206 protein-coding genes, 1 tRNA gene, 5 pseudogenes and 2 riboswitches (1 of these 214 cut by a window edge) are annotated in these 230686 nt (G+C 70.7%); of the genes and pseudogenes, 131 read left to right on the plus strand and 81 right to left on the minus strand.

The genetic code is table 11. The annotated features are described in order from the left end of the window. Positions 1-14 precede the first annotated feature (14 nt). Positions 15-224, plus strand: coding sequence for a hypothetical protein (locus F0344_RS27440; RefSeq protein WP_185301306.1), 210 nt, complete (start codon positions 15-17; stop codon positions 222-224). 237 nt (positions 225-461) lie between these two features. Here the strand turns inward: F0344_RS27440 and F0344_RS27445 are convergent, their stop codons facing one another. Both F0344_RS27445 and F0344_RS27450 read right to left on the minus strand, forming a co-directional pair. After that, the gene (locus tag F0344_RS27445; protein WP_185301307.1) at positions 462-1214 is read right to left on the minus strand and encodes a class I SAM-dependent methyltransferase; all 753 of its coding nucleotides are present in this window, start codon (positions 1212-1214) and stop codon (positions 462-464) included. Between the two features lie 38 nt (positions 1215-1252). Then, a complete protein-coding gene (locus tag F0344_RS27450) occupies positions 1253-1852 on the minus strand; it encodes a DUF3043 domain-containing protein (protein WP_185301308.1) in 600 nt (199 codons plus the stop codon). A 296-nt stretch (positions 1853-2148) separates the two neighbouring features. Here F0344_RS27450 and F0344_RS27455 point away from each other — a divergent pair, with 296 nt between their 5' ends. From F0344_RS27455 to F0344_RS27470, 4 genes are all read left to right on the plus strand, one after another. Next, positions 2149-2931: a PspA/IM30 family protein gene (locus tag F0344_RS27455; RefSeq protein WP_185301309.1), complete on the plus strand. Its 783-nt coding sequence runs from the start codon at positions 2149-2151 to the stop codon at positions 2929-2931. A 10-nt stretch (positions 2932-2941) separates the two neighbouring features. Further along, positions 2942-3220, plus strand: a complete 279-nt coding sequence (gene pspAA, locus F0344_RS27460) for a PspA-associated protein PspAA (protein ID WP_185301310.1) — start codon at positions 2942-2944, stop codon at positions 3218-3220. 129 nt (positions 3221-3349) lie between these two features. After that, entirely contained in the window at positions 3350-4636 is a 1287-nt protein-coding gene (locus F0344_RS27465) for a sensor histidine kinase (protein WP_185301311.1), read from the plus strand. A gap of 5 nt (positions 4637-4641) precedes the next feature. Next, positions 4642-5331 (plus strand): response regulator, encoded by a 690-nt coding sequence (locus tag F0344_RS27470; RefSeq protein ID WP_185301312.1) that lies wholly within the window; start codon positions 4642-4644, stop codon positions 5329-5331. Between the two features lie 37 nt (positions 5332-5368). On the opposite strand, the gene nadA is transcribed toward F0344_RS27470, so the two are convergent. Next, entirely contained in the window at positions 5369-6556 is a 1188-nt protein-coding gene (gene nadA / locus F0344_RS27475; protein WP_185301313.1) for a quinolinate synthase NadA, read from the minus strand. Positions 6557-6789: 233 nt separating this feature from the next. Between nadA and F0344_RS27480 the strand changes: the two genes are divergently transcribed. After that, positions 6790-7146, plus strand: coding sequence for a HesB/IscA family protein (locus F0344_RS27480; RefSeq protein ID WP_007451212.1), 357 nt, complete (start codon positions 6790-6792; stop codon positions 7144-7146). A gap of 120 nt (positions 7147-7266) precedes the next feature. On the opposite strand, the gene F0344_RS27485 is transcribed toward F0344_RS27480, so the two are convergent. Next, a complete protein-coding gene (locus F0344_RS27485) occupies positions 7267-8718 on the minus strand; it encodes a hypothetical protein (protein WP_185301314.1) in 1452 nt (483 codons plus the stop codon). Between the two features lie 111 nt (positions 8719-8829). Next, a complete protein-coding gene (locus F0344_RS27490) occupies positions 8830-9027 on the minus strand; it encodes a hypothetical protein (protein ID WP_185301315.1) in 198 nt (65 codons plus the stop codon). A 158-nt stretch (positions 9028-9185) separates the two neighbouring features. On the opposite strand from F0344_RS27490, the gene F0344_RS27495 reads away from it, so the two are divergent. Next, positions 9186-10160, plus strand: coding sequence for a carbohydrate kinase family protein (locus tag F0344_RS27495; protein ID WP_185301316.1), 975 nt, complete (start codon positions 9186-9188; stop codon positions 10158-10160). Positions 10161-10181: 21 nt separating this feature from the next. On the opposite strand, the gene F0344_RS27500 is transcribed toward F0344_RS27495, so the two are convergent. Beyond that, positions 10182-11564: a cysteine desulfurase/sulfurtransferase TusA family protein gene (locus F0344_RS27500; RefSeq protein WP_185301317.1), complete on the minus strand. Its 1383-nt coding sequence runs from the start codon at positions 11562-11564 to the stop codon at positions 10182-10184. Between the two features lie 271 nt (positions 11565-11835). On the opposite strand from F0344_RS27500, the gene ctaC reads away from it, so the two are divergent. From ctaC to F0344_RS27520, 4 genes are all read left to right on the plus strand, one after another. Further along, entirely contained in the window at positions 11836-12804 is a 969-nt protein-coding gene (gene ctaC, locus F0344_RS27505) for an aa3-type cytochrome oxidase subunit II (protein ID WP_185301318.1), read from the plus strand. Beyond that, positions 12801-14537 (plus strand): aa3-type cytochrome oxidase subunit I, encoded by a 1737-nt coding sequence (gene ctaD / locus F0344_RS27510; protein ID WP_185301319.1) that lies wholly within the window; start codon positions 12801-12803, stop codon positions 14535-14537. The genes ctaC and ctaD overlap by 4 nt, the downstream gene beginning before the upstream one ends. Then, positions 14534-14932: a cytochrome c oxidase subunit 4 gene (locus F0344_RS27515; RefSeq protein WP_185301320.1), complete on the plus strand. Its 399-nt coding sequence runs from the start codon at positions 14534-14536 to the stop codon at positions 14930-14932. The genes ctaD and F0344_RS27515 overlap by 4 nt, the downstream gene beginning before the upstream one ends. A 130-nt stretch (positions 14933-15062) precedes the next feature. Beyond that, on the plus strand, positions 15063-16322 hold the full coding sequence (locus tag F0344_RS27520; protein ID WP_185301321.1) for a L,D-transpeptidase: 1260 nt from the start codon (positions 15063-15065) through the stop codon (positions 16320-16322). A gap of 55 nt (positions 16323-16377) precedes the next feature. On the opposite strand, the gene F0344_RS27525 is transcribed toward F0344_RS27520, so the two are convergent. Then, on the minus strand, positions 16378-16779 hold the full coding sequence (locus F0344_RS27525; RefSeq protein WP_185301322.1) for a response regulator transcription factor: 402 nt from the start codon (positions 16777-16779) through the stop codon (positions 16378-16380). Positions 16780-16966: 187 nt separating this feature from the next. On the opposite strand from F0344_RS27525, the gene ctaE reads away from it, so the two are divergent. From ctaE to F0344_RS27555, 6 genes are all read left to right on the plus strand, one after another. Then, positions 16967-17587: an aa3-type cytochrome oxidase subunit III gene (ctaE, locus tag F0344_RS27530; RefSeq protein ID WP_173312778.1), complete on the plus strand. Its 621-nt coding sequence runs from the start codon at positions 16967-16969 to the stop codon at positions 17585-17587. A 55-nt stretch (positions 17588-17642) separates the two neighbouring features. Beyond that, entirely contained in the window at positions 17643-18452 is an 810-nt protein-coding gene (gene qcrC, locus F0344_RS27535; protein ID WP_185301323.1) for a cytochrome bc1 complex diheme cytochrome c subunit, read from the plus strand. Next, complete coding sequence (gene qcrA, locus F0344_RS27540) at positions 18449-19501, plus strand: cytochrome bc1 complex Rieske iron-sulfur subunit (RefSeq protein ID WP_185301324.1); 1053 nt, start codon at positions 18449-18451, stop codon at positions 19499-19501. Before qcrC ends, qcrA begins: the two co-directional genes overlap by 4 nt. Continuing rightward, positions 19498-21123 carry a cytochrome bc1 complex cytochrome b subunit gene (qcrB, locus tag F0344_RS27545; protein ID WP_185301325.1) on the plus strand — a complete coding sequence of 542 codons (1626 nt, stop codon included), beginning with the start codon at positions 19498-19500 and terminating at the stop codon, positions 21121-21123. The genes qcrA and qcrB overlap by 4 nt, the downstream gene beginning before the upstream one ends. A 122-nt stretch (positions 21124-21245) precedes the next feature. Continuing rightward, on the plus strand, positions 21246-22310 hold the full coding sequence (gene trpD / locus F0344_RS27550) for an anthranilate phosphoribosyltransferase (protein WP_185301326.1): 1065 nt from the start codon (positions 21246-21248) through the stop codon (positions 22308-22310). Positions 22311-22391: 81 nt separating this feature from the next. Then, a riboswitch (SAM riboswitch) is annotated at positions 22392-22508 on the plus strand. Positions 22509-22699: 191 nt separating this feature from the next. Beyond that, entirely contained in the window at positions 22700-24076 is a 1377-nt protein-coding gene (locus F0344_RS27555) for an aminotransferase class V-fold PLP-dependent enzyme (RefSeq protein ID WP_185301327.1), read from the plus strand. Between the two features lie 66 nt (positions 24077-24142). On the opposite strand, the gene F0344_RS27560 is transcribed toward F0344_RS27555, so the two are convergent. Together F0344_RS27560 and F0344_RS27565 are read right to left on the minus strand one after the other, a co-directional pair. Then, positions 24143-24424 carry an Lrp/AsnC family transcriptional regulator gene (locus tag F0344_RS27560; RefSeq protein WP_185301328.1) on the minus strand — a complete coding sequence of 94 codons (282 nt, stop codon included), beginning with the start codon at positions 24422-24424 and terminating at the stop codon, positions 24143-24145. Next, positions 24421-25173 (minus strand): rhomboid family intramembrane serine protease, encoded by a 753-nt coding sequence (locus tag F0344_RS27565; protein ID WP_185301329.1) that lies wholly within the window; start codon positions 25171-25173, stop codon positions 24421-24423. The genes F0344_RS27560 and F0344_RS27565 overlap by 4 nt, the downstream gene beginning before the upstream one ends. Positions 25174-25342: 169 nt before the next feature. Here F0344_RS27565 and F0344_RS27570 point away from each other — a divergent pair, with 169 nt between their 5' ends. The 5 genes from F0344_RS27570 (at position 25343) to F0344_RS27590 (ending at position 30857) form a co-directional block, all read left to right on the plus strand. After that, positions 25343-25585: a hypothetical protein gene (locus tag F0344_RS27570; RefSeq protein ID WP_185301330.1), complete on the plus strand. Its 243-nt coding sequence runs from the start codon at positions 25343-25345 to the stop codon at positions 25583-25585. Between the two features lie 35 nt (positions 25586-25620). Beyond that, positions 25621-26982: an NYN domain-containing protein gene (locus tag F0344_RS27575; protein WP_185301331.1), complete on the plus strand. Its 1362-nt coding sequence runs from the start codon at positions 25621-25623 to the stop codon at positions 26980-26982. Between the two features lie 291 nt (positions 26983-27273). After that, on the plus strand, positions 27274-28302 hold the full coding sequence (locus tag F0344_RS27580) for a C40 family peptidase (RefSeq protein WP_185301332.1): 1029 nt from the start codon (positions 27274-27276) through the stop codon (positions 28300-28302). Positions 28303-28549: 247 nt separating this feature from the next. After that, positions 28550-29581: a C40 family peptidase gene (locus F0344_RS27585; RefSeq protein WP_185301333.1), complete on the plus strand. Its 1032-nt coding sequence runs from the start codon at positions 28550-28552 to the stop codon at positions 29579-29581. 16 nt (positions 29582-29597) lie between these two features. Next, on the plus strand, positions 29598-30857 hold the full coding sequence (locus F0344_RS27590) for a hypothetical protein (RefSeq protein ID WP_185301334.1): 1260 nt from the start codon (positions 29598-29600) through the stop codon (positions 30855-30857). Here F0344_RS27590 and F0344_RS27595 read toward each other — a convergent pair. Beyond that, positions 30833-32083, minus strand: a complete 1251-nt coding sequence (locus F0344_RS27595; RefSeq protein WP_185301335.1) for a glycosyltransferase 87 family protein — start codon at positions 32081-32083, stop codon at positions 30833-30835. The genes F0344_RS27590 and F0344_RS27595 overlap by 25 nt on opposite strands. Before the next feature lie 100 nt (positions 32084-32183). On the opposite strand from F0344_RS27595, the gene F0344_RS27600 reads away from it, so the two are divergent. Then, positions 32184-33326, plus strand: coding sequence for a glycosyltransferase family 4 protein (locus F0344_RS27600; protein WP_185302928.1), 1143 nt, complete (start codon positions 32184-32186; stop codon positions 33324-33326). A 91-nt stretch (positions 33327-33417) separates the two neighbouring features. Here the strand turns inward: F0344_RS27600 and F0344_RS27605 are convergent, their stop codons facing one another. After that, positions 33418-35214 (minus strand): AMP-dependent synthetase/ligase, encoded by a 1797-nt coding sequence (locus F0344_RS27605; protein WP_185301336.1) that lies wholly within the window; start codon positions 35212-35214, stop codon positions 33418-33420. Between the two features lie 278 nt (positions 35215-35492). Between F0344_RS27605 and F0344_RS27610 the strand changes: the two genes are divergently transcribed. The 6 genes from F0344_RS27610 (at position 35493) to F0344_RS27635 (ending at position 40462) form a co-directional block, all read left to right on the plus strand. Continuing rightward, positions 35493-36302 carry a metallophosphoesterase family protein gene (locus tag F0344_RS27610; protein WP_185301337.1) on the plus strand — a complete coding sequence of 270 codons (810 nt, stop codon included), beginning with the start codon at positions 35493-35495 and terminating at the stop codon, positions 36300-36302. Positions 36303-36400: 98 nt separating this feature from the next. Continuing rightward, a complete protein-coding gene (locus F0344_RS27615) occupies positions 36401-36844 on the plus strand; it encodes an SRPBCC family protein (protein WP_185301338.1) in 444 nt (147 codons plus the stop codon). A 4-nt stretch (positions 36845-36848) separates the two neighbouring features. Further along, on the plus strand, positions 36849-38081 hold the full coding sequence (locus tag F0344_RS27620; RefSeq protein WP_185301339.1) for an ArsA family ATPase: 1233 nt from the start codon (positions 36849-36851) through the stop codon (positions 38079-38081). Positions 38082-38118: 37 nt separating this feature from the next. Continuing rightward, positions 38119-38586 carry a DUF5304 domain-containing protein gene (locus tag F0344_RS27625; protein WP_185301340.1) on the plus strand — a complete coding sequence of 156 codons (468 nt, stop codon included), beginning with the start codon at positions 38119-38121 and terminating at the stop codon, positions 38584-38586. Between the two features lie 86 nt (positions 38587-38672). Continuing rightward, positions 38673-39614, plus strand: coding sequence for an ROK family glucokinase (locus F0344_RS27630; protein ID WP_185301341.1), 942 nt, complete (start codon positions 38673-38675; stop codon positions 39612-39614). A 74-nt stretch (positions 39615-39688) separates the two neighbouring features. Continuing rightward, positions 39689-40462 carry an endonuclease/exonuclease/phosphatase family protein gene (locus F0344_RS27635; protein ID WP_185301342.1) on the plus strand — a complete coding sequence of 258 codons (774 nt, stop codon included), beginning with the start codon at positions 39689-39691 and terminating at the stop codon, positions 40460-40462. Between the two features lie 71 nt (positions 40463-40533). On the opposite strand, the gene F0344_RS27640 is transcribed toward F0344_RS27635, so the two are convergent. Together F0344_RS27640 and F0344_RS27645 are read right to left on the minus strand one after the other, a co-directional pair. Continuing rightward, positions 40534-41199, minus strand: a complete 666-nt coding sequence (locus F0344_RS27640) for a hypothetical protein (RefSeq protein WP_185301343.1) — start codon at positions 41197-41199, stop codon at positions 40534-40536. Further along, the gene (locus F0344_RS27645) at positions 41192-41971 is read right to left on the minus strand and encodes an alpha/beta hydrolase (protein ID WP_185301344.1); all 780 of its coding nucleotides are present in this window, start codon (positions 41969-41971) and stop codon (positions 41192-41194) included. The genes F0344_RS27640 and F0344_RS27645 overlap by 8 nt, the downstream gene beginning before the upstream one ends. Before the next feature lie 215 nt (positions 41972-42186). On the opposite strand from F0344_RS27645, the gene F0344_RS27650 reads away from it, so the two are divergent. The 4 genes from F0344_RS27650 to F0344_RS27665 all read left to right on the plus strand — a co-directional run bounded on the left by F0344_RS27650 (position 42187) and on the right by F0344_RS27665 (position 45995). After that, on the plus strand, positions 42187-42975 hold the full coding sequence (locus F0344_RS27650) for a lysophospholipid acyltransferase family protein (protein ID WP_185301345.1): 789 nt from the start codon (positions 42187-42189) through the stop codon (positions 42973-42975). Positions 42976-43006: 31 nt separating this feature from the next. After that, a complete protein-coding gene (gene macS / locus F0344_RS27655) occupies positions 43007-44230 on the plus strand; it encodes a MacS family sensor histidine kinase (RefSeq protein ID WP_185301346.1) in 1224 nt (407 codons plus the stop codon). Further along, positions 44227-44922, plus strand: coding sequence for a response regulator (locus F0344_RS27660; protein ID WP_185301347.1), 696 nt, complete (start codon positions 44227-44229; stop codon positions 44920-44922). Before macS ends, F0344_RS27660 begins: the two co-directional genes overlap by 4 nt. Positions 44923-44990: 68 nt before the next feature. Further along, positions 44991-45995, plus strand: a complete 1005-nt coding sequence (locus tag F0344_RS27665; RefSeq protein WP_185301348.1) for a 2-hydroxyacid dehydrogenase — start codon at positions 44991-44993, stop codon at positions 45993-45995. A gap of 49 nt (positions 45996-46044) precedes the next feature. Here F0344_RS27665 and F0344_RS27670 read toward each other — a convergent pair whose 3' ends face one another. Continuing rightward, positions 46045-47931 carry an anthranilate synthase family protein gene (locus tag F0344_RS27670; protein WP_185301349.1) on the minus strand — a complete coding sequence of 629 codons (1887 nt, stop codon included), beginning with the start codon at positions 47929-47931 and terminating at the stop codon, positions 46045-46047. A 93-nt stretch (positions 47932-48024) separates the two neighbouring features. Beyond that, on the minus strand, positions 48025-48081 hold the full coding sequence (locus F0344_RS36910; RefSeq protein WP_374940170.1) for a trp operon leader peptide: 57 nt from the start codon (positions 48079-48081) through the stop codon (positions 48025-48027). A gap of 146 nt (positions 48082-48227) precedes the next feature. Here F0344_RS36910 and F0344_RS27680 point away from each other — a divergent pair, with 146 nt between their 5' ends. Continuing rightward, on the plus strand, positions 48228-49583 hold the full coding sequence (locus F0344_RS27680; protein WP_185301351.1) for a class II 3-deoxy-7-phosphoheptulonate synthase: 1356 nt from the start codon (positions 48228-48230) through the stop codon (positions 49581-49583). A 162-nt stretch (positions 49584-49745) separates the two neighbouring features. Next, positions 49746-50021, plus strand: a complete 276-nt coding sequence (locus F0344_RS27685; protein ID WP_185301352.1) for a (2Fe-2S)-binding protein — start codon at positions 49746-49748, stop codon at positions 50019-50021. Between the two features lie 70 nt (positions 50022-50091). Here F0344_RS27685 and bfr read toward each other — a convergent pair whose 3' ends face one another. After that, a complete protein-coding gene (bfr, locus tag F0344_RS27690) occupies positions 50092-50571 on the minus strand; it encodes a bacterioferritin (RefSeq protein WP_185301353.1) in 480 nt (159 codons plus the stop codon). Between the two features lie 154 nt (positions 50572-50725). Here bfr and F0344_RS27695 point away from each other — a divergent pair, with 154 nt between their 5' ends. Further along, positions 50726-51358 (plus strand): sulfite oxidase-like oxidoreductase, encoded by a 633-nt coding sequence (locus tag F0344_RS27695; protein WP_185301354.1) that lies wholly within the window; start codon positions 50726-50728, stop codon positions 51356-51358. A gap of 18 nt (positions 51359-51376) precedes the next feature. Here the strand turns inward: F0344_RS27695 and F0344_RS27700 are convergent, their stop codons facing one another. From F0344_RS27700 to thiO, 6 genes are all read right to left on the minus strand, one after another. Continuing rightward, positions 51377-51865: a DUF4396 domain-containing protein gene (locus tag F0344_RS27700; RefSeq protein WP_258050307.1), complete on the minus strand. Its 489-nt coding sequence runs from the start codon at positions 51863-51865 to the stop codon at positions 51377-51379. A 144-nt stretch (positions 51866-52009) separates the two neighbouring features. Further along, positions 52010-52873: a deoxyribonuclease IV gene (locus F0344_RS27705; protein ID WP_185301356.1), complete on the minus strand. Its 864-nt coding sequence runs from the start codon at positions 52871-52873 to the stop codon at positions 52010-52012. 6 nt (positions 52874-52879) lie between these two features. Next, the gene (pknB, locus tag F0344_RS27710; RefSeq protein WP_185301357.1) at positions 52880-54805 is read right to left on the minus strand and encodes a Stk1 family PASTA domain-containing Ser/Thr kinase; all 1926 of its coding nucleotides are present in this window, start codon (positions 54803-54805) and stop codon (positions 52880-52882) included. Positions 54806-54905: 100 nt separating this feature from the next. Next, entirely contained in the window at positions 54906-55700 is a 795-nt protein-coding gene (locus F0344_RS27715) for a thiazole synthase (protein WP_185301358.1), read from the minus strand. A gap of 4 nt (positions 55701-55704) precedes the next feature. Further along, the gene (thiS, locus tag F0344_RS27720; RefSeq protein ID WP_185301359.1) at positions 55705-55929 is read right to left on the minus strand and encodes a sulfur carrier protein ThiS; all 225 of its coding nucleotides are present in this window, start codon (positions 55927-55929) and stop codon (positions 55705-55707) included. Further along, positions 55926-57125 (minus strand): glycine oxidase ThiO, encoded by a 1200-nt coding sequence (gene thiO / locus F0344_RS27725; protein ID WP_185301360.1) that lies wholly within the window; start codon positions 57123-57125, stop codon positions 55926-55928. Before thiO ends, thiS begins: the two co-directional genes overlap by 4 nt. Continuing rightward, positions 57123-57235, minus strand: a riboswitch (TPP riboswitch). Its footprint overlaps the gene before it by 3 nt. Positions 57236-57363: 128 nt before the next feature. Here thiO and F0344_RS27730 point away from each other — a divergent pair. The 5 genes from F0344_RS27730 (at position 57364) to F0344_RS27750 (ending at position 61764) form a co-directional block, all read left to right on the plus strand. Continuing rightward, complete coding sequence (locus F0344_RS27730; RefSeq protein WP_185301361.1) at positions 57364-58608, plus strand: NAD(P)/FAD-dependent oxidoreductase; 1245 nt, start codon at positions 57364-57366, stop codon at positions 58606-58608. Positions 58609-58688: 80 nt separating this feature from the next. Then, entirely contained in the window at positions 58689-59054 is a 366-nt protein-coding gene (locus F0344_RS27735) for a helix-turn-helix domain-containing protein (protein WP_185301362.1), read from the plus strand. Positions 59055-59129: 75 nt separating this feature from the next. Then, positions 59130-59780 (plus strand): thiamine phosphate synthase, encoded by a 651-nt coding sequence (thiE, locus tag F0344_RS27740; protein ID WP_185301363.1) that lies wholly within the window; start codon positions 59130-59132, stop codon positions 59778-59780. A 110-nt stretch (positions 59781-59890) separates the two neighbouring features. Then, a complete protein-coding gene (gene metF / locus F0344_RS27745) occupies positions 59891-60808 on the plus strand; it encodes a methylenetetrahydrofolate reductase [NAD(P)H] (protein ID WP_185301364.1) in 918 nt (305 codons plus the stop codon). Between the two features lie 50 nt (positions 60809-60858). Continuing rightward, entirely contained in the window at positions 60859-61764 is a 906-nt protein-coding gene (locus tag F0344_RS27750) for a hypothetical protein (RefSeq protein WP_185301365.1), read from the plus strand. A gap of 64 nt (positions 61765-61828) precedes the next feature. On the opposite strand, the gene F0344_RS27755 is transcribed toward F0344_RS27750, so the two are convergent. The 5 genes and pseudogenes from F0344_RS27755 to F0344_RS27770 form a co-directional block, all read right to left on the minus strand. Continuing rightward, on the minus strand, positions 61829-63346 hold the full coding sequence (locus F0344_RS27755; RefSeq protein WP_185301366.1) for a phytoene desaturase family protein: 1518 nt from the start codon (positions 63344-63346) through the stop codon (positions 61829-61831). A 10-nt stretch (positions 63347-63356) separates the two neighbouring features. After that, a pseudogene (locus F0344_RS36180) lies at positions 63357-63536 on the minus strand (hypothetical protein); the annotation flags it as partial. 460 nt (positions 63537-63996) lie between these two features. Beyond that, complete coding sequence (locus F0344_RS27760; RefSeq protein ID WP_185301367.1) at positions 63997-64608, minus strand: TetR/AcrR family transcriptional regulator; 612 nt, start codon at positions 64606-64608, stop codon at positions 63997-63999. A 29-nt stretch (positions 64609-64637) separates the two neighbouring features. After that, positions 64638-66725 (minus strand): YhgE/Pip family protein, encoded by a 2088-nt coding sequence (locus tag F0344_RS27765; RefSeq protein ID WP_185301368.1) that lies wholly within the window; start codon positions 66723-66725, stop codon positions 64638-64640. Continuing rightward, a complete protein-coding gene (locus F0344_RS27770; RefSeq protein WP_185301369.1) occupies positions 66697-67440 on the minus strand; it encodes an ATP-binding cassette domain-containing protein in 744 nt (247 codons plus the stop codon). Before F0344_RS27770 ends, F0344_RS27765 begins: the two co-directional genes overlap by 29 nt. Before the next feature lie 167 nt (positions 67441-67607). Here F0344_RS27770 and F0344_RS27775 point away from each other — a divergent pair, with 167 nt between their 5' ends. The 3 genes from F0344_RS27775 to F0344_RS27785 all read left to right on the plus strand — a co-directional run bounded on the left by F0344_RS27775 (position 67608) and on the right by F0344_RS27785 (position 69643). Next, the gene (locus F0344_RS27775) at positions 67608-68135 is read left to right on the plus strand and encodes an SAV_6107 family HEPN domain-containing protein (protein WP_185301370.1); all 528 of its coding nucleotides are present in this window, start codon (positions 67608-67610) and stop codon (positions 68133-68135) included. A gap of 102 nt (positions 68136-68237) precedes the next feature. Further along, a complete protein-coding gene (locus F0344_RS27780) occupies positions 68238-68996 on the plus strand; it encodes a methyltransferase (protein WP_185301371.1) in 759 nt (252 codons plus the stop codon). A gap of 248 nt (positions 68997-69244) precedes the next feature. After that, entirely contained in the window at positions 69245-69643 is a 399-nt protein-coding gene (locus tag F0344_RS27785; protein ID WP_185301372.1) for a DUF3040 domain-containing protein, read from the plus strand. A 276-nt stretch (positions 69644-69919) separates the two neighbouring features. On the opposite strand, the gene F0344_RS27790 is transcribed toward F0344_RS27785, so the two are convergent. The 4 genes from F0344_RS27790 to F0344_RS27805 all read right to left on the minus strand — a co-directional run bounded on the left by F0344_RS27790 (position 69920) and on the right by F0344_RS27805 (position 75564). Continuing rightward, the gene (locus F0344_RS27790; protein WP_185301373.1) at positions 69920-72343 is read right to left on the minus strand and encodes a transglutaminase TgpA family protein; all 2424 of its coding nucleotides are present in this window, start codon (positions 72341-72343) and stop codon (positions 69920-69922) included. Continuing rightward, on the minus strand, positions 72340-73713 hold the full coding sequence (locus tag F0344_RS27795; RefSeq protein WP_185302929.1) for a DUF58 domain-containing protein: 1374 nt from the start codon (positions 73711-73713) through the stop codon (positions 72340-72342). Before F0344_RS27795 ends, F0344_RS27790 begins: the two co-directional genes overlap by 4 nt. Continuing rightward, the gene (locus tag F0344_RS27800; RefSeq protein ID WP_185301374.1) at positions 73713-74765 is read right to left on the minus strand and encodes an AAA family ATPase; all 1053 of its coding nucleotides are present in this window, start codon (positions 74763-74765) and stop codon (positions 73713-73715) included. Before F0344_RS27800 ends, F0344_RS27795 begins: the two co-directional genes overlap by 1 nt. A gap of 226 nt (positions 74766-74991) precedes the next feature. Further along, positions 74992-75564, minus strand: coding sequence for a beta-class carbonic anhydrase (locus F0344_RS27805; protein WP_185301375.1), 573 nt, complete (start codon positions 75562-75564; stop codon positions 74992-74994). Positions 75565-75963: 399 nt separating this feature from the next. Here F0344_RS27805 and rsmH point away from each other — a divergent pair, with 399 nt between their 5' ends. From rsmH to F0344_RS27885, 16 genes and pseudogenes are all read left to right on the plus strand, one after another. Beyond that, a complete protein-coding gene (rsmH, locus tag F0344_RS27810; RefSeq protein WP_185301376.1) occupies positions 75964-76929 on the plus strand; it encodes a 16S rRNA (cytosine(1402)-N(4))-methyltransferase RsmH in 966 nt (321 codons plus the stop codon). A 49-nt stretch (positions 76930-76978) separates the two neighbouring features. Beyond that, entirely contained in the window at positions 76979-77647 is a 669-nt protein-coding gene (locus tag F0344_RS36185) for an FtsB family cell division protein (protein ID WP_258050142.1), read from the plus strand. Positions 77648-77651: 4 nt separating this feature from the next. Then, positions 77652-79631, plus strand: coding sequence for a peptidoglycan D,D-transpeptidase FtsI family protein (locus tag F0344_RS27820; protein ID WP_185301377.1), 1980 nt, complete (start codon positions 77652-77654; stop codon positions 79629-79631). Positions 79632-79691: 60 nt separating this feature from the next. Then, a complete protein-coding gene (locus F0344_RS27825; RefSeq protein WP_374940121.1) occupies positions 79692-81431 on the plus strand; it encodes a UDP-N-acetylmuramoyl-L-alanyl-D-glutamate--2,6-diaminopimelate ligase in 1740 nt (579 codons plus the stop codon). A gap of 4 nt (positions 81432-81435) precedes the next feature. Further along, positions 81436-82866: a UDP-N-acetylmuramoyl-tripeptide--D-alanyl-D-alanine ligase gene (locus F0344_RS27830; RefSeq protein WP_185301378.1), complete on the plus strand. Its 1431-nt coding sequence runs from the start codon at positions 81436-81438 to the stop codon at positions 82864-82866. After that, a complete protein-coding gene (mraY, locus tag F0344_RS27835; RefSeq protein ID WP_185301379.1) occupies positions 82863-83933 on the plus strand; it encodes a phospho-N-acetylmuramoyl-pentapeptide-transferase in 1071 nt (356 codons plus the stop codon). Before F0344_RS27830 ends, mraY begins: the two co-directional genes overlap by 4 nt. Then, positions 83915-85358 (plus strand): annotated as a pseudogene (gene murD / locus F0344_RS27840) (UDP-N-acetylmuramoyl-L-alanine--D-glutamate ligase). The gene mraY and the pseudogene murD overlap by 19 nt, the downstream one beginning before the upstream one ends. Positions 85359-85425: 67 nt before the next feature. Further along, positions 85426-86877 carry a putative lipid II flippase FtsW gene (ftsW, locus tag F0344_RS27845; protein WP_185301380.1) on the plus strand — a complete coding sequence of 484 codons (1452 nt, stop codon included), beginning with the start codon at positions 85426-85428 and terminating at the stop codon, positions 86875-86877. A gap of 6 nt (positions 86878-86883) precedes the next feature. Then, the gene (gene murG, locus F0344_RS27850) at positions 86884-87978 is read left to right on the plus strand and encodes an undecaprenyldiphospho-muramoylpentapeptide beta-N-acetylglucosaminyltransferase (RefSeq protein ID WP_185301381.1); all 1095 of its coding nucleotides are present in this window, start codon (positions 86884-86886) and stop codon (positions 87976-87978) included. 50 nt (positions 87979-88028) lie between these two features. Beyond that, positions 88029-88823: a cell division protein FtsQ/DivIB gene (locus tag F0344_RS27855; RefSeq protein WP_185301382.1), complete on the plus strand. Its 795-nt coding sequence runs from the start codon at positions 88029-88031 to the stop codon at positions 88821-88823. A gap of 276 nt (positions 88824-89099) precedes the next feature. After that, entirely contained in the window at positions 89100-90314 is a 1215-nt protein-coding gene (ftsZ, locus tag F0344_RS27860) for a cell division protein FtsZ (RefSeq protein WP_185301383.1), read from the plus strand. Then, a complete protein-coding gene (gene pgeF / locus F0344_RS27865) occupies positions 90311-91063 on the plus strand; it encodes a peptidoglycan editing factor PgeF (protein ID WP_374940122.1) in 753 nt (250 codons plus the stop codon). The genes ftsZ and pgeF overlap by 4 nt, the downstream gene beginning before the upstream one ends. A gap of 6 nt (positions 91064-91069) precedes the next feature. Further along, positions 91070-91789 carry a YggS family pyridoxal phosphate-dependent enzyme gene (locus F0344_RS27870; RefSeq protein WP_185301385.1) on the plus strand — a complete coding sequence of 240 codons (720 nt, stop codon included), beginning with the start codon at positions 91070-91072 and terminating at the stop codon, positions 91787-91789. A 125-nt stretch (positions 91790-91914) separates the two neighbouring features. Continuing rightward, entirely contained in the window at positions 91915-92538 is a 624-nt protein-coding gene (locus F0344_RS27875; RefSeq protein WP_185301386.1) for a cell division protein SepF, read from the plus strand. Between the two features lie 71 nt (positions 92539-92609). Continuing rightward, positions 92610-92906, plus strand: coding sequence for a YggT family protein (locus F0344_RS27880; RefSeq protein ID WP_185301387.1), 297 nt, complete (start codon positions 92610-92612; stop codon positions 92904-92906). Between the two features lie 49 nt (positions 92907-92955). Beyond that, positions 92956-94122 (plus strand): DivIVA domain-containing protein, encoded by a 1167-nt coding sequence (locus F0344_RS27885; protein ID WP_185301388.1) that lies wholly within the window; start codon positions 92956-92958, stop codon positions 94120-94122. Positions 94123-94368: 246 nt separating this feature from the next. Here F0344_RS27885 and ileS read toward each other — a convergent pair whose 3' ends face one another. Continuing rightward, a complete protein-coding gene (ileS, locus tag F0344_RS27890; protein ID WP_185301389.1) occupies positions 94369-97515 on the minus strand; it encodes an isoleucine--tRNA ligase in 3147 nt (1048 codons plus the stop codon). Positions 97516-98058: 543 nt separating this feature from the next. Between ileS and F0344_RS27895 the strand changes: the two genes are divergently transcribed. The 4 genes from F0344_RS27895 to F0344_RS27910 are packed head-to-tail and all read left to right on the plus strand — an operon-like array spanning position 98059 to position 100955. Further along, entirely contained in the window at positions 98059-98817 is a 759-nt protein-coding gene (locus F0344_RS27895; RefSeq protein WP_185301390.1) for a TraR/DksA family transcriptional regulator, read from the plus strand. A gap of 58 nt (positions 98818-98875) precedes the next feature. Further along, complete coding sequence (gene lspA / locus F0344_RS27900) at positions 98876-99517, plus strand: signal peptidase II (RefSeq protein ID WP_185301391.1); 642 nt, start codon at positions 98876-98878, stop codon at positions 99515-99517. Positions 99518-99540: 23 nt separating this feature from the next. Beyond that, positions 99541-100482, plus strand: a complete 942-nt coding sequence (locus F0344_RS27905) for an RluA family pseudouridine synthase (RefSeq protein WP_185301392.1) — start codon at positions 99541-99543, stop codon at positions 100480-100482. Then, complete coding sequence (locus F0344_RS27910) at positions 100479-100955, plus strand: GNAT family N-acetyltransferase (RefSeq protein ID WP_185301393.1); 477 nt, start codon at positions 100479-100481, stop codon at positions 100953-100955. Before F0344_RS27905 ends, F0344_RS27910 begins: the two co-directional genes overlap by 4 nt. Before the next feature lie 142 nt (positions 100956-101097). On the opposite strand, the gene F0344_RS27915 is transcribed toward F0344_RS27910, so the two are convergent. Then, on the minus strand, positions 101098-102237 hold the full coding sequence (locus F0344_RS27915; RefSeq protein WP_185301394.1) for a mechanosensitive ion channel family protein: 1140 nt from the start codon (positions 102235-102237) through the stop codon (positions 101098-101100). 37 nt (positions 102238-102274) lie between these two features. Here F0344_RS27915 and F0344_RS27920 point away from each other — a divergent pair, with 37 nt between their 5' ends. Then, positions 102275-102853: a dienelactone hydrolase family protein gene (locus F0344_RS27920; RefSeq protein ID WP_185301395.1), complete on the plus strand. Its 579-nt coding sequence runs from the start codon at positions 102275-102277 to the stop codon at positions 102851-102853. A gap of 71 nt (positions 102854-102924) precedes the next feature. Here F0344_RS27920 and F0344_RS27925 read toward each other — a convergent pair whose 3' ends face one another. The 5 genes from F0344_RS27925 to F0344_RS27945 form a co-directional block, all read right to left on the minus strand. Continuing rightward, positions 102925-103917 (minus strand): zinc metalloprotease, encoded by a 993-nt coding sequence (locus F0344_RS27925; protein ID WP_258050143.1) that lies wholly within the window; start codon positions 103915-103917, stop codon positions 102925-102927. Between the two features lie 285 nt (positions 103918-104202). Beyond that, the gene (locus F0344_RS27930) at positions 104203-105852 is read right to left on the minus strand and encodes an alkaline phosphatase D family protein (RefSeq protein ID WP_185301396.1); all 1650 of its coding nucleotides are present in this window, start codon (positions 105850-105852) and stop codon (positions 104203-104205) included. 150 nt (positions 105853-106002) lie between these two features. Continuing rightward, positions 106003-106818 carry a DsbA family protein gene (locus tag F0344_RS27935; RefSeq protein WP_185301397.1) on the minus strand — a complete coding sequence of 272 codons (816 nt, stop codon included), beginning with the start codon at positions 106816-106818 and terminating at the stop codon, positions 106003-106005. Between the two features lie 46 nt (positions 106819-106864). Then, a complete protein-coding gene (locus F0344_RS27940; RefSeq protein WP_185301398.1) occupies positions 106865-107587 on the minus strand; it encodes a hypothetical protein in 723 nt (240 codons plus the stop codon). A 113-nt stretch (positions 107588-107700) separates the two neighbouring features. After that, a complete protein-coding gene (locus F0344_RS27945; protein ID WP_258050309.1) occupies positions 107701-108984 on the minus strand; it encodes a DUF2252 domain-containing protein in 1284 nt (427 codons plus the stop codon). Between the two features lie 210 nt (positions 108985-109194). Between F0344_RS27945 and dnaE the strand changes: the two genes are divergently transcribed. Then, the gene (gene dnaE, locus F0344_RS27950; RefSeq protein WP_185301399.1) at positions 109195-112734 is read left to right on the plus strand and encodes a DNA polymerase III subunit alpha; all 3540 of its coding nucleotides are present in this window, start codon (positions 109195-109197) and stop codon (positions 112732-112734) included. A gap of 90 nt (positions 112735-112824) precedes the next feature. Here dnaE and F0344_RS27955 read toward each other — a convergent pair whose 3' ends face one another. Next, positions 112825-113007, minus strand: a complete 183-nt coding sequence (locus F0344_RS27955; protein WP_185301400.1) for a hypothetical protein — start codon at positions 113005-113007, stop codon at positions 112825-112827. 257 nt (positions 113008-113264) lie between these two features. Here F0344_RS27955 and F0344_RS27960 point away from each other — a divergent pair, with 257 nt between their 5' ends. From F0344_RS27960 to F0344_RS27975, 4 genes are all read left to right on the plus strand, one after another. Then, positions 113265-114536: an NYN domain-containing protein gene (locus tag F0344_RS27960; RefSeq protein ID WP_185301401.1), complete on the plus strand. Its 1272-nt coding sequence runs from the start codon at positions 113265-113267 to the stop codon at positions 114534-114536. A 163-nt stretch (positions 114537-114699) separates the two neighbouring features. Continuing rightward, entirely contained in the window at positions 114700-115683 is a 984-nt protein-coding gene (locus tag F0344_RS27965; protein ID WP_185302933.1) for an ABC transporter ATP-binding protein, read from the plus strand. A 133-nt stretch (positions 115684-115816) separates the two neighbouring features. Beyond that, positions 115817-116632: an ABC transporter permease gene (locus tag F0344_RS27970; protein WP_374940171.1), complete on the plus strand. Its 816-nt coding sequence runs from the start codon at positions 115817-115819 to the stop codon at positions 116630-116632. Positions 116633-116723: 91 nt separating this feature from the next. Then, positions 116724-117422 carry an ABC transporter permease gene (locus F0344_RS27975; RefSeq protein ID WP_258050144.1) on the plus strand — a complete coding sequence of 233 codons (699 nt, stop codon included), beginning with the start codon at positions 116724-116726 and terminating at the stop codon, positions 117420-117422. Between the two features lie 314 nt (positions 117423-117736). On the opposite strand, the gene ybaK is transcribed toward F0344_RS27975, so the two are convergent. The 4 genes from ybaK to F0344_RS27995 form a co-directional block, all read right to left on the minus strand. After that, entirely contained in the window at positions 117737-118234 is a 498-nt protein-coding gene (gene ybaK / locus F0344_RS27980) for a Cys-tRNA(Pro) deacylase (protein ID WP_185301402.1), read from the minus strand. Between the two features lie 17 nt (positions 118235-118251). After that, entirely contained in the window at positions 118252-119031 is a 780-nt protein-coding gene (locus F0344_RS27985) for an LON peptidase substrate-binding domain-containing protein (RefSeq protein WP_185301403.1), read from the minus strand. Positions 119032-119036: 5 nt separating this feature from the next. Then, positions 119037-120077 carry a hypothetical protein gene (locus F0344_RS27990; RefSeq protein WP_185301404.1) on the minus strand — a complete coding sequence of 347 codons (1041 nt, stop codon included), beginning with the start codon at positions 120075-120077 and terminating at the stop codon, positions 119037-119039. Between the two features lie 210 nt (positions 120078-120287). After that, the gene (locus F0344_RS27995; RefSeq protein ID WP_185301405.1) at positions 120288-121892 is read right to left on the minus strand and encodes an oxidoreductase; all 1605 of its coding nucleotides are present in this window, start codon (positions 121890-121892) and stop codon (positions 120288-120290) included. A gap of 147 nt (positions 121893-122039) precedes the next feature. Between F0344_RS27995 and hisD the strand changes: the two genes are divergently transcribed. From hisD to F0344_RS28055, 12 genes and pseudogenes are all read left to right on the plus strand, one after another. Beyond that, positions 122040-123362, plus strand: coding sequence for a histidinol dehydrogenase (gene hisD, locus F0344_RS28000; protein WP_185301406.1), 1323 nt, complete (start codon positions 122040-122042; stop codon positions 123360-123362). Then, entirely contained in the window at positions 123359-124501 is a 1143-nt protein-coding gene (locus F0344_RS28005) for a histidinol-phosphate transaminase (protein ID WP_185301407.1), read from the plus strand. Before hisD ends, F0344_RS28005 begins: the two co-directional genes overlap by 4 nt. Further along, positions 124498-125094 carry an imidazoleglycerol-phosphate dehydratase HisB gene (gene hisB / locus F0344_RS28010; RefSeq protein WP_185301408.1) on the plus strand — a complete coding sequence of 199 codons (597 nt, stop codon included), beginning with the start codon at positions 124498-124500 and terminating at the stop codon, positions 125092-125094. The genes F0344_RS28005 and hisB overlap by 4 nt, the downstream gene beginning before the upstream one ends. After that, positions 125091-125258 (plus strand): hypothetical protein, encoded by a 168-nt coding sequence (locus F0344_RS28015; RefSeq protein ID WP_185301409.1) that lies wholly within the window; start codon positions 125091-125093, stop codon positions 125256-125258. Before hisB ends, F0344_RS28015 begins: the two co-directional genes overlap by 4 nt. 9 nt (positions 125259-125267) lie before the next feature. Next, positions 125268-125909: an imidazole glycerol phosphate synthase subunit HisH gene (gene hisH / locus F0344_RS28020; RefSeq protein ID WP_185301410.1), complete on the plus strand. Its 642-nt coding sequence runs from the start codon at positions 125268-125270 to the stop codon at positions 125907-125909. Then, positions 125909-126634: a bifunctional 1-(5-phosphoribosyl)-5-((5-phosphoribosylamino)methylideneamino)imidazole-4-carboxamide isomerase/phosphoribosylanthranilate isomerase PriA gene (gene priA / locus F0344_RS28025; protein ID WP_185301411.1), complete on the plus strand. Its 726-nt coding sequence runs from the start codon at positions 125909-125911 to the stop codon at positions 126632-126634. The genes hisH and priA overlap by 1 nt, the downstream gene beginning before the upstream one ends. Further along, a complete protein-coding gene (locus tag F0344_RS28030; RefSeq protein WP_185301412.1) occupies positions 126631-127029 on the plus strand; it encodes a RidA family protein in 399 nt (132 codons plus the stop codon). The genes priA and F0344_RS28030 overlap by 4 nt, the downstream gene beginning before the upstream one ends. Further along, positions 127026-127781 carry an imidazole glycerol phosphate synthase subunit HisF gene (hisF, locus tag F0344_RS28035; RefSeq protein WP_185301413.1) on the plus strand — a complete coding sequence of 252 codons (756 nt, stop codon included), beginning with the start codon at positions 127026-127028 and terminating at the stop codon, positions 127779-127781. The genes F0344_RS28030 and hisF overlap by 4 nt, the downstream gene beginning before the upstream one ends. 213 nt (positions 127782-127994) lie before the next feature. Further along, positions 127995-128927, plus strand: coding sequence for a bis(hydroxyethyl) terephthalate hydrolase (bdeA, locus tag F0344_RS28040; RefSeq protein WP_185301414.1), 933 nt, complete (start codon positions 127995-127997; stop codon positions 128925-128927). 206 nt (positions 128928-129133) lie between these two features. Continuing rightward, positions 129134-131923, plus strand: a complete 2790-nt coding sequence (locus F0344_RS28045; protein ID WP_185302934.1) for a helix-turn-helix transcriptional regulator — start codon at positions 129134-129136, stop codon at positions 131921-131923. A gap of 207 nt (positions 131924-132130) precedes the next feature. Then, positions 132131-133465 (plus strand): PucR family transcriptional regulator, encoded by a 1335-nt coding sequence (locus tag F0344_RS28050; RefSeq protein WP_185301415.1) that lies wholly within the window; start codon positions 132131-132133, stop codon positions 133463-133465. A 199-nt stretch (positions 133466-133664) separates the two neighbouring features. After that, positions 133665-133817: pseudogene (locus F0344_RS28055) on the plus strand (MFS transporter); the annotation flags it as partial. A gap of 45 nt (positions 133818-133862) precedes the next feature. On the opposite strand, the gene F0344_RS28060 reads toward F0344_RS28055, so the two are convergent. Further along, positions 133863-134495 (minus strand): TIGR03085 family metal-binding protein, encoded by a 633-nt coding sequence (locus tag F0344_RS28060; protein ID WP_185301416.1) that lies wholly within the window; start codon positions 134493-134495, stop codon positions 133863-133865. An 85-nt stretch (positions 134496-134580) separates the two neighbouring features. On the opposite strand from F0344_RS28060, the gene hisI reads away from it, so the two are divergent. The 11 genes from hisI to lgt all read left to right on the plus strand — a co-directional run bounded on the left by hisI (position 134581) and on the right by lgt (position 143441). After that, the gene (gene hisI, locus F0344_RS28065) at positions 134581-134973 is read left to right on the plus strand and encodes a phosphoribosyl-AMP cyclohydrolase (RefSeq protein WP_185301417.1); all 393 of its coding nucleotides are present in this window, start codon (positions 134581-134583) and stop codon (positions 134971-134973) included. Positions 134974-134984: 11 nt separating this feature from the next. Then, positions 134985-136478, plus strand: coding sequence for an anthranilate synthase component I (locus tag F0344_RS28070; protein ID WP_185301418.1), 1494 nt, complete (start codon positions 134985-134987; stop codon positions 136476-136478). A 14-nt stretch (positions 136479-136492) separates the two neighbouring features. After that, complete coding sequence (locus F0344_RS28075) at positions 136493-137152, plus strand: TIGR02234 family membrane protein (protein WP_185301419.1); 660 nt, start codon at positions 136493-136495, stop codon at positions 137150-137152. Between the two features lie 94 nt (positions 137153-137246). After that, a complete protein-coding gene (locus F0344_RS28080; protein WP_185301420.1) occupies positions 137247-137495 on the plus strand; it encodes an HGxxPAAW family protein in 249 nt (82 codons plus the stop codon). Positions 137496-137575: 80 nt separating this feature from the next. Further along, the gene (locus tag F0344_RS28085; protein WP_258050146.1) at positions 137576-138079 is read left to right on the plus strand and encodes a DUF2752 domain-containing protein; all 504 of its coding nucleotides are present in this window, start codon (positions 137576-137578) and stop codon (positions 138077-138079) included. A gap of 124 nt (positions 138080-138203) precedes the next feature. Then, positions 138204-139013 carry an indole-3-glycerol phosphate synthase TrpC gene (gene trpC / locus F0344_RS28090; protein WP_185301422.1) on the plus strand — a complete coding sequence of 270 codons (810 nt, stop codon included), beginning with the start codon at positions 138204-138206 and terminating at the stop codon, positions 139011-139013. A 6-nt stretch (positions 139014-139019) separates the two neighbouring features. Further along, positions 139020-139235 (plus strand): tryptophan biosynthesis modulator TrpM, encoded by a 216-nt coding sequence (trpM, locus tag F0344_RS28095; RefSeq protein ID WP_185301423.1) that lies wholly within the window; start codon positions 139020-139022, stop codon positions 139233-139235. A 142-nt stretch (positions 139236-139377) separates the two neighbouring features. Continuing rightward, on the plus strand, positions 139378-140616 hold the full coding sequence (gene trpB, locus F0344_RS28100; protein WP_185301424.1) for a tryptophan synthase subunit beta: 1239 nt from the start codon (positions 139378-139380) through the stop codon (positions 140614-140616). Next, a complete protein-coding gene (gene trpA / locus F0344_RS28105) occupies positions 140613-141434 on the plus strand; it encodes a tryptophan synthase subunit alpha (protein ID WP_185301425.1) in 822 nt (273 codons plus the stop codon). The genes trpB and trpA overlap by 4 nt, the downstream gene beginning before the upstream one ends. 75 nt (positions 141435-141509) lie before the next feature. Next, entirely contained in the window at positions 141510-142334 is an 825-nt protein-coding gene (locus F0344_RS28110; RefSeq protein WP_185301426.1) for a DsbA family protein, read from the plus strand. Positions 142335-142433: 99 nt separating this feature from the next. Then, positions 142434-143441, plus strand: a complete 1008-nt coding sequence (gene lgt, locus F0344_RS28115) for a prolipoprotein diacylglyceryl transferase (RefSeq protein WP_185301427.1) — start codon at positions 142434-142436, stop codon at positions 143439-143441. 68 nt (positions 143442-143509) lie between these two features. On the opposite strand, the gene F0344_RS28120 is transcribed toward lgt, so the two are convergent. The 7 genes from F0344_RS28120 to F0344_RS28150 are packed head-to-tail and all read right to left on the minus strand — an operon-like array spanning position 143510 to position 151377. Further along, entirely contained in the window at positions 143510-144319 is an 810-nt protein-coding gene (locus F0344_RS28120) for an HpcH/HpaI aldolase/citrate lyase family protein (RefSeq protein ID WP_185301428.1), read from the minus strand. After that, on the minus strand, positions 144316-145515 hold the full coding sequence (locus F0344_RS28125) for a CaiB/BaiF CoA transferase family protein (protein WP_185301429.1): 1200 nt from the start codon (positions 145513-145515) through the stop codon (positions 144316-144318). The genes F0344_RS28120 and F0344_RS28125 overlap by 4 nt, the downstream gene beginning before the upstream one ends. A 5-nt stretch (positions 145516-145520) precedes the next feature. Further along, positions 145521-146405 carry a ribokinase gene (gene rbsK, locus F0344_RS28130; RefSeq protein WP_185301430.1) on the minus strand — a complete coding sequence of 295 codons (885 nt, stop codon included), beginning with the start codon at positions 146403-146405 and terminating at the stop codon, positions 145521-145523. Further along, positions 146402-147769, minus strand: a complete 1368-nt coding sequence (locus tag F0344_RS28135; RefSeq protein ID WP_185301431.1) for an ADP-ribosylglycohydrolase family protein — start codon at positions 147767-147769, stop codon at positions 146402-146404. The genes rbsK and F0344_RS28135 overlap by 4 nt, the downstream gene beginning before the upstream one ends. Beyond that, positions 147766-148950: an ADP-ribosylglycohydrolase family protein gene (locus F0344_RS28140; protein WP_185302935.1), complete on the minus strand. Its 1185-nt coding sequence runs from the start codon at positions 148948-148950 to the stop codon at positions 147766-147768. Before F0344_RS28140 ends, F0344_RS28135 begins: the two co-directional genes overlap by 4 nt. Continuing rightward, positions 148895-150193, minus strand: coding sequence for an ADP-ribosylglycohydrolase family protein (locus F0344_RS28145; protein ID WP_258050147.1), 1299 nt, complete (start codon positions 150191-150193; stop codon positions 148895-148897). Before F0344_RS28145 ends, F0344_RS28140 begins: the two co-directional genes overlap by 56 nt. Then, positions 150190-151377: an ADP-ribosylglycohydrolase family protein gene (locus F0344_RS28150; protein WP_258050148.1), complete on the minus strand. Its 1188-nt coding sequence runs from the start codon at positions 151375-151377 to the stop codon at positions 150190-150192. The genes F0344_RS28145 and F0344_RS28150 overlap by 4 nt, the downstream gene beginning before the upstream one ends. Before the next feature lie 282 nt (positions 151378-151659). On the opposite strand from F0344_RS28150, the gene F0344_RS28155 reads away from it, so the two are divergent. From F0344_RS28155 to F0344_RS28165, 3 genes are all read left to right on the plus strand, one after another. After that, positions 151660-152394 carry a VIT1/CCC1 transporter family protein gene (locus F0344_RS28155; RefSeq protein WP_185301432.1) on the plus strand — a complete coding sequence of 245 codons (735 nt, stop codon included), beginning with the start codon at positions 151660-151662 and terminating at the stop codon, positions 152392-152394. Between the two features lie 430 nt (positions 152395-152824). Beyond that, positions 152825-157384 carry a glutamate synthase large subunit gene (gene gltB / locus F0344_RS28160; RefSeq protein ID WP_185301433.1) on the plus strand — a complete coding sequence of 1520 codons (4560 nt, stop codon included), beginning with the start codon at positions 152825-152827 and terminating at the stop codon, positions 157382-157384. Beyond that, positions 157377-158837, plus strand: a complete 1461-nt coding sequence (locus tag F0344_RS28165) for a glutamate synthase subunit beta (protein ID WP_185301434.1) — start codon at positions 157377-157379, stop codon at positions 158835-158837. Before gltB ends, F0344_RS28165 begins: the two co-directional genes overlap by 8 nt. A gap of 165 nt (positions 158838-159002) precedes the next feature. Here F0344_RS28165 and F0344_RS28170 read toward each other — a convergent pair whose 3' ends face one another. Then, positions 159003-159923, minus strand: coding sequence for a rhomboid family intramembrane serine protease (locus tag F0344_RS28170; RefSeq protein WP_185301435.1), 921 nt, complete (start codon positions 159921-159923; stop codon positions 159003-159005). Positions 159924-160349: 426 nt separating this feature from the next. Here F0344_RS28170 and F0344_RS28175 point away from each other — a divergent pair, with 426 nt between their 5' ends. Beyond that, positions 160350-160937, plus strand: a complete 588-nt coding sequence (locus F0344_RS28175; protein ID WP_185301436.1) for a HutD/Ves family protein — start codon at positions 160350-160352, stop codon at positions 160935-160937. On the opposite strand, the gene F0344_RS28180 is transcribed toward F0344_RS28175, so the two are convergent. Next, the gene (locus F0344_RS28180) at positions 160916-161185 is read right to left on the minus strand and encodes a hypothetical protein (protein WP_185301437.1); all 270 of its coding nucleotides are present in this window, start codon (positions 161183-161185) and stop codon (positions 160916-160918) included. The two genes, F0344_RS28175 and F0344_RS28180, sit on opposite strands and share 22 nt — an antisense overlap. Between F0344_RS28180 and F0344_RS28185 the strand changes: the two are divergent. Beyond that, a pseudogene (locus F0344_RS28185) lies at positions 161163-161432 on the plus strand (pyridoxamine 5'-phosphate oxidase family protein); the annotation flags it as partial. The gene F0344_RS28180 and the pseudogene F0344_RS28185 sit on opposite strands and share 23 nt — an antisense overlap. Positions 161433-161528: 96 nt before the next feature. On the opposite strand, the gene F0344_RS28190 reads toward F0344_RS28185, so the two are convergent. Further along, entirely contained in the window at positions 161529-162509 is a 981-nt protein-coding gene (locus tag F0344_RS28190; RefSeq protein WP_185301438.1) for an acyl-CoA dehydrogenase family protein, read from the minus strand. Beyond that, on the minus strand, positions 162509-163654 hold the full coding sequence (locus F0344_RS28195) for an acyl-CoA dehydrogenase family protein (protein ID WP_185301439.1): 1146 nt from the start codon (positions 163652-163654) through the stop codon (positions 162509-162511). Before F0344_RS28195 ends, F0344_RS28190 begins: the two co-directional genes overlap by 1 nt. A gap of 126 nt (positions 163655-163780) precedes the next feature. Here F0344_RS28195 and F0344_RS28200 point away from each other — a divergent pair, with 126 nt between their 5' ends. The 5 genes from F0344_RS28200 (at position 163781) to F0344_RS28220 (ending at position 168724) form a co-directional block, all read left to right on the plus strand. After that, complete coding sequence (locus F0344_RS28200; protein ID WP_185302937.1) at positions 163781-164545, plus strand: SDR family oxidoreductase; 765 nt, start codon at positions 163781-163783, stop codon at positions 164543-164545. A 30-nt stretch (positions 164546-164575) separates the two neighbouring features. Then, positions 164576-165187 carry a TetR/AcrR family transcriptional regulator gene (locus tag F0344_RS28205; protein ID WP_185301440.1) on the plus strand — a complete coding sequence of 204 codons (612 nt, stop codon included), beginning with the start codon at positions 164576-164578 and terminating at the stop codon, positions 165185-165187. 100 nt (positions 165188-165287) lie between these two features. Next, positions 165288-166451, plus strand: coding sequence for an acetyl-CoA C-acetyltransferase (locus F0344_RS28210; protein ID WP_185301441.1), 1164 nt, complete (start codon positions 165288-165290; stop codon positions 166449-166451). A 232-nt stretch (positions 166452-166683) separates the two neighbouring features. After that, positions 166684-166887, plus strand: coding sequence for a cold-shock protein (locus tag F0344_RS28215; protein ID WP_015607926.1), 204 nt, complete (start codon positions 166684-166686; stop codon positions 166885-166887). Between the two features lie 166 nt (positions 166888-167053). Then, positions 167054-168724 (plus strand): DEAD/DEAH box helicase, encoded by a 1671-nt coding sequence (locus F0344_RS28220; protein WP_185301442.1) that lies wholly within the window; start codon positions 167054-167056, stop codon positions 168722-168724. A gap of 198 nt (positions 168725-168922) precedes the next feature. On the opposite strand, the gene F0344_RS28225 is transcribed toward F0344_RS28220, so the two are convergent. From F0344_RS28225 to F0344_RS28240, 4 genes are read right to left on the minus strand one after another with little or no spacing between them, the layout of a single operon-like run. Continuing rightward, positions 168923-169972, minus strand: coding sequence for an NAD(P)H-dependent flavin oxidoreductase (locus tag F0344_RS28225; RefSeq protein ID WP_185301443.1), 1050 nt, complete (start codon positions 169970-169972; stop codon positions 168923-168925). Next, positions 169972-170712 carry a CoA-transferase subunit beta gene (locus tag F0344_RS28230; RefSeq protein WP_185301444.1) on the minus strand — a complete coding sequence of 247 codons (741 nt, stop codon included), beginning with the start codon at positions 170710-170712 and terminating at the stop codon, positions 169972-169974. The genes F0344_RS28225 and F0344_RS28230 overlap by 1 nt, the downstream gene beginning before the upstream one ends. After that, positions 170709-171563 (minus strand): CoA transferase subunit A, encoded by an 855-nt coding sequence (locus F0344_RS28235; RefSeq protein ID WP_185302938.1) that lies wholly within the window; start codon positions 171561-171563, stop codon positions 170709-170711. Before F0344_RS28235 ends, F0344_RS28230 begins: the two co-directional genes overlap by 4 nt. 11 nt (positions 171564-171574) lie before the next feature. Next, positions 171575-172324: an enoyl-CoA hydratase family protein gene (locus F0344_RS28240; protein ID WP_185301445.1), complete on the minus strand. Its 750-nt coding sequence runs from the start codon at positions 172322-172324 to the stop codon at positions 171575-171577. An 89-nt stretch (positions 172325-172413) separates the two neighbouring features. Here F0344_RS28240 and F0344_RS28245 point away from each other — a divergent pair, with 89 nt between their 5' ends. Continuing rightward, positions 172414-173367, plus strand: a complete 954-nt coding sequence (locus F0344_RS28245; protein WP_185301446.1) for an SDR family oxidoreductase — start codon at positions 172414-172416, stop codon at positions 173365-173367. A gap of 86 nt (positions 173368-173453) precedes the next feature. Here F0344_RS28245 and F0344_RS28250 read toward each other — a convergent pair whose 3' ends face one another. After that, complete coding sequence (locus tag F0344_RS28250; protein ID WP_185301447.1) at positions 173454-174347, minus strand: hypothetical protein; 894 nt, start codon at positions 174345-174347, stop codon at positions 173454-173456. A gap of 260 nt (positions 174348-174607) precedes the next feature. Here F0344_RS28250 and F0344_RS28255 point away from each other — a divergent pair, with 260 nt between their 5' ends. Continuing rightward, positions 174608-175381: a S1 family peptidase gene (locus tag F0344_RS28255; protein WP_185301448.1), complete on the plus strand. Its 774-nt coding sequence runs from the start codon at positions 174608-174610 to the stop codon at positions 175379-175381. 147 nt (positions 175382-175528) lie between these two features. Here the strand turns inward: F0344_RS28255 and F0344_RS28260 are convergent, their stop codons facing one another. Further along, a complete protein-coding gene (locus tag F0344_RS28260; RefSeq protein ID WP_185301449.1) occupies positions 175529-177337 on the minus strand; it encodes a glycoside hydrolase family 35 protein in 1809 nt (602 codons plus the stop codon). 161 nt (positions 177338-177498) lie between these two features. On the opposite strand from F0344_RS28260, the gene F0344_RS28265 reads away from it, so the two are divergent. From F0344_RS28265 to F0344_RS28285, 5 genes are all read left to right on the plus strand, one after another. Further along, a complete protein-coding gene (locus F0344_RS28265) occupies positions 177499-178377 on the plus strand; it encodes a helix-turn-helix domain-containing protein (protein ID WP_185301450.1) in 879 nt (292 codons plus the stop codon). Between the two features lie 25 nt (positions 178378-178402). Continuing rightward, positions 178403-178729 carry a chorismate mutase gene (locus F0344_RS28270; protein WP_185301451.1) on the plus strand — a complete coding sequence of 109 codons (327 nt, stop codon included), beginning with the start codon at positions 178403-178405 and terminating at the stop codon, positions 178727-178729. A gap of 132 nt (positions 178730-178861) precedes the next feature. Further along, a complete protein-coding gene (gene pepN / locus F0344_RS28275; RefSeq protein ID WP_185301452.1) occupies positions 178862-181366 on the plus strand; it encodes an aminopeptidase N in 2505 nt (834 codons plus the stop codon). A gap of 240 nt (positions 181367-181606) precedes the next feature. After that, a complete protein-coding gene (locus tag F0344_RS28280; protein WP_185301453.1) occupies positions 181607-183001 on the plus strand; it encodes a pyridoxal phosphate-dependent decarboxylase family protein in 1395 nt (464 codons plus the stop codon). Continuing rightward, positions 182998-184428, plus strand: a complete 1431-nt coding sequence (locus F0344_RS28285; RefSeq protein WP_185301454.1) for a lysine N(6)-hydroxylase/L-ornithine N(5)-oxygenase family protein — start codon at positions 182998-183000, stop codon at positions 184426-184428. Before F0344_RS28280 ends, F0344_RS28285 begins: the two co-directional genes overlap by 4 nt. Positions 184429-184491: 63 nt before the next feature. Here the strand turns inward: F0344_RS28285 and F0344_RS28290 are convergent, their stop codons facing one another. After that, positions 184492-186297, minus strand: coding sequence for a bifunctional metallophosphatase/5'-nucleotidase (locus tag F0344_RS28290; protein WP_185301455.1), 1806 nt, complete (start codon positions 186295-186297; stop codon positions 184492-184494). Positions 186298-186422: 125 nt separating this feature from the next. Between F0344_RS28290 and F0344_RS28295 the strand changes: the two genes are divergently transcribed. Then, a complete protein-coding gene (locus F0344_RS28295; RefSeq protein WP_185301456.1) occupies positions 186423-187133 on the plus strand; it encodes an SIMPL domain-containing protein in 711 nt (236 codons plus the stop codon). A 120-nt stretch (positions 187134-187253) separates the two neighbouring features. Then, positions 187254-188687: a pyruvate kinase gene (pyk, locus tag F0344_RS28300; RefSeq protein ID WP_185301457.1), complete on the plus strand. Its 1434-nt coding sequence runs from the start codon at positions 187254-187256 to the stop codon at positions 188685-188687. A 6-nt stretch (positions 188688-188693) separates the two neighbouring features. Here pyk and F0344_RS28305 read toward each other — a convergent pair whose 3' ends face one another. Together F0344_RS28305 and F0344_RS28310 are read right to left on the minus strand one after the other, a co-directional pair. Continuing rightward, the gene (locus F0344_RS28305) at positions 188694-189452 is read right to left on the minus strand and encodes a helix-turn-helix domain-containing protein (RefSeq protein ID WP_185301458.1); all 759 of its coding nucleotides are present in this window, start codon (positions 189450-189452) and stop codon (positions 188694-188696) included. Between the two features lie 109 nt (positions 189453-189561). Then, a tRNA-Leu gene (locus F0344_RS28310) sits at positions 189562-189636 on the minus strand. A gap of 98 nt (positions 189637-189734) precedes the next feature. Here F0344_RS28310 and F0344_RS28315 point away from each other — a divergent pair. Further along, the gene (locus F0344_RS28315) at positions 189735-190391 is read left to right on the plus strand and encodes an ANTAR domain-containing response regulator (RefSeq protein ID WP_185301459.1); all 657 of its coding nucleotides are present in this window, start codon (positions 189735-189737) and stop codon (positions 190389-190391) included. 86 nt (positions 190392-190477) lie between these two features. On the opposite strand, the gene F0344_RS28320 is transcribed toward F0344_RS28315, so the two are convergent. The 7 genes from F0344_RS28320 to F0344_RS28350 form a co-directional block, all read right to left on the minus strand. After that, a complete protein-coding gene (locus tag F0344_RS28320; protein WP_185301460.1) occupies positions 190478-191194 on the minus strand; it encodes an ABC transporter ATP-binding protein in 717 nt (238 codons plus the stop codon). Then, positions 191191-192096, minus strand: a complete 906-nt coding sequence (locus F0344_RS28325) for an ABC transporter ATP-binding protein (RefSeq protein ID WP_185302939.1) — start codon at positions 192094-192096, stop codon at positions 191191-191193. The genes F0344_RS28320 and F0344_RS28325 overlap by 4 nt, the downstream gene beginning before the upstream one ends. Positions 192097-192101: 5 nt before the next feature. After that, positions 192102-193883, minus strand: coding sequence for a branched-chain amino acid ABC transporter permease (locus tag F0344_RS28330; protein ID WP_185301461.1), 1782 nt, complete (start codon positions 193881-193883; stop codon positions 192102-192104). 5 nt (positions 193884-193888) lie between these two features. After that, on the minus strand, positions 193889-194818 hold the full coding sequence (locus tag F0344_RS28335) for a branched-chain amino acid ABC transporter permease (protein WP_185301462.1): 930 nt from the start codon (positions 194816-194818) through the stop codon (positions 193889-193891). 104 nt (positions 194819-194922) lie between these two features. Beyond that, positions 194923-196131 (minus strand): branched-chain amino acid ABC transporter substrate-binding protein, encoded by a 1209-nt coding sequence (locus F0344_RS28340; RefSeq protein WP_185302940.1) that lies wholly within the window; start codon positions 196129-196131, stop codon positions 194923-194925. A 609-nt stretch (positions 196132-196740) separates the two neighbouring features. Beyond that, the gene (locus tag F0344_RS28345; protein WP_185301463.1) at positions 196741-197211 is read right to left on the minus strand and encodes a PaaI family thioesterase; all 471 of its coding nucleotides are present in this window, start codon (positions 197209-197211) and stop codon (positions 196741-196743) included. Between the two features lie 174 nt (positions 197212-197385). Next, positions 197386-199659 (minus strand): FdhF/YdeP family oxidoreductase, encoded by a 2274-nt coding sequence (locus tag F0344_RS28350; protein ID WP_185301464.1) that lies wholly within the window; start codon positions 199657-199659, stop codon positions 197386-197388. Between the two features lie 150 nt (positions 199660-199809). Between F0344_RS28350 and polA the strand changes: the two genes are divergently transcribed. After that, positions 199810-202521, plus strand: coding sequence for a DNA polymerase I (gene polA, locus F0344_RS28355; protein WP_185301465.1), 2712 nt, complete (start codon positions 199810-199812; stop codon positions 202519-202521). A 146-nt stretch (positions 202522-202667) separates the two neighbouring features. Here the strand turns inward: polA and F0344_RS28360 are convergent, their stop codons facing one another. Next, on the minus strand, positions 202668-203549 hold the full coding sequence (locus F0344_RS28360; RefSeq protein WP_185301466.1) for a DUF4184 family protein: 882 nt from the start codon (positions 203547-203549) through the stop codon (positions 202668-202670). A 197-nt stretch (positions 203550-203746) separates the two neighbouring features. On the opposite strand from F0344_RS28360, the gene F0344_RS28365 reads away from it, so the two are divergent. The 3 genes from F0344_RS28365 (at position 203747) to F0344_RS28375 (ending at position 206828) form a co-directional block, all read left to right on the plus strand. Next, a complete protein-coding gene (locus F0344_RS28365) occupies positions 203747-205474 on the plus strand; it encodes a lytic transglycosylase domain-containing protein (protein WP_185301467.1) in 1728 nt (575 codons plus the stop codon). A gap of 176 nt (positions 205475-205650) precedes the next feature. Next, a complete protein-coding gene (locus F0344_RS28370) occupies positions 205651-205788 on the plus strand; it encodes an SPW_0924 family protein (protein ID WP_185301468.1) in 138 nt (45 codons plus the stop codon). 56 nt (positions 205789-205844) lie between these two features. After that, positions 205845-206828, plus strand: a complete 984-nt coding sequence (locus F0344_RS28375) for a DUF3068 domain-containing protein (protein WP_185301469.1) — start codon at positions 205845-205847, stop codon at positions 206826-206828. Here F0344_RS28375 and hrpB read toward each other — a convergent pair. Both hrpB and F0344_RS28385 read right to left on the minus strand, forming a co-directional pair. After that, a complete protein-coding gene (hrpB, locus tag F0344_RS28380; protein WP_185301470.1) occupies positions 206815-209316 on the minus strand; it encodes an ATP-dependent helicase HrpB in 2502 nt (833 codons plus the stop codon). The genes F0344_RS28375 and hrpB overlap by 14 nt on opposite strands. Before the next feature lie 156 nt (positions 209317-209472). Next, positions 209473-210285 (minus strand): class I SAM-dependent methyltransferase, encoded by an 813-nt coding sequence (locus tag F0344_RS28385; RefSeq protein WP_185301471.1) that lies wholly within the window; start codon positions 210283-210285, stop codon positions 209473-209475. Between the two features lie 367 nt (positions 210286-210652). Here F0344_RS28385 and rpsA point away from each other — a divergent pair, with 367 nt between their 5' ends. From rpsA to F0344_RS28405, 4 genes are all read left to right on the plus strand, one after another. Beyond that, positions 210653-212170 carry a 30S ribosomal protein S1 gene (rpsA, locus tag F0344_RS28390; RefSeq protein WP_185301472.1) on the plus strand — a complete coding sequence of 506 codons (1518 nt, stop codon included), beginning with the start codon at positions 210653-210655 and terminating at the stop codon, positions 212168-212170. Between the two features lie 325 nt (positions 212171-212495). Next, a complete protein-coding gene (locus F0344_RS28395; RefSeq protein ID WP_374940172.1) occupies positions 212496-213416 on the plus strand; it encodes a PAC2 family protein in 921 nt (306 codons plus the stop codon). Positions 213417-213469: 53 nt separating this feature from the next. After that, positions 213470-214072: a dephospho-CoA kinase gene (gene coaE, locus F0344_RS28400; protein ID WP_185301474.1), complete on the plus strand. Its 603-nt coding sequence runs from the start codon at positions 213470-213472 to the stop codon at positions 214070-214072. A gap of 100 nt (positions 214073-214172) precedes the next feature. Beyond that, positions 214173-214541 carry a tetratricopeptide repeat protein gene (locus tag F0344_RS28405; protein ID WP_185301475.1) on the plus strand — a complete coding sequence of 123 codons (369 nt, stop codon included), beginning with the start codon at positions 214173-214175 and terminating at the stop codon, positions 214539-214541. 56 nt (positions 214542-214597) lie between these two features. On the opposite strand, the gene F0344_RS28410 is transcribed toward F0344_RS28405, so the two are convergent. Then, positions 214598-214876: a DUF6343 family protein gene (locus F0344_RS28410; RefSeq protein WP_185301476.1), complete on the minus strand. Its 279-nt coding sequence runs from the start codon at positions 214874-214876 to the stop codon at positions 214598-214600. Positions 214877-215018: 142 nt separating this feature from the next. Between F0344_RS28410 and F0344_RS28415 the strand changes: the two are divergent. Continuing rightward, positions 215019-215294: pseudogene (locus F0344_RS28415) on the plus strand (class I SAM-dependent methyltransferase); the annotation flags it as partial. A 64-nt stretch (positions 215295-215358) separates the two neighbouring features. After that, complete coding sequence (locus F0344_RS28420) at positions 215359-215799, plus strand: DoxX family protein (protein WP_185301477.1); 441 nt, start codon at positions 215359-215361, stop codon at positions 215797-215799. Between the two features lie 220 nt (positions 215800-216019). On the opposite strand, the gene F0344_RS28425 is transcribed toward F0344_RS28420, so the two are convergent. After that, positions 216020-217198 (minus strand): IS701 family transposase, encoded by a 1179-nt coding sequence (locus F0344_RS28425; RefSeq protein ID WP_374940123.1) that lies wholly within the window; start codon positions 217196-217198, stop codon positions 216020-216022. 234 nt (positions 217199-217432) lie between these two features. On the opposite strand from F0344_RS28425, the gene F0344_RS28430 reads away from it, so the two are divergent. Beyond that, positions 217433-218647 carry an alpha/beta hydrolase gene (locus tag F0344_RS28430; protein WP_185301478.1) on the plus strand — a complete coding sequence of 405 codons (1215 nt, stop codon included), beginning with the start codon at positions 217433-217435 and terminating at the stop codon, positions 218645-218647. A gap of 9 nt (positions 218648-218656) precedes the next feature. Here F0344_RS28430 and F0344_RS28435 read toward each other — a convergent pair whose 3' ends face one another. Next, positions 218657-219010, minus strand: a complete 354-nt coding sequence (locus F0344_RS28435; RefSeq protein ID WP_185301479.1) for a hypothetical protein — start codon at positions 219008-219010, stop codon at positions 218657-218659. A gap of 204 nt (positions 219011-219214) precedes the next feature. Between F0344_RS28435 and F0344_RS28440 the strand changes: the two genes are divergently transcribed. The 3 genes from F0344_RS28440 (at position 219215) to F0344_RS28450 (ending at position 224502) form a co-directional block, all read left to right on the plus strand. After that, positions 219215-220099, plus strand: coding sequence for a slipin family protein (locus F0344_RS28440; protein ID WP_185301480.1), 885 nt, complete (start codon positions 219215-219217; stop codon positions 220097-220099). 168 nt (positions 220100-220267) lie between these two features. Then, complete coding sequence (locus tag F0344_RS28445) at positions 220268-223195, plus strand: DEAD/DEAH box helicase (protein WP_185302942.1); 2928 nt, start codon at positions 220268-220270, stop codon at positions 223193-223195. Continuing rightward, a complete protein-coding gene (locus F0344_RS28450; RefSeq protein WP_185301481.1) occupies positions 223192-224502 on the plus strand; it encodes an SWIM zinc finger family protein in 1311 nt (436 codons plus the stop codon). Before F0344_RS28445 ends, F0344_RS28450 begins: the two co-directional genes overlap by 4 nt. A gap of 24 nt (positions 224503-224526) precedes the next feature. Here F0344_RS28450 and F0344_RS28455 read toward each other — a convergent pair whose 3' ends face one another. Beyond that, positions 224527-225738, minus strand: coding sequence for a pyridoxal phosphate-dependent aminotransferase (locus tag F0344_RS28455; protein ID WP_185301482.1), 1212 nt, complete (start codon positions 225736-225738; stop codon positions 224527-224529). Positions 225739-225823: 85 nt separating this feature from the next. On the opposite strand from F0344_RS28455, the gene F0344_RS28460 reads away from it, so the two are divergent. The 3 genes from F0344_RS28460 (at position 225824) to F0344_RS28470 (ending at position 227714) form a co-directional block, all read left to right on the plus strand. Then, complete coding sequence (locus F0344_RS28460) at positions 225824-226492, plus strand: winged helix-turn-helix transcriptional regulator (protein WP_258050149.1); 669 nt, start codon at positions 225824-225826, stop codon at positions 226490-226492. An 80-nt stretch (positions 226493-226572) separates the two neighbouring features. Continuing rightward, positions 226573-227034 (plus strand): cupin domain-containing protein, encoded by a 462-nt coding sequence (locus tag F0344_RS28465; RefSeq protein WP_185301484.1) that lies wholly within the window; start codon positions 226573-226575, stop codon positions 227032-227034. A gap of 35 nt (positions 227035-227069) precedes the next feature. Next, on the plus strand, positions 227070-227714 hold the full coding sequence (locus tag F0344_RS28470) for a uridine kinase (RefSeq protein WP_185301485.1): 645 nt from the start codon (positions 227070-227072) through the stop codon (positions 227712-227714). Here the strand turns inward: F0344_RS28470 and F0344_RS28475 are convergent. Together F0344_RS28475 and F0344_RS28480 are read right to left on the minus strand one after the other, a co-directional pair. Next, positions 227711-228664 carry a carbohydrate kinase family protein gene (locus F0344_RS28475; protein ID WP_185301486.1) on the minus strand — a complete coding sequence of 318 codons (954 nt, stop codon included), beginning with the start codon at positions 228662-228664 and terminating at the stop codon, positions 227711-227713. The genes F0344_RS28470 and F0344_RS28475 overlap by 4 nt on opposite strands. 17 nt (positions 228665-228681) lie before the next feature. Beyond that, positions 228682-229635, minus strand: coding sequence for a pseudouridine-5'-phosphate glycosidase (locus tag F0344_RS28480; protein ID WP_185301487.1), 954 nt, complete (start codon positions 229633-229635; stop codon positions 228682-228684). Between the two features lie 103 nt (positions 229636-229738). Here F0344_RS28480 and F0344_RS28485 point away from each other — a divergent pair, with 103 nt between their 5' ends. After that, on the plus strand, positions 229739-230101 hold the full coding sequence (locus F0344_RS28485; protein WP_185301488.1) for a cupin domain-containing protein: 363 nt from the start codon (positions 229739-229741) through the stop codon (positions 230099-230101). A 22-nt stretch (positions 230102-230123) separates the two neighbouring features. Here the strand turns inward: F0344_RS28485 and F0344_RS28490 are convergent, their stop codons facing one another. After that, positions 230124-230686 carry the 3' portion of an MFS transporter gene (locus F0344_RS28490; RefSeq protein ID WP_185301489.1) on the minus strand. The gene runs 778 nt beyond the window's last position, so the window shows 563 of its 1341 coding nt (coding positions 779-1341); its start codon lies off the right edge, out of view; it ends in the stop codon at positions 230124-230126.

Raw genomic sequence — 230686 nt, forward strand, 5'->3', positions numbered from 1 at the left:
CCCAGGAGGCGCACATGGCGTGGACGTGGCGGTTCGAGAAGTCCGACGGTACGGAGACGGAGCCGGCGCTGACGCCGGACGAGTTCACGACGCAGGGCGATGCGGAGTCCTGGATCGGTGAGTTCTGGAAGGAGCTTCTGGAGGGCGGGGCGGAACAGGTCACGCTCTTCGAGGACACGACGAAGATCTACGGTCCGATGAGCCTCTCGGCCGACCAGGGCTGACGCTCCTTCCCCGTACCGACCGCCGGACAGGCCCGGTGCACGAGCCTGCCCGGTGGCCGGGGGAACACCCGGACCCACCAACCGCGAGGCCCCTGGATCTCGCCCAGCGTGACCTCGGCCGTCCTTCGCGCACCGCCGCGCACGTAGGCCCTCCGGCGCGAGAGCCTGGGCTGACAAGCCGGCCGGGTGTACGGCGCCGACGTGGCGCGGCCACCCGCGAAAGCCGTTCCGGACGCGTCAGCCGCGTACGCCGCAGAGGTGCAGCAGCGCCGCCACCCGGCGGTACGGATCGGTCCGCCCGGCCCGGTCCTCGGCGTCCATCAGCCGCGCCAGTTCCGTGGGGGCCGGCAGCTCCGCCTCGTTGCCCACGTTGTCGCAGAACACCCGCACCCCGTACCAGGCGTGCAGCGGCGCGGCGATCCCGGCGAGCGTGGCGGTCAGGGCGTCGAGCCGGTCGGCCCGCACCGTGACGCCGATCCGGTTGGTGTACGTGTCCGTGTCGAAAGCGGCCAGCGCCCCACCGAAGTCACCCGCGGTCCCGGGCCGCATGGCCAGCGCGTCCGCGTTCCGTACGAGCAGGGAGAGGAGTCCGCCGGACGCCAGCATCCGGGCCAGGCCCGCCAGCATCGGATCGGGCTCCGGGACATACATCAGCACGCCGTGGCACAGCACCACGTCGAAGCTCCCGGGCAGGAAGTGCACGCCCGTGTCCTGGCCGTCGCCCTGGATCAGCCTGACCCGCTCGCGGATGCCCTCGGGTTCCCCCGCGAGCGCCTCCCGGGCGGCCGCCAGCATCGTGGCGTCGGACTCCAGACCGGTCACCGAGTGACCGGCCCGGGCCAGGCGCAGGGCCTGGGTGCCCTGCCCCACGCCGACGTCGAGCACCCGCAGACGCTGTCCCACCGGGAAGCGCGCGGCTATCTGCTCATCCACCTGCCGGGCGACAAGCTCCTGGCGGACCGCGTTACGCAGTCCGCCGAGACCCTTCATCCACGCCGGAGCGGCCCCCGTGAAGCCGGAGGCCGCGCTCAGGGCCGCTCTCCGCGCTTGACCTGCGGCTTGGGAAGCCGCAGACGGCGCATCTGGAGCGTACGCATCAGGCCGTACGCGACGGCGCCGCGCTTCGGGGCGTCGGGGAAGCGTTCCCGCAGCTGCTTCTTGAGCCGGAACGCCAGACCGATCGAGTCGACGACGATCAGCACGATCACACCGAGCCAGAGCAGCAGAGAGATGTTCTGGATGTTCTGGATCTGGATCACGCTGAGAATCAGGATGATCACCGCCAGCGGCAGGAAGTACTCGGCGATACAGAAGCGCGAGTCCACGAAGTCACGGACAAAGCGCCGGACCGGCCCCTTGTCGCGCGGCGGCAGATAGCGCTCGTCGCCCGTCGCGAGAGCCTCGCGCTGCTTGGCCAGGTCGGAGCGCCTCGCTTCGCGCTGGCGCTTCATGGCCTCCTTGCGGTCGGTCGGCGTGCTGGAGGCACGACGGCGCTGCGTCTGGGCCTCGCTGCGCTTGGGGGTGGGGCGACCCTTGGGTGACTGGGGGTCGCGGGGCTGCTTGGAGAGGTCCGCCGTCACCTTGCCGGTGGGGGCCTTCTCGTCCTTGGAGGAACGGCTACGGAACACAAAACCCAAGGGTACGGGGTCGATCGCGGGGAGAAGGGACCGGGCGGGAACGATCCGGCAACGGCCCGCGTCCTTAAAGGCATCCCGACAGGGGCAGAACGGACGATGCCGCACGTTTCCCTGACGGTCATCTACTCCCTGCGCGGGAGTGGTGACCAGCGGCAGTCGTCCTTGGGGAGGAGCACATCCGTGCTCCGACAGTGCGGTAATAGAGACAGGGCCCGTACTGTGGGTTCTGTTGGAGTGCCGGAGCTCAGTCCGTCAGAAGGGGGCGCGCGAAGCCCATGAGCGGTGTCATGAAGCGTATGGGAATGATCTTCCGCGCGAAGGCAAACAAGGCCCTTGACCGGGCCGAGGACCCGCGCGAGACCCTCGATTACTCGTACCAGAAGCAGCTGGAGCTGCTTCAGAAGGTGCGGCGCGGCGTCGCCGATGTGGCGACCTCGCGCAAGCGGCTTGAGCTGCAGCTGAACCAGCTGCAGGGCCAGTCGTCCAAGCTGGAGGACCAGGGCCGCAAGGCACTCGCGCTCGGCCGCGAGGATCTGGCCCGCGAGGCGCTGTCACGCCGTGCGGCCCTCCAGCAGCAGGTCACGGACCTGGAGACGCAGCACCAGACGCTGCAGGGCGAGGAGGAGAAGCTCACTCTCGCGGCCCAGCGGCTCCAGGCCAAGGTCGACGCCTTCCGCACCAAGAAGGAGACCATCAAGGCGACGTACACGGCGGCCCAGGCGCAGACCCGGATCGGCGAGGCGTTCTCGGGCATCTCCGAGGAGATGGGCGACGTCGGCCTGGCGATCCAGCGGGCCGAGGACAAGACCCAGCAGCTCCAGGCGCGAGCCGGCGCCATCGACGAGCTGCTCGCCTCGGGCGCCCTGGACGACCCGACCGGAACGGCGAAGGACGACATCGCCGCCGAGCTGGACCGGATCTCCGGTGGTACGGATGTGGAGCTGGAGCTGCAGCGCATGAAGGCCGAACTGGCCGGCGGCTCCTCCGCTCAGCAGCAGGCCATCGACAGCGGGACGCAGGACGCCGCACCGCGGTCGCAGCAGAGTCCGCACAAGTTCGACAAGCAGTAAGGGCAACGTCATGATCGTACGGATCATGGGGGAGGGCCAGCTCACGCTGGCCGACAGTCACGTCGTCGAACTCAACAAGCTCGACGACGAGCTGCTCGCCGAGATGGAGAGCGGCGACGGCACCGGTTTCCGCTCCACCCTCCAGGCACTTCTGGAGAAGGTGCGAGAGCTCGGTTCGCCCCTGCCAGACGACTCCCTGGAGCCGTCCGAGCTGATCCTGCCGTCCTCGGACGCGACCCTCGAAGAGGTGCGCGACATGCTCGGCGACGGCGGCCTGTTCCCCGGCTAGACGCACCCTCCGCTCCAGCACCCGCCTCTGTGCCCCGCCCGGTCCGCCGGCCGGGGGGCACGGTGCTGTAGCGGAATCAGCGCACGTACGGGACATGGCGGCACGCGACACGCCGTACCGTAGCTCGACGTGACCACCCTCGGAACCGGGTTCGCGCGGGCCCATCGCTGGCTGCGCGGCCATCCCCTCGCATTCGATGCGGGGCTCGCGCTGGGCGTGCTCCTCTGCATGATCTGCGCGTCGTTCGCCGACCCGAACCACGGGGCGAACGGACCCGCCTTCGGTACCCGCACCCCCGAACCGCTCAGCGTGCTGCTGATGGTGCTCGCCGCCGCCGCGCTCGTCCTGCGACGGCGGCGCCCGAGGGCGGTGCTCGCCGCCACCGGGGCGCTGTCGGCGGCGGAGTTCGTGGTGATGGACCCGCCGGCCCCCGTGGTGATGAGCGCCGTGATCGCGCTCTACACCGTGGCCTCGCGCACCGACCGCCCCACCACCTGGCGGGTCGGCCTGCTGACCATGACGGTGCTGACCGCGGCGGCGATGTTCTTCGGCTCGGCCCCCTGGTACAGCCAGGAGAATCTCGGCGTCTTCGCGTGGACCGGCATGGCGGGCGCCGCCGGGGACGCCGTCCGCAGCAGGCGCGCGTTCGTCGACGCGATCAGGGAGCGCGCGGAACGCGCGGAGCGCACCCGTGAGGAGGAGGCGCGCCGCAGGGTCGCCGAGGAGCGGCTGCGGATCGCCAGGGACCTGCACGACGTCGTCGCGCACCACATCGCCCTCGTCAACGTCCAGGCCGGCGTCGCCGCCCACGTCATGGACCGGCGGCCGGACCAGGCGAAGGAGGCACTGGCCCACGTCCGGGACGCCAGCCGTTCCGCGCTCAACGAGCTCCGTGCCACCGTCGGGCTGCTCCGTCAGTCGGGCGACCCGGAGGCTCCCACCGAACCGGCTCCCGGGCTCGCCGTGCTCGGCGAGCTGGTGAACACCTTCCGCAACGCCGGACTCCCCGTCGAGGTCGCCTGTACGGACCCGGAGAACCCGCTGCCCGCCGCCGCCGACCTGGCCGCCTACCGGGTCATCCAGGAGGCGCTGACCAATGTGCGCAAGCACGCCGGGGCGGCCGCGAAGGCGGAGGTGAGTGTCGTACGGGTCGGGGCGACGGTCGAGATCACGGTGCTCGACAACGGCAGCGGCGGTGACGCGCTCGCGCGCGCCGCGAAGGCCGGGGGAGCGGCCGGCGAGGGTGGCGGCGGCGGTCACGGACTCATCGGTATGCGCGAGCGCGTCACCGCTTTCGGCGGCACTCTCACCGCGTGCCCCCGGTACGGCGGCGGATTCCGCGTCCATGCGATCCTGCCGGTCAAGGCCCGCACGGGTGAGCAGGCGACGTCCGGCGCGCCGGGCGGAACGGGGTGACGGACGTGAATCCGATCAAGGTGCTGCTCGCCGACGACCAGGCGCTGCTGCGCAGTGCCTTCCGGGTGCTCGTCGACTCGGAGCCGGACATGCACGTCGTGGGGGAGGCCGCGGACGGTGCCGAGGCCGTGGCGCTGGCCCGCTCGACGGGTGCCGACGTCGTGCTGATGGACATCAGGATGCCCGGCACCGACGGCCTCGCCGCCACCCGCATGATCAGCGCCGACCCGGATCTGGCGGATGTCCGGATCGTCATGCTCACCACCTTCGAGGTCGACGAGTACGTGGTGCAGTCCCTGCGTGCCGGCGCCTCCGGATTCCTGGGCAAGGGTGCCGAACCGGACGAACTGCTCAACGCCATCCGGATCGCGGCGGGCGGCGAAGCGCTGCTCTCCCCGGCCGCCACCAAGGGGCTCATCGCCACCTTCCTCGCGCAGGGCGGGAGTTGGGGCGAGGGGCCGGACGCGGCGGCGTACTGCGAACGGCTCGCCGCGCTCACCGTGCGCGAACGCGAGGTGCTGGTGCTGGTCGCGGGTGGGCTCTCCAACGACGAGATCGCCGAGCGGCTCACCGTCAGCCCACTCACCGTCAAGACCCACGTGAACAGGGCGATGGCGAAACTCGGTGCCCGCGACCGGGCGCAATTGGTGGTAATCGCCTACGAATCCGGCCTGGTGCGTCCCAGAGTCGAGTAGCGGCACCGGCGTTGCGCCGCAGGTGCCGAGCCCGCCCCTACGGCAGCGCCAGCATCCGCTCCAGCGCCAGCTTCGCGTACTTCTCCGTCTCGGGATCGACCACGATCCGGTTGACGAGGTTGCCCTCGGCCAACGACTCCAGCGTCCACACGAGGTGCGGCAGGTCGATCCGGTTCATCGTCGAGCAGAAGCACACCGTCTTGTCGAGGAAGACGATCTCCTTGTCCTCCGCCGCGAAGCGGTTGGCAAGGCGCTGCACCAGGTTCAGCTCGGTGCCGATCGCCCACTTCGAGCCGGCCGGAGCGGCCTCCAGGGCCTTGATGATGTACTCCGTGGAGCCCACGTAGTCCGCGGCGGCCACGACCTCGTGCTTGCACTCCGGGTGCACCAGCACGTTGACGCCGGGAATCCGCTCCCGCACGTCGTTGACGGACTCCACCGAGAAGCGTCCGTGCACCGAGCAGTGCCCGCGCCACAGGATCATCTTCGCGTTGCGGAGCTCCTCGGCGGTCAGGCCGCCGTTGGGCTTGTGCGGGTTGTAGAGGACGCAGTCCTCCAGGGTCATGCCCATGTCCCGTACGGCCGTGTTCCGGCCCAGGTGCTGGTCCGGCAGGAAGAGGATCTTCTCGCCCTGTTCGAAGGCCCACTCCAGGGCCCGCTTCGCGTTGGAGGAGGTACAGATCGTGCCGCCGTGCCTGCCGGTGAACGCCTTGATGTCGGCGGAGGAGTTCATGTACGAGACGGGTACGACCTGCTCGGCGACGCCGGCCTCGGTCAGTACGTCCCAGCACTCGGCGACCTGCTCCGCCGTGGCCATGTCGGCCATCGAGCAGCCGGCGGCCAGGTCGGGCAGCACGACCTTCTGCCCGTCGCCGGTCAGGATGTCCGCGGACTCGGCCATGAAGTGCACGCCGCAGAAGACGATGTACTCGGCCTCCGGGCGCGCGGCCGCGTCCCGGGCGAGCTTGAAGGAGTCGCCGGTGACATCCGCGAACTGGATGACCTCGTCGCGCTGGTAGTGGTGGCCGAGCACGAAGACCTTGTCCCCGAGCTTCTCCTTGGCGACGCGGGCGCGCTCCACCAGGTCCGGGTCGGACGCGGAGGGCAGATCGCCCGGGCATTCGACGCCGCGCTCGCTCTTCGGGTCGGCCTCGCGGCCGAGCAGCAGGAGAGCGAGCGGCGTCGGCTGTACATCCAGGGGCTGGGCGGTGGTCACGTCACGCACCCTTTCTTTTTCTGCGGCGAGTTTTGCGGCAAACCTTTTCGTCTATTTGACGCTATCTATCATAACCGCTTCGTGTCAGTTTGACGATGCCGATAGTGTCGATGTGACGCATCCCCCCACCGGTGCGGTGTGCGAGCATGAAAAGGAACAGGCAAGCGTCGGCCCGGAATGAATCCGAGGCTCCGACGGTTGCAACGTCGGCAAGCAGTCCGTACAACCCGGGAGAGAAGCAGATGTCCGTATCGGACGAGACCACCACCGTGAGCGACGGCATCCTCCTGTCCGACGCCGCCGCAGCCAAGGTCAAGGGCCTGCTGGAGCAGGAAGGCCGTGAGGACCTGGCGCTGCGCGTCGCCGTCCAGCCCGGCGGCTGCTCCGGCCTGCGCTACCAGCTCTTCTTCGACGAGCGCTCGCTCGACGGCGATGTCGTGAAGGACTTCGACGGAGTGAAGGTCGTCACCGACCGGATGAGCGCCCCGTACCTGGGCGGCGCCTCCATCGACTTCGTCGACACGATCGAGAAGCAGGGCTTCACGATCGACAACCCGAACGCCTCGGGTTCCTGCGCCTGCGGCGACTCCTTCAGCTGATCCCGCTGAGGTTCGCGCCCGACAGCGACAGCGACAGGAACAGCGATACGAACAGCGACACGACTGCGGCGGCCCTCCCGGATGCCAGGAGAGCCGCCGCAGTCGTGTCGCCGGTACCTTCTAGGCGCGTGGCACAGTCGCACCCGAGGCCGCGTCCACGATCCGGCGGTCGCCCTTCGGCTCGTCCAGCGTCACCGTCTGCTTCAGTTCCTTGGCGATCATGATGCAGACCCTCTTGCCGTCCCCCGGAGACTCGGTGACGGACACCCGCACCTCGCCCGCACTCTCCTCGGCGTGCGCCGAGTACGTGCTGCACACACCACCCCAGAACGTCACCGTCAGGGTCCGCCCGTCCACGCTGTACGAGGTGATCTTCCGGTCCCCGGACTTCGGTCCGGGCTCATTCGTCGGTCCGGGCCCGGGCTTCGTCAGATGGGCCGGGTCCACGGCCACCTGCGAGACCGTGCCGGCCGGTCCGCCCGAGGCGGGCCGCACCGAGAACAGCCAGGACGGCACGAGCGCCTGCTCCCCGTCGACGTACTGCACGGCGAGCCCGAACACCGCCTTGTCCACCGTCATCACGACGGGCTCCGCGGCATCGCGCGGCATCACGCAGTCCGCCGGAGGAACCGACTGCTCGCCCTCCAGAGGTACGGGAGTGGCGCACCCGCCCACATCCGTAGGCCCGCCGCCCTTCGCCGAGGCGTTCAGCCGCTTGAGCGCGTCCCCGGCACCGGTCACCGGATAGCTGTCGCCCTTCTCCAGGCCCTTCAGCTGCCCGCTGCCGCCGACCACCTCACCGTCCGCGCCCACCTGGATCCCGGTCGCCCAGCCGTACGTCGGCAGCCCGCCGATCACCGGGTCCGCGTTCACCACCCGTACCGAGCCCATCACCTGGCGCGCGTCGAGGGCGGCCTCGTCCTGGCCGACAGCCTTCAGTACGGGCGCGGCGGCGGCCTTCGCGGCCCTCTCCTCCAGCGGGGCGACCTGGCCGGCCCGGGCGTCGCCTTCGGTACCGCTCGCGCAGACCGCGGGGGAGGCGCACTGGTCCGGGCCGCCCGAGGCGTACCGGGAGAAGGTCCAGGTGCCGGGCGCCTGCTTGTTGACCTGGAGGACCGGGCCCGAGCCGTCCTTGTCCGAGCCCACCTTCCAGACGGTGCCCACCGCCCTGGGAGTGCCGTCCAGTTCGAGCGCACGCGCCAGCCGGGCCACGTCCGCCGCGCTCACCGTGCCCTTCGAGCGGTGTACGGCCGCCGTGCCGGGGCCCTCCGGCAGCTCGCCGGAGGCCCGGTAGACGACGCCGTCCCCGCCGGGCGACGGTTCGCCGGGGGCGATGCCCCTCGACGGCTCGGAGGGGCTGTCTGCGGGCGAGTCCAGGGCGAGCGGGGGAGGCATGCGGCCGTCCTGGGCCGCGGCGCTGTCGTCCGCGGCGCCGTCGTTGCCCGCGGCGGCGGCCCAGTACGCGCCACCGCCTCCGGCGAGCAGTACCGCGGCCGCCACCGAGGCGACCGCGAAGGGTGAACGCCTCCGCCGTGGGCCGGACGTGTCGTTGTCAGGTCGCTCGGTGCTCACCGGATCGCTCCTTCGACTGCGTTGGCCGGTCGGCCCTGCTGGATGTCTCCCGAGTGGGGACACCCGTGGGACGGAGCGCAGGAGCGCACGGTTCCACGGCCGACCGCGTGCTCAGTCGCCGTACTCGGACATCGCGTCGATGAGCCGGGCGGAGGCGGGCGGCACCGTGACTCCGTGAATCAGGGACGGAGCCACCGGCGCGGTGGCAGTCTTCGTGGGTACCACCCAGTGCGGCGCCATGCGCGCGCAGTCTCCGCGCAGCTCGGCCAGGTTCATCTCGGACTCGCGTGGGGCGATGTGCTTCGGCATAACCGCACCGTACGCACGTGATCGCTCAGGTAGAAAGCCCTACTATCGGGTAGTTTTCCCCATTCAGACCCGGAGTGGTGAACCGGTAGCGTGAACTGTCACGCCGTCCCGGAGGGTGCGCTCAGCGTTCCTCCGCTTCCCTCAGGAGCAGCATCCCCGTGCGTATTGCAGTCACCGGCTCCATCGCCACCGACCACCTCATGACCTTCCCCGGCCGTTTCGCGGACCAGCTGGTCGCCGACCAGCTGCACACGGTCTCGCTCTCCTTCCTGGTCGACAACCTCGACGTACGCAGGGGCGGTGTCGCGGCCAACATCTCCTTCGGCATGGGTCTCCTCGGAACGAACCCGATCCTGGTCGGCGCGGCCGGTTCGGACTTCGACGCGTACCGCGCCTGGCTCGACCGGCACGGCGTCGACACCGGCTCCGTCCGGATCTCCGAAGTCCTGCACACGGCCCGCTTCGTCTGCACGACGGACGCCGACCACAACCAGATCGGCTCCTTCTACACGGGAGCGATGAGCGAGGCCCGCCTGATCGAGCTCAAGAGTGTCGCCGACCGCGTGGGCGGTCTCGACCTGGTCTCTATCGGCGCCGACGACCCGGAGGCGATGCTCCGCCACACCGAGGAGTGCCGCACCCGGGGAATTCCCTTCGCCGCGGACTTCTCTCAGCAGATCGCGCGGATGGACGGCGAGGAGATCCGCATCCTCCTCGACGGCGCCACGTACCTCTTCTCCAACGAGTACGAGAAGGGGCTCGTCGAGTCCAAGACCGGCTGGACCGACGAGGAGATCCTCGCCAAGGTCGGCCACCGGGTCACCACGCTCGGCGCCCGCGGTGTCCGGATCGAGCGCGTCGGCGAGGCGACGATCGAGGTCGGCTGCCCCGACGAGGAGAAGAAGGCCGACCCCACCGGCGTCGGCGACGCCTTCCGGGCCGGATTCCTGTCCGGTCTGGCCTGGGGCGTCGGCCTGGAGCGCGCAGCCCAGGTCGGCTGCATGCTCGCCACCCTGGTCATCGAGACGGTCGGCACCCAGGAGTACACCCTGCGCCGCGCCCACTTCATGGACCGCTTCACCAAGGCGTACGGCCACGAGGCCGCCGCCGAGGTCCAGGCACACCTCTCCTAGAACCGCCAGGACAAACCCGGCTCAGTGGAGCCGGCGGACCAGATAGGCCGAGCCCAGGTCCGCCGGCTCCTCGCCCGCGTACTCGTGCTCGCGCATCTCGCACCAGGCGGGAATGTCGAGCCGCGCGGCCTCGTCGTCGGCGAGGACCGTCACCGTGCCGCCCACCGGTACCTCCCCGATCACCTTTGCGAGCTCGATCACCGGAATCGGGCAGCGCCTGCCCAGCGCGTCGACGACGAGTGAGGCCGCCGTCGTGGGGGAGGGGGCCGCCGCGACCGGGGCGCCGAGCCGCTCCCGTACGCCGGTGACCACTCCGGGAAGCACCTCCAGGAAGCGGTCGACGTCCGCCTCGGTGGTCCCCATGGGCAGCGACACGCGGACGTTCCCCTCCGAGAGCACCCCCATCGCCTTGAGCACATGGCTCGGCATCAGGGTGCTGCTCGTGCAGGACGAACCGGACGATACGGAGAATCCGACACGGTCCAGCTCGTGGAGCACCGTCTCTCCGTCGACATAGAGACAGGAGAAGGTCACCAGGTGCGGAAGCCGCCGGACGGGGTCGCCGACCACCTCCACATCGCCCACCAGCTGCGGCACCCGCGTCCTGATCCGGTCCACCAGGGCCCGCAGCCGTACGGACTCGGCCGCCGACTCGGCCCGTACCGCCCGCAACGAGGCCGCCGCCGCCACGATCGCGGGAAGGTTCTCGAAACCGGCGGCCCGCCCCGACTCCCGCTCGTCCGCCGGGCCTTGAGGGGCGAACCTGACACCCTTGCGCACGGCCAGCAGCCCCACGCCCGCCGGTCCGCCCCACTTGTGGGCACTGGCCGCCAGCAGTGACCAGCCCGCGGGCACCGGCCCCCAGGTCAGCGACTGCGCGGCGTCCACCAGCAGCGGAACCCCGGCCGCCGCACAGATCCCGGCGATCTCCGCCACCGGCTGCTCGGTGCCGACCTCGTGGTTGGCGGACTGCAGACAGGCCAGCGCGGTGTCCTCGCGCAGCGCATCGGCGAAAGCCGCGGTGCCGACCGCCCCCGTCCGGTCGACGGCCACCTCGGAGAACGAGCCGCCCGCCGCCTCGTGGGCGGCGGCCGAATGGAGCACCGACGAATGCTCGACCGCGGATGCGACCAGGTGGCGGCCGACACGCCGACGCCCGGAAAGGGTGCCGGCAATCCCGGAGTGCACCGCCCGGGTCCCCGACGAGCTGAACACGAGCTCGTCGGGGCGGCATCCGACGGCCTCCGCGGCGGCCTCCCGGGCGGCGTCCAGCAGCATTCTGGCCCGCCGCCCCTCGCGGTACAGCCTGGCGGGGTCGGCCCAGCCGTCGTCGAGTGAGGCAAGCAGCGCCTGACGGGCGACGGGATGCAGAGGGGCCGAGGAAGCGGCGTCGAAGTAGGGCACGGCGCCACGCTAGCCCGCAGCTGTCCGGCAGGACGGGAGGGGATGGCCGGCAGGCCAGGAGAGAGGGCGTCAGATGGCTCCCGGAGGCCAGGATTCCATCCCTTCGGGGAGTCGGACGGCGCGTTGGGCACCCTCCCCGCGCGACCCCAGATAGCGTCCAGTAGGGTTTGGTCCGCATAAACATCCAAACCCCTGCCCGCGACAGGGCCGGCGACCGACCAGAGAGACGGGCGCGCCGACCGTGCGGGCGAGACTCTCGGGAAGGCGCTACGTGAGTCCCAACGGCTCCGACCGCTCGTCGCGGCGCCCGATGCGGCGGAAGCTGCCGCAGGTGCTGACTGCGGGCCTGGTTCTGGCGACGGCCTCCGGTTGTTCGTACAACTGGGAAGATTTTCCCCGCCTCGGTATGCCCACACCGGTAACGGAAGAGGCCCCTCGGATCCTCTCCCTCTGGCAAGGCTCGTGGGCGGCAGCGCTCGTCACGGGTGTCCTTGTCTGGGGGCTGATCCTCTGGAGCGTCATCTTCCACCGGCGTTCGCGCACCAAGGTGGAGGTCCCTCCGCAGACCAGGTACAACATGCCCATCGAGGCGTTGTACACAGTGGTTCCCCTCATCATCGTCTCGGTGCTGTTCTACTTCACCGCGCGCGATGAATCGAAGCTCCTGGCACTCGAGGACAAGCCTGCCCACACCATCAATGTGGTCGGCTACCAGTGGAGCTGGGGTTTCAACTACATCGAGAAGGTGGAGGGCCAGCCCTCCGCCGGCAGCGAGATCCCCAAGGAGCTCGACGCCATCCCCAACCGGTTCCGCGAGGACTTCCCCGAGGGCGCCGGCGGCGTCTACGACGTGGGCGTCCCCGGTACCCGTAACCCGCAGAACGGCAACCCGGGTCCGACCCTGTGGCTGCCGAAGGGCGAGAAGGTCCGCTTCGTCCTGACTTCGCGTGACGTCATCCACTCCTTCTGGGTGGTGCCGTTCCTCATGAAGCAGGACGTCATCCCGGGCCACACCAACGCGTTCGAGGTCACTCCCAACCGGGAGGGCACCTTCATGGGTAAGTGCGCCGAACTGTGCGGCGTCGACCACTCCCGGATGCTCTTCAACGTCAAGGTCGTCTCTCCCGAGCGTTACCAGCAGCACCTCAAGGAGCTGGCGGAGAAGGGTCAGACGGGCTACGTGCCGGCAGGCATCGAGCAGACGGACCCGGCCAGGAATGCGGAGACGAACAAACTGTGAGCATCCTCAACGAACCTCAGGGTGCCGCGGCAGCAGACGACTCGTACGAGGACGAGCTGCCGGTACGGCGCAAGCAGCCGGGAAACACCGTCATCAAGTGGATGACCACCACTGACCACAAGACGATCGGCACGCTCTACCTGGTCACGTCCTTCGCGTTCTTCTGCATCGGCGGACTGATGGCGCTCTTCATGCGCGCCGAGCTGGCCCGTCCGGGCACGCAGATCATGTCGAACGAGCAGTTCAACCAGGCGTTCACGATGCACGGCACGATCATGCTGCTGATGTTCGCGACGCCGCTCTTCGCCGGATTCGCCAACTGGATCATGCCGCTGCAGATCGGTGCGCCCGACGTGGCGTTCCCGCGGCTGAACATGTTCGCTTACTGGCTGTACCTCTTCGGCTCGATCATCGCGGTGGCGGGCTTCCTGACCCCGCAGGGTGCGGCCGACTTCGGCTGGTTCGCCTACTCCCCGCTGTCGGACGCCGTCCGCTCGCCGGGTATCGGCGCCGACATGTGGATCATGGGTCTGGCCTTCTCCGGCTTCGGCACGATCCTCGGCTCGGTCAACTTCATCACCACGATCATCTGCATGCGCGCGCCTGGCATGACGATGTTCCGCATGCCGATCTTCACCTGGAACGTGCTGCTGACCGGTGTTCTGGTTCTGCTCGCCTTCCCGGTTCTGGCAGCCGCGCTCTTCGCGCTGGAGGCGGACCGTAAATTCGGTGCGCATATCTTCGACGCGGCCAATGGCGGCGCATTGCTCTGGCAGCACCTCTTCTGGTTCTTCGGCCATCCAGAGGTGTACATCATCGCCCTGCCATTCTTCGGAATCGTTTCCGAGGTGATCCCGGTCTTCAGCCGGAAGCCGATGTTCGGTTACATCGGTCTCATCGCGGCGACGATCTCGATCGCGGGTCTTTCCGTGACGGTGTGGGCGCACCACATGTACGTCACGGGCGGCGTGCTGTTGCCGTTCTTCTCGTTCATGACCTTCCTGATCGCGGTACCGACCGGTGTGAAGTTCTTCAACTGGATCGGCACCATGTGGAAGGGATCGCTGTCCTTCGAGACACCGATGCTCTGGGCCGTCGGCTTCCTGATCACCTTCGCCTTCGGTGGTCTGACCGGCGTCATCCTGGCCTCGCCGCCGATGGACTTCCACGTCTCCGACTCGTACTTCGTCGTCGCGCACTTCCACTACGTCGTCTTCGGCACCGTGGTCTTCGCGATGTTCTCCGGATTCCACTTCTGGTGGCCGAAGTTCACGGGCAAGATGCTGGACGAGCGGCTCGGGAAGATCACGTTCTGGACGCTGTTCGTGGGCTTCCACGGCACGTTCCTGGTGCAGCACTGGCTCGGTGCCGAGGGCATGCCGCGACGCTACGCGGACTACCTCGCCGCAGACGGCTTCACCGCGCTGAACACGATCTCGACGATCTCCTCGTTCCTGCTCGGCCTGTCGATCCTGCCGTTCTTCTACAACGTGTGGAAGACGGCCAAGTACGGCAAGAAGATCGAGGTCGACGACCCGTGGGGTTACGGCCGTTCGCTGGAGTGGGCCACGTCCTGCCCGCCGCCGCGGCACAACTTCCTCACGCTGCCGCGGATCCGTTCCGAATCCCCGGCGTTCGACCTGCACCACCCGGAGATCGCGGCGCTCGAGCTGCTCGAGTACGACTCCGGCACCGCCAACGCCCTCGCCGGTGGCAAGGAGGCAGGCAAGTGAAGATCCAGGGCAAGCTGTTCATCTGGCTGAGCGTCTTCATGCTCGCGATGGCGGTCACGTACGGCGTGTGGTCGAAGGAGCCGGTCGGTACCACCGCACTGGTCCTGTCCTTCGGACTGTCCATCATGATCGGCTTCTACTTGGCCTTCACGGCCAACCGGGTCGACGCGATGGCCCAGGACAACAAGGAAGCCGATGTCGCGGACGAGGCCGGCGAGGTGGGGTTCTTCTCCCCGCACAGCTGGCAGCCGCTCTCGCTGGCCATCGGTGGCGCCTTCGCCTTCATGGGCGTCATCTTCGGCTGGTGGCTGCTCTACTTCTCGGCCCCGATCCTGCTGATCGGCCTCTTCGGCTGGGTCTTCGAGTACTACCGGGGCGAGAACCAGACCCAGTGACACCGCACCACCCGTAGGACCCGTTCCACCTCGCAAGGGGCCCGGCCGCTCAGTACCGAGCGGCCGGGCCCTTCGCTCGTTTGGAGTCATTGAACGCGCTGGATCGGATGAATCTTCTTACGTTGAGTTCATGACGCACACGCCGCGCATCCGCACCGTAGTGAGCTGCACTCTGCTGGTCGTGACCCTGGTCGCAGGTGCGACCGCCTGTGGCGAGCCCGATGGTCATCCCCTTTCCGCACGGCCTTTCGACGCGGCCGGGCAGGTGTCCTTCAACGCCCCCTCCGGCAAGGAGAAGGCCGACCCGGACAAGCCTCTCGAAGTCACCGTCAAGGGTGCGAACGGCCGCATCACCGACGTGACGGCCTCGTACGCCGACGGCCGCCAGCTCGCCGGCGAGCTCGCCGCCGACGGGAAGCGCTGGCATTCGACGGCCCCACTGGCGGCCGGAGCCCGGTACACGGTCAAGGTCTCCACGGAGGACGAGGACGGCGCCCCCGGCAGCCGCACGCTCTCCTTCGAGACCACCTCGGCCAAGAAGCTGCTGAAGGTCGCGTTCGGCCCGGAGAAGGGCACCTACGGCGTCGGGCAGCCCATCACTGCGGAACTCAGCGCTCCGGTGAAGGACAAGGCCTCCAGGGCCACCGTGGAGCGCGCGCTGAAGGTCAGGTCGACGCCGGCCGCCACCGGCTCCTGGTACTGGGTCGACGACAAGAACCTGCACTACCGGCCGAAGGAGTACTGGCCCGCCAACGCCACCATCGAGGCCCGGAGCAACCTCGCGGGCATCAAGGTGACCAACACCCTCTACGGAGCCGCGGCGAAGCCCCTGAAGCTCACCACCGGGGACCGGATCGAGGCCATCACCGACGCCTCGGACCACTCGATGACGGTGAAGCGCAACGGGGAAGTGATCAACACCATGCCGGTGACGACGGGCAAGCCCGGCTTCTCCACCCGCAACGGCGTCAAGGTGGTGCTGGGCAAGGAGTACTACGTACGCATGCGCGGTACGAGCATCGGCATCGCCGAGGGGTCGTCCGAGTCGTACGACCTGCCGGTGTACTACGCGACCAGGGTCACCTGGAGCGGCGAGTACGTGCACGCGGCCCCGTGGTCGACCGGATCCCAGGGCAACGCCAACGTCAGCCACGGCTGTACGGGCATGAGCACGAGCGACGCCGAGTGGTTCTTCGACACCGTGCGCCAGGGCGACATCGTCAAGGTCGTCGGAAGCATCGGCGACACCATGACACCGTTCGACAACGGTTTCGGCGACTGGAACCTGTCCTGGGAGAAGTGGCAGAAGGGCAGCGCGCTGCACAACGGCACGCCCGACAGCGCGGTCGGGAACACCGTCCAGGCGGCGCGCCTGCGCCCCCACGTCTGATCCGGCCGGAGTGCGCGGCCCCTCGACGGGACAGCGAACCGGAAACCGGAGCCCCTCAGGCGTCCACGGACAGCCTGCCCCGCAGCAGAGCCGCGAGGGCGTCGGCGAACTCGACCGGCTCGACCGGAAGGGTCACCGCCGCGTCCGCGCGGCTCCAGGTGGCCAGCCAGGCATCCTGCGGGCGGCCGATCAGCAGGAGCACCGGCGGGCAGTGGAAGACCTCGTCCTTGATCTGCCGGCAGACACCCATACCGCCCATGGGGGCGGTCTCGCCGTCCAGCACACAGACGTCGATGCCGCCCCTGTCCAGGGCGGCCAGAACGGCGGGCAGGGTCGCGCACTCGACGAACTCCACCGGGGGCACGTCCGCCGCCGGCCTGCGACCTGCTGCCAGCCTCACCTGCTCGCGGACATTGGCGTCGTCGCTGTAGACCAGGACCGTGGCGGTCGGCTGCATTGTTCCTCCGTGACATCTGCGTCTTCGGGGCTCTCCGGGCATGAACCGATGCGCGGATCGTACTCCGACCGACAGGCTGTCAGCACCGGAAATGACACCGATTCGATGGGCCGTTCGGGGAGGACACAGACGGTTGACACACCGAACGGCACCCCCGGGAGTGAGGGCGGGATAAGCGACCGACATAATGTCGGTCGTGGCGACAGCAACGACAGTAGAAACCGGGCACGCGCACCCGTCGGTCAATCGACCGAACCTCACCAGCGTCGGAACCATCATCTGGTTGAGTTCCGAGCTGATGTTCTTCGCGGCCCTCTTCGCGATGTACTTCACCCTGCGATCGGTGATGGGACCGGACCACTGGAAGGAGATGGCTCATCATCTGAACTTCCCGTTCTCGGCGACGAACACCACGATCCTGGTGCTCTCCTCTCTCACCTGCCAACTCGGCGTCTTCGCCGCGGAGCGGGGCGATGTGAAGAAGCTCCGCACCTGGTTCATCATCACGTTCGTGATGGGTGCGATCTTCATCGGAGGCCAGGTCCTGGAGTACACCGAGCTGGTCAAGGACGCGGGGCTCTCCCTGTCGTCCGACCCGTACGGCTCGGTGTTCTACCTGACCACCGGCTTCCACGGGCTGCACGTGACAGGCGGTCTCATCGCCTTCCTGCTGGTTCTCGGCAGGACGTACGCAGCCAGGAGGTTCACCCACGAACAGGCCACCGCCGCCATCGTCGTGTCCTACTACTGGCACTTCGTCGATGTCGTGTGGATCGGCCTGTTTGCAACGATCTACATGATCAAGTAACCGGGCTCGCACCCACCCACCATCGACGCAGAAGATCCTGACACCGGGGTAATCCGTGAAAAAGCTCTCCGCACGACGACGCCATCCGCTGGCGGCGGTCGTCGTACTACTCCTCGCGCTGGCGGCTACCGGGGGGCTGTACGCCGCTTTTGCGCCTGCGGGTAAGGCGCAGGCAGACGAAACCGCCCAGTCCCTCGCTATCGACGAGGGCAAGAAGCTCTACTCCGTAGGCTGCGCCAGCTGCCACGGAACCGGCGGTCAGGGCACCACCGACGGGCCGTCCCTCGCGGGCGTGGGCTCCGCCGCCGTCGACTTCCAGGTCGGTACGGGCCGTATGCCGGCACAGCAGCCGGGCGCCCAGGTACCGAAGAAGAAGGTCATCTACAGCCAGGCCCAGATCGACCAGCTCGCGGCGTACGTCGCGTCGCTCGGCGCCGGTCCGATCACGCCGACCGAGAACCAGGCCAGTCCCAAGGGCGCGGACGCGGCCAGGGGCGGCGACCTGTTCCGTACCAACTGCGCCCAGTGCCACAACTTCACCGGTGAGGGCGGCGCGCTGACACACGGCAAGTACGCCCCGAGCCTGCAAGGCGTGAGCCCGAAGCACATGTACGAGGCCATGCAGACCGGCCCGCAGAGCATGCCCTCCTTCCCCGACACGACGATGCCGGAGCAGCAGAAGAAGGACATCATCGCGTACGTACAGACCGTGAACGGAGAAGACTCGGCGAGCCCCGGTGGGCTCAAGCTGGGTGGTCTCGGTCCGGTCAGCGAGGGTCTGTTCGGCTGGATCTTCGGACTCGGCGCACTGATCGCAGTTGCCGTTTGGGTCGCGGCCCACACCGCTAAGGCCAAGAAGACATGAGTAGCCAAGAGATTCCAGAAGAGAACCTGCCGGTTGAGCAGGACACCGCGCACGGCGCGGTATCGGGTGCGGACGATCCGTTCGCCGACCCGGGGCTGCCGGCCCACAAGCCGCGCATCCAGGACATCGACGAACGGGCCGCGAGGCGCTCCGAGCGCGCGGTCGCGCTGATGTTCACGCTGTCCATGGTGTCGACGATCGCGTTCATCGCGTCCTTCGTCGTCTTCCCGGTCGACAAGATCGTCTTCATCTGGCCGTTCGGCCACGTGAGTGCGCTGAACTTCTCCCTGGGCGTGACCCTGGGTCTGGCGCTCTTCTTCATCGGCGCGGGCGCCGTCCACTGGGCGCGCACCCTGATGTCGGACGTCGAGCGGGCGGCCGAGCGCCACCCCATCGAGGCCGAGCCCGAGGTCAAGGCGCAGGTGCTCGCCGACTTCGCGGCAGGTGCCGAGGAGTCCGGCTTCGGCCGGCGCAAGCTGATCCGCAACACCATGTTCGGCGCGCTGGCCCTGGTGCCGCTCTCCGGTGTGGTGCTGCTGCGTGACCTCGGTCCGATGCCGGAGAAGAAGCTCCGCTCCACCATGTGGGGCAAGGGCAAGCAGCTCATCAACATGAACACGATGGAGCCGCTGCGTCCCGAGGACATCGTCGTCGGCTCGCTGACCTTCGCCATGCCCGAGGGGCTGGAGGAGGACGCGCACGACTTCCAGACGCAGATGGGCAAGGCCGCCCTGATGATCGTCCGGATCGAGCCGGACGACATCAAGAACAAGCGTGAGCGCGAGTGGGCCCACGAGGGCATTGTCGCGTTCTCGAAGATCTGCACCCACGTCGGCTGCCCGATCAGCCTGTACGAGCAGCAGACGCACCACGTCCTCTGCCCGTGCCACCAGTCCACCTTCGACCTCTCCGACGGCGCCCGCGTCATCTTCGGTCCGGCCGGTCACCCGCTTCCGCAGCTGCGGATCGGCGTGAACACTGAGGGCAACCTCGAGGCGCTGGGTGACTTCGAAGAGCCCGTCGGTGCTGCATTCTGGGAGCGCGGATGAGTACTGCGAACGACAAGAACCGAAAGGCACCCGCCGGTGAGCGGGTAGCCGACTGGGCGGACGGCCGGCTCGGCATCTACGGCCTGGCCAAGGCCAACATGCGCAAGATCTTCCCGGACCACTGGTCCTTCATGCTGGGTGAGATCGCGCTCTACAGCTTCATCATCATCATCCTCACGGGTGTGTATCTGACGCTGTTCTTCCACCCCAGCATGAACGAGGTCGTCTACCACGGCTCGTACGAGCCGCTGCAGGGCATCCGGATGTCCGAGGCCTACGCCTCGACACTCCACATCAGCTTCGACGTCCGCGGTGGTCTGCTCGTCCGGCAGATCCACCACTGGGCCGCGCTGATCTTCCTGGCCGCGATGTTCGTGCACATGATGCGCGTCTTCTTCACGGGTGCGTTCCGCAAGCCCCGTGAGGTCAACTGGGTGTTCGGCTTCCTGCTGTTCGTCCTGGGCATGTTCACCGGGTTCACCGGTTACTCGCTCCCGGACGACCTGCTGTCGGGCACCGGTGTCCGCTTCATGCAGGGTGCCGTTCTCTCGGTGCCGGTCGTCGGCACGTACCTGTCGATGTTCCTGTTCGGCGGAGAGTTCCCCGGCGTCGACTTCGTCGCCCGGTTCTACTCGGTCCACATCCTGCTGCTGCCGGGCATCATGCTCGGGCTCGTGGTCGCCCACCTGATCCTGGTCTTCTACCACAAGCACACGCAGTTCGCGGGTCCCGGGAAGACGAACAAGAACGTCGTCGGCATGCCGCTGCTGCCGGTGTACATGGCGAAGGCCGGAGGCTTCTTCTTCCTGGTCTTCGGTGTCATCGCCATCATCTCGGCGATCGCCTCGATCAACCCGATCTGGGCCCTCGGCCCGTACCGCATCGACCAGGTGTCGACCGGCGCGCAGCCCGACTGGTACATGGGCTTCTCCGAAGGTCTCATCCGTGTGATGCCGGGCTGGGAGATCAACCTGTGGGGCCACACGCTCGTCCTGGGTGTGTTCATCCCGCTGATGATCTTCCCGCTGGTCCTGGTCGCGATCGCGGTCTACCCGTTCCTCGAGTCCTGGGTGACCCGCGACAACCGCGAGCACCACATCCTGGACCGCCCGCGCAACGTGCCCACCCGCACCGCGTTCGGCGTCGCCTGGATCACCTGGTACTTCGTGCTGCTCGTCGGTGGTGGAAACGACCTGTGGGCCACGCACTTCCACCTGTCGATCAACGCCATCACCTGGTTCGTGCGGATCGCGTTCTTCGTGGCTCCGGTCATCGCGTTCATCGTGACCAAGCGGATCTGCCTCGGCCTCCAGCGCCGCGACAGGGACAAGGTGCTGCACGGACGCGAGTCCGGCATCATCAAGCGCCTGCCGCACGGTGAGTTCGTCGAGATCCACGAGCCGCTCAGCCCGGGCCAACTGCACACGCTGACCGCGCACGAGCAGTACACGCCGGCCGAGATCGGCCCGGCGGTCGACGAGAACGGCGTCAAGCGCAAGGTCTCTCCGGTGGAGAAGCTGCGTATCAAGCTCAGCAAGGGCTACTACGGCGAGGACAACCAGATCGCCAAGCCCACCGCCGAGGAGTACAAGGAGATCACCAGCGGCCACGGCCACCACTGATCACCTGAACCGATCGCCACAGCGAGAGCCCCGTCCATCGAGTGGACGGGGCTCTTTGCCGCCTCCCGGGCTGGATAAGGTGGAGCCGATCCCTTATCGGCTGTGGACCCCAGGAGCGGACCATGAACGTTGTGACCCCGGACGGCGGCGACAGCGTGGCGGCTCGTTCCTGGCCGGGCGTGCTGAACCCGCTGCTGCGCGGCGAGAACCTCACATCGGACGACACCGCGTGGGCCATGGACCGCATCATGAGCGGTGAGGCGACCGACGCGCAGATCGCCGGTTTCGCCGTCGCGCTGCGCGCCAAGGGCGAGACGGTCGACGAGGTCACCGGGCTCGTACGGACCATGTACGCGCACGCCAACACCATCCACGTTCCGGGCCGTACGGTCGACATCGTGGGCACCGGCGGCGACCTGGCCAAGACGGTCAACATCTCCACCATGTCGGCGATCGTCATCGCGGGAGCCGGCGCGAAGGTCGTCAAGCACGGCAACCGCGCCGCCTCCTCGGCGAGCGGGGCGTCCGACGTCCTGGAGAAGCTGGGCGTCAACCTCGAACTGACGCCGCAGCGGGTCGTGCAGGTCGCGGAGGAAGCGGGCATCACCTTCTGCTTCGCCGTGAAGTTCCACCCCGCTCTGCGGTACGCGGCCAAGGCCCGCAGGGAACTCGGCGCGCAGACCACGTTCAACATCCTGGGCCCGCTCACCAACCCGGCCCAGGTCCGCGCCCAGGCGGTCGGCGTCGCCGACCTCCGGATGGCGCCCATCGTGGCGGGTGTGCTGGCCGACCGCGGCAACTCCTCGCTGGTCTTCCGCGGCGACGACGGCCTCGACGAGCTGACCACCACGGCGACGTCACGGGTCTGGGTGGTACGGGACGGTGCGGTGCGCGAGGAGGCGTTCGATCCGCGTGACGTCGGCCTGCGGCTGGTGCCCGTGGAGGCGCTGCGCGGCGCCGACGCCTCGTACAACGCGGATGTCGCCCGCCGGCTGCTGGACGGCGAGACCGGTCCGGTGCGCGACGCGGTCCTGCTCAACACCGCCGCGGCGCTGGTCGCCCTGGACGCGGGGCCGGGCACGCTGAACGAGCAGATCGCCGCCGGGATCGTACGGGCCAATGAGTCCATCGACTCCGGTGCGGCCAAGCGCGTACTGGAGCGCTGGGTGGCGGCCAGCAACGCCTGACCAGGGCGGCAGACGCAAGGCGCGGTCCGGATGCCGGACCGCGCCTTGCGTCTGTGCGTACGTGTGGCAAGATGCTGCGCAGGTCATGAGTGACAGCGAATAGGCCCCGGCTCGCTGTCCGGCAACCCTCCGTCCGTGGCGGGGTGCCCCGGGTGAAGACCAGGCCGCAGGCAGCGAGGTCTGCGGCAAGCGCGGGCCCCTCGGCATCTGTGCATGCCAACCCCCGGGGTCCTGGTCCCTAGGGAGCCCCTTGTGAGCAAGCGAATGCGTTAGGGCTCCAGAAGGGTCTTGAAGACCCCTGGCCCTCCTCCGCGCACCTCCTTCTTCTCCTGCGCTGCCGGCGTACGCCTCGGCGCGCGGAATTCGCCTGCCTGTTACGGGAGTTCGCCATGTCTGTCTCCGCCGCTGCCCTCGACCGGCCCATTTGTGCATCGCTGCCGGTTCTGGGCAAGGACGTCACCGTTCCACTCGTTACGGGGGGCGAAGTGGCGTATGCCGCCCTCGACTACGCGGCCAGCGCCCCGGCACTCCAGCGGGTGTGGGACGACGTCGCCGCGTACGCCCCGTACTACGGCAGCGTCCACCGGGGCGCCGGCTACCTCTCGCAGCTCTCCACGGATCTCTTCGAGAGCAGCCGCAGGACCGTCGCGGAGTTCCTCGGCTGCCGGGCCGACGACCAGGTGGTCTTCACCCGTTCGACGACCGACTCCCTCAACCTGCTCGCCGCCGCGCTCCCCGCGGACTGCGAGGTGTTCGTCTTCGAGACCGAGCACCACGCCTCGCTGCTGCCCTGGCGCGACGCCCGCGTGACCTGCCTCGACGCCCCGCGCACGCCCGGGCAGGCCGTCGAGTCCCTGGAGCGGGCGCTCGTCGGGCGCCGCCCCAACGGCCCGGCGCTGGTCTGCGTCACGGGTGCCTCGAACGTCACCGGTGAGCTGTGGCCGGTCAGGGAGCTGGCCGCCGCCGCCCACGCCCACGGTGCCCGGATCGTGCTCGACGCCGCGCAGCTCGCCCCCCACCACCCGGTGGACATCACGGAGCTGGACGTCGACTGGGCCGCCTTCTCCGGACACAAGCTGTACGCGCCGTTCGGCTCGGGAGTCCTCGCGGGCCGCGCCGACTGGCTCCAGGACGCGGAGCCGTACCTCGCGGGCGGCGGCGCCTCCCGCAAGGTCGCCCGGCGCACCGACGGCGGCGTGGACGTGGAGTGGCACACCACCGCGGCCCGCCATGAGGCCGGTTCGCCCAATGTCATCGGTGTCTACTCGATCGCTTCCGCCTGCAAGGCGCTCACCGAGGCGGGCTTCGGCACCCTCGTCGCCCGTGAGCAGCACCTCGTCTCGGTGGTCCGTGCCGGACTCGCCGAGGTCCCGGAGGTGCGGGTGCTCTCCCTGTTCGGCGATGACGCCCCGCGGGTCGGCGTCATCTCGTTCGTCGTCGAGGGCTGGAACAGCTCGCACTTCGCCGCCGCGCTCTCGGCGGAGTACGGGATCGGCGTCCGGGACGGACTCTTCTGCGCCCACCCGCTGGTGCGGACGCTGCTGGGCGGCGAGGCGCGGGACCCGGGCGAGTGCGGTGCGCCGGAGTCCGAGCCGGGCGAGAAGTCCCTGAACGCGATCCGGGTCAGCTTCGGGGCCGGTACGCCGGACGAGCACGTCGAACGTTTCGTACGGGCGGTCAAGGAGCTCGTGCGCGATGGCGCCCGGTGGAGCTACCGCACGGAGGGCGGCCGCTGCGTCCCGGACCGCGGGACGGCCCAGGTCTGACAGCCGCGGCACACCGCCCGGGCACGGAACCGATACCCGTGCCCGGCCCGCGTGCCGCGTGAGGTCCTAGGCGTCCAGGCCGATCGCGAAGGCCGCTTCGAGGTCGTGCTGCGAGTACGTACGGAACGCGACATGCGTGTCGGTTCCCTCGACGCCCGGGATCTTGCTGATCCGGCCGGGGATGACATCGGCGAGATCGTCGTGCTTGGACACGCGGACCATGGCGATCAGGTCGTACGTACCGGTGACCGAGTAGACCTCGCTGACACTGTCCAGCGCGGCGATGGCCTCGGCGATCTCCGGAATCCGGTCCACGCTGGTTCTGATGAGCACGATCGCGGTGATCACGGCTGGCTTTCTCCCTCGGTGGCCGTGGCTGGAGACTTCACTCTAGCCCCACGGCGACAGCACACCCAGGCGCAGAGGAACCCGGCGGCGAAGCCCGCGACATGGGCGAGATACGCCACGCCCGGGCTGTTTCCCACGCTCTGCGCCGCCAGCCACTGAAGGGTGAACCAGAAGATCAGCACGATCCAGGCGGGGAAGCGCAGCGGCAGGAAGAAGAGGAACGGGAAGATGCTCGTGACCCGCACCTTGGGGAAGAGGCAGAGGAACGCGCCGAGTACCGCGGAGATCGCCCCGGACGCGCCGACCAGGGTCTGGTCGGATTCGGCGTGGGCCGCCGCGAAGACGAGCAGGGCCAGATACCCGCAGCAGAGGTAGAAGACGGCGAACCCGAGGTGGCCCATGCGTTCCTCGGCCATCGCGCCGAACACGTACAGGAACAGCATGTTGCCGAGCAGGTGCAGCCAGCTGCCGTGCACGAACAGCGCGGTGAGCGGGGTGAGAATCGCGTGCGCCGAGCCGCCCCACAGTTCGCTGGGGATCACGCCCCACCGTTCGAAGTACGCGGCCTGTGCGGCGAGCAGCCGGTCGGCCGTGCCGTAGGAGAGGTTGAACCCGGAGAGCGGGCTGATCAGGAAGACGGCGCAGCACAGCGCGATGAGCCCGTAGGTGACGGGCGCTCCGTCCGCCGCGGCCGCCTCGCGAATCCTCCTGGCCCTGTTCCGCCAGTCGACTTCCCGCCAATCGGTCATGCGCAGAGCATGACGCACAGGGGGAGAACGGGACAGACCGCCTCGCCGTGTCTTGGGGTATGCCTGAGGCCGTAGGGTTACGGCAGGACATCCGCAGTTCGACGGCGCACCGCGAGATCGTTGATACAGACAGCTTCAGGCTCGACGAACGACGAAAGAGGACGCAACGATGACGACGGTTCCCATGCCGACCGACGGGACCCGCTGGCGCTGCACGCTCTGCGGAAACCTCACCCGGTTCGACGTGACCCGCTCCTCCAAGGTCGTGGAGTACGTCCATCTGGACCTGGCCGGGGAGTCGAGCGTCGAGGAGCGTGAGGTGGTCAGTGAGACCATCGAGTCGGTGCGCTGCCGTTGGTGCAACGCGGTGGACCAGATCGAGCTGGTAGACAGGCCGGGCGCCGCCTCCTGACAGGACCGCGGACAGACGTATTGGGGTGACGGATGGTGGAGCAGCCGACTAGCGGCGCCGAACCGGCCGATGAGGCCGAAAGCGCCGTCGAGGCACTCGACCGCCCGCTGCCCGAGGGGGTGCGACGGCGGGTCATCGCGCTGGTCTCGGACGCGTTCGGCGGCCTGACCGTCGGCGAACTTCCCGGCCAGCTCAGACAGTACGCCCGTTTCACCCCGACCCGGCGTGCGAAGTTCGCCGGGAACGCGATGGCGGCCGCCCTGGAGAGCGATCCGGTGTTCCGCCGGCGCATCGGTGAACGGATCGCGCAGACGCAGCCCGAGCTGGCCGCCACGCTGGAGGCCGGAGCGCCGCCCGCCGCGGCCGATCCCGTCGATGTGGCCGCCGCGGCCTATGTGCTGCGGCCGGCCGGCTGGGTCAAGCTGGTCGCGGCCGCGGGCGAAGAGGTCCAGCGGGCCGACGCCGAGCGGGCCGACGAGGAGACCCGGCGCGAACTGGAGCGGCTGCGCGAGGAGCTGGCGCAGGCCCGCGGTCAGACGAAGAGCGAGACCGAGCGGCTGCGCGCCGAACTCGACGCCGCCCGCAAGGAGGCGGAGTCGCTCCAGCGCAAACTCCGCAGCGCCCTCAGTGAGGTCAAGCGCAGCGAGGCGGCCCTGCGCCGCGGCGGCGCCGAGGCCGAGACGGTACGGGCCGAGGCCGCGGTGCAGATCTCGGCCGCCGAGAGCGAGTCCCGGCGGCTGAAGGCGCGGCTCGGCGAGGCGGAGGCGTCCGTCGAGGCGAGCCGCAGGGCCGCCAGGGAAGGGCGCTCGGTCGAGGACATGCGGCTGCGGCTGCTGCTCGACACGGTGCTCGACGCGGCGCAGGGGCTGCGGCGCGAACTGGCCCTGCCGCCCTCGTCGATCCGTCCCGCGGACAGCGTCGAGGCCGTCGAGCCTGGCCGGATGTCGCCCAAGGACATTGCCGCCCGGGCCCTTTCGGAGACCGATCCGGCTTTGCTGGACCAGTTGCTCGCGCTGCCCCAGGCGCATCTGATCGTCGATGGCTACAACGTCACGAAGACCGGGTATCCGCAGATGCCGCTGGAGAAGCAGCGGTTGAGGCTGCTGGGCGGTCTCTCGGTCCTGGCGGCACAGACCGGGGCGGAGATGACCTGCGTGTTCGACGGGGCCGAGCTGGCGGCTCCGGTCCTGCTCGCGCCGCCTCGCGGAGTGCGGGTGCTGTTCAGCAAGGCGGGCGTGACCGCCGATGAGCTGATCAGGCAACTGGCCCGCGCGGAACCGCCCGGCCGTCCCGTCGTGGTGGTCTCCACCGACCGTGAAGTGGCCGACGGAGTGGCGAAGGCGGGTGCGAGGCCCGTCGCGTCCGCCTTGCTCCTGAAGCGGCTATCGCGCGTCTGACGCCCTGTGTCCCGCATGTGCGACTTGCCGGATTTGTGGGAACGTACCGTCAAGTTGTGGCTACACGCGGTGTGCTGTGAGCAAAGAAGTGCCAGGTGTGGCGAGATTTTGCTCGTGAGGATTTGAACTGATCACAAGTTGGTCACTAAGGTCAGCCCTCGAACCTTCGCACGGTTGATCACCCATCCGGGGTGGCAGCGAAGGAACCGCCGAGTCCGTGAGTGTACGGAGCCGGGGATCCACGTCCCCCACAGCCCGGTAGGCGGCTCGAGGAAGAAGGAGCTCGCCTTCGTGGCGTCCCACCGTCGTCCCAAGCAGCCGAGCCGCACCCGCGTGACCGTGCTCACCGTCACCGCCGCTGCGGCCGTGGCTCTGACCTCTCAGGCAGCGCATGCCGATCCCAAGCCGACCAAGAGCGAGGTCAAGGCAAAGGTCGACAAGCTCTACCACGAGGCGGAAGCTGCCACCGAGAAGTACAACGGGGCCAAGGAGCAGCAGGACAAGCTCAAGAAGCAGGTCGACGCTCTCCAGGACAAGGTGGCCCGCGGCCAGGACGAGCTCAACACCCTGCGCGGCGAGCTCGGTTCGCTCGCCACCGCGCAGTACCGCTCCGGTGGCATCGACCCGTCCGTCCAGCTCTTCCTCGCCTCGGACCCGGACAGCTTCCTCGACAAGGCGTCGGCGCTCGACCAGCTGACCGCCAAGCAGACCGAGTCGCTGCAGAAGATCCAGAGCAAGCAGCGCACCCTCGCGCAGCAGCGCAAGGAGGCCCAGGGCAAGCTGGGCGACCTCGCCGACGTGCGCAAGGCGCTCGGCGAGAACAAGAAGAAGTACCAGGGCAAGCTCGCCGACGCGCAGCAGCTCCTCAACACCCTCACCGAGGCCGAGCGCGAGAAGATGCGCCAGGAGGAGGTCCGCGCCAGCCGGGCGTCGAGCGAGCGGGTCAGCCTCGGCAACGAGGTCCCCGCGTCCGCCCGCGGCGCCGCCGCGCTCCAGGCGGCCTCCACCCAGCAGGGCAAGCCGTACGTCTCCGGCGGGACGGGCCCCAGCTCGTTCGACTGCTCCGGTCTGACCCAGTGGGCCTACGCCCAGGCCGGTATCCAGATCACCCGCACCACCTACACCCAGATCAACGACGGTGTACGGATCGGGCGCAGCGCGCTGAAGCCGGGCGACCTGGTCTTCTTCAACAACACCTCGCACGTGGGCCTGTACGCGGGCAACAACCAGATCCTGCACGCCCCGAAGCCGGGCACCGTGGTCCGTTACGAGTCGATGGACTACATGGGCACCTTCCAGTTCGGCGTCCGCCCCAGCTGACGCCCGAACGGGCGAATTACCGCCCCCTTCGCTGACGCCCCGCCCCGCCGGAGACCGAGGTCACGGCGGGGCGGAGCTGTGTGCGCACCCTCAGGGGTCCGGCGTGGTCCTTGGTCGCTGTGCAGCCGCCCGATTACTGTCTGCCTGCTGTGCAGCTCCCGGTCGTCGGTCCGCCCGCCCCGGGCGGCAGGGGCTGCGCACCGTCCGTGTCCAGCGGGCGGGTACGCGAAAGGGAGTGCGGCTTCCTGTGGTGTCCCATCGCCGTTCCACACCGTCCGGCCTCAACCGGACCGTCCGGATCACTGTCCTGTCGACCGCCGCGGCGACCGCCGCGGCGACACTCGGAGCCGCACCGGCGAGCGCCGACCCCCAGGACACGCACGAGGCCACGAAGGCCCGGGTCGACCGGCTGTACGGCGAGGCGGAGAAGGCCACCGAGCGCTACAACGCGGCCGGGGAGAAGGTCGGGCGGCTGCGCGGCGAGGTGACCCGCGCCCAGGACGCGGCGGCCCGCGGCCAGGAGAACATCAACCGGATGCGTACGGCCCTCGGTTCACTCGCCGGCGCGCAGTACCGCACGGGCGGCATCGACCCGTCGATTGCGCTGCTGCTCTCGTCCGACCCGGACACCTTCCTCGACCGGGCCGCCACCCTCGACCGGCTGAGCGCGCGCCGGACCGCCGAACTGCACAAGCTCCAGGGGGCCCAGCGCGCGGTCGCCCAGACCCGCGCGGAGGCCACCAGGTCCCTTGCCGGGCTGGAGAGCGGCCGGGCCGCCCTCGTCCGCCACAAGCGCACCGTCGAGGGCAAGCTCGCCCAGGCCAGGGAGCTGCTGAACTCGCTGCCCGACGAGGAGCGGGAAACCCTCGACCGGGCCTCCCGCTCAGGACGTGACGAGCCGGTCCCGGCCCTCTCGGACCGGGCGCCCGGCTCGGGGAGGGCGATGGCCGCCCTCACGGCGGCCCGGCACGCGCTCGGACTGCCGTACGTGTGGGGTGCCAACGGGCCCGGCGGATTCGACTGCTCCGGCCTCATGCAGTGGGCGTACGCCCAGGCCGGGATCAGCCTCCCGCGCACCTCCCAGGCCCAGCGGTACGCCGGCCGGATGGTGCCGCTCTCCGAGGCCCGCCCCGGGGACCTGGTCGCCTACCGGGCGGACGCGAGCCATATCGGGATGTACGCGGGAAACGGCCAGGTGATCCACGCCCCGTACCCGGGTGCCCCGGTGCGCTACGACCCGGTCGGCATGATGCCCGTCTCCTCGGTCACCCGGCTGTGACCGTACGATCGGCAGGATGGCTGTTCACAGGCGTGGTGCGGTACGGGAGCGGACCCGGGCACGGCGCGCGGCGGGTGCCGTGCTCGCCGGGCTGCTCCTCGCGTCCGCCTGCGCGTCCCCCCGTGACCCGGCCCGGGACACGGCCGCCCAGGAGATCCGGGCCACGCTCGACCGCCGCGCGACCGCGGTCCTGAACCACGACCCCGCCGGATTCCTGGCCGTGCTCGCTCCGGAGGCCGCCGCGCTGCGGGCCGCCCAGCGCACGGAGTTGGCCAACCTCGCCGACGTACCGCTGAAGTCGTGGTCGTACGAGGTGCGGACCGTGACCCCGCACGGCACCGGCCGGGCCACCGCGGACGTCGACCTGCGGTACCGGATCGACGGCTACGACCGGGCCCCGGTGTCCGCTGCCCGAACCCTGGAGCTGGCCCGGGACGACACCGACGGCCGCTGGTACATCGCCGCCGACCGGCCGGGCAAGGGCGCCGCGAGCCAGCTGTGGCAGCAGGGCGACGTCCAGGTCGTACGGGGCACCCACAGCCTCGTCCTCGGGGTGGGCCGGCCGGATGGGGAGCTGCGCGGGGTCGCCCACACCGCGGACCGCGCCGTCCCGGCCGTCTCCGCCGCCTGGCCGGATTCCTGGGTGCGCCGGGTCGTCGTCCTCGTACCGGACTCCGTGGAGGACATGGCGGGGCTGCTGGGTTCGCCGGCGGCGAGTTACCGGGGCATAGCGGCCGTCACCACGGGCGAGGTCGGCGGCTCGGGCAAGGCACCCGGCGCGGCCGACCGGGTGATCGTCAATCCGCAGGCGTACGCGCTGCTCGGCACGTTCGGACAGCAGATCGTCCTCACCCACGAGACCACCCATGTCGCGAGCCGCGTCGACACCTCCCCGGCCACGCCGGTCTGGCTCTCCGAGGGCTTCGCCGACTGGGTCGCCTACCGGGACGAGGACCGCCCGGCCGGCCTCGTCGCCCCGGAGCTGGCCGACGCGGTCCGCGACGGCGAGGTGCCCGCCGCACTGCCCGTCGACGCCGACTTCGGCTTCGGCGGCGACGCCGCGAAGCTCGCGAGGGCGTACGAGGGCGGCTGGCTGGCCTGCGAGCTGATCGAGGACCGCTGGGGCGAGGAGAAGCTGATCGCCTTCTACAAGGCCGTGGGGGGCCATCCAGGGCGCGACGGAGCGGTGGAGCGGGCGCTGCACACGGTGCTCGGTACGAACCCGCAGGAGTTCGCCGCGAGCTGGCGGGACTACCTGGCGGCCCGGCTCGGCTGACGGGGCTCCGGTCCTCCGGCGGACCGGGCGCGCGGTCCGGTGCCGGCCCGGACGGGCACGGTCTCCCGCCACAGCCGCCGCCCGGCGGTCAGCGTGGCGGCGACCAGCAGCCCGTTGCGTACGAGGAGGAGCCCCACGCCCAGCGCGTCACTGGCAGCCACATGCGCGAAGCCCAGCGGGAACTCCAGCAGCGTGACCCCCGTGGCCACCAGCACCAGAGCGCCGGGCAGCACCATCCGGCTGCCCCGGAACAGGAGGCAGACCGCAGCCAGACCGACCAGCCACAGCATGTACTGCGGGCTGATGACCCGGCTGGTCGTGGTGAACAGCAGGACCGCCGTGAACGCCGCGTCCGCCGGAGTGCGCACCGTGAACGTCCGGGCCCGCAGCCGCCACACCAGGAGCCAGCCGAAGGCCAGCGCCGTCAGCCCCATGGCGAGCGTGGAGACCAGCGGGACGAACGGGCCGGTGAACTCCATCGAGCCGTAGCGCAGCTCCACCCCGCCCTGCCAGCCGAACTGCCGGGCCACATGGAACACCAGTGCCCCGAGCGACTCGATCTCGGTGCCCCGGTCCTGCTGGAACGACAGGAACGCGAACGCACCGGGCAGCGCCGCCGCGCACAGGGCGGCCAGCGCCACCGCCGTCGCCGCGGCGGCCACCCACGCGCTCCGGCTCGTACGCCCCCGCGCCGTGCCCACCAGCAGCAGGACGGGCCAGACCTTCAGCAGCGCCCCGAAAGCGGCCAGCGCCCCCAGCACCCGTGGGTGGCGCACCCCCGCCAGCAGCGCCGCCACCGCGACCGCGGTGACCATCAGGTCGTATCGGGCGTACGCGGTGGGACCCAGGAGCGGCACCCCCGCCACCCACACCCAGGCGCCCGCGCCGCTCCTCTCCGGCCGCCGCCCCGCGTGCAGCAGCAGGCCGAGGACAAGCGCGTCGCAGAGCAGCACCAGGACGTAGAAGGCGGACGGGTAGTCGAGGAACGGCAGGACGGCGGGGGAGAGGACGGCGAGCGCGGCGGCGGGCGGGTACTGCCAGGTGACGTCGTCCACCGGGTAGGTACCGCTCCTCAACACCTCGTACCAGCCGTGGTAGATCGCCGACACATCGCTGGTGACGTCGGGTCCCGGGACCGTGAAGACCTTGAGGACGCCGAGCAGCAGGACCGCTCTGGTGAGGCCCCACACGGCGAGGGACAGACGTGTACCGGTTGCTCCCGTCATGCCCGGCCTCATCCCTTTCGCGGTGGTCACGGTGAGCCATGATGCCCGGCGGGACGGTGCGGGAGCGATGAAGCGGGGCCGTTCGGTACTGTCGGCGACGATGGACAAGACCCTGATCGTGACGAACGATTTCCCGCCCCGGCCCGGTGGTATCCAGGCGTTCCTGCACAACATGGCGTTGCGCGTGGACCCAGGACAACTCGTCGTCTACGCCTCCACCTGGAAGCGCGGCCCCGAGGGCGCCGCCGCCACCGCCGCCTTCGACGCCGAGCAGCCCTTCACGGTCGTGCGCGACCGTACGACGATGCTGCTGCCGACCCCGGGGGTCACCCGGGGGGCGGTCCAGCTCCTGCGGGAGCACGGCTGCTCGTCCGTATGGTTCGGCGCGGCGGCCCCGCTCGGCCTGATGGCACCGGCCCTGCGCAAGGCGGGTGCGCGCCGGATCGTCGCCACCACGCACGGGCACGAGGCAGGCTGGGCCCAGCTGCCCGCCTCCCGGCAGCTGCTGCGCCGCATCGGCGAGGGCACGGACACGCTCACGTACCTCGGCGAGTACACCCGCTCCCGCATCGCCGCCGCGCTCACCCCGCAGGCGGCGGGCCGCATGGTCCGGCTGCCGCCCGGAGTCGACGAGCGGACCTTCCACCCGGACTCCGGCGGGGACAAGGTCAGAGCAAGGCTCGGGCTCTCGGACCGGCCCGTCGTCGTCTGTGTGTCGCGGCTCGTCCCGCGCAAGGGCCAGGACACCCTGATCCTCGCCATGCCCGCGATCCTCGCGCGGGTGCCGGACGCCGTGCTCCTGATCGTCGGCGGCGGACCGTACGCCGGGGAACTGAGGAAGCTGGCCGCCCAGACGGGCGTGACGGAGTCGGTGCGCTTCACCGGGCCGGTGCCGTGGGAGGAACTGCCCGCGCACTACGGCGCCGGTGACGTCTTCGCGATGCCGTGCAGGACCCGGCGCGGCGGCCTCGACGTGGAGGGGCTCGGCATCGTCTATCTGGAGGCGTCCGCGACCGGGCTGCCGGTGGTGGCGGGCGACTCGGGCGGTGCGCCCGACGCGGTGCTCGACGGCGAGACCGGCTGGGTGGTGCGCGGCGGCTCCGCCGAGGAGTCCGCCGACCGGATCGTCACGCTGCTCGCGGACCCGGAGCTGCGGCAGCGGATGGGGGAGCGGGGCAGGGCCTGGGTCGAGGAGAAATGGCGCTGGGACCTGCTCGCCGAGAAGCTCAAGACGCTGCTCTGAGCCCCTGACGCGACGTCAGCCGGCGTACGGCGAAGGGCCTGTCCCCTGGAATTCGAGCAGTGGGAGACAGGCCCTTCGCGCAACCGCCGGATCAGGCGCGGTAGATGGACTCGACCTCGTCGGCGAAGTCCTTCGCCACCACGTTCCGCTTCAGCTTCAGCGAGGGCGTGATGTGGCCCGCCTCCTCGGTGAACTGTGCGGCCAGGATGCGGAACTTGCGTACGGACTCGGCCTTGGACACCGCCGCGTTGCCGTCGTCCACGGCACGCTGCACCTCGGCCAGCAGCTCCGGGTCCTCGCGCAGCGACAGGGCCGTCGAGCCGACGGGCTTGCCGTGCTCCTCGGCCCAGCGGCCCAGGAACTCCTCGTCCAGGGTGACCAGCGCCCCGACGAACGGACGGCCGTCACCGACCACCATGCACTCCGCGACCAGCGCGTGCGCGCGGATCCGGTCCTCGATGACGGCGGGGGCGACGTTCTTGCCGCCCGCCGTCACGATGATCTCCTTCTTGCGGCCGGTGATCGCGAGGTATCCGTCCTCGTCGAGGGTGCCGATGTCACCGGTGTGGAACCAGCCGTCGGCCAGCGCCTCGGCCGTGGCCGTCTCGTTCTGCCAGTAGCCCGCGAACAGGTGCTCGCCGTGCAGCAGCACCTCGCCGTCGTCGGCGATCCGGACGACCGAGCCGGGCAGCGGCTGGCCGACCGTGCCGATCTTCTGACGGTCCCACGGGTTGAAGGCGGTGGCCGCGCAGGTCTCGGTCAGGCCGTAGCCCTCCAGGACCGTGAAGCCGATACCCCGGTAGAAGTGCCCGAGCCGCTCGCCGAGCGGCGCGCCGCCGGAGATCGCGTACTCGCCCCGGCCGCCGAGCACGGCCCGCAGCTTGCCGAAGACCAGCTTGTCGAAGACCTTGTGCCTGACCTTCAGCCCGATGGACGGGCCCTGCGGGGTGCCCAGCGCACGGCTGTACGCGATCGCCGTTTCGGCGGCCCGGTCGAAGATCCTGCCCTTGCCGTCGGCCTGCGCCTTGGCGCGCGCCGAGTTGTAGACCTTCTCGAAGACCCGCGGCACACCGAGGATCAGCGTCGGCCGGAAGGCCGCCAGCTCATCGGTGAGGTTCTTGATGTCCGGCACGCAGCCGAGCTTGATCGGGGCCATCACCGAGGCGACCTCGACCAGCCGGCCGAAGACGTGGGCGGCGGGCAGGAAGAGGAGTACGGAGCACTCGCCGGTACGGAACAGCGGCTTCAGCCGCTCCACCACGTTGCCGCACTCCGCGAAGAAGCTGCGGTGGGTCAGCACACAGCCCTTGGGGCGGCCCGTGGTGCCCGAGGTGTAGACGATGGTGGCGGGGTCGTCGGCCTTCGCGCTCACCGTGCGCAGATCCATGGTCTCGTCCGAGACCTGCGCCCCGGCGGTGACGAGCTCCCCGACCGCGCCCTTGTCGATCTGCCACACGTGCCGCAGCGCGGGGAGACCGTCGCGCACGGAGGCGACGGACCCGGCGTGGGCGTCGCTCTCCACGATGACGGCGACGGCACCCGAATCGCCGAGTATCCACTGGACCTGCTCGGGAGAGCTCGTCTCGTAGACGGGGACGGTGACCCCGCCCGCGCTCCAGATCGCGAAGTCCAGCTGCACCCACTCGTAGCGGGTGCGCGACATCAGGGCGACGCGGTCGCCGGGCTGGACGCCCGCCGCGATCAGGCCCTTGGCCGCGCTTGTGACCTCTGCGAGGAACTGGGTGGCGGTGACGTCCGTCCAGACGCCGGCCACCTTGCGGCTCATCACCGCGACTTCGGGATGCTGAGCGGCATTGCGGCGGATGAGATCCGTCAGGTTGCCGTCTGAGGGGACCTCGTACAGGGCCGGAAGGCTGAACTCGCGCAAGACTGCTGCTCCTCATCGGGCTCCGGTGCCACGGCTCTGTGCGACGCACCGGATGCGGTCCAAGACTGGCACGTACTCCGTGGGGTGGGCACGACTGGACTGCCCGGACGTTACCCACCGGTACGTGGTTCCCGATAGGGGTTTCCGGCCAGATGTCTTATGCATCACACATAGAGGTGGGCCTCCGCGCACACTAATGCACCTGTGCGACGGCCCGGAAGTATCCGCAGGTCCGGCCACCCCTACCCAGTCGGCGGGCCGAGATCTAGGGTGATCGGATGCGAGGAAGCGGAGTGGACGGCCGAAGCACGACCGCGAGAACCGGTACGCGCATCCACGTGGTCAGCGACGTACACGGCAACGCTGAGGCGCTCGCCCGCGCGGGAGACGGCGCCGACGCCCTCGTCTGCCTCGGTGACCTGGTGCTCTTCCTCGACTACGAAGACCACTCGCGCGGCATCTTCCCCGACCTCTTCGGTGTGGAGAACGCGGACCGTATCGTCGAACTGCGCACCGCCCGCCGCTACGAGGAGGCCCGCGCCTTCGGCCGCGCCCTGTGGGCGGGCATGGACCGCAACGCGGCCATCGTCGCCGCGGTACGCAAGCAGTACGCGGAACTGTTCGCGGCCCTGCCCACCCCGACGTACGCCACCTACGGCAACGTCGACATCCCCGGCCTCTGGCCCGAGTACGCGGCCCCCGGCACGACCGTCCTGGACGGCGAGCGCGTCGAGATCGGCGGCCGGGTCTTCGGCTTCGTCGGCGGTGGCCTGAAGACCCCGATGAACACCCCGTACGAGATCGGCGACGAGGAGTACGCGGCGAAGGTCGAGGCGCTCGGACCGGTGGACGTGCTCTGTTCGCACATCCCGCCCGACGTCCCCGAACTGACGTACGACACCGTGGCGCGCCGTTTCGAGCGCGGCAGCCGGGCCCTTCTCGACGCCATCCGGCGCACCCGCCCCCGGTACGCGCTTTTCGGCCATGTCCACCAGCCCCTGGTCCGCCGGATGCGGATCGGCGTCACCGAGTGCGTCAACGTCGGCCACTTCGCCTCCACCGGGCGGCCATGGGCCCTGGAGTGGTGACGCGGACCGCGCAACGGCGACCCTCCCGTACGCGATAGCCTGCACGCGGCAGACCTCTGCCGAACGCGACCGGTACACCGCACTGGAGGGCCACGGCGATGGCTGAACACACCAGCTCGAGCATCATGATCGAGGCGGCACCGGCCGACGTCATGGGAGTGATCGCGGACTTCGGCCGCTATCCCGAATGGACCGGCGAGGTGAAGCAGGCCGAGGTACTGGCCGCCGACGACCAGGGCCGCGCCGAGCAGGTCCGCCTGGTTCTCGACGCCGGCGCGATCAAGGACGACCACGTCCTCGCGTACACCTGGACCGGCGAGAACGAGGTCAGCTGGACCCTCGTGAAGTCCCAGATGCTGCGGGCCCTCGACGGTTCGTACACCCTGGCGTCCGTCGGCGACCGCACCGAGGTGACCTACCGGCTCGCCGTCGACGTCAAGATCCCGCTCCTCGGCATGATCAAGCGCAAGGCGGAGAAGGTCATCATCGACCGCGCCCTCGCCGGACTGAAGAAGCGCGTCGAGTCCGTCCCGCGGGGCTGACCGCGTGCGTACGGTCCTGGTCACCGGCCCCGGCGGTGCGGGCCGTACGACGGTCGCGGCGGCGACCGCCCTCGCCGCCGCCCGCGCCGGCCTGAGCACCCTGCTCGTCTCCGCCGACGCCGTCCCCGGATTCCCCACCGGTACGGAGCCCACCGAGGTCACCGACGGCCTGCGGTACGCACGGATCGACTCCGGCGCGCACTTCCGCAGCGAACTCGTCGCCCTCCAGGACCGCGCGTCCGGAGTGCTCGGCCTGCTCGGCGCCAACCGCCTGGACGGTGAGGAACTCACCGAACTGCCCGGCAGCGCACAGCTCGCACTCCTGCACACCCTGCACCGCGCCGCCGCGGGCGACTGGTCGGACGACGGCACTGACGTCCTCGTCGTCGACCTGCCCCCGCTGTACGAGGCACTCGCCGTACTCGCCCTGCCCGAGCACCTGCGCCGTTACCTGCGCCGCGTTCTGCCGCAGGAACGCCAGGCCGCACGCGCCCTGCGCCCGGTCCTCGCCCAGCTCGCCGGAGTCCCCGCACCCGCGCAGTGGCTGTACGAGGCCGCCGCCCGCAAGGACACCGAGCTGGCCTCGGTCCAGGCACTGATCGAGAACGAGGCGACGACGGTACGCCTGGCCGCCGAACCCGGCACGGCCGCATGGGACACCCTGCGCACCGCACGTACGGGACTCGCCCTCCAGGGGCTCCGCGTCGACGCGCTCGTGGCCACCCGGGTGCTGCCCCGGCATTCCGCGGACCCCTGGTTCGCCGGTCTCGCCGCCCAGCAGGAGAAGTGCCTCGGCCACTGGGCGCAGGAATGGCCGGGGATGCTGCACGAGGCGGCCCACCTCGGCCACGACCCGCACGGCCCGGACGACCTGGCCCTCCTCGGCGACCTCGCACCCGACGACCGCGCCCCCGGCCGGGCCGACGACCCCTGGTGGATCGAGGACACCACGCCGGAGGGCACCGCGCCGGAGGTCTCCGGCGACCCGTCCGGCCGGACACTCGTCTGGTGTCTGCCGCTGCCCGGAGCCGGGAAGAAGGACGTCCACCTGGTCCGCCGCGGCGACGAACTCCTCCTCACCGTCGGCCCGTTCCACCGGATCGTGCGCCTGGAGCCGGGACTCCGCCGCTGCACCGTCTCCGGGGCCGCGCTCACCGGCGGCGTGCTGCGTGTCCGGTTCACTCCGGATCCGGCGCTCTGGCCGCGGACCCGTGAACGGTTTACCCCGTTCGGGTAACGTCGGTACTACGCCATCCTTGCCGCAGGAGCCCATCATGAGTGAAGCCACCGACCGTCCCGCCGACGGCGACGCGTGGGCCGATGCCTGCGCCGAGGACTTCGAAGCCGAGAAGGCCAGGCGGCGCGCCCAGTACGGGCCGCAGCCCGGTTCCGCCGCCGAGGAACTGCGCAAGCTCGTCGACGCGGTTGCCGACAAGGTCGCCTCGCTCCAGTCGCCGCTGCTTGGTGTGGCCGCCCAGGGCGCCGTCCAGCAGGTGATCAAGCAGGCGAAGTCCGCGGTCGAGCCCGTCATCGAGCGCAATCCGGACCTCTTCGACCATCTCGCGGCAGCGGGCAACGAACTCCTGGCCGCCTACCGCTCGGCCGTCGAGGGCCAGGAGGCCCGCTGGACCCGCACCACCGAAGGCGCGGGCGGGGCCGGCGCACCCAAGAAGGCCGCCGACGACCCGTCCGACCCCCGTGACGAGGGCCCCGGCGGCAGCGAGCACATCGACCTCGACTGACCCCGGGCCGGAGGCAGAAGGGCCGGGGCCCGCTCTGCCTCGGGTACGGTTGGCCGTAGCGGGGCTCGACCGAAACTGAGGGATTCATGGGACTCACCATCGGCGTCGATATCGGCGGCACGAAGATCGCGGCTGGAGTGGTCGACGAAGAGGGCCAGATCCTCTCGATGTTCAAGGTATCGACCCCGCCGACGGCCGAAGGCATCGTCGACGCGATCTGCTCAGCCGTGGCCGGAGCGAGCGAGGGCCACGATATCGAGGCGGTCGGCATCGGAGCCGCCGGATATGTCGACGACAAGCGCGCCACCGTGCTGTTCGCACCGAACATCAAGTGGCGGCACGAGCCGCTGAAGGACAAGGTCGAGCAGCGGGTCGGTCTGCCGGTCGTCGTCGAGAACGACGCCAACGCGGCCGCCTGGGGTGAGTACCGCTTCGGCGCCGGCCAGGGCCACGAGGACGTCATCTGCATCACGCTCGGCACGGGCCTGGGCGGCGGCATCATCATCGGCAACAAGCTGCGGCGCGGGCGCTTCGGTGTCGCCGCCGAGTTCGGCCACGTCCGGGTCGTCCCGGACGGTCTGCTCTGCGGCTGCGGCAGCCAGGGCTGCTGGGAGCAGTACGCCTCCGGGCGGGCGCTCGTCCGGTACGCGAAGCAGCGTGCCAACGCCACGCCGGAGAACGCCGCGATCCTGCTGTCGCTCGGCGACGGCACGGTGGAGGGCATCGAGGGCAAGCACGTCAGTGCCGCTGCCCGCCAGGGCGACCTGGTCGCCGTCGACTCGTTCCGTGAGCTGGCCCGCTGGGCCGGAGCCGGACTCGCCGACCTCGCCTCGCTCTTCGACCCCTCCGCGTTCATCGTCGGCGGCGGCGTCTCGGACGAGGGCGAACTCGTTCTCGACCCGATCCGCAAGTCCTTCCGGCGCTGGCTGATCGGCGGCGAATGGCGCCCGCACGCACAGGTGCTCGCCGCCCAGCTCGGCGGCAAGGCAGGTCTGGTGGGCGCGGCCGACCTGGCCCGCCAGGGCTGAGCCCACCCGCAGTGCGGCCGGACGCCCGTCGCGCCCCCTGGGGAGCGGCGGGCGTCCGTCGTATCGTGAAGGGCATGGTCATGACGCCGCTGCCCGACTCCCGTACCGAGCCGGACGGTTCGGCCGTCATCAGAGTGCTCAGCTACAACATCCGATCGCTGCGTGACGACACCGCGGCCCTGGCCCGGGTCATCCGCGCCTGCCGTCCCGACCTGGTGTTCGTCCAGGAGGCTCCGCGCTTCTTCCGCTGGCGCAAGGCGGCCGCCCGACTCGCCGCCGCCACCGATCTGGTGGTCCTCTCCGGCGGCGCCACGGCGGCCGGACCGCTGCTGCTCTGTTCGCTGCGGGCCACGGTGGAGCGGACCAAGGACGTCCTGCTGCCACTCACCCCCGGCCTGCACCGCAGGGGCTTCGCCACAGCCGTCGTGCGGATCGCCGGCACCCGGATAGGCCTCCTGAGCTGCCATCTCAGCCTCCAGCGTGAGGAACGGCTGGACCAGGCGGACCTGCTGCTCGAACGGCTGGACGCCATGCGGGTGCCGCACGCCGTCGCGGCGGGCGACCTCAACGAGGGACCGGAAGGGCCGGCGTTCGGGCGGCTGGCCGGCCGGCTCCAGGACTGCCGGGCCGTACGCCCGTGGGGCGGCGAGCACACCTTCTCGCCGGACGACCCCCGGCGGCGTATCGACGCGGTATTCGCCACCGAGGGCATCGAGGTGCTCGGCTGCGGTGTGCCGTCGGGCCTCCCGGGCATCACCGACGCGGACCTCCGGGCGGCCACGGACCACCTTCCGGTGCTGGCGGCACTCCGGGTGCACGCCCTGTCCACGACGGCCCGGCAGGTCTGACCCGGCGGGGCGGTACGGGCCGGGGGAGGCACGGGCCATCACGTCATACGCCGGCCGCCATACGCCGGCCGTCAGACGACCGCGCCGCGCCCCGGGTCGTCGTCTTCCTCGTCGTCGTGGGGCATCCGGGCCACCAGCGTGGTGAAGCCGCCGAGGAATCCGCCGATGCAGAGTGTGGTGAGCCACCACGTCATCTCCCACTGCAGCACCACGGCGATCAGCAGCAGGACCGGCCCGCCGACGACCGCGAGCCAGGCGAATTTCGCCGTGACATCGGCCTCGGGCAGCGGCGGCGGCTCCGGCGGAACGAAATGCCCCTCCTCGCTGTCGCCCGGCCCGTCGGTGTCGCCGTTCTTCGGCTCCTCGACCTCGTAGTCGCGCGGCCCGGCGACACCGGGAGCGAAGACGACTGAACTGCCCAGCCCCTTCTTCTCCGGCGGCTTCGCGGGCTTGGGCTTGCCCGAACCCTTGTCCGCGTCGTCGCTCGTGCCCGCGTCCGGCTCCAGGACGTTGAGCTGATCGTCCTCCAGCAGGGCCAGGTCCTCGATCGACTTGAAGGGTTTGGCGCCGGGCGGGTCCGGGGGTTCGTCGCCGTACCCCGCGACGATCGCCTCCCAGGCCGCGTCCTCGTCGACCGGCCGGGCGCCCTCGGCTCCCTCCGGGACACCGGTGCCCTCCGTGGGACGCGGTTCGCGCTCCTCGTCACTTCCTGTGCGCTCCGCGTCGTGCTCAGCCACCGGACGTGCTCCCCTTCTTCCCGACGCTGGGTGCGAGGCGGCCGACGAACGAGTAGCTCTCCTCGAAGATCCGCTCCGCATCATGGTCCAACGTCGCGACGTGGTAGCTCTGTTCCAGCAGGATCTCCTCGACGTCCGTCGACGACACCCGGCTGAGGATGCGGGCCGAGTCGGCGGGCGGCACCACATGGTCCTGCGGGCTGTGCAGCAGCAGGAGCGGCTGGGTGACCTGCGGCAGCTCGGCGTCGACCAGACGGAAGAAATTGCGTACCGAATGGGCCGCGTGCAGCGGCACCCGGTCGTAGCCGGTCTCCTCGACGCCCTCCAGCGCGATGTCGCTGGTGAGGCCCTTCGTCGTACGCACCAGATGGCGGGCGACCGGCAGGGCGTAGGCGGAGAGGCCGTGCACCTTGTTCGCCGGGTTCACCAGGACCAGGCCCGTGACCGCGTCCCCGTGCTTCGCCGCCAGCCGCAGCGACAGCGCACCGCCCATGGAGAGTCCGAAGACGAAGACCCGGCCGCAGCGCTCCCGCAGAATCCGCAGCTCCCGGTCCACCTCCGCGTACCAGTCCTGCCAGCCGGTGACGGCCATGTCCTCCCAGCGCGTGCCGTGTCCGGGCAGCAGCGGGAGGGAAACGGTCAGCCCCCGCTCCGCGAGGTACTCGGCCCAGGGGCGCAGTGACTGCGGTGACCCGGTGAATCCGTGACAGAGAAGGACGCCGACCTCTCCGCCCTCGTGGCGGAACGGCTCGGCTCCAGGGAGGACCGGCACCGGGGGTCTCCTGTTCGTGAGGCTGGGACTCAAAAGGGAGTGCGAAGAAGGATTACTTCACCGTACGCGACCGGACCGACACCGACCAGGGCCGTCACGGGTCGCAGCCGGGGGACCGGCTCCGTCTCCTGCGGGGGCGCGCCCCCGTGCCGGGCGGAAGAGCGGACGATCCCACAGGTTAAGGTCTGACCGACAGCACACAGGAGGCACCCGAGTTGATCTACGGCGCAATGAAGTTCTCCATCGGCGGCTCCCTGAAGCTCGCCTTCAGGCCATGGGTGGAGGGCCTGGAGAACGTTCCCGCGCAGGGACCCGCGATCCTCGCGAGCAACCATCTGTCGTTCTCCGACTCGTTCTTCCTGCCGGCCGTACTCGACCGCAAGGTCACCTTCATCGCGAAGGCCGAGTACTTCACTGCTCCCGGGGTGAAGGGCAGGCTCACCGCTGCCTTCTTCAAGGGCGTCGGCCAGCTCCCGGTGGACCGCTCCGGGGCCCGGGGCGCCGGTGAGGCGGCCATCAAGGCGGGCATCCAGGTCATCGAGAGCGGTGGGCTCTTCGGTATCTACCCCGAGGGCACCCGTTCGCCCGACGGCCGTCTCTACCGCGGCAAGCCCGGTGGCCTCGCCCGGGTGGCCCTCGCCACCGGTGCGCCCGTCATCCCCGTCGCGATGATCGACACGGAGAAGATCCAGCCGCCCGGCCAGGTGATGCCCAAGCTGATGCGGCCGGGCATCAGAATCGGCAAGCCGCTCGACTTCAGCCGCTACCAGGGCATGGACGGCGACCGCTTCATCCTGCGTTCGGTGACCGACGAGGTCATGTACGAGATCATGAAGCTGTCCGGTCAGGAGTACGTCGACATCTACGCGACGGCGGCGAAGCGGCAGATCGCCGACGAGGCGAAGCTCCGCGCCGAGGACGAGAAGCGCGCGCAGAAGCAGCGGACCGCCACGGAAGCGGCGGACACCACGGGCACGGAAGGAACGGACCGGTCCGGCGCGTAGTGGCGTCGCTGTCGGTCCGGGGGGTGGGGAGATGACCAGACGCGAGCGGGTCGTGCGGATGTCCGTCGAGCAGCCGTTGTGGCGTGCTCTGACCGCGTACCGCGTGCTGGCCATGCTCTACGCGGTGCTCCTCGCGGTCCTCGGCCGCGGGAAGTTCGAGCGGCTGTGGGTGGCCGTCGCCTACCTCGCCGTGATGGTCGTCTGGACGCTGGTCACCCTCCCCAGGGTGGCCGGCGCCGTGCGCTGCACCAAGCGCTTCCTCGGCGCGGACCTCGTCATCGCCCTCACCGGCGTCCTCCTCACCCCGCTCGCCGACTTCGACGCCCGGCACATCGACGGCCCGACGCTCCCGTCGATCTGGACTGCCGGTTCGGTCCTGGCGTTCGCCATCAAGGGCGGCTGGCGGTGGGCTGCCTTCGCCTCCACCTTCGTCGCCGTCGCCAACATCATCGAGCGCGGCCACCCCAGCAGGGACACCGTGCACAACGTCCTGCTGGTCTGGGTCGCCTCCATCGCCATCGGGTACGTCGTCGAGGTGGCCCGAGCCAGTGAACGCACCCTGGCCCGGGCCCTGGAGATCGAGGCCGCCACCCGTGAACGGGAGCGGCTGGCCCGTGACATCCACGACAGCGTGCTCCAGGTGCTCGCGATGGTGCAGCGCCGGGGCTCGGCGCTCGGCGGCGAGGCCGCGGAACTGGGCAGGATGGCAGGAGAGCAGGAAGTCGCCCTGCGCACCCTCGTCTCCAGCGGCCTCGTGCCCACCACCCGGGTCTCCGAGGACGCGGCCGACGGCGCCGTCGTCCGTACCGTCGAGATCGACGAGACCGGGGCCGCGGGAGCCGAGTGCGACCTGCGCGCCCTGCTCGCCCCGCACGCCGGTTCCCGGGTCGTTTTCGCGGAGCCGGGTGCTCCGGTACTGCTGCCGCCGGAGGCCGCACGGGAACTGGCCGCCGCTGTCAGTGCCGCCCTGGACAATGTGCGGGTGCACGCGGGACAGGACGCCCAGGCGTGGATCCTGGTCGAGGACGAGCGCGACGAGGTGATCGTGACCGTCCGGGACGACGGCCCGGGCATCCCGGACGGCAGGCTCGCCCAGGCGGAGGGGGAGGGCCGCCTCGGGGTGGCCCTGTCGATCCGCGGGCGGCTGCGTGACCTGGGTGGCACGGCCGCGTTGATCTCGGTGCCCGGCCAGGGCACCGAGGTCGAGTTGAAGATTCCGAAGGCTTCACGGGGGAAGGCAGGATCAGCCCGATGAGTACACCGAACACGCAGGAAGCCCACGAGCGGCCCACCAGAGTGATGGTCGTCGACGACCACCCCATGTGGCGCGACGCGGTCGCCCGGGACCTGGCCGAGTCCGGCTTCGAGGTGGTGGCGACCGCCGGTGACGGCCCGCAGGCGGTCCGCCGGGCGAAGGCCGCCAGGCCGGACGTCCTCGTCCTCGACCTGAATCTGCCGGGGATGCCCGGTGTCCAGGTCTGCAAGGAACTGGTCGGCTCCCACCCCGGACTCCGGGTGCTGGTGCTCTCCGCGAGCGGCGAGCACGCCGACGTCCTGGAGGCGGTGAAGTCGGGAGCCACCGGCTATCTCCTGAAGTCCGCCAGCACCCAGGACCTGACCGACGCCGTGCGCTCCACCGCCGCGGGTGACCCGGTCTTCACCCCCGGCCTCGCCGGTCTGGTCCTCGGCGAATACCGCAGGCTCGCCTCCGACCCGGTCCCCGTGGCATCCGACGAGCCGAAGGCCCCGGAGCTCACCGACCGTGAGACGGAGGTGCTGCGCCTGGTCGCCAAGGGACTGTCGTACAAGCAGATCGCCGAGCGGCTCGTGATCTCCCACCGCACCGTCCAGAACCACGTACAGAACACCCTCGGCAAACTCCAGCTGCACAACCGGGTGGAGCTCGTGCGGTACGCGATCGAGCGCGGCATCGACGACGCCGGCTGAGCGGCGCCCCGGGGGCCCCGGCCGTATATTCGCGAGGACCGGCACGGGTGCGAGCAACGGGAGACGGCGTGGAAATCCTGGCCTTCGGTGTGCAGTCCGACGAGAAGCCCCTGATCGAGAGCGCGTTCGCCGGGCAGCACGAGGTCCGCTGCCTGGACGTCTTCCTGAACGGGGACACCGCACCGATCGCGGCGGGCTACGAGATCATCTCCACCAGCGTCAACGCCGACCTCGGCGGCAGGGTCCTGCAGACCCTCGCCGCGGGCGGCACGCAGATGATCGCCCAGCGCTCCACGGGCTTCAACAACATCGACCTCGACGTCGCCGAACGCCTGGCCCTGCGCGTCGCCCGGGTCTCGTACTACTCGCCGTACTCGGTCGCGGAGTTCGCCTGGACGCTCGCGATGGCGGTCAACCGGCGCATCATCCGCGCCGCGAGCCGCACCCGGGACTTCGACTTCCGCCTCGACGGCCTGCTCGGCCGCGACATGCGGGGCCGCACCGCCGGGGTGATCGGCACGGGGAAGATCGGTGAGGCGTTCACCCGGATCGCCCACGGCTTCGGCATGAACCTGCTGGGCTGGGACGTCGTGGAGAACCCGGCGTGCCTGGAGCTCGGCATGAAGTACGTCGACAAGGACCAGCTTCTGGCCGAGGCGGACCTGATCAGCCTGCACGTACCCCTGATGCCCTCGACCCGCCGCCTCATCGGCAAGGAGGCCCTGGCCGCGATGAAGGACGACGTGATCCTGATCAACTCCAGCCGCGGCGGACTCATCGACACCACGGCCCTCGTCGCCGAGCTGCGGGCGGGGCGCTTCACCGGTGTGGGACTGGACGTGTACGAGGCGGAGGCCGGGCTCTTCTTCCTCGACAAGTCCCTCCAAGGCATCGACGACGACACCCTGGCCCGGCTGGTCACGTTCCCGAACGTCGTCGTGACCTCGCACCAGGCGTACTACACCCGCGAAGCGGTGGGCCAGATCATCGAAGCCACCGTGCGGAACGTCGCCGACTACCTGGCCGGCCGCCGCAGCGAGAACGTCCTCGTGCCGGCCCCGCCCACGGACTGAGCGGGCCGGGGCCCCGGCCGGACCGCCGGGGCCCACGCCCCTTCCTCCGTCAGCTGAGCACCGGCAGCCCCGCCAGCAGTTCGGTCACGATCCCGGCCCCACGCAGCGTCAGCACCGACTCGGGGTGGAACTGGACCGAGGCGAACCCCACCCCGCGCAGCGCGTGCAGCTCACCCGTGGCCGAGTCTCGGCTCGCCTCGACGGAACGCGCGGCCAGCCCGGCGGCCGTCGACTCGTCGCAGCGGGCCGTGAAGCTGTTGTAGAACCCGACCGTCTCCGGGCGGCCGAACAGCTCGATCCGGGTCTGCGCCCCCTGGTAGGGCACCGCCTTCCGGACGATCTCCACCCCCAGTTCCGCCGCGATCAGCTCGTGCCCGAGGCAGACCCCCAGCAGCCCGTGCCGGTGCTCCCTGAGCAGCTCGGCGGCCAGTCCGCGCAGCAGCCGCATCTTGGGATCGGCGGCGTCGGCCGGATTCCCCGGCCCGGGGCCCAGCACGACCGGCCCCGCGTGCGTCCGTACGGCCTCGAGCAGCCCCGGCTCGTCGTACCGCCGCACCGACACGTCCAGCCCCGACGACCGCAGAAGGTGCGCCAGCATCGCGGTGAAGGTGTCCTCGCCGTCCACCACGAGGGCATGACCGGACAGCTGCCGCGTACGTTCCTGCATCCGCAGCCAGAACGGCGCGAGTCCGTCGCGCCGCTCGTCCAGTGCCGCCCGCACCCGCGGATCGGAAGCCAGCTGCGGCCGGGCCGCCTCGGTGTGCGGGCGTTCCGGCCGCACACCGAGGGCCGCCAGCACCCCGGCCGCCTTGGCATGGGTCTCGGCGACCTCGCTCTCCGGGTCGGAATGGCGTACGAGTGTGGCGCCGACCGGCACCTTCAGCCGGCCGCCGGGCGAGATGTCGGCCGTACGGATCAGGATCGGCGAGTCCAGGGTCTGCGTCCCGTTCGCGTCGAGCCGCAGCAGGGCCAGGGCGCCCGCGTAGTAGCCGCGGCCGTCCGGTTCGTACCGCTCGATGACCCGGCAGGCGTTCTGGACGGGGGAGCCGGTGACCGTCGCCGCGAACATGGTCTCCTTGAGGACCTCCCGGACGTCCAGCGAGGTGCGGCCGCGCAGTTCGTACTCGGTGTGCGCCAGGTGCGCCATCTCCTTCAGCCGGGGGCCGATCACGACCCCGCCCATGTCACCCACGGTGCACATCATCTTCAGTTCCTCGTCGACCACCATGGAGAGTTCCTCGGTCTCCTTGCGGTCGCCGAGGAAGGCCAGCAGGCTCTCGGCGGTGGGCCCGTCGGCGGGGTAGCGGTAGGTGCCGCTGATCGGGTTCATCACGACGGTGCCGCCGGACATCCGCACATGCACCTCGGGGCTGGCACCGACCAGCGTCCGGTCCCCGGTGTGGACGACGAACGTCCAGTACGCGCCCCGCTCGCCCGACAGCAGCCGCCGGAACAGGGCCAGCGCGTCGGCTCTCCCGAACCCGGGGATCTCACCGCGGAAGGTCCGCCTGATCACGAAGTTCGCGCCCTCGCCCTGTCCGATCTCGTCCCTGATGACACGCCGGACGGTGTCCGCGTACTCGGCGTCGGGCACATCGAAACGTCCGCCCTCCACCCGCACCTCGTGGGCGGGGAGTGCGGCGAGCACCTCGTCGAGCGGCAGCGCGTACGACTCCTCGGCCAGGAGCACGGAGAGCGGAGTGCCGTCGTCGCGGACGTCGAAGCCCCGCTCGGCGATCTGCCGGAACGGCACCAGGGCCAGCGAGGGCTGCTCACCCACGGGGATGTCGGCGAGCCGGTCCGCCTCCTGGACCCGGCCGATGAGTACGTCGACGGTGTCGTGGTCGTGGCCGGGGGTGCGCCTGCGCAGCAGCGCGAACGGCGGGCAGTCGTCCTGGAGCAGCTTCTGGACGAGGTCGGTCACGTGGTCGGGCATGGGTGTTCCTTCCGATGAGAAGGAGGAACGGCTCCGAAAACGCAGAAAGGCCGCCCCTCGGGCGGCCTTCGCGAAGTGTGTACGCGCGTCGAGTCAGCGGGCCGCCGGATGAGCGGGCCACCACCAGTTCTGAACTGTCTGCGCGAACATGCCGTGGATCGTAGCGCACGGGCGGCCCGGCCGGGGGCTTCTTCGCGCCCGTGGCGCGGGCTCTCGTCCGGGCCGACTTCGGACGGTCTGTCTCACCAGGCGAGCGAGTACCGGCCGGGCGGCGGCGACCCCGTACTCTTGCTGTCGTGATCGTGAAAGCTGAATCCCTGAGCGTCGCCGACAAGGCGACCTGGCGAGACCTTCCCGCGGCGCAGCAGCCCGAGTACCCCGACTCCGAGGCCCTGCGCGATGTGCTCGCGGACCTCGCGTCGTATCCGCCTCTCGTCTTCGCCGGCGAGTGCGACCAGCTGCGTGCCCGCCTGGGAGCCGTCGCCAAGGGCGAGGCATTCCTGCTGCAGGGTGGCGACTGCGCCGAGGCGTTCGACGCCGTGTCGGCTGAGCACATCCGAGCCAAGCTCAAGACGCTGCTCCAGATGAGCGCCGTCCTCACCTACGCGGCCTCCGTACCGGTCGTGAAGATCGGCCGGATCGCCGGCCAGTACTCCAAGCCGCGCTCGAAGTCGACCGAGACCCGCGACGGCGTGACGCTGCCGACCTACCGCGGCGACTCCGTCAACGGCTTCGACTTCACCGAGGCCGCCCGCATCCCGGACCCCCAGCGGCTGAAGCAGATGTACCACGCATCCGCTTCCACGCTGAACCTGGTCCGCGCCTTCACCACCGGCGGTTACGCCGACCTGCGCCAGGTGCACGCCTGGAACCAGGACTTCGTGAGGTCGTCGCCCTCCGGTCAGCGCTACGAGGCACTGGCCCGCGAGATCGACAACGCCCTGAACTTCATGAAGGCGTGCGGCACGGACCCGGCCGAGTTCAAGGCGGTCGAGTTCTACGCCTCGCACGAGGGTCTGCTGCTGGACTACGAGACGGCGCTGACGCGCGTCGACTCGCGCACCGGCAAGCTCTACGACACCTCGGGCCACATGGTGTGGGTCGGTGAGCGCACCCGTCAGATGGACGGCGCGCACATCGAGTTCGCCTCGAAGATCAGCAACCCGATCGGCATCAAGCTCGGCCCGACGACCACCGTCGACGAGGCGCTCGGCTACATCGACCGCCTCGACCCCGACCGCGAGCCGGGCAGGCTGACCTTCATCGTCCGCATGGGTGCCGACAAGGTCCGCGACAAGCTCCCCGAGCTTGTCGAGAAGGTCACCGCGTCCGGCGCCACCGTGGTGTGGGTGACGGACCCGATGCACGGCAACACCTTCGAGGCCGCGTCCGGCCACAAGACCCGCCGCTTCGACGACGTCCTCGACGAGGTCAAGGGCTTCTTCGAGGTGCACAAGGGTCTCGGGACGCACCCGGGCGGTATCCACGTCGAGCTCACCGGTGACGATGTCACCGAGTGCGTCGGCGGCGGCCACGAGATCTTCGTGGACGATCTGCATCAGCGGTACGAGACGGCCTGCGACCCCCGGCTCAACCGCAGCCAGTCCCTCGACCTGGCATTCCTCGTCGCCGAGATGTACCGCGACCAGTAGGAGACGCCGGACTGCACGACTGTGGGGCACGGATCCATGTGATCCGTGCCCCACAGGGGTTCCGGGGCTTTTACCCACCAGGGGTGGCGGGTAAGGTTAGGTTAGCCTCACCGAAAGAGGGGGGCGGTCCCAGCGAACGACCCCCGGCGGGAGGTGAACCGCGTGTACGTCTGCTCGTGCTTCGGAGTCACGGAACAGCAGGTCAAGCAGCATGCGGACGCCGGTGCCTGCACGCCCCGCCAGATAGCCTCCGCCTGCAAGGCCGGTACGGACTGCGGCGGCTGCGTCCGCCGGATCCAGGCGCTGCTGGGCCGCGGTGACTACCCGCGCCGCGAGTTGCTCGGCGAGAAGCGGGAGCCGGTGGCCGGTTCCGCACTCGCCCCGACAACGGTCGGCGCCGGTACGTCGCAGGACATCCGCCTCTCCGGCGCGGCCTGAGCCCGTCCGGACCCCTGAGCCCGTCCGGACCCTTGGGCCGGGCGCGTGCCGCTGGGCCGGGACTGCCGTCTCAGCTCTCCGGCTGCTCGATCAGCTGGGCGATGTAGAGCGCCTCACCGAGCTTCTTGACCAGGTCCAGCTGGGTGTCGAGGTAGTCGATGTGGTGCTCCTCGTCCGCGAGGATCGACTCAAAGATGTTCGCGGACGTGATGTCGCCCTTGGTGCGCATCAGCTCGATGCCCCGCTTCAGCCGGTCGATCGCCTCGACCTCGACCTGGCGGTCCGCCTCGAACATCTCGGTGACCGTCTGGCCGACCCGTACGTGGAACAGTCGCTGGTAATTGGGCAGGCCGTCGAGAAACAGAATGCGGTCGGTCAGGATCTCGGCATGCTTCATCTCGTCGAACGACTCTGCCCGGGTGTACTTGGCGAGCTTCGTCCAGCCGAAGTTTTCCTGCATCTTCGCATGCAGGAAATACTGGTTGATGGCAGTGAGTTCGGCGGTCAGCTGTTCGTTCAGGAACTCGAGGACCTCGGGGTCGCCCTGCATCGCAGAGGCTCCTTCCAACCGGTGTACTGGGTAAGTTGGCCGCATCCTCGCATCGAGCTTCCCGGTCGTCCAGTAAGTGCACGCTTAGTGCGAGTTGCCCGAATCGGCTCTTCCCTGGTCATGACCACCCCTGCCTGTCTGTCACCATGGAGGCATGGGTCAGCCGGAAAGCCGGGAATACAGCGAATCAGGGCAGTCCGAGCTTCCGCCGGGGCAGCGCCTGCAGCGCGGCTGGCCGGTCACCCACTACGGGCCCGTGCCCAAGTTCAAGCCCGACCGCTGGGAGTTCCGGGTCTTCGGAGCCACGGCGGACGGCGAGAAGCGCTGCTGGAATCACCAGGAGTTCACTGCTCTGCCGTTCTCCTCGGTCGTGGCGGACCTGCACTGCGTGACGAAGTTCAGCATGGTCGGCGCCGAATGGGGCGGGGTCCTCGCCCGTACGCTCGTGGAACTCGCACCGCCCGCGCCCCATGTCACCCACGTGATGGTGTGGGCCGAGTACGGGTTCAGTTCGAATCTCCGGCTGGCCGACTTCGTCGCGGACGGGACCGTGTTCGCCACCCACAAGGACGGCGAACTGCTCACCGCCGAACACGGCTTTCCGGTGCGGCTGGTCGTGCCCCACCTCTATGCCTGGAAGGGCCCCAAGTGGGTCCGCGGTATCGAGTACATGACCGCCGACCGCCGCGGTTTCTGGGAAGAGCGCGGCTATCACAACATCGGCGACCCGTGGAGCGAGCAGCGCTACTCCTACCAGGAAGAGCCCGGGGACGGCCCCGAGCTCTGATCTGCGAGGCCCCGCGCCTCAGTGGTGGTACCGGTGCACCACGGCGTGGCCCTTGCCGCGGCCGATCATCCACTTGTTGACCGGCACCGTGATGACGAAGGCGCAGGCCAGTGCGATGGCCAGGACGATCCAGAACATCGCGTCCGCCAGGTGGGCGTCCATGGCTCCGGGCCACAGCGCGAGCACCCCGTTGTCGATGAGCTCCATCACCGCGATCGACAGGGTGTCGGCCGCCAGCGCGACCCGGAAGGCCGTACGGAAGTCGACGCCGGCCTTGAGGACGCCGCGCAGGGTGAGTGCGTAGCCGAAGAAGAACGCCAGGGTGATCGCCAGCACCATCGTCGGCACGTTGCCCCAGCCGAGCGCGGTGCCGATCACCATCCCGAGGACCTCGCCGATGGCGCAGCCGGTGAGGCAGTGCAGCGTGGCCTGCGCGGCCGTGCCCCAGCTCGCCTTGCCGTGGGCGGACCCGGCTGCGTCGTGGCCCGCGTGTCCGCCATGGCCCATGTGTCCCGCGTGCTCGTCGTGCGCCTGGTGGGCAGGTCCGGTGTGCGGGTCGTGACGGGTGTCGTAGTGCTGCATGGTCTTCCCCCAAGGCCGGATAGCGGTTCCTGTCGACAACAGGAACCGTATACCCCCTAGGGGTATTCCTCAAGATTCTTCGGGATCACGTAGCTCCTTCAGCCGAGCCACGTCCGCCGCATGCCCCGCCTTGCCGCCGGGGGTCTCGATGATCAGGGGAACCCCGTCCGTCGCCGGGTGGGAGAACAGCTCGCGGAACGGCTCCGCACCGATGTGACCGGCGCCGATGTTCTCGTGCCGGTCCTTGTGAGCTCCCACCACGTCCTTGGAGTCGTTCGCGTGGATCAGCTTCAGCCGGCCCTCGCCGACGGTGTCCACCAGCAGATCGAGGGTCTGACGCATACCCGCCGGGCCGGTCAGATCGTGTCCCGCCGCGTAGATATGGCAGGTGTCCAGGCAGATGCCCAGTCGGGGATGGGAGTCGAGCGCCTCGAAGTACGGGCCGAAGTCCCAGGTGCGCGAGCAGAGCGAGGAGCCCTGCCCGGCCGTCGACTCCAGCAGCAGATACGGGTCGTCGTCATGCGTCAGCTCGTCGAGTAGCGGCCTCATGTGCTCGCGCACCTGCGCGAGGGCTTCCGAAGGCGGACGCCCGTCGGTCGCCGAACCCGTGTGCACCACGACGCCCAGCGCGCCGATCTCCCTGGCCCTGCGCAAGGAGTGGCGCAGGGAGTCCGCGGACCGCTCGACAGTGGCCTGGGTGTGCGAGCCGAAATTGATCAGATACGGGGCGTGGACGTACGCCAGGACCGACCTGGCCGCGCACTCCGTGCGGAACAGCTCGTCCTGCGCAGGATTCCCGGGCGGCGTCGCCCAGCCGCGCGGATTGGCGGCGAAGACCTGTACGGCCTCCGCGCCCAGCTCGCGCGCGTAGTCGAGGCCGACCTTGGCGAGCCCGCCCGCCACCGGGACGTGGGCGCCTACCGGGTTTCGCATGTGGATCTACAGTCCCCTGGTCCTGATCGTGATCGTGGAGCCCTCGGCGGCCTCTTCGCCGCCGTCGACGGACTGCTTCTCGACGGTGTCACTGAACGACAGGAACGGCCGTTCGACCTCGACATCGAACCCCGCCTCTTCCAGTGTGCTCCTGGCCTCGTCCACGTTCATGCCCGTGACGTCCGGGACGTCGAGCATCCGCGGCCCCTTGGAGACCGTGAGTTCCACGGAATCGCCTTCGGCCGCCTCGGCGCCCTCGGCGGGTGACTGCTCGGCGATGTCGCCCGCCACCTCGACGGAGTTCACCCGGCCGGGCCGGACCTCGGCCTCCAGGCCTTCCTCGGCCAGCGCGGCGGTGGCGTCCTCGACGGAGAGGCCGGTGACGTCCGGGACGTCGACCGGACTGCCCTTGCTGACCACGAGGCCCACAGCGGACCCGGAGCGCCGCTCGGTGCCCGCCTCGGGGTCCGTGCGGACCACGTCGCCGCGTGCCACGTCCTCGCTGAACTCCCGGGTCACCGCCCCGGGTGTCAGACCGGCTTCCTTCAGATCATCTCTCGCCTCGGCGAGAGTGACGCCGGCGATATCGGGGACATCCACCATCTCGGGGCCCTTGGAGACCACGAGCCGCACGGAGCCGTTGCCCCGGATGCGCTCCCCGGAACCCGGATCGCTGCTCGTCACCGTGCCCCGGGCGGCGGTGTCGCTGAAGGCGCGGTCGATCCGCTTCACGTCGAGACCGGCGTCCCGCAGCCGCTGCTCGGCCGTCTTCTGCGTCTGGCCCAGCACCGACGGGACCTTGGTGAACTGTCCGGAGTTGATGTACCAGACACCCGTGCCGACGCCGAGGACCAGCAGGACCGCGGCGAGCGCGGCGACCATGCCGCGCCGGGGAATCCCGCCGAAGAGGCCCCGCCGGCCGGGCCCGGTCCTGCGGGGCGGCAGGGACGGCGGCATCTCCAGCCGGCTGGTGTGGTGGGTGGTGCCCTGGCCGGGCGGGATCGCGCGAGGAATCACGCTCGTACGGTCATCTGCGCCGTCGTGCTCCTCGCCGCGGGCCTGCGGGGGCTTCGCGTCGAGCTGCGCGTCGGTGAGGGCGGCCCGGCACTCCCGGGCCCCGGCCAGCAGGACCACCGCGTCCTGCGGGCGCACCTCAGGGTTGCGGGCGGTGGCGCTCGCGACCAGGACGTCCAGTTCCACCGGGAGACCGGGGACGACGGCGGACGGGGCCGGGACGTCAGCGTTGAGGTGCTGGTAGATGACCTGCGCTGCGGTGTCGCCGGTGTGCGGCTTGCTGCCGGTCAGCATCTCGAAGAGGACGACCCCGCACGCGTAGACATCGGCCCTGGTGTCGGCAGTGCCGTACTGGATCTGCTCGGGTGCGAGATACGACACGGTGCCCAGGAGGGACCCGGTGGTCTCGGTGACGGTGCCCACCGCCCGTACGAGCCCGAAGTCGGCGACCTTCACCCGGCCGTCGTCCCCTATCAGGACGTTCTCCGGCTTCATGTCGCGGTGCACGAAGCCCGCGCGGTGTGCGGCGCCGAGAGCGGCCAGGACCGGTTCCATGATGTCCAGGGCGGCCCGGGGCTGCAGGGCACCGCGCTCGCGCAGTACGTCCCGCAGGGTGCACCCCGCGACGTACTCCATCGCGAGGTAGACGTACGCGCCCTGTGCGCCCTGGTCGAACACCGCGACGACATTGGGGTGCGCGAGCCTGGCCACGGACTTGGCCTCGCGGATGAAGCGCTCGACGAACGAGGCGTCGGTCGCGAGGGCCGGGTGCATCACCTTGAGCGCGAGCACCCGGTCGAGCCGGGTGTCCGTTGCCCGGTAGACCGTGGCCATGCCACCGACGGCGATCCGCGCGTCGACGCGATACCGGCCGTCGAGCAGCCGCCCGATCATGGGGTCCTGGAGGGTCGTATCCACGCACCGAGTCTACGAGCCGCCGCCGACACGGCCGACGGTCCGGCCGTCCCCGGCGCCCTACTGCAGCCGAGCCGTGACAGGGACACGCCTCCGGGCGCGTCTAGAACGCCGGACGCTCCGGGTCCAGTACCGCGCGGCCCTCGCCCGGGGACGAAGCCTCGGCGAAGTGACGGCGCGGAATCCGGCCGGCCCGGAACGCCAGACGCCCGCCCTCCACCGCATGCCTCATCGCGCCCGCCATCAGCTCCGGCTCCTGAGCCCGGGTCACCGCCGACGCCAGCATCACCGCCGAGCAGCCCAGCTCCATCGCGAGCGCGGCGTCCGAAGCGGTCCCCGCCCCGGCGTCCAGGATCACCGGCACCCCGGCCCGCTCGACGATCAGCTGGAAGTTGTGCGGGTTGCGGATGCCGAGACCGGAGCCGATGGGGGAGCCCAGCGGCATGATCGCCGCACAGCCCACGTCCTCCAGCTTCCGGGCCAGCACAGGATCGTCGTTGGTGTACGGCAGGACCGTGAACCCGTCGTCCACGAGGATCTCGGCGGCGTCCAGCAGCTCGATCGGGTCGGGCAGCAGCGTGCGCTCGTCCGCCACGACCTCCAGCTTGACCCAGTCGGTGCCCAGCGCCTCCCGCGCCAGCCGGGCGGTCAGCACGGCCTCGCCCGCGGTGAAGCAGCCCGCCGTGTTCGGCAGGACGCGGATGGAGAGCCGTTCCAGGACGGAGAGGACCGAGCCCTGCACGGTCGGGTCCAGCCGGCGCATCGCCACGGTAGTCAGATCGGTGCCGGAGGCGAGCAGCGAGCGCTCCAGGACCTCCAGGCTCGGAGCGCCCCCCGTTCCCATGATCAGCCGGGAGGAGAAGGGCGTCCCGCCCAGGGTGAAGAGATCGTCGGACATCGGGTCAGCCTCCCTGCACCGCGGTGAGGACCTCGACACGGTCTCCGTCGGAGAGCGCCGTGGCGGACCACTGGCCGCGCGGGACGACGGTCTCGTTGACGGCCGCCGCCACTCCGGAGTGCGAGGCGGTGAGCGTTGCCACGAGGGTGTCGAGCGGGGTGTCGAGGGGAACGCTTCGGCGTTCCCCGTTCACGGAGATCAGAACGGGGCCGGACAGTGACTCGGTCATGCGGGCTGCTCCTGAGGTACGGGGGCGGCAAAGGACGAGGGGGCGAAACGGCTCGGCGTGAACGGGCGGCCCACGTCCGGCAGCTCGCCGGTCGTCAGCACGTGGGCCATCACCTCGCCGGTGACCGGGGTCAGCAGCACCCCGTTGCGGTGGTGGCCGGTGGCGAGGTGGAGGCCGGGCAGGGCTGTCGGGCCCAGCAGTGGCGCGTTGTCGGGGGAGGCAGGGCGCAGGCCCGCCCGGGTCTCGGTGAGCGGCAGCTCCGTGATGCCGGGCACCAGCTCGTGCGCGTCGCGCAGCAGCTCGTACACCCCGCCGGCCGTGACGGTGGTGTCCCAGCCCAGCTCCTCGCTGGTGGCGCCCACGACCAGTTCGCCGTTCTCCCGCGGCACGAGATAGACGTGGCTGCCCCGGACCACGGCACGCACCGTCCTGCTCAGGAAGGGGGCGTACGCGGACGGCACCGTCAGCCTCAGCACCTGGCCCTTGACCGGCCGGACCGGCGGCACGACCTCCTCGGGCAGTCCCGCGAGCCGGCCGCTGAGGCTGCCCGCCGCAAGGACGACCTGGTCGGCGGAGAGCTCGGTGCCTCCCGCGAGCTCGGCTCCGGCGGCGCGTCCGTGCGTGACGTTCAGCCGCTGCGCCCAGGCCCGGTGGAACACCACCCCGGCGCGTTCGCAGGCGGTCAGCAGCGCCGAGGCGAGCCGCCGCGGGTCTACCTGATGGTCGCCGTCGACGCGCAGACCGCCGCGTACGCCGGGGGCCAGCATCGGTTCCAGGCGGCGGCAGTCGCGCCCGGTGAGCCACGAGGACTTCAGCCCGGATCGCTGGTGCAGGTCGTGCAGGTCGCGCAGATGGGCCCGGTCGTCGGAGTCCAGGGCCACGGCCAGGGTGCCGCAGGCCCGGAAGCCGATCTCCTGCCCGCTCGCCTCCTCCAGCTCGGCCGCGAAGGCGGGGTAGCGGGCGGCGGACGCGACATTGAGGCCGAGCAGGGTCTGCTCGCCGTAGTGGAGTTCGGTGACGGCCGCGAGCATCCCGGCCGCCACTTCGGCGGCTCCGCCGCCGGGCTCGGGGTCGGCCACCGCCGTCCGCAGGCCGCGCTGGGCCGCCCGCCAGGCGGTCACCAGCCCGATGATGCCGCCCCCGATGACGAGGACGTCGCACCCGTTTCCGTTCGGTGGAATCAGTGGAGCACGCATGGGCTTCCAGCCCCTCCCTTCGCCGGCATGACCCGGATCAGGTTCGTACGGTCGGAGGCCGCCCAGCCTCCCTCTCAGCCCGGTGCGTCCGGGCTCCCGCGAGTCTTTTACGTTGGCCACCCTAAACCCCGCCACCCGTGGTGGTAAGAGCGTCCGGACGACCTGCCGGCCCGTCGTGTGCCGGCCGCTGTGCGGCAGTCCTCTTCCTGACGTTCCGTCAGGTGCTTAAGGTGGGCGGGTGAGCGAGCAGAAGGAACAGCAGACAGTGGGACGGCAGGCCCGGCACGTCGTGGTCGTCGGAGCGGGAATGGCCGGTGTGCAGACCGCCGTGGCCCTGCGCGAACAGGGCTTCACCGGCCCCGTCACGCTGATCGGCGCCGAACCGCATCAGCCGTACGACCGGCCGCCGCTCTCCAAGGCGGTCCTGCTCGGCACGGCCGAGGGCTCCGCCTTCGACGTCGACTTCGAGGCCCTCGACATCACCCTGCGCCTCGGCCTCGACGTGACCGGCCTGCGGCCCGGGGCGCACGAACTGGACACCGAGGGCGGCCCCGTTCCGTACGACGTCCTGGTCGTCGCGACCGGCGCGGAACCGGTCACGCTGCCCGGCTCAGAGGGCACCCAGGGCGTCCACCTCCTGCGCACCCTCGACGACGCGGCACGGCTGCGGCCCGTCCTGGAGCGGAAACACGACGTCGTGGTCGTCGGGGCCGGCTGGATCGGCGCGGAGTTCGCCACCGCCGCCCGCGCCGCCGGATGCGCGGTCACCGTCGTCGAGGCGGCCGAGCACCCCCTCGCGGGCGCCCTGCCCGCCGAGGTCGCCGCCCCCATGGCCCACTGGTACGCGCAGAGCGGCGCCACACTCCTCACCGGCGCCCGGGTGGCCCGCATCGAACCGGGCGTGGTCGTCCTCGCGGACGGCCGTGTGGTCCCGGCCGGAGCGGTGGTCGTGGGCATCGGTGCCCGGCCCGCCACCGCCTGGCTGTCCGGCTCCGGTATCGCGCTCGGCCCGGACGGCTCGGTCACCGCGGACAGCGCGCTGCGCACCTCACTGCCCGATGTGTACGCGGTCGGGGACTGCGCCTCCTTCCCCTCCGCCCGCTACGGCGAGCGTCTGCTCGTCCACCACTGGGACAACGCCCTCCAGGGTCCGCGGACCGTCGCCGCCGCCGTCCTCGCCGCCGACGGTGACGGACAGCCGCAGCCGTACGATCCGGTGCCCTACTTCTGGTCCGAGCAGTTCGACCGCTTCGTGCAGTACGCCGGCCATCACGCGGGCGCCGACACCCTGCTGTGGCGGGGCGACCCGGCGGAACCCGTCTGGTCGGTGTGCTGGCTGCGCGCGGGAGTCCTGGTCGCGGTGCTGGCCGTCGGCCGCCCGCGCGACCTCGCGCAGGGGCGCAAGCTCATCGAATCGGGCGCCCGCGTCGACCCGGAGCGGGCCGCCGACCCCGCCGTACCGCTGAAGTCGGCGAAGCTCTGACGTGCTCCGACACCACCTCGTGACCCCCTTACGACCGGCTCGGTTACCGACTGTCGGTCCGGGATGGCACGCTTGTCCCTGTGACCGAGATTGACGCAAAGATCGATGTTCTCGTCCCTGCCTGGCTCCACCTCCCCGACATCGCTGAGATGCTCGATATCGAGGTGACGCGTGTGCGGCAGCTGGTCAGGGATGGCCAGCTCATCGCCGTACGGCGCGGTGGGAACCGGGCGCTCCAGGTGCCTGCCGCCTTCATCGACGGCGACCAGGTGGTCAAGGGCCTTCCGGGGCTCCTGACCGTCCTGAGGGACGACGGCTACAACGACGTGGAGATGCTGGAGTGGCTCTTCACTCCCGACCCGACCCTGCCCGGTACCCCCGCGCAGGCGTTGAGTGAGAATCGCGGTACGGAGGTGAAGCGCCGCGCCCAGGCGCTCGCCTTCTGACCGAGACAACCGCACACGGAGTGCGGGCCGTGCCGCACGGACCGGCCCGCACACCGCCGTAACCACGGGGGAACCATGTCCACGCCTCGCACCCTGCTGTCCGACGCCCGGCTCTATCTGTGCACGGACGCACGCAAGCGGCAGGGCGACCTCCCCGCGTTCCTGGACGCCGTTCTCACCTCCGGTGTGGACGTCGTCCAGCTGCGTGACAAGGGCATGGAGGCCGCGGAGGAGCTCGAACACCTCGCGGTGTTCGCCGACGCCTGTAAGCGCCACGGGAAGCTTCTCGCGGTGAACGACCGCGCCGACGTCGCCCACGCCGTCGGATCCCATGTGCTGCACCTCGGGCAGGGAGACCTGCCCGTGCCCGCCGCCCGGGCCGTCATCGGCCAGGACGTGGTCATCGGCCGCTCCACCCACGCCGAGTCCGAGGTCGACGCCGCGGTCGCCGAGCCCGGCGTGGACTACTTCTGCACGGGCCCCTGCTGGCCCACCCCGACCAAGCCCGGCCGCTACGCACCGGGCCTCGGACTCGTCCGGTACGCGGCCTCGCTCGACCAGCCGCGCCCCTGGTTCGCCATCGGCGGGATCGACGCGGGCAATCTTGACGAGGTGCTGGACGCGGGCGCCCGCCGGATCGTCGTCGTACGGGCGATCACCGAAGCCGATGATCCGGCCGCTGCCGCCGCCCACCTCGCCGAGCGTGTCAGGTCACGCCTCGGCTGAGCAGGCGATGGTCCACGTCCGTGTCCGAGGGGTGGACAACAACCCCTGTAATTCGGGCAAATCGCACCGGTCTTGTTGGGGTACCGCCCTGCCCTGGTTAACCTCCCAGTATGGCTCTTGGCACACCTTCCACCAGGACGGATCACGCGCGCACCGTGCGTGAGCTGCTCGCGACCGGCAAGACCTCGTACTCGTTCGAGTTCTGGGCGCCCAAGACCGAAAAGGGCGAACGGAACCTCTGGAACGCGCTGCGCCGGGTGGAGGCCGTCGCCCCGAGTTTCGTCTCCGTGACGTACGGGGCCGGAGGCTCCACACGGTCCGGGACGGTCAAGGCGACGCAGCAGATCGCCGAGGACTCCACGCTGACGCCCGTCGCGCACCTCACCGCTGTCGACCACTCCATCGCTGAGCTGCGCAACATGGTCGGCCAGTACGCGGACGCCGGAATCCGGAACATTCTCGCCGTGCGCGGCGACCCGCCGGGCGACCCGATGGGCGAGTGGGTCAGGCACCCGCGAGGTGTGCGGTACGCGGCGGACCTCGTCCGCCTCATCAAGGAATCCGGCGACTTCTGCGTCGGTGTCGCCGCCTTTCCCGAAATGCATCCGAGGTCGGCCGACTGGGACACCGACATCGGTCATTTCGTGGACAAGTGCCGTGCCGGTGCCGATTATGCGATCACTCAGATGTTCTTCGATCCGGAGGATTATCTCCGGATGCGTGACCGTGTGGTCGCGGCGGGTTGCGATACGCCGATCATTCCCGAGGTCATGCCGCTCACCAGCGCCAGACAGCTGGAAAGATTCGCCCAGCTCAGCAACGCGTCCTTCCCGTCTTCGTTGAAAGAACGCATCCTCGCCGCCAAGGACGATCCCGCCGCTGTACGCTCCATTGGCATCGAGTTCGCAACGGAGTTCTGCGCACGGTTGCTCTCCGAGGGTGTCCCCGGACTGCACTTCATTACGCTCAACAACTCGACGGCAACACTCGAGATCTACGAGAATCTCGGACTGCACAAGCAGTCGTGACCGGCCGTACCCGCCACCAACCGGGGCGGTGGCCGTAGGAGGGGGCGGGCGTGGGCTGGACGGTCCTCTACATCGCATTCGGCATCGTGGCGTTGTGGCTGCTCGGTGAGGTGCTGCTGCAGTACAAGGCGCGGCTGCGCTGGCGGTTGCTCGCCTTCGGCGGATTCCTCGGTGTGGTCATCGGTGTCCTGATCCCGTCCGTGCTGGTGATCGCCCTCGGCGCGATCGCCTTCGCGACCGGACAGACCTATGTGACGCTCTCCTTCAGGCAGGGCTTCTCGACGGGCTGGGCCATAGGGGGCAGCCCCGGTGAGAGCCGACGGCGCCGCGGACGGGCCGAACGGCCCGAGACCAGGGAGCCCGTACTCCAGGTCTCCGACCTCGAGTACACGGCCGAGCCGGAAGGTCCCGCCGCGGTCTACGCACCGGAACCCCTGCCTGACGACACCGGGCAGTACGGCGTGTACTCCGAGTCGGCCTACGCGGCCACGGGTGGCGGCGGGAGCCGCACGGAGCAGGGAGAAGCCCAGTACGACGCCTACGCGCCCTACCCCGACCACCACCAGCCCGTCCAGGACGCCTTCACCGGGCAGGACGGCTACGCCACACAGGGCACCCCGGGCCAGGACACCCACGCGGGGCAGTACGACTACGGCACGGGCCGCCAGAGCTACGCGGCGTACTCCGACCCGTACATCGGGACCGGGACCACCGGCGGCTCAGCTCCGTACGGCTCGTACGACAGCTACGGCAACGGGTACGACAGCTACGGGGGCCAGCAGCAGTACGCCGAGCCCTCCCCGCAGCAGTACGGCGAGACCCCGCCCGGCGGCGTCTGGGTCCCCCATCAGCGCGAGGGCGACCAGTACCCGCCGATGCCGCAGCAGGAGCCCGAGGAGCCCGCTCCGTACGGCAATGGCTACGACACCGGTCAGAACGACCCGTACCGCTACTGACTCCGCCCGGAATCACTGACTCCGCCCCCGGAACTACTGACTCCGCCCCCGGAACCTCACCGTCTCACCGGGAGCCGCGGAAGCCGTCGCCCTCCACGACGAGTCCCGCGACCAGTGCTCCCGACATCCCGGCGTGCGCCAGTCCGCCGCCGGGATGCGACCAGCCGCCCGCCAGATACAGGCCCGGCAGCCGGGTGCGGTTGCCGGGGTGCAGCCAGGCGCCACCGGCCCCGGCCAGCGCGGGCGCCGGAACCGAACCGCCCTCGGCGCCGGTCTCCGCAGCGGTCTCGGCGGGTGTCCGTACCTCCGAGTGGATCAGCCGGTCCCGCAGTCCGGGCACAGCCGCGCAGGCGACGTCGGTCATCGTGTCCGCGAACCGCTCGCGCAGCGCCGTGTCCGTCCAGTCGACCGGGCCGTGCGGGGCCACCGTCGCCATCAGGGTCACCGCCTCGTGCGCCTCGTCGGGGCGGGTGGAGGGATCGTCGGGGCGCAGGACCGTCACGGTCGGCCGCTCGGCGGTCCGGCCCCCGAACACGGCGTCCCGCTCGGCCGCCCCGCCCGCACCGTGCACCACGGTCCGGTGCGCCGCGCCGGGCTCGCGGGCACCGCGCAACGACAGCAGAACCACGAACCGGCCCGGTACCGCACCGCTCCCCGGACGCCCCGACGGCCCCACATCCCCGTCCTGCCACAGCTCCTGACCCGGTACCAGCTCCGGACGCGGCTGCGCGGCCAGCACCACGTGGTCGGCCCCCACGCTCGTCCCGTCCGCCAGCTCGACGCCCGCGGCCCGGCCGTCCTTCTCGGTGATCCGGACGACCTCGGCCCCGAAGGCGAAGGTCACCCGCCGGGCCAGACACCGCTCGTACAGCGCCTCGGCCAGCACCCGCATGCCCCCGGTGACGTACCAACTGCCGAAGGTCTCCTGCATGTACGGCACGAGGGCGGCGCTTGTTGGGGCCTCGCGCGGATCCAGCCCGTACGACAGGGCGTACCCGTCGAGCAGGGCGGCCAGCCGCGGGTCCGACAGCTCCCACGCACCGATCTCCGCGACCGTCCCCGCCTGCCGGGCCGGGCGCAGCAGTCTGCGTTGACGGACCGCGGGATAGGGATCGCGGCCCAGCACCTGCCAGTCGGGACGCAGCGGCTCCTCCAGCAGAGGGCGCCGCGAGCGGTCCCAGGCGTCTCCCGCCCGTTCCAGGAAGGCTCCCCACCGCTCACCGGCGCCCGCCCCGAGCGCCTCGTCCAGAGCGGCGACCACGCCGGCCCGGGAAGCGTTCGGCAGCGACACCGTGGTGCCGTCCGCGAAGACATGACGGCTCGCCGGGTCCACCTGGGTCAGCGTGACGCACTGCTCCAGAGGCTCCTTGCCGGTCTTCACGAACAGATCGCGGTAGACGGCGGGCAGATGCAGAAGGGCCGGCCCGGTGTCGAACGAGAAACCGTCACGGGCGAACCGGCCGACCGAGCCGCCGTACGTCGCGGACCGCTCGTACACCGTCACCCGGTGGCCTGCCACGGCGAGCCGGGCCGCCGCCGCCATCGCGCCCGTCCCGGCGCCGATCACCGCAATTCGTGCCATGTCAGTGACCTTAATCGGTGCCACCGACAGCTCGGCCGGGAGGCCGGTACCCGCGTGCTTCCGTCAGCCGGCTCTCCTCGCGCCGCTGCGCCCCGCGGCGCGGGAACCGGCGGATCCGTGAGGCCAGGAAGACGAGCATCACCACGCCGAGAATCAGCAGCGCCCCGGCGACGGACGCGGCAGCCACCGGTAGGCGTTGATCCCGCTCGCCCAGCCACTCGTGAACACCAGGGGGAGTACGGACACGGAGGCGATCGTAACCACACGGAGCCCCGGACGGGTGGGGTCGCGCACACAGCCCTGAGTACGCGTACCCAGGCGGCGAGATGAGTAGGGGCGCGGATGGGCTCCCACCAGTGCGGACGGCAGAGTGTGGAGCACGGAAGGGGCGCGGCTCCGGGACCGCCGACACGGGGTGGCGGAACGGAGCGGTACCCCTGACGCAACGGGGGTGCACGGCGGAGGACCCGGGACCACGGGGGAAACACGGGGTCACGGGGGAAGGGTTCTCCGGCAGCACGGAGAACGCCGGTCCGGTGGAGTTCGAGGGGGATCGAACGCCACAGGGCCGGCGTCTTCGTGTCCGTACCAGACCGTGCCGTGTCGCCGTGTCGCCTTGTCACCGGTCCGCCGCGTTCTCGGAGCGCGGTTCAGCGCCCGCTGACCCGCCCGTACAGCAGCAGGGACAGGGCCGAGTGCACATCGTCTATCGACCGCTCCGGCTGGAACGCCTGCCAGTCGAGGGCGGCCACGAGCACCATGCCGACGAGCGCGGCAGCGGTCAGCGGAATGTCGATCTCCTTGCTCAGCTCGCCGTTGCGGACGCCCTCCCTGAGCACGTCCTCGACGACGGCCACGGCCTGCTGACGCACCACCAGGAGGGTCCCCTGCCAGGCACGGTTGGTCCGCCAGAGCTCGGCGACGTACAGCTGGGTGAAGGCCGGGTAGCGGTTGATGAAGACCAGGCCGGCCCGGATCATCGCGTCCAGGGCCTCCACCTGGGTGCCGCCGCGTGCGGCGGTCTCCTCGGACGCGGATCGCAAGGAGGACGTGAGCAGCCCGACGCCGTGCCGCAGCAGCTCCTCGAAGAGCTCGGTCTTGCTCTTGAAGTTGTAGTAGACCGTGCCTTTGGCGACCCCGGCCCGCTCGGCGATCTCGTCCACCGTGGTGGCGGAGAACCCCTTCTCGGCGATGAGGGTCACCGCCGCTTCGTAGAGCTTCTGCCGGGTGGCCTGGCGGCGCGTGGTGCTACTGCTTTCCATACGGTCGATTCTCACAGGTCCCGGCGCGCTCACAGACTGAGCTCCGGATGGAGCCGGTCCAGGGTCCACACCTGCTTGCGCCGGGCGGAGAGGGCGGTCAGGGCCACCGCGCCCGCGGTGAACGCGACGAGGACCGCACAGGCCTGCCAGACCGGGCCGGGTCCGCCGCCGGTGATCAGCCGCCGCAGGCCCTCGACGATGTAGCTCATCGGCAGGAACGGGTGGATCGCGCCGAAGAATCCGGGGCTCGTCTGGACCGGGTACGTTCCGCCCGCCGAGGTCAGCTGGAGCATCAGCACCGCCAGGACGAGGATGCGCCCCGCGGCCCCGAAGCGGGCGTTGAGCCACTGCACGATCGCGGCGAAGCAGCAGGTCACCAGGGCCAGGAAGCCGATCGTCGCGGCGGGGTGCGCCATCTGGAGACCGAGCCCCCAGTGCAGTACGGACATCAGCGCGGCGACCTGGAGCACACCGATCGCGACGACGGGCAGCCAGCCGGCGAGGGCGATCCGCCAGGCGGAGGCCCCGGCGGCCAGTGCCCGCCTGTTCAGCGGCTGGATCAGCATGTACGCCACCATCGCGCCGACCCAGAGGGAGAGCGGGATGAAGTACGGGGCGAAGCCGGTGCCGTAGTTCGGGGCGGTGTGCAGGGACCTGGACGCCAGCTGTACGGGATCGGCCATGACGTCCGTACGCGCGTCGCGGTCCTTCTCGGAGTAGTCGGGGATCTTGCCGACACCGTCGTTCAGCCCCTGCGCGAGGGTCGCCGATCCGTCACCGAGCCGGAAGAGTCCGCTGTCCAGGTCGGTGGCGCCCGTCTTGAGCCTGCCGACCCCGGTGTCCAGGTCGGAGGAGCCCGTCTTCGCGGTGCCCAGGCCGGTGTGGAGCGTGTCGGCGCCCTTGGCGACCCTGTGGGCGCCCGTGTTGAGCGCGTTGATCTTCGAGACCGCGGACTCCAGGTCCTTGTCCAGGCTCGGTGAGCGCTTCGCGAGGGCTTCGGCCTGCCCCTGGAGCGTCGTCAGATGGCCGCGGAGTTTCGCCAGGTCCCCGCTCTGGTTCTTGACCAGGACGTTCACGTCGTCGGCGACCTTCGCGACGTCGGTCGCGGCCGTCACGGCCCGCTGTAGCGGGGGACAGACGGCAGGGTCGGGCAGCAGCGCGTCCTCGCACCGGGTGCGATGGACGGCGGTGAGTTCGTCGGCGGCGGTGTGCGCGGCGGTGGCCGAGGCCGGCGCAGCCTTCACCAGCAGGTCGAGGTTGTCCCGCACCGTCTTCGACGAATCGGCGACCAGCCGGGCCGTGTCGCCGATCGCCCGGCCGTTGTCCTTGAGGAAGGGGCGTACGTCGGCTGCGATTGCGTTGACCCTGTCGGCGAGGGCCTGGGTGCCGTTCGCGACCTGCCTGGAGCCGGTTTCGAGGTCGCCCGCGCCCTTGTCGAGCCGGGTGATCCCGCCGGCCAGCCGGCCACTGCCCGCCTTGGTGTCCTTGAGCCCGCTGGCGAGGTCCTCGGAGCCCTTCTTGGCCTTGGAGAGGCCGCCCTTGAGGTCATCCGCCCCCTTGGCCGCCTTCTCCGTGGCGTCATGGATGCCGGAGAAGGAGATGAAGATCCGGTCCAGGAACCCGCGCGAGGCATTCGTCGAAGCGGCGGTGCGCACCTCGGAGAACACCGTTCGGGAGATCTGCCCGACGATGTAGTTGTTCGCGTCGTTCGTCCGTACCTGGAGAGCGCCGGTCTCGGGGGTGTCCCCCGAGCTGGAGGCGATCCGCCTGCTGAAATCGGACGGCATGGTCAGGGAGAGGTAGTACGTACCGTCCTCGACGCCCCGGCCCGCCTCGGCGGAACTCACCTCGTGCCACTCGAAGACCTTGGAGTCGAGCAGCTTGCCGGTGATCTCGTCCCCGGCGGCCAGGCGCTTCCCCGAGACGGTCGCCCCCTTGTCGTTGTTGACCAGCGCGACGGGAATCCTGTCCAGGCGCCCGTACGGGTCCCAGAACGACCACAGGTACAGCGCTCCGTACAGCAGGGGCAGCAGTAGGAGCGCCACCAGTGCGGCGCGCGGCAGCTTCCCCCTGCCGAACCGCTTCAGCTCAAGCGCGGCCAGTCTCGGCGATCGCATCGGCCGTCCCCTCCTCGGTCGTGGTGTCGGTGCGTACGGAGATCGCGCCCTCGGGGGCCTCGCTGCACACTGCGAGCACCGTCGTGCCGTCGTCGGCGACGGCACGCAGCAGGGCCCACGCCTCGGTGCGTTCGGCGTCGGAGAGCTTGAGGTCGGTGTCGTCCACGGCGAGCAGCCGGGGGCGGCTGATCAGGGCGAGGGCGACGGACAGGCGCAGTCCCTCCAGGCGCTCCAGATCGCGTACGGAGGTCCGTTCGGCCTTGGGCAGGGCGGCGAGGTCGAGCCCCGCCGCGTCCACGGCGGCGTCGACGCGGGCCCGCGCGGTGGCGGCCCGCTCGGCGCGGGGCCGCAGGAGTGCGCGGAGCGAACCGTCGTAGCGGCTCTGGAGCAGTGCTCGCTCGCGCAGGTGCTCGGCGACGGTGAACGCGGGGTCGAGCTCGCTGACGCCCGGAACGTGGCCGAGGGCGCTGATCGCCCGTACAGCGGCGAGCTTGCCCGGCAGCCGCAGGCCGCCCGTTTCGGCATGGCCCTGCGTGGAGCGCATGCGGCCGGTGAGCGCGAGGAGCAGACAGGTGCGTCCGGAGCCGGACGGACCTTCGACCGCGAGGAGCGAACCGGGCCCCGCGGTGAAGCCGACCCCCCGGAAGGCCCAGCCGCGCGGTCCTTCGAGCCCGAAGTCCTCGGCACTGACGGCTGCCCCGTGCGGGCTGTCCACAGACTCTCCTTCTTTTGAACTGACCAGTCAGTGCAAAAACTTAGCCCGAACTCACCAGCGAAGCAAAAGGCCCAGGTCAGGGGGCGAGCAGGGGGGATTGTCAGTGGTGGCCGTCACGATGGACACAGACGGCCATGAAGCCGTCACACGACGACAGGAGGTTCGTCATGGCCAGCTCGTCCGCAGCCGCCGCCCCGCGGCGCCGCCCAGGCAGCCCTGCCCCCTCACCGACCGGTCCGGCAAGCGACGTCCACCCCGTAGCGCGCCGGGCCACGGCCCCGCCCGCCGCCCTCGATCTGCTCGCCAAGGCCCGCAGCGGCCTGGTCGAGGCGGCAGTCCTCGACGTACCGAACGAGCGCTACGCCACAGCCCACCTGGCCGCGCTGCGCACCGCCGCGGCCGTGCTCGCGGCCCGTGGCCGCCCGGAGACCGGAAGGCGACGCCGGGAGCGCATCCGCAGCGCCTGGGAGGTCCTGCCGGAAATGGCCCCGGAGCTCACCGAGTGGAGCGCCCTGTTCGCCTCGGGGGCCGAGCGCAGGGCCCGCGCGGAAGCCGGCATACCGGGGGCGGCCACCAGTCGTGACGCCGACGATCTGCTGCGCGACGCCGCCCTCTTCCTCCGCCTGGTCGAACGGCTGTTGGTGCTCCAGCCGGTGCTTCCCCGGCCCAGGGAAGGGGCGGCCGAAGCGGGGTGACCGGGCGGGCGGCCGGAGGCAATAGGGTGGACGGACCCGTACCACCTGCACTGTTCACGCTCCGCCCGTAAGTGGCGGCACCGTGCCGAGGAGTCAACTGCCGTGTCGGACCAGCTGCGCCCCCGCGCCTCCCTCCGTACCGCCGTGGTCTGGGAGGTCCTGAAGGACGCTCTCGACCGCCGGGTCAAGGCGACCGGCAGGGACACCCTGGACGTGCTGGACACCGGCGGCGGCACCGGCAACTTCGCGGTGCCCGTCGCCCGGCTCGGCCACCGGGTCACCGTCGTCGACCCCAGCCCCAACGCACTGTTCGCGCTGGAGCGCCGCGCCGCCGAGGACGGCATGGCCGAACGGGTCAGCGGGGTCCAGGGCGACATCCTCGGCCTGTTCGACGTGGTGGAGCGCGGCGGCTACGACGCGGTGCTCTGCCACGGTGTCCTGGAGTACGTGGACGACCCCGCCGAGGGTGTGCGGAACGCGGTCGACGCGCTCCGCCCCGCCGGCGCCCTCAGCCTGCTGGCCGCGGGGCTCGGCGGTGCGGTCCTGGCGCGGGCGCTCGCCGGTCACTTCACCGAGGCCAGGCACGCGCTGAGCGACCCGGCCGGCCGCTGGGGCGACGGCGACCCGGTGCCCCGGCGCTTCACCGCCGATCAGCTCACCGAGCTGGTCGCCGCCGCCGGCATGGAGGTGGGAGCGGTCCACGGTGTACGGGTCTTCGCCGACCTCGTACCGGGCGTCCTGGTGGACACCGAACCGGGTGCGGTCGAGGCGCTTCTCAAGCTGGAGGCCGCCGTGGCCGAACTGCCGTCCTTCCACGCCGTCGCGACCCAGTTGCATGTTCTCGGCGAGAAGCGCGGCTGATCAGCGAAGCAAGCGCGGACGGAGTCCGGCTCCAGGACCCCGATCGCCGCTCCGGCCCCGTATGATCGGGTGACACCAGTCGGCATGACGGAGCGGACGCCGGGGAATCTACGCCTCAGCAGACGAACCGACATGGCGGTCCGGACTGGTTCATGGCTACAGGGCGGGTTTCACGGGGGCGAATCCCTGCCTATCCTGGAAGGGCCGCATACCGGTCGCCCCCCGCGGCCGACGACTAGGAGGACTCCGTGCCGCTCTCGGAGCACGAGCAGCGAATGCTCGAGCAGATGGAGCGAGCGCTGTACGCCGAAGATCCCAAGTTCGCGACAGCGCTCGAGGGAAGCGGGCTGCGTACGTACACCCGACGACGGGTCTACCAGGCGGTCGCTGGTTTTCTCGTGGGTATCGCGCTCCTCATGGCCGGAATGGTCGCCCAGCAGATCTGGATCAGCGTGGTGGGTTTCCTCGTCATGCTGGGCTGTGCCGTGCTCGCGGTCACCGGGTGGCGCAAGGCGCCCAAGCCCGGGGAACAACAGCCGGCGGGGAGCGGGGCGACAGGCGAAGGCCGACAGCCCAAGCAGCGCCGGTCAGTGATGAACCGGATCGAGCAGCGGTGGCAGCGCCGCCGTGACGAGCAGGGCCAGTAAGCACTTCCGCCCCGGGAGTTCTTCCGGGACGGACCGAAGACATGACGCCGGGCACGTGAGCGCCACACATATGGGTGAGGGGCGGCCGCTTTTCTGCGGCCGCCCCTCACCCATATGCCTCGCCGCCTCGGTCTGCCGGGCCTTCCGGTTCCGCGCCGGGTGGCGTTGGATCAGGTTGGACAGTGCCGGATCACGCCGGACGGCGTCGGATCATGGCGGACCGTGCCGCACGACGGCCGACCGCGCCCCCGTAACTCCGGGGGCGCGGTCTCCGTGTCAGCCCCGCTGGCGGGACAGCCGGCGGAATCGCCCGGCCCACCGGTCGCGGCCCGGCCGGTCCGCCCACCGCCGCGCGAGCGCGGCCCACCGCTCGGAAGCCGTCCACACCACCCGGACGGCCGAGCGCGGCGCGATCACCGCGCGGAGCCGGGCCGGGCGGCCCACGGAGGCCCGCAGAGCTGCACGGACGGCAAGGACGTCCTCGGTGAGCCCCGTGGCCGACCGTGGCTGCGGGGCGTACAGCACCTGCTCCACCGCACCCGCCACCCGGTGGGCCGAAGCCGCCGCGGCGCCGTCGAGTTCGCCCAGCCGCACGATCCGCGCCGCCGCCTTGCGCGGCGTCTGCGACTCGTCCGGCGGGATGCCGTGGTCCCAGGCCGTGTCCGTCAGTTCGCGCCAGGCCGCCATCGTTCTGGCCATGGCGTCCGCGGGCGTACGGCCCGGGGAGAAGCCCAGCCTGTGCCCGCGTGCCCGGGTCCGCCAGAGCAGCGGCACCAGAGGCAGCACCAGCAGCAGCGCGGCAGCCAGGCTCAGCAGCACCACGCTGCGCAGCGGAGTCCCCGGATCGGCCGGACCCACCGCGCCGGGCAGCGCCGCGGCACCGCACTCACCCTGACGGCGTAGTTGCTCCGGGCAGTTCTGCGAGGCGGACGGAGCGGCCGACGGCGCCCGGGAGGCGTCCGTGGACGGCTGGGCCGGATCGTTCGTACCGCCCGTGGGAGCGTCCGGCAGCGTGTACGAAGGGGTGGAGCCCCGGGACGGGGTCGGCTCGAACCGTGTCCAGCCCACGCCCTCGAAGTACAGCTCGGGCCAGGCGTGGGCGTCACGCAGCCCGACGGACATCGAGCCGTTCGACTGGAAGGTCCCGGGAGTGAAGCCCACCGCGACCCGGGAGGGTATACCCAGGGTCCGTGCCATCGCCGCCATCGTGAACGAGAAGTGGACGCAGAAGCCCTGCTTGTCCTTGAGGAACCGGCCGATCGCCGCCGTGCCCGTCCCCGAACTCACCGTCGTGTCGTAGGTGAAGCCGCCCTTCGAGGCGAACCAGTCCTGCATGGCGACCGCCCTCTCGTACGCGTTCGTGGAGCCCTCCGTCACCTCGGCCGCGGTCCTGCGCACCACGTCCGGCAGCGAATCGGGCACCTTGGTGTACTCGCGTGCCAGCTCCGGCGGCGGCGGGCCCGCCGCGGCGAGCTGATCCGCGGTCGGCAGAACCACCAGGCTGCTGACCTCGTACCTCGCATTCCCCGTCGTCTGCCCGTCGTCCCCGACGAGCGTGCGGCCCTCGGGCTCGTACCGCCAGCGCCCGCCGATCTTCACCTCGGTCGCCGGATAGGGGAGCGGGAGGTACGTCTGCTGGTAGGAGGGCGACGAGGAGAGGTTCGTCCTGATCTCCGTGACGGCGACGCCGGAACCCAGACCCGTGGGCCGCGGGAGCCGTCCCGGCACATCCGTCAGCCGGCGGGTCGACGGCCGCCACTCGGTTCCGTTGAACTGGTCCAGGGCCAGGATGCGCAGATAGAAGTCCTCCGGGGCCCCGGAGTCGGTGCGATACGTCATCACCTCCCGGTCCTCCGGCTGGTTCAGATTGTTCTGGAGCGAGACCAGCGGATTGACCGCGGAGATCGTGCCCCCGCCGCCGCCCCTGCCTGTCCCCGAGCCCGATCCGGCCAGAAGCCCGCCGTCCAGGGCGGGCAGCGCCGCCGGGACGACCAGCGCGATGCCCAGCGTCAGGACCCCGATACGCCGCCCCGTACGCACGGAGGCGAACGCGCGTCCGCCCGAATCCGCGATGCCGGCGGTCAGACCGCCCGGCGACCCGGCCGCGCCGCCGAAGACCCGCCCCCACTGGGAGAGCCGGTCACGTCCCTCGGCCAGCAGCAACAGCAGATATCCGGAGGCGGCGAGCAGGAACCAGAGCCAGCCCGCGCCCCCCTCGGACAGTCCGGCGGCCACCGAGTAGAGCGCGAGCAGCGGCAGTCCGGCAGGGGCCGCACTGCGGAACGTCACCGCGAGCGCGTCCACCCCGAGTCCGATCAGCAGCACACCGCCGACCAGCATCAGCCGGATGCCGTCCGTCGCGGGAGCGGGGATCGCGTATTTGCCGACATCGTCGAAGCCCGCACTGAACAGCTCTTGCATCCACAGCACGGTCTCGGGGCCCGGCAGCACACCGAGGAACGCCTGCTCCCTGGCGAACGCCACGGTCAGCAGGACCGTCGTGAGCAGGACCTGCGCGCCGACCGTCAGCGTCCTCGCCAGCGGCACCCGGCGGGCCAGCGCGCCCACCCCGCTCTGGATCGCCAGCAGCAGGGCCGCCTGCAGAATCCAGCCGGCCGGATCGACCAGTGGCAGGAGGGCGCCCGACGCCATCAGCGTCGCCGCGAAGGCGCACAGCGCCAGCCGACCACGACCACTCATGACCATCCCCCGGAGAAGCCCTTAAGTCCGCCGGTCGCGGCGGACTGCGTGTCACCGTGCTGCTGCCCGGCCTGTTGCCACAGCGGGGTGAGCCGCGTCCCGGGCGGAACGGCCACGGCCGTCCAGCCCGCCTCGCGCAGCAGCCGCAGACGCGCCGTGACCGGGGCGGGCGGTGTCCCGTCCCCGCCCCGCACCCAGCCCTCGCTGTCCACGACGAACGCCACGGCGGCTCCGCTGCGCTGCCGCATCCGGCTCGCCACGGCGACCTGCTCCTCGTCGAGGTCACCGAAGAATGCGATCAGCAGCCCTTCGTTGCCGCCCCGCAGCACGTCGTAGGCGCGCGACAGGCCGCCGCCGTCCGAATGGTCGACGACCGCGAGCGTGTCCATCATCAGTCCCGCGGAATCGGCGGACTCCTGGGTCGATCCGGCGAAGCCGTCGGACCCCTCACCCGCCACCGAACTGCCGTCGTCCGTGAGCAGTCGCACCCCGAAGCCGCGCTCCAGCATGTGCACCAGCGCCGAAGCCGCTGCGGAGACCGCCCACTCGAAGGCCGAATCAGGACCGGCCCCCTGATAGGCGATGCGCCGGGTGTCCAGGAGCACCGTGCACCTGGCCCGCTGCGGCTGCTCCTCGCGGCGCACCATCAGTTCGCCGTAACGAGCGGTGGAGCGCCAGTGGACCCGGCGGAGGTCGTCGCCATGCCGGTAGCCGCGCGGAATGACATCGTCCTCGCCGGCCAGGGCCAGCGACCGCTGCCGGCCGTCGCCGTATCCCGAAGCTTCACCGGCCAGCCGCAGGACCGGCAGGGACTCGGTGCGGGGGATGACGGTCAGGGTGTCGTACGCACTGAACGAACGGGTCAGCTCGCACATCCCGAACGGATCGCTGAGCCGCAGCTGCAGGGGACCCAGCGGGTAGCGCCCGCGCAGATCCGACCGGACCCGGTAGGACACCTCGCGCCTGCCGCCCGCCTCCACCCGGTCCAGGACGAACCGGGGCCGCGGACCGAGCACGTACGGAACGCGGTCCTGGAGCATGAGCAGCCCGGTGGGCAGCCGGGAGATGTTGTCCATCCGCAGGTGCACCCGTGCCTCCGAGCCCGCCGGCACCCGCGACGGCGACAGCCAGCGGCTTCCGGTGACCCGGTAGCGGGTGCGGTAGAGCACGGCCACGCAGATCAGCGGCAGCACGGCGAGCAGCAGGCCGACCCGCAGCAGGTCGCCCTGGCCCAGTACATAGGCGCAGACCGCGGCGGCCACACCGGCCGCGAGGAAGGACCGCCCGCGTGTGGTCAGACCGCTGAGGGCGGCCCGGAGACCGCCCTTGTCGCCGTCGTCGTCCACGGCGCCGGGCCCCCCGGCCGCCATCACAGCCGCCGGGTGCCGGGCGGCTGCTGGCCGTACACCGGGTGGCCGGGCTGATGCGGGGGTACGGCAGGGGCCGTCACCCCGCCGGCCGAGGTGGGTACGGGGGTGCGCTGCAGGATCTCCAGCACCACCTGCTCGGCGGTCCTGCGGTTCAGCTGCGCCTGCGCCGTGGGCAGCAGCCGGTGGGCGAGCACCGCCACGGCGAGGGCCTGCACGTCGTCCGGCAGGGCGTACTCGCGCCCGCTGAGGGCGGCCGACGCCTTCGCCGCGCGCAGCAGATGCAGCGTCGCGCGCGGTGACGCGCCGAGCCGCAGATCCGGGTGGTTACGGGTGGCGCCCACGAGCTCCACCGCGTACCGCCGGACGGAATCGGCCACGTGGACCGTGCGCACGGCGTCGATCAGCTTCACGATGTCGTGGGCGTGGGCCACCGGCTGGAGATCGTCCAGCGGCGAGACCCCGCCGTGCACGTCGAGCATCTGGAGCTCGGCCTCGGGGCTCGGATAGCCGATCGACACCCGCGCCATGAAGCGGTCGCGCTGGGCCTCGGGCAGCGGGTAGGTGCCCTCCATCTCGACCGGGTTCTGCGTGGCCACCACCATGAACGGGTTGGGCAGCTCGTACGAGTGCCCGTCGATGGTGACCTGGCGTTCCTCCATCGACTCCAGCAGCGCCGACTGGGTCTTGGGCGACGCTCGGTTGATCTCGTCGCCGATCACGATCTGAGCGAAGATCGCGCCCGGTTTGAACTCGAACTCCCGTCGCTGCTGGTCGAAGATCGACACCCCGGTGATGTCCGAGGGCAGCAGGTCGGGAGTGAACTGAATACGCCGCACCGAGCAGTCGATGGACCGCGCCAGAGCCTTGGCCAGCATCGTCTTGCCGACTCCGGGGACATCCTCGATGAGGAGATGTCCCTCCGCGAGCAGCACGGTCAGCGAAAGCCGTACGACCTCAGGCTTGCCCTCGATCACACTCTCCACCGACCTGCGCACCTGCTCCACTGTGGTGGTCAGATCTGTGAGGCTCGCTCGATCGTCATAGGTCGTCACCCGGCCCTCCTCGGCACCTTTGTGCAGGGCCGACGCGCATCGCTGCCCGGCCCACCCCGACATACGGACACTCCGCGGAAGGCCCGTGGATGTGTCACACGCGCATTCTTGTTGCCGTTACCGCTTCGTGTCACTCGCCTGTGGATAAGTGGGTGCGATATGTCGGGTGTTGGTGCGAATTCGGAGTCCGAGGACCGCTAGTGAGGCAACGAGCGGACGCGGGAGGTCAGGAGGTGGGAAAGATCTCGCGCAGCAGACCGGTGGTCACGTCGAACACGAAACCGCGGATGTCGTCCGTGTGCAGCAGGAACGGTGAGGTGCGCACGCGCTGCATCGACTGGCGCACGTCCTGGTCGGCGTCGGAGTACGCCTCCACCGCCCAGACCGGCCGCTGGCCGACCTCGAGCTCCAGTTCGTGCCGGAAGTCCTCCGTGAGCGATTCCAGACCGCAGTTGGTGTGGTGGATGAGGATGACGCTGCGGGTGCCCAGGGCGCGCTGGCTGATGGTCAGGGAGCGGATCACGTCGTCGGTGACCACACCGCCCGCGTTGCGGATGGTGTGACAGTCGCCGAGCTCCAGGCCGAGCGCGTCGTGCAGGTCGAGACGGGCGTCCATGCAGGCGACCACGGCTACGTGCAGAACCGGCCGGGCGTCCATGCCGGGGTCGCTGAACTTGTCCGCGTAGCGGGCGTTCGCCTCGACCAGGCGATCGGTGACCGTGCCACCGGAACGGACCGCGCCCGCGGCAGGGGAGGCGGGGGCGGCGGGTTCTGCGGGGGAGTGCGCGGAAGTCGACATGGAGACGACGTTAGCGTTCGGGACCGGCCGCGGCGTGCTGTGGAAGGGGACAAAGAACGTCAACGCGGCTTGTTGTGAGCTAACCCACAAGCCTCACAGAAGTGCACCCGGTCGAGTGAGGATCCGGGGACGAAGAGGGCGGTGCGACGCGCTGTCCGCCTCGTTGATCGGTAATCGATCGAATGGCAGGGTGGACTAAAGTGACGCGAAGTTACCGACACGCCTCGCACATTCTTCACATTCCGTACGCCCCGCCATGCGCGGCGCGTGAGCGGCCCGGCCTCTCCCGCTCCCGGTCGGTCGGCGTCCCCTTCCGGGCGCCGGTGGACCTCCCCTTCCGAGCGGGCGGGGACCAGGCCGCACACGCGCGCCGCACATGAACCGAGCCTGAGAGGGCGCATGAGCCAGACCCGACACGTCCCGGTGATGCTCCAGCGATGCCTGGACCTGTTGGCCCCGGCTCTGGAGGACCCGGGGCCCCGGCCACCGGTGGTCGTCGACTGCACCCTCGGCCTCGGCGGACACAGCGAGGCGCTCCTCGCCGCCTTCCCGACGGCCCGGCTGATCGCACTCGACCGGGACAAGGAGGCGCTCCGGCTCTCCGGCGAGCGGCTCGCCCCCTACGGCGACCGCGCCACCCTGGTGCACGCCGTCTACGACGAACTGCCCGAGGTCCTGGACCGGCTGGGCATCCCCAGGGTCCAGGGCGTGCTCTTCGACCTCGGCGTCTCCTCCATGCAGCTCGACGAGGCCGACCGCGGATTCGCGTACGCCCAGGACGCTCCCCTCGACATGCGCATGGACCAGACGACGGGGATGAGCGCCGCAGAGGTGCTCAACACCTACCCGCCCGGCGAACTCGTACGGATTCTGCGGCAGTACGGCGAGGAGAAGCAGGCCAAGCGGATCGTCTCCGCCGTCGTGCGCGAGCGCGAGAAGGACCCCTTCACCAACAGCGCCCGGCTCGTCGAACTCATCCGCAACGCGCTGCCCCAGGCCGCCAAGCGCACCGGCGGCAACCCGGCCAAGCGCACCTTCCAGGCCCTGCGTATCGAGGTCAACGGCGAGCTCACCGTCCTGGAGCGGGCCATTCCCGCAGCCGTGGACTGCCTCGCCGTCGGCGGCCGTATCGCCGTGCTCTCGTACCACTCGCTGGAGGACCGGCTGGTCAAGCAGGTCTTCGCGGCCGGTGCCGCCAACACGGCGCCCCCCGGGCTGCCCGTCGTCCCCGAGCGCTACCAGCCACGGCTGAAGCTGCTGACCCGAGGTGCCGAGCTGCCCACGGAGGAGGAGATCGCCGAGAACCGGCGCGCCGCCCCCGCCCGGCTGCGTGGCGCCCAGCGCATCCGCGAGGAGGAGCGATGAGCGTCCCCGCTCCGGCCCAACCGGCATGCGGCACGTCCGAGGCGATGCCGTGAGCAAACCGGCCGACCAGATGAAGGGGCGGGCCGCCCGGCTCGCCCGGCTGATGCCCTCGGGGCCGAGCAACGCGGCCCGTACCCCCTTCGTGCTGCTGGTGGTCCTGCTCCTCGGCGGCGGCCTGATCACGCTGCTCCTGCTGAACTCAGCACTCAACGAAGGGTCCTTCAGGCTCAGCGAGCTGAAGCGGGAGACCACGGGGCTCACCGACGAACAGCAGGCCCTCCAGCGGGACGTCGACAGCTACTCGGAGCCGGACGCGCTGGAACGGCGCGCCAGGGAACTGGGCATGGTGCCGGGTGGCAGCCCCGCCTTCCTGAGCCCGGACGGCACGGTGCGGGGTGTGCCCGTGGAGGCCACCGCCGCCCCGACGCCCACGGCCGCCCCGCCGAAGCCGGTGGAGACCTCGCCCGACAGCACTCCCGACGCCTCCGGCGCCACATCGCCCGGCCTTTCGGCCTCGCAGCCCGTCTCCGGGGCGCCGTCGCCGGGGCCCTCGGAGCCCTTGTCGCGGAACGCGTCGCAGAACGCATCGGACAACGCCTCGCAGACCGCGTCCGCCCAGGGCTCCGCCGGACCGGAGTCCAGCCCCGGAACAGAGACCACGCCGACCGCGCGGCAGCGCGTCTCGGCGCCCCCGCCCACGACGAGCCCCGGCAGGTGACGCAGTGCCGTCCAAGGAACCGCCGCGCCGCCGCGTACCCGGCCCGGCACGCCCCCGTAACGCGGCGGGCGGCACCGGCCGCTCCCGGCCCACGGCCCGCCGCCCGCGCCCCTCGGCCGGGCGGTCGCGCGGCAGCACCCCGCGTTCCCTGCGCCTTGGCAGCCCACGTCCACGTCTGCGCCTGGTCGGCCTCGCCCTGACGGTCGTCATGCTGGCGTTCGTCGTCCGGCTGCTCCAGGTCCAGGCCGTCGACGCCAGTACGTACGCCGCCAAGGCCCAGCAGAACCGCTACCTGGAGTACACGGTGGCCGCCGAACGCGGGGAGATCACCGACCGCAACGGGATCGCGCTGGCCACCAGCGTCGACGCGCACAACATCACCGCCGACCCCAAGATGTTCACGCCCGAGGACAGCAAGGCCCCGGACGCTCCGCAGCAGGCGGCCGCGCTCCTCGCCCCGATCCTCGGCAAGGACGTCGAGGAGCTGACGAAGAAGCTGTCGGCACCCAAGAGCCGCTACACGCTTCTGGCGAGCCGGCAGACCCCACAGGTCTGGAAGCAGATCAAGGACCTCAAGGCCGCCTTCGCCGAGAAGGCCCAGGAGGACGAGGCCAACGGCGGCCCGGGGGCCAACGTGCTGGCAGGCGTCCTTCAGGAGCCCACCACCAAGCGGGTCTACCCGAACGGCGATCTGGCCGCCGGGATACTGGGATTCGTCAACGCCGAGGGCAAGGGCGGCGGCGGCCTGGAGTCGAAGCTGAACAAGGAACTCGCCGGGCAGGACGGAAGGATCCGGTACGCCCAGTCCGGCGGCCGGCGCGTGCCCACGGCCGGTGCCAGGGAGGTCCCGGCCGTCCCGGGCGCCGACATCGAGCTGACGATCGACCGTGACATCCAGTGGGCGGCCCAGCGGGCCATCGCCGACCAGGTCAAGAAGTCCAAGGCGGACCGCGGCTATGTGATCGTCCAGAACACGCGGACCGGCGAGGTACTGGCCATGGCCAACGCTCCCGGCTACGACCCGAACGACCTCTCGCAGGTCAACGCCGCCACCCTCGGCAACGCGGCGCTCCAGGACGTGTACGAGCCGGGCTCCACCAGCAAGGTCATGTCCATGGCCGCCGTGCTGGAGGAGAAGGCCGCCACGCCCGGCACCCACGTCACCGTCCCCAACCGCCTGCACCGGGGTGACCGGCTGTTCAGGGACGACATCGACCACCCCACCTGGTACCTCACGCTCAACGGCGTACTCGCCAAGTCGAGCAACATCGGCACCATCCTGGCGACCGGTCAGCTCGGCAGGACCCAGGCCGAGGCCAACAAGGTCCTCCACTCCTATCTGCGCAAATTCGGGATCGGCTCGGTCACCGGACTCGGCTACCCCGGTGAGTCACCCGGCCTCCTCGCGAAGCCGCAGGACTGGTCTACCTCGCAGCAGTTCACGATCCCGTTCGGCCAGGGCCTCTCCCTGAACGCCATGCAGGCCGCGTCCGTCTACTCGACGATCGCCAACGGCGGGGTCAGGATCGTCCCCACCCTCGTACGCGGGACCAAGGACGCGGACGGCGGGTACACCGCCGCGCCCGCCCCCGGACAGACCCGGGTGGTCAGCGAGAAGACCGCCAAGACGCTGTCGGTCATGCTCGAATCCGTGGTCGACGACCACGAGGGCACCGGGACCAAGGCGGCGATCCCGGGCTACCGCGTCGCGGGCAAGACCGGGACGGCCAACCGGGTCGACCCGGAGCGCGGCGGCTACCACGGCTACACCGCCTCCTTCGCGGGATTCGCACCGTCCGACGACCCGCAGGTCACCGTCTACTGCGCGATCCAGAACCCCACCAAGGGCAGCTACTTCGGCGGCCAGACCTGCGGTCCCATCTACAAGAAGGTCATGGAGTTCGCGCTCAAGACGCTCCAGACCGCACCGTCCGGCAGCAAGCCCGCCCGGCTGCCGGTGTCCTTCCAGCCCGGCGAGCAATAAGGAGGCCACTGTGGGTCCTGGCCGGGCTCATGATCCGCAGTAGCCCCGAGGGAACCCTCAGTGACAACGATCACCCCTGACCCCGGGAACCGGAACGAGAAGTACCGCGACCCTGGCCCCTCGCTTCGCGAGAGGCCGGGTGAGCCCGGTACGCTCACCGCCGTGCCCCACCCTGATCAGTCCCAGAACACCCAGAAGGACGCGCCTGTGAGCTACCCGGGAGCGCCTCGACCGGACCGGCTCCGGCCCACCCCCCTCGGCGAGCTGGCCGCCATGCTCGGTGTCGAACCACCCGGGTCCGGCGAGGTCACCGGCATCACCCATGATTCGCGGGCCGTGCGCCCGGGGGATGTCTACGCGGCCCTGTCCGGCGCCCGGCTGCACGGCGCCGACTTCGCCGCCCAGGCGGCGGGTCTCGGCGCGGTCGCGATCCTCACCGACCCGGCGGGCGCCGAGCGCGCCGCCGCCACCGGACTCCCGGTCCTCGTCACCGAGGACCCGCGGGGCCGGATGGGCGAGATCGCCGCCGAGATCTACGGGCGGCCGGGCGTCGGCCTGCTCCAGATCGGGATCACCGGAACATCCGGCAAGACGACCACGGCGTACCTCGTCGAGGGCGGACTGCGCGGCGCGGGCCGCACCACCGGACTGATCGGCACCGTCGAGATGCGGATCGGCGACGTGCGCATCAAGTCCGAGCGCACCACGCCCGAGGCCACCGACCTCCAGGCCCTCTTCGCCGTCATGCGCGAACGCGGCACCGAGGCGGTCGCCATGGAGGTCTCCAGCCACGCGCTGGTGCTCGGCCGGGTCGACGGCTGCGTCTTCGACGTCGCCGTCTTCAACAACCTCAGCCCGGAGCACATGGAGTTCCACTCCGGGATGGAGGACTACTTCCAGGCGAAGGCCCAGCTCTTCACCCCGGCCCGCAGCCGGCTGGGAGTGGTCAACTTCGACGACGAGTACGGCAGGAGGCTGATCGCCGAGGCCACCGTCCCGGTCGTCTCGTTCTCCGCCGAGGGCCACCCGGACGCCGACTGGCGTGCCGAGGACGTCGAGGTCGGCCCGCAGGACAGCACCTTCCGCGTCATCGGCCCCAAGGGCGAGCGGATCAACGCCAAGGCCCCGCTGCCCGGCCCGTTCAACGTCGCCAACAGCCTCGCCGCGATCGTCACCCTGGCCGTCGCGGGCGTCGACCCGCAGATCGCCGCCGACGGGGTCGCGGCCGTCCCGGGCGTCCCCGGCCGGCTGGAGCGGGTGGACGCCGGACAGCCGTACCTCGCCGTCGTCGACTACGCACACAAGACGGACGCGGTCGAGTCCGTCCTGCGCTCCCTGCGCAAGGTCACCGAGGGCAGGGTGCACATCGTGCTCGGCTGCGGCGGAGACCGGGACACCACCAAACGCGGCTCCATGGGTGCCGCCGCTGCCCGCCTCGCCGACACCGCCGTACTGACCTCCGACAACCCCCGCTCCGAAGACCCCCTGGCCATCCTCGCCGCGATGCTCTCGGGCGCCGCCGAGGTTCCCGTCCACGAGCGCGGCGACGTCCTCGTCGACGCCGACCGGGCCGCGGCCATCGCCGCGGCCGTCGCCCGGGCCGAACCGGGCGACACCGTCCTCGTCGCGGGCAAGGGACACGAGCTGGGCCAGGACATCCACGGAGTGGTACGCCCCTTCGACGACCGCAAGGTCCTGCGCGCCGCCATCGCGCGCTCCATGGGCCGCGAGAGCACCGAGGGCGTCCCCGAGGGCACCGCGGACCGCGCCCACACCCACGAGAACAACAGTCAGGGATGACCAAGTGATCACCCTTTCCCTCACCGAGATCGCCGAAATCGTCGGCGGGCAGCCGCACGACATACCCGATCCGGCAGTCACCGTCGGCGGGCCCGTCGTCATCGACTCCCGGGAGGTGAAGCCCGGCAGCCTGTTCGTGGCCCTGCCGGGCGAGCAGGCCGACGGCCACGACTTCGCGCAGCGCGCCGTCGAGGCGGGCGCGGCAGCAGTGCTGGCCGCCCGCCCCGTCGGCGTTCCGGCGATCGTCGTCGACGACGTCGAGGCGGCGCTCGGCGCACTCGCCCGCGCCGTCGTCCAGCGGCTCGGAGCCACCCTCGTCGCGCTCACGGGATCTGCGGGCAAGACCTCCACCAAGGACCTGATCGCCCAGCTCCTGGAGCGCAAGGCCCCCACCGTCTGGACCCTGGGCTCCTTCAACAACGAGCTCGGCCTGCCCCTCACCGCGCTCCGCGCCACCGAGGAGACCCAGCACCTCGTCCTCGAAATGGGCGCTCGCGGGATCGGCCACATCCGCTACCTGGCCGGCATCACGCCACCGCGCATCGGACTGGTCCTCAACGTCGGCACCGCGCACATCGGCGAGTTCGGCAGCCGTGAGGCGATCGCCGAGGCCAAGGGCGAGCTCGTGGAGGCCCTTCCGGCCGCAGCGGAAGGCGGCGTCGCCGTCCTCAACGCCGACGATCACCTCGTGCGGGCCATGGCCGCCCGCACAAAAGCGCGGGTCCTGCTCTTCGGAGAGGCCGCGGATGCGGACGTACGGGGAGAGAACGTCCGGCTCACCGAGGACGGGCGCCCCGCTTTCGAGCTCCACACACCCACCGGGTGCAGCGGCGTGACCTTGCGCCTGTACGGTGAGCACCACGTGTCGAACGCGCTCGCCGCGGCCGCCGTCGCCCATGAGTTGGGCATGTCCGTGACTGAGATCGCCGTGGCGCTCTCCGAGGCGGGCACCCTCTCCCGCTGGCGCATGGAGGTCACCGAGCGTCCGGACGGTGTGACGGTCGTCAATGACGCCTACAACGCGAACCCCGAATCCATGAGAGCCGCACTCCGTGCGCTGGCTGCCATGGGCAAAGCCTCACGGGCCGGAGGGGGACGCACGTGGGCGGTGCTCGGTCAGATGGCCGAGCTCGGTGACGCGTCGCTCGCCGAGCACGACGCTGTCGGACGGCTCGCCGTCCGGCTCAACGTCAGCAAGCTCGTCGCTGTCGGAGGAAGAGAAGCCTCCTGGCTGCAACTGGGCGCATATAACGAGGGTTCGTGGGGTGAGGAGTCGGTGCACGTGTCCGACGCACAGGCGGCCGTCGACCTGTTGCGCAGTGAACTGCGCCCGGGAGACGTCGTGCTGGTGAAGGCGTCCCGGTCGGTCGGCCTGGAGAAGGTCGCTCTGGCACTGCTGGAGAACTCTGCCGAGGGCGAGGTCGTCGTCCGATGAGGCAGATCCTCTTCGCGGGGGCCATCGGGCTCTTCCTGACCCTGGTCGGCACTCCGCTGCTGATCAAGCTCCTGGCCCGCAAGGGCTACGGGCAGTTCATCCGGGACGATGGCCCGCGCAGCCACGGCAGCAAGCAGGGAACGCCCACGATGGGTGGGATCGCCTTCATCCTGGCGACGATCATCGCGTACGTCCTGGCCAAGGTGATCACCGGCGAGGAGATGCGATTCTCCGGTGTGCTGGTGCTCTTCCTGATGGCGGGCATGGGCCTGGTCGGCTTCCTCGACGACTACATCAAGATCGTCAAGCAGCGTTCGCTGGGCCTGCGGGCCAAGGCGAAGCTGGCGGGCCAGCTGATCGTCGGCGTCGCCTTCGCGGTGCTGTCGCTCCAGTTCGCCGATGCCCGGGGCAACACCCCGGCCTCGACCCGGCTGTCGTTCGTCGAGGACTTCGGCTGGTCCATCGGCCCGGTGCTCTTCTGCGTCTGGGCGCTGTTCATGATCCTCGCCATGTCCAACGGCGTGAACCTGACGGACGGTCTGGACGGTCTGGCCACCGGCGCGTCGGTGATGGTCTTCGGCGCGTACACCTTCATCGGGCTGTGGCAGTTCCAGGAGTCCTGCGCCAACGCGGACACCCTGACCAACCCCAGCGCCTGTTTCGAAGTACGTGACCCACTCGACCTCGCGGTCGTCGCCTCCGCCCTGATGGGCGCCTGCTTCGGCTTCCTGTGGTGGAACACCTCGCCCGCCAAGATCTTCATGGGCGACACCGGTTCGCTCGCCCTCGGCGGAGCCCTAGCGGGTCTCGCGATCTGCTCCCGCACGGAGTTCCTGCTCGCCCTCCTCGGCGGCCTCTTCGTGATGATCACCATGTCGGTGGTCATCCAGGTCGGCTCGTTCAAGATGACCGGCAAGCGCGTCTTCCGCATGGCACCGCTCCAGCACCACTTCGAACTCAAGGGGTGGTCCGAAGTCCTTGTGGTGGTCCGCTTCTGGATCATCCAGGGCATGTGCGTGATCGTCGGACTCGGCCTCTTCTACGCGGGATGGGCAGCCAAGAAGTGAGCAACGTGGACTGGCAGGGCAAGCACGTCACGGTCGCCGGGCTCGGCGTCAGCGGAATCCCCGCGGCGCGCGTCCTGCAGGGGACTGGGGGCGCTGGTCACCGTCGTCAACGACGGCGACGACGACCGCTCCCGTACCCAGGCCGCAGAGCTGGAGGCGCTCGGCATCACGGTGCGCCTCGGCGACGGGGCGACCCTGCCCGAGTCCACCGAGCTGATCGTCACGGCCCCGGGCTGGAAGCCGGACAAGCCGCTCTTCCTCGCAGCCGCCGAGGCCGGCGTCCCCGTGTGGGGCGACGTCGAACTGGCCTGGCGGCTGCGGGGACTGGACGGCAGGAAGCCGGCGCCCTGGCTCGCGGTCACCGGAACCAACGGCAAGACCACCACCGTCCGGATGCTCGCCTCGATCCTCGAAGCGGCCGGCCTGCGGACGGCCGCCGTCGGCAACATCGGTGTCTCCCTCCTGGACGCGGTCCTGGACGAGAAGCCCTACGACGTCCTGGCCGTCGAACTCTCCAGCTACCAGCTGCACTGGGCACCCTCGGTACGCGCCCACTCCGCGGCCGTCCTCAACCTGGCACCGGACCACCTCGACTGGCACGGCTCCATGGCGGCGTACACCGCAGACAAGGGCCGGGTCTACGAGGGCAACACCATCGCCTGCGTCTACAACGTGGCAGACCCGGCGACCGAGGACCTGGTGCGCGGGGCCGACGTGGAAGAGGGCTGCCGGGCCATCGGCTTCACCCTCGCCACCCCCGGCCCCTCGCAGGTCGGGGTGGTCGACGGCATCCTCGTCGACCGGGCCTTCGTGACCAACCGGCAGAAGCAGGCCCAGGAACTGGCCGAGGTCGGCGACATCGACCCGCCGGCTCCGCACAACATCGCCAACGCCCTCGCGGCAGCCGCCCTCGCCCGCGCCTACGGCGTGGAGCCGATGGCGGTACGCGACGGACTGCGGGCCTTCCGCCCCGACCCCCACCGCATCGAGCACGTCGCGGACATCGCCTCGGTGACGTACATCGACGACTCCAAGGCCACCAACACCCACGCCGCCGAGGCATCCCTCGCGGCGTACGACCCGATCGTCTGGATCGCCGGCGGCCTCGCCAAGGGCGCCACCTTCGACGAGCTGGTGAGCGGGGCCGCAGAGCGGCTGCGCGGCGTCGTGCTGATGGGCGCCGACCGGGAACTGATCCGTGAAGCCCTGGCGCGACACGCCCCCCAGGTACCGGTCGTCGACGTGGCCCGGACCGACACTGGGGCGATGTCCGGGGCGGTCAGGGAAGCGGCAGGGCTCGCCCGGCCGGGCGACACCGTACTGCTGGCTCCGGCCTGTGCCTCGATGGACATGTTCGTCAACTACAACAAGCGGGGCGAGGCGTTCGCGGACGCGGTCCGCGCGCTCGCGGCCGAGAACGTCTGACGGACCGGGCCGGGCCGAGGCCCGGCCCGGGACAGCCCCGGGCACGAGCAGTAGAGGGGACAGCGACATGCCGGCCGAAGAGAGCTCCGCGCGAAGCCGGGGCCGCTCACGCGCGTCCGTACCGCCCCGCCGGGCGCTCACCCCGGGCCTCCTGGCCCTCTCCGCCCCCGCAGGCCCTCCGCTCCCCGCGGGCCTCGCCCTGCGCGGGCGGCTGGCCACCGGCTCCCGACGGCCGGCGGTACCCAGGGGCGGCCGGGCCTCCGGCAGTTTCCGTCCGCCGCGCGCCGACGGTGTCCGGCGGCTCTACGAGCAGGCGCGCAGGGCCTGGGACCGCCCACTGACCGCCTACTACCTGATCCTGGGCTCCAGCCTCCTGATCACCGTGCTCGGCCTCGTGATGGTCTACTCCGCCTCGATGATCAAGGCGCTCGACATCGACAGGCCCGCCACCTACTTCTTCCGCAAGCAGTTCCTCGCCGCCGCCATCGGGGCGGGACTGATGTTCATCGCCTCGAAGATGCCCGTGAAGCTCCACCGGGCACTCGCCTACCCCCTGCTCATGATCACCGTCTTCCTGATGGTGCTGGTCCAGGTGCCGGGCATAGGGATGGCGGTGGGCGGCAACCAGAACTGGCTCTACCTGGGCGGCCCCTTCCAGCTCCAGCCCAGTGAGTTCGGCAAGCTCGCGCTGATCCTCTGGGGCGCCGATCTGCTGGCCCGCAAACAGGACAAGCGGCTGCTGGCCCAGTGGAAGCACATGCTCGTGCCGCTCGTCCCGGTCGCGTTCACGCTGCTCGGGCTGATCATGCTCGGCGGAGACATGGGAACTGCGATGATTCTCACCGCGATCCTGTTCGGACTGCTCTGGCTGGCCGGCGCACCCACCCGGCTGTTCGTCGGGGTGCTCGCCATCGCGGGCGCCCTCGTCCTGCTGCTCATCAAGACCAGCCCGAACCGCATGGCCCGACTGGACTGCATGGGTGCGAGCGAGCCCGGCCCCGGCGGCTCCTGCTGGCAGGCCGTACACGGAATCTACGCTCTGGCGTCCGGCGGATGGTTCGGTTCCGGCCTGGGTGCGAGTGTGGAAAAATGGGGTCAACTGCCGGAACCTCACACCGACTTCATCTTCGCCATCACCGGGGAGGAACTGGGACTGGCGGGGACTCTGTCGGTACTCGCCCTCTTCGCGGCTCTAGGCTATGCGGGTATCCGCGTGGCCGGACGCACGGAGGACCCCTTCGTGAGGTACGCCGCGGGAGGCGTGACCACCTGGATCACGGCGCAGGCCGTGATCAACATCGGTGCGGTGCTCGGCCTGTTGCCGATCGCCGGTGTCCCGCTCCCGCTGTTCTCATACGGGGGGTCGGCCCTGCTGCCGACAATGTTCGCTGTCGGGCTCATGATCGCCTTCGCGCGGGAGGACCCCGCGGCGAAAGCTGCCCTGGCCATGCGGAGGCCCGGGGTGAGATGGAAGACGATGAGACGGCGCGTCAAGAAGCGTCCGTCCGGAGAGCGGTGAATTTCGGTGCATGTCGTACTCGCCGGTGGGGGGACCGCCGGCCACATCGAGCCCGCGCTTGCCCTCGCAGATGCCCTGCGCAGGCAGGACCCGACCGTGGGCATCACTGCCCTCGGCACGGAACGTGGACTCGAGACCAGGCTCGTACCCGAGCGGGGGTACGAACTGGCACTGATCCCGGCTGTGCCGCTGCCCCGTAAGCCCACTCCCGAGCTGATCACCGTCCCGGGACGGCTGCGCGGCACGATCAAGGCCGCCGAGCAGATCCTGGAGCGCACCAAAGCGGACTGTGTCGTCGGCTTCGGCGGCTACGTGGCCCTGCCCGGCTACCTCGCCGCCAAGCGCGCCGGGGTCCCGATCATCGTCCACGAGGCCAACGCCCGCCCCGGTCTGGCCAACAAGATCGGTTCGCGGTACGCGTACGGGGTCGCCGTCTCCACGCCGGACAGCAAGCTCCGCGGTGCCCGCTACATCGGCATCCCGCTGCGCCGCACCATCGCCACCCTCGACCGGGCCCGGGTCCGCCCGGAGGCGCGTGCCGCCTTCGGGCTCGACCCGAACCTGCCGACCCTCCTGGTCTCCGGCGGTTCGCAGGGCGCCCGCCACCTCAACGAGGTCGTCCAGCGGGTCGCGCCTCTGCTCCAGCGCTCCGGAATCCAGATCCTTCATGTGGTCGGCCCGAAGAACGAATTGCCGCGCATCGACAACATGCCCGGAATGCCGCCCTACATCCCGGTACCGTACGTGGACCGGATGGATCTCGCGTACGCCGCGGCCGACATGATGCTCTGCCGCGCGGGCGCGATGACCGTCGCCGAACTCTCCGCCGTCGGGCTCCCCGCCGCCTACGTCCCGTTGCCCATCGGCAACGGCGAACAGCGGCTCAACGCCCAGCCTGTGGTCAACGCCGGCGGCGGTCTCCTGGTGGACGACGCGGCGCTCACCCCCGAGTGGGTGCAGGGCAACGTCCTCCCGGTGCTGTCGGATCCGCACCGGCTGTACGAGATGTCCCGCTCCGCCGCGGAGTTCGGACGGCGGGACGCCGACGACCTGCTCGTCGGCATGGTGTACGAGGCGATTGCCGCACGCCGTCAGGCGTGAGGCGGTGCAGGACCCGGGGCGTGCGCCCCGGGTCCGGCTAAGGAGCGAGCGTGGCCGGACCGACGACCGCCCAGCGCGGTGCAGGGCAGCAGGCGGACGCCTCCGCCCGGCCGCCGCACATCGGCCCATGGGGACGCCGGATCGGCCGCCGTACGCTCCTGATCCTCATCGCGGTGGGCGTGGCCCTGCTCGCCGCGGGCGGAATCTGGGTGCTCTACGGCTCTTCCTGGCTCCGGGCGGAGCAGGTACGGATCACCGGTGTCGAGGTACTGACCGAGACCGAGGTGGACGAGGCCGCGGCGGTGCCGATCGGGGCGCCGATGATGTCCATCGACACGGACGCGATCGCGGACAGGTTGCGCCAGAAGTTGCCTCGTATCGATTCCGTGGATGTCGTACGGTCATGGCCGCACGGCATCGGACTTAGAGTGACCGAACGGAAGCCGGTTCTGCTGGTGGAAAAGGGTGCAAAGTTCATCGAAGTGGATGTGGACGGTGTTCGCTTCGCAACCGTGGACAAAGCGCCTGCAGGCGTACCTCTGCTGGAATTGACACCTGATCAGTCCGCGAGTCTGCGCCGTTTCGGCAGCGACCGGCTGGTGCGGGAAGCGGTCCGGGTCGCGGGTGAACTCCCGGGAAGTGTTGCCGAGGACGCCAGGGTGGTTCGGGTGACCTCGTTCGACTCGGTCCTTCTGGAGCTCACCCGGGGTCGCACGGTGAACTGGGGCAGCAGCGAACGAGGGCCGGTGAAGGCGAAGGTCCTCACCGCTCTCATGAAAGCCGTTCCCAAAGCGGGGCACTTCGACGTGAGTGCGCCCATCGCCCCTGCCGTATCGGATAGTTGACGCACGTTTGGCCTGGCCAGCACCCTGGTTGGTCAGCGCTACGGGTGATCACATAGGGTGAAAAGAAAAACGGGAGGTTCGGCGTGTTCGTTGAACGTGCGCCACTTGTCGACTTAGTGTCCTGTTCGGAAGAGTCCAAGAAGCAGACACACTGGTAACCCTGAACTTCAACGTTAGGGTTCGGGTCGGCGTTCGGACCGTCCCAATCGGCATCCGTCGTCGCGGCGGAATCACCGCAACGCGACGACACGTAACTCGAGGCGAGAGGCCTTCGACGTGGCAGCACCGCAGAACTACCTCGCAGTCATCAAGGTCATCGGTGTCGGCGGCGGTGGTGTCAATGCCATCAACCGAATGATCGAGGTCGGTCTCAAGGGCGTCGAGTTCATCGCGATCAACACGGATGCGCAAGCCCTGTTGATGAGCGACGCCGACGTCAAACTCGACGTCGGCCGTGAACTCACCCGTGGCCTCGGCGCCGGGGCGAACCCGGCAGTCGGTCGCAAGGCGGCAGAGGACCACCGTGAAGAGATCGAGGAGGTCCTCAAGGGGGCCGACATGGTCTTCGTCACCGCAGGAGAAGGCGGCGGCACCGGCACCGGCGGCGCACCCGTCGTCGCCAACATCGCGCGCTCGCTCGGCGCCCTGACGATCGGCGTGGTCACCCGCCCGTTCACGTTCGAGGGCCGGCGACGCGCGAACCAGGCGGAGGACGGCATCGCCGAACTCCGCGAAGAAGTCGACACCCTCATCGTCATCCCCAACGACCGACTGCTGTCCATCTCGGACCGCCAGGTCAGCGTGCTCGACGCGTTCAAGTCGGCCGACCAGGTGCTGCTCTCGGGTGTCCAGGGCATCACCGACCTCATCACCACCCCGGGTCTGATCAACCTCGACTTCGCCGACGTCAAGTCGGTCATGTCCGAGGCCGGATCGGCGCTCATGGGTATCGGATCGGCCCGCGGCGACGACCGCGCGGTGGCCGCCGCGGAGATGGCGATCTCCTCGCCGCTCCTGGAGGCGTCCATCGACGGTGCCCGCGGTGTGCTGCTCTCCATCTCCGGCGGCAGCGACCTCGGTCTCTTCGAGATCAACGAGGCGGCGCAGTTGGTGAGCGAGGCGGCCCATCCGGAGGCGAACATCATCTTCGGCGCGGTCATCGACGACGCACTGGGCGACGAAGTCAGGGTCACCGTGATCGCCGCGGGGTTCGACGGCGGACAGCCGCCGGCCCGTCGCGAGAACGTCCTGAGCGCGGGGTCCGCCAAGCGCGAGGAGCCGGCCGCACCGGTCCGGTCCGCCGAGCCCGCCCGTCAGTCGGGCGGACTGGGCTCCGTGCCCTCGCGCGAGGAGGCTCCGGTCCAGGCCGAGTCCGTACCGGTGGCGAACGAGAACCCGCTTCCGCCGGTCTCGCCGCCGCACGTCCCGCCGGCCCGTCCCTACCAGGACACCCAGGCCGAAGAGCTGGATGTTCCGGACTTCTTGAAGTGATAGGTCCGCACGACGCGGTGCCCGCAGCGCGCTCTGCGGAAAGCGGCGCCCACTTCGCCTTCACCGACAGGTGGGGCGGGGTGAGCGCCGCTCCGTACGAGGAGCTCAATCTCGGCGGCGCTGTCGGGGACGACCCGGCCGCCGTGCGCGCCAACCGCGGGCACGCCGCCCGTTCACTCGGTCTCGACCCGGCGCGGGTCGTCTGGATGAACCAGGTGCACGGGCGGGACGTGGCCGTGGTCGACGGACCCTGGGGCGACACCCCGGAGATCCCGGCCGTGGACGCGGTGGTGACCGCGAGGCGCGGACTCGCCCTCGCCGTCCTCACGGCCGACTGCACGCCGGTTCTGCTCGCCGACCCGGTCGCGGGAGTCGTGGCCGCGGCGCACGCGGGCCGCCCGGGACTGGTCGCCGGAGTCGTTCCGGCCGCGGTCGAGGCCATGATCGCTCTCGGCGCCGAAGTCTCCCGGATCAGCGCCCACACCGGACCGGCCGTCTGCGGACGGTGTTACGAGGTCCCGGCGCCGATGCGGGCCGAGGTCGCCGAAGCGGTCCCGGCCTCGTGGTCAGAGACCAGCTGGGGAACGCCGGCGGTGGATGTCACCGCCGGAGTCCACGCCCAGCTCGACGGACTCGGTGTGAGTGACCGGCACCGTTCCCCGTTCTGCACACTGGAATCGGGCGACCACTTCTCGTACCGCCGCGACCGCACCACCGGGCGGCTCGCCGGATATGTCTGGTTGGACTGATAGGGCATGACGGACCGTAGGACTGAACTCGCGGCAAACCTGGCACAGGTGGAGGAACGCATTGCTTCCGCCTGCGCCGCGGCCGGTCGCAAGCGGGAGGAGGTGACCCTCATCGTGGTCACCAAGACCTATCCCGCAGACGATGTGCGGATTCTGCACGGACTCGGTGTACGGCATGTCGCCGAGAATCGTGACCAGGACGCGGCCCCCAAAGCCGCCGCTTGTGCGGATCTGTCGCTCACATGGCATTTTGTCGGGCAATTGCAGACGAACAAGGTTCGTTCTGTGGTGAGTTATGCCGATGTCGTGCAGTCGGTGGACCGGATCAAGCTGGTGTCGTCGCTCTCGTCGGCGGCCGTGCGCGTCGGGCGGGAACTCGGCTGTCTCCTCCAGGTCGCTCTCGACGCCGGGAGCGGTGAACGCGGTGACCGCGGCGGTGTCTCACCGGACGGGATCGACGAGTTGGCCGCGGCGGTGGCCGCGGCTCCGGGGCTCAGGCTCGACGGGTTGATGACCGTCGCTCCGCTGGCCGGTCCGTACGCGGACCGGCAACGGGCGGCGTTCGATCGGCTGATGGAAATCTCATCCCGCCTGCGCGCGGACCATCCGACTGCGAACATGGTCTCCGCGGGGATGAGTTCGGACCTCGAGGACGCGGTAGCGGCCGGAGCGACACATGTACGCGTCGGTACGGCGGTACTCGGAGTCCGACCCGGCCTCGGGTAACGTCGCGAAGCAAGTCGGACCACAGTAGAAAATATGGTCATTTCCGCCCAAAGCGGTCAGGCCACAGTGGATCTCGGGCACTTGGTGACGAATGCCGATCCACCACAGAGCGGAGGACTCAGAGCATGGCCGGCGCGATGCGCAAGATGGCGGTCTACCTCGGCCTCGTGGAGGACGATGGGTACGACGGTCCGGGGTTCGACCCCGACGATGAATTCGAACCCGAGCCGGAGCCCGAGAGGGACCGGCGGCGGCATCAGCCCCCGCATCAGGTGGAGCGGGAACGTGACCGTGAACGGGACGAACCGGTACGAGTGGTGCAGCCGCCCGCGCAGCGGGAGCCGGTTCAGCTCCCCGCGGAAAGCGGACGACCCGCCCGAATCGCACCCGTGGCATCCATCACACCTGAACGCCCGAACATGGAGAAGAACGCACCCGTGATCATGCCCAAGGTCGTGTCCGAGCGGGAGCCGTACCGGATCACCACGCTGCACCCCAGGACCTACAACGAGGCCCGTACGATCGGGGAACACTTCCGTGAGGGCACTCCGGTGATCATGAATCTCACGGAGATGGACGACACGGACGCGAAGCGACTTGTCGACTTTGCCGCGGGACTTGTCTTCGGTCTCCATGGCAGCATTGAACGAGTGACGCAGAAGGTGTTCCTGTTGTCGCCTGCTAACGTCGATGTCACGGCGGAGGACAAGGCCCGGATCGCAGAGGGCGGATTCTTCAACCAGAGCTGAGAACACGACACCGGGAACGACCCGGCCGAGAGGCCGGAGCTACGAGAGCTAGGGGAGAGGGAAGCGCGAGTATGGGCGTCGCACTGGATGTGGTCTATATCGCGTTGATGTGTTTCCTCATCGTGCTGATCTTCCGGCTGGTCATGGACTACGTCTTTCAGTTCGCACGTTCATGGCAGCCGGGCAAGGCGATGGTGGTCGTACTCGAGGCCACCTACACAGTCACCGATCCACCGCTCAAGCTTCTGCGGCGGTTCATCCCGCCGCTGCGTCTCGGGGGCGTGGCACTCGACCTGTCCTTCTTCGTTCTGATGATCATCGTCTACATCCTGATCAGTGTTGTGAGCAGCATTGGGCGTTCGATGTGAGCGATACGGTCTTGCCGACTGCCGACGACTACGTAGAGGTGAAGAAGAGATGCCGCTGACCCCCGAGGACGTGCGGAACAAGCAGTTCACGACCGTCCGCCTCCGAGAAGGCTATGACGAGGACGAGGTCGATGCCTTCCTCGACGAGGTCGAATCCGAACTGACGCGTCTGCTCCGCGAGAACGAGGACCTGCGCGCCAAGCTGGCCGCTGCCACGCGTGCTGCCGCGCAGAACCAGCAGCAGCAGGGCATGCGCAAGCCCGAGCCGCAGGATCGTCCCGGCGCGCCCGTTCCCGCCGCCATATCCGGTCCGCCGGTGCAGCAGCAGCCCCCGCAGATGGGCCCGCCCCAGCTGTCGGGTGGCGTTCCGCAGCTGCCCGCCGGTCCCAGCGGCCATGGCCCCCAGGGTGGCCACGGTCCCCAGGGTGGCCACGGTCCCCAGGGTGGCCACGGTCCCGGCCCGCAGGGCCAGCACGGCCCCGGCCCGATGCAGGGCGGCCCGATGGGCGGCCCCATGGGCCACAACCCGCAGCAGCAGCAGATGCAGCAGATGCAGATGCAGCAGCAGCCGCCGCAGATGCAGCAGCAGGGTCCCGGTGGCGACAGTGCCGCCCGTGTCCTCTCGCTCGCGCAGCAGACCGCCGACCAGGCGATCGCGGAGGCCCGTTCCGAGGCCAACAAGATCGTCGGCGAGGCGCGCAGCCGTGCCGAGGGTCTGGAGCGCGACGCACGAGCCAAGGCGGACGCCCTGGAGCGGGACGCGCAGGAGAAGCACCGCGTGGCGATGGGCTCGCTGGAGTCGGCCCGCGCGACGCTGGAGCGCAAGGTCGAAGACCTGCGTGGCTTCGAGCGCGAGTACCGCACCCGGCTGAAGTCCTACCTGGAGAGCCAGCTGCGTCAGCTGGAGACCCAGGCCGACGACTCGCTGGCCCCGCCGCGGACCCCGGCGACCGCTTCCCTGCCGCCGTCGCCCTCGCTGGCTCCGGCCGGTGCGGGTGCGATGGGTCACGGTATGGGTGGCAACCACGGTGGTCACGGCAACCAGCAGATGGGCGGAAACCCGTCCATGGGCGGTGGTCCCTCGTACGGTGGCCAGCAGCAGATGTCGCCCGCGATGACGCAGCCGATGGCACCGGTGCGGCCGCAGGCGCCGCAGCCGATGCAGCAGGCGCCTTCGCCGATGCGCGGGTTCCTGATCGACGAGGACGACAACTGAGCGGTTCGCGCTCGCTGAGCGCGTAGCCGTCGGCAGGCAAAGGGCCGGGCCCCGGGATTCCCGGGGCCCGGCCCTTTGCCGTGCGCGGGGGCGGGGCTGAAGGTGCCGGGCCCGGCCGTATTTCAGCCCGTCCGGCGCTTGCGGACCGAGGTCCGGGGCCAGAGCCCCGGTCACGGGAAGGGGCTGAAGGGGAACAAGCCGAGGGCCCGGCCGGAATCGCTCCGGCCGGGCCCTCGACTGTGCTCGTTACCGCTGCTTGCGCAGGCGGAAGGTGAGGGAGAGGCCCTCGTCCTCGAACGGGGTGCCGTACGTGTCGTCCGCCTCGCCCTCCGCGTAGTCCACCGCCAGCACCTCGTCCGCGATCAGCGGCGTGTGCTCGGTCAGGGCCTCGACCGTGGCCGGGGACGTGGACGTCCAGCGGACCGCGATCCGGTCGGCCACGTCCAGGCCGCTGTTCTTGCGGGCCTCCTGGATCAGGCGGATCGCGTCACGGGCCAGGCCGGCGCGGCGGAGTTCCGGAGTGATCTCCAGGTCGAGGGCGACCGTCGCGCCCGAGTCGGAGGCCACGGACCAGCCCTCGCGCGGGGTCTCCGTGATGATGACCTCGTCGGGGGAGAGCGTGACCGTCTCACCATCCACCTCGACCGAGGCGGTGCCCTCGCGCAGGGCCAGGGAGAGCGCGGCGGCGTCCGTGTCGGCGACGGCCTTCGCCACCGCCTGGACACCCTTGCCGAAGCGCTTGCCCAGGGCGCGGAAGTTCGCCTTCGCCGTCGTGTCGACCAGCGAGCCGCCGACCTCCGAGAGGGAGGCCAGCGACGAGACGTTCAGCTCCTCCGTGATCTGGGCGCGCAGCTCGGTGGAGAGCGCCTCGAAGCCCGAGGCCGCGACCAGCGCCCTGGACAGCGGCTGCCGGGTCTTGACCCCCGACTCCGCGCGCGTCGCGCGGCCGAGCTCGACCAGGCGGCGCACCAGCGCCATCTGCGTGGAGAGGTCCGGGTCGATCGACGGCAGGTCGGCCTTCGGCCACGAGGAGAGGTGGACCGACTCGGGTGCGTCCGGGGCGACCGGGACGACCAGGTCCTGCCAGACCCGCTCCGTGATGAACGGCGTCAGCGGGGCCATCAGCCGGGTGACCGTCTCGATGACCTCGTGCAGGGTGCGCAGCGCGGCCTTGTCGCCCTGCCAGAAGCGGCGGCGCGAGCGGCGTACGTACCAGTTGGACAGGTCGTCGACGAACGCGGAGAGCAGCTTGCCGGCGCGCTGGGTGTCATAACTCTCCAGAGCCTGCGTCACCTGGTCGACCAGGGCGTGGAGTTCGCTGAGCAGCCAGCGGTCCAGGACCGTGCGGTCCGCCGGGGCCGGATCTGCCCCGGACGGCGCCCAGCCGGACGTACGGGCGTACAGGGCCTGGAAGGCGACGGTGTTCCAGTAGGTGAGGAGCGTCTTGCGGACGACCTCCTGGATCGTGCCGTGACCGACCCTTCGCGCGGCCCACGGCGAGCCGCCAGCTGCCATGAACCACCGCACCGCGTCGGCGCCGTGCTGGTCCATCAGCGGGACCGGCTGCAGGGTGTTCCCCAGGTGCTTGGACATCTTGCGGCCGTCCTCGGCGAGGATGTGGCCCAGGCAGACCACGTTCTCGTACGAGGACTTGTCGAAGACGAGCGTGCCGACCGCCATCAGCGTGTAGAACCAGCCGCGGGTCTGGTCGATGGCCTCCGAGATGAACTGCGCCGGGTAGCGGCTCTCGAAGATCTCCTTGTTCTGGTGCGGGTAGCCCCACTGCGCGAACGGCATCGAACCCGAGTCGTACCAGGCGTCGATGACCTCCGGAACGCGGTAGGCCTCCAGCCGGCAGTTCTCGTGGGTGCAGGTGAACGTGATCTCGTCGATGAACGGGCGGTGCGGGTCCAGGCCGGACTGGTCGGTACCCGTCAGCTCGGTCAGTTCGGCGCGCGAGCCGACACATGTGAGGTGGTTGTCCTCGCAGCGCCAGATGGGCAGCGGCGTGCCCCAGTAGCGGTTGCGGGACAGCGCCCAGTCGACGTTGTTGTTCAGCCAGTCGCCGAACCGGCCGGTCTTGACCGAGTCCGGGAACCAGTTGGTCTTCTCGTTCTCCTGGAGCAGGCGGTCCTTGACGGCCGTCGTGCGGATGTACCAGGACGGCTGCGCGTAGTAGAGCAGCGCGGTGTGGCAGCGCCAGCAGTGCGGGTAGCTGTGCTCGTACGGGACGTGGCGGAAGAGCTTGCCGCGGGCGTCCAGGTCGGCGGTGAGCGCTTCGTCGGCCTTCTTGAAGAAGACGCCGCCGACGAGCGGCAGGTCCTCCTCGAAGGTGCCGTCAGGGCGGACCGGGTTCACGACCGGGAGACCGTAGGCGCGGCAGACGACGAGGTCGTCGGCGCCGAAGGCGGGGGACTGGTGGACCAGACCCGTACCGTCCTCGGTCGTGACGTACTCGGCGTTGACGACGTAGTGCGCCGGGGCGGGGAAGTCGACGAGCGCGAAGGGACGCTCGTACGTCCAGCGCTCCATCTCGCGGCCGGTGAACGACCGGCCGGTGAGCTCCCAGCCCTCGCCGAGTGCCTTCTCCAGCAGCGGCTGGGCGACGACGAGCTTCTCCTCGCCGTTCGTCGCGACGACGTAGGTGACGTCGGGGTGCGCGGCGACGGCGGTGTTGGAGACCAGCGTCCAGGGAGTGGTCGTCCAGACCAGCAGGGCGGCTTCGCCGGCCAGTGGGCCGCTCGTCAGCGGGAAGCGGACGAAGACGGAGGGATCGACGACCGTCTCGTACCCCTGGGCGAGTTCGTGGTCGGAGAGGCCGGTTCCGCAGCGGGGGCACCAGGGGGCCACGCGGTGGTCCTGGACAAGGAGGTCCTTGTTGAAGATCTCCTTGAGTGACCACCACACGGAGTCGACGTACTGCGGGTCCATCGTGCGGTACGCGTCGTCGAGGTCGACCCAGTACCCCATGCGGGTCGTGAGCTCGGCGAAGGCGTCGGTGTGGCGGGTCACGGACTCGCGGCACCTGGCGTTGAACTCGGCGATGCCGTACGCCTCGATGTCCTTCTTGCCGTTGAAGCCCAGTTCCTTCTCGACCGCGAGCTCGACCGGCAGACCGTGGCAGTCCCACCCGGCCTTGCGGCCGACGTGGTAGCCCTGCATCGTGCGGAAGCGCGGGAAGACGTCCTTGAAGACGCGGGCCTCGATGTGGTGCGCCCCCGGCATGCCGTTGGCGGTCGGCGGGCCCTCGTAGAAGACCCACTCGGGGCGGCCCTCGGACTGTTCGAGGCTCTTGGCGAAGACCTTGCTGTCGCGCCAGAAGTCGAGCACTGCGTGCTCCAGCGCGGGCAGGTCGACCTGGGCGGGTACCTGGTGGTACTGCGGCGATGTCATGGGCGGGCTTCCTCCGGCGGACGTTTTCCACTTCCGTCGGAGGGACGAGAACCGTGCGGTTCCCGCGGTACCACCCTCCTTGGCCCCGGGCGTGGTGTCGCCCTTGGCCCCCTCATTGGGGTCGCGATGCCGGGTCTACTTGCCTTGCGGCGTTCTTCCGGCGGCTCCGGGGTGATCTTCACGACGCGCTCGCCCCCGGGCTTTCACCGTCCCCGGGTCGCTCCTGGCTGCGTACGACGCTACTCGTCCCATCCACGCCTCTCGCTGGGGCCAGTGTACGGGCCCGTACGGCCGACGGCCGACCGGTTCAACCGCGGGGCGGGGCGTGACCCGAATGGCCAGATGGGCCCGGACGGAGTTCCGGCGGGCCCCCGGGGGTCGGATTACCGGGCGGGGAGCTGGGAACAACGGATGCAAGCGCGCCGCGCCCGGGTACGGGGAGGGGCGAACGGGCGGCGTGCCCCGTTGCCGCGGAGCTGGGGTCGATTTATCGTCCCAGCACGATTCGCGAGCAAGATCACCCTATGTGAAGGGGCCGCGGCCATGGTGGCGAGGAAGACCGCCGTATCGAGAACGGTGTCCGCGGGATCCACGGTGGCGGCAGCCGCGGACACGACCGGGGAGACGGTGCCGGAGACCAGCGCGGGCGGGAAGGCACCGGCCGCGAAGAAGGCCGCCAGGAAAGCGGTGAAGAAGGCCGCGAAAGCAGTGAAGAAGGCCGCGGTGAAGAAGACCGCTGCCGGGAAGCCACCCGCCAAGAAGGCGGCGACGGAGGCGGCCGAGGCCGCCGAGCAGACGGGAGCCCACACGGTGGTAGCCAAGAAGAGCGCGAGCCGGACCACGGCGACTGCCGGGAAGAGCGCGACAGCGGTGCCCCAGGCCCGCGTAGCGGCGGCCACGGCGCCGGGGGACCTGGCCGTACGGCCGGGCGAGGACCCCTGGACGCAGGAGGAGGTCACCGAGGCCCGGACGGGGCTGTCCGGCGAGGTCATGCGGCTGCGCAGCGAGCTGGAGGCGTCCGGCGCCGCCCTCGCCGGGCTGATGCGGGACTCCGGTGACGGAGCGGGCGACGACGACGCCGATACGGGCACCAAGAACATCACCCGCGAGCACGAGCTCTCCCTCGCGGCCAACGCGCAGGAGATGCTGGAACAGAGCGAACGCGCTCTCGCGCGGCTCGACGCGGGTACGTACGGACTGTGCGAGGTCTGCGGGAAGCCGATCGGCAAGGCGAGGATGCAGGCGTTCCCGCGGGCCACGCTGTGCGTGGAGGACAAGCAGAAGCAGGAGCGGCGCGGCTGAACGGCAGAGGTGTGTCGTACCCTCGTCCTCAGTCAGGCACCTAGGTTGAGGGACTCACGTGGCAGAGGCGGAGCGCATCATCGATACGCCGGATATCCCTGATGCTGAGGGGGCTGACGGGGCCGCGGCCCAGCAGCCCGCTGAGGGCACGGCAGCGCCGGCCGAGGCGTCGGACGGCGAGGGCGCGGCCGCCGACGGCACCGGCGGCGGCAAGGGCAAGCGGAAGATCCTCGTGCTCTTCGTCGTCTCCGTCGTCGCCTATCTGCTGGACCTGATCAGCAAGATGATCGTGGTCGCCAAGCTGGAGCACCAGGCACCCATCGAGATCTTCGGTGACTGGCTGAAGTTCGACGCCATCCGGAACGCGGGGGCCGCGTTCGGTTTCGGTGAGGCGTTCACGATCATCTTCACGTTCATCGCCGCCGCGGTGATCGTGGTGATCGCCCGGCTGGCCCGCAAGCTCTACAGCCTGCCGTGGGCCATCGCCCTCGGGCTGCTGCTCGGGGGCGCGCTCGGAAACCTCACCGACCGCATCTTCCGGGCGCCGGGAGTCTTCGAGGGCGCGGTCGTCGATTTCATCGCCCCCGCGCACTTCGCCGTCTTCAACCTCGCCGACTCCGCGATCGTCTGCGGCGGCATCCTGATCGTGATCCTTTCCTTCAAGGGCCTGGACCCCGACGGCACCGTGCACAAGGACTAGCGGGCGCAAGGCATACTCGACAGGTGAGTACGCATCCCGAGGTCCGCACCCTGCCCGTACCCGATGGCCTGGAAGGCGAGCGTGTCGACGCCGCCATTTCCCGGATGTTCGGTTTCTCCCGCACGAAGGCCGCAGAGCTGGCAGCCGCCGGGAAGGTCCAGGTGGACGGTTCGGTTGCCGGGAAGTCGGAGCGGGTGCACGGCGGTGCCTGGCTGGAAGTGGAGATGCCACAGGCAGCCGCTCCGGTCCAGATCATCGCCGAGCCCGTCGAAGGCATGGAGATCGTCCATGACGACGACGACATCGTCGTCATCATGAAGCCGGTCGGCGTGGCCGCCCACCCGAGCCCCGGCTGGACGGGCACCACGGTCATCGGCGGTCTCGCCGCGGCCGGGTACCGGATCTCCACGTCCGGTGCCGCCGAGCGTCAGGGCATCGTGCACCGGCTGGACGTCGGCACGTCCGGGCTGATGGTCGTCGCCAAGTCGGAGCGGGCCTACACGCTGCTCAAGGCGCAGTTCCGCGACCGGGTCGTCGACAAGAAGTACCACGCGCTCGTCCAGGGCCACCCGGACCCGATGAGCGGCACGATCGACGCCCCCATCGGGCGCCACCCCAACCACGACTACAAGTGGGCGGTCACGGCCGAGGGCAAGCCCTCCGTCACGCACTACGACCTCATCGAGGCGTACCGCGCGGCCAGCCTCCTCGACATCAAGCTGGAGACGGGCCGCACCCACCAGATCCGGGTGCACATGTCCGCGCACCGCCACCCCTGTGTGGGCGACCTCACCTACGGCGCCGACCCGACGATGGGCAAGCGCCTCGGCCTGACCCGGCAGTGGCTGCACGCCGTGCGCCTCGGCTTCGAACACCCCTCCGACGGCAGCTGGGTCGAGTTCGCCAGCACCTACCCGGACGACCTCCAGCAGGCCCTCGACAAGATCGCGGCAGAGAGCGAATGACCGGCACGCCCGCCCCGTACAGCACGCGCAGGGCGCTCGACGAGACCGATCGCGCAGCCTGTTTCCAGGTCCGCAAGGACGTCTTCGTCGGGGAGCAGCAGGTGCCCGAGGAACTGGAGTACGACTCCCTCGACGCCACCGCGGTCCATGTCCTGGCAGTCGCCGCCGACGGCTCCGCGCTCGGTACGGGGCGGCTGCTGCACGGCGCCGCGGCGGGTGACAGGACCGGCGGCGACCTCACCGTCGGCGCGCTTGGCCGGCTCGCGGTGACCCGCGCCGCCCGCGGCCTCGGCGTCGGAGCGGCCTTGGTGCGCGCCATCGAGGACGAGGCACGCGCGCTCGGCCTGGCCGCCGTGGACCTGCACGCCCAGACCCACGCACTCGGCTTCTACGAGCGGCTCGGATACGTGGCGTACGGGGCCGAATTTCCCGACGCGGGCATTCCCCACCGGTCGATGCGCCGCGTCCTCTGACCGCTTGGGCCCGAATGCGAAGCCCGCCCGGTCGAGGGAGGGCGACGTCTCCGGAGGACCCGTCCGTCAAGGGGATGTCCTGGCGGCAGTTCGCCGCCACGACAAGCGGCCCGTCTTCCCGCGCCGAGGCAGCCGCCCGGTGTCAGCCCCGGCCGGTACGCGGGGCCCTGCCGCCGCTCGGGGTCTCCTTCCTGGCGGAGTCCCGGTCGCCCGGAGAGGCCTGGGTGGGCCACTGCTCACCCGGAGGCAGTGCCGCGGGCGAGGTCGCGATGCGCGGCAGCGCGTACGGATGGTGGTCGCGCAGCCAGCCGATGAGCTGTTCCCGTACGGCACAGCGCACCGTCCATATCTCGTCGGCGTCCTTCGCGGTCACCACCGCGCGTACCTCGATCGTCGAGGGGGTGGTGTCCGTGACGGCGAGCGACCAGTCGCGGCCGTCCCAGGCCGCGCACTCGCCGAGAACGGTCCGCAACCGCTCGCGCATGGCGGCGACGGGCGCCGAGTGGTCGAGGTGGAAGAACACCGTGCCGGTCATCTGCGCCCCGCCGCGCGACCAGTTCTCGAACGGCTGGCTGGTGAAGTACGACACGGGCATCGTGATCCGCCGCTCGTCCCAGGTCCGCACCGTGAGGAAGGTCAGGGTGATCTCGTCGATGGTGCCCCACTCGCCGTCGACCACCACCGTGTCGCCTATGCGGACCATGTCGCCGAAGGCGATCTGGAACCCGGCGAAGAGGTTGCCGAGCGTCGACTGGGCGGCGACACCCGCGACGATGCCCAGGACACCGGCCGAGGCGAGCATCGACGTGCCGACCGTCTTCATCGCCGGGAACGTCAGCAGCATCGCCGCGGTCGCGACGGTCGCCACGACGGCGATGACGACCCGCTGGATCAGCGTCACCTGTGTACGGACCCGGCGCACCTTGGCCGGATCGCGCGTTGCCGTCGCGTAGCGGCTGTACGACGCCTCGACGACGGTCGCCGCGACCCTGACCACCAGCCAGGCCGAGGCCCCGATCAGTACGAGGGTGAAGGCCTGACCGATCCCGTCCCGGTGCCGCTGCACCAGCTCCAGCCGGGTCTGGGTGTAGGTGGCGCTCAGCAGCACGGTGCACAGCACCAGTTGCAGCGGCAGCCGGCAGCGGCGCAGGAGGCCCCACAGAGGGGTCTCCCCGTGCCGGGTGTCGGCGCGCCGGAGCAGCAGGTCGACGAGCCAGCCGACCAGCAGGGTGATCACCAGCACACCGACCACGACCAGCAGCGGGCGCAGCACGTTCTCCATTCCCTCGTCCTCCAAGCTCAGGGGTAAAGCTGGCACCATGGGCCTCATGAACATCATGCTTTTCCACTCGATGTACGGACTGAGGCCCGCGGTGCATGCGGCCGCGGAGCGACTGCGGTCCGCGGGGCACGTCGTGCGTGTGCCCGACCTCTTCGAGGGGCACACCTTTGAATCCGCCGAGGAAGGCATGGCCTTCAAGGAGCAGGTGGGCAAGGACGAGCTGCTGCGGCGTGCCGTGCTGGCCGCCGCACCCTATTCCGACCAGGGACTCGTGTACGCGGGCTTCTCCTTCGGCGCGTCCACGGCCCAGACCCTCGCCCTCGGTGACGCGAAGGCGCGCGGGCTGCTGCTGTTCCACGGCACCTCGGACATCGCGGAGAGCGCGTCCGTGGACGAGCTGCCCGTACAACTGCATGTCGCGGACCCCGATCCGTTCGAGTCGCACGACTGGCTGACGTCCTGGTACCTCCAGATGCAGCGGACCGGTGCCGATGTGGAGGTCTACCGCTACCCGGGGGCCGGGCATCTGTTCACCGACCCGGAGCTGCCCGACTTCGACCAGGCGTCGGCCGAGCAGGCGTGGAAGGTCGCGCTGGGGTTCCTGGCCACGCTGTAGGGGGTGCGCGGGGACACGGCGAGGGCCCCGCGCGGGTGCGCGGGGCCCTCGTTCCGTGCGGTGCCGGGTGGTCAGCCCGCGCGGTAGGCGGTCCAGTACTGGCTCATGCGTGACACCTGACCGGTCGTGAACTGGGTCATGCACGCGTCGTAGGTGTAGTCCATGAAGTTGTGGATGGGGTCGACGCCGGTCTTGCTGGCGCAGCTGTCACGGCCGGTCGGGCACGCGTAGGCGGGGCTCTTCTCGGCCGGGGTGTCGGTGACGTAGTCGCCGTTTCCGTTACAGCCGCCCTGGAAGGTGTGGTAGAGCCCCATCCAGTGGCCGACCTCGTGGGTGGCGGTGTCGCCCTCGTCGTAGTTGGCGGCCGAGCCGCCCGGCAGCGAGGTGTCGAGGAGGACCACGCCGTCCATGGACGGGTTGGAGTCGTACGAACTCGGGAAGGTCGCCCAGCCGAGCAGGCCGCCGCCGAGGTTGGCGGTGTACACGTTGAGCGCTCCGGCGCCGCCCTGGCGGAGCGAGCTCTTCATGGCCTTCTCGGCCGTGGAGCCGGAGGACAGGTTGTACCAGGCGGCGTTGTCCGTGTAGGTCGTGGCGGCGAGGGTGAAGCGGAAGCCGGAGTCGGTGTTCCCGGTTCCGGCACCGCTGTACGCGGCGTTCAGGACGTTCATCTGGTTGGTGACCTGGGCCGCGCTGAGCTTGCCCGTCGTCCCGGAGTGGATGACGTGGAAGTAGACCGGGATCGTCGCTCCGGCTGCGAGGGCCTGGCCGTTGACGCGGCGGTCCGCGAGCTTCCTCTGGAGGTCGGCGTCCATGGCCTTGGCCTTGGCGGCGCTCACCTCGTTGGGCTCGGCGGCGTGGTCGGATCCGCCGGGGCGCGCCTCACGAGCGGTCGCGCTCGTGCCGGAGGGCTCCTCGCACTCCTCGGCCGACAGGGTCGTGGAGGGTGCGGCGACGGCGCTGCCGGGCACGGCGGAGAGTGGAGCCAGTGCCAGAGTTCCAGCCAGTACGGCGGTGCTCAGTGCGTGACGGCGCAGTCGGGGCGATATGCGTACAAGAGCGCGCACGGTGACTCCTTGCGGACATGTGGGGGAGGTACTTCCTCACCCGCCGCCGGGAGATTACGTGGCCATGTCATGTCTTGAAGAGAAGCGATTCAGCCCAATGATTCGTGGCGCGTATCCGGGTATTTGGGAGAAAGCCTGCGGTCCGTACCAAGGATTGAGACAAGTACGTAACGTCAGGGGTTACCCCGACGGGTGGTGTGTCCGCATTCAGCCACCGGCCTCCGCCACCCGCCGTCACGATGTGACCCGTCCTTAACCTGACGGCGGATGGCTGGAATTGATCGGTCAGTGCACCGGGCGGTCGGCCCGCTCGATCTTCTGGGTGCCGTTCAGCGTCCGGTAGGAGCGCACCCAGGACGACGTGGCGTCCGGATTCCGCTTGTCGGAGACCGCGAAGTAGTCCATCTGCGACCTTTCGGCGGTCACGTCGAGGACCCCGTAGCCGTGCGAGTCCAGATCGACCCACTTCACATGGCGATTGGCGGACCTGACCGCAGCGGCCGCGACCAGCGAGACCGTCTGCGGGGCGACGCGCAGGATGTCGTCCAGATTGTCCGAGGTCACCGACGTCACGACGAACTCCGTCGCCGCCGAGGCCGACAGCGGATACGTCGCCGCCCTCACCGGCACGTCGTTGGCCCACGCCATGTGGATGTCGCCGGTCAGGAACACCGTGTTCCTGACCGCCCGCGCCCGCAGATGTGCGATCAGTTCCCTGCGGTCGTCCGTGTATCCGTCCCACTGGTCCACGTTGACGGCCAGACCCTCGCCGGGCAGCCCGAGCAGACCTGCGAGCGGCGCGAGCAGATGGGCCGGCAGGGCGCCGAACGCGACCGGCGAGATCATCACCGACGTGCCGACCAGTTGCCAGGCGGCATCCGATCCGGCCAGGCCCGCCTTCAGCCAGTCCAGCTGCGCCCGGCCGGTGACGGAGCGCTCGGGGTCGTCGACCGCGCCGTTGCCGACCGACGACTGCTCGGAGCGGAAGCTGCGCAGATCGAGCAGATGCAGATCGGCGAGGGCACCGAAGCGCAGACGCCGGTAGACGGTGCCCTCGGTGGAGGCACGGACCGGCATCCACTCGAAGTACGCCTGCTTCGCCGCCGCCACACGCTCCGCCCAGGAACCCTCGGTCCCCGGTGTGTGGTTCTCGGCGCCCCCGGCCCAGGCGTCGTTGGCGAACTCGTGGTCGTCCCAGATCGCGATCACCGGGTGGGTGGCGTGCAGGGAACAGAGATCCGGGTCCGTCTTGTACTTCCCGTGCCGGGCGCGGTAGTCGGCGAGGGTGAGGATCTCGTGGGCGGGCTCGTGCCGCCGTACGCCCTCGGTCTGCGCCGGATACGCCCCGGACGCGTACTCGTAGAGGTAGTCGCCGAGATGAAGCACCGCGTCGAGATCGGCACGGGCGGCGAGATGGCGGTACGCGGAGAACCAGCCGGCCTCCCAGTTGGCGCACGACACCACGCCGAACCGCACCCCGGGGACGGCCGCACCGGCGGCCGGCGCCGTCCGGGTCCGGCCGACGGGGGAGTGGGCCTGCTCCCCGTCGCCCGCCGTGAAACGGAAGAAGTACGCCGTCGCCGGACGCAGCCCGCGCACGTCGGCCTTGACCGTGTGGTCGGACGCGGCGCGCGAGACGACCGTGCCCTGTGCGGCGATCCGGGTGAAGGCGGCGTCCTCGGACATCTCCCAGCGCACGGCGGTGTCGGCGCCGCGTCCCGAACCGGGCACCGCGTCGGCCGTCGGCGTGACGCGGGTCCACAGCAGGACACCGTCGGGCAGCGGGTCACCGGAGGCGACCCCGTGAAGGAAGGCTGCGGCCCCGGCGGCCCGGGCACTGGTCGCGGAGGCGAGGACGGGGGCGGCGACCGCCGTGGCGGCGGCGGCTCTGACCACCGTACGGCGGGTGGGCGCGAAGAACTGTCGACTGGTCACGGGCCACGACCCTACTGAGCGGTAGAGCGCCCTGACAGTCGATTCGGACGAACAGGCGGGCGAAAAACGGAAGTTCGCCCGCCCGTCGGGAATTCGCCGTCCGGAATTACGCCCGGGTACCTGGGTGCCCGCGCTCCGGGGGGTGGCTCGCTACGCCTTGAGCGCCTTGGCGACCGCGGCGTTGAACTCCGCCACCGTCATCGGCGCGTTCTTGCTGCCCTCCGCGGTGACCGCCTTGCCGTCCATCTTCAGCGTCGGCGTGCCCTCGACCCCGCTCTTGTCGAACGCCTTGGACATCCTCATCGCCCAGCCGTCGTACGTACCGTCCTTGACGTTCTTCTCGAACGCGGCGTTGTCCTTCAGCGCGTCCACCGATCCCGCCACCTCGATCAGGTAGCTGTCCTCGGCGAACTTGTCCTCGCTCTCCTGCGGGTGGTACTTCGCGGAGTACAGCGCGGCCTTGTAGTCCATGAACGCCTCGGGGCTCACATCCAGTGCCGCGCCCAGGGCGCTCAGGGCGTTCTTCGAGCCCTCGCCGTTGTCGGAGTTGTCGATGAAGGTCGCGCCGACGTACTTGACCTTGTACTTGCCGGCGTCGACGTCCTTCGCGACCGTCTCGCCGAGCGACTGCTCGAAGGTCGCGCAGATCGGGCAGCGCGAGTCCTCGTACAGCTCGAGCGTCTTCTTGGCGGCCGGCTTGCCGATGAGGACGGTCGTGCCGTCGTCGCCCGAGGTGTTCTTCGGAACGGTCACGTTCTTCGCGTCCGCGGCGGCCTTCCAGGCGGAGGGCTTGTTGAGCTGCATCACGCCGTAGCCGATGCCGCCGGCGACGGCCAGCACGGCGACGACCGAGACGGCGACGACGATCTGCTTGCGCGCCTTGTCCTTCTTGACCTGCCGCTCACGCTCCGCGCGCAGCCGCTCGCGGGCCGCGGCCTTGTTCGTCTGGGTGTTGCGCTTGCTCATGGTGGATCTCCGTATGTGCGTGGTGTCGTGCGGGGGACATGCGTGCTCAGGCGTGGGCCGAGCGCGGTGGTCCTCTCCGTCCCACGGAGTGCCCCAGGAGCCGGGCGGGAAAGAGCGGGTGCGGGTGCCCTACGGGGAGAGTGCCGCGCCGCACGGGGCGGCGGGTGCTCCCCGTCACGGCGAACGCGACCAGCAGCGGACGGAACGCGACTGCGCCCGCCGCGCGGAAAAGCCTGGCGAGCGCGGCCTCGCCACGGCTCAGCCAGGCCGCGGCCAGCAGGCCCACGGTCATATGGGCGGCGAGCAGCAGCCATGGCACCAGGGGGCCGGGCGAGGCCAGCAGGGCGGCCGCGCGGTCGCCCGCGCCCGTCACCCCGGCGAGCGGGGCGCCGACCGCGCCGACACCGGTCAGCCGGGCCGGACCCGCTCCGGCCTCGCCACCCCCGCACAGGACGTCCAGACCCACGGAGCGCAGGGGACCCGCGACCGGGCCGCCCGCAGCGCCGTAACAGAGGTGCTGGCCGGTGGTGAACACCGTGTCGGCGGCCAGCTCCAGCGGAACCAGCAGCCCCGCGATGGCCCAGAAGCCGCGCTCACGGCCGGCCAGCGCGAAAGCCACGGCGAAGACGGCGCCGGCCATCAGGGCGAGCACGGTCAGCGGCAGCGGGACACGCGACAGCAGCACGTGGGACGCAGCCGAGAGCGTCACGACGAGCGCTGTGAAAAGCGCCGCGCGAACCGCTCTGAGCTGCGTCCCTGATACGTCCATCGTCGAGGAGTGTCCCATGTGAACCTGTAGGTGATCCTTAAAATCGCCTGTGCTTGTGGGGTTCCTTACAGGCCGGGTTCCTTACAGGCCGGGTGCCTTACGGACCGGGGCCCTCACAGACCGGGGATGCGGCCGTTGCGGAAGAGGTCCACGAAGAGCTGGTGATCGGCGCGGGCCCTTGCCCCGTAACTGTGGGCGAAGTCGACGAGCAGTCCGGCGAAGCCCTCCTCGTCGGCCGCGATCGCGGCGTCGATCGCCCGCTCCGTGGAGAACGGCACCAGAGAGTGCCCGCTCTCGTCGTCCGCCGCCGAGTGCATCGTCGCCGTCGCCCGGCCGAGGTCCGCGACGACCGCGGCGATCTCCTCCGGCTCGTCGATGTCGGACCAGTCCAGGTCGACCGCGTACGGCGAGACCTCGGCGACGAGCTGTCCCGAGCCGTCCAGCTCGGTCCAGCCGAGCCACGGGTCGGCGTGCGCCTGGAGGGCGCGCTGCGAGATGACGGTGCGGTGCCCCTCGTGCTGGAAGTAGTCCCGTACGGCCGCGTCGGTGATGTGCCGCGAGACCGCCGGAGTCTGGGCCTGCTTGAGGTAGATCACGACATCGTTCTCCAGGGCGTCGCTGTTCCCCTCCAGCAGGATGTTGTACGAGGGGAGCCCGGCAGACCCGATGCCGATGCCGCGCCGCCCCACCACGTCCTTCACCCGGTAGGAGTCGGGTCGCGTCAGGCTGGACTCCGGCAGCGTCTCCAGATAGCCGTCGAACGCGGCCAGCACCTTGTACCGGGTCGCCGCGTCCAGATCGATCGCACCCCCGTCGGCGGCGAACCGGCGTTCGAAGTCCCGGATCTCCGTCATCGAGTCCAGCAGCGAGAACCGCGTCAGGGAACGGGCGTCGCGCAGCGCACCCAGCAGCGGGCCCTCGGCGGTGTCCAGCGTGAAGGGCGGCACCTCGTCGTTCTTCGCGCCCGTCGCCAGGGCGTGGATGCGCTCCCGGTATGCGGCGGCATAGACCTCGACCAGCTCGGTGATCTGGTCGTCGCCCAGCGCCTTCGCGTAACCGATCAGGGCGACGGAGGCGGCGAAGCGCTTGAGGTCCCAGGTGAAGGGGCCGACGTACGCCTCGTCGAAGTCGTTCACATTGAAGACGAGACGCCCGTTGGCGTCCATGTACGTGCCGAAGTTCTCCGCGTGGAGATCGCCGTGGACCCACACCCGGCCGGTGCGCTCGTCCAGATACGGTCCGCCGTGCTGCTCGCGCCCCAGGTCCTCGTAGAACAGGCAGGCAGTGCCCCGGTAGAACGCGAAGGCGGAGCCCGCCATCTTCCGGAACTTGACCCGGAAGGCAGCCGGATCCGCGGCCAGCAGCTCACCGAAGGCGGTGTCGAAGACAGCGAGGATCTACTCCCCGCGCTGCGCTGCGCCGGTCTGCGTTTCCGACATCTCTGGGTGCCTCCTGGTGCAAGGTGTTCATGACAAATGGAACGGGCGTCTCCGCCCCTTCAACGCGCGACCGTACCCGGGAGTGCCCCTCGGTTGTCACTGCGGAGAAGTAGACTTCCACGCTGTCCCCCCAACCATCATCGCCAGTTCTCCCGGAGGCCCAGCGCCGTGACCAAGCCGCCCTTCACGCACCTTCACGTCCACACCCAGTACTCGCTGCTGGACGGTGCCGCGCGGCTCAAGGACATGTTCGAGGCGTGCAACGAGATGGGCATGTCGCACATCGCGATGACGGACCACGGCAACCTGCACGGCGCCTACGACTTCTTCCATTCGGCGAAGAAGGCGGGTGTGACACCGATCATCGGGATCGAGGCGTACGTCGCTCCCGAGTCGCGCAAGCACAAGCGCAAGGTCCAGTGGGGGCAGCCGCACCAGAAGCGCGACGACGTGTCCGGTTCGGGTGGCTACACGCACAAGACGATCTGGGCGGCGAACAGCACCGGGCTGCACAACCTCTTCCGGCTGTCCTCGGACGCGTACGCCGAGGGCTGGCTCCAGAAGTGGCCCCGCATGGACAGGGAGACCATCTCCCAGTGGTCCGAGGGGCTGATCGCGTCCACCGGGTGTCCCTCCGGTGAGGTGCAGACCCGGCTGCGGCTCGGCCAGTTCGACGAGGCGGTCCAGGCGGCCTCGGACTACAAGGACATCTTCGGCGAGGGAAGGTACTTCCTGGAGCTGATGGACCACGGGATCGAGATCGAGCGCAGGGTCCGCGACGGCCTGCTGGAGATCGGCAAGAAGCTCGACATCCCGCCGCTCGTGACGAACGACTCGCACTACACGTACGCGAACGAGGCCACTGCGCACGACGCGCTGCTCTGCATCCAGACCGGCAAGAACCTCTCCGACCCGGACCGCTTCCGCTTCGACGGCACCGGGTACTACCTCAAGACGACCGAGGAGATGTACGGCGTCGACTCCTCCGACGCCTGGCAGCAGGGCTGTGCGAACACCCTCCTGGTCGCCCAGCAGATCGACACCGCCGGCATGTTCGAGGCGAAGAACCTCATGCCGAAGTTCGACATCCCCGAGGGCTACACGGAGATCACCTGGTTCCAGGAAGAGGTCCGGGTCGGCATGAACCGCCGCTTCCCGAACGGTGTCCCCGAGGACCGGCAGAAGCAGGTCGAGTACGAGTTGGACATCATCATCCAGATGGGGTTCCCGGGGTACTTCCTCGTCGTCGCCGACTTCATCATGTGGGCCAAGAACCAGGGCATCGCGGTCGGCCCCGGACGAGGCTCGGCGGCCGGCTCGATCGTGTCGTACGCCATGGGCATCACCGACCTCGACCCGATCGAGCACGGGCTGATCTTCGAGCGGTTCCTCAACCCCGAGCGCGTCTCCATGCCCGACGTCGACATCGACTTCGACGAGCGCCGGCGCGTCGAGGTCATCCGGTACGTGACGGAGAAGTACGGCGCCGACAAGGTCGCCATGATCGGCACCTACGGAAAGATCAAGGCCAAGAACGCGATCAAGGACTCCGCCCGCGTCCTCGGCTACCCGTACGCCATGGGCGACCGCCTCACCAAGGCCATGCCCGCCGACGTCCTCGGCAAGGGCATCGACCTCAACGGCATCACCGACCCCAAGCACCCGCGCTACAGCGAGGCGGGCGAGATCCGGGGGATGTACGAGAACGAGCCGGACGTCCGCAAGGTCATCGACACCGCGAAGGGCGTCGAGGGACTGGTCCGGCAGATGGGCGTGCACGCCGCGGGCGTCATCATGTCCAGCGAGCCGATCGTCGACCACGCCCCGATCTGGGTGCGGCACACCGACGGCGTCACCATCACGCAGTGGGACTACCCGCAGTGCGAGTCGCTCGGCCTGCTGAAGATGGACTTCCTGGGCCTGCGGAACCTGACCATCATGGACGACGCCGTCAAGATGGTGGAGGCCAACAAGGGCATCAAGCTCGACCTGCTCTCCCTCTCGCTGGACGACCCCAGGACGTACGAACTGCTCTGCCGCGGTGACACGCTCGGGGTGTTCCAGTTCGACGGCGGGCCGATGCGTTCCCTGCTGCGCCAGATGCAGCCCGACAACTTCGAGGACATCTCCGCCGTCTCGGCCCTGTACCGGCCGGGCCCGATGGGAATGAACTCGCACACGAACTACGCCGAGCGGAAGAACAACCGCCAGGAGATCACCCCGATCCACCCGGAGCTGGAGGAGCCCCTCAAGGAGGTCCTCGGCCTCACCTACGGCCTGATCGTCTACCAGGAGCAGGTGCAGAAGGCCGCCCAGATCGTCGCCGGGTACTCGCTTGGCGAAGCCGACATCCTGCGCCGTGTGATGGGCAAGAAGAAGCCCGAGGAGCTGGCGAAGAACTTCGTCCTCTTCGAGGCGGGCGCCAAGGAGAAGGGCTTCTCCGACGCGGCGATCAAGGCGCTGTGGGACGTCCTGGTGCCCTTCGCCGGGTACGCCTTCAACAAGGCGCACTCCTCGGCGTACGGCCTGGTCACCTACTGGACGGCGTACCTCAAGGCGAACTACCCGGCCGAGTACATGGCGGGGCTCCTCACGTCCGTGAAGGACGACAAGGACAAGTCCGCGGTCTATCTCAACGAGTGCCGGCGCATGGGCATCAAGGTGCTGCCGCCCAACGTCAACGAGTCGGTGTCCAACTTCGCCGCCCAGGGCGACGACGTGATCCTCTTCGGCCTGACCGCCATCCGCAACGTCGGCCAGAACGTCGTGGACTCGATCATCAAGACCCGCAAGGCGAAGGGGAAGTACAGCTCCTTCCCCGACTTCCTCGACAAGGTCGAGGCGATCGTCTGCAACAAGCGCACCGTCGAGTCCCTGATCAAGGCCGGCGCCTTCGACGAGATGGGCCACACCCGCAAGGGTCTCGTGGCGCATCACGAGCCGATGATCGACAACGTGGTCCAGGTCAAGCGCAAGGAGGCCGAGGGGCAGTTCGACCTCTTCGGCGGCATGGGCGAGGAGGAGAGCGACGAGCCCGGCTTCGGGCTCGACGTGGAGTTCTCCGACATCGAGTGGGAGAAGTCCTACCTGCTCGCCCAGGAACGCGAAATGCTCGGCCTGTACGTCTCGGACCACCCGCTCTTCGGCATCGAGCACGTCCTGTCCGACAAGTCGGACGCCGCGATCTCCCAGCTCACCGGCGGTGAGCACGCGGACGGCGCGATCGTCACCATCGGCGGCATCATCTCGGGCCTCCAGCGCAAGATGACCAAGCAGGGCAACGCCTGGGCGATCGCCACCGTCGAGGACCTCGCGGGCTCCATCGAGTGCATGTTCTTCCCCGCCACGTACCAGCTGGTCTCCACCCAGCTCGTGGAGGACACCGTCGTCTTCGTCAAGGGGCGTCTCGACAAGCGCGAGGACGTACCGCGTCTGGTCGCCATGGAGATGCAGGTCCCCGACATCTCGTCCGCCGGCACCAACGCACCGGTCGTGCTGACCATCCCCACGGTCAAGATCACCCCGCCGATGGTCAGCCGCCTCGGTGAGGTGCTCAGCAGCCACCGCGGCGACACCGAGGTACGGATCAGGCTGCAGGGCCCCCGCAAGACCACCGTGCTCCGGCTGGACCGGCACCGGGTGAAGCCGGACCCCGCGCTGTTCGGGGACCTGAAGGTGCTGCTCGGCCCGTCCTGCCTGGCCGGCTGAGACCCCCGCGGTCGTACGAGAGGGGCGCCCCGCGAAAGCGGAGCGCCCCTCTCGGCTGTTCGGCCTGCGGCCGGACCGGGTAAGGACCGGTCAGTTGTGGCCGAAGCGCCGCTGGTGCTTACGCGCAACATCCGCCGGGCTGCCCTGGGGCTGCGACTGAGGGGCGCTCTGTGCCTCGAAGGACGAGGACTTCGCGTCCTGCGCGCTGCGCTCCGCGGCGGACGCGGCGCGATCCTGCTGGCTGCCCTGCTTGCGGTTCTTGTTCTTGGCCATGGTCTTCCTCCTAGGGGGACTCTCGGGGCCAGGACCGTTGTCAGACTCACATAGCGCCACAAGCGCCGCATTTTGGATCATTACCGTGCGTAGTGAGGGGGGTGGGCCGCCCCCTTTTCCCGATCCGCCACGCCGATGATCGAGTTCCGGACGTTAACCGCCGCGTGGTCGGGCAGACTCCAGGGAAACCCTGAGCAAGCAGGCCCACCCCCCACGACCGGGCCCGCCGAGAACCGTTCCCGAATTCCTGGAAGAGGGTGGAACGCGTGGACCGTTGCGTCGTCCTGGTGGACGCCGGTTATCTGCTGGGCGCGGCCGCGAGTCTGCTGGCCGGGGAGCCCGCCCGTTCCCGCATCACCGTCGACCACGCGGCCCTGATCCAGGGCCTGCGCGAGCGCGCGGAGGCGGACACCCAGCAGCCCCTGCTCCGGATCTACTGGTTCGACGGCGCCCCCGACCGCGTACCGCAGCCGGAACACCGCAGACTCCGGGTCATGCCCCGTGTGACCGTCCGGCTGGGCGCTCTCACCCGCAGTGACGGACGCTGGGCGCAGAAGGGGGTCGACGCGGCGATGCACGCCGAGCTCACCGAGCTCGCCAGGAACCGCGCCTGCTCCGACGTGGTGCTCGTGACCGGCGACGGCGATCTGCTGCCCGGACTGATGTCGGCGAAGGAACACGGGGTGGCCGTCCATCTCTGGGCCGTCCAGGCCGCCGACGGGGACTACAACCAGTCCGAGGACCTGGTAGCGGAGGCCGACGAGCGGAGGGTCCTCGACCGGGTCTGGATCACCAAGGCCGTACGGGCCAAGGAGATCGGCGGTGTCTGCGCACCGCCGCCCGTTCCGCGCCCCGACATCGCCGCGATCCTCTCCGCGCCGCTGCCCGAAGCCGCGCTCGCGGCCTCCGCGGAACGGGCCGCCGAGGCCCAGGCCGCCGCCGAGCGCGACGGCACCTCCGCGCCGGCCGGCCAGGACGACGACACGCCATCCGGCCCCGGCCACCGCGGGGTGCCCACCCCGAAGGACCTGGCGAGCCTGCGTGGCCCCGGCAGTCAGGCGGCGCAGCACCCCACCCCGCCGGCGCCCGCCAACGCCACTCTCCGCTGGTCGTCCGACAAGGGCTGGGTCGAGCGCGGCGGACCGCTCGGCGAACCGGCCGAGACGGCCTCCCTGCCGACGCTCGCCCAGCTCACCAGCGCGGAGCAGCGCTGGGCGGACCGGGAGGAGGACATCACGACCGTCGGCGGCGATCCGTTCGAGGTCGGCCAGGTCTTCGCCCGCCGGTGGATGGAGCGGCTGCCGGAGACCGTCCACCTCCAGAAGCTGTCGACCATGTACCCGCGCGTCCCGCACCGGATCGACGGCGAGCTCCTGCGGTACGCGGCGCGGTTCGGTCTGCTCGCGCACAAGGACGACCAGATCGACGAACACGACCGCTATGCGATCCGGGCGGGCTTCTGGCGGGAGATCGACGTAAGGGCCGCCGCGGAGCAGGCGCCGGTCGCGGAGCAGCGGCCGGGCGGGTGATTGGGCGCCACGGAAGTGGAGCCCGGCCGGGGTGCGCACCGCTGTGCGGGAGGCTGCCGTGGTCCGGCCGGTGTGACCCCGGGCGCAATCCGGGGCATCCGACCCCGTACCCTCGTACCTCGTGAGTACGGGCACAGCACAGGCGCAGACCGGAACCGGGACCGTGTGCGCGGTGCGTGATCTGGTCAAGACCTATCCCGCCGTCCGCGGCCGCCGCGGGGCGGCGGCCACATCTGAGGTGCGCGCCACCGACGGGATCAGCCTCGATGTCCGGCAGGGCGAGATCTTCGGTCTGCTCGGCCCCAACGGCGCGGGCAAGTCCACGCTGGTGCGCCAGCTCACCGGACTCATGCGGCCCGACTCCGGCAGCGTGGAGGTGCTGGGGCACGATCTCGTGCGTCACCCCGAGCGGGCCTCCCGGCTGATCGGGTACCTCGGGCAGGAGTCCACCGCACTCGACGAGCTGACCGTCTCCCTCGCCGCCGAGACGACCGGGCGGCTGCGCGGACTCCCGGTGCGCGAGGCGCGCGCCGCCCGCGACGCCGTCCTCGAAGAGCTGGGACTCACCGAACTTGCCGGGCGCCCCTTGAAGAAGCTGTCCGGCGGTCAGCGACGGCTCGCCTGCTTCGCCGCGACGCTGGTCGGGGAGCGCCCCGTCCTCGTCCTGGACGAACCCACGACGGGTATGGACCCGGTCGCCCGGCGGGCCGTCTGGGCCGCCGTCGACCGGCGCCGGGCCGAGCGGGGCGCCACGGTGCTGCTCGTCACCCACAACGTGATCGAGGCCGAGACGGTACTCGACCGGGTCGCCGTGATGGAGCGGGGCAAGGTCATCGCCTGCGACACCCCTCACGGGCTCAAGGAGGAGGTGGCGGGAGAGGTCCGCGTCGAGCTGGTCTGGCGCGAGCGTGCCCCCATGGACGTACCCGAGGTGGCGGCCCTGCGCGGTTCCGCCACGGAGTCCGGGCGGCGCTGGGTGCTGCGGCTGGCGCCCGACGAGGCGCGGGCCGCTGTGGCCGCGGTGACCGGCGGGGCGGCGTTTGCCGCGCTCGACGACTTCACGCTGGCCACGCCGAGCCTGGAGGACGTCTATCTGGCGCTCGGCGGGGACGCGGCCAGGGCGACCGAGGGACTGGTGAAAGCGTGAACGTGCACGGATCCCGGGCATCTCACGGATCTTGCGTATCGAAGGGGAGCAGCGCCAGGTGACGAGCATCGTTCGCACGGAGGCGGCGACGGGTCCGGGGACGGGAGCGGGGACGGGAGCGGACGTGGGGGCGGTGTCCGGACAGTCCCGGTCCGCGGCCGGTCCTGCCGGTCCGCTCGGTGGCCCCGCTGCGCCTGCGCCGCTGGCCCCGCGGGCGAGGCTGCTGCCCGCGCTCGCCGCCGTGTACCGGGCGCAGCTCTCGCGGGCCCGGGTCGCCCGGATTCCGCTGCTGTTCGTGGCGACCTTCCAGTCCATCGGGATCATGGTCCTGATGCGCGGGGTCGTCGACGGGGGGTCCGAGGCGCGGGCCGTCGTCGCCGGGTCCAGCGTGCTGGTCGTGGCCTTCGTCGCGCTGAACCTGCTCGCCCAGTACTTCGGCCAGCTGCGCGCCAGCGGCGGACTTGACCACTACGCCACGCTTCCGGTGCCGCCGGCCGCGGTGGTGCTGGGGGCGGCGGGGGCGTACGCGTCCTTCACCGTGCCCGGCACGATCGTCACGGCCGTGACCGGCAGCGTGCTCTTCCAGCTGCCGATGACCCATCTGTGGGTACTGGTCGCCGTGGTGCCGCTCGCCGGGGCGGCGCTGGCCGGTCTCGGGGCGGCGCTGGGCCTGCTGGCACCGCGTCAGGAACTCGCGACGCTGCTCGGGCAGCTGGGGATGTCCGCCGCGTTGCTGCTCGGTGTCCTGCCGGCCGACCGGCTGCCGCAGCCGGTCGGGTGGGCGCGTGACCTGCTGCCTTCGACGTACGGGGTGGAGGCGCTCGCGCGCTCCTTCGACACGCGTCCGGACTGGCCGGTCATCGCTCTGGACCTCGCGGTGTGTGCGGTGGTGGGCGTGCTGTCGCTGGCGGTGGCCACGTGGGCGTACCGGCGGGCAGCGGTCCGGTAGCGGCCGGATAGCTGTCCGGTAGCGGGTCGGGGGCGGCCCGGGGAGCCGGTCCGGTGAGGCGCGGCACAGGGTCACCTGGCACGATGGCACGGTGACCGCACCTCTGACGCCGCCGCACCAGCCTTCGTCCAACGATCCTTGGCAGTCGCCGCCGTCGGGGGCCTCGCCGGCGCCCGGCCGCAGGCCGTTGTACGGCCAGGAAGTGGCGACGGAGCTGCGGCAGGCTCTCGTGATCACCGCCCTGCTCACGGCTGCGGGTGCGGTGCTCGGGCTGCTGTGGCTGTGGCTGGCTCCCAGGGTGCCGCTGATCTCCGACGACACGGCGGTCTTCCTCAAGGACAGCGAGGGCGAGGAGGCGGTGGCGGCTGACGGAACGTTCGTGCTGCTGGCTCTCGGGTTCGGGACCGTGGCCGCGGTCGCGGTGTTTCTGTACCGGCGCCGCGGGGGCATCCTGCTGGTGGCGGGCCTGGCGCTCGGCGGTCTGCTCGGGTCGCTGCTGGCGTGGGGGATCGGTGTCTGGTTCGGTCCCTCGTCGGATGTGGTCGCGCGGGCGCGGGAGGCAGGCAAGGGAGTCACCTTCGACGCGCCGCTGGAGCTGCATGCGCCGGGGGTGGTGCTGGCGTGGCCCGTGGTCGCGATGCTTGTGCATCTGGGGCTGACGGCGCTGTTCGCTCCGCGGGATCCTGAGCCGGAGTGGGGGCCGGGGGACGGGTGGGGTCCTGGGCCGGGTCCTGGGCCGGGGGGTCCGGGTGGTTCCGGCCCTGGGGGCGGGGAGTCGGTGCGGCCGTAGGGCGGGCATGAGGGGGCGGGGGCGCCTGCGGCGGGCTGTTCCCCTACCCGCCCCTTCCCGCAACCGGGGCTCGGCCCCGGACCCCGCTCCTCAAACGCCGGACGGGCGGAAGGGTTGCCCTCAAACGCCGGGCGGGCTGGGTTGGGTGGCTCGGACGGGCGGAAGGGTTGCCTTCGAGCGCCGGGCGGGCTGGGTTGGGTGGCTCGGACGGGCGGAAGGGTTGCCTTCGAGCGCCGGGCGGGCTGGGTTGGGTGGCTCGGACGGGCGGAAGGGCTGCCTTCGAGCGCCGGGCGGGCAGCCCTGCCTGTATGCGGTCATGCGCGGCCGATCGGGGCGAACACCGCTTCTGTCAGTGTTGCCAGGTCCTTGGCCGCCAGTTCTACCTCCAGGCCCCTGCGGCCCGCCGAGACGCAGATGGTCGGGTGGGACTCGGCCGAGGTGTCGAGGACTGTGCGCAGGGGCTTGCGTTGGCCGAGGGGGGAGATTCCGCCTCGTACGTAGCCCGTGGTGCGCTCCGCCGCCGCCGGGTCCGCCATCGTGGCCCGTTTGCCGCCGACCGCGGATGCCAGGGCCTTCAGGTCCAGGGAGCCGGCCACCGGGACGACCGCTACGGTCAGTTCGCCGTCCACGTCGGCCACCAGGGTCTTGAACACGCGGTCCGGGGAGACGCCCAGGACCCGTGCCGCCTCCTCGCCGTAGGACGGGGACGACGGATCGTGCTCGTAGGCGTGGACGGTGAAGGCGGTGCCGGCCTCGGTCAGGGCGACCGTGGCCGGGGTGCCGCCCTGCTGCTTCTTCGGCTTCTTCGCCACGGGGCAGGGTCCTCGGGTCAGTTGGGGTGCGTGGGGGCCCGGGTCAGTTCCACCGCGGGCAGCGACGGCAGATGTCGGATGACCGCGGTCTCCCTCCGCAGGAGGGTCAGTTCCTCGCGCAGCCGGGTCGCGGTGTCCGGGGCCTGGAGCAGGCGCTGCTTCGACGGGATGTCGAGTACCGCGGCGGCGGCCACCAAATACGAGACCACCGACGGGTCGTCGGGCAGGTCCGCTCCGGTGGTCAGGGAGCGCTCGCTGGCTCCCGCGAGCCGCTTCTGGTAGCCGCGGAAGGCCCGCAGGACACCCTCGGCGAGCGCGCCGGCCTCCTCGGCCCCGCTCGTCCCGCCACTCTCCTCGTCGCCCGGCTCCTCGGTCAGTTCCTCGACCTCGGCTGTCAGATAAGGGCCGCTCGCGTCGACGGACAGCAGCTTGACCCGGACCGTGCCGGTGGCCAGGATCTCGAAGCTCCCGTCCGCGCGCTCACGGATCTTCGCGGCGTCCGCGACGCAGCCGACCCGGTGGAAGGACTGGATCGGGTCGGGTCCGAAGCCGTCGGCGGGCGCGCGGTCGACGGGGACGGCCTCGGCGAGGCTGTCCGGCATCCCGGTGGCCGTCGGCGCGACTTCGCGGCCGTCGCGGATCGCGACCACGACGAAGCGGCGCGCGTCGTCCTCGTCGGTCTGCAGCAGCGCGCGCATCATGGCGCGATAACGCTCCTCGAAGACGTTGAGCGGCAGCACGAGGCCGGGAAACAGCACCGCGTTGAGCGGGAAGAGGGGGAGGCGAGCCGTGGTCACAAAGGTCAAGCGTAATGGCCGCGCGCCCGGCTGCGGCCTTCCCGGTTACGTAAGGGGGTCACGGAGGCGACCTGGAGCCGTGCGCCGTCCCTCGCGTCGAGGAACTGACCGAGCGGATCGTCGGACACCGAGGACCACGGGAACGAGGTCGCGTACGGTCCGATCAGCCGGAACTGTTCCAGGGCCTCGTCCCACCGCCCGCGCACCACGAGCACGTACGCCAGGAGGTTGCGCGTCTCGGCCGGCCAGAGGTCGCCGGGCCGGTACGCGGCGGAGAGCCTGATCGCGAGATCGGCTGCCGCGTCGATCCGCTCCACCTGCACCGGGCCGGGCCGGTGGTCGAGCTGGGCGTCGAGCAGCAGGGCGAAGGCCGCCCGTACGGGCAACGCCTGCACCAGTGAGTCGGGCAGCGCGTCCTGGGCCGCCTGCTCGGCGAAGTCGAAGCACTCGCGGTGCGAGCCGTACCAGGCGGCGGAGAGGTACTGGAGCGCCGCGACATGGCAGCCGTAGTGGTGCGGGGAACGCCGTATGGCCTGCTCCCACAGGGCCTCGAACACGGTGTGCGTGGCGTGCGTACCGCGGGCGTGGTCCAGGGCGAGCCGCCAGGGCACGGGGTCGCCCGGCTGGGCCTCGGCGGCCGCCGAGATGAGCGGGCCCACCTCACGCAGCCGTTCGGCCCGGGCGGGCGACTCCCAGGCCCGCCGGACGGCCAGCCCCGCCTTGACGAGCAGGGCGTCCGGGTCGCGCGGAGCGGCGGACAGCCAGTCGGCGAGCCAGCCGTCGCGGCTGTGCGCGAACGTGACCAGCCGGGTGAGGAAGCGGTCGCGGGTCTCCCACTCGGCGCCCTCCCGGGTGACGGCGAGCAGTTCGGCGGCGGGTCCGTAGCCGCCGAGGGCCGCGGCCACCAGAGCCGGTGACAGCCGCTCGTCGGGGGCGTCGAGCAGCACCGCGTCGTCCACGGGCAGTCCGGCGGACAGCTCGGTGCTGTGCCGGATCATGCGCGTGGTGCTGAGCAGAGCGCGAAGGAATGGCATGGTGCAGACCATTGAAAAGCGCTGGTGAAAGGCGCGCCAGTGGGGCGAGGTGAAGCTTCTGTGCCGAGTGGGAGGGTTGCCCTGGCCCAGGTCAAGACAGGGCAAAGGAAATGCCGGATTCTGGCTTGAATCCGCCCTGCTGGTCATATCTCGCCCCTCAGGCGCCGGACGCGTACTGCCCCTGTCTCACGGGCTGTTGAGGAATTCGACGGGGTCTCCGGATCAGCCCCGGCGCAGCAGCCGGGAGGCGCCCGCCGCGACGGTCGTGGCCAGTATCCAGCCCAGCAGGACGAGTGCCGCTCCGACCCACTGCCAGCCGCCCTCCAGCCGCCAGTAGCCGTCCTGTCCGAGGTTGATCACCGGCACCAGCAGATCGAGCGCGTACAGGGCGGCGTTCCACTCCGGGTGCTCCTCCTGCTTGATCGCCGCGGGGTCGTACCGGGAGAACGCCACCGTGCCCGCCGCCCACAGCACCGCCATCCACACCGCCGCCCGCCCCGGCCGGTAGCCGTACGCCACTGTCCAGTCCTGGAGGTAGCCCCACAGCCTGGCGGCGGGTGGCAGCGTCTCCCGGCGCCGCCGCTGCTTGGCGAGCAGCACCTCGCGGGCGTCCGAGTCCTCGCCGCAGCTGCGCAGGACGGAGGCGAGCCGCTCGTACGGCTCGGGCACGTACTCCGGGGTCGCCGCGAGCACCCACTCCAGCCGCCGGGAGAGCGGGAAATGCCCGTACGGGACGAGGTTCTCGTAAACGAATCCGCCCATCGCCAGACCGCCCGGGCCCGGCCAGCTGGTCGACACGTCGATCAGCGTGACGACCTTCGCGCCGTTCAGGACCACCCGGCCCTCCTCCGGGCGCTCCGCGTTGAAGCGCAGCTCGGGCGTGGCGATCCTGCGCAGCGAGAGCTCCTCGTGCCGGGCCAGCACGAACCGTGCCTTGTGCAGGTCCACCGCGTCGCCGAACCTGCCGTCGTCCAGCCGCACGCCGCCCCGGCACTCGAAGACCTGGGAGCGGGTGCCGCGCGCCGGAGTGCCCGAGGACAGGGCGATGCCGTACGGGGGAGTGGTGCCCTGGTTCCCCGTGTCGACGCTGACCCAGGCCTCGGTCATGTAGAGCGTGCGCTCGACGGTCAGCTGCGGGGCGTTCAGCGCCCGCCGCCCCTCCGTGCCCCGCAGCCTGCTGCCGCGCAGGCTCAGCGAACCGCCCACCTTCGCGCCGCGCAGACTCAGTTCCCCGCGCGTCTCGATCATCTCGGCCTGGAGGTCCTGCGCCACCGCGAGACCGTCGGCGGTCAGCGCGCGGCCCTGTCGGTCGGGGCCGACGCTGATCTGGTTGATCAGCAGGTCCGTACCGATCTGGGCGTCCGTGAGCCGGATGCCGCGCTCGATCCGGCAGCGGGGCAGATGCAGATCGCCCTCGGTGTGCAGCCGGGCCGCCTCGAGACGCGGAATCGCGCAGCCGACCATCCGCAGCGTCGTGAAGCGGCACTCGGGCAGCACCACCTCCTGCTCGAAACGGCAGCCCGTCAGCTCCACGTACGGAGAGACACGCCCGCCCGCCAGATCGAGCCGCCCCGTGATCCGCACGCCCCGGAGCTTCAGTGCCGCCACCCGTCCGGGGCGTGCCTCCGGCCCGCTCAGCAGCAGCCTGGCCACCGTCCGGGCACCGACACTCCGCTCGGGTCCCCAGATGTGCGCCGCGAACGGATCGTCGCGCACCGGGTCACGGGTGCGCAGATCGTAGGTGGTGCCGTTCCGGAAGGACTGCCACATACCCAGCTCCGCTGCGCTGAGGCCGTCCGGGATTTCGCCATCCTGCGGCTCGGTCACTGCCGTCCCCTCTGTGCAGATGCCGTACGTGTGTTCTTCCCCGTGTGTAACGGCGTGAACGCTAATAGTCAGCAGTGACAACCGGGGCATGTATCAGCCAGTGATACGGACGTCCGGGCGCCGGAAACGGTCTGCGAGAATTGGTGTGTGATTTCTCGAATCGATCTGCGCGGCAACGCCCTCCCCGAGGGCGGCGACCTGCGCGACCTGCTGCCCCGTGCCGAGTTCGACGTGGAAGCCGCCCTGGAAACGGTGCGGCCCATCTGTGAGGACGTGCGCCATCGTGGCTCCGCGGCAGTGATCGAGTGGGGGGAGAAATTCGACGGCGTGCGCAGCGACTCGATCCGGGTCCCGGCCGAGGCCCTCACCGAGGCCCTCGAACAGCTCGACCCGGCCGTACGGGCCGCGCTGGAGGAGTCGATCCGCCGCGCCCGGCTCGTCCACCGCTCACAGCGCCGCACCACACACACCACCCAGGTCGTCCCGGGCGGCACTGTCACCGAGAAGTGGGTGCCCGTCGACCGCGTGGGGCTCTACGTACCGGGCGGCCGCTCCGTCTACCCCTCGTCCGTCGTCATGAACGTCGTACCGGCCCAGGAGGCGGGCGTCGAAGGCATCGCCGTCTCCTCGCCGCCGCAGAAGGAGTTCGGCGGACTGCCGCACCCCACCATCCTCGCCGCCTGCGCCCTGCTGGGCGTCGACGAGGTGTACGCGGCGGGCGGCGCCCAGGCCGTCGCGATGTTCGCGTACGGGACGGCCGACTGTCTCCCTGTGAACCTGGTCACCGGCCCCGGCAACATCTACGTCGCCGCCGCCAAGCGCCTCCTCAAGGGGCGCATCGGCATCGACGCCGAAGCCGGCCCTACCGAGATCGCGATCCTCGCCGACGCGACCGCCGACCCGGCGCACGTCGCCGCCGACCTGATCAGCCAGGCCGAGCACGACCCGATGGCCGCCGCGGTCCTCGTGACGGACTCCGAGGACCTGGCCGCCGCCACCGAGGCCGAGCTGAAGACGCAGGTCGCCGCGAGCAAGCACGTCGCCGACCGGATCGCGCCCGCCCTGGCCGGCCGTCAGTCCGCGATCGTCCTGGTCAACGACCTGGAGGACGGCCTCAAGGTCGTCGACGCGTACGCCGCCGAGCACCTGGAGATCCAGACCGCGGACGCCGCAGCCGTGGCGGACCGCGTCCGCAACGCCGGCGCGGTCTTCGTCGGCCCCTGGTCGCCGGTCTCCCTCGGCGACTACTGCGCCGGCTCCAACCACGTCCTGCCCACCGGCGGCTGCGCCTGCCACTCCTCGGGCCTCTCCGTGCAGTCCTTCCTGCGCGGCATCCACATCGTCGACTACACCCGCGACGCACTCGCCGAGGTCACGCACCACGTCGTGACCCTCGCCGAGGCGGAGGACCTCCCGGCGCACGGCGCCGCACTCAAGGCACGGTTCGGCTGGAAGGTTCCGCAGGCGTGACGAACGGCAGCACCACCCCCAACCCCTGGGACACGCTCCCCCTCCGCGAGGAGCTCCGCGGCCAGTCCCCCTACGGGGCCCCGCAGCTCGACGTACCCGTACGCCTCAACACCAACGAGAACCCCTACCCGCTCCCCGAGGAACTGGTCGACCGGATCGCCGAGCGGGTCCGCGAGGCCGCCCGCGACCTCAACCGCTACCCCGACCGCGACGCCGTCGAGCTCCGTACCGAACTCGCCGGCTACCTCACCCGCACCGCCGGGCACGAGGTCGGCCTCGCCAACGTCTGGGCGGCCAACGGCTCCAACGAAGTGCTCCAGCAGCTGCTCCAGACCTTCGGCGGGCCGGGGCGCACGGCGATCGGCTTCGAACCCTCGTACTCGATGCACGCCCTCATCGCGCGCGGCACCGGCACCGGGTGGATCTCCGGCCCCCGCAACGAGGACTTCACCATCGACGTCCCGGCGGCCCGCAAGGCCATCGCCGAGCAGCGGCCGGACGTCGTGTTCATCACCTCGCCCAACAACCCCACCGGCACCGCGGTCGACGCCGAGACCGTCCTCGCGCTGTACGACGCGGCACAGGCGGCCAAGCCCTCGATGGTCGTCGTCGACGAGGCGTACGGCGAGTTCAGCCACCACCCCTCGCTGCTCCCGCTGATCGAGGGCCGCCGGCACCTGGTGCTCTCGCGCACGATGTCCAAGGCGTTCGGCGCCGCCGGACTGCGCCTCGGCTATCTCGCCGCCGACCCGGCCGTCGTCGACGCCGTACAGCTGGTGCGGCTGCCGTACCACCTGTCCTCCATCACGCAGGCCACGGCGCTCGCCGCCCTGGAACACACCGATACGCTGCTGGGGTACGTCGCTCAGCTCAAGGGCGAGCGCGACCGGATCGTCGACGAGCTGCGCGCTCTCGGCTTCGACGTGACCGACTCGGACGCCAACTTCGTCCAGTTCGGCCGCTTCGCGGACAGTCGCACCGCCTGGCGGCGGATCCTCGACCAGGGCGTCCTGGTCCGGGACAACGGGGTACCGGGATGGCTGCGGGTCTCCGCGGGGACCCCGGCCGAGAACGACGCGTTCCTCGATGCGGCGCGCACGCTTGTCACTGAGAACGCCAAGAAGGAGCACGAGGCATGAACCCCCGCGTAGGCCGCGTGGAACGCACCACGAAGGAAACGTCCGTGCTCGTCGAGATCAACCTCGACGGCACCGGAAAAGTCGATGTGTCGACGGGGGTCGGCTTCTACGACCACATGCTCGACCAGCTCGGCCGCCACGGGCTCTTCGACCTCACGGTCAAGACCGACGGCGACCTGCACATCGACTCGCACCACACGATCGAGGACACCGCCCTCGCGCTCGGTGGCGCCTTCAAGCAGGCACTCGGCGACAAGGTCGGCATCTACCGCTTCGGCAACTGCACCGTCCCGCTGGACGAGTCGCTCGCCCAGGTCACCGTCGACCTCTCCGGCCGCCCGTACCTGGTGCACACCGAGCCCGAGAAGATGGCGCCGATGATCGGCGAGTACGACACGACGATGACCCGGCACATCCTGGAGTCCTTCGTCGCGCAGGCGCAGATCGCCCTGCACGTCCACGTGCCGTACGGGCGCAACGCCCACCACATCGTGGAGTGCCAGTTCAAGGCGCTCGCCCGCGCCCTGCGGTACGCCTCCGAGCGGGACCCGCGCGCAGCCGGAATCCTTCCCTCCACGAAGGGCGCGCTGTGACCGGGCTCAATACGATTCTGATCGTCGTCGGCCTCTTCCTGGCCGGCGGCGTCTACTCCTTCTCGAAGCAGGACATGCCCAAGGGCCTCGTCGTACTGCTCGGGATCGGCTCCGTGATGTGCCTGGTGGCGGGCATTCTGCGGATTCAGGGACTCTGGGACTGAGGGACGTCTGTGAGTGACAAGAAGAAGGTCGTCGTCTTCGACTACGGCTTCGGCAACGTACGTTCCGCCGAGCGGGCTCTCGCCCACGTCGGCGCGGACGTCGAGATCACCCGGGACTTCGACACGGCGATGAACGCCGACGGGCTGCTGGTGCCCGGTGTCGGAGCGTTCTCCGCCTGCATGGAAGGCCTCAAGAAGGCCCGCGGCGAATGGGTCATCGGCCGCAGGCTGGCCGGCGGACGCCCCGTCATGGGCATCTGCGTCGGCATGCAGATCCTGTTCGAGCGCGGCATCGAGCATGGAGTGGAGACCGAAGGGCTGGACGAGTGGCCCGGTACCGTCGGCCCGCTGAAGGCCGACGTCGTCCCGCACATGGGCTGGAACACCGTCCAGGCCCCCGAGGACTCCCAGCTCTTCGCCGGTATGGACGCGGAGGCCCGGTACTACTTCGTGCACTCCTACGCGGCGCACGACTGGTCCCTCGAAGTCACCAACGCCAAGATCCGTGCGCCCAGGGTCACCTGGTCCACGCACGGCGAGCGCTTCGTGGCGGCCGTGGAGAACGGCGCGCTGTGGGCCACCCAGTTCCACCCCGAGAAGTCCGGCGATGCCGGCGCCCAGCTGCTGACCAACTGGATCGAGACGCTGTAATGCCGAAGCTTGAACTGCTCCCCGCCGTCGATGTCCGCGACGGCCAGGCCGTCCGCCTCGTCCACGGCGAGTCCGGCTCCGAGACCTCGTACGGCGACCCCCTGCAGGCCGCCCTCACGTGGCAGCGGGCGGGCGCCGAGTGGCTGCACCTCGTCGACCTGGACGCCGCCTTCGGCACCGGTGACAACCGGGCGCAGATCGCCGAGGTCGCCCGCTCCATGGACATCAAGGTGGAGCTCTCCGGCGGCATCCGCGACGACGCCTCGCTCGCCGCGGCCCTCGCCACCGGCTGCACCCGTGTCAACCTCGGCACCGCGGCCCTGGAGACCCCGGAGTGGGTCGCCAAGGTGATCGCCGAGCACGGCGACAAGATCGCCGTCGGCCTCGACGTCCGCGGCACCACCCTGCGCGGCCGCGGCTGGACCCGCGACGGCGGAGACCTCTACGAGACGCTCGCCCGCCTCGACTCCGAGGGCTGTGCCCGCTACGTCGTCACCGACATCGCCAAGGACGGCACGCTCCAGGGCCCCAACCTGGAACTCCTCAAGAACGTCTGCGCCGCCACCGACAAGCCCGTCGTCGCCTCCGGCGGAGTGTCCTCACTGGACGACCTGCGGGCGATCTCCTCGCTCGTCGCGGACGGCGTCGAGGGTGCGATCGTCGGCAAGGCGCTGTACGCCGAGGCGTTCACCCTGGAAGAGGCGCTCAAGGCGGTCTCCGTATGACGGACTCCGTACGCCGCCTCTCCACCGGCGCCCCCTGGGAGGAGAGGTTCGGCTACTCCCGCGCGGTGGAACTGCCCAGCGGACTGGTCCTGGTCTCCGGCTGCACGTCGGTGGTCAAGGGCGAGATCTCGGCGGGCAGTCCGTACGAGCAGACCAGGACCTCCTTCGACGTCGCCTTCGAGGCACTGAAGGAGCTCGGCCTCGGCCGCGAGGACGTCGTACGTACCCGGATGTACATCACGCACGCCCGGGACGTGGACGAGGTGGGCCGCGCCCACAAGGAACTGTTCGACGACATCCGGCCCGTCGCGTCGATGATCATCGTGTCCGGATTCGTCGAGCCGAGCCTGGTCGTCGAGGTCGAGGTCGAAGCATTCAGGGACGGTACGAAGTGAGCCTCGCGGTCCGAGTCATTCCCTGCCTGGACGTGGACAACGGCCGGGTCGTCAAGGGCGTCAACTTCCAGAACCTGCGCGACGCCGGGGACCCCGTCGAGATGGCGAAGCTGTACGACGCCGAGGGCGCCGACGAGCTGACCTTCCTCGACATCACCGCGTCCAGCGGCGACCGGGAGACCACGTACGACGTGGTGCGCCGCACCGCCGAGCAGGTCTTCATCCCGCTCACGGTCGGCGGCGGTGTCCGCACCACCGAGGACGTCGACAAGCTGCTGCGCGCCGGGGCCGACAAGGTCGGCGTCAACACCGCGGCCATCGCCAGGCCCGAGCTGATCCGCGAGATCGCCGAACGCTTCGGACGCCAGGTGCTCGTGCTCTCGGTCGACGCCCGGCGCACCCCGGCGGGCACGTTCGAGGTGACGACGCACGGCGGCCGCAAGGGCACCGGCATCGACGCCGTCGAGTGGGCGCACCGGGCCGCCGAACTCGGCGCGGGCGAGATCCTGCTCAACTCGATGGACGCCGACGGCACGAAGGACGGCTACGACACCGAGATGATCGCCGCCGTACGCAAGCACGTCACGGTCCCGGTCATCGCCTCCGGCGGTGCGGGCCGGCTCGCGGACTTCGCACCGGCCATCGAGGCGGGCGCCGACGCGGTGCTCGCCGCGTCCGTCTTCCACTTCGGTGACCTGCGGATCTCCGAGGTCAAGGGCGCTCTGCGGGAAGCCGGTCACCCGGTCCGCTGAGCGGTCACACGGCAGAAGGCCCCCGAGGGGCCGGCGGGCCCGGTCGCGAAGACCGGTGATCTCGCCGATGTGCGCACACGGGGTGCACCGCAAGAGTGGCGACCGCCAACGAACAACGGCGGCAGCCACGCGGTGCACCCCGAAGCCTTGGGCGAGGTTTCCGGGGTTCCCCGAGCACGGTGTGGTTGCGCCACAACCGAGAGGACCCCCCTCGTGCACCAGCTCCTCCACTCCGGCGGCACCTCCCCGCGTCCGCACCGGACGCCCACGGGCCGCACCCGCACTCTCAGGAACCTGCTGGTCACCGCCGCCGCCACCGCCGGCCTGTTCACCGCGCTGATCCCCGCCGGTGCCCAGGCCGCCGACAACCCCTACCAGCGCGGTCCCGCACCGACCGTGTCGAGCATCGAGGCGAGCCGAGGCACGTACGCCGTCTCGGAGACCTCGGTCTCCTCGCTGGTGAGCGGCTTCGGCGGCGGCACCATCTACTACCCGACGTCCACCGCCGACGGCACCTTCGGCGCGGTCGCCATCGCGCCCGGCTTCACCGCCTACCAGTCCAGCATGGCCTGGTACGGCCCCCGGCTGGCCTCCCAGGGCTTCGTCGTCTTCACCATCGACACCAACTCCACGATGGACCAGCCCGCCAGCCGCGGCGACCAGCTCCTGGCCGCGCTGGACTACCTGACGGAGCGGAGTTCGGTCCGCAGCCGGATCGACAGCTCCCGGCTCGGCGTGATGGGCCACTCCATGGGCGGAGGCGGCACGCTGGAGGCCGCCAAGGACCGTCCCTCGCTGAAGGCGGCGATCCCGCTGACCGGCTGGAACACGGACAAGACGTGGCCGGAGGTGCGGACACCCACCCTGGTGGTCGGCGCGGACGGTGACACCGTCGCCTCGGTCGGCTCGCACTCCGAGCCGTTCTACAACTCACTGCCCAGCACGCTCGACAAGGCGTACCTGGAGCTGCGCAACGCCTCGCACTTCACGCCGAACTCCTCCAACACCACGATCGCGAAGTACAGCATTTCGTGGCTGAAGCGGTTCATCGACAACGACACCCGGTACGAACAGTTCCTCTGCCCGCTGCCGCAGGCGAGCCTGACGATCGCCGAGTACCGGGGTACCTGCCCGCACTCCTCCTAGAGCGCCGGGAAGGGCCGGGCCGGGTACGTCCCGGCCCGGCCCTTCCGTATGCCGCCACCCGGCCGGTGCTGTGCGGCCGCACAGCGGCAGGCGCCTCCCGTTGGGAGGCTGCCCTGCACCCGGCCGTCCCGGCGGAGCATCCGGACGGGCGTCTTCCGAGGTTGTTTACGCGGAAGTAACGTGACGGCGTGACCTCGTCCACGACCGTGCACAGTCCGCTCCGGCTGTACGGCCGCAGCGGTGAACTCGCCATCCTCGACACTCTGCTGGGGAGGCTGCGGGCGGGTGACGGCGGTGCGCTCGTCCTGACCGCGCCGCCCGGCCTCGGCCGTACCGCACTCCTGAGACGGACCGCCGAGGCCCACCGCGCCTGCGACCAGGGGCCCGTGCTGTACGCGACGGGGGCGCCCGCCGAGCAGCGCCTGCCCTACAGCGGACTCCACGCCCTGCTCTGCTCGGCGCCCGGCGTCCTGCCCGCACAGGCCGACCGGGTGCTGCGCTCCGGAATCACCCCGGGCGGTCTGCTCGGCCTGCTGCGGGGCCTCGGCACCCAACGCCCCCTCCTGGTCTGCGTCGACGACGCACACGCCTGGGACCCCGACTCGCGTGCCGCGCTCGGCTTCGCCGCCCGCAGGCTCGGCGAGGGCAGCAGGGTCGCCGTCGTCCTCGGAGCCGAGGACGAGACCAGTTTCGCGGGACTGCCCGCGCTCCGGCTCGGCCCGCTCGACGACGACGCGTCGGCCGCCCTGCTGGAGCGGCTCACCGAAGGAGCCGGGGGTGTCGACCCCGTCGTACGGAGCGAACTGCTGCGGGAAGCCGCAGGGAACCCGCGGATGCTCGCCGGACTCGCGTGCCGCCTCACCCCCGACCAGCTGGCCGGGCGCACCGCACTGCCCTATCCGCTGCCCGGCGGCGAGAGCGTGCTCGACTCCCACGCGGCCCACCTCGACGCCCTCGCCCCGGAGACCCGGACCCTCCTTCTCCTGGCCGCCGCGGCCGAGGAACACGAACCCGAAGGGGCGGGGGCGGACGCCGCGCTGCTGCTGCGGGCCGGTGCCGGGGCCGGACTCGCCTCCGGCTTCCTGGACCACGTACTCCTCGGCTCCACCGGGATCACGGGCATCCTCCAACGTGCGGGCAGCCGCCTGCACTTCAGCCACCCGCTGCTGCGCCGCGCCGTTCTGCACCGGGCGTCCCCGGCCAGGCGCAGGGCCGTCCACGAACTGCTCGCCACCCTCCTGTCCGGTCCGTGCGCACCGCCGCTGCCCCCGCTCGTCCAGCGGGCCTGCGCCGCGCCAGGACCCGACGCGGCGCTCGCCGGACAACTGGCGGCCGCCGCCGTCGCACCCCGCCCGCACGCCGAACGGTCCGCGGCGCTCGCCCGGTCCGCCGCGCTCTCCACCGACGGCACCCTGCGCGCCGCACGGTTCGCCGCCGCGGCGGAGCACGCCCGGCTGGCGGGCGACGCGGCCCGCTCCCGCGCCCTGCTGGCCCGCACCGGACCGCACCCGGTGACCGGCGGCCCCTCCTCGTACGGCACGGTCCGGGGGAGCGGCACCCCGACGGCCGGCGGCCTCGCCGCCTACGTACGCGGGATGCTCGCCCTGCGCGACGGACCGGCCGCCGACGCCAGGGAAGCACTGATCGCCGCAGCCGCCCTGCTCGCCGCGCACGATCCGCGCCGCACCCTCGACGCCCTGCTCGGCGCGGCCGAGGCGGCCTGGGCGATGGGGGACGCCCTGGCCTATCTGGACGCCATGAACCGCATCCCCGACTACGCGCACGACGTGGGCGTGGAGCGGTACCGCGCCGGGATGTGCGCCATGCTCGACGGGCGCACCGGCGAGGGCCATGCGCTGCTGCGAGGCTGCCTCGACCCCGCCGAGGGCGCCGAGGACCCGGCGGCCCTGCTGCGGGCCGGGGTCTGCGCGCTGGTGCTCGGGGACGTCGAGGACGCCTGCCGGGCCGGTGCCCGCACGCTCGCCGCCGTGCGCACCCGCGGGCCCGAGGCGCTGCTGCCGCAGGTGCTGGAGCATCTCGCCTACGCCGAACTGCGGGCCGGCCGGCACGCGAGGGCCCGCGCGCACGCCCTGGAGGGGCTGCACGCGGCCCGCCGTACCGGGCAGCCCAACTCCTCCGCCCATCTGCACGCCGTCCTGGCGCTCGCCGCCTCGGTGGAGGGTCCTGCCGAGGCGTGCGCCGCCCACTGCGACGCCGCGCTGGCCGGTGCGGGGCCGCACGGCCTCGCCCAGGCGGCGACGCTCGCGACCTGGGCCGTCGCCCGCGCCGACCTGGCGGCCGGACGTCCGGGCGAGGCGGCGGCCAGGCTCGCGCCGCTGGTCGGCCCCGGGCCCCGGCGCGGCCACTTCGCCACCCGGCTGCTCGCCATACCGTGCTACATCGAGGCAGCGGTGCTCTCCGGCCGCGCGGACGAGTGGCCCGACGGTCTCGCGGCGGCCGTCGAGGAATTCGCCGCATGGTCTGAACGCACCACCGACCCGCAGGTCCCCGCCCAGCTGGCCCGCTGCCGGGCCCTGCTGGCACCCCCGGAGGAGGCCGCCGCCCGCTACGAGGAAGCCATGGCCCACCACGACCGGGCGGGCGGCGACTTCGAACGCGCCCGCACGCAGCTCCTCCACGGGCAGTGGCTGCGGCGCCGCAGGCAGACCCGCGCGGCCCGGGGCCCCCTGCGGGACGCCCTGGTCGCCTTCGAACGCTGCTCCGCCCGCGCCTGGGCGGCCCGCGCCGCAGGGGAACTCCGTGCGGCCGGGGAGGCGGTCGACGCACCGGAGGCAATCGGTCCGGCACCGCTCGCCGGGCTCACTCCGCAGCAGCAGCGGATCGCCCGGTACGTCGCGGAGGGCGCCACCAACCGGGAGGTGGCGGTGCGCCTGTCGGTGAGCCCCCGGACGGTCGACCACCATCTGCGCAACGTCTTCGCCACCCTGGGGATCAGGTCCCGCACCGAGCTCGCCAGGGTCCTGGGCCGTCCTTAAGGGGCGGCATTCCGGTGCGCGGCAGCCGCGTGTGTCCGGGAGGTTGCAGGACCGTGATGATAAGAACTCCGCAGACCCCTAGGTACCGACTGGGCGGTATGTCATTCTGCGGGCGTCAGGATCATCGGTGTGCTCGTGCCCAAGGCAGGGCCGGGTGCACCGGAGCCGGTCTGTCCACGAACCGGCCGAGTCCCGGTGGAGGCCGCCATGCCACAGCTCGTACGTTCACGGATCAGGGCGCTGCACGGACCGCCCCCCGTAGCGCCGTCGCCGCACCGCTTCCGTTCGCTGGCCGACCGCGAGGCCGTCGCCGCGCTGCACCGGGCCGCCCGGGTGCTCATCGAAAGCCTCCCCGAGCTCACGGACCGGCTCGTCGAGGCGCTCCGGGAGCAGGAGCCCGCCTACCGCACGGCCATCGAGAACGAACCGGCCGAGGTGTGGCAGGAGGTGAACCACTCGCTGCGGCACAACGTCGGTTCGCTGATCCAGCCCCGCGAGTTCCGGGACGCCGCCCACCGGACGTCCCGGTGGATCGGCGAGGCCCGCGCCAAGCAGGGCGTACCGCTCGACGCGGTGCTGCACGCCTTCCGCATGGGTGGCGCGATGGTGTGGCAGGACCTCGTCGACGAGACCGCGCGCCGTCACCCCGAGGACATCCGGCTGCTCGTCCACGTCGCCGCCGACGTCTGGAACTTCGTCGACGAGCACTGCGCCGTGGTCGCGGACGCCTACCGGCAGGCCGAACGCCGGCTGGTCTGGCGGCGCGAGAACCAGCAGCGTCTGATGACGGCGGCCCTGCTCGACGGCACCGCCCGGATCGCGGACCTGCCCGACGCCGCGGCGATGCTGGGGCTCCCGGTGGACGGCCGGTACGCCGTGCTCGCGGTCGCCGCCGCGCGCCGCGCCCCGCACGGCGCGGACGAACAGCCGCTGAGGCTGCCCGCCGGCACGGACGTGCTGTGGCACCCGGGCCAGGACGCCGAGTTCGCGATCCTGGCACTGACCGCGTCACCCGCCGCTGCGGTGTCCGGTGACCAGCAGGCCGAAGGGGAGGGGACGGGCCTGCCCGGCCAGGATGAACTCGCCTCCCTCACCGCCGAGCTGGGGGCGGCGCCGGGGACCCGGGTCGGCATCAGCTCCGTGGTCGACGGACTCGCCGCGCTCGGTGACGCCCGCAGGCTCGCCGAGACCGCGCTGCGGTCCTGCCCCTCGTCGGGCGGTGTCGTCCTGCTCGACGAGCACCTGCCGACCGCCCTGGTCGTCTCGTCCCCGGGCCTCGGCAAGGCCCTGGCCGACCGGGTACTGGGGCCGCTCGACCGCCTCGACCCGGCGGACCGCGACGTACTGATCGAGACGCTCACCGCCTGGCTCGACTCCGACGGTTCGGCGCAGCGGGCCGGGGCGCGGCTGTACTGCCACCGCAACACGGTGCTGAACCGTCTGCGGCGCTTCGAGCAGCTGACGGGGCGGTGTCTGACGCGTCCTTCCGACGCGGTGGAGGTCTCCCTGGCGCTGGCGGCGCGGCGGCTGCTCGGCGCGTGAGGTGGGGCGGGGCGGTGCGGGGCGGGCATCCCGGGGATCGGTCCGCCGGGGGTCCGATCCCCGGACGGGCTTGAAGTGGCCCTCGGGTCGGCATGCGCAGCCGGGGCGGGCTTGAAGCGGTCCCCGGCCCGCACGTCCGGCCGGGGCGGGCTTGGGGTGGTCCTCGGGTCGGCGTGTGCAGCCGGGACGGGTTCGAAGTGCCCTCCAAGCCCTCAGCTACCCCGTCACGGGAGCGGCCGTCGCCCTCTGGGGCACCGGCCCCGTCTTCGTGGCCTCCGCCGCCCTCTGCGCGGCGGGAGGCGTCGTGGGACTGGCCGTCACCGCCCTCCGCCGCGCCGAACTCCCACGCTGAGAGCCACCCGGAACGGGGCACCCGGGGCCCCGGGGAGGGCGGCCCCTACATCCCGAGCTGCGACAACTGCAGCCTGGCCACGGTGTCCTCGTCGCCCTCCAGCCCCACCTTCGCCGTGTCCTGGCGTCCGCTCACGAACATCAGCAGTTCACCCGGCTCTCCGGTGACCGTCACCACCGGGGACCCCTTGCGCGCGACCGCCGTCTGGCCGTCCGGGCGGCGCAGCACGAGGCCGACCGGGGACCGGCGGCCCATCAGCCGGGCCGTCCGTTCCAGGCGCGACCACAGCACATCGGCGAAGACCGGGTCCAGCACGCGCGGCGACCAGTCGGGCTGGGCCCGGCGCACATCCTCCGCGTGGACGTAGAACTCGACCGTGTTGGCCGCCTCGTCCACCTGCTTCAGGGCGAAGGGGGACAGCCGCGGAGGACCCGTACGGATGAGCTGGATCAGTTCCTCGTACGGCTTCGCCGCGAATTCGGCCTGCACCCGCTCCAGCCGGTTCTTGAGCGCACCCAGCAGGACCCCGCCCGCCGCGTCCGGACGGCGCTCGCGCACCGCCACATGGGCGGCCAGGTCACGGGTCCTCCAGCCGTCGCACAGAGTCATCGCATCGGGGCCCGCCGCCTCCAACAGGTCGGCGAACAGAAGACGTTCACGTTTCGCATGGGTCGACATATCCGCAAGCGTACGACCGGGTCCCGCGGTCCGCCCAGTGGACGCACGCCCGGAAGGACGTCCCCGCCACGGCACAATGGGTGACATGACCAGCAAGCCCACGCCCGGCACGCCGTCGCCCGGCACACCCGCCAGCAACCTCGACCCCGCCATCGCCGCCCGCCTCAGGCGCGGCGCCGACGGACTGGTCCCCGCCATCGCCCAGCAGTACGACACGGGCGAGGTCCTGATGCTGGGCTGGATGGACGACGAGGCACTCCACCGCACCCTCACCACGGGGCGCTGCACCTACTGGTCGCGCAGCCGCCAGGAGTACTGGGTCAAGGGCGACACCTCCGGCCACATCCAGCAGGTCAAGTCCGTCGCCCTCGACTGCGACGCCGACACCGTCCTCGTCCGGGTGGACCAGACCGGCGCCGCCTGCCACACGGGCGACCGCACCTGTTTCGACGCCGACGTCCTCCTCCTCGCGCAGTAAGGTCACCGGCCATGGATCTTGAGACCTTCCGCAAGCTGGCCGTCGACCGGCGCGTCATCCCCGTCAGCCGCCGGCTCCTCGCGGACGGCGACACCCCGGTCGGCCTCTACCGCAAACTCGCGGCCGAACGCACCGGCACCTTCCTGCTGGAATCCGCGGAGAACGGCCGGACCTGGTCCCGCTACTCCTTCATCGGCGTCCGCAGCGCCGCCACCCTGACCGCCCGCGACGGACAGGCCCACTGGCTCGGTACCCCGCCCGTCGGAGTCCCCGCCGACGGGGACCCGCTGCACGCCCTGCGCGTCACCGTCGAGACCCTCCACACCCCGCGCGACCTGGTGGCCGACGAGAAACTGCCGCCGTTCACCGGCGGCATGGTCGGCTACCTCGGCTACGACATCGTGCGCCGGCTGGAGCGGATCGAGGAGCACGGCGGCGACGACCTGAAGCTCCCCGAACTGACCATGCTGCTCACCTCGGACCTCGCCGTCCTGGACCACTGGGACGGCACCGTCCTGCTGATCGCCAACGCGATCAACCACAACGACCTCCAGACGGGTGCCGACGAGGCGTACGCGGACGCCGTGGCCCGGCTCGACGCCATGGAGCAGGACCTGCGCCGCCCCGTCGAGAACGCCCCCGCCGCACTGCCGCCCTCCGAGCTCCCGCCGTACACCGCACTCTGGGGCGGCCCGGCCTACCAGGACGCGGTCGACGACATCAAGGAGCGCATCCGGGCCGGCGAGGCCTTCCAGGTGGTGCCCTCCCAGCGCTTCGAGACCCCGTGCACGGCGAGCGCCCTGGACGTCTACCGGGTACTGCGCGCCACCAACCCCTCTCCGTACATGTACCTCTTCCGCTTCGACGGCTTCGACGTCGTCGGCTCCAGCCCCGAAGCCCTGGTGAAGGTCGAGGACGGGCGGGCCATGCTCCACCCCATCGCGGGCACCCGGCACCGCGGCGTCACCCCGCAGGAGGACCAGGCGCTCGCCGACGAACTCCTCGCCGACCCCAAGGAGCGCGCCGAGCACCTGATGCTCGTCGACCTCGGCCGCAACGACCTGGGGCGGGTCTGCGAACCGGGCAGCGTCGAAGTCGTCGACTTCATGTCCGTCGAGCGGTACTCGCACGTGATGCACATCGTCTCCACCGTCACCGGCCGTGTCGCCGAGGACCGCACAGCGTTCGACGTCCTCACCGCCTGCTTCCCCGCGGGCACCCTCTCCGGGGCTCCCAAGCCGCGCGCGATGCAGATCATCGAGGAACTGGAACCGACCCGGCGCGGTCTGTACGGAGGCTGCGTCGGCTACCTCGACTTCGCGGGAGACTCCGACACCGCCATCGCCATCCGCACCGCCCTCCTCCGTGACGGCACCGCCTACGTTCAGGCGGGAGCGGGAGTCGTCGCCGATTCCGACCCGGTCGCCGAGGACACCGAATGCCGCAACAAGGCCGCCGCGGTCCTGCGCGCGGTCCACACGGCCAACCGCCTCCACGCCCCGTGAGGACGTAAGGGATAGTGGAGTGCGTGAGCGCTGTACCCGCACCCCAGACCCGTGCCCGAGCCGCCACCGCGCCCGACAGCGCGGGAAGCCGCCGGAGCCTGGCCGCCGCCCTGCTCCTCGGAGCGGCAGGCTCGACCGTCGTACTGCTCGCGTCCGGACAGACGTGGGCCGGGGGCGAGGCCGCCGTCGGCGGAGGGACCCTGCCCCTGACGGCGGACGGCCAGGACATCACCGGCCTCCCCGCGGCGCTTGCCGTCGTCGCGCTGGCCGCCCTCGTCGCCGTGTTCGCCGTACGGGGCGGCAGCCGCGCGCTCGTCGCGGGGCTCCTCGCGCTCAGCGGCCTCGGCGCCGGACTGAGCTCCGCTCTAGGAGCCTCCGACAGTGCGGCCCTCGACGAGAAGGCCGCGCAGACCACGGGTAACACGTCGGCCACCATCGACGCGCTGACCCACACCGCCTGGCCGTACGTCACGGCCGTCGGCGGGCTCCTGATCCTCCTTGCCGGGCTCCTCGCCCTGCGTTACGGAAGCCGCTGGCCCACGATGTCGGGACGGTACGAGCGCGACGGCACGCCCCGCCCCCGCAAGGCGGCACCGCCCGCCCCGGACCCCGACCGGCCGGAGGACCTGTGGAAGGCCCTGGACCGCGGCGAGGACCCGACGCGCGAGGCATGACCCCCAGCTCATGCCCGTCCCGCACGTACGGGACAATGGGACCGAGCTTTCCGTACAGCGATACCTTCAGCGCAACACCAACGAGGAGCAACTCATGGCGGGCACCAGCCACGGACACACCCCGGCCGCCTGGACCGGTGTCATCATCGCGTTCATCGGCTTCTGTGTCGCAGGCGTCTTCATGGTCGCGGCCAACCCGCTCGGCTTCTGGGCCGGCATCGCCGTGGTCTTCATCGGCGGGATCGTTGGTCTCGCCATGAGTGCCGCCGGTCTCGGTATGCCGAAGGAGTCGGACGAGCTGGCGCAGGCCAGGGCGCGGGCGGGACAGGCCCAGACCTCCTGACGTCCGGCCACCGGAACCACCACGCGAGGCGCAGCCCGGTCCGGGCTGCGCCTTTCCGTATGAGCAGGGACAATCACCGAGTGGACGCCTCGCCAGCACAGGACGCCGCCCGGCCCCCGGCCGGGCCGCCGCCGCACGCACCCGCCTTCGCCCCCGCTCCCGCCCCGGTGACCGCCCGGGCACCCGCCTCGCGGTCCAGGCGGCTCGCCACACCCGTCGGTGTGCTGGCCGTCGTCCTCGGAGCCTTCGCCTACGTGGGCACGGTCGACCCGAACGAGCCCGGCCACTATCCGGCCTGCCCGCTGCTCCAGCTCACCGGGATCCTCTGCCCCGGCTGCGGCGGACTGCGCAGCGCCCACGCCGTCGCACACGGCGACCTCGCCACCGCGCTCGGCTCCAACGCGTTCGCCGTCGTCGGCTACGCCGTGTTCGCCGTCGTCTGGGTGCTGTGGACGGTCCGCGCGAGCCGGGGACAGCGACTGCGCATCACGCTCGCCCCGGTCTACTGGTGGGGTCTCGGCGTGCTCCTGCTGATCTTCGCGGTCGTCCGGAATCTGCCGTTCGGATCGGCGCTTGCGCCATGAATGCCCAGGTAGTGGGACTCGTGTCGACACGATGCCAGCTCAACGGCGTCCTGCGGATACCATCGACATGGCTGATCCTGTTCTCTCATCACCGTCATCACCGTTCCGGAAGGGGGCCGCTCGCGTGAGTGTGCTCGACGAGATCATCGAAGGCGTTCGCGCCGACCTCGCGGAGCGGCAGGCGCGCGTCAGCCTCGACGAGCTCAAGGAGCGCGTGGCCCGCGCTCCCGCGGCGAAGGACGGGGTCGCCGCCCTGCGCGGCGAAGGCGTGACCGTCATCTGCGAGGTCAAGCGTTCCAGTCCCTCCAAGGGGGCCCTGGCCGCGATCGCCGACCCCGCCGCGCTCGCCGCGGACTACGAGGCGGGCGGCGCGGCCGTCATCTCCGTCCTCACCGAGCAGCGCCGCTTCGGCGGCTCGCTCGCGGACCTGGAGGCCGTCCGCGCGAAGGTCGGCATCCCGATCCTGCGCAAGGACTTCATCGTCACCTCGTACCAGCTGTGGGAGGCCCGCGCCTACGGCGCCGACCTCGCCCTGCTGATCGTCGCCGCCCTCGACCAGGAGGCCCTGGTCTCGCTGATCGAGCGCGCCGAGTCGATCGGCCTGACGCCGCTCGTCGAGGTGCACGACGAGGACGAGGCGGAGCGCGCCGTGGACGCCGGAGCGAAGATCATCGGTGTCAACGCGCGCAACCTGAAGGACCTCAAGGTCGACCGCTCCACGTTCGAGCGCGTCGCCCCCGAGATTCCCGACCACATCGTGAAGATCGCCGAGTCCGGGGTGCGCGGCCCGCACGACCTGATCGCGTACGCCAACGCCGGCGCCGACGCCGTACTCGTCGGCGAGTCCCTGGTCACCGGCCGCGACCCGCGGGCCGCCGTCGCCGACCTGGTCGCCGCGGGCGCCCACCCGGCACTCCGGCACGGACGGAACTGACCCCCCATGTCCGCCGACCGTCCCGTACGCCGACCCCGGCCGGGCCTGCGCCCCGCCGGGGCGACGGCCCGGGTCCCGCACGCGCCGCTGGCGCGCGGCTGCCGCCCGCGCGGCTGCCGCGCCCCCGCCAGGCGTGTGCACGGCCGGCGGGTGCGGTACGTGATCGGCGACGAGCCGGGACAGGTCAACGGGATGCGATGGCGCACGGGGTCCGCGCCGTAGCGAGCCCCGGCCGTCACCCCTCGTGGAGCACACGGGGGACCCGCACGACCGCACCACTCCCGACCGCACCGCGGCAGGCGTGGCGCTCCGCTCACGGCGCATACGGTGACACCATCCGTTGCAATGCCGAGGAGCATGTCGCATGTCGTCCGACTTCTTCATTCCGGACCCCGAGGGTCTGATCCCCAGCGCCGAGGGCTATTTCGGCGCGTTCGGTGGCAAGTTCATCCCGGAGGCGCTCGTCGCCGCCGTGGACGAGGTCGCCGTCGAGTACGACAAGGCGAAGAACGACCCCGCCTTCGCCGCCGAGCTCAACGAGCTCATGGTCAACTACACCGGACGGCCCAGCGCGCTGACCGAGGTCGCGCGTTTCGCCGAGCACGCGGGCGGCGCACGGGTCTTCCTCAAGCGTGAGGACCTGAACCACACCGGCTCGCACAAGATCAACAACGTGCTGGGCCAGGCCCTGCTCACCAAGCGCATGGGCAAGACCCGGGTCATCGCCGAGACGGGCGCCGGCCAGCACGGCGTCGCCACGGCGACCGCCTGCGCGCTCTTCGGTCTCGACTGCACCATCTACATGGGCGAGATCGACACCGAGCGGCAGGCGCTGAACGTGGCGCGGATGCGGATGCTCGGCGCCGAGGTCATCGCGGTGAAGTCCGGCTCCAGGACTCTCAAGGACGCCATCAACGAGGCGTTCCGCGACTGGGTCGCCAACGTGGACCGTACGCACTACCTCTTCGGCACGGTCGCGGGCCCGCACCCGTTCCCGGCGATGGTCCGCGACTTCCACCGGGTGATCGGCGTCGAGGCCAGGCGGCAGATCCTGGAGCGGGCCGGCCGGCTGCCGGACGCCGCGGTCGCCTGTGTCGGCGGCGGCTCCAACGCCATCGGCCTCTTCCACGCCTTCATCCCGGACGCCGGGGTCCGTCTGGTCGGCTGCGAGCCGGCCGGACACGGTGTGGAGACCGGCGAGCACGCGGCGACCCTGACCGCGGGCGAGCCCGGCATCCTGCACGGCTCGCGGTCCTACGTCCTCCAGGACGAGGAGGGCCAGATCACCGAGCCGTACTCGATCTCGGCCGGACTCGACTACCCGGGCATCGGCCCGGAGCACGCCTATCTGAAGGACGTCGGCCGCGGCGAGTACCGCGCGGTCACCGACGACGCCGCCATGCAGGCGCTGCGCCTCCTCTCCCGCACCGAGGGCATCATCCCGGCCATCGAAAGCGCCCACGCGCTGGCGGGGGCCCTGGACCTCGGCAAGGAGCTCGGCAAGGACGGGCTGATCCTGATCAACCTGTCCGGCCGCGGCGACAAGGACATGGACACGGCGGCGCGGTACTTCGGGCTGTACGACGCGGAGGAGGCCAAGTGAGCGGGCACAGCGGAAACACGGAACTGCTCAGCACGACGCTGGCGAAGGCCAGGTCCGAGGACCGGGCGGCGCTCATCGCGTATCTGCCCGCCGGCTTCCCGACCGTCGACGGGGGCATCGCAGCGGTCAAGGCGGTCGTCGCCGGCGGCGCGGACGTCGTCGAGATCGGCCTCCCGCACAGCGACCCGGTGCTCGACGGGCCGGTCATCCAGACCGCCGACGACATCGCGCTGCGTGGCGGCGTCAGGATCGCCGACGTGATGCGCACGGTCCGCGAGGCCTACGAGGCCACCGGCGTGCCGGTCCTCGTCATGACGTACTGGAACCCCATCGACCGGTACGGCATCGAACGCTTCTCCGCCGAGCTGGCCGAGGCGGGCGGTGCCGGGTGCATCCTGCCCGACCTGCCGGTCCAGGAGTCCGCGGTATGGCGCGAGCACGCGGGCAAGCACGGCCTCGCGACCGTGTTCGTCGTCGCGCCCAGCAGCCAGGACAAGCGCCTCGCCACCATCACGGCGGCGGGCTCCGGCTTCGTCTACGCGGCCTCGCTCATGGGGGTCACCGGCACCCGTGCGTCGGTCGGCGAGCAGGCCCAGGACCTGGTGCGGCGCACCCGCGCCACCACCGACCTGCCGGTCTGCGTGGGTCTCGGCGTCTCCAACGCCGAGCAGGCCCGTGAGGTCGCGGGCTTCGCGGACGGAGTGATCGTCGGCTCGGCCTTCGTCAAGCGGATGCTGGACGCCCCCGACGAGGCCGCCGGTCTCGAAGCGGTCCGCGCATTGGCGGGCGAACTGGCCGAAGGCGTTCGAAAGCGCTGACACCGGGTGTAACCCGTACGGGTGGACCTGGACCGGGGAGGCACGCGCGTGCCTCCCCGGTTCGTTGCTGCGGGTGTGAGCGACAAGAACCGTGAAGGAAGCAGGGCCGCGCGCGACCGGCTCGTCCAGCAGCGCGAGCGGGAGAAGGCGCGCGAGCGCCGACGCCGCACGCTGATCGTCGCGAGCGCGGTGGTGGGAGTGCTCGGGCTGGCCGCCGTGGTCGGCCTGATCGCCGCCAACGCGGGCAAGGGCGGCAAGGACAGCGAGGCGGGTCCCGCCGTCGCGCCTTCGGGAGCGACCGGCAAGGACAGCCTCGCCCTCCAGGTGGGGGCGGACGGCGCGCCGTCCACGCTCACGATCTGGGAGGACTTCCGCTGCCCGGTCTGCGCCCAGTTCGAGAACGCCTTCCGCAAGACGATCCACGAGCTGCAGAACAGCGGCCAGATCAAGGTCGAGTACCACCTCGCCACGATCATCGACGGAAACCTCGGAGGCAGCGGATCGCTGCGCGCGGCCAACGCTGCGGCCTGCGCACAGGACGTCGGCGAGTTCGCCGACTACCACGACGTGCTCTTCGCGAATCAGCCCGCCGAGTCCGACGACGCCTTCGGCAAGAACAGCAAGCTGATCGAACTGGCCGGCAAGGTCGAGGGCCTCGACACCCCCGGCTTCCGCAGCTGCGTGGAGAGCGGTACGCACGACACCTGGGTCAAGAAGTCCGACACGGCCTTCCGCGACGGTGGATTCCAGGGCACTCCGACCGCTCTGCTCAACGGCGAGTCGATCTTTCCCGCCAAGGACGGCCAGCAGATCTCCGAGGCGAATCTGAAGAAGTGGGTCGCCGAGGCCAACAAGGGCAAGAAGCCGGCGAAGGTCACTCCGACGCCGTCGGCCTCCTGACGGGGGCGTGGGGCGGGCCCGTGCGGGCCGCCCTGTTACCCAGAAGTTGCCGGGCGGCTTGCCGTACGTCCCACTCGGCAGGGTAGCGTCGACCCCGTCATGAACCTTGCCTTCATTCCCAGCCCGTCGACCGGTGTGATCGATCTCGGCCCGATCCCCCTGCGCGGCTACGCGTTCTGCATCATCATCGGTGTCTTCGTCGCCGTCTGGTTCGGCAACAAGCGCTGGGTCGCCCGGGGCGGCAGAGTCGGCACAGTCGCCGACATCGCCGTCTGGGCCGTGCCCTTCGGACTTGTCGGCGGCAGGATCTACCACGTCATCACCGACTACCAGCTGTACTTCAGCGACGGTGAGAACTGGGTCGACGCCTTCAAGATCTGGGAAGGCGGCCTCGGTATCTGGGGCGCGGTCGCGCTCGGCGCGGTCGGCGCCTGGATCGGCTGCCGCCGTCGCGGAATCCCGCTGCCCGCCTGGGCCGACGCGCTCGCCCCCGGGGTCGCCCTCGCCCAGGCCATCGGCCGCTGGGGCAACTGGTTCAACCAGGAGCTCTACGGCAAGCCGACGGACGTGCCGTGGGCACTGGAGATCAGCGAGGGCCCGAACCGCGTCGCCGGCACCTACCACCCGACCTTCCTGTACGAGTCGCTCTGGTGCATCGGTGTCGCGCTGCTGGTCATCTGGGCGGACCGCCGGTTCAAGCTCGGTCACGGGCGGGCGTTCGCGCTGTACGTCGCCGCGTACTGCGCGGGCCGCGGCTGGATCGAGTACATGCGCGTCGACGAGGCCCACCACGTGCTGGGGCTCCGGCTCAACGTGTGGACCTCGATCATCGTCTTCGTGCTCGCCGTGACGTACATCGTGATCTCGGCGAAGGTGCGGCCGGGCCGCGAGGAGATCGTCGAGCCCGATCCCGAGGCCGAGGGAAAGGCGGACCTGTCCAAGGACAGTGAAGGCGACGGCGGCAGTGACGCCGGGGCCGACGCGGACGCGGACACGGACGCCGGTGACCCGGAGAAGGCCACCGACTCCACCGACTCCACCGACTCCACGGACGACTCCGACGAACCCCGGACGAACGGTGCTCCGGAGACCGCCGACAAGAGCTGACCGCTCACGGGCGCACTCGCAGTCCCCGACGCCGGACGGGCTTGATTCCCAAGCCCGTCCGGCGTTTCTCATGCCCGTCCGGCCAGCGACAGCGTCCGCTGTGCGGCGGCGACCACCGCCGCGTCCACGAACCTCCCGTCCGGCAGCGCCTGCGCACCCGCGTCCAGCAGGGCCGCCGCCATGATCTGCTCGGCGGCCTCGATCTCCTGGGCCGTGGGCCGGAACGCCCGCTCGATGACCGGCAGCTGGCGGGGATGGATCGCCGCCCGGCCCCACAGCCCCAGGGACCGGCCCTGGGCGCAGGACGACCACAGTCCGTCCAGGTCCCGGACGTCCGGGAAGACCGACTGGACGGGTGCGGCGAGACCGGCCGCACGCGCCGCGACGACGATCCGGCTCCGCGGCCAGTCGAGTCCCGCGTCGCCCCGCACCCCGAGGTCCGCCCGGAGGTCCGCCTCGCCCAGGGCGATGCCCCGTACGTCGTGGTGGGCGGAGGCGATGCTGTACGCGTGCTCCACGGCGAGCGCCGACTCCAGCAGCGGGTACAGCGGGACGCCAGGTGCCAGCGCCGCCAGGTGGTGGACGCTCGCGGCATGTGTGATCTTGGGGAGCCGGAGCCCGGCGAGGCCCGGCAGCTGTGCCAGGGCCCGTACGTCGTCCTCGCCGTGGACCCGGACATGCACCGGCACCGCGCCCGGCGCCGCCGGTTCGGTGAGGAGTTCGGCGGTGGCCGCCCGCGCGTACTGCCTGCGCTCCTCCGCGACCGCGTCCTCCAGATCCACGATCACCACGTCCGCGCCCGAGCAGAGCGCCTTGTTCACCACCTCCGGCCGGTCCCCGGGAACGTACAGCCAGGTCAGGGGAACCGCACCGGTCACAGGGCGCCCTCCGAGCGCAGGGCCGCGATCTGCGGAGCGGAGAGGCCGAGTCCGTCGAGGATCTCCTCGGTGTCCGCTCCGTGCGGGCGGCCGGCCCAGCGGATCGAGCCGGGGGTCTCCGAGAGGCGGAACAGGACGTTCTGCATCCGCAGCGGGCCCAGCTCCGGGTCGTCGATCTCGGTGATCGAGTCGAGGGCCCGGTACTGCGGGTCCTCCATCACGTCCCGTACGTCATGGATCGGGGCGATCGCCGCCTCCGCCTTCTCGAACACCGAGACGGCCTCCTCGCGGGTGTGCCGGGCGATCCAGTGGCCGACGGCCTCGTCGAGTTCCTCGGTGTGCTCGGCGCGGGTCGTGCCGGCGGCGAACCACGGCTCGTCGATCAGTTCCGGGCGGCCGACCAGGCGCATCACCCGTTCGGCGATCGACTGGGCCGAGGTGGAGACCGCGACCCAGTGGCCGTCGGAGGTGCGGTACGTATTGCGCGGGGCGTTGTTGCGGGAGCGGTTGCCGGTGCGCTCCTGTACGTATCCGAGCTGGTCGTACCAGAGGGGCTGCGGGCCCAGGACCGTGAGGATCGGCTCGATGATCGCCATATCTACGATCTGGCCCCGTCCGGAGCGGTCCCGTCCGGCGAGCGCCGTCATCACGGCGTACGCGGTGGCGAGTGCGGCGATCGAGTCGGCGAGGCCGAACGGTGGCAGGGTCGGGGGGCCGTCCGGTTCGCCGGTGATCGCCGCGAAGCCGCTCATGGCCTCGGCGAGCGTGCCGAAGCCGGGGCGGTGGGAGTACGGGCCGAACTGGCCGAAGCCGGTGACGCGCGCCAGGACCAGACGGGGGTTCACCGCGTGGAGTTCGGCCGGGCCGATGCCCCAGCGTTCCAGGGTGCCGGGCCGGAAGTTCTCGATGACGACGTCGCTCTCCGCCGCCAGCTTCAGCAGGACGTCACGGCCGCCGGGGCTGGACAGGTCGAGGGTGAGGTTGCGCTTGTTGCGGCCGAGCAGTTTCCACCACAGGCCGATGCCGTCCTTCGCCGGGCCGTGCCCGCGCGAGGGGTCGGGTTTGCGTGGATGCTCGACCTTGATCACCTCGGCACCGAAGTCGCCGAGCATGGTGGCCGCGAGAGGGCCTGCGAAGAGGGTGGCCAGGTCCAGGACGCGCAGACCGGCGAGGGGGGTGGTCGGGGGAGTGTTCATGGTGTTCATGCGGCATCGATCTCGCTGCGGTAGGGCATGGAGGTGGAGGCGCCCGGCTTCTGTACGCAGAGCGCGGCGGCCGAGGAGGCCCAGGCCAGCGCCTCCGGTACGGGCCTGCCCTCGCCGAGCGCCACGGCCAGGGTGCCGACGAAGGTGTCCCCCGCGCCGGTCGTGTCGACGGCCGTGACGGCAGGGGCGGGCAAGTGCAGGGGCGCGCCGTCCCGGGCCGCGTACAGACAGCCCTTCGCGCCGAGGGTGATGACGACCGCCGGGACGTGGCGGAGCAGCACCGCCGCCGCGGCCTGCGGTTCGGACAGCCCGGTGAGCGCGGCGGCCTCGTGTTCGTTGGGGATCAGCAGGTCGACACAGTCGAGGAGCTCGTCCGGGAGCAGTTGTACGGGGGACGGGGTGAGGATCGTCCGTACGCCCTGGGCGCGGGCCGACCGGGCGCCCTCGACCACTGCGGACAGGGGGAGTTCGAGCTGGAGGAGCAGCAGATCGGCGGCGCCGATGGCGGCCGTCTCGCCGGAACCGAGCGCCGTCATGGTGCTGTTGGCGCCGGGGATCACCACGATCGCGTTGCCGCCCTCGTCGTCGACGACGATGTGCGCGGTGCCGCTGGGACCCTCGGCGGTGTGCAGGAGATCGGTGAAGACCCCCGAGTGCTCCAGTTCGGCGCGGAGCGCGGCGCCGTACACGTCGTCGCCGACCGCGCCGATCATCACCACCTCGCCGCCGGCCCGGGCGGCGGCGACGGCCTGGTTGGCGCCCTTGCCGCCGGGAACCGTCCGGAACTCGCGGCCGGTCACCGTCTCGCCACGTGCGGGAGCCCGTGCCACGTAGGCGACAAGGTCCATGTTGGTGCTGCCGAGCACCGCGATACCGGTCATGGGCGCAGTACCTCCTGGTAGGTCAGATCGGCGAGTGTGTCGAACCCGACGGAGTCGAAGCCCGGGACGGACGAGGCGAGGCGGTTCTTCAGCGGGGCGGTCCAGCCGGCGGGGAGCGCGGTGGGGCGCCCGGCCAGCAGGCCCGCGAGGGAACCGGCCGTGGCGCCGTTCGAGTCGGTGTCCCAGCCGCCGGAGACCGCGCATCCGATGGAGCGGCCGAAGTCACCGTCGGCGTGGGTGAGGGCCGCGGCCAGCAGCGCGGCGTTGGGCAGCACGTGCACCCAGTGGTGGGTGTCCCCGTAGGTGGCGTGGAGCCGGTCGACGGCCTGGTCGAAGTCCGGTGCTCCGTGCGCGGCTTCGATGCCGAGGCGCACCGCCCGCGCGTACCGGGAACGGGGCGGCACCACCCGTAGTCCCACGGCCAGGCAGCCGTGCACATCGGTCTCGCCGCCGGCCGCTTCGGCGAGGGCGGCGGCCGTGAACATCGCCCCGTACACCCCGTTGGCCGTATGGGTGAGTACGGCGTCCCGATGGGCCTGCGCGGCGGCGGCGGCCGGGTCGCCGGGGTGGGTCCAGCCGTGCACGTCGGCGCGGATCTGGGCGCCGATCCACTCCCGGAACGGGTTGCGGTACCGGGCGGTGCCCGGTGGTTCCCTGCCGTCGAGCAGATTGCGGTACGCGACCCGCTCGGCGGTGAAGACGCGGCCCGCCGGGACCTCTTCGAGCCAGAGACGGCCCAGATCGGCCGTGGTGAAGGAACGCCCGTGCCGTCGCAGCAACCGCAGCGTGAGCAAGGGGTGGTTGAGGTCGTCGTCCTCGGGCATGCCGTCGATGTTCTCCGCGAGGGAGGTGGGCGCCGACCGGCGGTTCCACGGGTACGCGGCCAGCAGGTCGGCCGGCAGGCCCTCGGCGGTGAACCACGTGCTGAGCGGCCAGTTCCCGGCGGCGCCGGCCAGCGCGCGGATACCGGCGAGCGGCAGCTTCTCGACGGGCTTGCCCAGCAGGCAGCCTGCGGCCCGGCCCAGCCAGGCCGCGTGGAGCCGGTCGGGTTCGACGAGGACGGGCTCCGTACGGGTGGCGGGCCAGCGGGGACAGGCGGCCCGGATCTCCTCCAGGCCGGTCGGCTCGTCATCGGCCAAGGGGGAGGGGAGCGCGGCCAGTTCGTCGAGCAGCCCCTCGGCGAGTGCGCGCAGCCGGGGCGGTGCGGGAGGTTCCGACGCACCGGCGCGTTCGGGAGCGGGGGCGCCGCCCGCCTCGTACCAGCGGCGCTCCACGTCCCGTGCGTCCCGGCCGTCCTGGGCCGCCTGGCGCAGCTCGTGTCCGACCAGGTCCTCCGGCTGTACCCAGGTCAGGCGTACGTTCACCGGGAGCCGGCCAGGGTCGCGAAGGCCGCCTCGTGCGCGCGGCGCCTGGCGGTGTCCCGTACGAAGATCTCCCGGGTGACCTCGGCCAGGGTCCTGGCGGGGGCGTGGAGATCGAGGCGGCTGGCCTCGGCGACCGTCCTCGCCCAGTCGGCCGGTACGGACCGTTCGCCGTGGAGCGCTCCCGCCAGTGCGCCGCTCATCGTGGCGATGGAGTCGCAGTCGCGCCCGTAGTTGACCGAGCCGAGGACGGCGTGCCGGAAGTCGCCTCCGGCGACGAGCAGCATGCCGAGCGCGACCGGCAGCTCCTCGATGGCGTGCAGCCGCGAGGGACGGCGGGCGCCCAGGGAAGGGGCGCGGTAGTCCGGGCCAACCGTGTCGAAGGGGGCGACGGCGGCACGCAGGGGAGCCAGCGCCGACTCGAAGTCGCTGTGTCCGGCGGCGGTTTCGCACACCGTCTCGATCGCCGCGCGGGTCCCGTCCTTGGCGAGCGCCAGGCAGGCGTCGACCACGGTGGTGGGGGTGGCACCCGGGGCACAGGCGGCGGCGACGGCCGCCGCGAAGACTCCGGCCGCCTCCCTCCCGTACGAGGACTGGTGCGCGCCCGCGACGTCCAGCGCCTCGGCGTACGCGGCCTGCGGGTGTGCGGCGTTGACCAGCCCGGCGGGCGCCATGTACATCGCCGCCCCGCAGTTGACGATGTTGCCCGAGCCCGCCTCGCGCGGATCGACGTGCCCGTAGTGCAGCCGCGCCACGATCCACTTCTCGGCGAGGAAGATCCGCTGGAGGGGGAGTGCCTCGGCCTCCAGTTCCGGAATCCAGCGGGGCGTGGAGATCAGGTCCGGTACGAGGTGGTCCGCGACGGAGTACGCGTCCAGGTGGTCGCGCACGGTGCCGTAGACCCGCACCAGCGCGTGGGTCATCAAGGTGTCGTCGGTGATGTGGCCGTCGCCCTTGTGGTACGGGGCGATGGGGCGGGCGGTCCGCCAGTCCTCGCCGTACCAGGGGCCCACGATGCCGTCGATCCTGCCGCCATGGCGTTCGGCGATCTGTTCCGGGGACCAGCCCTCGACCGGGCCGCCGAGCGCGTCGCCGACGGCGGCGCCGATCAGGGCTCCGGTGATCCGGTCATCGAGGGTCAGGGTGGTGGGTGCGGTGGATTTCACGGACGGTGTGGGCGTCATGGATGGTGTGGGCGTCATGTCGGAATTGTCCACCCGGGGTGGCTGGTTCCGTGTCTGCGAGGAGCCCGGCGAGTTCGATGAGATCGGTGCCCGCGAACCGGGGGAGCGCACACCCCGCGAGCGTGCGACAGGCCTCCCGCCAGCCCGCGGGCACGGTGACGCTCCCGCCGAGTGCGCCGGTCAGTGCCCCGGCGAGGGCGGGAGCGGAGTCGGCCACCCGGGAGAGGCAGGCCGCCGACGGCACCGCCTGCGCCAGCTCGCCCCGGGCCGCGGTGGCCAGCGCGAGGGCGACCGGCACGGTCTCGGCCGCGGCGATCCCGTAGCTGTAGACGTGGTCGACGATCTGATGCTCCAGCACCGGGACCAGGGCGAACGCGCCCGCCGGTTCGCCGGCGAACTCCCGGGCGAGGCGGACGGCGTGCGTGGCGTTGCGGGCGATCTCGGTGCCCTCCGGGAGCTGGGCGAGCGCCGCGTCCACCGCGGCGTCGACGTCCGCGCCCGCAAGGGCCACGGAGATCGCGGCGGCGACGGCGCGCGCACCGTGCACCCCGTCACCGTCCTGGGTGTAGCGGGCGTCGAACTCGGCGAGTGCGGCGGCGGCACCGGGATCGCCCGGGTGGACGACCGCGAGGACGGCGGCGCGCACACAGGCCGCGTCGTCGAAGAAGTGCGGGTTGTCGTGCCCGGTGGCGGGCGGGCGCAGCCCCGCGGCGAGATTGCCGAGCCCGGCCCGTACGGAGATCCGGGCCCGCAGGGGGAGCACGGCGGCCTCGACCTCGGCCGCGCGGGCGCCCGCCTCGGCGACCTTCGCCGCCAGGGCGTTCCAGGCCCGGTCGACGGCATCGCGCATCCGGCGCTCGACGGAGAGCCCGAGCCCCCGGTCGGCCGCGGCGGCCAGTACCGTACGGGCCGCGAAGGCCGCCCACTCGGCGTCGTCGGACGGCCCGAGCCGCAGCGGTTCGGGCGGCTGGTTCAGGGCGATCGGAACGGGCAGGGTGGTCGTGGCGTTCTGCTCGGCGAAGGTGTCGAGCTCCCGGGTCAGCCGCCGCGTCCACTCCGGCATCCGGGCCGCCCGGTGCCGCGCTGCGGGCCAGCCGGCCGCGTCCCCGGCCGCCAGACCGAGCAGCAACCCTTCGATCCGGGCCCGACGGCCGGGCGCACGCGTCGTCCTGAGGGCGTCCACGGGCGCCGGGCGGGGGGATGCGGTGGGGCGGGGGGACGTCGTGGGGCGGGCTGTCGTCATCGTGTTCCCCGTTCGCCGGTGAGTGGCCTGGTGGTGAGCCTGGTGGTGGTGGGCCGGGTGGGGTTGGTCCGGGCCGCGCCCAAGGGGTGCGCGCGGAGCTCCTCCTCCGCCTCGTCCGGCGTGAGGAGTTCCGCGATGTCCAGCACGTGGTAGCCCCGCATCGAGGGCAGGCAGCTGCCGCGTACCGGGCCGATCGCCGCAGCCCACTCAGGCGGGATGGCCGACGCCCCGTTCAGTGCCCCGGCCAGGGCTCCCGCCACCGCGGCGGTGGTGTCGGCGTCGCGGCCCATGTTGACGGCCGTCAGCACCGCCGTACGGAAGTCGCCGCGCGCCGCGGTGAACGCGCCGAACGCCAGGCCCACCGCCTCGGGCGCCAGATCCGTCCAGGGATATCCGCCGATCACCACCGCCGAACGGACCGCACGCTCACTCGTCAGCCGGTCGGGGTACGAGCGCTGCGCGGCCGACACCGCGCGCCGCAGCGACCGCGCCGTCCAGGAGTCCATCGGTACGACGGACAGCGCGGCGGCGATCACGGACGCGAGCCCGGCCCCCACCATCGCGGCGGCCACCCCGGCCGCGACCGCCTGCCCGCCGTAGATGCCCTCCCCGTCGTGACTCACCCCGCCGTCCACCGCCACCAGCCGGGCGGCCTCCGCCGGCCGGCCCGCCGCGAAGACCCCGAACGGCGCGGCCCGCATCGCGAGACCGTCGCTCCAGGCGTGCCGGTGCTGCGCCGAGATCGGTGCGGCCAGGCCCCGGCGCAGATTCTCCAGCGTGCCGCGCTCACTGAATCCGGCCCCGCGGAACGGCCCCTCGTCCAGATCGGCGATCCAGTGGTGCCAGGCCCGCTCCACATGGGAGACCGTCAGCGCCGAACCGTGCCGGGCCAGCAGGAGCCCCGAGAAGATCGCGTACTCCGTGTCGTCCGTGCCCGCGGGGTCCTCGCTCACGAAGCCCTCGATCCGGCCCCAGCGGCGGCGGATCTCGGAGGGCCGCAGATTCTCCGCCGGTGCGCCCAGCGCGTCCCCCACCGCGAGACCGAGCAGCGCGCCGCGGGCCCGGTCGCGCCGGACCGTCGCCGGGTGGGCGGGGGCGCGGCCGTCCGTTCCCGTCCCTACCGGCGGGTCCTCGGCGCCCACACCCCCCTGCGGCTCGGCCGGACTGCCTGCCATCAGCTCCATCGCGTCGACCCTTCGCTCGTACCGGCCGGTTCACCCTCGGTGCGCCACCGGTGGGACCACCTGAGCGATCTGTCCCACGCGAGGACCCCGGCGAGGCCGCCCGGGCCGACAAAAGGGCCACACGGATGACAGCGGAGACACCCCGCTCAGCAGGGGTCCGAGCCGCTCCCCGGGCAGGTAAGTACGGCCTTCCTTGCTGGCGGGAGACGTTTTTCGTGCGTAGTTTCGAGGATGTTGGCGGGGGCGGAACGCAGAAGACCGCCTCCGGAGAAGGGGAGAGCTGTGTCCATCATCGAGACCGACGCCGTCCTGCACGAGTCGCACCGCGACAACCACACCCACCGTGATGTGAACGGTGGCTGGCTGCGTCCCGCGGTGTTCGGCGCGATGGACGGGCTGGTCTCCAACCTCGCGCTGATGACCGGTGTGGCGGGCGGTTCCGTCTCGCAGCAGACGATCGTGATCACCGGGCTGGCGGGCCTGGCCGCGGGCGCGTTCTCCATGGCGGCCGGCGAATACACCTCCGTCGCCTCGCAGCGTGAGCTCGTCGAGGCCGAACTCGAAGTCGAGCGAGGGGAGTTGCGTAAGCACCCCAAGGACGAGATGGCGGAGCTCGCCGCGCTCTACACCTCCCGCGGGGTCGATCCCCTGCTGGCCCACGAGGTCGCCCGGCAGCTGTCCAGGGACCCCGAACAGGCGCTGGAGATCCACGCCCGCGAGGAACTCGGGATCGACCCCGGCGACCTGCCGTCGCCGCTCGTCGCCGCCGTCTCCTCCTTCGGCGCCTTCGCGCTCGGCGCGCTGCTGCCCGTACTGCCCTATCTGCTCGGTGCCACCGCGCTCTGGCCCGCCGTGCTGCTCGCCCTGTTCGGCCTCTTCGGCTGCGGAGCCGTGGTGGCCAGGGTCACCGCCCGCAGCTGGTGGTTCAGCGGTCTGCGCCAGCTCGTGCTCGGTGGCGCGGCCGCCGCGCTCACCTACGGACTCGGCATGCTCTTCGGCGTGGCGGTCGGCGGCTGATCCGGCGGCCTGCCTGCCGCGGCCGGCTCCCTACCCGTAGTCCCGGGCATTGCCCATGCGCCGACGGTGTGACGTACGTCTTGGTCGACCTCCCTGGGCGGAACGGCCTTCCACGACGTAAAATGAGTCTCTATACAGGACTACACATAAGTAGTCGTTACTCGGCGGTTTCATTTGCGCGACCGCTGGGCAAGAGGCGTAGAAACGCGGGCAACGACGCTCGCTCTCTGCGGTCTCCCCCGGGTGCTGACCGGACGACGGTCCACCTCGACTGTTGACTCACCTCCGCCACGTGATCGTGGCGTCCGCATGTTGGAACGGACTATCCGCTTTTTGAGAAGCGTTCCATCATGTAACCTGCACGAAATTTCGCAGAGGGCCAACGTCGTCCCTCGGCACTGCATATGCCACGACGACGACGGGAGAGCCGATGCGTTCCGACGCCTGGTCGCCCATGGACGGTCGCCCCGCCCAGCAGGGGATGTACGACCCCCGTAACGAGCACGACGCCTGCGGCGTCGGGTTCGTGGCCACTCTGACCGGTGTGGCCAGCCATGAGCTGGTCGAGCAGGCGCTGACCGTACTGCGCAACCTCGAACACCGCGGCGCCACAGGATCCGAGCCCGACTCGGGTGACGGCGCCGGCATTCTCCTTCAGGTTCCGGATGCCTTCCTGCGGGAAGAGGTCGTCTTCGACCTCCCCGAGGCCGGCTCCTACGCCGTCGGGATCGCCTTCCTGCCCGCGGACGGCTCCACCGAGCACGTCCGCAAGATCGAGAAGATCGCCGCCGAAGAGGGCCTCAAGGTCCTCGGCTGGCGCCAGGTCCCGGTCACCCCGGACCTCCTGGGCAACGGGGCCCGCACGACCATGCCCGAGTTCCGCCAGCTCGTCGTCGCGGACGGCGAGAGCGCCGGCATCGCGCTCGACCGCAAGGCGTTCGTCCTGCGCAAGCGCGCCGAGCGCGAGGCAGGGGTGTACTTCCCCTCGCTCTCCGCACGCACGATCGTCTACAAGGGAATGCTCACGACCGGGCAGCTGGAGCCCTTCTTCCCGGACCTCTCCGACCGCCGCTTCGCCACCGCGGTCGCGCTGGTCCACTCGCGCTTCTCCACGAACACCTTTCCCAGCTGGCCGCTCGCACACCCGTACCGTTTCGTCGCGCACAACGGCGAGATCAACACGGTCAAGGGCAACCGCAACTGGATGGAGGCCCGCGAGTCCCAGCTCGCCTCCGGCCTCTTCGGCGCGGAGCAGCTGGACCGGATCTTCCCCGTCTGCACCCCGGACGCCTCCGACTCGGCCTCCTTCGACGAGGTCCTGGAGCTGCTCCACCTCGGTGGCCGCTCGCTGCCGCACTCGGTGCTGATGATGGTGCCCGAGGCATGGGAGAACCACGCCTCGATGGAGCCCGCCCGCCGGGCCTTCTACCAGTACCACGCCACGATGATGGAGCCCTGGGACGGCCCCGCCTGCGTCACCTTCACCGACGGCACCCAGGTCGGCGCGGTCCTCGACCGCAACGGTCTGCGCCCCGGCCGCTACTGGGTCACCGACGACGGCCTCGTCGTCCTGTCATCCGAGGTCGGCGTCCTGGACATCGACCCCGCGAAGGTCGTCCGCAAGGGCCGCCTCCAGCCCGGCAAGATGTTCCTCGTCGACACCGCCGAGCACCGCATCATCGAGGACGACGAGATCAAGGCGTCCCTCGCCGCCGATGAGCCGTACCAGGAGTGGCTGGAGACCGGCGAGATCGAGCTCTCCGACCTCCCCGAGCGCGAGCACATCGTGCACACCCACGCCTCGGTCACCCGCCGCCAGCAGACCTTCGGCTACACGGAGGAAGAGCTCCGCGTCATCATCGCGCCGATGGCCCGCACCGCGGGTGAGCCGCTCGGCTCCATGGGCACGGACTCGCCGATCGCCGCCCTGTCCGAGCGTCCCCGGCTGCTCTTCGACTACTTCACCCAGCTCTTCGCACAGGTCACCAACCCGCCGCTGGACGCCATCCGCGAGGAGCTCGTCACCTCGCTGCGCTCCACACTGGGCCCCCAGGGCAACATCCTGGAGCCGACGGCCGCAACCTGCCGCAACGTCGCCCTGCCGTTCCCGGTGATCGACAACGACGAGCTGGCCAAGCTCATACACATCAACGCCGACGGCGACATGCCGGGCATGAAGGCGGCCACGCTCTCCGGTCTCTACCGGGTCAGCGGCGGCGGCGACGCCCTCGCCGCCCGGATCGAGGCGATCTGCACCGAGGTCGACGCCGCCATCGAGGACGGCGCCCGCCTGGTCGTCCTCTCCGACCGGCACTCCGACGCCGAGCACGCGCCGATCCCCTCGCTGCTCCTCACCTCGGCCGTCCACCACCACCTCATCCGCACCAAGCAGCGCACCCAGGTGGGGCTGCTGGTCGAGGCCGGTGACGTCCGCGAGGTCCATCACGTCGCGCTCCTGATCGGCTACGGCGCCGCCGCGGTCAACCCGTACCTGGCGATGGAGTCCGTCGAGGACCTCGTCCGCGCCGGTACGTTCATCGAGGGCATCGAGGCCGAGCAGGCCATCCGGAACCTGATCTACGCGCTCGGCAAGGGCGTCCTGAAGGTCATGTCCAAGATGGGCATCTCGACCGTGGCCTCCTACCGGGGCGCCCAGGTCTTCGAGGCCGTCGGCCTGGACGAGGCCTTCGTCGCGAAGTACTTCAACGGCACCGCCACCAAGATCGGCGGCGCCGGACTCGACGTCGTCGCCAAGGAGGTCGCCGCCCGGCACACCAAGGCCTACCCCTCCTCCGGCATCGCGGCCTCGCACCGTGCGCTGGAGATCGGCGGCGAGTACCAGTGGCGCCGCGAGGGCGAGCCGCACCTGTTCGACCCGGACACGGTCTTCCGCCTCCAGCACGCCACCCGCAACCGCCGGTACGACATCTTCAAGCAGTACACGGGCCGGGTGAACGAGCAGTCCGAGCGCCTCATGACGCTCCGCGGCCTGTTCGGCTTCGCGGGCGGACGGGAGTCGATCCCGGTCGACGAGGTCGAGCCCGTCTCCGAGATCGTCAAGCGCTTCTCCACCGGCGCCATGTCGTACGGCTCGATCTCCGGCGAGGCGCACGAGACGCTCGCCATCGCCATGAACCAGCTGGGCGGCAAGTCCAACACCGGTGAGGGCGGCGAGGACGCCGACCGCCTGTACGACCCGGCGCGCCGCTCGTCCATCAAGCAGGTCGCCTCCGGCCGCTTCGGTGTGACCAGCGAGTACCTGGTCAACGCGGACGACATCCAGATCAAGATGGCGCAGGGCGCCAAGCCCGGCGAGGGCGGCCAGCTGCCCGGCCACAAGGTCTACCCGTGGGTCGCCAAGACCCGGCACTCCACCCCGGGTGTCGGACTGATCTCCCCGCCGCCGCACCACGACATCTACTCCATCGAGGACCTGGCTCAGCTGATCCACGACCTCAAGAACGCCAACCCGGCGGCCCGCATCCACGTGAAGCTGGTCTCCGAGGTCGGAGTCGGCACGGTCGCCGCTGGTGTCTCCAAGGCCCACGCGGACGTCGTCCTCATCTCCGGCCACGACGGCGGCACGGGCGCGTCCCCGCTCACCTCCCTCAAGCACGCCGGCGGCCCCTGGGAGCTCGGCCTCGCCGAGACCCAGCAGACCCTGCTGCTCAACGGCCTGCGCGACCGCATCGTCGTGCAGACCGACGGCCAGCTCAAGACCGGCCGCGACGTCGTCATCGCCGCACTGCTGGGCGCCGAGGAGTTCGGTTTCGCGACCGCGCCGCTCGTCGTCTCCGGCTGCGTCATGATGCGCGTCTGCCACCTGGACACCTGCCCGGTCGGCATCGCCACCCAGAACCCCGTCCTGCGTGAGCGGTTCTCCGGCAAGGCCGAGTACATCGTCAACTTCTTCGAGTTCATCGCCGAAGAGGTCCGCGAGATCCTCGCCGAGCTGGGCTTCCGTACGATCGAGGAGGCCGTCGGCCACGCCGAACTCCTCGACACCGACCGGGCCGTGACGCACTGGAAGGCACAGGGCCTCGACCTGAAGCCGCTCTTCCACGTGCCGGACCTGCCCGAGGGCGCGGTACGCCACCAGGTCGTCGAGCAGGACCACGGCCTCGCCAAGGCGCTCGACAACGAGCTGATCAAGCTCGCCGCCGACGCGCTCGGCGCGGAGAGCGCCGAGGCCGCCCAGCCGGTCCGGGCGCAGATCGCGATCCGTAACATCAACCGGACGGTCGGCACCATGCTCGGCCACGAGGTCACCAAGAAGTTCGGCGGTGCGGGCCTGCCCGATGACACCATCGACGTGACCTTCACCGGCTCAGCCGGCCAGTCCTTCGGCGCCTTCGTCCCGCGCGGTGTCACGCTCCGCCTGGAGGGCGACGCCAACGACTACGTCGGCAAGGGCCTCTCCGGAGGACGCGTCGTCGTCCGCCCGGACCGCGGCGCCGACCACCTCGCCGAGTACTCCACCATCGCGGGCAACACCATCGCCTACGGTGCGACCGGCGGCGAGCTGTTCCTGCGCGGCCGGACCGGAGAACGGTTCTGTGTCCGTAACTCGGGCGCGATGGTCGTCTCGGAAGGCGTGGGCGACCACGGCTGCGAGTACATGACCGGTGGCCACGCCGTCGTCCTCGGCGAGACCGGACGCAACTTCGCCGCGGGCATGTCCGGCGGTGTCGCGTACGTCATCGACCTGGACCGCGACAACGTCAACATCGGCAACCTCGGTGCGGTGGAGACGCTCGACGACACCGACGAGCAGTGGCTGCACGACGTCGTGCGCCGCCACCAGGAGGAGACCGGCTCCACGGTCGCCGAGAAGCTGCTGGGCGACTGGGACACCTCGGTGACCCGCTTCAGCAAGATCATCCCGTCCGCCTACAAGGCAGTGCTCGCCGCCAAGGACGCCGCTGAGCTCGCCGGTCTCTCCGAGCAGGAGACCACCGAGAAGATGATGGAGGCGGCGGCCAATGGCTGACCCCAAGGGCTTCCTGACCACCGGCCGCGAGGTCGCCGAGACCCGCCCCGTCGGTGAGCGGCTCAAGGACTGGAACGAGGTCTACGTTCCGGGCTCCCTGCTGCCGATCATCAGCAAGCAGGCCGGCCGCTGCATGGACTGCGGCATCCCGTTCTGCCACAACGGCTGTCCCCTCGGAAACCTCATCCCCGAGTGGAACGACTTCGCCTACCGCGAGGACTGGACGGCGGCGTCCGAGCGCCTCCACGCCACGAACAACTTCCCGGAGTTCACGGGCCGTCTGTGCCCGGCCCCGTGCGAGTCGGCGTGTGTGCTCGGCATCAACCAGCCGGCCGTCACCATCAAGAACGTCGAAGTCTCCATCATCGACAAGGCGTGGGACAGCGGCGACGTCACCCCGCAGCCGCCCGAGCGCCTCTCCGGCAAGACCGTGGCCGTCATCGGCTCCGGCCCGGCCGGTCTGGCCGCCGCCCAGCAGCTGACCCGGGCCGGCCACACGGTCGTCGTCTACGAGCGCGCCGACCGCATCGGCGGCCTGCTCCGCTACGGCATCCCCGAGTTCAAGATGGAGAAGTCGCACATCAACCGCCGCATCGAGCAGATGCGCGCGGAAGGCACCAAGTTCCGCACGGAGGTGGAGATCGGCAAGGACATCGACGCTGCCAAGCTCCGCCGCCGCTACGACTCGGTCGTCATCGCAGCCGGCGCCACCGTCTCCCGCGATCTGCCCGTCCCGGGCCGTGAGCTGAACGGCGTGCACTTCGCGATGGAGTACCTGCCGCTCGCCAACAAGGTGCAGGAGGGCGACCTGACGGTCTCCCCGATCACCGCCGAGGGCAAGCACGTCGTCGTCATCGGCGGCGGCGACACCGGCGCCGACTGCGTCGGCACCGCCCACCGCCAGGGCGCGGCCTCCGTCACCCAGCTGGAGATCATGCCGAGGCCGGGCGAGGAGCGGAACGCCAACCAGCCGTGGCCGACCTTCCCGATGCTCTACAAGGTGACCTCCGCGCACGAGGAGGGCGGCGAACGGGTCTACTCCGTCTCGACCACCCACTTCGAGGGCGATGAGGACGGCAACGTCCAGGCACTCCACCTGGTCGAGGTGGAGTTCAAGGGCGGTAAGCTGGAGCAGAAGCCCGGGACCGAGCGGCGGATTCCCGCCCAGCTCGTGACCCTGGCGATGGGCTTCACCGGTACCGACCAGGCCAACGGCCTCGTCCAGCAGTTCGGCCTCGACCTCGACGAGCGGGGTAATGTGGCCCGGGACGAGGACTACGCGACCAACGTCGACGGCGTGTTCGTCGCCGGTGACGCGGGCCGAGGCCAGTCACTGATCGTCTGGGCCATCGCCGAGGGCCGCTCCGCGGCACGCGGCGTGGACCGATTCCTGACCGGGACCAGCGCACTGCCGGCCCCGATCCGCCCGACGGACCGTTCACTCACGGTCTGATCGCGGCACACAAAGACGTCCCGTACAACGGCGTACGGAACTGAACGCGGCGCCTGCCTTGTCCCCGACCGGACTCTGGTGGGCGCCGTGGCGCGTCCGGGGGCAGTTGCCCCCCCGGCTCCCGGCCCGGCCCCCGTCAGGGCCGGGCCGGGACCGTTTCCGGCGTCAGGCGCCACCTGCCCCTGTCAGGGTGGCCGTCTTCGAGGCCACGACCACCGCGAACAGGCACAGCAGGATCAGACCCCCGCCGATCTGCGCCGGGGTGGTCTTGAACCTCGCGGGTGCGTAGGCGAGGAACCAGGTGACCAGGGCGCCGGTCAGCAGGCCGCCGAGGTGCCCCTGCCATGAGGTGAACCAGGCCGAGACGACCAGCCAGAGCAGCAGACCGGTCAGCAGACGGTTCACGGCCCGCATGTCCCGGCCGAGCCGCCGGCTGATGATGTGGTACGCCGCCCCGAGGCCGAAGACCGCGCCGGACGCACCCACCGTCACCGTGTCCGGGGCGACGGCGTAGACGAGCACCGAGCCGCCCACGGCGGAGAGCAGATAGAGCGCCAGATACCGGGCCCGGCCCAGCTGCACCTCGACGGCCCGGCCCAGGTTCCACAGCGAGAGCATGTTGAAGACCAGGTGCATCACACCGAACGAGGCGTCGGGCGGCAGATGCAGGAAGGCACCGGTCAGCAGCCGGTACCACTCGCCGTCCGCGATCCCGATGAGCTCGTACCCGGGGAAGACCGCGCCCTCGTAGTAGTAGTGCTCACCCTGCGCGTCGACCAGCGCGGCACCGAGTACGGCGGACCGGTCCACCAGCGAGGGAACAGCCACCTCGGCGACGTACGCCAGGACGTTCAGCCCCATCAGGGCGTACGTCACGACCGGCGTCGTCGCCATGGAGGCCGCGCCACCGAAGACCCTGCGGGCCCGTCGGACGGAGCGCTGTCCCTCCTTCACGCACTCCACGCAGTGATGGCCGACCGCGGCCTCCCGCATGCAGTCGGGACAGATGTAGCGGTCGCAACGGGTGCAGCTCACATACGTCTCGTACGACGGGTGGCGGTAGCACCTGGTGGCGGCGGCCTCCATGGCCGGCTCCTTCATGGGTCGACAGAGAGGAAAGGCCGGTGGGGACGGCGGCGATCAAGATAGCGAACGCGGCTGACAGCTCGTCGGCCCGGGTACCCTGCTTGACCTACCCTCAGAAGCCGGGACCGCGGGACCGCAGGGCTGTGAGGCTGCGGGCCTCGTCAGCTCCCGGTCTTCCGGGCTCCCGGATTCCCGGGCTCAGAAGTCAGAAGTCAGCAGAACGCAGAACGCAGAACGCATCACGCATCACGCATCACGCATCACGCAGAAATCAGAACGCAGAACGGAGACCTTCATGCCCGGCTCGCCCGCGGCCCCGGGGCCGGCCATCGGCCTCCGCACGGTGGAGGAGAGGAACGGCGGCGTCCAGGCGCTCGCCGGCTCCCGGCGCCGGCCGGCAGCAACTACGGCACGGGGCACCGTCCGATGACGCTGCGCGTGCTGAGGGCGGCCGGGCGGGCGACGGCGCCGTGGCGGAACGGCGGCGGAGTCACCCGGGAGATCGCCGTCTGGCCCGAGGGCGCCGCGTCGGACGCCTTCGACTGGCGGATCAGCCTCGCGGAGGTGGCGGCGGACGGACCGTTCTCCGCGTTCCCGGGCGTCCACCGAACCCTGACAGTGGTCGAGGGCGAGGGCATGGATCTGATGGTGGGCGGGGAGCACCACATCATCGACGAGCCGTACTGGCCGTACGACTTCCCCGGCGACCTGCAGACCGTCGGCCACCTCCTCGGCGGCCCGGTCGTCAACTTCAACGTCATGTACCGCAGATACCGCACGGAGGCCGCGACCGCCGTCGTCCGCGGCACCGTCCGGCTGATGCCGCCGGACGGTGGCGCGGTCCTCGCCCTCGCGCTGGAGGACGGCGCCGTCCTCGACGGCACGGACATCGAACTCGGCCGGTACGACGCGGTCCTGGCGACCGGCGAGTCACCGGGCGTGTTCCGGACGATGGGCTCCGCGGTGGTGGTGACGCTCGGGCCGGTGAACCGTTACGCCCCCGGCCCCCCGTAGGTGTGCACCGGCGAGGACGCCGGAGGGGCGGGGGACTGCGGCAGACCCATCCGCTGGGCGACCGGCATGACCGCGGCGCCGAACCTGTCCATCGCCTCCTGGGACTCCCCGAGGTCGTAGATCTCCAGCCCCGTGCCGGTCGCGACACAGACGTGCGAGAGGCAGCCGGCGACCGTGTCGCCGGACTGCGCCTGGAGTTCGCCGTTGGGGGCGTCGTACTGGCCCGACCCGGGAGCCGGAGCGGACACGGCGGACCGTGACGTCCGGATCTCCGGCCGCGCGGTGGAGGTGACCGATCCGGAGACGCTGGCGCGCTTCATCGAGGACGCGAACCCGCCGGTGCCCTTCCACCTGTTCCGTACGGAACTGACGGAGGTGGTGCACACGGGCCTGGAGGGCGGGGACACCCTGGTCGTCCAGTCCTGGCGCCCGGGCCGGCCTGTGCGCACGATCCGCCGGACCAACGACGAAAGCCCGGCCACTGGAGGCCCGTGACGGCCGCGACGGGCGAGAACAGTCCAGCCCTGTCAAGCCCGTCCGGCGATTGAGGACGAGGACGGCCGCCGGACGGGCCCGGCCACTCCCACCCGCTCACCCCGCGAGCACCCGCCCCCGGCACACCTCCGGCGTCCCCCACGCATCCCGCAGCGGTCGCGCCTTCCGCAGCCACAGCGCGAGGTCCAGCTCCTCCGTGTAGCCCACCGCACCGTGCAGCTGGAGCGCGGTGCGGGCCGCTGTGTACGCGGCCCCGCCCGCCGCCAGCTTGGCGGCCGCCACGTCCGCCCCGGCCCGGGCCGCACCCTCCGCCAGGGACACCGCCGCCCCGTACACCAGCGGCCGGGCGAACTCCAGCCCGGTCAGCGTGTCGGCCAGCCGGTGCTTGACCGCCTGGAAGGACCCGATGGCCGTACCGAACTGGGTCCGCCGCTTCACGTACTCCACCGTGGCTCGCAGCAGCGCCTCTCCCACGCCCACCGCCTGGGCCGCCGTCGCGAACGCCGCCCAGTCGCCTGCCACCCGGGCCCCTTCCGCCACGTGCGTCCCACGGGCGAGCAGTGTCCCCCCGTCGTCCGGCGAGAACAGCCGCCGTGCCGGGTCCGCCGACACACGGAACGCCCCGGGTCCGGACGCGAGCCACAGTTCCTCCCCGCGCACCGTGAACACGGCGTCCACCGCGTCCGCGTCCAGCGCGTACGGACCGTCCAGACGCAAGGTCGCCGTCGCGGCGCCGGAGGACAGCCGGGGCAGCCACTCCTTCGCCGCCGGACCGCCCACCACGCTCAGCAGCACCGAAGCCGCGACCGTTTCCACCACCGGGCCTGGCATCGCGTGCCGCCCCAGCTCCATGAAGGAGACGGCGACCTCCACGGGCAGCGGTCCCACCCCCTCGTACGTCTCCGGAACCGCCAGCGCGAAGACACCCGCGTCCGCGAGCCGCGACCACAGGGCGCGCCCCGGCCCGTGGTCCCCGGCCGCCCACGCCCGTACCACCGAAGGTGTGCCCGTGGCGGTGAGCAGCGCGTCCAGGGAACGGGCGAACTCCCGCTGCTCCGCGTCGAGAACGAACCGCATCAGCGCCGCCCCTTCGGCAGACCGAGCAGCCGCTCGGCGATGATGTCCCGCTGGATCTCGTTCGTGCCCGCGTAGATCGGACCGGCGAGAGCGAAGACGTAGCCCTGCGCCCACTCGCCGTCCGCGAGTTCCGCTTCCGGGCCCAGCAGATCGAGCGCGGTCTCGTGGAGCGCGATGTCGTACTCGGACCAGAAGACCTTGTTCAGGCTCGACTCCGCGCCGATCGTGTCGCCCGCCGCGAAGCGAGAGGCGTACGCGAAGGTGAACAGCTGATACGCCCGGGCCCCCACCACCGCGTCCGCGACCCGGTCCCGCAGCCCACTGTCCGACGGGTCGCCGTGCGTGCGCCACAGCGCCGCCAGCCGGTCCGCGGCTGCCAGGAACCGGCCGGGGGAGCGCAGGGTGAGCCCCCGCTCGTTGCCGGTGGCCGACATGGCGATCCGCCAGCCCTGGCCCGGCTCCCCGATCACGTCCTCGTCCGGTACGAACACCTCGTCCAGGAAGAGTTCGGCGAACGCCGGCTTGCCGTCGAGCCGCCCCACCGGCCGGACCGTGACACCGGGCGCCGCCAGATCGAACATCAGATACGTCAGCCCGTGATGCGGCCTGGCGGCCTCCGGGTCCGAGCGGAAGATCCCGAACGCCCGGTCGGCGAACGCGGCCCGCGAGGACCACGTCTTCTGCCCCGACAGCAGCCAGCCGCCGTCCGTGCGTACCGCCCGCGACCGCAACGACGCCAGGTCCGAACCGGATTCCGGTTCCGACCACGCCTGCGCCCAGATCACCTCCCCGCTCGCCATCGGCGGCAGGATCCGGGCGCGCTGCTCGGCGGTGCCGTGGTCGAAGAGTGTCGGGGCGAGGAGGCTGATGCCGTTCTGCGAGACCCGACCCGGCGCGCCCGCCGCGTAGTACTCCTCCTCGAAGGCCAGCCACCCGAAGATGTCGGCGTCCCGCCCGCCGTACGCGGACGGCCAGGAGACGGCCGACCAGCGGTCCGCGTGCAGCCACGCTTCCCAGTTCCGGTGGGCGGCGAACCCCTCTGCGGTCTCCAGCGAGGGCAGGGGGCGGTCCGGGACCCGGTCCCGCAGCCACGAACGGGCCTCGGCCCGGAAGGCGTTCTCCGCGTCGGTGTGCGACAGATCCATCGGCCATCCTTCCCTAACAAGTGTTTGGTAGATTAACGTACGCGCATGAGCACCGTCGAGGACGCGGAAACCGGGGGCGCGGCGGGCGCCCCCCACCGGCACTCCGGCACGGGCCCACCGGCCCCCATGCCGGGACACGGGTTGCTGACAGGCCGCACGGCCGTCGTCACCGCGGCCGCGGGGGCGGGCATCGGCGGCGCCACCGCCCGCAGATTCCTGGAGGAGGGCGCACAAATCGTCATCGGCGACGCCCACGCCAGACGCCTCAAGGAGACCGAACAGGCCCTCGCCGAAGAGTTCGGCCCCGGCCGGGTCACCTCCCTGCCCTGCGACGTCACCGACGAGGCCCAGGTCCAAGCCCTCTTCGCCCACGCCGAACGGGCCCACGGCGGCCTCGACATCGTCGTCAACAACGCGGGCCTCGGCGGCACCGCCGAACTCACCGAGATGACCGACGACCAGTGGTCCACGGTCCTGGACGTCACCCTGAACGGCACCTTCCGCTGCACCCGCGCCGCCCTGCGCTCCCTCAAGGCGGCCGGCCGCGGCGGCGTCCTCGTCAACAACGCCTCCGTCATCGGCTGGCGCGCCCAGACCGGCCAGGCCCACTACGCCGCCGCCAAGGCCGGCGTCATGGCACTCACCCGCTGCGCCGCCGTCGAGGCCGCCGCCTACGGCGTCCGCGTCAACGCCGTCGCCCCCAGCCTCGCCATGCACCCGCACCTGGCGAAGGTCACCTCGGCCGCCCTCCTGGCGGAACTGACCACGAAGGAGGCGTTCGGCCGGTACGCCGAACCCTGGGAGATCGCCAACGTCATCGTCTTCCTGGCGAGCGGCTACTCCTCGTACATGACGGGCGAGGTCGTCTCCGTCAGCAGCCAACATGCCTGACGGGCCGCGCACCGGGCGGACAATGGCCAGGTGCCTACCAAGAAGAAGCCCCAGGTGACCCCCTCGCCCGCGCGGCGCCGAGAACTGCTCGCCACCGCCGCCGAAGTCTTCGCCGCGCAGGGATACAACGCCACCACCGTCCGCAAGATCGCGGACGAGGCGGGGATGCTCGCGGGCAGCCTCTACTACCACTTCGACTCCAAGGAATCGATGGTCGACGAAATCCTCTCCACCTTCCTCGACGAGCTCTGGGAGGGCTACGACGCTGTGCTCGGCGCCGGGCTCGGCCCCAGGGAGACCATCGAGGCCCTCGTCACCGAGTCCTTCCGGGAGATCGACCGGCACCGCGCCGCCGTCGCCATCTACCAGAAGGAGTCCAGGCACCTCTCCGCCCAGCCACGCTTCGGCTACCTCGCCGACTCGCAGCAGAAGTTCGAGAAGGCATGGCTCGGCACGCTGGAGCGCGGCGTCGCCGAACACGTCTTCCGCGCCGACCTGGACATCCGGCTCACGTACCGCTTCGTCCGCGACACCGTGTGGGTCGCGGCCTCCTGGTACCGGCCCGGCGGACAGCACAGCCCCGAGGAGATCGCCCGCCAGTACCTCTCGATGGTGCTGGACGGCATCGCCCTGCGCACCTGACCGATCCGTCCCGACCGGCCCGCACCTGATCCGCCCGCGCTTGATCCGCCCGTACCTGATCCGCCCGTACCCGAGATCCGTGACCCGAGGAGCGGCAGCCATGGCCGAGGCATACATCGTCGAAGCGGTACGCACCCCCGTCGGCAGGCGCGGCGGAGGTCTCGGCGCCGTCCACCCCGCCGACCTCGGCGCGCACGTCCTGAAAGCACTCGTCGCCCGCAGCGGCATCGACCCCGCCGCCGTCGAGGACGTCGTCTTCGGCTGCCTCGACACGGTCGGGCCACAGGCCGGGGACATCGCCCGCACCGCCTGGCTGGCCGCGGGCCTCCCCGAGGAGGTTCCCGGTGTCACCGTCGACCGCCAGTGCGGCTCCTCCCAGCAGGCCCTGCACTTCGCCGCCCAAGGAGTCCTCTCCGGCACCCAGGACCTGGTCGTCGCCGGCGGCACGCAGAACATGACACAGATCCCGATCGCGTACGCCTCCCGGCAGGCCGCGGAACCGCTCGGCCTCACCCAGGGGCCGTTCGCGGGCAGCGAAGGCTGGCGCGCCCGGTACGGCGACCAGCCGGTCAACCAGTTCCACGGCGCCCAGCTGATCGCCGAGAGGTGGGGCATCAGCCGCCGGGACATGGAGGAGTTCGCGCTCACCTCCCACCGGCGGGCGGTCCGCGCCATCGACGAGGGCCGCTTCCGGCGCGAGACGGTGCCGTACGGCGACGTCACCACGGACGAGGGGCCGCGTCGCGACACCACCCTGGAGAAGATGGCCGCACTGAAACCGGTCGTGGACGGCGGCACGATCACCGCCGCCTGCTCCTCGCAGGTCTCCGACGGCGCCGCCGCCCTGCTCATCGCCTCCGAGCGCGCCCTCGCGGACCACGGACTCACCCCACGAGCCCGCATCCACCACCTCTCGGTACGCGGCGAGGACCCCATCCGGATGCTCTCGGCACCGATCCCCGCCACCGCGTACGCGCTGAAGAAGGCCGGGATGACGATCGACGACATCGACCTCGTCGAGATCAACGAAGCGTTCGCACCCGTCGTGCTGGCCTGGCTCAAGGAGACCGGCGCCGACCCCGAGCGCGTCAACGTCAACGGAGGCGCCATCGCGCTCGGTCACCCCCTCGGCGCGACCGGTGCCAAGCTGATGACGACCCTCCTGCACGAACTGGAGCGCACGGGCGGACGCTACGGCCTGCAGACCATGTGCGAGGGTGGCGGCCAGGCCAACGTCACCGTCGTCGAACGGCTCCGGCCGTGAAAATCTCCGCCCGGCGGCGTGGCGTGATCCACCAGGCCCCCCGCCGGACGAGATGACGTGCTACGGTGGTCCAGTTGCAGTTTTGGTACCCATGAACTTTATGTGCGCCTGACGGGAATGCTTCCTCAGGCGCTTTATTGTTTTCCGGCTTTCTCCGGGTGGGGCTCAATGCGGCGACTTGGAATTCGTAAAGTGCGGATTTCCGGCACTGCACCTATTTTAGGAGATCGACATGGCTACTGGAACCGTGAAGTGGTTCAACTCGGAAAAGGGCTTCGGCTTCATCGAGCAGGACGGCGGCGGCGCCGACGTCTTCGCCCACTACTCCAACATCGCCACCCAGGGCTTCCGTGAGCTCCAGGAGGGCCAGAAGGTCTCCTTCGACGTCACGCAGGGCCAGAAGGGCCCGCAGGCGGAGAACATCGTCCCGGCCTAATCGCCGGACGCGTACCTCGCGACCGGGGCCCGCACCGTGAAGGTGCGGGCCCCGGTTTGTGCTGTCTCCGGGACATCCCGCTTTGTGCTGCATCCTGGGGCGCACATCAAGCAGTCCACCAAGCATTCCGCAGTAACCCAGGAATCCCCCAGGAGGGCAATTCCGTATGACCCGCTCCGAACGCCAGGACCGACCGGCCACGCGCACCACCCGTCCGACCAGAGGACGTGGCCCGGCCCAGGCACAGGCATCCGGCCGGGGAGCAGGCAAGGCGCCGACCAGGCGCCGCGCCGCGTCCCCCCAGGGTGAGTTCGCCCTGCCGGAATCCATGACCCCCGCCCTGCCCGCCGTCGATGCGTTCGCCGAGCTGGACATGCCCGCAGCACTGCTCAAGACGCTTACCGCGCAGGGCGTCACCGAGCCCTTCCCCATCCAGGGCGCCACCCTGCCGAACTCGCTGGCGGGCCGGGACATCCTCGGCCGTGGCCGTACCGGCTCCGGCAAGACGCTCGCCTTCGGCCTGGCCCTGCTGGCCCGCACCGCCGGCCGCCGCGCCGAGCCGCGCGCCCCGCTGGTGATGGTCCTCGTCCCGACCCGTGAGCTCGCGCAGCAGGTCACCGACGCCCTCACGCCGTACGCGACGTCCGTGAACCTGCGGCTCGCCACCGTCGTCGGCGGTATGTCGATCAGCAAGCAGTCCGGCACGCTGCGCCGCGGCGCCGAGGTGCTCGTCGCCACGCCGGGCCGGCTGAAGGACCTCATCGAGCGCGGCGACTGCCGTCTCGACGACGTCGCGATCACCGTCCTCGACGAGGCCGACCAGATGGCCGACATGGGCTTCATGCCGCAGGTCGTCGCCCTGCTCAAGCAGGTCGAGCCGGACGGACAGCGGATGCTGTTCTCCGCGACCCTGGACAAGAACATCGACCGCCTGGTCAAGATGTTCCTGACCGACCCGGTCGTGCACTCCGTCGACCCGTCCGCCGGTGCGGTCACCACCATGGAGCACCACGTGCTGCATGTCATGGACGAGACCGACAAGAAGGCCGTCGCCCTCAGGATCGCCGCCCGTGAGGGACGCGTGATCATGTTCGTCGACACCAAGCGTGCCGCAGACCGCTTCGCCAAGCGACTTCTCGCCAGCGGTGTACGGGCTGCCGCCCTGCACGGCGGCCGGTCCCAGCCGCAGCGGAACCGGACCCTGGACCAGTTCAAGACCGGCGAGGTCACCGCGCTCGTCGCGACGAACGTGGCGGCCCGTGGCATCCACGTCGACGACCTCGACCTGGTTGTCAACGTGGACCCGCCCACCGATCACAAGGACTACCTCCACCGCGGCGGGCGCACGGCGCGCGCCGGGGAGTCGGGCAGCGTCGTCACGCTGGTGCTGCCGGAGGAGAAGCGCGAGATGACCCGGCTGATGCAGGACGCGGGCATCGCCCCGCGCACCACCCGCATCAAGTCGAGCGACGAGGAACTGACCCGGATCACTGGTGCCCGCGAGCCCTCCGGGATCGCGATCATCATCGAGGTCCCGCAGCCGACCCAGCCGAAGGCTCGTACGCGGCCGGGTGGTGCGGCGGGCTCGACGTCCGGCGGATTCCGCGCCGGCAGCCGTGGCCGTGGGCGCCGCGGTGGCGCCGGTGGTGCCGGTGGTGAAGGCCGCTCCGGTGGTACGGGCACGGGCGCGGGTGCCGGTTCCGTGCGCGGCGGCGGTGCGGGTGCGGGCCGTGGCGGCGAGTCCCGCGGTGCTGGTGCGGGCCGAGCGGGCGGTGCGGGCCGTGCGGCCGGTGCGGGTCGCGGTGGCTCCGCGTCACGTGGCCGCCGGGCGGCGTAACACGAAGACGCGGTGACGAGGACGGAGTGACCGGTCACCCGGTCACCGTTCCGTCCTCAATCGCCGGACGGGCTTGGAAAACCGAGCCCGTCCGGCGAAGTCATGTCCGGGAGCCGGGGGCCAAGCCCCTCCGAGCCGAGCAGCGCCACAAATCAAGCCCGTCCGGCGATTGAGGACCGGGAGCCGCACAGCCCCGGCTCACCGCCCCCGCGGCAGAGCCCCAAGCGTGCGGTCCGCCTCCGCCATCACCCGCTCCACCAGTTCCGCCACGCTCGGCAGGTCCTCGATCAGGCCCGCGACCTGGCCCGAGGCCATCACCCCGAGGTCCGTCCGGCCGTCGACCATGGCGGCCTTGAGCAGCATGGGGGTGTTGGCCGCCAGCAGGACCTGGCTCCACGACAGATCCTTGCCGTGCTTCATCGCGAGACCGTCCCGCACCATCTCCCGCAGGCTCAGCCCCGTGAGCCGCCGGAACCCCGCCGCCCTGCGCACCGCCGTCGCCAGCGCCCTCGCCCGGCCCGCGTTCTCCAGCGCGGCGACCATCTCCGTACGCAGCATCCGGTGCGGCAGACCGTCCACCGCACGCGTCACCGTGACGTCCTTGACCCCCGCCGTCAGATACCGGGCCTTCACCGCGTCCGGGACCGTGGAGTCGGACGTCAGCAGGAAGCGCGTCCCCATCGCGACACCCGCCGCCCCGAACGCCAGCGCCGCGACCAGACCCCGGCCGTCGTGGAATCCGCCTGCCGCGATCACCGGGATGCCGACCGCGTCCACCACCTGCGGCAGCAGCACCGTCGTCGCCACGTCCCCCGTATGCCCGCCACCCTCGCCGCCCTGCACGATCACCGCGTCCGCCCCCCACGCGGCGACCTTCTCGGCATGGCGCCGGGCTCCGACCGACGGAATGACGACCACCCCCGCGTCCTTCAGCTCCGCGATCAGATCCTTCGACGGGGCCAGCGCGAAGGACGCCACCTTCACCCCCTCCTCGACGACGACCCGTACCCGCTCGCGCGCGTCACCCGCGTCCGCGCGAAGATTCACCCCGAACGGCGCGCCGGTACGGGAGTTGACCTCGCGCACCGCCGCGCGCAGCTGCTCCACGGTCATCGTCGCGGACGCCAGGATGCCCAGGGCGCCCGCCTGGGCGGTGGCGGACACCAGCCGGGGGCCGGCGACCCATCCCATACCCGTCTGCACGATCGGGTGCCTGATCCCGATGAGTTCGGTGAGCCGGGTGCGCATCAGCCCCTGACCTCCCGGTCGCGGGTGCCCGCCGGGTCGATGACCTCGCGGATCAGACGGAGTTCCCCTGCGGTGGGCTCGCGGGTGTCCGGGACCTCGTCCGCGACCGTCAGCGCGAACCCGGTGGCCTCGCGGACCCGGTCCACGCTCACCCCCGGATGCAGGGAGGCCAGCCGCATGGAGTGGTCCGGCGTCGCGAAGTCGAAGACCCCGAGATCGGTGACCACACGCGGAATGCGATGGAAGCGGGAGGCCGAAGGTCCCGCCGCGGCCGCACTGTCGTAGCCCACGCCGCAGATCATGTCGACACGTTCGACGAACACCCTGGGTGAGTGCCTGGGGACCCAGTAACTGACCGCATTGTTGAGGGTGTTGACGGGTGCGCCACGGACCCCGAGGAGCTGGCGGGCGGGCCGGTCCCAGTCGCCGATGCAGGAGATGTTCTGGTTGCCGAACCGGTCGATCTGGCTCGCGCCCATCATCACGTGCCGTCGGCCACCGGTGACCATCGTGAGGTGCCTGCGGTAGGGCAGCCAGCCTTCCGTGACCCCGTCCGCACCGACGATCAGCGCCTCGCCGTCGGTGAGGAGCAGGCCGGGGGAGAAGGTCCTTTGTGCGAGACGGGCGCCGACGGAGGGGATCAGCCCCATCGGGCTCGCCAGCACTTCACCGTTGTCGCGCCACGCCTCGGCGCACGCGATCACGCAGTACTCGGCCCGCGTGACGTTCCGCCGCGTCATCGCTGCTCCTCGTGCCAGGTCCGCACCGCCGACCGGTAGTCCTTCTCGCTGCCGTGCGGGGGCAGGAACCGTGCCGCGAACTCCGCCCAGGCCGCGGGGTCCGAGGCGGCGGCCGCGTACGCCTTCTGGAACGGCTCGTCGCGGGGGTGGTCGGGGGCGCAGGAGGTGAAGTGCGCTCCGTTCGGGGACTCGACGACTCCGGTGACGGTGTGCCGTTTGATGAGGAGCGTCTGCGGGGCGGCCCGCGCGGTCAGTTCGGCGGTCTCCACGAGTCGCTCGCAGGAGACGTACGCGGTGTCGGCGGCCTCGCAGAACAGGTCGTCGAAGTACGGATCGGGCCCCAGGTACTGGCCGTTGCCCAGCCGGTCCGCACGGTTCACGTGGACCAGCGCGGCGTCCAGCCGCAGGGCCGGCACCGCGACCAGCTCCTCGGCGTCCTCGTAGGGTGAAACCACCGTCCGCAGACCCGGGTTGACCCGCATCACGTCGGAGCCGAGACCGGCCCGCACGGGGAGGAACGGCAGCCGGTTCGCGGCGGCGTGCAGCCCCCACATGAACATCGCCTCGTCGATCTCCATCAGTTCGAACGCACCGCGTTCGCGGGCCGCCCGGAAGTGCGGTTCGAGGGGGATCGAGTCGAGCGTGACGAAGGCCGCCACCAGCTTGCGGATCTTCCCGGCCGCGGCGAGGAGGCCGACGTCCGGCCCGCCGTACGCCACCACGGTCAGATCGGTGACGGGGGACCGGAGCAGTGCCCGTACCAGCGCCATCGGCTTGCGGCGCGAACCCCAGCCGCCGATGCCGAGCGTCATACCGCTGTCGAGACGGGCGACGGCTTCCTCGGCCGTCATGGTCTTGTCGGTCACGGTCGTGCCTCCTTGCCGAAGGTGTCACGGACGCGGTCGGCGACACCGCTGAGGTTGGCCTCGAAGGTGAAGCCCTGCTCGAAGCGGTAGCTGCGGTGTACGTCCACCGGGTCGATCCCGTTGATGGCGGCCTTGGCCAGCCGGATCAGACAGCCGTCCTTGCGGGCGATCTCCACCGCCAACTCCATCGCCGCTCCCATGAGTTCGCCTTCCGGTACGACCTTCCAGACCGAACCGTGGGCGTGCAGTTCGGCGGCGGTCGCGGTGCGTGAGGTGTAGTACAGCGCACGCATCAGGTGCTGCGGGACCAGCCGCGCCAGATGAGTGGCCGCGCCGAGTGCGCCGCGGTCCAGTTCCGGCAGACCGAAGGTGGCGTCCTCGCTCGCCACGATCACATCCGCGTTGCCGGCGAGCCCGATACCGCCGCCCAGGCAGAAGCCGTTCACCGCGGCGACGACCGGGACCTCGCAGGTGTACACGGCGGAGAACGCCTCGAAGCAGCCGCGGTTGGCGCCGATCAGGGTGCCGTGCCCCGTATCGCCCTGCACCTCCTTGATATCGACGCCCGCGTTGAAGCCGCGCCCGGCGGCGGCCAGGACGAGACAGCGGACCCCGGGGTCACGGCCTTCGGAACGGACCGCGTCGGCGAGGTCGTACCAGCCCTGTACGGGAAGGGCGTTGACCGGCGGGTAGTCGACGGTGACCAGGGAAACGGCTTCGCTGGGGCGTGAGGTGGAGACACTCATGGGCGGATCAGCTACCTTTCCACCAAACATTTGTTAGGTGTGGAAGGTAGCAGCCTGCCACCCCGACGCCAACAGGGGAGATGTGACAGATGACCACGACCGTGGGCAGTACCGGCCTCTGCGCGGGCCGGGTCGTCGTCGTGACGGGAGCGGGGCGGGGGCTCGGCCGCGCCCACGCGCTGGCCTTCGCCGCCGAGGGGGCGAAGGTCGTCGTCAACGACCTCGGGGTCGGCCCCGCGGGCGACGGCAACTCGCCGGGACCGGCTCGGGAGGTGGCCGAGGAGATCCTCGCGGCAGGCGGCGAAGCGGTGGTCAACGGGGGCGACATCGCGACGACGGACGGGGCGACGTCCCTGGTCACCGCCGCGCTGGACGCCTTCGGCCGGCTGGACACCCTGGTCAACAACGCGGGATTCCTGCGCGACCGGATGCTCGTGAATCTGACCGAGGACGACTGGGACGCCGTGATGAGGGTCCATCTCAAGGGCCACTTCCTGCCCCTGAAACATGCGGCCGCGCACTGGCGGGCGGAGGCCCGGGCGGGACGGACGCCGACGGGCCGGGTGATCAACACCAGCTCCGGCGCGGGGCTCCTCGGCAGCGTGGGCCAGTCCAACTACGCCGCCGCGAAGGCCGGCATCCTCGCCCTGACCCTGGTCGCCGCCGAGGAGCTGGGCCGCTACGGAGTCCAGGTCAACGCCATCGCACCGGCCGCCAGGACCAGGATGACCGAGCAGACGTTCGCGGAGACGATGGCGGCGCCCGGGGCCGGAGCGTTCGACGCGATGGCCCCCGAGAACGTCTCCCCTCTCGTGGTGTGGCTCGGTTCCACCGCGAGCGAGGGCGTGACAGGCCGCGTCTTCGAAGCGGAAGCGGGCCGGATCACGGTCATGGAGGGCTGGCACCGGGGCCCCACGACGGACCGGGGCGCCCGCTGGACCCCGGGGGAGGCGGGGGAGACGGTTCGCGCGCTGCTGCGGGTGGCGAAGGCGCCGGGCGCGGTGTACGGGGCGGCGCCCGGTCCCGGCCCGTCCGGCGTTTGAGGGCCGGGGCCCGGGGCGGAGCCGCGGTTACGGGAGGTGCGGGCAGGCAAAGGTGCGGGCAGGCAAAGGGAAGCCGCCCGCACCCCTCACGTATCGCACTCCAGCACCGCCCGGCACACCCCGCACCGCACCCGCACCCGCCCCCGCACCACGACCCGGATGCGCTGGTGGCAGGTGGGGCAGCCGAACGACACCCGCAAGCCCTCGCCGCCGTTCTCGAAGGAGTACGGGACACCCGGGTCGGCCACCGCCCCCGGATGATCCCGGGCATACCGCCGGTCCTTCGCATAGCGCCGCCGGCCCACCCACCCCGCCGCCGTCGACGGCGGCTGCCGCCCGTCGCGCAGCGCAAGTTCCCGCCCCTTCGCGTACGCCGTGTACGCCTGCGCGCTCGTGAACCAGGGCGAGGGGTCCTCGTCGAAGACCAGCGCCCGCTTCGCCAGCACGTACCCGAACTCCTCCGGAGTGAGATAGCCCAGCTTCTGGCTGGATGTCGCGTCCTCACGGAAGGCGTCCAGGAGCAGCCAGCCGGCACCGAGATAGGCCGCCGCCGTGTCGGTGAGGATCTCGTTGTCGCGCGTGCCGGGGAACTCGAGCCCGAGACGGTGCAGCAGTACGTGCATGACCTCGTGCGCCAGCGCCGCGCCGATGTCCCGCCGATGCGTACGGAACCGGTCATTGAGCTCGATGAAGTACTCCGGCCCCGCTGCCAGTTCGACACTCGCGGCATGGTCCATCCGCCGGAAACCGACGATCATCCGCGCATCGGGCAGACGCAGGTGCTGGACCATCGCATGAGCCACCCGCTGCGCCCCGAGATGCAGATCGTCCACATCGGAGAAGGCGGCGTCGGCGGGCACGAGACTCGTGGCGTACGCCTGCATGCCATCGGGGGAGATCCGCCGGTACAGCGCGGTGATCGCCGACCGGACGGTGTCGAGATGCGGGAACCCATGGACCACCGGGCTGCCGTCAGTCACGCCGGAACCCCCATCCGTAACGCTCGACGGACTCCCACTGTATGCCGGGAGGCGCCTGGACGAGCCGTCGTACACCCCTTGGGCATGGCCGGAAAGTACGCCTTGTGGGGCGGTGATCACCTCCCGATAATCGGAACGCGTCTTTGTCGTGGTCATGCCTAGAACTGCCCGGCAGGACTCCGGCACAGGCGCGCAACCCCGTGCACGGCAAGCCCGTGCACGGCACCCCCCATGCGTTCCCCACGAAAGAAGGCAGTCCGTTGAAGCAGCTTCTGCGTGCACTGAAAAGATGCACCGTCATAGCCGCCGTGGCCCTCGCCACAGTCAGCCTCCAGCCCACCGCCTCCGCGGCCCCCGCTCCCGTCGTCGGCGGAACCCGCGCCGCCCAGGGCGAATTCCCCTTCATGGTCCGGCTCTCCATGGGCTGCGGGGGCGCGCTGTACGCGAAGGACATCGTCCTGACCGCCGCGCACTGCGTGAGCGGCTCGGGCAACAACACCTCCATCGTCGCCACCACGGGCGTCGTCGACCTCCAGTCGTCCGCCGCCGTCAAGGTCAGGTCCACCAAGGTCCTCCGGGCCCCCGGATACAACGGCACCGGCAAGGACTGGGCGCTCATCAAGCTGGCCTCGCCCGTCAACCAGCCCACGCTGAAGATCGCCACGACCACCGCCTACAACCAGGGCACCTTCACCGTCGCGGGCTGGGGCGCGGCCACCGAGGGCGGCGGCCAGCAGCGCTACCTCCTCAAGGCCAACGTGCCGTACGTCTCCGACGCCGCCTGCCAGGACGCGTACGGCGGCTCCCTCGTCCCCAGCGAGGAACTCTGCGCCGGATACCTCGCCACCGGCGGCGTCGACACCTGCCAGGGCGACTCCGGAGGCCCCATGTTCCGCAAGGACAACGCCGGAGCCTGGCTCCAGGTCGGCATCGTCAGCTGGGGCGAGGGCTGCGCACGGGCCGGCTACCCCGGGGTGTACACCGAGGTCTCGACCTTCGCCTCCGCCATCGCGTCAGCCGCAGCGACACTCTGACGCGCCCCGGCCCAGCCCGGTCGGCGGCAGCGACACTCTGACGCGCCCCGGCCCAGCCCGGTCGGCGGCAGCGACACTCTGACCGCGCTGCGCGGCCCGGTCGGCGGCAGCCACACTCTGACCCCGCTGCCCGGACCAGCTCACTGATCACACCTGAACACCCCCGGGGGTGCCCGTGCGGACGGGCACCCCCGGACCCAGTTCCACGAACGGGTCGCCGGCCCCCTCCAGCTCCAGCACCCACACCTCGTTGGAGCCGGCCCGCAGCACCGGGCCCGGCACGAACAGCTTCTCCTGCGGCCCGGCCGACCAGTACCGCCCCAGGCAGAAGCCGTTGACCCAGACGAATCCCCGCACCCAGCCCGGCAGCTCCACCCCACCGTCCCCGACCCCGGACCCGGGAGCCTCGAACGTCCCCCGGAACAGACCCGTCAGCCCCGCCGTGGAACCATCCGCCGACCGGAACCCGACCCCCGACACCCCATCCGCCCCCTCGAACGCGTCGAGCCGCAGCGCACGCGCCCGCACCCCGTGCAGGAACTGCCGCTCATGCAGCACCCCGCCCGTGACGCCCTTGGGCTCACCCAGCCGGCGCCCGTAATTGACCCGGCCCAGCGACTCCACCCACAGCTCGACCTCCGCGGGCCCCGCGACCGGCTCCGCGAGCGTGCCCTCCTCCTCGGTCAGCACACCGGCCCGCACCCCGTCCACGTAAACCACCGCCCGGTCCCGGAGCCCCACCGCGCCCAGCGCGTACGGCCGGCGCGGACCCGGCACCGCGACCCGGTACCGCACCAGCCCACGGTCCACACCCAGCTCCTCGAACGTCGGCGGCACCCCGCTCTCCGCCGTCTCCGGATCACCCAGCGCCTCCAGCACCCCCGCAAGCGGCGCCCACTGAGTCAGCCGGACCCGCACCGTCTCCCGTAGTACGGCCGACGGCGCCGGCAGCTCAGGAAGCGGGCCGTCCGCGAACTCGGCGAGGACCTCACGCATCAGCCGGAACTTCTCCGTGGGCCGCCCGTACTCATCGACCGGAGCGTCGTAGTCGTACGACGTCACCGTGGACCGCAGCTCCTCGTCCTGAAGCGGACCCGAACGGTTCGCCCCCGACCAGCCCGCGAAATTCGTCCCTCCGTGCGCCATGTAGATGTTCACCGACGCCCCGCACTCCAGGATCTCCCGCAACGCCCCGGCAGCCTCCGCCGGATCCCGCACGACCGGGTCGGCCCCCCAGTGCTCGAACCAGCCGCACCAGAACTCCATGCACATCAGCGGCCCCTTCGGCTGATGACGGCGCAGCACCCGGAACGCCTCCCGCGCACCCGACCCGAAGTTCGCCGTCGCCAACAGCCCCGGCACCGAACCACCGGTCAGCATGTGATCCTCAGGCCCGTCCGACGTGAACAGCGGCACCGTGATCCCGCACTGCCGCAGCAGCCCCGTCAACTCCCGCAGATGGACCCGGTCACTGCCGTAGCTCCCGTACTCGTTCTCGCTCTGCACCATGAGCACGGGCCCGCCACGGTTGATCTGCCGCCGCACCACCTGCGGCAGCAACTCCCGGAACCACCGCTCCACCGTCGCCAGATACTCCGCGTCACGCGTCCGCACCCGCCGCCCGAACCGCCCCGTCACCCAGACCGGCAGCCCGCCGTTCTCCCACTCGGCGCAGATGTACGGCCCCGGGCGGACGATCGCCCACAGCCCGGCCCGGTGCGCCGCGTCCAGGAAACGGCCCAGCGCGTCCACGTCACGGAACCGGCCGGGCCGCGGCTCATGAAGATTCCACGGCACATACGTCTCCACACAGTTGAGCCCCATGGCCCGCAGCATCGCCAGCCGGTGATCCCACTGCTCCTCGTGCACCCGGAAGTAGTGCATCGCCCCCGACAACAGGCGTACGGGCTCGCCGTCGAGCAGAAAGTGGTCGTCCCCCACGGTGAAGTCAGGCATCGTGCTCGTACTCTCCTGTGTGCCTCGGTGTCCGCGACCGGCTCCCCACCCGCCGGTCGGACCCACTGTCGCCCTCTGGCGTACGACGGGTCCATGGACAAAGATCACTGCTGTTTGGACACAACGTGAAGCAGAACGAAGAACGGGAGGGGAGTCGGCCGATGTACCACACATGGATGCGCTTCTTCACTCCCAGCCCGCTCCACCACCGCCTGGGCCTGGTCTGTCTCGGCGTGGGGCTCCAGCACGGCGCCCTGCCACCGGTCGGCCCACGCACCCTCGACCACCACGTGGCCGTGATCATCAACTCGGGGAGCGGCTGGTTCATCGGCCCCGACGGCAGACGCCTGACCGTCACCGCCCCCAGCCTCATCTGGCTCACCCCAGGCACCCCCCACCACTACGGGGCCGATCCCGGCACCGGCTGGGACGAGAGCTTCGTCGACTTCACCGGCCCCGCCACCACCACGTACACCGAACTCGGCTGCATCGAACCGGACCGCCCCCTCGTCCCGCTCTCCGACACCGGCGGACCCCGCGCCGCCGTCAGCCGCATCGTGCGCGCCGCCCGCCGCGGCAACCCGCTGCTCGAAGTCGAGACAGGAGCCGCCGTCCACGAACTCCTCGTATCGCTGCGCAGGGCCCGCGCCGACATCGGGCCCGACGGCGACCCCGTACTCCAGGCCCTGGCCCGCGACGCGTTCCAGCCGCTGTCCGTCGCCGAGCACGCCTCCCGCCACGGCATGACACCCGCCGAACTGCGCTCCGCGGTACGCCGCGGCGCCGGATGCAGCCCCAAGGACTTCCTGCTCGGCATCCGGCTCGGCCGCGCCAAGGAACTCCTCGCCGCGACGGACCTGCCCGTCGCCGCGGTAGCCCGCCGCGTGGGCTACGACGACCCGGCCTACTTCTCCCGGCTGTTCGCCCGCCGCGTCGGCACCGCCCCCGTCCGCTTCCGCGAACAACAAGGACGCAGTGTCCCGGGCGGCTGGAGCGACACCATCCCCGACCCGGCACACCCGCCGACGATCAACGGCTAGGACCCTTCGCCTAAGCTCGCTGACCATGACCACGAGCGACATCGACGAGTCCGTACGCGCCGAGCTGAACCGGCTGCGCGAGAGCATCGACAACATCGACGCCGCAGTCGTCCATATGCTCGCCGAGCGCTTCAAGTGCACCCAGCAGGTCGGCCACCTCAAAGCCGAGCACCACCTGCCGCCCGCCGACCCCGCCCGCGAAGGCCGGCAGATCGCCCGCCTTCGACAGCTCGCCGAGAGCGCGAAGCTGGACCCGGCGTTCGCCGAGAAGCTGCTGAACTTCGTCGTGGCCGAAGTCATCCGCCACCACGAGCGGATCGCCGAGGAATCGGCGAACGGCGACACCGCCTAGACAGCGCGCCGGGCCGCCCGCGAAACGGCCCGGCACACCCCCCGCCCGTGCCCCCGACACAGGCCCCGGCCCCCGGTCAGCCCTGCGAGAACCCGGCTGCGCACCCGCGCACGCGTACGGCAGCATGGGCGCATGTCCGTACTGACGCGCAACGAAGCGCAGACCCGAGCCCAGCTACTCGACGTGACCCGGTACACGATCGACCTGGATCTCACCGCCGGCGAGGAGACCTTCGACTCCCGCACCGTCATCCACTTCACCGCCCACGCGGCCGGAGACACGTTCGTCGAGCTCAAGCCCGCCACCCTGCGCTCCGTCACGCTCGACGGACAGCCCCTCGACCCGGACCTCCTCGCCGAGAACCGCTACCCCCTCACCGCCCTCACCGCCGGCCCGCACGAACTGCGCACCGACGCCACCATGCGCTACTCCCGCACCGGCGAAGGCATGCACCGCTTCACCGACCCCACCGACGGTGAAACCTACGTCTACACCCAGCTCTTCATGGACGACGTCCAGCGCGTCTTCACCGCGTTCGACCAGCCCGACCTCAAATCCGTCTTCGAGATCAGCGTCACCGCCCCCGACAGCTGGACCGTCCTCGGCAACGGCATCGCCGAACACACCGGCGACGGCCACTGGACCATCGCCCCCACCCCCCTCATCTCCACCTACCTCGTCGCCGTCGCCGCCGGCCCCTGGTACTCCGTCACCACCGAACACGCCGGACTGCCCTTCGGTATCCACTGCCGCCGCTCCCTCGCCCCGTACCTCGACGCCGACGCCGACGAGATCCTCGACATCACACGCGCCTGCTTCGACCGGTACCACGAGAAATTCGACGAACCGTACCCCTTCGACTCCTACGACCAGGCCTTCGTCCCCGAGTTCAACGCGGGCGCCATGGAGAACCCCGGCCTCGTCACCTTCCGCGACGAATTCGTCTACCGCTCCGCCGTCACCGACACCGAACGCCAGACCCGCGCCATGGTCATCTCCCACGAAATGGCCCACATGTGGTTCGGCGACCTCGTCACCCTCTCCTGGTGGGACGACATCTGGCTCAACGAGTCCTTCGCCGAATACATGGGCTACCAGACCCTCACCGAAGCCACCCGCTTCACCGACACCTGGGTCGATTTCGGCGTAGCCCGCAAGGGCTGGGGATACGACGCGGACCAGCGGCCCTCCACCCACCCCGTCGCCCCCGACCCCGACGCCGTCCCCGACACCGCGTCCGCCCTCCTCAACTTCGACGGCATCAGCTACGCCAAAGGCGCCTCCGCCCTCCGCCAACTCGTCGCCTGGCTCGGCGAAAAAGACTTCCTCGCCGGCATCAACACCCACTTCGCCCGCCACAAGTTCGCCAACGCCACCCTCGCCGACTTCATCGACAACCTCGCCTCCGCCACCGACCGCGACGTCCACGCCTGGGCCGCACAGTGGCTGCGCACCACCGGCATCGACACACTCACCGCCCACGTCGCCGAAAGCGACAGCCAGTGGTCCCTCACCGTCGACCGCGACGGCAGCCGCCCCCACCGCATCGCCGTCGGCAGCTACGAACACTCCCTCGACACCCAGTCCGGACCGGACCGCCTCGTCCTGCGCGAACGCTTCGAAATCGACGTCCCCCACAACGAACCCACCACGACGCTCCCCGGCCCCCGCCCCGCACTCCTCGTCCTCAACGACGGCGACCTCACCTACGCCAAGGTCCGCCTCGACCCCCAGTCCTGGGACACGGCCCTACGCTGCCTCTCCGGCATCCCCGACCCCCTGACCCGCGCCCTCCTCTGGAACACCGCGCGCGACATGGTCCGCGACGGCGAACTCACCCCCGCCGCCTACCTGTCCGCCGCCCGCACCCACCTCCCCCACGAAACCGACCTCGCCGTCGTCCAGGGCGTCCTCTCCTTCGCGGCCCACCACATCGCCGACCGCTTCCTCACCCCCCAGGACCGCCCCACCGCCCTGGCCACCCTCACCGCCATCTGCCGTGACCTCATCCGGCGCACCGAGGACGGCTCCGCACCCGGCCTGCGCCTCATCGCCGTACGCCACTTCATCGACGCCGCCACCCAGCCCGACGGCATCCAGGACTGGCTCGCCGGCGGCACCGTCCCCGGCGGCCCCGAACTCGACCCCGAACTCCGCTGGCGCATCCTCACCCGCCTCGCCGTCCTCGGCGCCACCGACGAGACCGCCATCGACGCCGAACTCACCCAGGACCCCAGCGCCACCGGACAGGAAGGCGCCGCCCGCTGCCGGGCCGCACTCCCCACCCCCGAAGCCAAAGCCGCCGCCTGGCACGCCATGTTCACCGACGACACACTCTCCAACTACCTCTTCACCGCCACCGCCCAAGGCTTCTGGCAGCCCGAACAGGACACACTCGTACGGGAGTACGTACCCCGCTACTACCCCGACGCCACCGCCCTCGCCATCCGCCGCGGCCCCGCCATCGCCGACGCCGCAGGCCGCTACGCCTTCCCTGCCACCACCGTCGACACCCAGAGCCTCGACCTCGGCACCCGGGCACTCGACGACCAGCCCCTCATCCCCGCACTGCGCCGCAAACTCGTCGACCAGCTCGACGACCTCCGCCGCGCCCTCACCGTCCGCGACGCCCACTGACCCCACCCGGTCCACGCACCACCCGACTCACGCACCACCCGAACCACCGCACCACCCGTGCCCGGCCACCCTCCCCAAGGGCGGCCGGGCACACCCATAGCAGGTGAACCCCCGGCAAACACACCCCACGCACCAGCAGTACCCCTTTAGGGTTCCGATCGTTGTGCTCTTCGGCCGCGCCCACCGCAACCTGGACAAGCTGGCACGTCCACCACCGCGCACCCGAAGGGCCACACCACCATGCCCACCCCACCCCTCGCCGGAGGCACCGCAGGCCCCGCAGCCCTGCGCCCCCTCCTCGACACGGTGCTCACCGCCCTGGAACAGGGAGCCACCCGGCGCGGCGGACCACTCCCCGCAGGCGGCCCCGACAACGCCACCTCCCGGATGCGCACCGCCGGCCCCCTCATCCCCGACACCGGAACCGGCGCCGAAAACGCCCTGCGCACCCTCGTCACCGCCCTCACCGAAGGCGCCGCAGACCCCGCACACCCCCACTGCGCCGCCCACCTCCACACCCCACCCCTCGCACTCGCCGCCGCCGCGGACCTCGCCGCCTCCGCACTCAACCCCTCCATGGACTCCTGGGACCAAGCCCCCGCCGCCTCAGCCCTCGAAGCCGACCTCACCGCCGCACTCGCCACCGAGATCTACCCCCACGCCACCACACCCGACGCCGTCATCACCACCGGCGGCACCGAAGCCAACCAGCTCGCCCTCCTCCTCGCCCGCGAACGCCACGGCCCCGTACAGACCATCTGCGCAGCCAACACCCACCACAGCATCACCCGCGCCACCTGGCTCCTCGGACTCCCCGCACCCGTCGTCGTCCCCGCCCCCACCGGCGTCATGGACCTCACCGCACTCGCCGAAGCCCTCACCCGCCACCAACACCCCCTCCTCGTCACCGCCACCGCCGGCACCACCGACACCGGACAGATCGACCCCCTCGACGCCGTCGCCGACCTCTGCGCCACCCACGGAGCCGAACTCCACATCGACGCCGCCTACGGCGGACCCCTCCTCTTCAGCCCCACCCACCAACACACCCTCCACGGCCTCGACCGCGCCCAAAGCGTCACCCTCGACCTCCACAAACTCGGCTGGCAGCCCGCCCCCGCCTCACTCCTCGCCGTACCCGACCACCACCACCTCGACCCACTCCACCACCACGCCCCCTACCTCAACGCCGACGACGACACAGAAGCCGGACTCCCCGACCTCCTCGGCCGCTCCCTGCGCACCACCCGCAGACCCGACGCCCTCAAAATCGCCGTCACCCTCCAGGCACTCGGCCGCACCGGACTCGCCGACCTCATCGACCGCACCCTCGCCACAGCCCACCAACTCGCCGACCTCATCACCCAACACCCCACCCTCGACCTCTACCAACGCCCCACCATCAGCACCGTCCTCTTCCGCCCCACCGGCGCCACCGACCACACCGTCGCCACCATCCGCCGCACCCTCCTCAACCGCGGACACGCCGTACTCGGCCGCGCCGAAGCCAAAGGCCACCGCTGGCTCAAAGCAACCCTCCTCAACCCCCACACCACCCCCCACGACCTCCACACCCTCATCAACCACGTCACCACCGTCACAGACGACCTCACGGAAGGCAGCACACCCCGATGACCGACCGGCCCACCCCCGAACCCGACCAGCCACACGACCTCGTCGGCATCGGCATCGGCCCCTTCAACCTCTCCCTCGCAGCCCTCGCCCACGGCGTACCCGCCACACCCGGACACCCCCAACCACTCGCCGCCACCTTCTACGAACAACGCCCCGCCTTCCACTGGCACCCCGGCCTCCTCATCGACGGCGCCAGCCTCCAAGTCCCCTTCCTCGCCGACCTCGTCACCCTCGCCGACCCCGCCAGCCCCTGGTCCTTCCTCAACTACCTACGCAGCCGCGACCGCCTCTTCCCCTTCTACTTCGCCGAGCGCTTCCACATCCAACGCGCCGAATACGACGCCTACTGCCGCTGGGTCAGCAACCAACTCCCCGGACTCCACTTCGGCCACCAGGTCGACGCCGTCCGCTGGAACACCGAACGCAACCTCTTCGAAGTCGACTTCACCCAACTCGACACCGACGGCGAAGCCGAAGCACTCGGCCGCGCCTACACCCGCCACGTCGCCATCGGAGTCGGCACCGAACCCTTCATCCCCGAACACCTCAAACCCCTCGCCGAAGCCCACTCCGTCCCCGTCATCCACTCCGCCGACTACCTCACCCACCGCGAAAACCTCCTCAAAGCCGAACACATCACCGTCATCGGCTCAGGCCAGTCCGGCGCCGAGATCTTCCTCGACCTCCTCCGCGCCCGCCCCACCGGAGCCGAAAGAATCCACTGGCTCGCCCGCACCGCAGCCTTCGCCCCCATGGAGTACTCCAAACTCGGCCTCGAACACTTCACCCCCGACTACAGCCGCTACTTCCACGCCCTCCCCGAATCCGTACGCGACGAACTCGTCCCCCACCAATGGCAACTCCACAAAGGCATCGACGCCGACACCATCGCCGCCATCCACGACGAGCTCTACCGACGCACCCTCCACGGCGGCTGGCCCGACGCCACCCTCACCCCCGGCGTCTGCGTACGCACCGCAGGCCGCCTCGCCAACACCCGCGTCGAACTCCACCTCGAACACACCCAGCAAGGCACCCGCTCCCGCCTCACCACCGACGCCGTCGTCCTCGCCACCGGCTACCGCGAACGCCCCCTCGACGGCCTCCTCACCGGCCTCGACCCCTACCTGCGCCGCGACACCTCCGCACGCCCCCGCATCGACAACCACTTCCGCCTCGACCTCGACCCCACCGTCACCGGCCACATCTACGTACAGAACGCCGAACGCCACACCCACGGCGTCGGCGCCCCCGACCTCGGCCTCGCCGCCTGGCGCAGCGCCACCATCCTCAACGACCTCACCGGAACCAACCCCTACCCCCTCCCCGACCGCACCGCCTTCACCACCTTCGGCCTCACCCCCGCCAACAACCCCACAATCCCCGCCCAGAACCCCGCACGCGTCCCCCTCGTCCAAACCAACTGACCACCGACACGCAAAAAGCGGCCGCCCCCAGCCCAACCGGGGAACGGCCGCCACTGCTCACGGCTAGAACACCGGGACACCGTCCCGCGTCAACCGCCACCCCACCAACGCGAACTCCGCCGGATCCACCGACCCCTTCGCCTTCACCCAGTTGATGATCGTGTTACGGATCTCGTCCGAATCCGCCCACACCTGCTTCGCACCCGGCACATGCGGGAAATTCCCCCCACCACTCGCCCGATAGTTGTTCACCGCCAACACGAACTGCGCCGCCGGATCGATCGCCGCACCCTCGAACGTCAGACCCACGATCCGCGAACCCACCGGCTTCGCGATGTCGACGTCATACGCCACCCCCGACACCGCGTCATAGTTGTAATCCGGAATACCGTCCGCATTCGTCAGCTTCGACGTATCCACCGGCACACCCGCGGCCGTCCGCACGTAATACCGCGCCGAGTACTCCAGGTAATCCTTCAACTGCGCACCCGTCAGCAACCGCGCCTCAAGCGTGTTCTCGAACGGATACAGCCCCGCCGCGTCCCTGATCGTCACCTCGCCCGCCGGAATCCCCGCCGTACGCGAGAAACACGACGCCTGCGACAACACCGGCAACGCCGCGTACGCACCACCCGCCAGCCCCGCCCTCACCGTCTCCGACTGCACCTGATTGATCAGATCGATGATCGGCTCGTCCAGCCACGGCGCCCGCGCCGTCGACATCGCCACCACCGACGTACCGATGACCTGATTCACATAGGCCACCACCTTCGTGTGCTCATCACCCAGCAGCGACGTGATCTTCGGGTCCTCCGCCACCTCGTTCGAGTTCAGCACCTCCGCGCCGACCTTCTCGACCGACCAACGGCCCCGCTCCCAGACCAGATCGAAGTCGAACAACGTCAGCCGCTGCCCCCACTTCAACGGCTCCGACAACACGACCTGCTTCCCCGTCGCCTCGTTCGTCACGAAGTACTCGGGAATCTCCGTATGCGCATGCCCCACCAGAATCGCGTCGATCCCCGGAACCTGCTCCGCCACCAGACCCGCCGCGTTCTCCACATACGGCAACTGATCCCCGTACGACGACGTACCACTCGAACCCGAATGCGCCGACACGATCACCACATCCGCGCCCATCGACCGCAGCTTCGGAACCCAGTGCGCCGCCTGCTCCTCAAGACCCGGGAACACCATCTTCCCGCCCACATGCGCCTTGTCCCAGATCGCGATCCCAGGATTCGTCAGCCCCAGCACCGCCACCCGCACATCCCGCCCCTGCGGCGTACGAAGCCGCTTCATCACATACGGGGCGAACGCAGGCCGCAACGTCTTCGCATCCAGCGCGTTCGCACCCAGCAGCGGGAAATCACACTGCTCCTCGAACTTCCGCAGCACCGGAATGCCGTAGTTGAACTCATGATTGCCGAGAGCCGCCGCGTCGTACCCGATCGCGTTCATGGCCTGCGCCATCGGATGCACCGGACCACGCTTCGCCGTGATCGGGTCGACCTTCGCGTAGTAGTACGAGAGCTGCGTGCCCTGAATCGTGTCACCCGCGTCGATCAGCAGCGTGTTGTGCCGCCCCCGCTCCTCCCGGACCCGGTCGACGAGCGTGGAGATCTTCGCCAGACCGACATCGTTGTGAGCCTTGTCGTCGAACTCCTTGTCCGTGAAGTAGTCCCAGTTGAAGACATTGCCGTGCAGGTCGGTCGTCCCCATCACGGTGAAGGAGTACCGCTTCGCCGGACGGCGCCGGCTCACCGACTCCGCCGCCACGGCCTGCCCCGCGACAGCACCGCCCGCTATCGCCACACCCGCACCGGCAGCAGCCGAACGGCCCAGAAACGTCCTACGGTTCAACGGCATCCTTGACTCCTCGTTCAATCGAGCAACGCGCGTAGATTCTGGCCCAGTCAGCACCTCACACAACACCCCGGGCAGGTTTCGATCTGATGACCACCACGCGCACGCCCCCGTGCCACAGTGAACGCATGACCGAAAACGACACCCCCCGCCCCTACGGAACACCGCAAACCCCCCGCATCACCGTCCGCGGCGAAGCCCGCATCGAAGCCGACCCCGAGACCGCCCGCATCTACGTCACCGTCTCCGCCCGCGGCACCGACCGACGCACCGCCCTCGACGACCTCACCCGACGCAACACCCAAGCCATCAACCTGATCAAGAGCTACGGCGAAGCCATCGACACACTCGAAACAGGCACCCTCTCCATCAGCCCGGAACTCACCCGCCACGGCCGCGGCGAACGCGTCCGCGCCTACCACGGCAACGTCCAGCTCAACGTCACCCTCACCGACTTCACCGCACTCGGCGAACTCACCAGCCGCCTCGCCGACCAGGAACTCACCCGCGTCGAAGGCCCCTGGTGGGCCCTCCGCCCCGACTCACCCGTCCACTCCGCCGCCCGCCGCCAAGCCGTACGCGAAGCCGTCCAGCGAGCCCGCGAATACGCCGAGGCCCTCAACACCGAACTCGGCGCCCTCCTGGAACTCGCCGACACCGGCACAGGCATCGGCCGCCCCGAACGCGCCGGATTCGCCGGCCAACGGATCGCCTACAGCGCAGCCGGCACGACAGAACTCGCCACCGACGCGGAACCCATCGACCTCGAACCCGTACGCCAGACCGTCCACGCCCAGGTCGAAGCGTCGTTCACCATCGCCCCACCCGCACTTCGATAGACGCTCATCAGAGCACCCCGCCGCACAATTCAACACTTGTCAATAACCCTTCACCCAAAGGTTGTTGAGGTGTCATGCAGAGCCAATTACCTACCGATAGGTAAGGTCTAGGCTCAAACCATGCGCCGAGCAAAAATCGTTTGTACCCTGGGACCCGCAACCGACACATACGACCAGATCAAGGCATTGGTCGAAGCCGGAATGGACATCGCCCGCCTCAACCTCAGCCACGGCACCTACGCCGAACACGAAGCGCGCTACCACCACGTACGCACCGCATCCGACGAAACCGGCCGCAGCGTCGGCATCCTCGCCGACCTTCAAGGTCCGAAGATCCGCCTCGGACGCTTCCGCGAAGGCCCCGTACTCCTTGAACGCGGCGACGACTTCACCATCACCGTCGAACCCATGGAAGGCGACCGCCACGCCTGCGGCACCACCTACGAGGGCCTCGCCGCCGACGTCACCACCGGCGAACGCATCCTCATCGACGACGGCCGCGTCACCCTCGAAGTCACCGAAGTCGACGGACCGCGCGTCCACACCACCGTCATCGAAGGCGGCATGGTCTCCGACCACAAGGGACTCAACCTCCCCGGCGTCGCCGTCTCCGTCCCCGCCCTCTCCGAAAAGGACATCGACGACCTCCGCTGGGCCCTGCGCACCGGCGCCGACATCATCGCCCTCTCCTTCGTACGCAGCGGACGCGACATCGACGACGTCCACCGCGTCATGAAGGAGGAGAACCGCCACCTCCCCGTCATCGCCAAAGTCGAAAAGCCCCAGGCCGTCGACAACATCGACGGCATCGTCGCCGCCTTCGACGGCATCATGGTCGCCCGCGGAGACCTCGGCGTCGAAATGCCCCTGGAACAGGTCCCGATCGTCCAGAAGCGCGCCATCAAACTCGCCAGGCGCAACGCCAAACCGGTCATCGTCGCCACCCAGATGCTCGACTCGATGATCGACAACTCCCGCCCCACCCGCGCCGAAGCCTCCGACGTCGCCAACGCGGTCATCGACGGCACGGACGCCGTGATGCTCTCCGGCGAGACCAGCGTCGGCAAGTACCCCGTCGAAACCGTCCGCACGATGTCCCGCATCGTCGAAGCCGCCGAGGAAGACATCCTCGCCAAGGGCCTCCCGCCCCTCACCGACCGCAACAAACCCCGCACCCAAGGCGGCGCCGTCGCCCGCGCGGCCGCCGAAATGGGCGACTTCCTCGGCGCGAAGTTCCTGGTCGCCTTCACCCAGAGCGGCGACACGGTCAAACGTCTCTCCCGCTACCGCTCCCCGATCCCGCTCCTGGCCTTCACTCCCGACCAGGCCACCCGCTCCCAGCTCAACCTCACCTGGGGCGTGGAAACGTTCCTCGGTCCGCACGTCGACTCGACGGACGCGATGGTGGCCCAGGTCGACGAGGAGCTCCTGCGGATCGGCCGCTGCCGGAAGGGCGACGTCGTGGTGATCACGGCAGGCTCCCCGCCGGGAGTGGCCGGCTCGACGAACCTGGTCCGCGTCCACCGCATCGGCGAGGACGACAGCCCGAAGTAGGCAGCTTCAGTATTTCGGCCCGACGTGGGCGTCCATCAGTGAGACGGACGCCCGTCGGGCTACGGAGATGTTGCGCGAGTTGGGTCGCTTCCACTCGACGCCAACCAGGTCCAGCGTGTCGGTGAATAGCCCCATGATGTCGGCGGACAGGTTGCTGAAGAAGTAGCGCGGGTACTCGTAGCGGCGCTGCTTCCCGCCGATGAGTCGGGTGGTCCAGTTGATGACGCGGCAGCCGTCGGAGTGGATCAGGCCCCGGATGAACTCCCAGGGATGCGCATCGACGATATTTTGCTGCCAGGGTTCGAGGGCAATCCTGCGGTCATGCTTCTTGCCGGACCCGTGCTGGGGGAAGAAGCAGGGCCAGTGCTTGCTGAAGCTTGTGACGTACTGACAGCCCTGACTTTGCACCCGGCATACCTTGTTGGAAGGCCGAACCTTCCGTATGGCTTCGGCGTAGGCATCAATCAGGCCCGGCCATGCGTCAGCGCACGCGATACGAAGTGAGTACACACCCCGCCGGTTGGCGCTGATGCAGCCGTCACCGAGATATAGGCCGAGTAAGTAGCTGTAGGCAACGGGGTCTTGAGGTGCCACGGGTGTGTCGCAGCATCTGGGGCAGGGGGTGGAGCGGTCTAGAGGGGCAATCCGGACCAGCCATGAGCGGATCGCGGCACGGGAAATGCCGGTCTGCTTACTCACGGAGTTCTGGCTGAAACCCTGATCGAGGAGGGCCAGCGCGCGCTTGCGCGTTTCAAGGTCGTACACGTGGCCGAGCCTGACCGGATCGACCTGCTCGGAAGTGGAAACGGCACTGCAGTCACACGATCACGTGAATGTCTGCCGTTTCCCTGCAACCTTCGAATCGAAGGAAAAGTGCCCCGAGTCGGACTCGAACCGACACTGTATGGGTTTTGAATCCATTGCCTGCTGCCAATTGGGCTACCGGGGCTTGCGGAATCGAAGGATTCTTGCGACCCGCTGCGCGACCACCATACCGCAGCTAGGTAGGCTCAAGGCAGCTGCATCTGCCCCGCAACGAGGAGCCCCGTGACCACCCCCGAGTCGCCCCAGCCCGTAGACGCCGTCGACGACGACAAGTCGCACGTCCCGCCGCTGACGACCCGTGTCGTCATCGCCGAGGACGAGGCCCTCATCCGCCTCGACCTCAAAGAGATGCTGGAGGAAGAGGGCTACTCGGTCGTCGGTGAGGCCGGTGACGGGCAGCAGGCCGTCGAGCTGGCCCGGGAGCACAAGCCGGACCTCGTGATCCTCGATGTGAAGATGCCCGTGCTCGACGGGATCTCCGCAGCGGAGAAGATCACCGAGGAGTCCATCGCGCCGGTCCTGATGCTCACCGCGTTCTCGCAGCGCGACCTCGTCGAGCGGGCCAGGGACGCCGGGGCGATGGCGTACCTCGTGAAGCCGTTCAGCAAGAGCGACGTGGTGCCGGCCATCGAGATGGCGGTGTCGCGGTTCGCGGAGCTGAAGGCGCTGGAGGGTGAGGTCGCGGACCTCTCGCAGCGGCTGGAGACCCGGAAGCTGGTCGACCGTGCGAAGAGCATCCTGCAGACGGACTACGGCCTCTCCGAGCCCGCCGCGTTCCGCTGGATCCAGAAGACGTCGATGGACCGCAGGCTCTCCATGCAGCAGCTCGCCGAGGCGCTCATCGAGGACGCCGAGGAGAAGAAGAAGGCGGCCGAGTAGCCCCGTACACGCACACGTACGAAGGAGGCCCGCACCCCGGATCGATCGGGGTGCGGGCCTCCTTCGCGTGCGGAGTGCGGAGGGTGTCAGTCCTCGCCGAGGTACGCCTTGCGGACGGACTCGTCGTGCAGGAGGTCCGCTCCGGTGCCGGAGAGGACGATCTTGCCGACCTCCATGACGTGCCCCTGGTCCGCGAGGGACAGGGCGGCCTGGGCGTTCTGCTCGACGAGCAGGATCGTGGTGCCCGACGCCTTGAGTTCGACGATGGTCTCCATGATCTTCTGCATCATGATCGGGGAGAGGCCCATGGAGGGCTCGTCGAGCATGAGCAGCTTGGGCTGGGACATGAGGGCGCGTCCCATGGCGAGCATCTGCTGTTCGCCGCCCGAGAGGGTGCCTGCGGCCTGCTTCCGGCGTTCCCCGAGGATGGGGAAGAGGTCGTAGGCGCGCTGGACGTCCTTCTCGATGCCTGCCTTGTCGTTGCGGAGGTAGGCGCCGAGGAGGAGGTTCTCGGTGATCGTCAGCCGGGGGAAGATGTGGCGTCCCTCGGGGGAGTGGGCGAGGCCCAGTGCGACGATCTTGTGTGCGGGGATGTTGGCGAGTGGCTTGCCCTCGAAGAGGATGCGGCCGCCGAGTGGCTTGAGCAGTCCGGAGAGGGTGCGCAGGGTGGTGGTCTTTCCGGCGCCGTTGGTGCCGATGAGGGTGACCACCTGGCCGGCTTCGACGCTGAAGGAGATCCCCTTGACGGCTTCGATCTTGCCGTAGGCGACGCGGAGGTCCTCGACCTCGAGCAGTGCGGTCATCGGGTGTCCTCCTCCTCGGTGGTGGTGTCGGTCTTGGCCGGTGCCGTTCCGGCGGCTTCGGCCTCCGCAGCTTCGACTTCGGCGACTTCTTCGGCGCCGGGGGCGCCTTCGAAGGGGGTGCCGAGGTAGGCGGCGACGACGCGTTCGTCTCCCTGGACGACGTCGGCGGTGCCCTCGACGAGCTTTTCACCCTGGACGAGGACGGTGACGCGGTCGCACAGGTTGAAGATGAAGCGCATGTCGTGCTCGATGACGAGTACGGCGATGCCCTGGTCCCGGATGGCGAAGATGAGCTCTTCGGTGACGCGGGTTTCCTGGGGGTTCATGCCCGCGGTGGGCTCGTCCAGGAGGAGGAGTCCGGGGTCGCTGGCGAGTGCGCGCGCGATTTCCAGCTTGCGCTGGTCTCCGTAGGGGAGGTTGCGTGCGAGGTGGTCGGCCTTGTCCTGCAGGCCGATGAACTCCAGGAGTTCCATGGCGCGTTCGCGGCTGGCGTTCTCGGCCTTCTTGTAGCCGGGGAGGCGCAGGAGCGCGGACCAGAGGCCTTCTTTGGTCCTGGTGTGGCGTCCGACGAGGACGTTCTCCAGGACGGTCATGTTGGCGAAGAGCCGGATGTTCTGGAAGGTGCGGGCGATGCCTGCCTGGGTGACGAGGTGGGGCTTGGGCGGCAGGACGGTGCCCTTGTAGCTGACCTTGCCCTCGGTGGGGACGTAGAGGCCGGTGAGGCAGTTGAAGAAGGTGGTCTTGCCGGCGCCGTTGGGGCCGATGAGACCGACGATCTCGCCCGCGTTGACGGTGAGGTCGACGTTGCGTACGGCGGTGAGTCCGCCGAAGCGCATGGTGACGCCGCTGGCGTCGAGCACGGGGGTGCCGGTCTCGGTGGTGGTCGTGGCTGTCTTGGTCATGTCGGTCACGCCCCCGCCTTCGTGGTTCCGGCGGCCGTGTCGGTGAGTGGTACGTCCGGTGGTACGTCGAGCTGGCCGGTCTCGTGGAATTCGAGTTGCTTCCTGCGGTCGGCGACCAGGCCTTCGGGGCGGAAGCGCATCAGGAGGATGAGTGCGAGTCCGAAGAGGAAGAGCTGGTAGTCCTGCATGAACTGCAGTTTGGCCGGGATCAGGTAGAGCAGTGCGGCGCCGACGAGGGGTCCGCTCAGGGTTCCCATGCCGCCGAGGATGACGGCGGCGAGGAGGAACGCGGAGTTGGGCGGTACGGATCCGGCGAACTGGTACTGCTCGGGGGTGACCGTGTAGGAGACGTGCGCCTGTACGGTTCCGGCGAGTCCGGCGAGGGTGGCGCCGAGGGCGAAGGCGAGCAGCTTGAGCCGGAAGGCGTTGATGCCCATGGCGGTGGCTGCGGTCTCGTCCTCGCGGATGGCGACCCAGGCGCGGCCGATGCGGGATTCGTTGGAGCGGCGGAACACCATGACGACGACGCCGGTGAAGACGAGCATCAGCAGGTAGTAGTTGGCGGACCTGCCGAGGGTGAATCCGCCGATGTCGTGGCTGATCCCGAAGTCGAATCCGAGGATGTTGAGGTCGGGGATGCTCGGGATGCCCTGGGAGCCGTTGGTGAGGTCCGGGCCGCTGACGCCGTTGAGTGCGTTGACGGTGAGCCGGAAGATCTCTCCGAATCCGAGGGTGACGATGGCGAGGTAGTCGCCGCGCAGCCGGAGTGTCGGGGCGCCGATGACGACGCCGAAGACGAGTGAGGCTGCGGCGCCGGTGAGGACGGCGGCCCAGAAGGGGAACTGGACGCCGATGGGTGACATCGGGGAGCCGGAGACCAGGGCGGCGGCGTAGGCGCCGACGCCGAGGAAGGCGACGTATCCGAGGTCGAGGAGGCCGGCGAGGCCGACGACGACGTTGAGGCCGAGTGCCACGGTCGCGAAGATGAGGATGTTCGCGCCGATGAGGGCGTACTGCTCGTTCTGCTGGGTGAAGGGGAAGCAGAACGCCGCGATGAGGGCTGCGGCGACGGTGACGTTGCGGTGCTTGGTGGTGAGTGCGGTGATGCGGGCGATGAGCCCGGCGCGGCTGATCGCGGTGAAGCCGAAGGCTACGGCGATCAGGAAGCCGATGAAGAGTTCGGCGTATTCGGTGTCGATGCCGTACGTGAAGACGTGCAGCCCGATGCCGAAGGCTCCGGCGATGATCAGGATCTCTGCCCAGGCGGGGAGGTCCTTGATGCGCTTCGGCGCGGGGGCGCGGAGGCTGTCGCGGAATCGTTCCCAGGCGTTCGGCGAGCTGTCCTTTTCGAGGGGCAGGTCGCCGGGGAGGCCGAGGGAGGCGATGACGGCGATGAGTGCGCCGGTGGCGCTGACCCAGGCTCCGGGTTCGAGGTTGACGACGCCGCCGAGTTTTGCGGAGATGGCGCCGATGGAGTAGCCGACGACGCCGAGGGTGCCGAGGGCGAGGAGCCGGGTGGGGCTGTTGGTGCCGCCTGGGGTGAGCCAGCGCAGTCCCTTGATGCCGTATCCGGAGAGCGCGAAGAGCAGGGTGAGTGCCGCGCAGATGAGGGCGAGGACCTGGAGGCCGCCGGGGTAGCCGGTGACGGTGAGGTCGCCGGGGAATTCGTCGGTCCAGGTCCAGGCGAGGAAGGTGCCGGTGAGGGCGATGGCCGCGCCCGCCGTGGTGGCGATGCGGGCGGCTGCGGTGGGCAGGGCGAGGAAGGCCGGTGCGTTCTGGGTGGTCATCGGTATCACGCCCTGTCCGCGACGCGTTCGCCCAGCAGGCCCTGGGGCCTGATGAGCAGGACGAGGATGAGGAGGACGAAGGCCCACACGTCCTTCCAGGCGCCGCCTCCGAAGAGTTCCATGCCGGGGACCTCGCTCATGTAGCCGGTGGCGAGGGATTCGGCGATGCCGAGTACGACTCCGCCGAGCATGGCGCCGTAGATGTTGCCGATGCCGCCGAGTACGGCTGCGGTGAAGGCCTTGAGCCCCATGATGAAGCCCATGCGGAAGCCGATCTGGCCGTTCTTGAGCCCGTAGGCGACGGCGGCGACGGCGGCGAACGCGGCACCGATGGCGAAGGCCATGACGATGATGCGGTCGGTGTTGATGCCCATGAGCTTGGCGGTGTCGGGGTCCTGCGAGGTCGCCTGCATGCCGCGGCCTGCGCGGGTCTTCGAGACGAAGAGGCCGAGGGCGATCATGCAGAGGGGGGCCACGACGAGGACGAAGAGGTCTCCGCGTTGGATGTTGGCGCCGAGGATCTCGAACGCCTCACCCTCGAACTGGGGGAAGGAGCGGTCCTTCGTGGCGTTCGGGTACCACATCCACACCGCTTGCTGGAGGGCGAGCGAGAGGCCGATGGCCGTGATGAGGGGGGCTAGGCGTGGTGCTGTGCGCAGGGGCCGGTAGGCGAAGCGTTCAGCGGCCATGCTGATGGCGACGGCGGCGATGACGCCACCGGCGATCATGAGGGGTATCGCAGCTATGAGGGAGAGTCCCGACGGAAGGCCGAGGTAGACCGTGAGGGCACCGAAGCCTCCGATCATGAAGATCTCGCCGTGTGCGAAGTTGATGAGCTGGATGATTCCGTAGACCATCGTGTAACCGATCGCGATGAGACCGTACATCGCGCCGAGGATGAGTCCATTGGCCAGCTGTTGCGGCAGTTCGTTCACCGCAGGGCCTCCGTGGAGTGGTTCGGATATGGCACCGCGCGGGAGCGCTCGTAGCGCTCCCGCGCGGTCTGGTTGCTATGTGTGACCGGGAGTCCTTGCGGGACCTACTTGACGGCCTCGCTGAGCTTGGAGACCCACTTGCCGCCGTCGACCTGGTAGGCGGTCATCATGGTGTTGGTGGTGTCGCCGAACTCGTCGAAGGAGACGGGGCCGGTGACGCCCTCGAACTGGACCTTGCTCATGGCCTCGAGGACCTTGACGCGGGCGTCGTCCGGGAGCTTGCCGTCGTTCTCGGCGACTACGGCCTTGACGGCCTCGATGATCGCCCAGGTGGCGTCGTAGGTGCCGCCGCCGTACGCCTCGTAGGCGTCCTTGTAGCCGGCCGTCTTGTAGTCCGCGATGAACTTCTTGGCGGAGTCGAGCTCTTCGACGGGCTTGCCGACGGAGGTGGCGATGTCGCCCTGGGACTTCTTGTTCAGGGTGATGAAGTCGGCGCTGTACATGCCGTCGCCGCCCATGAGCGGGATCTTCACGCTGTCCTTGAGCTGCTGGCTCAGGGGTGCGCCGGCGGGGTACTCGCCGCCGTAGTAGACGGCCTTGGCCTTGGAGCCCTTGACCTTGGTGACGACGGAGTTGAAGTCACGGTCGTCGGGGTTGACGTGGTCCGAGCCGACGATCTTGCCGCCGAGCTCGGTGAACGTCGCCTTGAAGGAGGCGGCGAGTCCGGCGCCGTAGGGCTTCTGGTCGTCGATGAGGTAGACGTCCTTGATCTTCGCGGTCTTGAAGAGGTAGTTCGCCGCGAAGGCACCCTGGATGGCGTCGGTGGTGGCGGTACGGAAGTACGTCTTGTACGGACGCTTCTTCTCGCCGGTCTTCCAGTCGTTGCCCTGGGTCAGCTCGGTGCCGGTGTTGGCCGGGGAGACCTGGGTGAGGTTGGCGTCGGTGAGCGGCTTCTGCATCGACTGCGCGACGCCGGAGTTCAGCGGGCCGACGACGCCGAGGACGGTCTTGTCGTTGATGAAGCTGGCGGCGTTCTGCTGGCCGACGGACGGCTGGGCCTGGTCGTCGAGGGGCTTGACCTCGAACTTGATGCCCGGGACCGTCTTGTCCTTGTTCGCCGTCTTGGCGGCGAGGTCGGCGGAGTTCTTGATGCCGAGGCCGAGGGCGGAGAGGTCGCCGGTCAGGGGGGCGTCGACGCCGATGACGACGGTCTGGGTGTCGCCGCTGCCGCTGCTCTTCTTGTCGTCCTCGCGCGATCCGCAGGCGGTGAGTGTGAGTGCTCCGGTGGTGAGCACTGCGGTGAGTATGAGCAAAGAACGGTGTCGCACGAAAGAGGTCCTTTCCCTGGCGCGGCCTCCTCTGCTGAGGTGCCGTGACGATCGCCGGGCCGTACTGGGCTGGTACTAGGCCGTGCAGCAAACACACCCGGCGGCGCGGTGACTGGCCGTGACTCTATGGGCAGTGCCGGGGGTCCGGGATGGGCAGCGGCAGGATGTGACTCTCTTGTTATGCCCTTGAGGAAGGCTTGAGGTGCCTGTGTGGACATGTGCGGCTTTATCGCTTGACAGAGAAGTGACCGCATGCTGAGAACGCGCAGCTCCGTTAAGGCGCTTGAAGTGATCTTGGTGCTGTCTCACCCGGGGGGTGCCGACGGGCGTGCGGCATCGTCGCCGGTGTCCGGTGCCGGCCTCGGGGGCCCGGGTTCGCATTGCGTGCACGTTACGCAGGGTTACATCGGGGGAGGTGTGCCCGGCCGCTGTGACGCCGCGTGGCTGACGAGTGCCTCATGGAACAGGCTTCTGGGTCAAGGGAGTTGGCGAATGTCGCTGGTCAACGGGCTGTTGGCGGTGGGGATATGGGTCCGCCCGGCCGGAATGTGTGGTGCGTTCCGGTCGGGCAGGGGTGTGTGCGGCTGTCGTTGCCTATCCGGCGGCGGGGGTGGGGGCGTCGCGGAGCAGGCAGGTGAGGCGGGCGGTGCAGACCCGCTTGTCCTGTTCGTCGGTGATGACGATCTCGTACGTGGCGGTGCTGCGGCCGCGGTGGACGGGGGTGGCGACGCCGGTCACGAGGCCGCTGCGTACGCCCCGGTGGTGGGTGCAGTTCAGGTCGACGCCGACGGCGAGCTTGGTGCTGCCGCCGTGCAGCATGGAGCCGATGGAGCCGAGGGTCTCGGCGAGGACGGCGGAGGCGCCGCCGTGGAGGAGTCCGTAGGGCTGGGTGTTGCCCTCGACGGGCATGGTGCCCACGACGCGGTCGGGGGAGGCCTCGACGACGGTGACGCCCATGCGCTCGCCGAGGTGTCCGGCGGAGAAGAGGGCGGGGAGGTCGATGCCGAGTGCGGCGTACTCGGCGATGATCTCCTGGGGGAACGTGGGTGTGGTGTGCTCGCCCATGGGGTCCGGCTCCGATCGTCTGCGCTGACTGATTGCTGTGTGCACTGTTTCGATGTGTGCACTGTTCTTATCAGACCGCTGAGCGAACGCTTAGTGGGTGGCCGCTGCGACGTTCGTCACCAGGTACGTCGCGTGCGAGCCGGGGTCGCGCGCGGGCGCGCCACCGCGTGCCTGTCACCGGGTGTTCTCGAAGCGCACGACGACGGACTTGCTGGCCGGGGTGTTGCTGGTGTCGGCGGTGGCGTCGAGCGGGACGAGCACGTTGGTCTCGGGGTAGTAGGCGGCGGCGCAGCCGCGTGCGGTCGGGTAGTGCACGACGCGGAAGCCGGGGGCGCGTCGTTCGACTCCGTCCTTCCACTCGCTGACGAGGTCGGTGTAGCCGCCGTCGGTGAGGCCGAGGGCTTCGGCGTCGGCGGGGTTGACCATGACGATGCGGCGTCCGCCCTTGATACCGCGGTAGCGGTCGTCGAGGCCGTAGATCGTGGTGTTGTACTGGTCGTGGGAGCGAAGGGTCTGCAACAGCAGTCGGCCTTCGGGGAGTTCGGGGTATTCGACGGGGGCGGCGGTGAAGTTGGCCTTGCCCGTGGTGGTGGGGAAGCGGCGCTCGTCGCGTGGGGCGTGGGGAAGTGTGAAGCCGCCGGGTACGGCGACGCGGGCGTTGAAGTCCTCGAAGCCGGGGACGACGCGGGAGATGCGGTCGCGGATCGTGCCGTAGTCCTTCTCGAACTCTTCCCAGTTCGTGGCGGACGCGGTGCCGAGGACGGCGCGGGCGAGCCGGGCGACGATCGCCGGTTCGGAGAGCAGGTGGGGGCCGGCGGGGGTGAGGTTGCCGCGGGAGGAGTGGACCATGCCCATGGAGTCCTCGACCGTCACGAACTGTTTGCCGCTCGCCTGGGTGTCCTTGTCGGTGCGCCCGAGGGTGGGGAGGATCAGGGCGCGGGTGCCGGTGACGGTGTGCGAGCGGTTGAGTTTGGTCGATACGTGGACGGTGAGGCGGGCGCGGCGCATGGCGGCCTCGGTGACGGTGGTGTCGGGTGTCGCCGCGACGAAGTTGCCGCCCATGGCGAAGAAGACCTTGGCGTCGCCGTCGCGCAGGGCCTGGATGGAGCGCACGACGTCGTAGCCGTGGTGGCGGGGCGAGGTGATGCCGAATTCTTTGTCGAGGGCGTCGAGGAAGGCGGCCGGGGGCCGTTCGAAGATGCCCATGGTGCGGTCGCCCTGGACGTTGGAGTGGCCGCGTACGGGGCATACGCCGGCGCCGGGGCGGCCGATGTTGCCGCGGAGCAGGAGGAAGTTGACCACTTCGCGGATGGTGGGTACCGCGTGTTTGTGCTGGGTGAGGCCCATGGCCCAGCAGACGATGGTGCGCTCGGAGGCGAGGATCATCGTCAGGGCTTCTTCGATCGCGGTGCGGTCGAGGCCGGTGGCGGTGAGCGTGGTGTCCCAGTCGGCGGTGCGGGCGGTCTTCGCGAACTCCTCGTATCCGTGGGTGTGTTCACGTACGAAGGTTTCGTCGACGGCGCCTGCGGTCTCCAGGATCATCTTGTTGAGGAGGCGGAAGAGGGCCTGGTCGCCGCCGAGCCGGATCTGGAGGAACAGGTCGGTGAGGGTGGTGCCCTTGATCATGCCGAGGGGGGTCTGCGGGTTCTTGAAGCGTTCCAGGCCGGCTTCGGGCAGCGGATTCACCGAGATGATCTTCGCGCCCGCCGACTTGGCCTGTTCCAGGGCGGAGAGCATGCGGGGATGGTTCGTTCCCGGGTTCTGACCGGCGACGATGATCAGGTCGGCGTGGTGGAGGTCTTCCAGGGAGACGCTGCCCTTGCCGATCCCGATCGTCTCGGTGAGTGCGGAGCCGGACGACTCGTGGCACATGTTCGAGCAGTCCGGGAGGTTGTTGGTGCCGAACTCCCGGGCGAAGAGCTGGAGCAGGAAGGCGGCTTCGTTGCTCGTGCGGCCGGAGGTGTAGAACAGGGCCTCGTCGGGGGAGGTGAGCGCCTTCAGTTCCTCGGCGATGATCGCGAAGGCATGCTCCCAGGGGACCGCCTCGTACCGCTCGGCGCCTTCGGGCAGGTACATCGGCTGGGTGATCCGGCCCTGCTGTCCCAGCCAGTAGCCGCTGCGGGTGGCGAGGTCCGCGACGGGGTGGGTGGCGAAGAACTCGGGGGTGACGCGGCGCAGGGTGGCCTCTTCGGCGACGGCCTTCGCGCCGTTCTCGCAGAATTCGGCGGTGTGGCGCTTGTCGCCTTCGGGCCAGGCGCAGCCGGGGCAGTCGAAGCCGTCCTTCTGGTTGACCTTGAGGAGTGTCTGCGCGGTACGGCGCACGCCCATCTGCTGCTGGGCGACGCGCAGGGTGTGGGCGACGGCGGGCAGCCCGGCCGCCGAGTGCTGGACCGCTTCGACCTGCGGCGCGTCCTGGACCGGGTCACCGGTCGGGGGCCTGGTGGCCATGATGCTCCCCTTTGAGCCTGCCTGTGGGTGTTCCTGCCTGCTCACGATCCTGTCACGCGTCACCGACAGGGGCCCTCGCACAGTGCGATACGGGCTGTGCGGTGCCGTGCCCGGTCCGGATTGTCAGTGGGCCGTGGCAGGATCGGGTGTGTGGCTGAGACGGCATCGAAGAAGACGGCAGACAACCGACCGCGCCTGCTCCTGATGGACGGGCACTCCCTGGCGTACCGGGCGTTTTTTGCGCTGCCCGCGGAGAATTTCACGACGGGGACGGGGCAGCCGACGAACGCCGTGTACGGCTTCGCGTCGATGCTGGCGAACACGCTGCGCGACGAGGCGCCCACGCATTTCGCGGTGGCGTTCGACGTGTCCCGCAAGACGTGGCGCGCACAGGAGTTCCCGGAGTACAAGGCGAACCGCTCCAAGACTCCTGACGAGTTCAAGGGGCAGGTCGAGCTGATCGGTGAGCTCCTGGACGCGATGCGTGCCGACCGGTTCGCGATCGACGGCTTCGAGGCCGACGACGTCATCGCGACGCTGGCGACGCAGGCGGAGGCGGCGGGCTTCGAGGTGCTGATCGTCACCGGTGACCGGGATTCGTTCCAGCTGATCACGGACAACGTGACGGTGCTGTATCCGACCAAGGGTGTCTCGGAGCTGACGCGCTTCACGCCGGCCAAGGTCGAGGAGAAGTACGGGCTCACGCCTCAGCAGTATCCGGATTTCGCGGCGCTGCGCGGTGACCCGTCGGACAACCTTCCGGGTATTCCGGGTGTGGGTGAGAAGACGGCCGCGAAGTGGATCAACCAGTTCGGTTCGTTCGGCGACCTGGTGGCGCGTGCCGAGGAGGTCAAGGGCAAGGCGGGCCAGAATTTCCGTGATCATCTGGACGCGGTGAAGATGAACCGGCGGCTGACCGAGATGGTCCGTGACGTGGCGCTGCCGAAGGGCCCGCTGGACCTGGAGCGTGCTCCGTACGACCGCACGGCGGTCACCGGGGTGCTGGATGTTCTGGAGATCCGTAACCCGAGCCTGCGTGAGCGGCTGCTGGCCGTCGACCCGGGCGCCGTCGAGGGCGAGAGCCCGGCGCCCGCGGCGGGTGTCGAGCTGGACGGTGCGGTGCTGGGCGCGGGCGACGTGGCGCCCTGGCTGGCGGCCCACGGGGGTCAGCCGCTCGGCGTCGCCTCGGTCGACACCTGGGCCCTGGGGACGGGCACGGTGACGGAGGTCGCGCTCGCCGCGGCCGACGGGGCGGCCGCCTGGATCGACCCGGCGCGGCTGGACGAGGCCGACGAGCAGGCGTTCGCGGCCTGGCTCGCGGACCCGAAGCGGCCGAAGGTGCTGCACAACGCGAAGAGCGCCATGCGGGTCTTCCCGGACCAGGGCTGGCAGATCGAGGGTGTCGCGATGGACACCGCGCTCGCCGCGTACCTGGTCAAGCCGGGCCGCCGTTCCTTCGCGCTGGACGCGTTGGCCGTGGAGTATCTCGGCCGTGAGCTCGCTCCCGCCGCCGCGGGTGACGGACAGCTGGCCTTCGGCGCCGACGACCAGGCCGAGGCCGACGCCCTGATGGCGCAGGCCCGAGCGATTCTCGACCTCGGTGACGCGTTCACGGTGCGGCTGAAGGAGGTCGGCGCCCTTGAGCTGCTGCACGACATGGAGTTGCCCACCTCGATCCTCCTGGCCCGGCTGGAGCGGCACGGCATCGCCGCCGACCGTGCCCATCTGGAGGGCATGGAGCAGCAGTTCGCCGGTGCGGTGCAGCAGGCGGTGAAGGAGGCGCACGCCGCGGTGGGCCGCGAGTTCAACCTCGGGTCGCCCAAGCAGCTTCAGGAAGTCCTCTTCGGCGAGCTGGGCCTGCCGAAGACGAAGAAGACGAAGACCGGGTTCACCACGGACGCCGACGCCCTGGCCTGGCTGGCCGCGCAGACCGAGCACGAGCTGCCGGTCATCATGCTGCGCCACCGCGAGCAGGCGAAGCTCAGGGTCACGGTCGAGGGTCTGGTCAAGACGATCGCGGCGGACGGCCGGATCCACACCACGTTCAACCAGACGGTCGCGGCGACGGGCCGGCTCTCCTCCACCGACCCGAACCTCCAGAACATCCCGGTCCGTACGGACGAGGGCCGGGCGATCCGCCGCGGCTTCGTCGTGGGCGAGGGCTTCGACTCGCTGATGACGGCCGACTACAGCCAGATCGAACTGCGCGTGATGGCGCACCTGTCGGAGGACGCGGGTCTGATCGAGGCGTTCACCTCGGGGGAGGACCTGCACACCACGGTCGCCTCGCAGGTGTTCGGCGTCGAGAAGTCCGCCGTCGACGCGGAGATGCGCCGCAAGATCAAGGCCATGTCGTACGGGCTGGCCTACGGGCTCTCCGCGTTCGGTCTGTCCCAGCAGCTGAACATCGAGGCCGGTGAGGCGCGCGGTCTGATGGACACCTACTTCGAGCGCTTCGGCGGAGTCCGTGACTATCTGCACCGGGTCGTCGAGGAGGCCAGGGCCACCGGATACACCGAGACGGTCTTCGGTCGCCGCCGTTACCTCCCCGACCTGAACAGCGACAACCGTCAGCGTCGGGAGACGGCCGAGCGGATGGCGCTCAACGCTCCCATCCAGGGGACGGCCGCCGACATCGTCAAGGTCGCGATGCTTCATGTGGACCGGGCCCTGACCGAGGCGAAGCTGGAGTCGCGGATGCTGCTCCAGGTCCACGACGAAATCGTCCTGGAGATCGCGCGGGGCGAACGTGAGCGGGTCGAGAAGATCCTGCGCCATGAGATGGCGACGGCGGTGGAGCTGCGTGCCCCGCTGGACGTCTCGGTCGGCGTGGGCCCGGACTGGGAGTCCGCCGCGCACTGACGCACGGGGCCGGGGCGACGAGCCCCGGCCTCCGGCACGGCCGGGCGGGTCACGCGTCGGTGCCTTCAACGGGGTTGAGGGCAGCAGCGGGGCGGGGGCAGCGGCGGGCCGGCTGGATCAGCGGGTTCCCGGACGGGAGCGTTCCGTCAGACCGGGCTCGTATCCCCGGTGCGTGCGGTGCGTGCGGTGCGTGCGGTGCGTGCGGTGCGTGCGGTGCGTCCGGGGCGCCCGTCGCTCCGCAGCCGCATCCACACCCCGTACAGCACGAGTCCGGCCGCCAGCCCGGCCCCGGCGCCGAAGCAGGCGGTCGGGATGATGTCGAGCGGCGTGGAGATCTGCCCGAAGTAGGCGTACCAGCGTGCGCAGCGGTGGATGACGCCGAGGAGTACGCAGAGGGCCAGCAGCCCGCAGGCAAACCACCGCTCGCGCCGGCCCAGTTCGGGCACAGCGTCCGGCACCGGGGCCGTCCCGGTGCGACGCAGCGCCGATACCGTGAACCAGATGATCCCCGTCAGCGCCACCGCCGAACTTCCGTACTGCAGGACCTGGTAGGCGGGGAAGCCCGCCACGCTTGCGTTGAGTGCCGGGATCAGCTCCGTTCCCCACCGGTCGTGATGGGTGAACGCGTCCCAGCCGACATGGGTGGCCGCTCCGATGGCCGCGGACAGCGCGAACCGGAGTGCTGCAAGGGGCCGTGGACGGCCGGGTTCCCGCGGCTGCCCCCGCAGGAACGCGTAGACCCGTCCCTGTCGGCGGGTGGGCAGCAGCGCCACCAGTGGCTCACGCAGCAGCAGCCAGAGCGCCACCAGCATCGCGGCGATGAGGACGTCCACGGTGAACACACCCCATACGGCGTGCGTCACTTGACCGAACTCCATCGCTCCTGGGATCGCGGTGTCCGCGTAGTAGGTCACATCGGGTGCGAACGAACCGGCGACGAGGGCCGAGGCGACGAGCGGACCGCGCCCGGTGCCCGTCCTGCGGATTCCCGGCAGCACGGCGGCGGCATGACTGAGCGTGAACGGCATGGGCGCAAGTATGGGCGAGCTCTCCGGGCGCCCTGTACCCCACTCACGGCATGCCGTACAACTTGCTGTCTGGAAGGTGAAAATACGGTAAGAACCGGTCAATGCACGGTGTCCGGGCGGCAGGAGTTGTCGTAGGGTCGCCTGAGTTCTCGCGCTGGGGAGTGCGAGCAGCCGTCGACGGGGAGGGACCAGAACGTATGGCAGCGCAATTCGGCCACCGACTGCGCAGGGGGGCCACCACCACAGCGGTGGCCGCCGCCGCCGTGGCAGCCCTCACCGCCTCACAGGGCCCCGGCGCACCACTGGCCGACGACGCGGGCAGCGGGGACCAGAAGACGGCCGGTTCCTCGTCGCCCGGTGACAGCGCGGCCACGGGCAACTCGCCTTACCACACGGACCTTCCGCCGCTCACCACGCCCGACAAGCCGGGCGCCTCCGTGAATCTGCCGGTCACCGGCAGCGCGGAAGCCGGGATACCCGCCTCGATCCTGGCCGCGTACAAGAAGGCCGAGCAGTCCGTCGCCGGGAGCGACGCCGCCTGCCGTCTGCCGTGGCAGCTCCTCGCGGCGATCGGCAAGGTCGAGTCGGGGCAGGCACGCGGCGGCCGCGTCGACGCGGACGGCACCACCTACTCCCCGATCCTCGGACCGGCTCTCAACGGCCAGGGCTTCGCCCTCATCAAGGACACCGATGGCGGGGCGTTCGACGGCGACGCCACCCACGACCGCGCGGTCGGCCCGATGCAGTTCATCCCCTCCACATGGGCGGCCTGGGGCCAGGATGGCAACGGCGACGGGCGCAAGAACCCCAACAACATCTACGACGCCGCACTCGCGGCCGGTCTCTATCTCTGTGCCGGTCCCCGAGACCTGTCGGTCGCCACCGACCTCGACCGGGCGGTGCTGAGCTACAACCAGTCGCGCGAGTACCTGCAGACGGTGCGCTCCTGGTTCGACTACTACAAGCGCGGCACGCACGAGGTTCCCGACGGCAGCGGAGTCCTGCCGGCCGGCCCCCGTGGCAACAGCGGCGGCAGCGGCGGCAGCGGCGGCGGTTCGGCGAGTCCTTCGCCCACGCCGCCCGCGTCCGGTGCTCCCGGCGGAGCCGAGAGCCCGAACCCGAAGCCGCCGACGACCGGTGGCCCGGCCACTCCCGGCCCCACGCCGCCGCCCACCGCTCCTCCCACCACCCCGCCCACGACGACGCCTCCCACCACGACGCCGCCGACCACCCCCGGCCCTACGCGGCCGCCGACGCTCGGCAGCCTGGAGAACGCCGGCACGGGCCCGCTGACCGCTACGGCGGGCCAGGCGTTCGGCGAGCGGGTCGGTGTGCGGGCGAGGAACACCCTCGGTGCCCCGCTCGCCAAGGCGTCCGTGACCTTCACCATCACCGGTGACACCGACACGCGCTTCACCGGCGGGCTGACCGCCATCACGCTGCGCACCGGGGCCGACGGTACGGTGACCTCCCCGGTGCTGCGAGCGGGCGAGCGGACCGGTGCGTTCAAGGTGACGGCCGTCGCGGGCACCACCAATCCGCGCACGCTGACCTTCGGTGCGACGGTCACCGCCCGCCAGGCCGATGCCCTCGCCAGGACCGGGGAAGCGGCCGTGACGGCCGCCGCCGGGGAGCGGTTCGAAGCCGTGCAGGTCAAGGCGACCCACAAGGGCGCCGCGGCCGCCGGAGTGGCTGTCACCGCCACGATGATCACCGACGCGGAGCAGCCGGCCGCGAACGGCAAGGGTCCGTACTTCGAGGGCGAGGGCGGTGTCCCCGTACGCACCCTTCAGGGCCTCACGACCGATGCGGGCGGCCTGCTGACCCTGCCGGTGATCCACGCCGACAGCACCCCGGGTACGTACACGCTGCGTCTCACCACCGAGGGCGGTGCCACGCTCGACATCGTGCTCACGGTGTCCTGACCACTGCCCGCCTCGGCAAGCACGGCCGCCCCTCCGCCCTCGCGGGCGGAGGGGCGGCCGTGCTTGCCGCCTTTCTGCCCCCGCCTCGCGCCCGCGTGTTCTCATCTCACGCCTCTGTTGCTACGGTGCCCAACCCTGACGCTTCATCAGATCCGTGTTCTCCGGGAGGCCGAGCCATGCGTGCCCTCGTCGCCGCGGCCATCGGACTGGCCGCAGCCCTCGCGCTCGTGTTCACCGTCACCGCGATCGGAGCGCCACCCGGCGAGACCTCGCCCAAACCCCTGCTGACCACGGTTCCGGGACCCAAGAGGTAACGCGAAAGCACCCGCCCGCGGCACACCCGGGCAGCACACAGAGGGAGGACACCACCATGCGCCGCCGAGCCGGCCTCGTACTCCTGGCCTTCGCCGTCTTCTTCGCCGCCATGTCACCACTGCTGCGCTGGTACGCCTTCCCGAGGCTGGCGAAGGTCCCGCCGGGCCAGTACCAGGAGATGGTCCTGGAGGCGAAGCCCGCCACCCTTCTCGACTACGGCACTCTCAGGTCCGAGCAGGTCGAGAAGGTGACCATCGTGCAGACCCTCAAGGGCAACGTGGAGGAGTCCGAGAAGATCGAGCGCGGCGCGGGACGCGATGTCGTCGTCTGGGACTCGCTCTCCTACATCGAGGGCCCCGACGGCAAGATGGTCTCCCAGATCCCCGAGCGCTACATCTTCGACGCACACAGCCAGGACCCCGTCCACGCCACCGGCGAAATGGTCGACGGCGATCCGGTCCGCCGCGAGGGCATCGAGTACAAGTGGCCCTTCCTCACCGAGAAGCGTGACTACGAGTACTTCGACGCCCAGAGCCGTACGACCGCGCCCATCCACTACAAGGGCACCCGCACCTTCCGCGGCATGGACGTCTACTACTTCGAGCAGACCATCCCGTGGACCCGGGTCCCGATGCCGAAGAAGATGCCCGTCAAGGGGATCACCGCGGCGCAGGTGGCCAAGACGGGCATGACCCGCTGGTACACCACCAAGCGCATGTTCTGGGTCGATCCGGTCACCGGAGCGCCCGTCAACGGCGAGGAGATCCACCGCGAGGAACTGCGCGACGCGAAGAAGATGGGGATGTCCGAGGACACCGTCACCGCGTTCGCCGGGCATGTGAAGATGCGCGAGGACTACATCGTGGACACCGTCGAGCTGGTCAGGTCCCAGCGCGTCCTGATCCTCCTGCTGACCTCGTACCTGCCGTGGGGCTTCCTGTTCCTCTCCACCGGACTCCTGGCGCTCGCCCTCTGGCTGGAAGCGCGCTCCCGCCGTCCCGGCGCACCCTCGCCGGGGCCGGACGCTACTCCCGCCTGAGCCGCGCCGAGGTGAAGCGGGTCGCCTCGACCGTCGTCGGGTCCTCGGGCCACGGATGCTTCGGGTACCGGCCGCGCAGCTCGGCGCGGACGGCCTTGTAGCCCTCGCGCCAGAACGACGCCAGATCCGCCGTGACCGCCGCCGGACGCCCGGCGGGGGACAGGAGATGGACCAGTACGGGCACCCCGGCCACCCGGGGCGTCTCCCGCAGCCCGAACAGTTCCTGGAGCTTCACCGCGAGTACGGGCTGCGTCCCGCCGTACTCGACCCGGATACGGGATCCGCTCGGCACCTCGATGCGCTCCGGTGCCAGCTCGTCGAGCCGGGCCGCCTCACCCGTCGCCCAGGGCAGCAGCCGCCGCACGGCCTGCCCGGCGTCGATCCGCGCCAGGTCCGAACGCCTCCGCGCCCGCGACAGCTCGGGCTCCAGCCACTCATCGGCACGCTCCAGCAGGGCCTCGTCCGCCACGTCGGGCCACGGCGCCCCCAGCTCCCGGTGCAGGAAGGCCAGCCGCGACCGGAGCTGTTCGCTGTCCCGGCTCCACCGCAGCAGCCCGGTGCCCTCGCGCCGCAGCCCATCGAGCAACGCCCCGCGCACCAGTTCGGGCTTCGGCTGCTTCAGGCCGCGCACCCACAGTTCGACGGCCCCGAGCCGCTCCACGGACCGGGCCACGACATCACCGTCCACCCAGCGCACCTCCTCGCCCGAGAACCGCAGATGCCCGGCTGCCAGCCGCGCGGTGTCCTCGTCGACGACGGCGGCCAGCCGTACGCGCGCGGACGCCGAGTGCGCGGGCCGGTCCGCGACCGCGACCGCGAGCCAGGGCGCGCTGCGCAGCCGTGAACCCTCACGGAGCTCCGCTCCCGTCCCCGACGCCATCAGGAACGTTCCCTCGCCCCGCGCCCGCGCCACCCGCTCCGGAAACGCCAGAGCCGCGACCAGCCCGGCCGCCGCGTCGTCGGACCCGGAGGCTTTGTTCGCCGACTCCCCCAGGGAGGACGACAGCCGCCGCACCTCCTGCCGCCAGCGCGCCGCGTATCCGTCCTGTCCACGCCGTGCGGTACGCAGGGCCGCCGCCAGATCGTCCCCGTACTCCCGGGGCGGCTCCTCGCTCAGCAGCGCCACCACCTCGGCCGCGCGGTGCCCGCCCACCTCGGCGGCCCCGTCCAGCAGGGCCCGTGCCAGCCGGGGGTGCAGGCCGAGCCGGGACATCCGCACGCCCCGGTCGGTCACCCGCCCCGCCGCGTCCACCGCGCCCACCGCCGTCAGTACCTCCCGGGCCGCGCCCATCGCCCCGGCCGGCGGCGGATCGAGCAGCGCCAGCCCCGAGGCCCCGGGATCGCCCCAGCACGCCGCCTGCAACGCGAACGCCGCGAGGTCGGCGACCTTGATCTCCGGTGAGGGGAAGCGTGCGAGGCGCCCGTCCTCGGCCTGTTCCCAGCACCGGTACACCGCTCCCGGAGCCTCGCGCTCGGCCCGCCCCGCCCGCTGCCGCCCTGCTGCCTGCGAGGCGCGTACGGTCGTCAGGGCGCTCAGGCCCCGCGCATGGTCGGTACGGGGTTCCCTGGCGAGGCCCGAGTCGACGACGACCCGCACTCCGGGCACCGTCAGCGACGACTCGGCGACCGAGGTCGCCAGCACCACCCGGCGCACACCGGACGAACCGGCCAGCACCGCGTCCTGCACGGCGGCCGGAGCCCGCCCGTGCACCTGGAGCACCTCGGCGGACACCCCGCTGAGCTGCCCCGCGACGCGCCCGATCTCACCGACCCCGGGCAGGAAACAGAGCACGTCCCCCGCACGCTCCGCGAGCGCCCGGCGCACCACCGAGGCGACATGCGTCAGCAGCGCCGGATCGACCCTGAGCCCGTGCGGCGGTCTCACCGGGCGGGGCGGCGGTGCCCATACGACCTCCACCGGATGTGACACCCCCTGCGCCTCCACGACCGGGGCGTCACCGAGCAGTCGCGCCCAGCCCTCCGCGTCGGTCGTCGCCGAGGCGGCCAGCAGCCGCAGGTCCGGCCGCAGGGCGGCCCGTACGTCGAGCAGGAACGCGGCGACGGTGTCCGCGTCGAGATGCCGTTCGTGGCACTCGTCGATGATCACCACATCGGTCCCGGCGAGCTCCTGGTCGCGCTGGAGCCGCTGGAGGAGCACTCCGGTGGTGACGACCTCCACCACTGTGTCGCGCCCCACCACCCGCTCCCCGCGGACCGTGAATCCCACCCGGCCGCCCGGCTGCTCACCGAGCAGCCAGGCCATCCGCCGGGCCGCGGCCCGCGCGGCGATCCGCCGGGGCTCGGCGACGACGACCCGCCGCACCGGGCCCGGACCGGTCAGTCCGGCCAGGACCAGCGGAACGAGGGTCGTCTTGCCGGTGCCGGGGGGCGCGCAGAGCACGGCGACGCCCCGCTCGTCGAGCGCCCGCTCCAGGGCGGGCACAGCGGTACGTACGGGCAACTGGTCCAGCGCGTCGGTACGGATCACGCCCCCAGTCTCGTACGCCGCACCGACAGCCCGGTACGCCAGGGAGGGGCAGCCCCACGGGGCAGGGACGGCCCACGTCCCCTGCGGGTCGGTCCCGGCCAGGGACGGGTGGTCCCGCTCGCCAGGGACGGGTCGGTACCGCTCGCCAGGGTGGCGTCAGTCCCGTTCGCAGACGAAGATCGCCGTCCCGGGGATGAGGTTGCCGCGCAGAGGGGACCAGCCGCCCCACTCCTGGCTGTTCCACGCGGGCCACTCCGGCTCGACGAGATCGACCAGCCGGAAGCCGCCCGCCACCACGTCCCGCACCCGGTCACCGAGTGTCCTGTGGTGCTCGACGTACACGGCGTCGCCCTCTTCGTCCTGTTCCACATAGGGGACACGGTCGAAGTACGACGCGGCGACCGACAGGCCCTCGGGGCCGGGCTCGTCCGGGAACGCCCAGCGGATCGGGTGGGTCACCGAGAACACCCACCGGCCGCCGGGCCGCAGCACCCTGCGCACCTCCCGGAACACCTGTACGGGATCGGCGACGAAGGGGACGGCGCCGTAGGCCGAGCAGGCCAGGTCGAAGGAAGCGTCCCGGAACGGCAGCTTCCCCGCGTCCGCCTCGACGAGCGGGAGGCCCTCACCGATGCGGAGCGCGTGCTGGAGCTGGCGGTGGGAGAGGTCCAGGGCCACCGGACGCGCACCCTGGGCGGCCAGCCAGCGGGAGCACTGGGCGGCGCCGGCGCCGATCTCCAGGACGTCCAGGCCCTTCAGCGACTCGGCGGGGCCGAGCAGTGCCGAGTCGGCCTCGTCGAGTCCCTCCGGTCCCCAGACGAAGCGGTCGTCCCCGAGGAAGGCCCCGTGATCGCTCTGGTACTCGTCGGCGTTCCGGTCCCACCAGCCGCGACTTGCCCGGCTGCTTTCCGATTCTCCGGCGTTGCGGCGCGTCGCTTCCGGTTCGGCGTCATGGATCTCTTGGCTCATCGTGCCCGTCGCTGTAGTTTGCCTTCACCCGCCGCACACGCGGGCGTGCGTGAGACACCTCGCCGTGGCCGATGTGGCCTCGGTGAACATGAAATGTGCCGGGAATGGGCCCTTGTGCCCCGGGTGTGCGCCTTCGCGCATTGACCCTGTCCGGCTGCCCCCGTATGCTACAAGTTGCGCTGCGAGCCTGCGCGCCTCAGACCTAGCAGGCCGCGCTCGCGTCTGTTGCATGTCCCCTCGGTTGTCGAGGCGGCGCCCGTACAACGGGTTGGTCGCTTTCCAGGCTGTCCGGCTTCTGCAGAGGCGATACGGGCTTACGGCGTAGCAGTACCTACGACTCTCTGTCCGTACCGGAGCCCTTTCCCACATGACGAGCAGCACCGAGACCACCGCCACCACTCCGCAGGTTGCGGTCAACGACATCGGCGACGCGGACGCGTTCCTCGCGGCGATCGACGCGACGATCAAGTACTTCAACGATGGCGACATCGTTGACGGCGTCATCGTCAAGGTTGACCGGGACGAGGTTCTCCTCGACATCGGTTACAAGACCGAAGGCGTCATCCCGAGCCGCGAGCTCTCGATCAAGCACGACGTCGACCCGAACGAGGTCGTCAAGGTCGGCGACGAGATCGAGGCCCTGGTTCTCCAGAAGGAGGACAAGGAAGGCCGCCTGATCCTCTCGAAGAAGCGCGCTCAGTACGAGCGTGCCTGGGGCACCATCGAGAAGATCAAGGAAGAAGACGGGATCGTCACCGGTACCGTCATCGAGGTCGTCAAGGGTGGTCTCATCCTCGACATCGGCCTCCGTGGCTTCCTGCCGGCCTCCCTCGTCGAGATGCGTCGTGTCCGCGACCTCCAGCCCTACGTGGGCAAGGAGCTCGAGGCCAAGATCATCGAGCTGGACAAGAACCGCAACAACGTGGTCCTGTCCCGCCGCGCCTGGCTCGAGCAGACGCAGTCCGAGGTTCGCCAGACGTTCCTCACGACCCTGCAGAAGGGTCAGGTCCGCTCCGGCGTCGTCTCCTCGATCGTCAACTTCGGTGCCTTCGTGGACCTGGGTGGCGTCGACGGTCTCGTGCACGTCTCCGAGCTGTCCTGGAAGCACATCGATCACCCGTCCGAGGTTGTCGAGGTCGGCCAGGAAGTCACCGTCGAGGTTCTCGACGTGGACATGGACCGCGAGCGCGTGTCCCTGTCGCTCAAGGCGACGCAGGAAGACCCGTGGCAGCAGTTCGCCCGGACGCACCAGATCGGTCAGGTCGTCCCGGGTAAGGTCACGAAGCTCGTTCCGTTCGGTGCGTTCGTGCGCGTCGACGAGGGCATCGAGGGTCTGGTTCACATCTCCGAGCTGGCCGAGCGCCACGTGGAGATCCCGGAGCAGGTCGTCCAGGTCAACGACGAGATCTTCGTCAAGGTCATCGACATCGACCTCGAGCGCCGTCGCATCAGTCTCTCGCTGAAGCAGGCCAACGAGTCCTTCGGTGGCGACCCGGCCTCGGTCGAGTTCGACCCGACGCTGTACGGCATGGCCGCGTCGTACGACGACCAGGGCAACTACATCTACCCCGAGGGCTTCGACCCCGAGACCAACGACTGGCTCGAGGGCTTCGAGGCTCAGCGCGAGGTCTGGGAGACGCAGTACGCCGAGGCGCAGCAGCGCTTCGAGCAGCACCAGGCCCAGGTCATCAAGTCCCGCGAGGCCGACGAGGCCGCTGCTGCCGAGGGCGCTGCCGCCCCGGCCGGCAGCGCTCCGGCTGCCTCGGGTGGCACCGGTGGCGGCGGCGGCTCGTACTCCTCGGAGTCCGATGACAACTCCGGCGCCCTGGCGTCGGACGAGGCACTGGCCGCGCTGCGCGAGAAGCTGGCGGGCGGCCAGAGCTGACGCTCTGACCCCGGTCGCTCATCGGCAGTAGCTGTAGCTGTAGAGCACTGAGTGAGGCCCGCTCCCTTCGGGGGGCGGGCCTCACTCATGTATCCGGGGCTCTCCGAGGCCTTACGGCGTGACATGTGCGGGGCGTGCGGGAAGCTGACGGCCAGTGAGGTGCCCGTGATATGCCCGTGCCCGGGAGCCGACTTCCGCGCCGGGTGCCCGCGTTCCGGCCTGAGCGGCCGGGAAACGGGTACAGAGCTGGGAATGCCCGTGCCTCCGGAGACGTTCTTCCGGTGGAATACGAGGAGGAGCGGTAACCGTGCTTGATCCGCAGAGTTTGTATGAATGGGAGCCGAAGGGCCTGGCTGTCGTCGACATGGCGCTCGCCCAGGAGTCGGCCGGGCTGGTCATGCTCTACCACTTCGACGGATACATCGACGCGGGTGAGACCGGCGAGCAGATCGTCGACGGCCTGCTTGAGACGCTGCCCCACCAGATCGTGGCGCGCTTCGATCACGACCGGCTCGTCGACTACCGCGCGCGGCGCCCGCTGCTCACGTTCCGGCGCGACCGCTGGGCGTCGTTCGAGACCCCGACGCTGGACGTCCGCGTCGTCCAGGACGCCACGGGAGCGCCCTTCCTCCTGCTGTCAGGTCCCGAGCCGGACGTGGAGTGGGAGCGGTTCGCGGTCGCCGTGGAGCAGATCGTCGAGCGGCTCGGTGTGCGCCTCGCGGTCAACTTCCACGGCATCCCGATGGGCGTCCCGCACACCCGCCCGGTCGGTATCACCCCGCACGGCAACCGCACCGACCTGATGCCCGGCCACCGCAGCCCGTTCGACGAGGCACAGGTGCCCGGATCGGCGGAGGCGCTCGTCGAGTACCGCCTGATGGAATCGGGGCACGACGTCCTGGGCGTGGCCGCGCACGTCCCGCACTACGTGGCCCGTTCCGCGTACCCCGATGCCGCGCTCACCGCGCTGGAGGCGATCACCGGCGCGACCGGCCTGGTCCTGCCGAGCGTCGCACACACGCTGCGGACCGAGGCGCACCGCACACAGACCGAGATCGACCGGCAGATCGGCCAGGGCGACGAGGAACTCGTCACGCTCGTCGAGGGACTTGAGCACCAGTACGACGCGGTCGCGGGCGCCGAGACCCGGGGCAGTCTCGTGGCGGAGCCCGTCGATCTGCCGTCCGCGGACGAGATCGGCCTCGAGTTCGAGCGGTTCCTCGCCGAGCGCGAGGGCGACGTCTGACGGGCCCCGACGTCCCCGGCGCGATCCGGACGGCAGGCACTAGGCTGCCGGTCATGCTGAAAGTGGGCCTGACCGGCGGTATCGGCGCCGGCAAGAGCGAGGTGTCGCGGCTGTTCGCCGGTCTCGGCGCCGTACTGATCGATGCCGACAGGATCGCGCGGGAGGTCGTCGAGCCCGGAACGCCCGGGCACGCGGCCGTCGTAGAGGCTTTCGGTCCCGGAATCCTGAACGACGACGGCACCCTGGACCGGCCCGCGCTCGGCTCGATCGTCTTCGCCGACCCCAGCCGGCTCGCCGCGCTCAACGCGATCGTCCATCCCCTGGTCGGCGCACGCTCCGCCGAGCTGGAGCGGGCGGCGGGCCCCGGATCCGTCGTCGTCCACGACGTCCCGCTCCTCACCGAGAACGGCCTCGCGCCCCTGTACGACCTGGTCGTCGTGGTGGACGCCAGCCCCGAGACCCAGCTCGACCGTCTCGTGCGGCTGCGCGGGATGACGGAGCCCGATGCGCGCGCCCGTATGGCGGCGCAGGCGACACGCGAGCAGCGAAGGGCCGTCGCCGACCTGGTCATCGACAACGACGGGCCGCTGGAGGCGTTGGAGCCGCAGGTCCGCAAGGTCTGGTCGCAGCTGCTGGAGCGCCCGGCGGCCGGCTGAGCCGCTGCACGCCGCCCCTGGCGAGGGCGGTCCGGCCGCACGGAATACCGTGCACCGGCCGGACGTCGGAGCCCGGGCGAGCGAGGGGAAGGACGCGACCGTGCCCGAGACGAACCCGCAGACCCATGTCATCGACTTCCGGGCGGCCGGGCACCTGCTCGCGGCCCGCGACCCCCGGGGCGCCGTCAAGCTGCTCGACTCGGTGATAGCGGCCCATCCCGAGAACACCGCGGCCCGGCTGCTGCGGGCCCGCGCGTTCTTCGCGGCGGCTCAACTGCGCCCGGCCGAGCTGGAGTTCGAACTCGTACTGGAGCGTGAGCCGGACAACGCGTTCGCCCACTTCGCCCTGGGCCGTACGTTCCAGCGGGCCGGCCGCCCCGAGCAGGCCACCCGCCACTTCCGGCTCGCCGCGGCGCTCGACCCGAAGCCGGAGTATCTGCGGGCCGCGCGCTTCGACGAACGGGCCTGAGCCGGCACCTGGGGCCGCGCGGTGCCGCTCGGCGACCGGGCTGCCGACGGGCGGGCTCAGCGACCGGGCCCGCCGCGGCCGCCGTGATCGGGTTCGTACGGCGGAACGTCGCGGCCGGGCTGGTAGTGAGGCCCCTGCCGGATGCGATGGATGACGACGCAGACGTCCGTGAGCGTCAACGCCACCAGGACGCCGCAGGCCACCGCCCACCCCACCCGGTCGGTCAGGGTGAAGGCCACCAGGCCGAAGACGCCCCAGACCAGGCCGAACAGGGCCAGGGCCAGTCGCATCCGCAGCGGGCTGCGGGCGGTCGCGGGTTCACTGCCGGTACGCATACACATCGCCTCACCTTCCAGGATGGACCTCCGGACCGTCGCGGAAAAGTGCGGCGACGAAGTGTGACCGGCCGGGTCCGCCGCGTGTCGACGGCTCCGTCGGCGGGGAACGGGCGCCACCCCCTCGTACGTTCCGCTGAGCATGAGCGGAGAACTGGTACGTGAGGGGCATTCAGGCACCGGGCCCGGCACCATCACTCCGGACGGCTGCGCGGTCGAGCTCTACTCCCGCCTGTCCGCCGGCGACGAACCCGAGGTGATCGAGGCCGCCGTGCCCGCCGGATCGAGCATTCTGGAACTGGGCTGCGGGGCGGGCCGGGTGACCCACCCGCTGGTGGCACGCGGCTTCCGGGTGACCGCCGTCGACGAATCGCCGCAGATGCTGGAGTGCGTACGGGGAGCACGCACCGTACAGAGCCGTAACGCGGCGGAAGCGCGACACCGGCTTCCCCGCCCCACGAAGCCCCGAGGAGACCACTGTCATGTCTGCGACCACCCGCGCCGCCGCTTCCCCCGGTGACACGTCCCCCGCCGGACCGAAGCGTGGCCCGGGTGCCGTCGTGCTGACCGGAGCCCGCTTCCTCCTCGCGTTCTTCTTCGCGTTCAGCGCGTTCGCCAAGCTCATCGCGCACGAGTCGGCGGTGGAGTCCTTCGACCGGATGGGCTGGGGCGCCGGCGCGATGTACGCGATCGGCGGACTGGAGGCGGCGGGCGCCGTCGCCCTGTTGATCCCCCTGCTGTCCGGAGTGGCGGCGATCGGGCTGGCAGCACTGTCGGCCGGCGCCTCGATCGTGCAGCTGACGCTCCTGGACCCGCCGCTCGCGGTCATGCCCGCCGTGCTCGTCGTCGTGTTCGCGCTGATCGCCCGCGACCGGCACCACCTGACGACGCGGCTCCTTGCGCTTCTGAGCCGGCGCGCATAAGTACGGTGGGGCGGATGCCCTTCCGCTCCACGCGCGCGACCGAATCTCCGGGGGACTCAGCCATGGCCCACCGCCTAGTACTGCAACCGCATCTGGAGAATGTGGCCTCGGCGTTTGTAGTGGGAGCGGCGGGCACGGGCCTGGCTGCGTCGTCGGAAGCGTGACCAGTGCAGATGGTGCTCGTTGTTGTGGCAGTGGCGCGTGACGACGACGTGGCCCATCAGTCGGCGGATCTCCGGGACGCTGAGGGGTATGAGGTCTTGCTCGTCGTCGAGAGTGCCCCTTTTGTGGCTTCTGTGGCGCGGATGGCGGTCAGGTAGGCAAGGGCGGCCATCGCCAGGGTGATGTGGCGGTACCAGGCCCGGTAGAGCCGTACCTGGTAGTGGTCCAGGCCGCACTCTCCCTTCGCGGTCTGGAAGCACTCCTCCACCGCCCACCTCGCGGCAGCCACTTTGACCAGGTCTTTCAGTCGGGAGGCGACCGGGCCGTAACAGACGTAGTAGGCGATCTCGCTCGGGTCGCTGACGCTGCGTCGGGCCAGCACCCAGTGCCCGAAGCCGTTTTCCCAGGACGGGCGGATCGCGACACGCGCCCAGTCGTAGATCCGCTCACCGTGCGCGCCGGCCCCGCCGGAGATCCGTTTCCACCGCTGGCGGGGCAGCGCGGCCACCAGCTGGTCCACCCGCGCGTCCGCCCCCTGCGCGGTGATCACGGTGTCGTTGACCTTCGTGGCCAGCACATGCGCGACCCGACGTTCCTCCAGCCACACTCGCAGGTGCTTGACCTGCCCGTATGCCTCGTCAGCGGTGACCCACGCGAATGGGACACCCGCGTCGATGGCGCGTTGCAGCATCCACTTGAAGTGCTCGTTCTTGGTCGCAAGGGGGACCTCGTCGTCGATCCCGGCCGCGCGGCAGCGGTCACGGTCATCCGTCCAGGAGACGGGGATGTAGAGCTCGCGGTCGATCAACGCCCGCCCCCTGGCGGAGGCGTAGGCCAGGAAGGTTCCGATCTGGCTGTTCTCCGTGCGGCCGGCTGTGCCGGTGTACTGACGCTGGACACCGGCGGACTTGGTGCCCTTCTTCAGGAAGCCGGTGTCGTCGCCGATCAGCACCGCATCCTTGGCACCGATGGTCTCCACGACGAAGTCCCGCACATCGTCGCGGACCGCGTTCTCGTCCCAGTCGGAGTGGTTGAGCAGGCGCTGGACGCCGTCGGGGCGCAACTGCCCGACCTGCTCCGACAGCGTCCACCCGTTCTTCTTCTCAAGCGGCGCGAGCAACCCGTTCAGGTAGTCCGACGCCCGCTCGCGGGGCTCCGACCTGCCAAAACGGTGGGCGAACCGAGCATGGAACCCGGCTATCCCCTCGGACCACGACTCGACCTGCTCAACCGTCAACGATTCATCGCACAGTCGGAACAACGAGCCAATCCAGCACCAGTCACGGCAGATGCGGTTGCAGTACTAGCCCTCGCCTGCGCGGCTCTGGCAACAGCCCTCGCCGTCCTCTCGTGCGCGGGTCCGGCACCGGAAGGGGCCGCCGAGACCTCCGCCGGACCGGGTTCCCGCCCCGCTCTGGGTGATCCGCGGCCGTGTCCCGGTCAGGCGGACGCGACCTGCGCCGGTCTGACGGTGCCACTGGACCGCACGGGCAGGTCCGGCGCCACCCTGACACTCCAGGTGCTCACCGCCGGCCGCTCCGACGCACCACGCGGCACCCTCCTCTTCCTCACCGGGGGCCCCGGCCAGCCCGGGGTGTCCATCGCCCCCACCATCCGCAAGCGGCTCCCGAAGGCACTCGCCGAGTACCGCCTGGTGATGATCGACCAGCGTGGTACCGGCGCGGGGGCCATCGACTGCCCCGCGCTCCAGAGCGAGGTCGGCAGCAGCGACACGGTCCCACCCACCGCCGCGGCGGTACGGGACTGCGCCCGCAGGCTCGGCGGGAAGCGGAACTTCTACACCACCGCCGACACCGTCGCCGACCTGGAGGATCTGCGCACCGCGCTGGGGATCCGCTCGTGGGGCGCGGTCGACGGAGTCTCGTACGGCACCTTCACCGCCGGGCGGTACGCCCTCGCCCACCCCCGCCGCGTCGAGAGGCTCGTACTCGACTCGGTGGTGCCGCTGGACGGGGCGGGAGCACTCTATGAAGCGTCGCTCAAACACGCCGCCACGGTGCTGCGTACCGCGTGCGAGGAGCAGTCCTGCGGTGGCGACCCTGCCGAGGACGTCGCGAAGGTCGTACGCCGTGACGGCAACGGCACCGGTGTCTTCAACCTGCTGGTCGTCGCGAGCATCATCGACCCGAAGCTCACCAACCCGGATCTCGGCATCCTCGACGCCATCCACACCTCGGCCGGCGGCGACCCCGGCCCGCTCAGGAAGCTGGTGGAGAGTTTCCAGGCATCCGATGGCATGCCTCCGGAGGACTTCAGTTCAGGGCTGCACGCGGCGACGCTGTGCGCGGACACCGCGTGGCCCTGGGGCGACGCCTCCGCCCCCCTCGCCGGCCGGCGGGCCGCGCTGGACGGCGCGGTACGGCGGATCGGGCCGGGTGACGTCTGGCCCTTCGAGCCCAGAACCGCGGCCGAGCAGGGAATCCCGCAGACCTGCCTCCCCTGGCCCGCCTCCCGTCCCGGCTCGTCCGTGCCGGACCGGAAGCTGTCCATGCCGGTGCTGCTCCTGTCCGGTGAGCGCGACCTGTCCACGCCGCCCGCCTGGGCCCGTCGGCTGGCCGAGGGACAGCCGCGCGCCCGGCTGACGGTCATCGACGGCGCGGGGCACTCGACGCAGAGCAGATCCGACGGGGGAGCGAAGGCGGCCGAGGAGTTCCTGCTGCGGTAGCGCGCCTGCTCAGTGGACGACGGTGTAGCTCCGCCACGGGCCGGTGCGGGGCTCGGTGAAGTCGGTGAGATTGGTCGCCAGATACGTCGTGTCGCCACCGGTGCAGTTGCGGGACCGGTAGAGCACGATATCGACCAGGGTGCCGTTGTGGACCTCGTGGGCGCCCGGCGGCATCCGGTGGCAGCCCCGCACGCTCGGGCTGTGCACGGAGATCACGGCGTGTCGCTCGGTGGTGTAGGTGACCGGCCCGACGGCGGTGCGCCCCAGGCCGGAACAGCCCGAGACGGTCAGGGTGAGGAGCGCTGCTCCGGCTGCGACGCCGAGACGGCGTCGACGGTGGCGATCGGGCACGGTCACGGACATGGGCGGGTCCTCGTCTGCTCGTCCGGCGCATCTTGACGTCACGGAGACATGCTGGCGCTGGCCACCTTGCCCGCTCCCCGACGGTCCGGCACCCGGGGTACGGCCGGCCGGGGGGCGGCTGCACGGACGGAGGTTCGGGCAGCATCCGAGTAGGGCATATCGTGGTAACAGGAACATTTCCAGGTCGGCTGGCAGGGGGCCGTGATGGTCCAGGAGCTTTTGATCGCAGCAGTGGGAGCCGGGTTGGCCGGCGTGGCCTACCTGGTGGCGGCCGCCCGGATCGTCAAACAGTACGAGCGGGGGGTCGTGCTGCGGCTCGGCCGGCTCCGTCGCGAGGTGCGCGAGCCGGGCTTCACCATGATCGTTCCCGTGGTGGACCGGCTGCGCAAGGTCAACATGCAGATCGTGACGATGCCCGTGCCCGCACAGGACGGCATCACCAGGGACAACGTCACGGTCAGGGTCGACGCGGTCATCTACTTCAAGGTGGTCGACGCGGCGAGCGCCGTCATCCGGGTGGAGGACTACCGTTTCGCGGTCTCGCAGATGGCGCAGACATCGCTGCGGTCGATCATCGGCAAGAGCGACCTGGACGATCTGCTGTCCAACCGCGAAAAGCTCAACGAAGGGCTGGAACTGATGATCGACAGCCCGGCCGTGGGCTGGGGTGTGCAGATCGACCGGGTCGAGATCAAGGACGTGTCCCTGCCGGAGACGATGAAACGCTCCATGGCCCGGCAGGCCGAGGCCGACCGGGAGCGGCGTGCGCGGGTCATCAACGCCGACGCGGAGCTCCAGGCGTCCAAGAAGCTCGCCGAGGCCGCCAAGGAGATGTCGGAGCAGCCGGCCGCGCTCCAGCTGCGACTGCTGCAGACCGTCGTCGCCGTGGCGGCGGAGAAGAACTCGACCCTTGTCCTTCCGTTCCCCGTCGAACTCCTCCGCTTCCTGGAGCGGGCCGCGCAGCAGCAGGAGCCCGCCCGGGAGCAGCTCGGCGAGAAGCCGCAGCCCCCGGTCCGGCCCCAGCAACCGCCGGACGCCGCCGCGCCGGTGCCGACGACGCCCGATGCCGGGCGGCTCACCTCGCACTGAGAACGCCCCGGCCCGCACCGGTCCGCGAGGACCGGGGCGGGGCTCGTTGTCAGACCACCCGCCTAGACTCGCTGGTCATAAGCGTTACGCCGCGAATCGAGGCAGAAGGGGGGCGGCGTGAGGGTGCGCAACGAGCGGGACGAACGGAACCGGTGGCGCGCGCGGGGCGTGCGGGACGAACAGAGCCTGGGCGTCGACCGGCTGCTGCGCCGAGCCGCCGTGTTCCTTCCCGGGTCCCTGCCCAGGGACGGCCGGATCGCCTTCTGGGACCCGGAAGGCGAGAGTTCCGCCGCGGTCGAAGGACTGCCCTGTACGGCCGCCGAACTGACCGTCGTCCGGCGCCACGGCACGGACGGCGTCCACAGGCACACCGTGCAGGCGGTGCTGATGCCCCTCGCCGACGCCGTACCCCTCCTCGTCCGCGCGAGGTACCTCGCCTCCGCCCACCCCGCCACCCGCTGCTGGGGCGCGGCCGCGCTGCACGCGCTCAATCTGGTGGCGCGCGGCAGGCTCCTGCCCGGACTGACGGCCGACGACCACGACGCCTGGCGGGCCGGGCCGAGGGACGCCGAGGACGTGGCCCACCTCAGAGCCGTAGCCGCCGCAATGCCGTCCGAAGGGCACGCGGTCCCGCTCCCGGACCGTACGCCGCTCCAGGTCCCGGAACCGGCCGCCCTGCTGGGCTCCTTCCTCGACGCGGTCGCGGACACCCTGCCCCGTACACCGGCCGCCGCGTACGCGATGGGGGCGCCCTTCGCCGCCCGCGAGGCACAGCACCTGCCGGGCGCGCGCGCCTGGGCCGTCGAGGTGGCTGCGGGTCTGGACGCCGGGGTCCGGGTATCGCTGCGCCTCGACCTGTCGGCGTACGAGCTGTTCAACACCACCGACACCACCGACACCACCGACCGCACCGGCACCTACGGCACCGACGGTGACGGAAGCGCGGACGCGGACAGCGACGACCGGAGCGAAAGCGCGCCCGCCGCCCGGCATGCGGCCGCCGCCATCACCCAGGTCCACAGCCTGGCCGACCCGACGTACGTCATCGACGCGGCGGCCCTGTGGCACGACGGGGGAGGCGACGCGTTCGGCCCCCGGGCCAGGATCGACGCGGTGCTGGCGCTGCGCCGCGCCGCCCGAGTCTGGTCCCCGCTGGAACGGCTTCTCGACCAGCCGGTCCCCGATGTGCTCGCCCTCACCGAGGACGAGCTGTACGAGCTGCTGAGCGACGCCGGGGCGCGGCTGGCGGGCGCGGGCGTCACCGTCCACTGGCCCCGCGAGCTGGCCCGCTCGCTCACCGCCGCCGCCGTCGTCAGGACCGCTCCGGGCTCCGCCACCGACGGCACCTCGTTCTTCGACGCCGAGCAGCTGTTCGCCTTCGCCTGGCAGCTGTCGCTGGGCGACGAACCGCTCACCGAGGCGGAGATGGACACGCTGGCCGAGGCGCACCGGCCCGTGGTGCGGCTGCGTGACCAGTGGGTGGTGGTCGACCCCGCACTCGTACGCAAGGCACGCAAGCGTGAACTGGGCCTGCTGGACCCGGTGGACGCCCTGGCCGTCGCCCTCACCGGCAGTGCCGAGGTCGACGGGGAGCAGGTGGACGCGGTGCCGGTCGGCGCCCTCGCCGCGCTCCGTGCGCGGATCATCTCCGACGAGGCCACCGTTCCACCGCCGCCAGGTCTCGACGCGACCCTGCGCGACTACCAGCTGCGCGGGCTCGCGTGGCTGGACCGGATGACCTCCCTCGGCCTGGGCGGCTGCCTCGCCGACGACATGGGCCTGGGCAAGACGATCACCGTCATCGCGCTCCACCTGCACCGCGCCCATTCGGCGCCCACCCTGGTCATCTGCCCGGCGTCACTCCTGGGTAACTGGCACCGGGAGATCAACCGTTTCGCGCCGGGTGTCCCCGTCCGCCGCTTCCACGGCACCGACAGGTCCCTCGCGGAGCCCGACGACGGCTTCGTCCTGACGACGTACGGCACGATGCGCTCCAGCGCGGCCCAGCTCGCCGCGCACACCTGGGGACTCGTCGTCGCCGACGAGGCCCAGCACGTGAAGAACCCGCACTCCTCCACCGCCAAGGCGCTGCGCACCATCCCGGCCCCCGCCCGCGTCGCCCTCACCGGCACCCCCGTGGAGAACAACCTCTCGGAGCTGTGGGCCCTTCTCGACTGGACGACCCCCGGACTGCTCGGCCCCCTCAAGGCGTTCCGCGCCCGGCACGCCCGGATCGTCGAGAACACGGGGACGGCGGCCGGCCTGGGCAACGAGGAAGCGGTCGAGCGGCTCTCCCGGCTGGTCCGCCCCTTCCTCCTGCGCCGCAAGAAGTCCGACCCGGGCATCGCACCCGAACTGCCGCCCAAGACCGAGACCGACCACGCCGTCTTCCTCACCCGGGAGCAGGTCACGCTCTACGAGGCCGCGGTGCGCGAGACGATGGCGCACATCGAGGCTTCGGAGGGCATCGCCCGCCGCGGACTGATCATGAAGCTGCTGTCCTCGCTCAAGCAGATCTGCAACCATCCCGCGCAGTACCTCAAGGAGGAGCCGACCAGGCTCACCGGCCGCTCGGGCAAGCTCGCCCTGCTCGACGAACTCCTCGACACGATCCTGTCCGAGGACGGCTCCGTCCTGATCTTCACCCAGTACGTGACCATGGCCAAGCTCCTCTCCGCACACCTCGCCTCGCGCGCCGTCCCTTCCCAACTGCTGCACGGGGGTACGCCGGTGCCCGAGCGGGAGCGGATGGTGGACCGCTTCCAGGCCGCCGAGGTCCCCGTCTTCCTGCTCTCCCTCAAAGCCGCGGGAACGGGACTGAATCTCACCCGGGCCGCCCACGTCATCCACTACGACCGCTGGTGGAACCCGGCCGTCGAGGAACAGGCCACCGACCGGGCGTACCGCATCGGCCAGACCCAGCCGGTACAGGTGCACCGGCTGATCGCGGAAGGCACGGTCGAGGACCGCATCGGTGAGCTGCTGGAGTCCAAACGGGCCCTGGCGGACGCGGTCCTCGGTACGGGGGAGACAGCCCTGACCGAGCTCAGCGACCGGGACCTGGCCGACCTCGTCTCTCTGCGGAGGCCCGCATGAGTCCCCGCCCAGCCGCCCGCCCCGCGTCCCGCTCGCAGACGGCGCCCCGCTCCCGTCCGGGCCCCGACGATCTGCGGCGCACCTTCGAAGCGGTTCCGGCCCGCACCCGGGAGGACGAGGGGCCGTTCGCGGACAGCTGGTGGGGCCGCGCCTGGGTGGACGCCCTGGAGTCCCTGTCGATGGATGAGGGACGGCTCTCCCGCGGACGCACGTACGCGGACGGCGGTCATGTCGCCGCGATCACCGTCACCCCCGGCCGGGTCATCGCCTACGTCCACGGCAGCCGCCCCCGCCCCTACCGTGCGGAGCTGCGCCTGCGCACGTTCTCCGACGCGGACTGGGACACCTTCCTCGACGCCGTCGCCGCCCGGCCGGGGCACCTCTCCGCGCTGCTCGGCAAGGAGATGCCGCACTCCCTGGTCGAGACGGCGGGGGAGACCGGAATCCGGCTGCTGCCGACCGCGGGCGATCTCGACCCGGACTGTTCCTGCCCCGACCACGGCTGGCCCTGCAAGCACGTGGCGGCGCTCTGTTTCCAGACGGCACGGCTCCTCGACACGGATCCGTTCGTCCTCCTGCTGATGCGCGGCAGAGGAGAGCGGGAACTCCTCGACGAGCTGGCCCGTCGCAACGCGGAACACTCCGCCCGCGAACGGCCCGCCGCGCCGGCGACCCCCTCGGTCCCGGCCCGTGAGGCCGTGGCCGACCGCTTCCTGCCCCCGCTGCCGGCGCCCCTGCCGGTTCCGCCGCATCCCGGCCAGCCCCCCTCGTACCCCGACCTGCCCGGCGCGCGCGACCCGCTGTCCCTGGACCACCTCGCCACGGACGCGGCGGCCCGCGCCCATGCGCTGCTCACCACGGGCGCCGACCCTCTCGCGGGTCTCACCACCTGGCAGGACGCCGTGCGCCTCGCCGCGTCACGCCCCACCGCCGGACTGACCGCCACCACCCGGGCCCTCTACCGCGAGCTGGCGTACGCGACCGGCCGCACCACCACCGACCTCGCACGCGCCGTGGCTGCCTGGCGGCAGGGCGGCGCCGAGGGACTGGCCGTTCTGGAGACTCCCTGGGACCCTCCGGCCGGTCCCTTCGACCGGGCCCGCCCCGCCCTCGCGGCGGCGGACTTCCCGCGCTTCCAGCCGTGGCGCAGCCACCTCACGCACCCGCGGGGGACCCTCCAGCTCCGCTTCGGCCACGACGGCCGCTGGTACGGCTACGAGTCGGACCCGGGCGAGGACGACTGGTGGCCCCGCGCCGTCCCGGACAACGACCCCGTGGGTGTGCTCAGCGCACTGCTCGGCGGCTGACCACGCCACCCGGAGCCGACGGTCTCACTGGCGGTAGCCGCTCAGGAAGCGGCCGATACGGCTGATCGCCGCGTCGAGGTCGTCGACGTGCGGGAGGGTCAGAATGCGGAAGTGGTCCGGGCGCGGCCAGCTGAAGCCGGTGCCCTGCACCACCTGGATCTTCTCCCGCAGCAGCAGGTCGAGGACGAACTTCTCGTCGTCGACCAGGGGGTGGACCTTCGGGTCGATGCGGGGGAACGCGTAGAGCGCGCCCTTCGGCTTGACGCACGACACCCCCGGAATCTCGTTCAGCTTCTCCCAGGCCCGGTCGCGCTGCTCGTACAGCCGCCCGCCCGGGGCGACGAGTTCCCTGATCGACTGCCGGCCGCCGAGCGCGGCCTGGATGGCGTACTGCGCGGGTGCGTTGGGGCACAGTCGCATCGACGCCAGGGTGTTCAGCCCCTCCAGATAGTTGCGGGCGTGCTGCCGAGGTCCCGAGACCACCATCCAGCCCGAGCGGAATCCCGCCACCCGGTACGTCTTCGACAGTCCGCTGAACGTGAGGCAGACCAGGTCGGGGGCGAGGACCGCCACACTGTGGTGCTCGGCGTCGTCGTAGAGGATCTGGTCGTAGATCTCGTCGGCGAACACCATCAGTCCGTGCCTGCGGGCCAGGTCGAGAATCCCTTCCAGGATCTCGCGCGGATAGACGGCGCCGGTCGGGTTGTTCGGGTTGATGATCACGACGGCCCTGGTGCGGTCCGTGATCTTCGCCGCCATATCGACGAGGTCCGGATTCCAGTCCGCGCCCTCGTCGCAGACGTAGTGCACGGCCTTGCCGCCCGCGAGCGTGGTCACCGCTGTCCACAGAGGGAAGTCCGGGCTCGGGATCAGCACCTCGTCGCCGTCCTCCAGGAGCGCCTGCACGGCCATGGAGATCAGCTCGGAGACGCCGTTGCCGAGGTAGATGTCGTCGACGCCGACCTCGGTCAGCCCCATCGCCTGGTAGCGCTGTGCCACAGCGCGCCGCGCCGACAGGATGCCGCGTGAATCCGTGTAGCCGTGTGCCTGCGGGAGCATCCGGATCATGTCCTGGACGATCTCCTCGGGAGCCTCGAAGCCGAAGAGCGCCGGATTGCCCGTGTTCAGCCGGAGCACGCTGTGCCCCGCCTCCTCCAGGGCGTTCGCGTGCTCGATGACCGGGCCCCGGATCTCGTAACAGACCTCGTTGAGCTTGCTGGACTGCCGGAACTCCATGCGGTGCCTCCCCGACGCGATTGCGATACTTGGTTTTACCAAGTCCGAGCTTGGAAAGTCCAACAACATGTCTAGACTGCGTCTCATGCCACGTCAGCAACAGCCGGCCGTCCGGCCGGTCCGCCGCCGGAGTTACGACCAGTTCTGCGCCACCGCCCGCGCCCTCGACTCCGTCGGTGACCGGTGGACGCTGCTGATCGTCCGCGAACTCCTGGGCGGCCCACGCCGGTACACGGATCTGCACGCCGATCTGCCGGGTGTCAGCACGGACGTCCTCGCCTCCCGGCTCAGGGACATGGAGCAGAACGGCCTGGCCGTGCGCCGACGGCTGCCGCCGCCGGCGCCGGCTTCGGTGTACGAGCTGACCGAACGCGGTCAGGGGCTGCTGCCGGTCCTGACGGCCCTCGCGGGGTGGGGAGCGCACGCGCTGGACGAGCGCCGGCCGACCGACGCGGTGCGCGCGCACTGGTTCGCGCTGCCGCTGCTGCGCGCCCTGGACGGCCTGACGCATGCGGGCGTGGTCGAAGTATCCCTGGACGAGGGCGAGTTCCATGTACGGACCGGTGGGGGCGCACCGGCGGCGGAGGTGTACGGCTTCGGCCCGGCCGGACGCCCGGACGCCCGTATCGAACTCGACGCCGCGCTGTGCCTGGCGCTGGGGCGCGGCGAAGTGAGCCTCGCCGAGGCGGTCGATGACGGACGGATCACCGTGTCCGGCGACACCCCGCTCGCCGCCGAAATCCGTGGTGAATGATCCTGTACCGAAGGTTTCCCGCCACTCAACTCCCGCGTAGCTTAGGCGTTTCAGCCACAACTGGAGAATGAGGGGTCCGTATGGGGCAGCGTGGAGGCGTACACAGGGCTGTGCTCGTCGCGGCGTGCGTGGTGGCGCTCGGCTTCGTGCCGACGGCCGCGACCGCGACACCGGGCAGCGGGGTGACCGGCACGGTCGTCGCCAAGGGCACGTCGGTGGGCAAGCTGAAGGTGGCGAGCCCCAAGGGGCGCGCGGATGTGACCTTCCGGATGATCACCATCGAGCCGGGCGGCTCGACGGGCTGGCACACCCATGCCGGTCAGCTCATCGCCGTCGTGAAGTCGGGGACACTGACCCGTACGCTCAGCGACTGCTCGGTCGAGGTGACACCCGCGGGCACCTCGTTCATCGAGCCGTCCGGAGCCGGACACCGGCACATCGGGCACAACGCCGGAACCGAACCGGTGGTGCTGTGGGTGACCTATCTGCTTCCCGAAGGCCACCCGCTCTCCGACGACGCCGAGGCGGTCGACTGCGGGTGAGACCGGCCGGCCGGCGTCCGGGTGATGATGGAGGGGTGCGACTCGAACCGATCACCTGGGACCGGCTGGCCGAAGCCCTCGCCGTCCACGCCGACGCGCTGGAACCCGCCGACGGCGGGCCCTGGCTGAAGGTCGCCGTCGACGGCGCCCCCGCCGCCCGCACCGGCGAACTCGCCGAACGGATCGCGGAGGCACTGAGAGGGCGGGGGCGTTCGGTACTGACCGTCCCCACGAGCGGATTCCTGCGCCCCGCCAGCCTTCGGTACGAGCACGGCAAGGAGGACCCCGACTCGTACGCCGACGGCTGGTTCGACACCGGAGCACTGTGGCGCGAGGTGTTCGCGCCGCTGGAGACGGGTGGCAGCGGGCGGGTGCTGCCCGACTTCTGGGATCCGGTGAAGGACCGGGCCACCAGGAGCCCGTACCGGCACCTGCCGGAGGGCGGGGTGCTCGTCGTGGACGGCCCGTTCCTCCTGGGGCACTGGTTCCCGCTCGACCTGAGCGTCCATGTGCGGCTCTCGCCCGGTGCGCTGCGCCGCCGCACCGGGGAGAGCGAACGGTGGGCGCTGCCCGCGTTCGCGCGGTACGAGGACGAGGTGTCGCCCGCCGAGCGCGCGGACGTGGTGGTGCGGGCCGACAACGAGTTCCACCCCGCCTGGTCAGGGCTGGACACCGCCTAGCCTCCCGCCGGGCGAGCGGCTCGGGCCGGGCGTCCTCCGACCGCCGTGACGGCTTCGGCTCCCGCCCGGCAGGCCGCCGCGGCGGCCTCCGTGGCGTCAGCCCCGGCGAGGCGCGCGGCGAGGAAGCCACCGGTGAAGGCGTCGCCCGCACCCGTCGAGTCGACCGGCTCCCGTACCGGTACGGCGGCGACCCGTGCGGTCACCGTTCCCCCGGCGGCCAGCAGGGCGCCCCGGTCGCCGAGTGTGACCGCGACCAGGGGGACGTGGCGGCTCAGCTTCGCCGCCGCGTCGGCCGGTTCCGGCAGGCCGGTCAGCAGGCACGCCTCGTCCGCGTTCGGCAGCAGCAGGTCCACCCCTTCGACGGTGGCCAGGAACCGGTCGACTCCGAGTCCTTTGAGAAACCCCGCCGACGCCGGGTCCACGCTCACCGGGACGCCCCGCCGCCGCGCCTCCCGCAGCGCGAGCAGCGCCGTGGCCCGGCTCGTCGGGGCGAAGAGGAGATAGCCGGAGAGGTGGAGGTGGGCGACGCCGTCGAGCAGTGACGGCGACCAGTCGGCGGGGCACAGTCGCAGTACCGCGCCGCTGTCGGTGAGGAACGTGCGTTCGGCGCTGCCGTCGACGAGCGCGACCACGGTGGCGGTCGGCACCTCCTGGTCCACGGTCAGCGCGGCCCGGACTCCGGCGCGGTGCAGGATCTCCTGGTGCCAGGCCGCGGAATCCGCACCGGCCCGCGCCAGCAGGCGCACGTCACGGCAGCCCGAACGCGCAGCCCAGCACGCCACGTTGGCCCCGGCTCCGCCGGGCAGCGTGCTGATCCGTGCCGCCGTGTCCGTACCCCGGACCGGCGGCGGACCGTGCCGCACCACCACATCCGTGACCACGTCCCCGACGACGAGCAGCCCGCCCCCGCCGGCCGAGCCGCCCCCGCCGGATGAGCCGCCTTCGCTCACCGGGGCGCCGTCCTGGCTCACCGGGCCGCCGCCGCCGCGATACGGGCGGCCAGAACCACGTTCCCGCGTACCGCCGCCAGATTGGCCTCCAGGGAGGCCCCCTCGGTGTACCGCATCAGATGGTCGAGCAGGAACGGCGTCACGGCCTGCCCCACGATGCCGCGCTCCCGGCACGCGGCGAGCGCGTCGGCCAGCACCCGGTCGTGGACGGCAGGATCCAACTGGTCCTTCTCCGGTACGGGGTTGGCGACGATCAGCGCCGCCTCCGGCCCGCCGAGCACATCCCCCGCCCGCATCACCTCCGCCACTTCCCCGGGGGTGTGCACCGTCCAGTCGACGGGCTCGCCCGAACTGCTGAGGTAAAAGCCGGGAAAGTGCGCGGTGCCGAAACCGAGCACGCCGACCCCGAGCGTCTCCAGACGCTGGAGGGTGGCCGGAACGTCCAGGATCGACTTCACCCCCGCGCACACCACGGTGATGGCCGTACGGGCGAGCAGACGCAGGTCCGCGGACTCGTCCTGCGTCTCGGTCCACTCCCGGTGTACGCCGCCGAGCCCCCCGGTCGCGAACACCCGCACTCCGGCACGGGCGGCGAGGAACGCCGTGGCGGACACCGTCGTCGCCCCGCTGGCACCCGTCGCCAGCGCGGGGGCGAGGTCCCGGTGACCCAGTTTCCGCATCGCCGGGTCACCTGCGACCCGTTCCAACTGTGTCTTGTCCAGGCCCACATGGGCCCGGCCGTCCAGTACGGCGATCGTGGCGGGGACGGCCCCTGCGGAGCGTACGAGCTCCTCCAGTTCGAGGGCGACCCGGAGATTGCGGGGGCGCGGCAGACCGTGCGCGATGATCGTCGACTCCAGGGCGACGACAGGGCGGTGGTCGGCGAGAGCGTCGCCCACCTCGGCGGAGAACGCCGGATCGTACCGTCGGGCGCCGTCCTCGGGTGTGTGTTCCGGTGCGTTGGGTGGCATGCACCATCCCTGTCGCGCGGGAGGCGGCCGCAAACCCCGGGAGGAGCGCGCACACATGCCCTGCGGATGGCGGGCCGCGGCGCGCTCGCTAGGGTGACCGGCCATGACGACACTTGATCAGGCTCCGGCCTCCTTCGCCGTACACATCCCGGACGCGGAACTCGAACCCGACCCCCTCGACCCGGCACAGGTGGTCTCGGGTGACCCGGTGGTGAGCGGCAAGGTGCTCTGGGAGTCCGCCGACGGGAAGCAGGTCCGCGGAATCTGGCAGATCACGCCCGGTGTCGTCACCGACACCGAGGCCGACGAACTGTTCGTGGTGGTGAGCGGGCGGGCGACCGTCGCGTTGGAGGGCGGCGAGACGCTGGAGATCGGGCCCGGGGACGCCTGTGTGCTGCGGGAGGGCGACCGTACGACCTGGACCGTCCACGAGACGCTGCGCAAGGCGTACCACATCAGCCTCTGAGGGCTCGGGGGCAGGGGAGGGTTCAGGACTTGAGGGGTGCGTCCGGGAGAGCTGCGGAGACGGACGCGCCGGCCGGTACGTCCGAAGCCCCGTCCGGGACGGCGGCCGGCCCGGTGAGCACCCGCCGCAGGACAAGCGCGGCCATCGGCAGCAGCAGACAGGCGCCGACCAGGTTCAGCCAGCCGTAACCCAACTGGGAGACGATCACCCCGGCGACCACGCCGCCGATGCCCGCCGCCGTGTTCATGGTCAGGTCCGACAGGCCCTGGACGGCGGCCCGGGCCGGCTGCGGTACGGAGTCGGTGAGCAGCGCGGAACCGGCCACCAGCCCGGCCGACCAGCCGAGCCCCAGCACGAACAGACCGGCCGCCGTCCGGCCGTGGCTGGGACCCGCGGTGCCGGCCAGCAGAGCGGCACACGACAGGAGACCGGCCGCGAGGCCGATGACGGAGAGCCGGCCGAACCGGTCGGCCAGCCAGCCCATCACGGGCGAGAAGGCGTACATGCCCGCGATGTGTCCGCTGATCACCAGCCCGATCAGCTGGATGTCCGCCCCGTGCCGGCCGAGGTGGACCGGGGTCATCA

Source organism: Streptomyces finlayi, assembly GCF_014216315.1.
Lineage (GTDB): Bacteria > Actinomycetota > Actinomycetes > Streptomycetales > Streptomycetaceae > Streptomyces > Streptomyces finlayi_A.

Bases quoted from the DNA above. Each gene is read 5' to 3' on its own strand.
- F0344_RS28210 (WP_185301441.1), top strand. From the start codon at position 165,288: ATGGCCGAGGCATACATCGTCGAAGCGGTACGCACCCCCGTCGGCAGG.
- F0344_RS27760 (WP_185301367.1), bottom strand. From the start codon at position 64,608: ATGGAAAGCAGTAGCACCACGCGCCGCCAGGCCACCCGGCAGAAGCTC.
- coaE (WP_185301474.1), top strand. From the start codon at position 213,470: ATGCTGAAAGTGGGCCTGACCGGCGGTATCGGCGCCGGCAAGAGCGAG.
- qcrB (WP_185301325.1), top strand. From the start codon at position 19,498: ATGAGTACTGCGAACGACAAGAACCGAAAGGCACCCGCCGGTGAGCGG.
- F0344_RS28485 (WP_185301488.1), top strand. From the start codon at position 229,739: ATGACGACACTTGATCAGGCTCCGGCCTCCTTCGCCGTACACATCCCG.
- rpsA (WP_185301472.1), top strand. From the start codon at position 210,653: ATGACGAGCAGCACCGAGACCACCGCCACCACTCCGCAGGTTGCGGTC.
- hisB (WP_185301408.1), top strand. From the start codon at position 124,498: ATGAACCCCCGCGTAGGCCGCGTGGAACGCACCACGAAGGAAACGTCC.
- F0344_RS28225 (WP_185301443.1), bottom strand. From the start codon at position 169,972: ATGCGCACCCGGCTCACCGAACTCATCGGGATCAGGCACCCGATCGTG.
- F0344_RS27615 (WP_185301338.1), top strand. From the start codon at position 36,401: ATGGCTGAACACACCAGCTCGAGCATCATGATCGAGGCGGCACCGGCC.
- F0344_RS27695 (WP_185301354.1), top strand. From the start codon at position 50,726: ATGGGTCAGCCGGAAAGCCGGGAATACAGCGAATCAGGGCAGTCCGAG.
- F0344_RS28145 (WP_258050147.1), bottom strand. From the start codon at position 150,193: ATGACGACAGCCCGCCCCACGACGTCCCCCCGCCCCACCGCATCCCCC.
- F0344_RS27935 (WP_185301397.1), bottom strand. From the start codon at position 106,818: ATGAGCAAGCGCAACACCCAGACGAACAAGGCCGCGGCCCGCGAGCGG.
- F0344_RS27520 (WP_185301321.1), top strand. From the start codon at position 15,063: ATGACGCACACGCCGCGCATCCGCACCGTAGTGAGCTGCACTCTGCTG.
- F0344_RS28260 (WP_185301449.1), bottom strand. From the start codon at position 177,337: ATGCCTGACTTCACCGTGGGGGACGACCACTTTCTGCTCGACGGCGAG.
- pspAA (WP_185301310.1), top strand. From the start codon at position 2,942: ATGATCGTACGGATCATGGGGGAGGGCCAGCTCACGCTGGCCGACAGT.
- F0344_RS27870 (WP_185301385.1), top strand. From the start codon at position 91,070: ATGACGGACCGTAGGACTGAACTCGCGGCAAACCTGGCACAGGTGGAG.
- trpB (WP_185301424.1), top strand. From the start codon at position 139,378: ATGTCGTCCGACTTCTTCATTCCGGACCCCGAGGGTCTGATCCCCAGC.
- F0344_RS27610 (WP_185301337.1), top strand. From the start codon at position 35,493: ATGCGAGGAAGCGGAGTGGACGGCCGAAGCACGACCGCGAGAACCGGT.
- F0344_RS28220 (WP_185301442.1), top strand. From the start codon at position 167,054: ATGACCCGCTCCGAACGCCAGGACCGACCGGCCACGCGCACCACCCGT.
- F0344_RS28230 (WP_185301444.1), bottom strand. From the start codon at position 170,712: ATGACGCGGCGGAACGTCACGCGGGCCGAGTACTGCGTGATCGCGTGC.
- F0344_RS27920 (WP_185301395.1), top strand. From the start codon at position 102,275: ATGGGCCTCATGAACATCATGCTTTTCCACTCGATGTACGGACTGAGG.
- F0344_RS28345 (WP_185301463.1), bottom strand. From the start codon at position 197,211: ATGGGCGAGCACACCACACCCACGTTCCCCCAGGAGATCATCGCCGAG.
- F0344_RS27525 (WP_185301322.1), bottom strand. From the start codon at position 16,779: ATGCAGCCGACCGCCACGGTCCTGGTCTACAGCGACGACGCCAATGTC.
- F0344_RS28330 (WP_185301461.1), bottom strand. From the start codon at position 193,883: ATGACCACCCAGAACGCACCGGCCTTCCTCGCCCTGCCCACCGCAGCC.
- ctaE (WP_173312778.1), top strand. From the start codon at position 16,967: ATGTCGGTCGTGGCGACAGCAACGACAGTAGAAACCGGGCACGCGCAC.
- F0344_RS27715 (WP_185301358.1), bottom strand. From the start codon at position 55,700: ATGTCCGACGATCTCTTCACCCTGGGCGGGACGCCCTTCTCCTCCCGG.
- F0344_RS27595 (WP_185301335.1), bottom strand. From the start codon at position 32,083: ATGACGGGAGCAACCGGTACACGTCTGTCCCTCGCCGTGTGGGGCCTC.
- F0344_RS27440 (WP_185301306.1), top strand. From the start codon at position 15: ATGGCGTGGACGTGGCGGTTCGAGAAGTCCGACGGTACGGAGACGGAG.
- F0344_RS28440 (WP_185301480.1), top strand. From the start codon at position 219,215: ATGGTCCAGGAGCTTTTGATCGCAGCAGTGGGAGCCGGGTTGGCCGGC.
- F0344_RS28325 (WP_185302939.1), bottom strand. From the start codon at position 192,096: ATGACCAAGACAGCCACGACCACCACCGAGACCGGCACCCCCGTGCTC.
- F0344_RS28385 (WP_185301471.1), bottom strand. From the start codon at position 210,285: ATGAGCCAAGAGATCCATGACGCCGAACCGGAAGCGACGCGCCGCAAC.
- F0344_RS28190 (WP_185301438.1), bottom strand. From the start codon at position 162,509: ATGCGGTTCGTTCTCGACGCGGAGCAGCGGGAGTTCGCCCGTTCCCTG.
- trpD (WP_185301326.1), top strand. From the start codon at position 21,246: ATGAACGTTGTGACCCCGGACGGCGGCGACAGCGTGGCGGCTCGTTCC.
- F0344_RS28235 (WP_185302938.1), bottom strand. From the start codon at position 171,563: ATGACGGCCGAGGAAGCCGTCGCCCGTCTCGACAGCGGTATGACGCTC.
- F0344_RS28320 (WP_185301460.1), bottom strand. From the start codon at position 191,194: ATGACCGCACTGCTCGAGGTCGAGGACCTCCGCGTCGCCTACGGCAAG.
- F0344_RS28270 (WP_185301451.1), top strand. From the start codon at position 178,403: ATGACCACGAGCGACATCGACGAGTCCGTACGCGCCGAGCTGAACCGG.
- F0344_RS28165 (WP_185301434.1), top strand. From the start codon at position 157,377: ATGGCTGACCCCAAGGGCTTCCTGACCACCGGCCGCGAGGTCGCCGAG.
- F0344_RS28070 (WP_185301418.1), top strand. From the start codon at position 134,985: ATGGATCTTGAGACCTTCCGCAAGCTGGCCGTCGACCGGCGCGTCATC.
- F0344_RS28455 (WP_185301482.1), bottom strand. From the start codon at position 225,738: ATGGAGTTCCGGCAGTCCAGCAAGCTCAACGAGGTCTGTTACGAGATC.
- F0344_RS27670 (WP_185301349.1), bottom strand. From the start codon at position 47,931: ATGCCCGACCACGTGACCGACCTCGTCCAGAAGCTGCTCCAGGACGAC.
- F0344_RS28240 (WP_185301445.1), bottom strand. From the start codon at position 172,324: ATGAGTGTCTCCACCTCACGCCCCAGCGAAGCCGTTTCCCTGGTCACC.
- metF (WP_185301364.1), top strand. From the start codon at position 59,891: ATGGCTCTTGGCACACCTTCCACCAGGACGGATCACGCGCGCACCGTG.
- F0344_RS28175 (WP_185301436.1), top strand. From the start codon at position 160,350: ATGACGCTGCGCGTGCTGAGGGCGGCCGGGCGGGCGACGGCGCCGTGG.
- F0344_RS28350 (WP_185301464.1), bottom strand. From the start codon at position 199,659: ATGGCCACCAGGCCCCCGACCGGTGACCCGGTCCAGGACGCGCCGCAG.
- priA (WP_185301411.1), top strand. From the start codon at position 125,909: ATGCCGAAGCTTGAACTGCTCCCCGCCGTCGATGTCCGCGACGGCCAG.
- F0344_RS27630 (WP_185301341.1), top strand. From the start codon at position 38,673: ATGGGACTCACCATCGGCGTCGATATCGGCGGCACGAAGATCGCGGCT.
- F0344_RS27790 (WP_185301373.1), bottom strand. From the start codon at position 72,343: ATGAGTGGTCGTGGTCGGCTGGCGCTGTGCGCCTTCGCGGCGACGCTG.
- F0344_RS28365 (WP_185301467.1), top strand. From the start codon at position 203,747: ATGGCAGCGCAATTCGGCCACCGACTGCGCAGGGGGGCCACCACCACA.
- F0344_RS27570 (WP_185301330.1), top strand. From the start codon at position 25,343: ATGACGACGGTTCCCATGCCGACCGACGGGACCCGCTGGCGCTGCACG.
- F0344_RS28215 (WP_015607926.1), top strand. From the start codon at position 166,684: ATGGCTACTGGAACCGTGAAGTGGTTCAACTCGGAAAAGGGCTTCGGC.
- F0344_RS28450 (WP_185301481.1), top strand. From the start codon at position 223,192: ATGAGTCCCCGCCCAGCCGCCCGCCCCGCGTCCCGCTCGCAGACGGCG.
- F0344_RS28280 (WP_185301453.1), top strand. From the start codon at position 181,607: ATGCCCACCCCACCCCTCGCCGGAGGCACCGCAGGCCCCGCAGCCCTG.
- F0344_RS28295 (WP_185301456.1), top strand. From the start codon at position 186,423: ATGACCGAAAACGACACCCCCCGCCCCTACGGAACACCGCAAACCCCC.
- lgt (WP_185301427.1), top strand. From the start codon at position 142,434: ATGAACCTTGCCTTCATTCCCAGCCCGTCGACCGGTGTGATCGATCTC.
- F0344_RS27480 (WP_007451212.1), top strand. From the start codon at position 6,790: ATGTCCGTATCGGACGAGACCACCACCGTGAGCGACGGCATCCTCCTG.
- F0344_RS28460 (WP_258050149.1), top strand. From the start codon at position 225,824: ATGCCACGTCAGCAACAGCCGGCCGTCCGGCCGGTCCGCCGCCGGAGT.
- F0344_RS27795 (WP_185302929.1), bottom strand. From the start codon at position 73,713: ATGGCGGCCGGGGGGCCCGGCGCCGTGGACGACGACGGCGACAAGGGC.
- F0344_RS27445 (WP_185301307.1), bottom strand. From the start codon at position 1,214: ATGAAGGGTCTCGGCGGACTGCGTAACGCGGTCCGCCAGGAGCTTGTC.
- F0344_RS28170 (WP_185301435.1), bottom strand. From the start codon at position 159,923: ATGGAGGCCGCCGCCACCAGGTGCTACCGCCACCCGTCGTACGAGACG.
- F0344_RS27705 (WP_185301356.1), bottom strand. From the start codon at position 52,873: ATGCGAAACCCGGTAGGCGCCCACGTCCCGGTGGCGGGCGGGCTCGCC.
- thiS (WP_185301359.1), bottom strand. From the start codon at position 55,929: ATGACCGAGTCACTGTCCGGCCCCGTTCTGATCTCCGTGAACGGGGAA.
- thiO (WP_185301360.1), bottom strand. From the start codon at position 57,125: ATGCGTGCTCCACTGATTCCACCGAACGGAAACGGGTGCGACGTCCTC.
- F0344_RS27915 (WP_185301394.1), bottom strand. From the start codon at position 102,237: ATGGAGAACGTGCTGCGCCCGCTGCTGGTCGTGGTCGGTGTGCTGGTG.
- F0344_RS27805 (WP_185301375.1), bottom strand. From the start codon at position 75,564: ATGTCGACTTCCGCGCACTCCCCCGCAGAACCCGCCGCCCCCGCCTCC.
- pepN (WP_185301452.1), top strand. From the start codon at position 178,862: ATGTCCGTACTGACGCGCAACGAAGCGCAGACCCGAGCCCAGCTACTC.
- F0344_RS27755 (WP_185301366.1), bottom strand. From the start codon at position 63,346: ATGGCACGAATTGCGGTGATCGGCGCCGGGACGGGCGCGATGGCGGCG.
- F0344_RS28140 (WP_185302935.1), bottom strand. From the start codon at position 148,950: ATGACGCCCACACCGTCCGTGAAATCCACCGCACCCACCACCCTGACC.
- F0344_RS27880 (WP_185301387.1), top strand. From the start codon at position 92,610: ATGGGCGTCGCACTGGATGTGGTCTATATCGCGTTGATGTGTTTCCTC.
- F0344_RS27555 (WP_185301327.1), top strand. From the start codon at position 22,700: ATGTCTGTCTCCGCCGCTGCCCTCGACCGGCCCATTTGTGCATCGCTG.
- qcrA (WP_185301324.1), top strand. From the start codon at position 18,449: ATGAGTAGCCAAGAGATTCCAGAAGAGAACCTGCCGGTTGAGCAGGAC.
- gltB (WP_185301433.1), top strand. From the start codon at position 152,825: ATGCGTTCCGACGCCTGGTCGCCCATGGACGGTCGCCCCGCCCAGCAG.
- F0344_RS27490 (WP_185301315.1), bottom strand. From the start codon at position 9,027: ATGCCGAAGCACATCGCCCCACGCGAGTCCGAGATGAACCTGGCCGAG.
- F0344_RS27565 (WP_185301329.1), bottom strand. From the start codon at position 25,173: ATGACCGATTGGCGGGAAGTCGACTGGCGGAACAGGGCCAGGAGGATT.
- F0344_RS28360 (WP_185301466.1), bottom strand. From the start codon at position 203,549: ATGCCGTTCACGCTCAGTCATGCCGCCGCCGTGCTGCCGGGAATCCGC.
- F0344_RS27455 (WP_185301309.1), top strand. From the start codon at position 2,149: ATGAAGCGTATGGGAATGATCTTCCGCGCGAAGGCAAACAAGGCCCTT.
- rsmH (WP_185301376.1), top strand. From the start codon at position 75,964: ATGAGCCAGACCCGACACGTCCCGGTGATGCTCCAGCGATGCCTGGAC.
- thiE (WP_185301363.1), top strand. From the start codon at position 59,130: ATGTCCACGCCTCGCACCCTGCTGTCCGACGCCCGGCTCTATCTGTGC.
- F0344_RS28050 (WP_185301415.1), top strand. From the start codon at position 132,131: ATGCCACAGCTCGTACGTTCACGGATCAGGGCGCTGCACGGACCGCCC.
- F0344_RS27660 (WP_185301347.1), top strand. From the start codon at position 44,227: ATGAGTACACCGAACACGCAGGAAGCCCACGAGCGGCCCACCAGAGTG.
- F0344_RS28370 (WP_185301468.1), top strand. From the start codon at position 205,651: ATGCGTGCCCTCGTCGCCGCGGCCATCGGACTGGCCGCAGCCCTCGCG.
- F0344_RS28150 (WP_258050148.1), bottom strand. From the start codon at position 151,377: ATGGAGCTGATGGCAGGCAGTCCGGCCGAGCCGCAGGGGGGTGTGGGC.
- F0344_RS28410 (WP_185301476.1), bottom strand. From the start codon at position 214,876: ATGCGTACCGGCAGTGAACCCGCGACCGCCCGCAGCCCGCTGCGGATG.
- F0344_RS28125 (WP_185301429.1), bottom strand. From the start codon at position 145,515: ATGAACACTCCCCCGACCACCCCCCTCGCCGGTCTGCGCGTCCTGGAC.
- F0344_RS28420 (WP_185301477.1), top strand. From the start codon at position 215,359: ATGTCTGCGACCACCCGCGCCGCCGCTTCCCCCGGTGACACGTCCCCC.
- F0344_RS27765 (WP_185301368.1), bottom strand. From the start codon at position 66,725: ATGCGATCGCCGAGACTGGCCGCGCTTGAGCTGAAGCGGTTCGGCAGG.
- F0344_RS27895 (WP_185301390.1), top strand. From the start codon at position 98,059: ATGGTGGCGAGGAAGACCGCCGTATCGAGAACGGTGTCCGCGGGATCC.
- F0344_RS27700 (WP_258050307.1), bottom strand. From the start codon at position 51,865: ATGGGCCATGGCGGACACGCGGGCCACGACGCAGCCGGGTCCGCCCAC.
- F0344_RS28030 (WP_185301412.1), top strand. From the start codon at position 126,631: ATGACGGACTCCGTACGCCGCCTCTCCACCGGCGCCCCCTGGGAGGAG.
- macS (WP_185301346.1), top strand. From the start codon at position 43,007: ATGACCAGACGCGAGCGGGTCGTGCGGATGTCCGTCGAGCAGCCGTTG.
- mraY (WP_185301379.1), top strand. From the start codon at position 82,863: ATGAGGCAGATCCTCTTCGCGGGGGCCATCGGGCTCTTCCTGACCCTG.
- F0344_RS28245 (WP_185301446.1), top strand. From the start codon at position 172,414: ATGACCACGACCGTGGGCAGTACCGGCCTCTGCGCGGGCCGGGTCGTC.
- F0344_RS27635 (WP_185301342.1), top strand. From the start codon at position 39,689: ATGGTCATGACGCCGCTGCCCGACTCCCGTACCGAGCCGGACGGTTCG.
- ftsW (WP_185301380.1), top strand. From the start codon at position 85,426: ATGCCGGCCGAAGAGAGCTCCGCGCGAAGCCGGGGCCGCTCACGCGCG.
- hisI (WP_185301417.1), top strand. From the start codon at position 134,581: ATGACCAGCAAGCCCACGCCCGGCACGCCGTCGCCCGGCACACCCGCC.
- F0344_RS27875 (WP_185301386.1), top strand. From the start codon at position 91,915: ATGGCCGGCGCGATGCGCAAGATGGCGGTCTACCTCGGCCTCGTGGAG.
- F0344_RS27775 (WP_185301370.1), top strand. From the start codon at position 67,608: ATGGCCAGCTCGTCCGCAGCCGCCGCCCCGCGGCGCCGCCCAGGCAGC.
- F0344_RS27955 (WP_185301400.1), bottom strand. From the start codon at position 113,007: ATGGCCAAGAACAAGAACCGCAAGCAGGGCAGCCAGCAGGATCGCGCC.
- F0344_RS28290 (WP_185301455.1), bottom strand. From the start codon at position 186,297: ATGCCGTTGAACCGTAGGACGTTTCTGGGCCGTTCGGCTGCTGCCGGT.
- F0344_RS28195 (WP_185301439.1), bottom strand. From the start codon at position 163,654: ATGGATCTGTCGCACACCGACGCGGAGAACGCCTTCCGGGCCGAGGCC.
- F0344_RS27885 (WP_185301388.1), top strand. From the start codon at position 92,956: ATGCCGCTGACCCCCGAGGACGTGCGGAACAAGCAGTTCACGACCGTC.
- F0344_RS27990 (WP_185301404.1), bottom strand. From the start codon at position 120,077: ATGGTCTGCACCATGCCATTCCTTCGCGCTCTGCTCAGCACCACGCGC.
- F0344_RS28465 (WP_185301484.1), top strand. From the start codon at position 226,573: ATGGGGCAGCGTGGAGGCGTACACAGGGCTGTGCTCGTCGCGGCGTGC.
- pyk (WP_185301457.1), top strand. From the start codon at position 187,254: ATGCGCCGAGCAAAAATCGTTTGTACCCTGGGACCCGCAACCGACACA.
- ileS (WP_185301389.1), bottom strand. From the start codon at position 97,515: ATGACATCGCCGCAGTACCACCAGGTACCCGCCCAGGTCGACCTGCCC.
- F0344_RS28080 (WP_185301420.1), top strand. From the start codon at position 137,247: ATGGCGGGCACCAGCCACGGACACACCCCGGCCGCCTGGACCGGTGTC.
- F0344_RS27910 (WP_185301393.1), top strand. From the start codon at position 100,479: ATGACCGGCACGCCCGCCCCGTACAGCACGCGCAGGGCGCTCGACGAG.
- F0344_RS28375 (WP_185301469.1), top strand. From the start codon at position 205,845: ATGCGCCGCCGAGCCGGCCTCGTACTCCTGGCCTTCGCCGTCTTCTTC.
- F0344_RS28200 (WP_185302937.1), top strand. From the start codon at position 163,781: ATGCCGGGACACGGGTTGCTGACAGGCCGCACGGCCGTCGTCACCGCG.
- bfr (WP_185301353.1), bottom strand. From the start codon at position 50,571: ATGCAGGGCGACCCCGAGGTCCTCGAGTTCCTGAACGAACAGCTGACC.
- F0344_RS27940 (WP_185301398.1), bottom strand. From the start codon at position 107,587: ATGGACGTATCAGGGACGCAGCTCAGAGCGGTTCGCGCGGCGCTTTTC.
- F0344_RS27590 (WP_185301334.1), top strand. From the start codon at position 29,598: ATGGCTGTTCACAGGCGTGGTGCGGTACGGGAGCGGACCCGGGCACGG.
- F0344_RS27625 (WP_185301340.1), top strand. From the start codon at position 38,119: ATGAGTGAAGCCACCGACCGTCCCGCCGACGGCGACGCGTGGGCCGAT.
- rbsK (WP_185301430.1), bottom strand. From the start codon at position 146,405: ATGACCGGTATCGCGGTGCTCGGCAGCACCAACATGGACCTTGTCGCC.
- F0344_RS27600 (WP_185302928.1), top strand. From the start codon at position 32,184: ATGGACAAGACCCTGATCGTGACGAACGATTTCCCGCCCCGGCCCGGT.
- F0344_RS28060 (WP_185301416.1), bottom strand. From the start codon at position 134,495: ATGTCGACCCATGCGAAACGTGAACGTCTTCTGTTCGCCGACCTGTTG.
- trpM (WP_185301423.1), top strand. From the start codon at position 139,020: ATGTCCGCCGACCGTCCCGTACGCCGACCCCGGCCGGGCCTGCGCCCC.
- F0344_RS28435 (WP_185301479.1), bottom strand. From the start codon at position 219,010: ATGTCCGTGACCGTGCCCGATCGCCACCGTCGACGCCGTCTCGGCGTC.
- F0344_RS28480 (WP_185301487.1), bottom strand. From the start codon at position 229,635: ATGCCACCCAACGCACCGGAACACACACCCGAGGACGGCGCCCGACGG.
- F0344_RS28285 (WP_185301454.1), top strand. From the start codon at position 182,998: ATGACCGACCGGCCCACCCCCGAACCCGACCAGCCACACGACCTCGTC.
- F0344_RS28265 (WP_185301450.1), top strand. From the start codon at position 177,499: ATGTACCACACATGGATGCGCTTCTTCACTCCCAGCCCGCTCCACCAC.